Here is a 183831-nt window from a genome sequence, read left to right as displayed (position 1 = left end):
CGGGTAGAGGGGGTGTTTTTTCGCGAGTGTTTCGACGCGGTTGCGGAGTTGGGTGGTGGTGTCGGGGGTGAGGGTGGGTTGGAGTGCTTGGGCGATGATGTCGGCGACTTCGGTGAATTCTTGGGGGCCGAAGCCGCGGGTGGCGAGTGCGGGGGTGCCGATGCGCAGGCCGGAGGTGACCATGGGGGGTCGGGGGTCGTTGGGTACGGCGTTGCGGTTGACGGTGATGCCGATCTGGTGGAGGCGGTCTTCGGCTTGTTTGCCGTCGAGTTCGGAGTTGCGCAGGTCGACGAGGACGAGGTGGACGTCGGTGCCGCCGGAGACGAGGGAGACCCCGGCGTTGCGGGTGTCGTCGGCGAGGAGGCGTTCGGCGAGGATGCGGGCGCCTTCGATGGTGCGGCGCTGGCGGTCGGCGAACTCGGGGGTCTGGGCGATTTTGAACAGGACGGCTTTGCCGGCGATGACGTGTTCGAGGGGGCCGCCTTGCTGGCCGGGGAACACCGCGGAGTTGAACTTCTTGGCGAATTCGTCGCTGCTGGAGAGGATGACGCCGCCGCGGGGGCCGCCGAGGGTTTTGTGGGTGGTGGTGGTGACCACGTGGGCGTGGGGCAGGGGAGAGGGGTGCAGTCCGGCGGCGACGAGGCCGGCGAAGTGGGCCATGTCGACCATGAGGTAGGCGCCGACTTCGTCGGCGATCTCGCGGAAGCGGGCGAAGTCGAGTTGGCGGGGGTAGGCCGACCAGCCCGCGACGATCAGCTGGGGGCGGTTCTCGCGGGCGAGGCGGGCGACTTCGTCCATGTCGACGCGGTGGTCGTGGTCGCGGACGTGGTAGGGCACCACGTTGTAGAGCTTGCCGGAGAAGTTGATGCGCATGCCGTGGGTCAGGTGCCCGCCGTGGGCGAGGTCGAGACCCATGATGGTGTCGCCGGGCTTGAGCAGTGCGTGCATGGCCGCGGCGTTGGCCTGGGCACCGGAGTGCGGCTGGACGTTGGCGAACGAGGCCCCGAAGAGCTCTTTGACGCGGTCGATCGCGAGTTGTTCGACGACGTCGACGTGCTCGCAGCCACCGTAGTAGCGCTTGCCCGGGTAGCCCTCGGCGTACTTGTTCGTCAACACCGAACCCTGCGCCTGCAACACGGCCTGCGGCGCGAAGTTCTCCGACGCGATCATCTCCAGCGTGTTCTGCTGACGGCCGAGTTCAGCGCCCACAGCACTGGCCACCTCCGGATCCACCGCCGAGAGCTGGTCGTTGAACAGGTCCGGTGTCGACATGAGCAATTGCCTCCTGTGTTCGATCTGGGCTGCGCCGGAAGTTCCGGGCGGTCCTTCGAGGTTCGTGGTGCCCGAGGGCGGCCGGTCTCAGGCGGACCGGCGGTAGAACGGCAGCTCGACGACTTCCACGTCGATCGACTTGCCGCGGATGTCCACCTGCAAGGCGGTGCCGGGGGCGCTGTGCGCGCGGTCCACGTACGCCATCGCGATCGGGTGGCCCAGCGTCGGCGACGGTGCGCCGCTGGTCACCTCGCCGATCTCGGTGCCGTCGGTGTCGAGCACCCGGTACCCGTGCCGCGGCGCGCGGCGGGCATCGGTGCGCAGGCCGACCAGCGTGCGTTCGGTCGGGGCCTCCGCGACCTTCGCCAACGCTTCCTTGCCGACGAAGTCGCCCGGCTTGTCGAGCTTCACGACCCGGCCCAGGTTCGCGTGGAACGGGGTCAGGGACGCGGAGAGCTCGTTGCCGTACAGCGGCATGCCCGCTTCCAGCCGCAGCGTGTCCCGGCATGACAGCCCGGCGGGGATGAGGCCGTGCGCGGCGCCGGACTCGGCCAGCGCCCGCCACACGGCGGGGGCGTCGGCGGGCGAGGTGAACAGTTCGAAGCCGTCCTCGCCGGTGTAGCCGGTGCGCGCCAGCAGCACGTCGGCGTCGGCGACCGTGCTGGGGTAGCCGGCGTAGTACTTGACGCCGGAGAGGTCGGTGCCGGTCAGCGGCGCCAAAATCTCCACGGCCTTCGGACCTTGCACGGCGATCAGCGCGTAGTCGTCGGAGACGTCCTCGTGCGTCGCGTCGAACCCGTCGACCCGGTCGGCGAGCTCGGCGGAGACCACGGCCGCGTTCGCGGCGTTGGCGACCACCAGGTACTCCTGCTCGCCGAGCCGGTAGACGATCAGGTCGTCGAGCACACCGCCGTCGGCGTTGCACAGCATGGTGTAGCGGGCGCGACCCTCGGTGATCGTCGACGCCTTCGCGACGAGCGCGTAGTCCAGCGCCTCGGCGGCCTGCGGGCCGCTGATCTTGATCTCGCCCATGTGCGAGAGGTCGAACAGGCCCGCGGCGGTGCGCACGGCCTGGTGCTCGGCGGTGTCGCCGGTGTAGCGCACCGGCATTCGCCAACCGGCGAATTCGGTGAAATGAGCGCCCGAGGACGCATGGATCTCCCCGAGCGGTGTCTCTCTCAGGGAGGGGGAAGACGACGTCATGGTGCGGAACTCCTCCTCGTGGGCACCGATCACGTCCGAGGGGACCGGTTGCGGCCACTTCCAGCAGAAACCATATCCGGGGTCCCTCGACGGCGACGGGCGCGGGCGTGCGCTGGCCGGTCTCCCCGGAGTCATTGGCCTGAGAGTTTCACCGCGCGCCGGCGGCTTGCACCTTGGGCGAGGGACGCGTGTCCCTGCTTTTCTCCGTGATCGCCTGGTGTCGTGCGGTGCGGGGCCTGAGAGTTTGTTGGGGAGGATTGCTCCTTCGGCGCTGCACCCAGGAATCGCATCCTGCACGGACCAGGGGCTCCTGGCGGGGCGCAGACTCTCCCGCACGACGTCGTCGGCGTGTTCGTCTCGTCTTCTGTTGTGTTCAGAAACGCTACGGAGATCACACATCGCAGTCAACCGAACGTGAGCGTGATCCCGTCACCCTCCGGAGTCGTCCGCATGGGCCTTGACCTGCTCGTACTGCACTCGCAGGCCGTCGACCAGGGCTCGCAGCGCGAGTTCGAAGCTGTCGTCGTCGATCTCCGCGGCGTGTTCGCGCAGCAGGTGCGCGTTGCGCAGGTGCGGGAACCGGGCGTCGTAGATCTCGGCGTCGTCGACGAACCCGCCGGCGAACGACCCCATGGCGGCGCCGACGACCAGGTACTTGGTGGAGGCGCCGATCATCGTGGCGTACCGGGGCGGCCAGCCCGCCCTGGTCAGGCCGCCGTGCACCGCGTCCGCGCGGCTCAGCGAGGTCTCGCGGCGGGCCGGGCCGGAGGCCATGAACGGCACCAGGTTCGGGTGGGCGGCCAGCGCCGCCCGGTACGAGCGGGCCCAGCGCAGCAGGCCGGTGATCCAGCCGGTGTCGAAGCCGGTGGTGTCCACGGTGGCCATCACGTCGTTGGCGACGTCGTGCAGCAGGGCTTCCTTGGTCGCGACGTGGTTGTACAGCGAGGCGGCGCGGACTCCGAGCGCTTCGGCGAGCTTGCGCATGGACAGCGCTTCGAGCCCGGACGTGTCGATGATCACCAACGCGTGCTCGCGGATGCGTTCCGGTGTGAGCTGGGGGCTCTTCGGTCTGCCCATGCCGCGCTCCTGCCTGCCATCCGGTCCTGCGCCGCGGCGTTCCGATGCCGCACCGTGTTGGGCCGATCGCCCTGCGGCGACTCCGCACAGTGTCCGGTGCGGTGGTCTTGCCGTGGTCCGCGGGGTGGTCCTAGAGTCCAAAACTAACGACGTTAGTCGTCGGGTGTCCATCGGCGGGCGCGGTGCGGGCCCCCGATCGGCATCGGGCGACGTCCTCACGGAGGTGGACGATGGTCAACGACGACGAGTCCTCGGCGCCGATCAAGCCGCAGACCACGCTGTCGCTGGTGTCGGTGCTCGCCGAACCCGCCAGGATCACGCCACGGGCGACCGCGGTCGTCGAAGGCACCGAGCGGGTCGACTACGGCGAACTGTGGGAGCAGGTCCGCGCGCACGCAGCGGCGCTGCGAGCCCGCGGCGTCGGACCGGGCGACCGGGTGGCGATCGTCGCCCCCAACGTCATCGACTTCGTGCGCGCCTACTACGCGGTGCTCACCGCGGGCGCCGTCGTGGTTCCGGTGCCGTTGCTGCTGGTTCCCGACGAGGCGGCGTACCTGCTGCGCAACTCCGGCGCGAAGCTCGTCATCGGCCACACGAGCCAGCTCGCGCTGGCCGCCGAGTCCGCGCGCCGGGCGGGCATCCCGCTGGTGTCGGTCGGTCCCGGCGGTCCGAGCCAGGACGCGCCGCCGTCGCTGTCGGCGGAGGCGGCGGACGCCGAACCGGTGCGCGCGTTCGAGACGCGGTCCCCGGAGGACCCGGCGGTCATCTTCTACACCAGCGGCACCACCGGCCGCCCCAAGGGCGCGGTGCTGACCCACCTCAACCTGGTCATGAACGCGACGGTGAACGCGTTCGACGCCAACGACACCCGGTCCGACGACCTGGTGCTGGGCTGCCTGCCGCTGTTCCACGTGTTCGGCCAGACGGTGTCGCTGAACACCACGTTCCGCGCGGGCGCCACGCTGGTGCTGCAGCCGAAGTTCGACCCGGCGGAGGCGTTGCGGCTCATCCGCGACCACCGGATCACGCAGCTCAACGGCGTGCCCACGATGTACATCCGGATGCTGGAGGCCGCGGGCGACGACGCCGAGGTGCCGAGCCTGCGGATGTGCGTCTCCGGTGGCGCCGCGTTGCCGGTCGCGGTGCTGGAGCGGTTCCAGCGCCGCTTCGGCGCCCCGATCCACGAGGGCTACGGCCTGTCGGAGACCTCGCCGACGGCGACGGTGAACCAGCCGGCGTTCGGCCCGCGCGCGGGCACCGTCGGGCACGCGTTGTGGGGCATCGACGTCGAGGTCGCCGAACCGTCCGTGGAGGACCGCATCGAGCTGCTGCCCGCGGGCGAGGTCGGCGAGATCGTGGTGCGCGGCCACAACGTGTTCGCGGGCTACCTGGACGACCCGGACGCGACCGCGGCGGCCGTCGTCGACGGCTGGTTCCGCACCGGCGACATGGGCACCAAGGACGCCGAGGGCTACGTGTCGATCGTCGACCGCAAGAAGGATCTGATCATCCGCAACGGCTACAACATCTACCCGCGCGAGGTGGAGGAGTTGCTGATCAGGCACCCCGCGGTGGCCCAGTGCGCCGTGATCGGCCTGCCCGATCCGGGGCGCGGCGAAGAGGTCTGCGCCGTCGTCGTGCCGGAACGCGGGGAGGAACCCGACGAGGCGTTGGCCAAGGCGATCACCGCCTGGGCCGCGGAGCAGACCGCGCACCACAAGTACCCGCGGCGCGTGGTGTTCGTCGACGAGCTGCCGCTGGGGCCCAGCCACAAGGTCCTCAAGCGCGAGCTGCGCTCCCGCATCGCCTCGACCTGATCGTCCGGGTGGGCGGGCGGTCTGCCCGCCCACCCGATCAGCCGGACTCCCGCGACCTCGCCGAAAGGAAACGCCACCGATGGTCGACTTCTCCCTCACCGAGACCGAACGCGACATTCGGGATTGGGTGCGCACGTTCGTGCAGCGCGAGCTGGTGCCGCTGGAGCAGGAGGTGCTGCGCCGGGAGCGCAACCACGAGCGCGGCCTGACCCGCGAGGAGCTCAAGGACCTCCGGCAGAAGGCCCGCGACGCCGGGTTCTGGGGCGTGCAGACGCCGGAGGAGTACGGCGGGATGGACCTCTCCGCGGTGCTCACGGCGCTCATCGAGATCGAGCTGGGCCGCACGTTCGTGCCGTTCAGCTTCGGCGGCTACGCCGACAACATCCTCTACCACGCCAACGAGGACCAGAAGCAGCGCTACCTGGTGCCCACCATCGAGGGCGAGCGCAAGTCCTGCTTCGCGATCACCGAGCCCGGTGCGGGTTCGGACGCGAAGAACCTGCGCACCACGGCCCGCAAGGAGGGCTCGGAGTGGGTGATCGACGGGGAGAAGACGTTCATCACCGGCGGCATCGACGCCGACTTCACGATGGTCTTCGCCGTCACCGACAAGGAGAAGGGCGCCGACGGAGGCGTCACCTGCTTCCTCGCCGACCGCGACGCGGGCTGGCGCTCGGAGCCGATCGAGATCATGGGCGAGTGGGACCGCCAGCCCGCCTCCCTGGTCTTCGACGGCGTGCGGGTGCCGGAGGAGAACGTGCTCGGCGAGGTCGGCGGCGGCTTCAAGCTGGCCATGCAGTGGATCGGCCGCGGTCGCTACCTGCTGCCCGCCCGCGCCCTCGGCGGGTGCGAGCGCATGATGGAGATGTCGATGGACTACGCCCGCAACCGGCAGACGTTCGGTGCGCCCATCGCGGATCGCCAGGCCATCCAGTGGATGATCGCGGACTCCGCGGTGGAGATCGAGGCGCTGCGCTGGCTGGTGCTGCAGGCGGCGTGGCAGGCCGACCAGGGCGCCGACTCCCGGCACGCCCAGTCCATCGCGAAGCTCTACGGCGGCACCCGCGCCAACGAGATCGTCGACCGGATGCTGCAGATCCACGGCGGCATGGGCTACACCCGCGAGCTGCCCATCGAGCGCTGGTACCGGGACATCCGGCTGCTGCGGATCTTCGAGGGCACCGACGAGATCCAGCGCCGCACCATCGCCCGCAACCTGCTCAAGGGCCACGCTTCGGTCAGCGGCGTGCTCGGGTGAGCGTAGGCCCTCGATTTGGTGTCCGAATTGCCGGTAGCCTGGTTGGAGGCGTGACCGACCGGCCCGATTGGGAGCTGCTATGTCGTTGTTCAAGAAGGTGACCGACTTCGCCAAGAGCCCGCAGGGCAAGAAGGCGATCGACCAGGCGAAGCGATACGCGAGCGACCCGAAGAACAAGGCCAAGATCGATCAGGTGAAGAACCGCTTCATGGGCGGCGGCAAGAGCAAGTGACCCGCCCGCACGATGGCCCCCGGCGCGAAGCCGGGGGCCATCGTCATGAGTGCGAGTGGTTCCGCGCCGCCGAGGTGCGCCGCATTCTCGCGGAGGACGCCGAACTGCTCGGGCGGCTCGTCGATCGACCGGCCGGATCTCCGACACCCCGGTGATCAACGTGCTGTCTCCAGGCCTGATCGGCAGTAGGGTTCCGGCGGGCTGATTCCTAGTTGCGGGGATGGTGTGATGGGCCGGGCTTACGTCGTGGGCACGTTCGACACCAAGGCGGCTGAGCTGCGCTACGTCGCTGGGCTGGTCGCCGACGCGGGCGTGGAGGTGGCCACCGTCGACGTGAGCACCTCCGGCGCGGAGTCCGCCGACGCCCCCGACGTGCCCGCCGCCGAGGTCGCGGCGGCGCACCCGCGAGGTGCCGGGGCGGTGTTCACCGGTGATCGCGGGTCGGCGGTGACGGCGATGGCGCTGGCGTTCGAGCGCTGGCTGGCCGCGCGGCCCGGTGTCGGCGGGGTGCTGGGGCTCGGCGGTTCCGGCGGCACGGCGCTGATCACTCCCGCGCTGCGGGCGTTGCCGGTGGGCGTGCCGAAGCTGATGGTCTCCACCGTGGCCTCCGGCGACATCTCGTCCTACGTGGATGCCTCCGATGTCGCGATGTTCCCGGCGGTGACCGACGTCGCCGGGCTCAACCGGATCTCCCGCCAGGTGCTCGGCAACGCCGCGCACGCGCTCGCGGGGGCCGTGCGCAACACGGTCCCGGCGGTCGAGCAGCGGCCCGCGGTGGCGCTGACGATGTTCGGGGTGACCACGCCGTGCGTCACCAAGACCGCGGACCGGCTGGCCGCCGAGCACGACCCGCTGGTGTTCCACGCGACCGGCACCGGTGGCCGGGCGATGGAGAAGCTCGTCGCCGACGGCCTCATCGAGGCCGTCCTGGACATCACCACCACCGAGGTGTGCGACCTGATCGCCGGGGGAGTGATGAGCGCCGGTGACACGCGGCTCGACGCCATCGCGCGCTGCGGCGTGCCCTACGTGGGGTCCTGCGGTGCCCTCGACATGGTCAACTTCGGCTCGCCGGACACCGTGCCGGAGCGCTACCGGGGACGGCTGTTCTACGAGCACAACCCGCAGGTCACGCTGATGCGCACCACCCCGGACGAATGCCGGGAGATCGCCCGGTTCCTGGCCGCGAAGCTCAACGCCTGCACCGGCCCGGTGCGGTTCCTGCTGCCGGAGGGCGGCGTCTCGCTGCTCGACGCACCCGGGCAGCCCTTCCACGATCCGGCCGCCGACCAGGTCCTGTTCGAGACCCTCGAAGCCGAGGTGCACCAGACCGAGCAGCGGCAGGTGCGGCGGATCCCGCACGGCATCAACGACGACGGTTTCGTGGCGGCGCTGTTCGCGGCGTTGCGCGAAGTGCGCCCCGAGGTGGAAGGAGAACGGACATGACGCGGTTCGACCGGGAGACCCTGGTGCGCCGGTTCCGGGGCATGGCCGATCGGGGCGATCCGATCATCGGCGGCGGTGCGGGCACCGGCCTGTCGGCGAAGTGCGAGGAATCCGGCGGCATCGACCTGATCGTGCTGTACAACTCGGGCCGCTACCGGATGGCGGGCCGCGGTTCGCTGGCCGGGCTGCTGGCCTACGGCAACGCCAACGAGATCGTCGTGGAGATGGCGAGCGAGGTGCTGCCCGTGGTGCGCCGCACACCGGTGCTTGCGGGCGTCAACGGCACCGACCCGTTCCTGCTCACCGGGCCGTTCCTGGCGCGGCTGCGGGAACTGGGCTTCGCCGGGATCCAGAACTTCCCGACCGTCGGGCTCATCGACGGCGCCTTCCGGGCCAACCTGGAGGAGACCGGCATGAGCTACCGGCAGGAGGTCGAACTCATCGCCGCCGCGCGGGAAGCGGACCTGTTCACCACGCCCTACGTCTTCTCCGCCGCCGACGCCCGCGCCATGACCAGCGCCGGAGCCGACATCGTCGTGTGCCACCTCGGGCTCACCACCGGCGGCTCGATCGGCGCGGAGACCTCGAAGGACCTCGACGACTGCGTGGCCCTGATCGACGAGTGGTCCGCGGCGGCGGCCGAGGTGCGCGAGGACGTGCTGGTCCTCTGCCACGGCGGCCCCATCGCCACCCCGGAGGACGCGGCCTACGTGCTGGGCCGCACCAAGCGCTGCCACGGCTTCTACGGCGCCAGCAGCATGGAACGCCTCCCGGTGGAGCAGGCGCTGACCGAGCGGACCAGGGAGTTCAAGAACCTCAAGCGGTGAGCCGCACCGCCCGGTGCGGTGGAACACGACGGTGAGGAGCACGTGATGGCACGGTCCTATGCGAGCGCGGTGGTTCCGGCGACGGCCGACCAGGTGTGGGAGCTGGTGCGGGACTTCAACGGGCTGCCGCGGTGGCACCCGGCGATCAGGACCAGCGAAGTCGAGGGCGGCGCGTCCCCGGCGGAGGTCGGCGCGGTGCGGCGGCTGACCCTGGCCGACGGCGGTGTCGTGCGGGAGCGGCTGGTGGTGCTCGACGACGCCGCCCGCGCCTACACCTACGACATCACCGAGGGCCCGTTCCCGGTGCGCTCGTACCGCAGCACGATCCGCGTCCTGCCGATCACGGCGACCGGGCAGGCGTTCGTCGAGTGGTACAGCGACTACGACGCCGACGCGGGCGACGAACCGAACCTGGACGAGGTGTTCGCGACCGGGGTGTTCGGCACCGGTCTGAAGGCGCTGGGCGACCACTACGCCGGCTGAGCGCGTCCGCCGGGCGGGCGCGACGGCCGCCCGGCCTCGTGCCCTCCGCGGCCCGTGGCGCGGTGGGCGGCGGGTGGTGCGCAAGCTGCCATTCGGTGGACGACCGGTGTGGGTTAGGCGACAGCGCTAGGCGGCGGCCCGTTAGAGTTCAGCCGTGCCAAGCAGTGAGACTTCCCCCGAACGAGCGACGGCAACCGAGTCGTCCGAAACTCTGCGTAGCAGCGGCCTACCGGGTGGCGTGGTCGTCACCGGCGGCTCCGGGTTCGTCGGCCGCGCCGTCGTCCGAGCGCTGACCGAACGCGGCACCCCGGTCACCATCGTCGACGTGCAGGAGCCGCCGGAGTCGCTGCGCGGTGAGCTCGTCACCCACGTCGCCGGCGACCTCAGCGACCCGGCCGTGCGCGACGCCGCCGTCACCACCGGCACCGCGGCCGTCGTGCACCTGGCCGCCATCACCTCGGTGCTGCGGTCGGTGGACAAGCCCGCCGAGACCTACCGCGCCAACGTCGAGGTCACCCAGGAACTGCTGGAACTCGCGCGGCAGCGGGGCGTCGGCCGCTTCGTGCTCGCCTCCACCAACGCCGTCGTCGGCGACATCGGCCACGGCACCATCTCCGAAGACCTGCCGCTGCGCCCGCTCACGCCGTACGGCGCGACGAAGGCCGCCTGCGAGATGCTGCTGTCCGGCTACGCGGGTTCCTACGGCATCGCCACCACCGCGCTGCGGTTCACCAACATCTACGGGCCCGGCATGGGGCACAAGGACAGCTTCATCCCGCGGCTGATGCGCGCGGCGCTGGCCGGCGACGGCGTCGAGGTCTACGGCGACGGCGCGCAGAGCCGCGACTTCGTGCACGTCGACGACGTGGTCGCGGGCATCCTCGCGGCCTGCGACAAGCAGTGCACCGGCACCGCGATCATCGGCTCCGGGCGGTCCATCTCCGTGCTGGAGCTCATCGACGCGGTCCGGTCCGCCACCGGTGCGCCGCTGCCGGTGACGCACGTGCCCGCCAAGAACGGCGAGATGCCCGCGGTGATCGTCGACGTCGCCAAGGCCGGCCGCGAACTCGGCTACACGCCGTCGGTGGAGCTCACCGACGGCCTGCGGACCGTGTGGGAGGACTTCCGCGCGGTCACCGCCGGGGCGCCGTGATCGCCGCGCCGGCGCGGCACCTCCGCGCGCACTGGTTGCTCGCGCTGCTGTTGCTCGGCGGCGTCGTGCTGCGCGTGCTCGCGCAGCTCGCGTACCGGCCGGCGCTGCTCTACATCGACTCGTTCCGCTACCTCGACGACCTCGGGGTGTTCTTCCCCGGCGGCATCAACCCCATCGGCTACGAGATCCTGCTGCTGGGCCCGTTGCTGCTGGTGGGGAACCTGGCGTTCGTGGCGGCCGTGCAGCACCTGCTCGGGCTCGCGCTCGGCGTGGCCATCTACGTGCTGCTGCTGCGCTTCGGTGCGCGCCGCTGGATCGCGGCGCTGGCCGCCGCGCCGGTGCTGCTGGACGCCTACCAGGTGCAGATCGAGCACAACATCATGTCGGACCTGCTGTTCCAGGTCCTGCTGCTGGCCGCGATCTTCGTGCTGACCTGGCGCGGCACGCCCGGCCCGCGCACGGCGGCGTTCGCCGGGCTGCTGCTCGCGGTCTCGGTGCTGGTGCGCATCGTCGGCTTGACGCTGGTGGTGCCCGCGGTGGTGTTCGTGCTGCTGGCGGCCGGACTGCGCCCGCGCGACGGGTGGAAGCCCCGGCTGCGCGCCGCCGGAGCCCTCGCCGGGGCGTTCGCCGGGCTCCTGTTCTGCTACGCGATGTACCACCTGGTGTGGACCGGGACTCCCGCGCTGGGCGGCTCCACCGGCAGCGTCGTCTACGGCCGGACCGCCGTCGTCGCGGAATGCGACCGGCTCGGGCTCACGCCCGAGGAACAGCTGGTGTGCCCGAAGGAGCCGGTCGAGGCGCGGGAGAAGCAGGGCATCGACTTCTACATCCACTTCTGGCACGTCTCGGCCAACACCGACAAGCTGCCGGACGACTTCGACCTCAACGCCGCGCAGAGCGGCATGGCGGCCAAGGTCCTCGCCCAGCAGCCGCTCGACGTCGTGGGCGGGTTCGTCGCGGACTTCCTGAAGGGGTTCGCGCCCACCCGCACGCAGACGCCGGGCGACGTGCCGCTGGACCGCTGGCAGTTCAAGACCGAGTACCCGATGTACGCCGACCCCTGGTACGTCGCCGAATGGGCCGAGCTGCACGGCGACGGCACCCTGCGCGCCGACCCCGAGATCGGCGGGTTCCTGCGGGCCTACCAGCTCGGCGGCGGCTACACGCCGGGCACCGCGCTCGGCGGCATGCTCGTCCTGTCCGGCTTGGCCGTGCTCGGCTTGGGCCGGGCGCGGCGCAGCGGGCTGCGCGCCGTGACGCTGCTGCCCGCCGGGCTGGCCACCACGGTGCTGACCACCGCGGCGGCGATGGAATTCTCCTGGCGCTACCAGCTGCCCGCTCTCGTGCTGCTGCCGCTGGCCGGTGGGCTGGCCCTGACCGCGATCATCGGGCCGCGCCGGACCCGCTTACCCGACCGACCGAACACCCCGAAGGAGACCACCATGTCCACGACCTATCCCGACGAGGTCGACCGGGCGGCGCTCGACGGCTACTCCGAGCGCTACGGCGATCGCGGGTTCGCCTCGGTGGTCGTACTCATCGCGGCCTACAACGAGCAGGACGCCCTGGGCGCGGTGCTCGACGGCATTCCCGCGCAGAGCTGCGGGCTGGACGTGGACGCGCTCGTCGTCGTGGACGGCGCCACCGACGACACCGCGGAGGTCGCGCTGCGCCACGGCGCGCAGACCTGCGTCGCGCCGGTCAACCGCGGTCAGGGCGCGGCGCTGCGTCTCGGCTACCGGCTCGCCGCCGAGCGCGGCGCCCGCTACCTCGTCACCACCGACGCGGACGGCCAGTACGACATCGCCGAGCTGCCCCGGCTGCTGCAGCCGTTGATCGACGACGAGGCCGACTTCGTCACCGGTTCCCGGACCCTCGGCCGCACCGAGAGCACCGACCTGGTGCGCCGGGCCGGGACCCACGTGTTCGCGTGGCTGGTCAGCGCCCTGACCAGGCAGAAGATCACCGACACCTCGTTCGGCTTCCGCGCGATGAAGATCGAGGTGCCGAACTCGGTGCGGCTGGAGCAGAAGCAGTACCAGTCCTCCGAGCTGCTCGTCGGCCTGCTCGCCCGCGGCTACCGGGTCCTGGAGCAGCCGATGACGATGCTGGCGCGCACCGCGGGCCAGAGCAAGAAGGGCAACAACGTCCTCTACGGCTACCGCTACGCCAAGGTCGTCTTAGGCACCTGGCTGCGGGAACGGCGTTCCGCGCCGCAGCCGCAGCACCGGCCCGCGGCCGAACGGATCAACGAGCCCGCGGTGGCCGTTCCCGAGCGGTGAAGATGAACCGGTCGATGATGAAGAACTTCACCACGAACATCACCAGGTAGGTCGCCAGGAAGGCACCCCACACGATCGCCACCTGCGGGAGGCGGTCGTGTGGGAACGCGCCCAGTGCCAGCCGCTCGGCACCGCTGGTCGCCAGCGCCGCCAGCAGCGCGGTGCCCACCGACAGCGCCGCGTAGCGCACGATCTCCCCGCGCAGCGCCGACCTGCCGCCGCCACCCCAAGTCCGGCGGTTGAGCACGAAGTTGGGGACGGCTCCCGCCAGCCACGCCAGCACGGTCGAGACCACCGGCAGCGCCCCCAGGGCGTAGGAGCCGACGAACACGAGCTGGCTGATCCCGGTCGCGACCACGGAGGCGGCGGCGAACCTGCTGATGAGCCGCCAGTAGCCGCCGCGGCGGCCGGTCGGCAGCGCGGTCGCGGTCTCGGTGGCCTGCTGCACTGATCGGTCCTTTCGCGCTGCGCCGAGCCCGGAACGGGCCACGTCGCGGTAGCACGATACCGGGGAGCCGCCGCGTGCCTTTCCTCTCGGCCCCCGCTTGCTTTCGGCTCTTCGCTCCCGCGCCGAACAATGAGAGCATTCCGGATGTTGGCGGGAGCGAGGTGGCGCCGGGGGCCGTCGGCGTCCGCTCCACTTCGGCCTGGCAGCGCTTTTCCTACCGTGCCGACTGGCTCCGGAGCACCTCGGTGCCCGGAGGATCCGCCACCGCGGCGCCCTTCCTGGCCGCCGGTGGCACCGCAATGATCTAGAGGGAGAAGAAGGCGTGCGAATCCTCGTCCTCGGGGGCGACGGCTACCTTGGCTGGCCGACCGCTCTGCACCTGTCCGACCGTGGCCACGAGGTGGCGGTGGCCGACAACTTCGCCCGGCGCGGCTACGACCACGAGATGGGCGTGCAGAGCCTGGTGCCGATCGAGCCGATGCAGACCCGCGTCGACGCGTGGCACGAAGTGTCGGGCAAGAGCATCAAGTCCTACTACGGCGACCTCGTCGACGCGGACTTCACCTACGAGATGGTGCGGGACTTCCGCCCGGACACCATCGTGCACTTCGCCGAACAGCGCGCGGCGCCGTACTCGATGATCGACCGCAAGCACGCGGTGTACACCCAGCAGAACAACGTGGTCGGCAACCTCAACGTGCTGTTCGCGATCCAGGAGATCGACCCGTCGATCCACCTGGTGAAGCTGGGCACCATGGGCGAGTACGGCACGCCGAACATCGACATCGAGGAAGGCTGGCTGGAGGTCTCGCACAAGGGGCGGACCGACCGGATGCTGTTCCCGAAGAAGCCGGGCTCCTTCTACCACCTGAGCAAGGTGCACGACAGCCACAACATCGAGTTCGCCTGCCGCATCTGGGGCTTGCGCGCCACCGACCTCAACCAGGGCGTCGTGTACGGGCAGGAGACGGCGCAGACCGCTCTGGACCCGCGGCTGGCCACCCGCTTCGACTACGACGCGATCTTCGGCACGGTGCTGAACCGCTTCGTCATCCAGGCGGTGCTGGGTCACCCGCTGACGGTGTACGGCAGCGGCGGGCAGACTCGCGGGCTCATCGACATCCGGGACACCGTGGAGTGCATCCGGCTGGCGGCGGAGAACCCGGCGGATGCCGGCGAGTTCCGGGTGTTCAACCAGATGACCGAGAGCTTCTCCGTGGAGGAGATCGCGAAGGTCGTGGCCAACGGCTTCGACGGCACCGTCGACGTCGAGTACCTGGACAACCCGCGCGTCGAGCAGAGCGAGCACCACTACAACGTGGTGCACACCGGGCTGGTCGAGCTGGGCCTGGAACCGCACCTGCTGTCGAACACGCTCATCGATTCGCTGTTCGGCGTCGCGAAGGCGCACGTGGACCGGGTCGACCTGGGCGCGATGCGCCCGACGGTGCAGTGGCGTTCCGCGGCCAGCCCGATGCGCGCGGACGGCTGAGCGGGGCGACCGTCACGGTGACGGATGTGCGGGCGGGCGGCATCCGTCACCGCTGGGCACGGGAGGGCGGACCGGATCGATGTCCGGCCGTGCTCGAACTGTGCGCTCAGAGGCCTGGAATATTCCATGATTGACGTGCACACTGAGTGCCACGCGTCGCTGGACTCCGCACGGACGGTGCGGGTCGGCTGCCGATGGGGATCCGGTGGCGTTCGCCCGGTTTCCCGGGCGGAGAACGAAGTGGCCAGTCGGTGGCCGCAGGTACGGGGAGCGGCGTCCCGGGCGCGAGAACGAAGTTCGCACCCGGGGCGCCTACCGCGTGTCGGGGGGCTTCCACACGGCCTATCGAACCGTAGCCCTTTCGTATGACTAGCGCGATACGGCACGTGGGTAATGCCTGACGCTCCGTGTGTTAGCTGTAGTCACGCAACAACCGGTCGAGCTCGGCCGCACCGACCACAACGCCCGTCCGCGACAGCGTCGCGGACGGGCGTTCGTCGTCTCGGCGGCGGCGGATCAGCTGCGCACCGGCTCGCCCGCGTCCTCCGGGAGCTCCTCGCGGCGGTCGCGCACGATCTGCCGGACGGTGTAGGCCAGCGCGGCGACCCAGGCGAGCACGATGACGGTGTAGAACACGCCTGGAGCGGGCAGGTCGAACGCCTTGATCAGGGTCCGGGTGTTGGTGAGCACGATGAGCCCGCCCGCGCCGACGCCGATCAGCCGCATCGGCACGATCCGCACCAGGTACGCCGCCAGCGGCGCCGCGATCACGCCGCCGATCAGCAGCGCGGCCACCGTCGCCCAGGACAGCGGCTCGTCGGCCAACGAGATGATGAAGCCGAGGCTGGCCGCCACCGCGATCAGGAACTCGCTGGTGTCCACCGAGCCCACGACCTTGCGCGGCTCCACCTTGCCGGTGCTCAGCAGCGTCGGGGTCGCCACGGGACCCCAGCCGCCGCCACCGGTCGCGTCGACGAAGCCCGCGACGAGGCCCAGCGGGGCGAGCAGCTTCGAGCTGACCCCGGTCAGCTGCCTGCGGCGCAGCGGGCGCAGCGCGAAGCGCAGCAGCACGTACAGGCCCAGCGTCAGCAGGATCGCCGACATCCACGGTTCGGCGGCCTCGGTGGAGAGGTTGCTCAGCGCGGTCGCGCCGAGGAAGGCGCCGACGGCACCGGGCACACCCAGGATGAGCACCACGCGCCAGTCGACGTTGCCGAACTTCCAGTGCGAGACGCCGGAGGCGACGGAGGTGCCGATCTCGGCCAGGTGCACCGAAGCGGAGGCCACGGCGGGCGTGAGCCCCGCGGTGAGCAGGATGGTCGTGGAAGTCACCCCGTAGGCCATGCCGAGGGAACCATCGACGAGCTGGGCGATGAAACCGCCGAGCGCGAAGATCAGGAAGGTCTGCACGATCTCTCCGTGGGGTGGCGTTCGAGGGCGCCCCGGTCGTGCGCGGTGCGTGCCGGGGCGGTTCGGGTGATCGGTTCGGGCGGTGCGGCCCCGATCGGCGGACGTGCCGCGGCGCCTGCGCTAGGAGTGGCGGCGCGCGCTCGCCCGCGGGGGCGGCCACCGGCCGCAGCCGGGTCGCGTGGTGGGCGGGAGGGCCGGGGCGGGACGGTCAGCGGGAAGGTCGACACCCGGCGGAGCTGACGCGGAGCAGGTCGACGTGCAGGCGCTGCACGAGCAGGCCCCACTGGTCACCACGCGTCATGTCCGTCAGTGAATCAGATCAACTCTTCGGGTGGCACGCGCATCTCAGAGTGCGGGAGATCGGCCGCAGGCGGTTACTCACGAGTCACTTGAGGCCGTCCGGGGGGTGATGGAGCCGAGTGGTCGAGTTTGTGCTCAAGACCACTTTCAGGCCGATGAGGTCTTGGTCGCCGACCCACGCGATGCGCGCCCGGATCTGATCGATCGTGCAGGTCAGCGCCGATCGTGCGGTCGGGCGCGGCGGTGTAGCGGTCCGATCGGCGCCGTGTCCGGCCGGTCGCTGCGCGTGGTCGCGAGCTCCGTGCCCAGGGGGAATCACTGATCGCGCGGAGCCGATCGCATCGGGTCGCCGATCTTCCGGCCATCCGTCCGGAGTTCGTCGAAGATCGCCTCCGGCAGATCACGACCGTTACCGAAAGGTCATCTTATTTAGTGACTGAACGTGTGCACATGGCGGCTGAACGACAGGCAAAGCTGCACCTAAAGGGTGAGCTCTTGATGGTCCGGATGACCCTTAGCTACCTTTTTCGCTGAGAACGTCACGGTTCAGTCACGAACAGGACTCGCCCCCGAAGAGTTCGCCCGCATCCCCCGGCGGGAGTGACCGAGCCACCCCCGAAGACGGAAAGGCGACCATGGCCAAGCACCGCGAGGAGAGCGGCCACACCCCGAAGACCGCTCTCCGGGAGTCCTTGTTGAACTCCTTCCGCCCTCGTTCCGAGAGCAAGACCTCCCGGGTGTCCACCCGGAACAAGATCGCCGCGGCCGTCGTCGCGGCGGGCGCGTTCGCCGCCGTCGGCCAGCCGCTGGCCGCCAACGCGGACAAGAGCCCCCAGAGCCAGGCCGTCCGCCCGGTGGCCGACCAGCACGTGGCCGCGCAGCAGCAGCTCGCCGCCTCGGTCAACGGTGCCCACGGGGCGCCCGCCTCGGTGCAGCTGCTCGACGCCCGGCCGGCGCAGGGCGCGCACCAGGAAGCCCAGAAGGTGGCCAAGGGCGAAGAGATCGCCCAGCAGAAGGCCCAGGCCGCCGCGGACCAGAAGGCCGCGAAGGAAGCCGCGGACAAGGAAGCCGCCGAGAAGCAGGCGGCGGAGAAGAAGGCCGCCGAGGCCAAGCCGGCCGCGTCGGCCCAGCCCGCGAAGGCGAGCAACGGCTACGTCAAGCCCGCCGAAGGCACCTTCACCTCCGGGTTCGGTTCCCGCTGGGGCAGCACCCACAAGGGCATCGACATCGCCAACAGCATCGGCACCCCGATCGTCAGCGTCAGCGGTGGCGAGGTCATCAGCGCCGGACCGGCCAGCGGCTTCGGCCAGTGGGTCCGGGTGCAGCACAACGACGGCACGATCACCGTCTACGGCCACGTCAACACCATCGACGTGAGCGTGGGCGACAAGGTCAGCGCCGGCGAGAAGATCGCCACCATCGGCAACAAGGGCCAGTCCACCGGCCCGCACCTGCACTTCGAGGTCATCGAGGGCGGCAGCAAGATCAACCCGCTGCCCTGGCTGAAGGAGCACGGCATCTCCGTGAAGTGATGCCACGACACCCGGTGAGCCGGGCGACGGCGAACCGCCGCCCGCTCTGCCGGGTGTTCCGGCGTTTCGGCGCCCCAAGACCGGCCGCCCGAGGTTCGGAGTCACCCCCGACCGAGCCTCGGGCGGTCTTCCACGTCCAGGCCCCGCCGCGGCGGGTGCCGGTCAGTCCGTGGTGGCGGTCTCGGCGGGCGGTTCCGCGTTCTCCAGGCGTTCCCGCAGCCAGGACAGGGTCCGGGACAGCAGCCGGGAGACGTGCATCTGGGAGATGCCGATCTGCTCGGCGATCTGGGTTTGCGTCATGGACCGGAAGAACCGCATCACCAGGATCCGCCGTTCCCGCTCGTCGAGTTCGGCCAGCAGCGGGCGGATCGTCTCCCGGTTCTCCACTTCGAGCAGTTCGGCGTCGTCGGAACCGATCGCCGCGCCCAGCGGGATCTCGTCGGTGGCGGTGAGCAGTTCGTCCAACGAGGCGCTGCGGTAGGCGTTGCCCGCTTCCAGGCCGCGGAAGACGTCGTCCCGGCTGATGTCGAGGTGTTCGGCCAGCTCGCTGGGAGTGGGCGCGCGGCCGAGTTCTTGCGAGAGCCGGGCGATGGCCGAGGACACCGCCAAGTGCAGTTCCTGGAGCCTGCGGGGCATCCGCACCGCCCAGCCCGTGTCCCGGAAGTGCCTGCGCACCTCGCCCATGATCGTGGGCACGGCGTAGGACAGGAAGTCCACCCCGCGGTCCGGGTCGAACCGGTCCACCGCGTTGATCAGCCCGAGGGTGGCGACCTGGGTGAGATCCTCCTGCGCTTCGCCGCGGTGGCTGAACCGCCGCGCGATGTGCTCCGCCACCGGCAGGTGCGCGGTGACCAGCCGGTCCCGGAGCCGCGCATGGCGGGGATCTTGTTCATCCACACCCGCGAGTTCGGCGAACAGGGGCGCCAGTTCGTCGTAGCGTTGATGTCGCGAGTGCGCAGCGTGATCGGAATCCGCCTGCTTCACTCGTGTGCCCGTCCCTTGGTCAAGTCGATGCGGACCACATGGCCACTGCCGGTGTCCGCGTCCGATTCCACCGAGGTTGACACATCGTCGGTCAGCGCGCTCAGCACGCGCCAGCTGAACGTGTCCTGCCTGGCCTCCTGCGGATGGTCGCTGATGACCGAGGCGGAGACGCCCAGGCTCTGCTCGTCGCCCTGGAACCGACAGGTCAGGGTCTGGCCGCTCGCGGCGAGCCGGATCAGCGAGGAGCACGCCTCGTCCACCGCCAGTCGCAGGTCGGCGATCGAGTCCACGTCGAAATCGGCCCGCATCGCGAGATCTCCGGTCACGGCCCGCAGGACCGACAACTGGGACGCCTCCGCGGCGACCCGGACCTCCACGACGGACGCCCCCGAGGCGGAGTCCGCGCTCGGACGGGGAGCGGGAGCGGTCTGCTCACCGCGTGCGGGCTGGGGTGCTGACACTGGTACACCTCGCTTTGCGCTGGGGAACCTCGTACCGGGCCCGGAACCCGGCCGTCCTGGCCGGACTCCGGGTTCCGATCGCGCACCGGGTTCTGACCGCATCACGCGCCACCTCGATCGGGTCCGGTCCGCGGTGCCGCGTGCGGCGTCCGCGTCGCGAACGTCGTCGGCCGGGGAGCCGGGGGAATGCGAATACCATTACTCACAGTCACCTGGTACCCGGCGTGGTGGCCGGACAAACGGGTGTTCCAGCCCGGTGTGCGACTTCTCTAGATCAGACTTGTCCAGTAGCTCCAGAACGCCTGCAGCACGAGCACCACGATCACCAAGTACCACACCACCAGCCCGAGGCTGTGGAAGCGGCTCAGCGCGGTGCCCGCGGTGACGCCGCCGCCGAAGTGCCCGGAGCTCAGGGTGTGCAGGGTCGTGTACCAGAAGATCGGGATCGTCACGGCCCACACGACCATGCAGTACGGGCACAGCGCGCCGATCTCGTACAGGCTCTGCGCGATCAGCCAGTGCACGAACACCACGCCGAGCGTCGTGCCGAGCTGCAGGCCGAGCCAGAACCAGCGCGGGGCGGCGAACCCGGCCAGCAGCGCGGCGCCGACGGCCATCACCACGGGGAACGCGGCGACGCCGATCAGCGGGTTCGGGAAGCCGAACAGCGCGGCCTGCGTGCTGTCCATGACCGAACCGCACGACACGATCGGGTTAAAGCTGCACGACGGGACGTAGCCCGGGTCGCCCAGCTTGTTGATCTTCTCGATGAGCAGCGCGGCGGCGGCGACGAGGCCGATCGCGCCGCCGATCAGGTACAGCCAGCCCAGCCCGCGAGCCGGCGCGCCCGAGCTCGCGGGCGCGGGCTCGGCCGCGCGGGCCTGCTGGGTGGCGGTCACTTCGCCAGCTCCTGGTTCAGCTTCTCCCGCAGCTGCGCGGCCACGTCGCCGTAGTTCTTGGCGTTCTGGCTGGGCTCCCACTTCTGCCCGTTGATGAAGAACGTGGGCGTGCCCTCGACCCCGGCCTTCTGCGCATCCGCCTGGTCGGCCTTGATCCGCTCGGCTACCGCGGGCGAACCCATGTCCGCGTGGAACTTGTCCACATCCAGCCCGCTCTGCTGCGCGTACTGGGTGAACAGCTTGTCAGCGCGAGCCTTGTCGTCGCTGACGCTCTGCCCGTCAGGACTGATGGCCCAGGCGCGGTAGTTCTCGTAGAGGGCGTGGTACATCTCCTTGTACTTGCCCTGGGCGGCACCCGCTTCGGCGGCCTGAGCGGCGGTTTCGGCCAGCGGGTGCGCCTTGGCGATCGGGAAGTTGCGGTTCACGAAGGTGATCCGGCCCGCGAACTCCTTCTCGATCGTCTGAGTGACGCCGGTGTAGTAGTTCCAGCACGTGGGGCACTGGAAGTCGAGGAACTCCGCGACGGTGACCTTGCCGTCGGGCGCTTCGAGCAGCTTGTTGCTGTCCGGGTGCGCGACGATGCCGCTGACGTCGGCACCGGGGGCCGGGGCGGGACCGCCGCCACCGGCCTGGTCGTCGCCCTTCTGGGAGGCGGTGAACAGCAGGATCCCGCCGACGATCAAGATCGCGCCCACGACCACCACGATGCTCAAGATCATGTTGGTGGAGGGGCCGCTCTTCTTCAGCAGCGGGTTCGTAGTCTTCGGCATCGCTCGGTGCACCTTCAGCGGTCGGCTCGGGCGGGCGTACCCGCACCTGCGGCAGATCAACTCCAGTTTCCCGCACCATCACGAAAGTGTGAGAGAGCGGGTGGTCAGGGGGTCGCCCTGCCCACTACGGGTATACCGCATGCGTGACCGAAGCTGATCCGCTCGACCTGCTCGACTCCGATCTTCGCCCGCTGCTGCGCGGCTGGTCGGGGGAGTGGCTGGCGCCGGAACTGGCCACCCGCACCGACGCCCGCTTCTCCGACCCGGACTGGGTGTTCGAGCGCAAGCTCGACGGGGTGCGGGTGGTCGCGGGGCGCGACGGGGGAGCTCCGGTGCTGTGGTCGCGCAACCACAACCGGGTCGACTCCGCCTATCCCGAGGTCGTCGAGGCGCTGGCCGGGCAGGCGGACCGGTTCCTGCTGGACGGCGAGGTGGTGGCCTTCGACGGCGACCGCACCAGCTTCGCCAGGCTGCAACGCCGGATGCACCTGACCGATCCGCGCGCCGCCCGCCGCACCGGAGTGGCGGTGCACTACTGCGTGTTCGACCTGATGGCGTTCGGCGGCGTCGACCTGACCCGGTTGCCGCTGCGGGCCCGCAAGCGGCTGCTGGCGGAGTGCTTCGAGTTCACCGGCCCGCTGCGCCTGAGCGAGCACCGCAGCGGGGACGGCGCGGACTTCTTCCAGCAGGCTTGCGCTCGCGGCTGGGAGGGGCTGATCGCGAAGCGCGCGGACCGCCCCTACCGCAGCGGTCGCAGCCGGGACTGGCTGAAGTTCCCGTGCCTGTCCGGGCAGGAGTTCGTCATCGGCGGCAGGACCGAGCCGAAGGGGTCCCGGTCCGTTTTCGGGGCGTTGCTCGTCGGCTACTTCGACGGCGGCGCGCTGCGGTACGCGGGCAAGGTCGGCACGGGCTACGACGAGGCGACGTTGCGGGACCTCGGCGGCAGGCTCGACGAGTTGTCCCGGCGGGAGTCGCCGTTCGCGGACCGGATTCCGGAGCGGGAGGTGCGGTGGGCCGAGCCGGAGCTCGTCGCGGAGGTCGGCTTCACCGAGTGGACCCGGGACGGCAGGTTGCGGCACCCGAGATTCCTGGGCCTGCGCAACGACAAACCGGCCACCGACGTGGTGCGCGAGGATTGAGCGGCCCGCGCCCACCGCGCTCCGGCTAGCGCAGGACGCTGACCATGGCGCCGTTGGGCGCTCCGGTGGGTTGCTGCACTGGGGACTGCGGTGAGGACCATGCGGCGAGTACGACGGTCATCAGGACCATCATCACCGTTCCGACAACCGACACGACAGTGCGGCTGCTGATCTGCATGGTTCGTGCCCCGCATTCCTGGGAGAAGGTAAAGCTGCTGCTGGTGGTGGTGGCGTCGAGCTCGGGAGACGTGGTTTCCGGTGTGCCCGCGGGCCGCCGAACGCCCTTCGGAGACCCGTGAATCGGCCGGGGCCGATCCGAGGATCGAAGGGGGTGACGTCGCCGCGAACTCGAGTGCCACCGAGCATGTCGCCGCAGGTAGAGAATACGTTACGTACCCGAAATATTCCCTGGTGGCGTCCGTCTCGCCCACGTGAGGGAATGGTCGCCGACTCCGGCTGCGAAGCGCTATCGAACAGGCCGGAGTTCACTGGAACGTGCGATCACTGCTCCCAGAACCCCTGCTGGTCCAGCTGCCTGATCAGGACCTGCCCGTTGTGCGTGAGGTGCTCGTGCATCGCGCGCCGAGCCGCCTCCGGGTCGCGGTTGTGCAGGGCGCGCAGGATCGCGCGGTGCTCCGGACCGGTCGACTCGGTGAAGTCCGCCGCGGCGGCCAGCTGCCGCCGCGGCACGTACCGCGAGGCGAGCTGCACGAACCACGCCAGCTTCGCCGAATCGGCGATGTCGTAGATGACGTGGTGGAAGCGGAGGTCGAGCTCCGCGGCGTCGCCGATGCCGAACCGGCCGGCGTGCTCCAGCTCCGCCTGCACCTCCTCCAGCCCGGCCAGCTGCGCGACGCTGATCAGCTCGGCGGTGCGCGCGGCCAGCTCGCCGGCCAGCATCGCCTGCACTTGGCTGGTGTCCTCCATGTCCTGGCGGTTCAGCGGCAGGACGGTGAAACCGCGACGGGGCTCCAGTTCGACGAACCCCTCGCCGCGCAGCGCCAGCAGGGCTTCGCGGACCGGGGTGACGCTGACGCCGATCTCCTCGGACAGGCGCTCCAGGTGCAGGTGTTCGCCTTTGCGCAGCCGTCCGGTCACTATCCGGTCGCGGATGCGGGCGGCCACCTCGTCGGAGAGCTGGGCGCGGGGTCGTCGTTGGGGCAGTCCTGCTCCGGGCATCGCTCTCTCGATCATCGCCTGATTTCGATCGTCCCTGGTCGATCGTGGTGGGGTGCGCCGCCGGTCACGGCGAAGGGTGATGCTGCGAACTTGATACCAGGCGTGCGGCGCGACACGATCGCTGATCGTTCCTCCACGGGTATCGTCGCAGGACGTGGCCGCCGATCCTGCTCGTCCGGTGCCCGATCCCGGGCACGCGATCACGCATTCGCTGGCGGCGGCTCGGCTGGGTGATGCCGAGGCGCTGGCCGGGCGGTTGATGGCGGCGATCTTCACCGACAACCCGGAGTGGACCGATTACCGCCCGGTGCCCCGCGAGGACCTCTACGAGGGCTGCCGCCGCTACCTGCAGCGGGTGCTGGAGATCCTCAGCGGTGCCGCGGGCGACCCGGACGGCGATGACGTGGCCGCGGCGATCGGCCGCCGCCGCGCGGAGCAGGGCGTGCCGCTGGAGGTCATGCTGCGCACCTTCCGCCTCGGCGGGCGCATCGTGTGGGAGGCCATCGTCGAGCAGGCGCACGCGGATCGCGCCGACCCGGACGTGGTGCTGGGGGCGGCGACGTCGATGTGGACGGTGATCGACGGGCTGTCCTCGACGCTGTCCACCTCGTACCGCAACACCGAGCTGGAGCGGTTGCGCCGCGACGATCAGCGCAGGCACGCGCTGGTCGAAGACCTGCTCAGCGGCCGGGCGCGGGACACCGCCTTCGCGCAGCGGACGGCGAAGGAGCTGGACCTGCCCGCCGCCGGTCGCTACCTGGTCGTGGTGGCGGAGATGCGGTCCGACGGCAGCTTCGCGCTCAGCGGCCAGCACGACGCGTTGGGCGGGGTGCACATCCGATCGGTGTGGCAAGTGCGCGCCGACACACTCGTGGGCCTGGTCGCGCTGGAGCAGCGCAAGGCGGCGGGTGCGCTGGAGGTGCTGCGCCCGTTGGCCCGCGGCCGGGTGGCGGCGTCGCCGGTGGTGCGCGGCCTGGCCGAGGTCGGATTGGCGCACCAGCTCGCGGTGACGGCGATGGGCACCGCCTCCTACGGTTCCGCGCAGCTGGTGTCGCTGGACCAGCGCTATCCGGAGGCGCTGCTGGTGCAGTCCCCTGACCTGGCGCAACGCCTGCTGGATTCGCAGCTGGGGCCGTTGCTGGACTTGCCGGTCAAGGAGCGGGACATGCTGCTGGACACGCTCACCGCGTGGCTGGAGGAGAACTGCTCCACGGCGAACGCCGCGGTGCGGCTGCACTGCCACCGCAACACCGTGCTGAACCGGCTGCACCGGATCGGCACGTTGATCGGGCAGCCGCTGCACGGGCGGGCGGCGTACGTGTCGCTGTCGCTGGCGCTGTCGGCCCTACACCTGCGCGACGGACTGCGCGACTGAGTCCGGCGGCGAAAATTTCCCGTTTTTCTCCTCTCCGCGAGGTGGTCGTGTTTTCCCCAGTCCGCCGGCGGTAAGGTCTCACGGAAAGTGAGATGTGATCACTGAGGGTGCCGATCGAGGCTGGGATTGTGCGCTGTGCACAGCGACCGTCCGCGAAGTCTGGGCGGTCGCGCATAGCGCGGAAGTGGCCGCGCTCACGACACTCTGAGTGAGAATCACCCGATATTCACCCGGCTGCGAACCCGCCCGTTGGCGCGGTCTCGTGAGGGCTGGTGCGGCTCGAAGGAGCACATCGAAGTGCAGGAATACGACCTCCTCGTAGTGGGCGGCGGCCCCGGCGGATACGTCGCGGCGATCCGGGCCGCGCAGCGCGGTTTGAACGTGGCCGTGGTCGAGAAGGAACGACCCGGCGGCGTGTGCCTGAACTGGGGCTGCATCCCGACGAAGGCGATGCTGCGCTCGGCCGAGGTCTACGAGACGGTGCTGCACGCCGCCGACTTCGGAGTGCGCGCCGAGAACGTCGGCCTGGACTACGACGCGATCACCCGTCGCAAGGACAGCGTGGTCAAGGGCCTCACCGACGGGGTGGCGGGCCTGCTCAAGGCCAACGGCGTCACCGTCGTCAACGGCCACGCCCGCTTCACCGGCCCGACCACGGTCGACGTGTTCGCCGTCGGCGAGTCCGCGCTCGGCGCGAACGGCCCGCGCTACGCCGCCGACCCGGCCGGTGCGGAGCCCGTCGACCGGATCAGCGCCCGCGACGTGATCATCGCGACTGGCTCGGTCCCCGTGCAGCTGCCGCTGCCCGGCGCGGAACTGCCCGGCGTGATCACCTCCGATGGCGCCTTCGGCCTCACCGAGGTCCCCGGAAAGCTCGCCGTCATCGGCGGCAGCGCTGTCGGCGCGGAGTGGGCCAGCTTGTTCTCCTCGCTGGGCAGCGAGGTCACCATCATCGAGATGCAGCCGACGCTGGTGCCCGCCGAGGACGCCGAGATCGGCAAGGCGCTCGGCCGCTCCTTCGGCAAGCGGGGCGTGCAGGTGCTCACCGGCGCCACCGTCTCGAAGATCGAGAGCTCCGGTCGCGGCAAGAACGCCGCGCTGAAGGTCGCGGTCGACGGCGCGAAGGTCTCCGAGGTCGACGCGGACGTGGTGCTGGTCGGCGTGGGCCGCAAGCCCAACACCGCCGCGCTGGACCTCTCCGCCGCCGGAGTCGAGGTCGATGGCCGCGGCTTCGTGCAGGTCGACGACCAGCTGCGCACCAACGTCGAGCACGTCTACGCGATCGGCGACGTCACCGGCAAGGCGCTGCTCGCGCACGTCGCCTCGCACCAGGGCGTCGTGGCCGCCGAGACCATCGCGGGCCACCACGCGGCGATCGACTACGACGTCATCCCGGCGGCGACGTTCACCCACCCGGAGATCGCCAGCGTCGGGCTCACCGAGAAGCAGGCCACCGACGCCGGCCACGAGGTCGTCGCCGCGAAGTTCCCGTTCGCCGCGCTGGGCCGCGCCCAGACCTTCGGCGACACCGAGGGCTTCATGAAGATCGTGGCGGGCAAGCAGTACGGCGAGGTGCTCGGCGTGCACGTGTTCGGCCCGTCCGCCAGCGACCTGATCACCGAGGGCGCGTTGGCGATCACCTTGGAGGCGACGCTCGACGAGCTCGCCGAGACGATCCACGCGCACCCGACGCTCGGTGAGATCGGCATGGAGGCGGCGATGTCCGCGCTCGGCCTGCCGGTGCACACCGCGCCGCCGAAGAAGCGTTGATCCACCCGTTCCGCTCGACGCATCGAAAGGGTTCCGTGATGGCTGAGACCGCGACCCGCACCAAACCCGCCACCCGCGCGAAGTCCCGCCGCGGCACGGCGAGCGCCGCTAAGAGCGGCCCGTTCGCCGGGGAGTCCGCCGAGCTGCTGCGCGGCTACTTCCAGCAGATGACGCTGATCCGCCGCTTCGAGGAGCGCGCGGCGCAGGGCTACACCCAGGCCAAGATCGGCGGCTACTGCCACCTGAACCTGGGCGAGGAGGCCACCGTCGTCGGCTTGATGTCGGCGCTGCGCAAGACGGACCTGCTGTTCACGAACTACCGCGAGCACGGCTACGCGCTGGCCAAGGGCATCGAGCCCGGCCGCGTGATGGCGGAGCTCTACGGCCGCACCACCGGCACTTCCAAGGGCTGGGGCGGTTCGATGCACATGTTCGACGTGGAGGCCGGGCTGCTCGGCGGCTACGGCATCGTCGGCGGTCAGATCCCGCTGGCGACGGGTGCCGCGCTGGCCATCGACTACCGCGACGGCGACCAGGTCGTGATGTGCCAGATGGGTGACGGCACCACGAACATCGGCGCGTTCCACGAGGCCCTGAACATCGCCGCGCTGTGGAACCTGCCGGTGGTGTTCGTGGTGGTGAACAACTTCCTGGGCATGGGCACCACGGTGGAGAAGTCCTCCGCGGAGTCGGAGCTCTACAAGCGCGCCTCGGCGTACCGGATGCACGGCGAGCGGGTCGACGGCAACGACGTGCTGGCCGTCCGCGACGCCGCGACGCGGCTGGTGGAGCGCGCCCGCGAGTCGGGCGGCCCGGCGCTGCTGGAGGCGGTCAGCCACCGCCTCAAGGGGCACTCCGTCGTGGACCCCGCGAAGTACCGCAGCGAGGAGTCGGTGCAGGAGGCCCGCGACCACGACCCGGTGGTGAACTTCCGGTCGCGGCTGGTCGAGGCCGGCGTGCTCGACGAGGACGGCGCGAAGGAGATCGAGCGGCTGGCGCAGGCCGACGCGGACGCGGCGGTGGCCTTCGCCGACGACAGCCCGCACCCCGAGGTCTCGACGCTGTTCGACTACACCTACGCCACTCCGGTCGCCAACGACTCGCGCCGGCTGCCCGCAGACCCGGTGTTCTGACCGCACTCTCATCTCTCGTCGTCGCGCGGTGCCCGGTGTGCTTCGCCGGGTGCCGCGCGCGGCATGTCTTCAGGAGAACGACTCTTGGCCGTCATCACTTACCGCCAGGCGCTGCACGACACCCTGCGCGACGAGATGCACCGCGACGACGACGTGTTCCTCATCGGTGAGGAGATCGGCGTCTTCGAGGGCTCGTACAAGATCACCGCTGGGCTGCTGGACGAGTTCGGCGAGAAGCGGGTGCGCGACACCCCGATCGCCGAGGAGGGCTTCGTCGGTGCGGCGGTCGGCGCCGCGATGCTGGGGCTGCGCCCCGTCGTCGAGCTCATGACGATCAACTTCTCGCTGGTGGCGCTGGACCAGATCGTCAACCACGCGGCCAAGATCTACGGCATGTTCGGTGGCCAGACCAACGTGCCGATGGTGCTGCGCACGCCCGGTGGCGGCGGTCAGCAGCTGGGCGCGACGCACTCGCAGAACATCGAGCTGTACTACGCGTTCGTGCCGGGCCTGAAGGTCGTCGCGCCGAGCACGCCCGCGGACGCGAAGGCGCTGCTGCTGGCGGCGATCCGGGACGACGACCCGGTGCTGTTCTTGGAGAACCTGGCGCTCTACAACACCAAGGGCGAGGTTCCGGACCACGTGGAGCCGGCCGAGATCGGCAAGGCCGCGGTGACCCGCGAGGGCTCCGACATCACGATCATCGGCTACTCCCGGATGGCCGGGGTGGCCACTCAGGTCGCGGAGAAGCTGTACGAGCAGGACGGCATCAACGCCGAGGTCGTGGACCTGCGCAGCCTGCGCCCGCTGGACCGCGAGACGTTCGTGAACTCGGTCCGCAAGACCGGGTGCGCGGTCGTGGCCGAGGACGACTGGTTGACCTACGGCATCGGAGCGGAGATCGCCGCGTCCATTTCGGACGGTGCGTTCGACTACTTGGACGCCCCGGTGCGCAGGGTCGCGTCCGCCGAGGTCCCGCTGCCGTACGCGAAGCCGCTGGAGAAGGCCGCGCTGCCCTCCGCCGAGTCACTCACGACCGCGGTGCGTGAGACTCTCGACGCCGTCGGCCGTCGCCGCTGAGCCTGACCCGAGTCGTGCGTTCGGGTCGGATCCCGGGAGCCACGACGAACCGGTTCACCACGAGACTTGAGAGTTCCCGAGGAATGTGCAGATGACTGAGATCCAGATGCCCCGCCTGTCCGACACCATGGAGGAAGGCGTCATCGCCGCCTGGCGCAAGAAGGTGGGCGATTCGATCGAGCGCGGCGAGGTCGTCGCGGACATCGAGACCGACAAGGCCATCATGGAGCTGGAGGCCTTCGACGACGGCGTGCTGGAGCAGCTGCTCGTCGAGGAGGGCCAGACGGTGCCGATCGGCACGCCGATCGCCCTGATCGGCGACGGTTCGGGCTCCGCCGCGCCGTCGGCTCCGGCCGCCGCGCCGGAGGCGAAGCCGGAACCGGCTCCGGCCGCCGAGCCCGCCGCTCCGGCCGTCGAGCCCGCTCCCACCAACGGCAACGCGGTCGCGGAGGGCGCGAAGCCGAAGGCGTCGCCGCTGGCGAAGGCCGTGGCCAAGGACCTCGGGGTGGATCTCGGTTCGGTCGAGGGCACCGGCCCCGGTGGCAGGATCATCCGCGCCGACATCGAGGCCGCCGCGTCGTCCGCCCCCGCTCCTGCCGCTCCCGCCGCGCAGGCTCCGGCCGCCCCGGCACCGGCACCGCAGGTGGCGACTCCGGCGGACGCGGAGGAGGTGCCGCTGAGCAACATCCGCAAGGTCACCGCGAAGCGGCTCACCGAGAGCAAGCAGCAGGCCCCGCACTTCTACTTGACCAGCGCCATCGACGTCACGGAGCTCGTCGAGTTCCGCGCGAAGCTCAACGAGCGGCTGCAGGCGGCCGGTGGCCCGAAGGTCAGCATCAACGACCTGGTCGTGAAGGCGGTCGCCACGGCGCTGCGCGCGAACCCGTCGGTGAACGTCTCCTTCGGCGGCGACAAGCTGATCAAGCACAAGCGGATCAACCTGGGCGTCGCGGTCGCCATCGAGGACGGCCTGATCGTTCCGGTCATCCCCGACGCGGACCGCAAGAGCGTCTCGGAGATCGCCGCCGAGGGCCGAGAGAAGGCGGGCCGTGCCCGCGAGGGCAAGCTGAAGCTGGACGAGATGTCCGGCGGCACCTTCACCATCTCGAACCTGGGCATGTTCGGCATCGAGCAGTTCTCCGCCGTGATCAACCCACCGGAGGCCGGAATCCTGGCCGTCGGCGCAGCCAAGGACGAGCTCCAGCTGCGCGACGGCGAGGTGGTGGCCCGCAAGATCCTTCGGGTGACCCTCTCGGCCGACCACCGCGCCATCGACGGGGCCGTGGGTGCCGCGTTCCTCCAGCAGTTCACCGCCTTGTTGGAAGACCCGCTGCGCATCATCGCCTGACGCATCGGCACCCGAACGGCCCGTTCACCCCGCGGCGAATCCGCCCCGGGGTGGGCGGGCCGTTTCGCCGTGTGCTGGTCCTGTTCCGGATCAGTCGATGTCTTCCGGCGGGTATTTTCGGAGGGCGTCCTCGGTGATGTCGAAGAAGCAGACTTGGCCGGGGCCGAGGAGCTTGGTGTGGCGAAGCTGCTCGGTGGCGTCGTCGTGGAGTTTGCGCGCGGCTTCTTCCGCGGACAGGTCCCAGGGGTGGAATCCGGAGTGGCGGGGATGTTGCCGAGGTTGCCGAGGACGTCGCCGAGGTCGCTTCCCCAGTCGCCGGGTCCGGAGGCGGAGTCGGTGGCGATTTCGCCTGCTTGCCCCCAGAAGCCGGGTCGCGCGGGTGCCGCCGCGGTGAGGTCGAGAACCGCCGTGCGGGTGCGGTCGCCGGTTTCGGCTAGCTGGGTACGGGCGCGATGCAGCAGGTCTTGGGCTGCGGCGCGCTTGTCGGCACCGGGGTCGGTGAAGGGGATGGGTGCGGCCGGTGTGGCGGTGTCGGTGGATCGTTGCTGTTCGCGGGCAACGCGCCGTGTTCGGCTCGTGCTCGTTCGGTGGCGGCTTCGGCTTCCTGCCGCAGGGCGAGCGCTTGGGTGGCTTGGTCCCGCGCCCATTCGAGGACTTCGACATGTCCGGTGAGGAGTCGGCGGCGTCGCGGAACGCGTCGGAAGCTTTGAGCCAGTCGACGGGGTGCCCGTCGAACGCGTCGGCGGCCTCACCTCGCCAGTCGGCGGTGTCGAGGGTCCGAAGCGCCTCTCCGGCACGGCCGAGTCCGGCTGCGTAGCGGTTGCACAGGCGATCTCGCCGCGCACCGTTTCCGGATTGCCGGGAATGAGGGCGCGCGGGTCGGTGGCGCCTCCGAGTTCGGCCGTGCTCACCGCCCCTGCACGAACCGGTCGATGTTGACGTTCTCCGTCTCGGCGTAGGTCTCGGCGGAGTCGTGCAGGGATTCGCTCAGCCCGGTGGCGTCCCGCATCAGGTCGCCCAGGCCGTATCCCCAGGCGTCGGCGAATTCGCTCACGGCTGTCGCTAGCTGTTCGTGGCCGTGGTCGCCGTCGGCGCCGAGGTCCGAGATGTCTTCGGCGCCGACGGTGCTCACGTCCTCGATGACCTGGTCGAGGCCCGTCGAGGCGTTGATCAGTGCGGTCAGGGTGACTTCGACTTCGCCGTGGCCGCTCATGCTGATCTGTTCACTCCGAGTGCGGCGGCGGCCTGGTCGAGCAGGTGCGAAGGCAGGGGCAGGGCGTGGGCGTCACCGGGGTCGAGCACGAGTCCGATCCCGGTCGGGGTGAATGCGAGGTAGTCCACACCGGGCATGGTGATCGCGTGGCATTCGCCGAGCGCGGCGGCAAGGCGTTCGCGGGTGCTGAACACCGAAACCCACCTCCCCCGCTGGCCGAGATCCGCGACGTGCAGCTGCGGTGATGGGTGTAGAGGTGGGAACGGCCCAGTGCTGCGCACACCGCACCGGTTCCTGCTTCGGACCTGTGCGCGCGTTCGGCCACGACGACGAGCTCCGGTTCCGCCGACACCAAGACGCTTCCTCTTGATCGCCCGGCCGGGACGGTACCGACGGAAGGTGCCGGTTCGCGGCTGATTCGGTGAGACCCACCTGCTCGGGCTTCGGCTCGAGCAGGTGGGTCTCAACGGCTTCCTCGTGGGGCGACCGGTTCTCCTGTGGCCGCTTGCGACGTCGAACCTGTCGCTGGGAAGTCGTTGAGCACCGGGAAACGTGAGTCCGGGAGGACTCGTTACCTCGTCTCGGTGACCAGGTGGTGGGTGATCAGGGGTGTCACTTCGATGTCGGCCCAGGGCCAGATCGGCAGGTCGGAGAGCACCGCGTGCAGTTCCTCGGCGTCGGCCGCGACCCAGACGCCGACGTTGGCCCGCTTGCCGACCAGGGTCCAGAAGTGCTTGATCACGCCGCGATCGAGCAGGTCGCGTCCGCGTTCCTGCTCGCGCCGGATCACGTCGTCGCGTTCGGCGGCGGGTAGTTCGAAGACGCGGGACACGTTGACGTGGACGAGGAATTCCAAGGTGTGCTCCTTCTGCTCGGGTCGCCCGCTTCCGGCGGCCGGGAGCACGACCATATATCGAAGTTCGTCGAACTTCGAATGGGTGTTAAGGTGTGGACATGGCGCGCACTCCGGATCACCCCGAGCTGAAGGACGTCCGGCTTGCGAGGATCTTCGCGGCCTTGGGCGATCCGGCCCGGTTGAGCATCCTGGCGGTGCTCGCGGACCGCGCCGAGCATCAGCGGGACGACTTCGCGGTGGAGGTGGGGCCGTCGACGCTCAGCCACCACATGAAGGTCTTGCGGGAAGCGGGATTGGTGCACTGCCGGTTCGAAGGCACCCGCTGCTTCGTGTCGCTGCGCGCCGACACGTTGGACCGCTTTTCCTCGGTCCTGGACGGAGTTCTGCTGGCCGTCGCCGATGGCTGATCACGGGGTCTTCGTGCTCGAACGAACGGTGCCGCGCGAGTACGCTCGGTGTGGATCGTCGCCGGTCGCGGATGGCGTTTCCGCGATCGGCCGCTCCGCGGGGTGAGGCGGATGCACCGTCGCCGGAAGAGAGGGGCCGTCGAATGAGTGCGATTTCCGTCGCTGGGCGCTATGTCAACAAGCTCGCCGCGCCGCTGGTGAAGAGGTTTTCCCGGTGGCCGTCGGAGGTCGGCCGCACGGGCATGGCGGCCGTCTCCTACCGAGGACGGCGTTCGGGGAGTGAGTTCTCACTGGTCGTCGCCGTCCGGCGCACCGAATCCGGCGCCACCATCGACGTGATGGCGCCGGATCAGAAGCGCTGGTGGCGCAACTTCCTGGCAGAGCGCGCCCCGATCGCCCTCGAAATGGGCGGCGAGCGGCGCACCGGACATGCCCTCGCGGTCCGGGACGAGGCCGGGAAAGTGCGGGTCCGCGTCGAATTCGACTGACCGGACGCCGTCGCTGATATCAGCCGCGGCAAGCAGGTCCGCGTCGAATTCGACTGACCGGACGCCGTCGCTGATATCAGCCGCGGCAAGCAGGTCCGCGAACGCGATGGTGCCGTTCGCATCGTGACGTGTCCGGCCCGGCATGGCATGAGGTCACCACGGGTAGGCGCCGTCGTCGTGGAAGAACCCGCCGGTGGGGCCGTCATCGGCGAGGGTGGCGAGCCGGACGGCGATCGCGGCGCCCTCGTCGGGGGACCGGTGGCCGCTGAAGCCGTTGATCGCGGTGTTGACGAATCCCGGACAGCAGACGTTGACGAGGATGCCGGTGCCCTCGAGTTCCTTGGCGTACTGCACCGTGACCGCGTTGAGCATCGACTTGGACGGCGCGTAGGCGGCGCTGACCGGGCCCGTCGGAGCGTCGGGGTCCTGTTGCAGGGTAATCGAGCCGACGCCGCTGGACATGTTGACGATCCGCGGGTGCGCCGATTCCCGCAGCAGCGGCAGCAGCGCGTTGGTGACCCGGATGACGCCGAAGACGTTCGTCTCGACCGCGGCCCTGATCGTCTCGATGGGCAGCCGGGTCGCCAGTTGCGTCGGCCCGCCGCTGATCCCCGCGTTGTTGACCAGGACGTCGAGGCTGCCGCGCTCGCGCAGCAGCCGGGCCGAGTCGGCCACGCTCGTGTCGTCCGTGACGTCGAGAGGAACGCCGAACGCGTCGATGCCGTCGGTCCGCAGCCTCCGCACCGCGTCCGCACGGCGGGCGTCGTCGCGGGCGCCCACGCCGACGCTCCAGCCGAGCGTTCCCAAGCCCTTGGCGATCCCGAAACCGATGCCCTTGTTCGCGCCGGTGACCAGCGCGGTTTTTCCGCTCATGGAAAAGATCCTGCGTCCTCGCCGGTCGCCGTTTCCAATGCCGGCCGGGCGCTGATCGATGCCGTCGGGTTATCGGTGCGGGTAGCGTCGTTCAGCGTGGAGACAAGGGAACTGCGGTGTTTCGTCACCGTCGCCGAAGAGTTGCATTTCGGGCGCGCGGCGGAGCGGCTCGACATCGCGCAGCCGGCGTTGTCGCGGACCGTCCAGAAGATCGAACGCCGTCTCGGTACGCCGCTGTTCGTTCGGTCCAGCCGCGTCGTGAGCCTCACCGGTGCCGGGGCGGTGCTGCTGGAGGAAGGCCGCAACGCCCTCGACGCGGTGGACGCCGCCGAACGCCGCACCCGCCGCGCCGGACGGTCGGAGTCGGGACGACCCGGCCTCGTGCTGGTGACCATGGCGGGCGTGTTCGGCGAACTGGTGGCCAAGTTGCTCGACGCCTACTCGGCCGAGGCGGACGCGGTGCCCGTTGAAGTAGCACTCGTGCACTGCGGTGTCGGCGAGCCGGAACGAATGTTGCGCGACGGTCGCGCGGATGTCGCGCTGCTGCACGTGCCGTTCAACTCGTTCACCGGCCTCGACCACGAAGAGCTCGCCGCGGAAGGCCAAGTGGTGGTGCTCCCGGCCGGGCACCCGCTCGCCGCGCGGGAGGCGCTGCGGATGGCCGACGTCGCCGACATTCCCGGCCTGCCGATGCCGCGCTGGCCGCACCCCGACGGCACCTACCCGGACGGACCCGGCCCGGCCTTCCGCGACGGAACACAGCTGCTCCAGCTCATCGGGCTGGGCAAGGCCTGCGCTGTGCTGCCAGAGTCGACCCGCACGCAGCTGACCGGCAACGTCGTCGCCGTCCCGCTGGCCGACGCGCCCGCCGCCACGGCGCACCTGGCCTGGCCGTCGCACAGCCGCTCCCTCGCGGTCGCCGCGCTGGTACGCGTGGCCTGCGGGCTCTAGCGGCTAACTGCCCGCGTCACGATGAAACGGCTGGTGGTGGGAGCCGTTGCGATCTACCAGCTCGGCCAGCTTTCGGCTGCTCATTCCGATGGCTTGCCGTGCGTTCCGAAGCTCGACTCCAAGCGCGAGCCCTTGGAGTGCCTGCGCTGCTCGCCATGTCGAACATCGCAAGTCGTGACTTCCTGTCCAGATAGCTGCATGCATCAGTAATGCCTCTGAGGGCCCTCCACCTCGTTGTAAAGCTGATCAAGGGGGCACGGCTCGTGGATCAAGAACAACGGCGGTCTCGTCGCCGCCTTCCCCGTGCGGGTGCGGTATCGGGCCGGGGTGGTGGGGGCGGTCAAGCGGGTCGTGCATGTGGCGATTCCGTTGGCGGACGGCGATTTCCTCGCGCTGTGCGAGACGCGGCTCGCCGACGCCGAGGAGATCGCCGATCTGCTGGGAATGCCGTTGCATGGCGTGCACGCGAATCATGGAGCTGCGGTCCCGAGTGACGGCGTGCGAGGGTGCCCGCGTCCGCTCCCTTCGGCGGGCGCCGGTGCGCCGGGTGGCGCCGCGCCCCGCGCCACCCGGTGGGTCTCCCCGCGCGGTCCCCCCACCGGACCGCACGGGGAAGCCGCTACCGGAAGAGCCCTTCGGCCCCCGTTTGACCTGCGGTTTCGGGACGTGCGGCGGCTGCGTTCACCGGGGGCGGCGCTCAACATGGGTGGGACGCGACCGGGGGAGGGCGTGATGACAGGACGGGTTCAGGAGGCCGTGGGGTGGCCACGGCTGCGGGTCGACGAGTGGGCCGACACGCGCGAGACGTTGCAGCTGTGGACGCAGATCGTCGGCAAGGTGCGGCTGGCGCTGGCGCCGATGATGAACCACTGGTGGCAAGTGGCCCTGTACGTGTCGCCTCGGGGCCTGACGACGTCGGCGGTGCCGCACGGCAGCGGGAACTTCGACGCCGAGTTCGACTTCTGCGACCACGTGCTGCGCATCCGCTCCGCCGACGGCGGGCAGCGGGAGGTGGTGCTGGAGCCGAAACCGGTGGCGCTGTTCTACCGCGAGACGATGGCCGCGCTGGACGAACTGGACCTCACGACCTCGATCCACGCCGCGCCGAACGAGGTGGCGCAGGCGATCCCGTTCGACGAGGACACCGCGCACGCCTCCTACGACGCGGCGAGCGCGCACCTGTGGTGGCGGCAGCTGGTGGCCGCGAACCGCGTTTTCGGGGAGTTCCGCGCCGAATTCCTCGGCAAGGTCAGTCCGGTGCACTACTTCTGGGGCGCGATGGACCTCGCGGTCACCCGGTTCTCCGGCAGACCGGCGCCGCCGCATCCCGGCGGTGCGCCGAACTGCCCGGACGAGGTGATGGTGGAGGGCTACTCGCACGAGCTCAGCAGCTGCGGGTTCTGGCCGGGAGGCGACGGCGAAGGGCTGTTCTACTCCTACGCCTACCCGGAACCCGCCGGGTTCGCCGAGCACCCGGTACGGCCCGCCGACGCCGCGTACTTCCCGGACCTCGGCGAGTTCGTGCTGCCCTACGAGGCGGTGCGCACCGCGGACGATCCGGACGCGATGCTGCTGGAATTCCTGCGCTCCACCTACGCGGCGGCGGCTCAGAACGGCGACTGGGACCGGACCTTGCTCGAGGTGGATCCGTCCCGGCTCCCGTCGCCGCGATGATCGAACGCGGACGACCCGGCCGCGGTGGGCCGAGTCGTCCGCGGCGCGACCTCAGAGCTTCTGCAGCGCCCCGGTGAGCTGGGGCGTCAACTTGTCCAGCGCGAACGGGATGCTGGACACCGTTGCCGAGCCCAGCGCCATCGTCAGGTCGTAGTCGTCGAGCAGCAGCAGCGAGCCGCGCTTCGCCGCGGGCAGGTTGTTCAGTAGCGGATCCGCCTTCACCGCCGCCACATCCGTGGGCTTGGCGGTGGTGACGATGACGACGTCGGCGTCGAGCAGCGACACCTGCTCCTTGCTGACCTTCACGTTGAACTTGCCGCCGCTGTCCATGCCGTCGATCGACGGCGCCAGCTTCAGCCCCAGCTGCTCCAGCAGCGCGGTGCGGGCGTCCTGCTTGGTGTAGGCGGCGTACGTGCCCGCGGAGTCGGTGCGCACCGTGACGTGCGTGCGGCCCTCGAACAGCGGGTTGGCCTGCCGGGTCTGGTCGATGAGGGCCTGGGTGGCGGCGATCAGCTCGTCCACCTCGGCCTTCTTGCCCAGCGCCTGCCCGATGGTCTCGGCCTGCACCCGCCAGTTCACGCCGTAGTCGATGGCCTTCGGCGGCTGCGCCACGACCGGCTTGAACGCGCTGAGCCGGTTGTACTGGTCCTGCGTCAACGCGCTCTGCACGCCGAGGATCAGGTCGGGCATCAGCGTGATCACGGCCTCGACGTCGACGTCGGTGCCGAGCTGCTTCGGCTTCGCCTGGCCCAGCATCGGCTCGACCCACGGGCCGACTCCCGATTCCCACGGTCCCCACGGGGTGAGTCCGGCGGGCACGATGCCGAGCGGCAGCAGCACGTCGTGGTCGGTGATGCCCAGCGACACGATCTTGCCGGGGGCGGCGGGGATTTCGGCGGTGCCGAACTTGTTCGGGATCCGCACGGGGAAACCGGGGCCCGCGGGCTGGCCGGAGGGAGTGGGCGACCCTCCCGCGCAGCCTGCCAGCCCGGCGGCGAGCAGACCGGTCGCGCCGGCCAGGAAGCCGCGCCTGCCCAGGCGGGTTCCGCCTCGGGAGGCTTCGTCCTGCGGGTGCGTTCGGTCAGCAGTGGTCATCGCGCATCCTTCATTCGGTGCAATCAAGCGAAGGCTAACCTAACAAACACGCACGTCCTCGTGGTGTGAGTTGCGCGGCTTCCAGGTCACTCCTCGACGAGCTCCCGGCGGGCGACGGCGGTGCGCCGCGACGGCTGCACGCCGTCGAGCTCCGCGTTGATCGTCGCGCCGAGCAGCACCGCGAACGCGGTGACGTAGAGCCACAGCAGCACGCCCATCGGCGCCGCCAGGGCGCCGTAGACGGGGGAATGCTCGATCGTCACGTCCAGGTAGACGCGCAGCGCCAAACTGCCGCCCACCCACACCAGCAGCGCCAGCGCGGCGCCCGGCAGGTGCTCCAGCCACGGCGCGCGCAGCGGCAGCGACAACGAGTACAGCGTGCACAGCGACGCGATCGAACCGATCACGATCACCGGCCAGTACAGCGAGTACACGATCACCGCGACCTGCGGGAACCAGTCGGCGATCACGGAGGGGCCGACCGCGAGCATCGGCAGCAGGACGATCCCGCCGAACAGGGCCGCGGTGTAGAGGCCCACCGACATCAGCCGCTGCCGCACCACGTTGCGCTGCCCGCCCATGCCGTAGACGACGGAGATCGTGTCGATGAAGACGTTCAGCGCCGCCGAACCCGACCACAGCGCCAGCACGAAACCGATCGAGATCACCCCGGCCCGCCCGGAGCTCAGCACCTCGTCCAGCACCGGTTGCAGCAGCTCGTCGATCGCCTGCTGGGACAGCACCGCGGAGGCTCCGGTCACCAGCGCTTCGCGGACGGCCGCGATGGTGCCGTCGCCGAGCACGTCGGCCAGGTAGCCGAGCGTGCCGACCAGGCCCAGCAGCACCGGGGGCATCGAGATGAGGGTGAAGAACGCGGCCTCGCCGGCCAGGCCGGTCAGCCGGTGCCGGGAGCTGGCGACGATCGTCTTCTTCGTGAGCCGCCACAGTCCGCGCAGCTGCCGATTCCGCGGCTGCGCACGCCACAGCCGCTCGGCGAACGTCCTCTGCGGTGTCAACACGGTTTTCCCCTTCCGGCCCTGCGTCGTCACCGACGCCGGTCGCGGCCACTCTGAGTTCCCCACCGCACCCGGTGTTACGCCGAAGTGCGGTATGTCACGAAAATCGGCGTGCTAGCGGAGTGATCCGGTCACGAGCGGTGAAACCGGGCCGTATACCTTGCTGGGGAAGATCCGCCGTTCTTGGAGCACCATGAAGAACTTCGTCGCCGGTGTCCGCACGCTGGGAACCGGGCTCGGCCTGATCCTGCGGTCCCCGCGCCTGCTGCTGATCGGCGCGATTCCCGCGCTGATCAGCATGTTCCTGCTGCTGGGCGCGCTGGGAACGTTGCTGTACTCCAGCGGTGACCTGGTGTCGTGGCTGACGCCGTTCGCCGACGGCTGGGCGGAGTGGCTGCGCCAGGCGTTCCGGGTGGTGCTCGGCGTGGCGCTGGTCGGTGCGGCGGCGCTGCTGGCCTCGGTGTCGTTCATCGCCGTGACGCTGCTGATCGGCGGACCGTTCTACGAGCACATCGCCGAGCAGGCCGAGCAGCGGCTCGGGCTCGACACCCACGACGACGGCGCCGGGATGGCCAGGCAGCTCGGCCGGGGCGTCCGCGATGCGCTCAAGCTGGTGCTGGTGGCGCTGATCGGGGCGGTGCTGCTGTTCTTCCTCGGCTTCATCCCGGTCGTCGGGCAGACGGTGATCCCGGTGCTCGCCGCCGTGTTCGGCGCCTGGGTGGTGGCGCTGGAGATGGTGGGGCTCGTGTTCCAGCGGCGCGGCCTGACCATGCGCGACCGGCAGCGCTCGTTGTCGGCGAACAAGGCCCGCACCCTCGGCTTCAGCCTGCCCGCCTACCTGCTGTGCCTGATCCCGGTGGCGCAGCTCGTGGTGATCCCGGCGGCGGTCGTCGGCGGCACCCTGCTCGCGCACCGCTACCTCGACGACACCGAGGCCGACGCCCGCGCCTGATCGGCCGGTGGGATCACGTGGTCATCGGTGCGGCATACAGTGCGGGAATGACTGTTCCCACCACGCCTGACGACTCGTACTTGAAGTCGGTCGCGGCGGCGACCGAACGTGCCGTGGCCACCGCCGAACCGATCCGCTCCGAGTTCGACGGCGCACCCGAAGGGGTGCGCGCCCGGGTGGAATCCCGGCTCGACGAGCAGGCGGACGCGCTGCTCGGGCTCAGCCACGACCTGCACGCGCACCCGGAGGAGGGTTTCGCCGAGCACCGCTCGGTGGCGGCGGTCGCGGATCTGCTGCGCGGCCAGGGGATCGAGGCGCAGGTCGGGGTCGGTGAGCTGCCCACCGCGTTGCTGGCGAGCACCGGCTCGGGCGGCCCGCACGTGGCGGTGCTCGCCGAGTACGACGCGCTGCCCGGCGTGGGGCACGCCTGCGGGCACAACATCATCTGTTCGGCGGGCACCGGTGGTTTCCTCGGCGCCGCCTCCGCGCTGGACGAGGTCGGCGGCAGGCTGAGCCTCATCGGCACGCCGGCCGAAGAGGGCGGTGGGGGCAAGGAGATCCTGGCGCGCGCGGGCATCTTCGACGACGTGGACGCCGTGGTGATGCTGCACCCGTTCTCGCACGACGTGGCCACCCACCCGTTCCTCGGGCGCCGCCAGGTCGACGTGATCTTCCACGGCATCGCGGCGCACGCGTCCGCGCAGCCGTTCATGGGGCGCAACGCGCTGGACGCGGTGGTGGCGACCTACCAGGGCGTGTCCGCGCTGCGCCAGCACATGCCCTCCGGTGACCGGGTGCACGGCATCATCACCGACGGCGGGCAGCGTCCGAACGTGGTGCCGGAGCGCGCCGCCGCCCAGTTCTACGTACGCTCGGCCGACCCGGATTCGTTGCGGGACCTGGCCGACCGCATCGACCGGATCGCCCGCGGCGCCGCCGAGATGACCGGCTGCGGTGTGGAACTGGTCTGGGACCGGCAGTGCCCGTACCTGCCGATCCGGCACAACGACGCGCTCGCCGCGCGCTGGGCCGAGCACCAGTCCCGCCGGGGTCGCACGTCGCTGCCGCGCGGGGTCGTGCCGGAGTACCTCACCGGTTCCACCGACCTCGGCAACCTCAGCTTCCGGATGCCCGCGATGCACCCGATGATCGGCCTGGGGGATTCCGGGTTGTCCTTGCACACGGCCGGATTCGCCACCGCCGCGCGCTCGGAGGCTGGCGACCGCGCGGTGCTCGACGGGGCGGCGGGGCTCGCGCTGACGGCGATCGACTACCTGGCCGATGAGCGCCTCCGCGACGCCGTGCACGCGGAGTTCGAGGCGGCGGGCGGCCCGCTGGACGTTCCCCGCTTCTTCGACTGACGCCGAGCCCTCACCGGCACCTTCGCGTCGCCGGTGGGGGCCGCGGCGGCGGTCCTGCCCGTCCGGGAGCGGGGCGCTGCGTACGATCGGCACCCGTTCGATGGAAGAACCCCGAAACCCTGGTGTGTCTACTGTGGACGAATTAGTCAGGTCGTGGAGCGCGCAGCTGCTCGACTCCGGTTCCGCGCTCACGTTGCTGCTCGGTCTCGTCGCGCTCGGCCTGGTGGTCAACCGCGGCACGTGGCTGCTGCTGCGCAACGTGGTGACCATCGCGCACGAAGGCGGGCACGCCGTCGTCGCGCTGCTCAGCGGTCGCAAGCTCAACGGCATCCGGCTGCACTCGGACACCTCCGGGCTCACCCTCTCCACCGGCCGCCCCACCGGGCCGGGCATGGTGTTCACCCTGTTCGCCGGGTATCCGGCGGTGTCGCTGCTCGGGCTGGGCGGGGCGGCGCTGGTCTCGTTCGACCAGGCGCGGCCCGCGCTGTGGGCCGCCATCGCGCTGCTGGCGCTGATGCTGCTGGCCATCCGCAACGCCTACGGCGTGCTCTCGATCGTCGTCACCGGCGGCCTGCTGTTCGCCGTGTCCTGGTTCGCCAGCCCGCAGTGGCAGGCCGCGTGCTGCGTGCTGTTCAGCTGGTTCCTGCTGTTCGGCGGCCTGCGCCCGATCGCGGAGCTGCGCGGCAAGCGCACCAGGGGCCGCGCGCCGAGCTCCGACGCCGACCAGCTCGCCCGGCTCGTCCGCGTCCCGGCCGCGGCCTGGCTCGGCATCTGGTTCCTGATCGGGGGCGCCGCGCTGGTCGTGGGAGGGCGCTGGTTGCTGCTCATCCCGCAGCTCTGACCAGCGGGTCCGCTCGTCGTCGTGACCGGGTGAGCCGGCCCCGGCGCCAGTGGACCAGACCTGTGACGAGCATCGATGCCGCCCGGCCGTCCACAGTGGCCGCCTCCGGAAGCCTTGCCCTGAACCGGTCCCGTGACGCAGCATCACCGGGTGACGACGACCAACGTTCTCGACCTCCCCGGTGTCCGCCCGGTGCACCGCATCGGATTCGGGGCCATGCAGCTCGCCGGTCCCGGAGTCCTCGGCCCGCCCACGGACCCGGCGCGCGCCGAAGCGGTGCTGCGCCGCGCGGTGGAGCTGGGCATCGACCACATCGACACCTCCGACTTCTACGGCCCGTGGGTGGTCAACGAGCTCATCGCGAAGACCCTGCGCCCCTATCCCGAAGGCCTGGTGCTGGCCACCAAGGTCGGTGCTTACCGCGATCACCACGGCGGCTTCGCGCCGCTGGGGCACCCGGACGCCTTGAAGTCCCAGGTGCACGACAACCTGCGCCGCCTGCGCCTGGAGACCCTCGACGTGGTGTACCTGCGCCACACCGTCGACCGGCCGGGGATCACCTTGGAGGACCAGCTCGGCGCGCTCGTCGAGCTGCGCGAGGAAGGCCTGCTGCGCGGCATCGGCCTGTCGAACGTGACGCCCGAGCAGTTCGAGCAGGCGCAGGCGGTGACGCCGATCGTCTCGGTGCAGAACGCCTACAACGTCTTCGACCGCGGCGCGGCGGCGCTGCTGGACCGGACCGCGGAGCTGGGCGTGCCGTTCGTGCCGTTCTTCCCGCTCGGTTCCGCGTTCGTCGCCGACAGCAGGGTGCGCGGTGACCAGGTCGTCCGATCCGTCGCGCAGCGTCGTGACGTCACTCCCGCTCAGGTGTCACTGGCCTGGCTGCTGCGCCGGTCGCCGAACCTGCTGCTGATCCCAGGAACCTCGTCGATCGAGCACCTGGAGGCGAACTCTTCGGCCGATCGGGTGGAGTTGACCGACACGGACGTGGCCGCGCTCGACGACCTCGTCCCGGAAGGCGCGGCGCTGGAGCGAGCCCAGTGATCGGAACGCCACCGTCCGAGGGATGATGATCACGAACGTGGCGCGGATGGTGGTCGGATGAGGCATGTGGACGGTGCTCCGCGTACTGGACATCACCCAGTAGTCTTGCGGACACGGGGAGACGTTCGGGGACCAACGTGGTGCGACGAACCCGGAGGCCGGGCAGCCTCCGGGCGAGACGTCCGCCTCCTGGTGACCGGTCATCTCGCCTGGGCCGGCGCTAGGTCCGCCGGTGTGGTCGACGGACAGGTGAACTGAGCATGGGTGACCCCCTCGACGCGGGGAACGGGGCCGGGCCGCTGCCGGAACGAACCGGATGGCGCGCGACGCTGGTCCTGCGGTGGGCGCAGCGGCTCACCGAGTGTTCCCCGGACATCCGCTTGGCGGGCGCGGAGCTCGAGCACGAGCTCGCGAAGCTCGTCGACGAGCTCGCCGAAGCGTTGCAGGACCCCGCGCGAGCGGAGGAATCCGGCCGCATCGTCGGAGAGCGGTTGATCGGGCTGCGCGCCACCGGTGATCGCAGCCTGCCGTGCACGCTGGAACTCATCCGGGACTGCGTCGTCGGCGAGTCCGGAGTGGGCGCGGTGGGGCACCTGCTGCAACTGCTCACCTCGATCGCCGCGGCCTACTCGGCCGCCGACCGGGAACGCGCCGAAGTCCAGCAGCGCACCACCACGCAGGCGCTGCTGCGCGCCGGTCGGGAGCTCAAGGCCAGCGACGCCCGGTTCCGCGAGGTGTTCACCAGCACGCCCATCGGCGTCGCGATCTGCGACCTCGACGGCCGGTTCAGGGAGGTCAACCCCGCGTTGGCCGAGATCCTCCGGCACCGCGAGGACGACCTGCTGGCGATGGCGATCCACGACCTGTTCCACCCGGAGGAGGCCGCGTACCTCAACGCCGCCTACGCCGAACTGGCCCAAGGCGGCCCGGCGCAGCGGCTCCGGGAGCGGCGCAGGCTGCTGCGCGCCGACGGCGAGCAGGCCTGGACGTACCTGGCGGTGTCGCTGCTGCGCGGCGCCGACGGGGAACCGAAGCACATCGTCACGATGGTCGAGGACATCAGCGACCTCTACCTGCTGCAGGAACGCATCCAGTACCAGGCGCTGCACGACGCGATGACGGGCCTGGCGAACCGGCAGTACTTCCGGACCCGGTTGGAGGCAGCGCAGGGCAACTTCCCGCCGGACGGCATGCTCACGCTCTACCACCTGGGGCTGGACGGCTTCGAGCTGATCAACGACGGGCTCGGCTACGAGACCGGCGACAAGGTGATCCGCGCCGTGGCCCACCGGCTGGAACAGCTGGTGGAGAACGAGGAGGCGCTGGTCGCCCGCTTCGGCGGCACCGAGTTCGCCATCCTGATCAGCGAATCCCCGCACACGCCCGCCATCCCGGAGTTCGCCGCGCTCATCAACGAGGAGCTGTCCGAGCCGATCTACGTCGGCAGGCACGGCATCGCGACCTCGGCGAGCATCGGCGTGGTGCGGCGCCCGGTCTCCGAGGGCGACCCGACGAACATGATGTGGGCCGCCGACGTGGCGCTGCGCCGAGCGGAGATCGCCGGGGCGCGGCAGTGGGAACTGTTCGACCCGGACCTGGCACCGGACGAGCGGACCGAGGCGCAGCTGGCGGCGATCATGCCGGGCGCGTTGGAACTCGGCGAGTTCGAGGTCTGCTACCGGCCCACGGTGAGCCTGAACACCGGAGACCTCATCTGCGTCGAAGCCCAGCTGCGGTGGAGCCCGCCGGGCCACGGGGTGCTCGGGCACGGCGAATGCCTGGAGCTCGCCGAACGTTCCGGCGTGACGTTGTCGTTGCGGGACTGGATGTTGCGCGCAGCCTGGGAGCAGGTCGGCACGTGGCATCGAGCCGGTTTCAGGACGTGCTTCCTGGCGGAGCTCAGCGAGAACCAGGTCCGCGACCCCGACTTGGTGGCGCTGGTGCGGTCGGTCCTCGACGACGGCGACCTCGACGCGAGCTGGATGCACCTGGCGGTGCCGACGAGCGTGATCATGGACGCCTCCGAGGAACTGCTGGAGAACATCCGCGTGCTGCGGACGCTGGGCGTGCGCACGCTGCTGCACAGCTTCTCCGGTTCCGCGCCGGAACTCCGCTCGCTGCGCCGCATTCCCGTGGAAGGCGTGCGACTGGACGACGAGCTGGTCGAGATGGTGCACGGCTGCGACGACCAGAACGATCCGGCGGTGCGCGCGGTGCGGCAGTTGCTGCCGTTGATGCACGACAGCGGCGTGAAGATCTGCACCGGGGACGTGGCCGACGAGAAGCAGCAGCGGCATTGGGCTGAGGCGGGCTGCGACTTCGCCGTGGGGCCGCTGTACGGGGATCCGGTCACGGCGTGGGACGTGCAGGCGTTGCTGCGCGAGTTCGGTGCCGCGCGCCCGCCGCATTCGCACGACTGAGTTCGCCCGAGTCCTCGCCCTTCCCGCGTCGGTGTCCCCGACGGAACCTCAGCGGCCTTCGCGCGGCGGGATCCGCCCCCGTCGTCGGGTGACGGTCAGGGGCCGAGGAACTCGAGGACTTCGCGGACGAACCGGTCGTGGTGCTGGAAGATGCCGCCGTGCCCGGCGTCGGGGTAGATGCTCACCGTGGCGTTGGGCAGTCGTCGGGCCAGTGCGGTGGTGTTGCTGGTGGGGACCATGCGGTCGTGCTCGCCGTTCGCCACGAACACCGGGTGCTGGATGGTCGACAGGTCCCAGGGCTCCTGCTTGCCCCACCGGCGGATGGCAGCGAGTTGGTTGCGGAACGCGGTGATCGAGACGGGAGCGTCCCGGTCCTCGGTGCGCTCGTGGAGTCGCTGGAGGAAGGAGCGCGCCGCTGCCTGGCCGTTCGCGGTGCTGGTGAAGAAGAGGTAGTGCTTCGGGTCTCGGCGGGTCAGTCCACCTCTGATCATGTCGAGGACGGTGATGGGGGTGACCTCGTCGATCCCGACACCGCCGGCCGGTCCGGTGCCGGCGAGGACGACCTTCCGGATGAGATCGGGTGCGCGCCGGGCGAGCACCTGGGAGACGAAACCGCCGAGGGAGAACCCGAGCAGGTCGACCTGGCTCAGTCCCAGAGCGCGGATGAACGCGACGGCGTCGGTGGCCATCTCCTCCACTGATCGCGGGGTTCGTCCCTCGGAGGAGCCGACACCGCGGTTGTTGAACACGATCACGTCGCGGGTCGCGGCGATGCCGTCCACGACCCGCGGATCCCAGTTGTCCAGGACCGCGCTCAGATGGTTGAGGAAGATCACCGGTGGTGTTGCGCTCGGACCGAGCCGCCGGTAGCTGAACCGAGTCCCGCCGACGTCGATCCACCGGGTCGGTGCGTCGCGATAGCTTCGTGTGGCCACGATGTCTCCTGAGGTGCGGGCTCGAATGACGGCGACTCGGCGGAGGGGCGAGGAGGTCGGCATCAGGTCATCGTGACGACGACCTTGCCCTTGACCCGGCCCGAGCGCGTGTAGTCGAGGGCGGCAGCCGTGTCGGCGAAATCGAAGACGCGGTCGACGATCGGCCGGATCGTCCCGGAATCGACCAGCCCGGTGATCCGCTGCAGTTGCTCGCCGTCGGCGTGCATGAACAGGAAGGAGTAGTGCACCCCGAGCTTGCGGGCCGCGGCGCGCACCTTGTGGCTGAGCACGGCGAGCACCGGGCGCAGCAGCGGCTTGCCGAGCCGGGTCGCGAAGTCCGGGTCCGGCGGACCGGCGAGGCCGATGGCCGAACCGCCGGGGCGCAGGACGCGCAGCGACTTCGCGAGGGTCTCCCCGCCGAGGGAGTCCAGGACGACGTCGAACCCGTCGAGTTCGCGTTCGAAGTCCGCCGTGCGGTAGTCGATGACCTCATCGGCGCCCAGGTCGCGCACCCAGCCGACGTTGGCCGTGCTGGTAGTCGTGGCGACGTGGGCGCCGAGGTGTTTCGCGAGCTGGATCGCGATCGTCCCCACTCCACCGGAACCGGCATGGATCAGCACCTTGTGGCCGGGCTGCACGTTCGCCTTCTCGATGAGCGCCTGCCACGCGGTGAGCGCGACCAGCGGCAGAGACGCGGCCTCGGCCATCGTCAACCTGGCCGGCTTCGGAGCGAGATCGCCCTCGTCCACCGCGATCAGCTCGGCGTAGGTGCCGATGCGCTCCGCGGCCGGGCGGGCGTAGACCGCATCGCCTGGCGCGAACTTCCGCACGCCACACCCGACGCGCTCCACGATCCCTGCCAAGTCGTTGCCCAGCACGAACGGTGGTGTGTAGGGCAGGATCCGTTTGAACTCCCCAGTCATGATCTTGCTGTCGAGGGGGTTCACGCCGGATGCCTGAATCCGCACCAGCACGTCCCGGTCGCCGACCTCCGGTTCGGGGCGCTCGGCGGCCCGCAAGGTGCTGTTCTTGCCGTACTCGTCGACGATGAACGCCTTCATGGACCTCTCGTTCCTTCTGGAGAATGACCGCTGCTGGCGCGCTACCGAGCACTGGCGGTCGGCGTCGGACGCAGGAGAGACGCTTCGTCGGTGTTCGGCGCGAGGAAATCCAGGAGCCTTCGGGGCCGTGTGGCGGTGTCAAGCCCGATCAAATTGAATTATGCTCGTAATATTACGACCGTACGATAAGCTGTGGTGAGGGTCAAGGCGGTGGTGAGCGATCGGAGGGGCCTGTGGCGAGGTACGGCGCCGAGCACAAGCAGGAGACGAGGCAGCGGATCATCGAAGCGGCCGGACGCCGGTTCAAGCAGGACGGCATCGATGGTTCCGGGGTCGCGACGTTGATGAGCGACGCCGGCCTGACCAACGGTGCGTTCTACGCCCACTTCGCGTCCAAGGACGACCTCGTCGCCGCCGTGGTCGCCGCGCAGCTGGCCGAACAGGACGCGAAGTTCGAAGCTCGCGCTGCCGAGCCCGACGGCCTCCAGCGGATCGTTTGCGAGTACCTGACCCCCGAGCACCGGGACGACCGCCAGAACGGCTGCCCCTCGGCCGCCCTGCTGGACGAGATCGACCGGTGCTCAGCGGCGACCAAGCAGGCCTACACGGGCGGCCTGCTCTCCTTGGTCGACAACATCGCCGCACGCGTGGCACCGCAGGACCCGGATTCCGCTCGCCTATCGGTGCTCGGCGTCGTCGGGCTGATGATCGGGACGTTGCAGCTCTCCCGCGCGGTCGCCGACCAGGAACTCGCCACCGAGATGCTCGAACACGGCGCACGCACCGCACTGGCCATGCTGCAGCGGGAGTCCTGAGCGCGGGCCGCGCCGCCGCGGGCGAGCCGGGCAGCGGATCGGGAATCCGACCGGCTGCGACCTTCGCGGACCGCGTCACCCTTCGGCGCCGTTGCTCGTTCATCGCGGCGCAGACGCCGTGCAGCAGCCGCGAGCTCGTCGCCGTCCTTCGCGGCTGGGCAGTTGCTCGCTGCGCCCGGCGCATTCCGGGGTTCGGACGTGAATCGGCCCCGCTCGTGCGTGACGAGCGGGGCCGATCGGCTGCTCGGTTCAGCCCGCGTAGACCGGTTGGGTCTGCGGGTTGAACTCCTCGTAGCGGACGTCCTTGGCCGGGTCGGTGCGCGGGTCGTTCAACGCGAGCACGTCGAGGCCTTCCTGGATGCCGCTGGAGTAGATGTGGCCGTTGTAGTAGTACGCCGACCACGAACCGGCGAGCTGCAACTCACCCGGGTCGAACGGCGGGCGGTCGAAGTGCGCGATCTCCTGCGGGTTCGCCGAATCGGTGAAGTCCCACACCGACACGCCGCCCTGGTACCAGGCCTGCACCATGATGTCGCGGCCCGGAACCGGGATCAGGGATCCGTTGTGCGCCACGCAGTTCTCGGTGTCGGCCTGCTCCCGGGGCAGCTTGAAGTAGCTGCGGAATTCGAGCTTCGCGTCCGCGCCCGAGCCGGTGAGGTCGTAGACGCCGTTCGCTCCCCGGTGCGGGCCCACCTGCGAGTTGCAGGTGGCGGCGGCGCCACCGCCGAGCTCGTCGGTGAACACGACCTTCGTGCCGTCGTTGTTGAACGTGGCGGAGTGCCAGAACGCGAAGTTCTCGTCGTCGCGGACCTGCTCGGTCACCTTCGGCTTCGCCGGGTCGGAGATGTCGAACAGCACGCCGTCACCCATGCACGCCCCGGCGGCCAGGTCGCGCTCCGGGAACACGGTGATGTCGTGGCAGCCGGAGGTTTCCCGGATGCCGTCGGGCACGCCCGGGTTGCCGCCGTCCGGGAACAGAACCGGGGCGTCGATGAGCTCGGGCGCTGCCGGGTTGTCCAACGGCACTTTGACGATCGAGATCTTGTCGTGCGGCGGCTGGCAGTTCGGGAACTCCGCCGACGGCCCGTAGGACGAGACGTAGAGGTACACGGCCTCGCCGGCCTTGTCCGGCACCAGCGTGTGCGTGTGCGAGCCGCAGTCGGTGGGGATCGCGGAGACGTAGCGCGGCTTCGCCGGGTCGCTCACGTCGAAGACCTTCATGCCCTCCCAGGCCTGCGGGTCCGCGGAGTCGGCTTCCTGGCTGTTGCAGCTGTCGTCGGTGCGCGGGTAGTCCGTGGAGACGAACAGCAGGTTCCCGGAGATCGACACGTCGCCCTGCCCGCCTGGGCAGACGATCTGGGTGAGGACCTTCGGCTTCTCCGGCTTCGCGATGTCGTAGACGACGACGCCGTCGTAGTTGCCGACGTAGGCGTGGTCGCCCTTGAAGGCGATGTCGGTGCCGTAGCTGTCGATGCCGTCGAACGGAGCCAGCTTCGGCAGGTTCGCCAGGTGCTCGATGTTCGGGCTGTGATCGGTGTCCGCCGGTCGTGCCTGCACGGTGGCACCGGAGGTTTCCTCGGGATGCTCGTTCGGCGGCGTCGCCGACGAGGGGGCGGCGAACACCACCCCGAGCACTAACGGCACCGTCGCGGCGAACACTCCCGCGACGCGCCTCCTGCTGCGCTGACCGATACCCACGCCATCACCCCATAACCTGCCGGCCGATTACCGACCGTCGTCGAACAGCGGTTACCCCGACCGCGTCTGATCAGTATCTTGGCCACGGATGGTTGACCCAATAGTCCGAGTGGTTGTTTCAGCATGTGAAATCCCTGCTCGTCGCCGGGTCGGGAAGAGTTCGGGGGGAGAAATGCCGGTGTTCGGACGTGTCGCGGCCGGCCGTGCCCGGGGGAGCGCGGCGGGCTGCTGCCTCGCCGCGCTGCTGGCGGCGGCGGGTTGCACGAGCGAACCGGGTGCCGCGCCGGAGGAACCGGCCGGTGCTCCCGTGGTCCTGCCCGGTGCGCCCGGTGACGAGCCGTCCGTCGTGCCGTCGCTGGACCGCGACCGCCTCGCGAGCGCTGAACCGGTGCAGGCCGAAGCGGACTACGTGCGGATGATGATCGTGCACCACGAGCAGGCCGTGCGGATGACGGACCTGGCCGAGACCAGGGCCGAGAACCCGAGCGTGCGCTCGTTGGCGGCGCGCATCGGCGCCGCGCAACCGGCGGAGATCGGCGCCATGCGCGGCTGGCTCGCCACCCACGACCTGCCGGAGCAGGCGCAGGGGTCAGGGCATGAGGGGCACTCCGGGCACGGGCACTCCGGTCACGGCGCCGAACCCGGTCCGATGCCGGGCATGGCGACACCCGAGCAGCTCGCGGCGCTGGAGGCGTCCGGGGGAGCGGAGTTCGACCGCCTCTTCCTCCGGCTGATGACCGCGCACCACGAGGGCGCGGTCGCGATGGCCACCGACGTGCTCGCCACCGGCCGCGACGAGCAGTTGCACGAGATGGCCCAGGACGTCCTGGTGACCCAGACCGACGAGATCGCCACCATGCGCGGACTCGCCGCCGGAGGCTGAGCTCGCGGGCGGACTCAGGGATCCCGGGCGGGCTCAGGTGAGGTCGTCGAACTCCCCGGCCTTGACGCCCTGCACCCACGCGAGCATTTCCGCGCGGGTGAACAGGACGGCGCCGTCCTCGGGGCGCTTGCTGTTGCGCACCGCCACCCGCCCGTCGGGCAAGGCGGCAGCCTCCACGCACTGCCCGCCGCCACCGTTGCCGCCACCGGAGAAGCTGCTCTTGCGCCACTCGGCGTTCGTTAACGGATCCACCCGCATGGTCGGCTCCTTTCTGCGATCACTCGTCATTGCTGAGCGCTTTCATGATCGCATCGTTCGAGTCGCCTTGGGAGAGCGCGATTTCAGTGAGGGCCCCGAACCGCAAGGTGCACATCCGAACCTGCTCGCGCTCCTCCAGGTAGAGGCTGCCCGCAGGGCTGTTCGCCGTCGTCCAGGAGTACGGGCTCCGGGCGGACGGGCGCGTGGCCGCGTGGGGAATGGCGCTGCCCGACCGGGTCGAGGTGGTCTCGGTCGAACGCGGGGGGCGCCGCAGTGCGGCCACCGCCGAGAAGTCCATTGTGGATTTCCGCATCGGTGCGCACATCCGGCCTCGGCTGGTCTGGGTGGATCCGGCGAAGGCCACTCCGGAAGGCGGTGCAACCGGGACCGAGATGAGCGGGCCGGGGACCGATGGCACATGATCGGGTGGTGGCACCGAACGAGATTCCGAACGACGAAGCCGACGAGATGTTCGCCGCGTGGATGCGGCAGAACCTGGACCGGGCCGCCGAGCACTTCGCGGTGCGCGTGGTCGGCGAGCCGGTGCTCGGCTGGCGGCAGCGCTCCATCGGCGCGGCCGTGCTCAGCCCCGACGGCCCGCGCTGGCTGCGCGTGGTGTCGGAGGAGATCCAGTGGGCCGAAGGGGACTGGTGGACCGGCAACGCCGACTCCAACGCGATCACCGGCGTGCGCAAACCACGAGTCCTCGGCCTGGTGGAGTGGGAGCTCGCGGAGACGCGGCGGCAGCGCGCCGAGCTGATGACCTTCGTGCCGGGGCAGCGCTGCTCGGATACCGACGTGCTGCGCGAGGAACCGGACCTCTCCGACGGCTGGTGGGCCGAGCTGCGCGCCGCGCTGGACACGATTCGGGTGGTGCCGACGCTGCGGCTGCGCAACGACGAACCGGACATCCAGCAGGCCGTGCGCGACAAGCTCGGCCACGACCTGGACATCGAGCACTGGGACACGGTGCACGGCGACCTGCACTGGGCGAACCTGGTGCGCCCGCGCTTCGGCCTGCTCGACTGGGAGCTGTGGGGGCGCGGCCCGGCGGGCACGGACGCGGCCTCGCTGTACTGCTACAGCCTGCTCGTCCCGCCGGTCGCGGCGAAGGTGCACGACACGTTCGCCGACGTGCTCGACACCGACGACGGCCGCACCGCGCTGCGCTACGTCGCGTCCCGCGCCCTGCACCGCGTCGACATGGGAGACCACCCCGACCTCGCCGACCCGCTGCGCGAACTCGTCGCCCGGCTCTGAGGGCGCCGTTCGAACGCGGCGGGTTCTCGGCGGCCTCGCGAGGAAACCGCTGAGAACCCGCGCGGATCCCCCGCAGGAGGTATCGGTGAGCGGGGTGGTCACCGGCGAGGGCGGCTCAGTGGATGAGCTTGAGGCCGATGACGCCGCCGACGATCGCCGCGAGGAACAGGACCTTGAGCACCGACACCGACTCATCTCCGGCGGCCATCGCGTAGGCGACGGTGAGCACCGCGCCGATGCCCACCCACACCGCGTAGGACGTGCCGACGGGGAGGTCGCGCATCGCGTAGGCGAGGCCCGCCATGCTCGCGGCCAACGCGGCGAAGAAGACCACCGACGGGCCGAGCCTGCTGAGGCCTTCGGACTTGCCCAGCGCCGTCGCCCAGACGGCTTCGAGCACACCGGAAAGAACGAGAACGATCCACGACATCACGGACTCCTCCGGGCCGTCTTGTCGCACACCGGGTACGGCACCCCTCGTCCGGGAGCCACGTCGTCGGGCTCACGACCAACGTCTCACGCCCGTGCGTCGGGTGGCAACGAGTGCCGCCTCACCACGCGGGCGCCCACCGGATCACCTCGGCGGGCGGCGGCATCGGCCGCGAGCAGCGGAAGCGGCCGGGGCACCGTCAGCTCTGCGGCAGCCCCAGCGCGGCGCGGACGAGCCCCAGCGCTTCCTGCGGCGGGATGCCGAGGTCGCGGGTGGCGCGGGCGTACTCCGCGGCGGCGTCGGCGGCGCGCTGGGCGCTGCGGTCCCCGGCGGCGCTGACGAACGTGCCCGCGCGCCCGCGGGTCTCGATGAGCCCGGCCTGCTCCAGCTCGCGGTACGCCTTCGCGGCGGTGTTCGCGGCGATGCCCACCTCCGCCGCCAGCCCCCGCACGGTCGGCAGCTTCGCGCCGACGGGCAGCGCACCGGAGTTGATCCGCTCCGCTATCCCGGACCGCACCTGTTCGAACGGGCTCACCCCGGAATCGGGGTCCACGCTGAGATCCATTCCCGCATTGTCCGCCACCGCACCGGCCTCGCGGACCGGGCGGGCGTTCACGGAGTCCGTTCGAGGTCGGTGAACGCCGCGACCAGGTCGTGGGGTGCGCCTGCGCCGAACATGAGCTCGTGGAGTTCGTCGCGTTCGACGGCGGCTTCGGCGCTGCGGGCGAACATGGCCTGCTCGTGCTCGGTGAGGGCGGCTTCGGCGTCGTCCGGGTGCGCGGCGATGGCCTTGCCGAGTTCGGCGCCGTCGCGCGGGGCCAGGTTGGCGCCTTCGCCGTTGCCCCCGGCGGGCTCCGGCTGGGAGGTCATCGCTCGCGGGCGTCAACCGGCGAGTTCGTGCGGGACGCCGAGTTCGTCGTAGAGCCGCGCCGCGGTCCGGCGCTGCTCGCGGGCCTGTTCGGGGCGTCCGGTGCGCTCGTAGAGGTCGGCGAGCCGCTCGCGGTCCAGGGCCTCGCCGTAGCCGTACTCGGTCTCCTGGTGCAGCACCAGCGCCTGTTCGAGGTGGTCGGCGGCCTCGTCGGTGCTGCCCATCGCACCCAGCACCAGGCCGATCTCGCTCAAGCAGCTGGCCTCGTTGCGGCGGTCGCCGTGCGAGCGGCGGATCTCGATGGCTCGCTGCAGGTGCGGGATCGCCTCGTCGAACTGCCCGAGGCGGCACTCCGCTTTGGCCAGCGCGCTCAACGCGGTGGCCTCACCCCACTCGTCGCCCAGCGCGACGTGCATGGCGAAGGCGCGCTCCAACGTCTCGTCGGCCTCCGCGTCGCGGCCCAGCCCGTAGTACGCGCTGCCGAGGTCGCGCAGTGCCCACGCGTGCGCCCACTCCGGGCCGACCCGCTCCCACAGCGAGACCGCGCGCTCCAGCTCCGCCAGCGCCTTCTGGTGTTCGTGCACCGTTCCCCACGCGATGGCGTCGCTGGTCAGCAGCCACGCCTCGGCGAGCTCGTCGCCGAGCGCGCGGGCGGACGCGAGCCCGACGCGGTGCGTCTCCAGCCAGTCGGCCACCGGCCGCCGCGACAGCATGAAGGCGAACATCGCCACCGGCAGCTGCCAGCCGAAGACGTGCTCCCCGCGTGCCGACGCCTGCCGGACCGCGGCCTTCAGGTTCTCGCGCTCCTCGTCGTAGAAGTGCAGCGCGGCCGGGCGATCGGCGAATTCCGGAATCGAGCCGGGGGAGTCGGGCGCGTCCATCGGGATCCGGGTGAAGCTCGGCGCGGCCTGCCAGGACGCGGCGATCGTCGCGTGCAGGTACCAGGACAGCAGCCTGCGCACGGCAGCGTCGCGCTCCGCCTCGCTCTCGTCGTGCCGCGCGCATTCGGCGGCGTAGAGGCCGAGCAGGTCGTGGAAGCGGTAGCGCTGCGCCCGGTGCTCGTCGAGCAGGTGCGCGCCGACGAGGGAGTCCAGCGACCGACGGGTCTTGGTGCGCGGCAGTCCGCTCAGCGCCGTCGCGGCGTCCAAGCCGATGTCGGGGCTCTCCGCGAGCCCGAGCAGCCGGAACAGGCGCGCCGCGTCCGCTGGCAGCGAGCGGTAGGACCAGGAGAAGACCGCCCGCACCGTGGTGAACTCGTCCTCCTCGACGGTCAGCGCGTCCAGCCGTTCGCGTTCGTCGGCCAGCTCCTCGACGAGCTCGGCGACCCGCAGGTGCGACCCGGCGACGAGCCGTTCGGCGGCGATGCGCAGCGCTAGTGGCAGGAATCCGCAGTACCGGGCGAGTGCGACCACGGCGTCGGGTTCCGCGTCGACCCGGTCGGCGCCTGCGGCCTTGCGGAGCAGTTCGATCGCGCGGTCCGGTGGCAGCACGTCCAGCGACATCCGGGTGGCTCCTTCCCTGGCCGTCAGGCTCGTCAACCGGTTACGGCTGGTGACCAGCACCCGGCAGGGCGCGGAACCGGGCAGCAGCGGGCGGACCTGCTCGGCGGTGGCGGCGTTGTCGAGCACGATCAGCATATGGCGGCCGGTGAGCAGCGTCCGGTACATCGAAGATTTCGCGGCGGCGTCCACGGGCAGCCGATCGCTCGGGACGCCCAGCGCGCGCAACATCTCGTCGAGCGCCTCGCTCGCGTCCCGCCTGCGGTCGACGTGGTGGCCGCGCAGGTCCACGTACAGGTCGCCGTCGGGGAACCGGTCCCGCACCCGGTGCGCCCAGCAGGCGGCCAGCGAAGTCTTCCCGACACCTCCGGAACCGACGATCAGCCAGGTCGGCGCGGCGGACTCGGCGGGCTCGGCCAGCCAGGAATCCAGCGCGCCCAGGCTGGTCTCGCGATCGGTGAAGTGCGTGACGCCCGCCGGCAACTGCCGTGGCACCGGGATCTCCGGCGCCGCCCGCTGGTGGAAGTGCACGTCCCCGTGGACCTTCCCCACCTGCACCACGTTGCGCGCGGTTCCGGTGAAGACGTTGCGGATCTCCTCGGTCATCCCGACCTCCGAAGCGAGTGCCCGAGAACGGTGTACCGCCTCCGGACACCCCGGCACGGTCGAAACCTCCCGAAAAGGCCGGAAAACCGGCCATCCGGAGCAGCCGAGCTCCCCGAATGCCCCGGCCGCGGACCGGTGTTCGGCGAGGGCGTTCGGGGCCGCTCAGCGGAGGGTCTTCGCGTACCAGTGCTCCGCATCGCCGTGGCTGTTGCGGGGCGCCGTTTCCCGGTAGCCGTGGGCGCCGTAGAGGGTCCGCGCCTCGACGAGCTCCGTCCTGGTGTCGAGGACGATCCGCGTCGCGCCCAGGTCCGCGGCGGACCGCTCGGCGGCCACCAGCAGCGCACGGCCCAGGCCGACACCGCGGTGCGCGGGGCGTACGTACATGCGCTTGAGCTCCGCGGTCGCGGGGAGGTCGTCCAGCAACCGCGCGCCGACGCATCCGATGAGATCGCCGTCGTCGTCCCGCGCGACGAGGAACGCTCCCCGCGGTGGGGCCAGGTCGCCGTGCGGATCGCGATCGAGCACCGCCCGCAGCTCCGCGTCGGTCGCCGGACGCCCCAGGAGACGCCGACCGACCTCGGCGACGTACTCCCAGATCGCCGCGTCGATTCCCGCGCCGCCGACCGGCTCGGCCTCGATGATCCATGCGGACATGCGGTTCACGATCCTCGAACGCCCCGGGCGGTTCCAGCGAACCGGGCTGCGGGCGCCGGTCAGCGGGCGCGGAACGCGCGCAGCAGCCGCTCCGCCGCCAGGGAGGCGGTGAGTTCGCCCGCGCGGACGTGGGATTCGACCTCGTCGACGATCCCGCGCACCTCGGGGTGGGTGACGAGCTCCGCCATCAGCTGGTCGCGGACCAGCGCCCAGGTCCACTCGACCTGCTGGCGGCTGCGCTTGTCGGCGAGTTCGCCGGTGTCGGTGAGCGTGGCGCGGTGCTGCTCGATCTGCTCCCACAGCGAGTCCAGCCCGGTGCCGGTGAGCCCGCTGCACGTCACCACGGGCGGCGTCCACGAGGCGCTGACCGGCGTGAGCAGCCGCAGCGCGCCGCGCAGTTCGCGGGCCGCCTTGCGCGCGTCCATCTCGTGCGGACCGTCGGCCTTGTTGACCGCTACCAGGTCGGCGAGCTCCAGGACGCCCTTCTTGATGCCCTGCAACTGATCCCCGGTCCGCGCCAGCGTCAGCAGCAGGAAGCAGTCGACCATCCCTGCCACCGTCACCTCGGACTGGCCGACGCCGACGGTCTCCACCAGCACCACGTCGAACCCGGCGGCCTCCATCAGCACGATCGTCTCGCGGGTGGCCCGCGCGACGCCGCCGAGCGTGCCCGCCGACGGTGACGGCCGCACGAACGCTGCCGGATCAGCCGACAGCGTGGCCATCCGCGTCTTGTCGCCGAGGATGCTGCCGCCGGTGCGGGTCGAGGACGGGTCCACCGCCAGCACCGCCACCCGGTGCCCGGCGGCGGTCAGCGAGGTGCCCAGCGACTCGATGAACGTGGACTTGCCGACGCCGGGCACACCGGTGATGCCCACCCGGTGCGCCCCGCCGCTGCGCGGGAGCAGCTCGACCAGCAGCTCCTGCGCTTTCGCCCGGTGCGCCGGTTTGGTCGACTCGACCAGCGTGATCGCCTGCGCCAACTTCGTGCGGGAACCCTCCAGCACGCCCTTGGCGTAGTCCTCGACGTCGATCTCGCGCGGCATCAAAAGTCCTTGCGGGGTGGGCTGCGTAGCGGGTCGTTCAGCGGAACCTCAGCTGCTTCCTCGCTGCGGGATCGATTTCTCATGTAGGTCCCTGCACCACGAAATCGCTGTTCTCGCGAGGAAGCAGCTGAGACCCCGCCGGTGGTCCGGCTGCGTGCGTGGTCACTGCTCATCGGCTTCGCCGCTGACAAGACAGAAACCATGCGGTGACTCCTCAGTCGAGTTCGAGCCGGGACCGGAGTTCCTCGAGCAGGCCGAGCGCCGCGTCGGCGATCACCGTGCCTGGAGGGAAGATCGCGCTCGCGCCCGCTTCGCGCAGCGCGTCGAAGTCCGCTGGCGGGATGACGCCGCCGACGACCACCATGATGTCCTCGCGGCCCACCGCGGCGAGCTCGTCGCGCAGCGCGGGCACCAGCGTGAGGTGCCCGGCGGCCAGCGACGACACCCCGACGATGTGCACGTCGGACTCGGCGGCTTGACGCGCCACCTCGGCGGGCGTCTGGAACAGCGGGCCCACGTCCACGTCGAAACCGAGGTCGGCGAACGCGGTGGCGATCACCTTCTGGCCCCGGTCGTGGCCGTCCTGGCCCATCTTCGCGACCAGGATCCGGGGGCGGCGGCCTTCGTCCTCGGCGAAGCGCTCCACGACTTCGCGGGCGCGCTCCAAGGACTCCGACGGCCCCGATTCCTCCCGGTACACGCCGGAGATCGTACGGATCTGCCCGGCGTGGCGGCCGAAGACCTTCTCCATCGCGTCGGAGATCTCCCCGACGGTGGCCTTCGCGCGGGCCGCGTCCACCGCGAGGGTGAGCAGGTTGTGGTCGAGGTCGTTGGGGCGCTCCTCGGACATCGAGGCCTCGGCGGCACCGGTGAGGCGGCGCAACGCGTCCTGGCAGGCGGCCTCGTCGCGCTCCTCCCGCAGCCGCCGCAGCTTGTCCAGCTGCTCGGCGCGGACCTCGGCGTTGTCGACCTTGAGGACCTCGATCTGCTCGTCGCCGTCGAAGCGGTACTTGTTGATGCCGATCAGCGGCTGGCGCCCGGAGTCGATGCGCGCCTGGGTGCGCGCGGCGGCCTCCTCCACTCGCAGCTTCGGGATGCCGGCGTCGATGGCCTGGGCCATGCCGCCCGCGTCCTCGACCTCGGTGATGTGCGCCCACGCGCGTTCGGCGAGGTCCTGGGTGAGCCGCTCGATGTAGTGGCTGCCGCCCCACGGGTCGATGACGCGCGTCGTGCCGGATTCCTGCTGCAGCACCAGCTGCGTGTTGCGGGCGATGCGCGCGGAGAAGTCCGTGGGCAGCGCCAGCGCCTCGTCGAGCGCGTTGGTGTGCAGCGACTGGGTGTGGCCCTGGGTCGCGGCCATCGCCTCCACGCAGGTGCGGGCCACGTTGTTGTAGACGTCCTGCGCGGTCAGCGACCAGCCGGACGTCTGCGAATGGGTGCGCAGCGACAGGGATTTCGCGTTCTGCGGCCCGAAGGTCTTCACCAGCTTCGCCCACAGCAACCGGGCGGCGCGCAGCTTCGCGACCTCCATCGCGAAGTTCATCCCGATGCCCCAGAAGAACGACAACCGGGGTGCGAACGCGTCGATGTCCAGTCCGGCCTGCTTGCCCGCGCGCAGGTACTCCACGCCGTCGGCGAGGGTGTAGGCCAGCTCCAGATCGGCCGTCGCCCCGGCCTCCTGGATGTGGTAGCCGGAGATGGAGATCGAGTTGAACTTCGGCATCTTCTGCGAGGTGTAGGCGAAGATGTCCGAGATGATCCGCATCGACGGCTGCGGCGGGTAGATGTAGGTGTTGCGGACCATGAACTCCTTGAGGATGTCGTTCTGGATGGTCCCCGCGAGCTTCTCCGGCGCCACGCCCTGCTCTTCGGCGGCGACGATGTAGAGCGCCATCACCGGCAGCACGGCGCCGTTCATGGTCATCGACACGCTCATCTTGTCCAGCGGGATGCCGTCGAACAGCTGGCGCATGTCGTAGATCGAGTCGATCGCCACCCCGGCCATGCCCACGTCACCGGACACCCGGGGGTGGTCGGAGTCGTAGCCGCGGTGGGTGGCCAGGTCGAACGCCACCGACAGGCCTTTCTGCCCGGCGGCGAGGTTGCGGCGGTAGAACGCGTTCGATGCGGCGGCCGTGGAGAAACCCGCGTACTGGCGCACCGTCCACGGCTGGTTGACGTACATCGTCGGGTACGGGCCGCGCAGGAACGGCGCGATGCCCGGCTTGGTGCCCAGGAAGTCCAGGTCCTCGGTGTCGGCCGCGGTGTAGAGCGGCTTCACCCCGATGCCCTCGGGCGCTTCCCACACCAGGGCGTCGGCTTCCTTGCCGGTGGCCGACAGGACCGCCGAGTCCCAGTTCGCGTCGCCCTCGGCCGCGTCCCGGTCCAGCGGGACGTCGGCGAAGTTCGGGATGCTGTGGTTCATCACTCGACTCCCAACGTGCGGTGCGCCGCGCGCAGAACCTGGATCGCGTCGCAACCGTCGAACACGTGACCGTCCACATCGTCCGGTCCTCGGCCGGGTTTTCCGGCCAGCAGCACGCTTTTCGCGCCCGCCTCCTTGAGCGCCTGCACCGTCTCGGCGGCGCGCTCGGCGTAGACCTTGTCCGCCGAGCACATGCACACCACCGGAGCGGGGTGCTCGGCGTAGGCGGCGAGGACGTCCGAAGTGGACTCCGTCGGCCCCGCCTCGGTCGCCGCCAGCCCACCGGCGGCGAACAGGTTCCGGGCGAACGAGGCCCGCGCGGTGTAGGTGGCCAGCGGACCCAGCGTGGCGAGGAAGACCTCCGGTCGCTGCGGCTGGGCGTCGGCGGCGTCGCGCAGCGCCTCGAACTCCTCCGCGTAGCGCACCCTGGGCAGCCCGCCCGAAGGCGGTTCCGGCGCGGGTTCGCGCTGCAGGGGACGTTCGTCGAGGTTCGGGAACTCGCTCACCCCGGTGATCGGGTCGGAGCGGTCGGCCACCGCGGTCTTGCGCCGCTGCCAGGTCGCGGCGAGCCGGTCGGCGACCAACCCGGAGCGCAACGCCTCCGGCAGCCCGCCCGCGCGCTCGATCTCCTGGAACCACGCCCACGCGGCGTTCGCCAGCTCATCGGTCAGCGTCTCCACGTACCAGGAACCCCCGGCAGGGTCGATGACCTGCGCCAGGTGCGACTCGTCGAGCAGCAGCGCCTGCGTGTTGCGGGCGACGCGGCGGGAGAACTCGTCCGGCGAGCCGATCGCCGCGTCGAACGGCTGCACCGTCACCGCCTGCGCCCCGCCCGCACCGGCGGCGAACGTCGCGATCGTCGCGCGCAGCATGTTCACCCACGGGTCGCGCCGCGTCAGCATCGCCGAGGAGGTCACCGCGTGCTGGTGCTGCGCCCGCGCCGGTTCCGCGGCACCGCAGCGGCGCGCGACCTGCTCCCACACGCGGCGCGCGGCGCGCAGCTTCGCGATGGTGAGGAACTGGTCGGCGGTCGCCGCGTAGCGGAACTCCAGCAGGCCGCACGCGGTGTCCACGTCCAACCCGGCCTCGGTCAGCCAGCGCAGGTAGGTGACGCCCGCGGCCAGCGAGGCGCCGAGCTCTTCACCGTCCGAGCCGCCCGCGTCGTGGTACGGCAACGCGTCCACGGTGATCGCCCGCAGTCCGGGGTGGTCGGCGGCGCAGCGCTTCGCCAGCTCCACGGCCTGCTCCGGGCCGGTCTCGCGCCCCGTGCGCGCCTGCACGCCCAGCGGGTCGGCGCCGAGGTTGCCGCGCAGCGCGCTCGGCGCCACGCCCTGCTCGGCGGCGATCTCCAGGAAGGCAGAGGCGGCGCTCGTGGCCTGCTCGCCCGCGTCCAGCACCACGCCGATCATGTCCAGGTGCACGCCGTTGAGCACGTCCGGCAGCGAATCCACGGCGATCCCGCCCTCGCCGAGCCGCAGCACCAGCGAGGTGACGCCGCCGTACAGGTCGGCCAGGACCTCCCGGTTCGTCGCGGTCGCGTCCGGGTTCCCGTGCGACTGGCGCACGTCCCAGCCCTCCGCGGCCGAGCCCTGCGGCCTGCTGCCCCGCACGAACGGGGCGAAGCCCGGCAGCCCCGAGCCGGGCGCGTCCTCGCCGGCGGAGTACAGCGGGCGGACCGCGACCCCGTCGTAGGTCCGCGTCGCGAGCAGCTCGGACGGATCGTCGGGGGCCGGATCACCTTCCGCGATGCGGCCGGTCCTGCGCAGGACCTTCTCCACCTGATCGAGCCACTGCCGGTGCGTGGGCTCGGGGAATTCGCCGCCCAGGCTGAGGCTGGGCCGGGGGCTGCTCGTCGTCGAGAGCCGGTCAGAGGGCGCCATGGGAACCGATGGTAGGACTCGGAACCCCCCTGAAACGGCCGGTCTCTTGTGACTCACGTCCCAACTGATTCCACGGCTCGTTTTGCTCTGGGGGCAGGTGGCGGAGCCTCAGCGGCTTCCTCGCTGCGGGATCTTTTTCCCGAGTGGCTCCGCCCCGAGGGAAAAGCTGTCCTCGCGAGGAAGCCGCTGCGAACCCGCGGGTGAGCGGCTTTTCGACGTGGGCTATGCGCTGGCGCGCATACAAGCACGGCTGCGCCGCAAGGCAGGCGTGGCTTCGCCGCTCACTGCACGGCCTTCGGCCGCAAGACAGGCGGGCTTCGGCGCTCTGATCAGTGGCCGTTGAAGTGGTATTCCCAGCCCGAGTCCGGCGCGTAGTGGAGGCGGTAGCAGGTTTCGATCTTGGGGCCGTCGTGCAGGTGGACGTGGCGGAGCAGTCGGCCGTGCACCGCCTCGGAATCGCGCAATCCCTGTTCGCGCCCGTCCAGCGGTCCGCCGACGAATCGCACCTGTCGCTCCGGCATGCGCACAGTGTCGATGATCCCCACCGGACCGATCCAGCCCCGGCCCGCCGCCTTTCACTCGATGGAGTGAGTTCCGGTGGCTCGGATGGCCCATGTCGTCCTCCCTCGAACCCGCACCGGACCCCGGCTGAGGTGCGCACGAGCGCGCCAGGGACGATTCGAGGGCCATGAAGCTCACGGACCACCTCCCCAGCGCACCTGACCCCGACGTCCTGCTCGACGCCTTCACCACCTGGACGACGGGGCAGGGCATCGAGCTCTACCCGGCGCAGGAGGAGGCGCTGATGGAGGTGGTGACCGGGGCCAACGTCATCCTCAGCACCCCCACCGGCTCGGGCAAGAGCCTGGTCGCCACCGGTGCGCACTTCACCGCGCTGGCCGGGGGGAAGCGCAGCTACTACACGGCGCCGATCAAGGCGCTGGTCTCGGAGAAGTTCTTCGCGCTGGTCGACGTCTTCGGCGCCGAGAACGTGGGCATGATGACCGGCGACAGCAGCGTGAACGCGGACGCGCCGATCATCTGCTGCACCGCCGAGATCCTGGCGAACTTGGCGCTGCGCGACGGCGAGCAGGCCGACGTGGGCCAGGTCGTGATGGACGAGTTCCACTTCTACGCCGAGCCGGAGCGCGGCTGGGCCTGGCAGGTGCCGCTGCTGGAACTGCCGCAGGCGCAGTTCGTGCTGATGTCGGCGACGCTGGGCGACGTCGCCCGGTTCGAGAAGGACCTGGTGGCGCGCACCGGCCGGTCGACGGCCGTGGTGAGCTCCGCGGAGCGGCCGATTCCGCTGACGTACCGCTACGCGCTCACCCCGCTGCACGAGACGATCGAGGAGCTCCTGGGCGGCAACCAGGCTCCCGTCTACGTCGTGTACTTCAACCAGGCGTCCGCGATGGAGCAGGCGCAGGGCCTGATGAGCGTGAACGTCGCCTCCCGCGAGCAGCGGAACAAGATCGCCGAGGCGATCGGGGACTTCCGGTTCACCGCCGGGTTCGGCAAGACCTTGTCGCGGTTGGTGCGCCACGGCATCGGAGTGCACCACGCGGGGATGCTGCCGAAGTACCGGCGGCTCGTGGAACAGCTCGCCCAGGCAGGCCTGCTGAAGATCATCTGCGGTACGGACACGCTCGGCGTCGGCATCAACGTGCCGATCCGCACCGTGCTGCTGACCGGGCTGACCAAGTACGACGGGGTCCGCACCCGGCACTTGAAGGCGCGCGAGTTCCACCAGATCGCCGGTCGCGCCGGCCGCGCGGGCTACGACACCGCGGGCTACGTGGTGGTGCAGGCCCCGGAGCACGTGATCGAGAACGAGAAGGCGCTGGCCAAGGCGGGGGAGGACCCGAAGAAGCGGCGCAAGGTGGTGCGCAAGCAGGCGCCCGAGGGCTTCGTGTCGTGGAGCGAGAAGACCTTCGACAAGCTCGTCGAGGCCGAACCGGAACCGCTGGTCTCCAGCTTCCAGGTCAGCCACTCCATGCTGCTCAACGTGATCAACCGGCCCGGCGACGCGTTCGCGGCGATGAAGCACCTGCTCACCGAGAACCACGAGGACCGCCCGGCGCAGCGCAGGCACATCCTGCGCGCCATCGCGATCTACCGCGCGCTGCTGGCCGCGGACGTGGTGGAGCAGCTCGACGAGCCCGACGCGCAGGGCCGTCAGGTGCGGCTGACCGTGGACCTGCAGTTCGACTTCGCCCTCAACCAGCCGCTGTCGCCGTTCGCGCTGGCCGCGATCGAACTGCTCGACGTGGACTCGCCGAGCTATCCGCTGGACGTGCTCTCCATCATCGAGTCCACGTTGGACAACCCGAGGCAGGTGCTGTCCGCGCAGCAGTTCAAGGCGCGCGGCGAGGCCGTGGCGCAGATGAAGGCCGACGGCATCGAGTACGACGAGCGGATGGAACTGCTCGAGGACGTCACCTACCCGAAGCCGCTGCAGGACATCCTCGAAGCGGCCTACGAGATGTACCGCAAGGGGCACCCGTGGGTCGCCGAGCACGAGCTGTCGCCGAAGTCGGTGGCCCGCGACATGTTCGAACGGGCCATGAACTTCGTCGAGTTCGTCAACCACTACGGCCTGGCCCGCTCCGAAGGCCTCGTGCTGCGCTACCTCGCCGACGTCTACAAGGCGCTGCGCCACACGGTGCCCGCCGACGCGAAGACCGAAGAGCTCACCGACCTCATCGAATGGCTCGGCGAACTGGTGCGCCAGGTCGACTCCAGCCTGCTCGACGAGTGGGAGCGGCTGCGCAACCCCGGCGCCGAGCCCACCGCCGAGGCCACCCCGGTCGACGAGGGCCCGGCCCGCGTCACGCAGAACAAGCGCGCGTTCCGGGTGCAGGTGCGCAACGCGCTGTTCCGCCGCGTCGAGCTCGCCGCCCGCCGCTGGACCACGCCGCTGGGCGAACTCGACCCCGAGTTCGGCGCCGAGGCGTGGGCGGAGGCGCTGGACGGCTACTTCGCCGAGTACGACGAGATCGGCACTGACGCCGACGCGCGCGGACCCGCGATGTTGATGATCACCGAGGAGTCGGAGCGCTGGCTGGTGCGGCAGATCTTCGCCGACCCGGCCGGGGACCACGACTGGGGCATCAGCGCCGAGGTCGACCTCGCCGCCTCCGACGAAGAGGGCGCCGCCGTGATCCGAGTGCAGGCCGTGGACCAGCAATAAGGAGTCCTAGGACGGTGGCACGGCCCGCCCCGGTGCCATACGATCAAGGTTTCCGGCCGCGATCGAGAGGAACGCGATCATGCCGCAGACCGTGGTAGCAGGTATCGACGGGTCCGAGGAGTCCAAGCGGGCGCTGCGCTGGGCCGCCGAGTACGTCATGAAGGTGGGCGGACTGGTCCACGCCATCACGGTGTGGCACCAGCCGGTCCAGTTCGGCTACCGGCTGCCCACCCCGGACACCGAGCTCGAACAGCGCGCCCGCACACTGCTCGACGAGACGACAGAAGCAGTGAAGGCGGAGTTCCCGAAGGTGGACATCCGGCCCCGCCTCGTCCGCGGGCACGTCATCGACGAACTGGTGGGGCTCTCCCCGCAGGCGGACATGATGGTGGTCGGCAACAAGGGCCACGGCGCCTTCACCGGCATGATGGTCGGCTCCGTCGCCCTCAAGCTCGTCCACCACGCCCGCTGCCCGGTCCTCGTCGTGCGCTGATCGGGTCGGATTCAGAGCTGGGGTGGGGCCTCGGGTTTGAGGGGCTTCCCCGGTTCGGTCGTGTGGTTGGCGTGGTGCCTGGCTGCGGGATCCTCTTCCTGAGTGGTTCGGCCACGAGTGGAGAACCCGCCAGTGAGCGGCTTTTCGGCGTGGGCCACGCGCTTCGCGCATCCGGGCACGGCCTTCGGCCGCGAGGATTCGGTCTCGCCGTTGCGGTGCCAACGCACGTCGCCCGTCGGTCCGAAGTGGACTCGGCGGGCGACGTCGTGGTGCGAGGCTTCAGGATTCCAGGCGTGCGGTGAGCATCTGGCTCACTTCGTGGAACTTCTCGTGGAAGCCGATGAACTTCCTGCCGTAACCCGCGGCGATCTCCAAGCCGGGGTCGCGGCGCACGGTCCAGCCCTTGCCGGTGAGCACGTCGCCGGGGTCGGGGCGGTCCTCGATGCTGAACAGCGAGGGCAGGTCGATGCCCCATTGCTCGGAGACCTGCTGGATCTCGTCGCCCACCATGTGGCTGCGGTCGCCCGCGATGTGCTCGATGGACAGGCGGCTGCCCGGTGCGGAGAACGCGTGGATGGTCTCCAGCAGCTGGGCCTCGGCTTCCGCGGGGAGGTAGGGCAGCAGGCCTTCGGCGAGCCAGGCCGTGGGCACCGAGGTGTCGAATCCGGCTTCCTGGAGCGCGCCCGCCCAGTCGTCGCGCAGGTCGGCGGAGATGGCGTGCCGCTCGGCGGTGGGCTTCGCGCCGATCGAGTCGAGGGTCTGGTCCTTGAACTCCAGCACCTTCGCCTGGTCGACCTCGAAGATCCGCAGCCCGCTCGGCCAGTCCAGCCGGAACGCGCGGGTGTCCAGGCCGGACGCGAGGATCACGGCCTGGCCGCACCCGCCCGCGGCGGCGCGCAGGAAGAACTCGTCGAAGAACCGGGTCCGCACGCCCATGTAGTCCGACACCAGGCCGCGCATCAGCTCTTGGGCTTCGCTGCTGGCGAGCTGGGGCGCGTCGGCGGCGTCCACCAGGGCTCGGGCGTACGGGTCGTTGATCAGCCGGTCCTCGCGGGCCGATTCGGCGGCGCGGCCTTCCGCCACGGCGAGGGCGGTGATCCCGACTCCGGAAACGATGTCCCACTGCTCGTGCGTGCTGGTCACCTGAGCACCTTTCAGTCCGCTTCGAGTTCCTTTGCGAGGCTAACTGGAAGGTTGTGTGACACAACTATGTGTGACTCATTCGCTCGTCGCCCATTTCGGGCGAACAGCCTAGTGCGCTCGACCGGCGGGCGGCGGTGGTCGAGCGGACGTGCAGGTGGTGGCGGTTTCAGTGCCGGTCGGGAGGCGCGCGGCGGCCCGGTCGGCTGTCATCCGATCAGCAAAAACTCGGTGGGCCTTCCGGTGCCGTCCGATGTGCGATCGATGTTCTGCGAACGTGGAAAGCGCACTCGTCACCCGATTTTCGCCCAGGAGAATGGCGGTCATCGCATTTCCGGGTGGCCGCTCACTCGGCCTCGCTTTCGCGGCGGCGCTGTTCCTCGCGATAGCCGTAGGCGGCCTGCCGAACCGCCGCGTCCGATTCGAGGCTGGATCCCAGCGCGCCCGCGACGATGCCCATCGTCGTGAACCCCCAGGCCAGCGTCAGGTAGCGGCTGAAGTCCGCGGCATGCCCCAGCGTGCTCGCCAGCAGGTTCGGCGGGACGAGGAACAGCGCGACCAGCAGGTTGATCACGAACAGCCCGGCGTACATGAAGCCCACGCCGATCGTCAGCGTGAGCACCGTTGAGGTGTTGTACAGCAGCGCCTGTTCCGGGTCCCGCATGCTGTTGTCCCAGCGCTTCTCCCACAGGCCGTGCGCCGCGATCAGCCAGCCCACCAGGATGATCACCGAGCCCAGCGCCGCGATGATCTGGCGCTCGGCGCCGAGCTGATCTCCGATCTGCCAGATGGTGCTGGAGGACAAGCCGAACGCGCTGGTGGCCACCGCCGCGGCCAGCGCGTTGCGCAGCCCGAACACCAGCCGCCACGGCTGGTTGGTGCGCACCATCCCGCTGAGCAGGCGCAGCCGGCCACGGGTCCGGGTGGCCGTGTAGCGGATGTCGACCTCGTTGTCGTCGTCGTGCTGCGCGCGCTCGCGGCGGATCGGGGCGACCAGCTCGGTGAGCTTGCTGTCCAGCCCGTACCGGTGGTCGGCCCCGCCTTCCCGGCCGGTGAGCTCGTCGGCCAGTTGCAGCACGACCTGCCGGGAACGCCGGTACGGCTGCGTGCCGCCGAGCGCGGGTATCGACACCACCGCGACGTGCTCGCCGATGTTCGCGTCGGCCACCACCGGTCGATGGTTGGCCCGCACCGGGAGGTCGGTCAGCGTGATCGCGTAGTCCCAGTGGCGGTGATCCATCCGGTCGCGCGTGGCGCGGAGGATGTCGCGGGTGCCGTGCCTGCCCGCGGTCATCGGGTCCACGTCCACTTCGACCGTCCACTCCCGCAGCTCGTCGTCGAGGTGCCTGGGGAGTTCGTCGGCGAGGTGCCGGGCCACCCGCTCGGGCATGTCCGGGTCGGTGATCAGGCCCAGCGTGACCCGTTCGGCCGGGGAGCCGGATCCCTGCTCCTCGGTTCGGTCGTTGCGGCCGTCGTCCTCGGCGCTCACGGTCCTCCTCCGGTTCGGTGTGGTCGTGCACCGGCCTCGGGGTTTCCATCCGGGGCGGCGGCAAACATCATCATCGCCGATGCGGACGTGATCTGCGGGAGCAACGCTCCGGCGCGGTCGCGCTCTTCCTTGTCCCACAACCGAATCCGGCTCGACGGCCGCCGGAAGTGATCAGCGCCACGCGCGGGAGCGCAGCAGGCGCAGCCCGTTGAGGCCGACCAGCACGGTGGACCCCTCGTGCCCGGCGACGCCCAGCGGCAGCGGCAGATCGCCGACCAGGTCCCACGCCACGAGGACCGCGATGAACGAGGCCGCGATGACCAGGTTCTGCCGGACCAGGCGCCGCGCCCGCCGGGACAGGTCGACGAGCTTGGCGACGGCCGCCAGCTCGTCGCGCACGATCACCACGTCGGCGGTCTCCAAGGTGAGGTCGGCGCCCGCCCCGCCCATCGCCGCACCGGTGTGCGCGGCGGCCAGCGCGGGAGCGTCGTTGATCCCGTCGCCCAGCATCAGCGTGCGCGCGCCGAGTTCCCGCACGGCGGCGACCTTCTGCTCCGGAAGCAGCCCCGCCCGCACCTCCCGGATCCCCACCTCGGCCGCGATGCGCCGGGCGGCGAGTTCGTTGTCGCCGGTGAGCAGCACGGGTTCGGCCCCGGTCAGATCCCGCAGCGACCGCACGGCCGCCGCGGCGTCCGGCCGGATCCGGTCGGTGAGGCCGAGCACGCCCGCGACGACTCCGTCGGCGAGCACCACCACGGCGGTGCGCCCGGCGGACTCCACGGCGGCCACGCGCTCGGACCGCTGTTCGGGGCCGCGCACCTCGATCCGCCGTCCCGCGACGAGCGCGGTCACGCCCCGCCCCGGTTCGGCGCGGAAGTTCGCGGCGTCCGGGATCGGCAGGCCGCGTTCGCGGGCGGCGGTGACCACGGCCCGTCCCAGCGGGTGCTCGCTGCGGTGCTCCGCGCCCGCCGCCAGCGCCAGCACCTCGTCCGCGCCGTGCCCGGATTCGGGGTGGATCTCGGCGACCACCGGCACCCCCTCGGTGAGCGTGCCCGTCTTGTCCAGCGCCACCCGCTCGACGTCGGCGAGGCGTTCCAGCACCACCGCCGATTTCACCAGCACCCCGCGCCTGCCCGCGTTCGCGATCGCCGACAGCAGCGGCGGCATCGTCGCCAGCACCACCGCGCACGGCGAAGCGACGATCATGAACGTCATGGCGCGCAGCAGCGCGTCCGACACGGCCTCCCCGAACAGCAGCGGGACGCCGAACACGGCGAGCGTCGCGAGCACGATGCCCATCGAGTAGCGCTGCTCGACCTTCTCGATGAACAGCTGGGTCGGGGCCTTCGCCTCGCTCGCCTCCGCCACCAGCGCCACGATGCGCGCGATCACCGATTCCGAGGCGTCCCGCGCGACGCGCACCCGCAGCGCGCCGGAGCCGTTGAGGGTGCCGGCGAACACCTCGTCGCCGGGGGTCTTCGCGGCGGGCATCGGCTCGCCGGTGATCGTGGCCTCGTCGATCTCGGTACGGCCGTCGAGCACCTCGCCGTCGGCGCCGACGCGTTCACCGGGGCGCACCAGGATCTCGTCGCCGACGATCAGGTCGGCGGCGGGCACGGTCCGCTCCACGCCGTCGCGGACCCGCACCGCGGTTTCCGGCGCCAGGTCCAGCAGGCCGCGCACGGAGTCCTCGGTGCGTGCGGTGGCGTAGGCCTCCAGGGCCCCGGAGGTCGCGAAGATGACGATGAGCAATCCGCCGTCGCGCACCTGGCCGATGCTCGCGGCGCCGATCGCCGCGACGATCATCAGCAGGTCCACGTCCAGCGTGCGCTCGCGCAGCGCCCGCAGTCCCGCCCAGGCCGGTTCCCAGCCGCCGGTGGCGTAGCAGAGCAGGTAGAGCGCCCAGGAGGCCCAGTCCGGTCCGCCGCCGAGGTCCACCGCGAGTCCGAGCAGGAAGGCCAGCAGTGCGGCTCCCGCCCAGCGGCTCTCGGGCAGGGCGAGCAGACCCCGGCGGCGCGGTGCGGCCCGTTCGGCGGGTGCGGGGCGGTCGGTGAGCGTGGTCATCGCGGTTCCTCGGGAGCGGGGGTGCGGCGCCCACAAGGTACATGAATGACTGTTCAGATGTGCAGGTGTTCAGGTGGAGACGTGGCTACACTGCGCGCATGGGTCATGGAGTCGAGGGCGTCGCGCCCGCCGCCAAGCTGGACGCGGTCTCGGCGTCTTCGGTGGCCGAGACCCTGCAGGCGCTGGCCGCGCCGTCCCGGCTGCTGATCCTCAGCGAACTGCGCCAAGGCGCGCGGCCCGTCGGCGAACTCGCCGAGGCCGTCGGCATGGAGGCCTCGGCCGTGTCCCACCAGCTGCGACTGCTGCGTTCGCTGGGCCTGGTCAGCGGCAGCCGCACCGGGCGCAGCGTCGTCTACAGCCTCTACGACGACCACGTCGCCCAGCTGCTCGACGAAGCCGTCTACCACATCGAGCACCTGCGGCTGGGCTTGTCGGGCTGAGGGGCCGTTTTCGTCGAAGCGGCCGGGTGCTGCCGATAGCCTCGGGGTCATGGCTGACTACGTGCAGGTCGTGACGACCACGGATTCCGAAGCGGCGGCGGCGGAACTCGCCCGGGGCATCGTCGAGGCGCGGGCCGGGGCCTGCGTGCAGGTGGTGCCGATCCGCAGCTTCTACCGCTGGGACGGAGCGGTGCAGGACGACCCCGAGTGGCAGTTGCAGGTCAAGACCTCCGCGGCCCGGATCGACGCGCTGATCGCGCACCTCCAGGCGCACCACACCTACGACGTTCCCGAGATCATCGCCACCCCGATCGTTGGCGGGAATCCCGCCTACCTGTCCTGGCTCGACGAAGAAACCCGGGGCTAGTTCGGCGCTGCGCCGCTGAGCGCCGTCGGACGATCCCGGCGGTGCCGCTGATTGCAGTGGTCCACCGAGGACTGATTTCGGTCCTCGGTGGACTCCTCTCAGTCCTCCCGCAGTGCGATGGCCGCCGCCGGGCACAGGGCCGCGGCTTGGCGGGCGGCCTCGTGCCGCTCCGGGGCGGGGGAGTCGTCGAGCAGCACCACGACGCCGTCCTCGTCGCGCTGGTCGAACACGTCCTCGGCGGCCAGCACGCACTGGCCCGCTCCGATGCACCTGTCCTCGTCGATCTCGATCTGCACGGCTCCTCCTCCGGCGCTGGTCCACCCCGTGTCCGCCGCTGCGCTGCGCGGGCGGCCGACTTGAAGTCACGCTAGCATTTAAGTCAGATGTATTTCTTAATGAGCGATCGATGGCGGACGAGGACCGCGGCACCGGCGGCCCGGTGGTCGCTCACGAGAACCGGGCCGAGAGCGCACCGAGCAGGCCCGTCGCGAGTGGGCTCGGCGGAGCGCCGGTGCGGTGGTGAGACGATGACCGTCGTGGACGCGGAAACGGTGCCCAGCAGGCACGGTCGAGGAACCGGCGCCCGGCGCGAGCAGGCCGACGCCACGCGGGCGCTGCTGCTGCGCACCGCCGAGCGCCTGTTCGCCGAGCGCGGGCTCTCCGAGGTGTCCAACCGGCAGATCGTCGAAGCCGCAGGGCAGGCCAACAACTCCGCGCTGGCCTACCACGTCGGCACCCGCGAGGACCTGCTGCGCGCCCTCAGCGACGCCCACAGCGAGCCGATCACCCGGCGCACCCGGGAACTGCTCGACGCGGCGAGCGGCTCCGACGACCCGCGCGACCACGTGGCCTGCCTGGTGCTGCCCTACGTCGAGCACCTGGCGAGCCTGGGCAACCCGAGCTGGTGCGCGCGGTTCACCGCGCAACTGGCCACCGATCCGGTCCTGCGCGACAACCCGATGCGGGCGCCCGAGATGGAACCGCTGCTGCGCGCGGCCGACGAGGCGCTGGCCGGGCACAAGCCCGAGCTGCCGCCGAAGATCGCCGCGATCCGCCGCGAAACGGCTCGGCTCGCGGTCCTGCACACCTGCGCCGAGCAGGAGCGCGCAGCCGCCGAGACCGGCGCTCCGGCCGACTGGGACCTGGTCGGCGTCGCCTTGACCGACGGCCTCACCGGCCTGCTGCTCGCACCCACCCGCTGACTCCTCCCGGAGCGAGCCCCGCGCCCGACCGGCTCGACGTCACCCGGTCGAGCGGCCCGCACCTGGCCTTCGTCCAAGCGACCACTGGTGCCACCTCCGGTAGCCGGCGCGCGTCGAGGTGCGCCCGGCTCGAGCCCGAGGTGCCTCGCCCGACATGATCGTCCACGGCGCCCACGGCTCCCGATCACCTCGCGGTGATCAGGGGGAGTGGCGGGCGGCTTCCGCGGCGTGGGCGTCGGCCTCGTCGGCCGCGCCCTGGTCCGCGTTCGCGGCGGTGAGGTTGATCCGCGCCAGGATCGCCGCGCCGCGGGCGCAGGCCGCGGCCAGCGCGGCGGCGGTGTGCGCGTCGCCCCGCAGTGCGGGCGTCGCCTCGGCCGCGACCTCGGCGGCGAGCGCGGCGACCTGTTCCGCGAGCGCGGCCAGCGCGCTGGGCGGCCCCGCCGCTTCGATCAGCGCCTCCGCCAGCGCTGCGGCCCGGCCCGGATCGTCCTGGCCGCGGCGCTGGGCGGCCAGAACGCCTCGGTAGGCATCGGAATCCGCGACCGCCAGCTCCGTCGCCCGCTGCCGCAGCGCCTCCGCCCGAGCCGCCCGCGCCGCGTCGCGGCGCAACCGGGCCGTCATCGCGAGCAGCCCGGCCGCGGCGGCGACGGTGACCGCGCCGACGACGCCGCCGGTGGCGGACGGCGTCGGCGCGGCCACCTCGTCGAGGAAGTCCCGCACGCTCACGTCGAGATCGGTCAACTCAGCCCCACGACCTGACCGTGCTCGTCGATGTCGATGCGCTCCGCCGCCGGATGCGACCCCAAGCCGGGCATGGTGCGCATGTCACCGCAGATCGGGTACACGAACCCGGCTCCGACCGAAGCCCGCACCTCCCGCACCGGCAAGGTCCAGCCGGTCGGAGCGCCCAGCAGCGTCGGATCCGAGCTCAGCGACAGGTGCGTCTTCGCGATGCACACCGGCAACGTGCCGAACCCGTTCGCCTCGTAGTCCCGCAGCGAGCGGGCCGCGGCCGGGGTGTAGGACACGCCGTCGGCGCCGTACACCCGCCGAGCCACCACGTCGATCTTCGTGCGCAGGTCCGCCGAATCCGGGTACAGCAGCTGGAACCGGCTCGGTTCCGACGCGGCCTCCACCACGGCCTCAGCCAGTTCCTTCGCGCCCTTGCCGCCGTCGAGGAAGTGGCTGCTCACCGCGACCCGAGCGCCCGCGGCCTCGGCGACCTCGCGGATCGCCGCGTGCTCGGACGGGTGGTCGGTGGGGAACGCGTTGACCGCCACCACCGGCGAAACCCCGTGCAGCCGGATGTTCTCGATCTGCTTGCGCAGGTTGTCGGCGCCGGCCCGCACGTCGTCGGGGTTCTCCGCCAGCAGCTCCGGCGGCAGCGGGCGGCCCGCCACGATCCGGTGGTTGCCGGAGTGCGCCTTCAACGCGCGCACCGTCGCCACCAGCACCGCCGCGTCCGGGCGCAGTCCCGAGGTGCGGCACTTGATGTTGAAGAACCGCTCCGCGCCCATGTCCGCGCCGAACCCGGCCTCGGTCACCACGTAGTCCGAGCAGCGCCCGGCGATGCGGTCGGCCACCACCGAGGAGTTGCCGTGCGCGATGTTGCCGAACGGTCCGGCGTGCACGAACACCGGAGTGTTCTCCGTGGTCTGCATCAGGTTCGGCTTGATCGCCTCCCGCAGCAGCACCGTCATCGCGCCCGCCGCGCGCAGCTGCTCCGCGGTGACCGGGGAGCCGTCGCGGGCGTAGCCGACGACGATGCGCCCCAGCCTGCGGCGCATGTCGTGCAGCGAGTTCGACAGCGCCAGCACCGCCATCACCTCGCTGGCGGCGGTGATGTCGAACCCGGTCTGGCGCGGCGCGCCGTCGGCGGGCCCGCCCAGGCCGGTCACGATGGAGCGCAGGTCCCGATCGTTGACGTCGAGCACCCGGCGCCACGTGATCCGCTGCGGGTCGATGTCGAGCGCGTTGCCCTTGTGCAGGTGGTTGTCCAGCATCGCCGAGAGCAGGTTGTGCGCCGCGGTCACCGCGTGCATGTCGCCGGTCAGGTGCAGGTTGAGCGCCTCCATCGGCACCACCTGGCTGTAGCCGCCGCCGGCGGCACCGCCCTTGATGCCGAACGTCGGCCCCATCGACGGCTGCCGGATCGCCACCGCCGAGCGGTGCCCCAGCAGTCGCAGCGCCTGCCCGAGCCCGACGGTCGTGGTCGTCTTCCCCTCGCCCAGCGGGGTGGGCGTCACGGCGGAGACGAGGACGTACTTGGCCGCCGGGCGGTCGGTGAGCTCCTCGATCGCGTCGAGGGACACCTTCGCCACCTGCCTGCCGTACGGTTCCAGCAGGTGCGGGCCGATGTCGAGCTGCGCGGCGATCTCGTCGATCGGACGGAGCGCCGCGGCTCGGGAGATGTCCAGGTCGGACGGGATGGTCATGCGGGAACCTCCTGGATCCGGGCGAGGGCGTCGTCGCGCCACTGGACGGTCCGGTCGAGTTCGTTGAACGTGAACAGGTGCCACCCGGCGATGCCCGGAGCGGGCTCGTCCAGGTGCGGCCAGAGCCCGTCGACCAGGGCGTCCGGCGTGTACGGCGCGAGCAGCCTGGTGACCAGGCCGTGCTGCTTGCGCAGGAACCGCAACGACTCGCCGAGGCCGATCTTCATCGACATCCGCAGCAGCTTCGTCACGTCCACCGCACCGGGCAGGCCGATGTGCACGGGCAGCAGCACGCCGCGCGCGCGGACCTCGCCGAGCCAGTCGGCGATGCGCCGCGGGTCGTAGCAGATCTGCGAGACCACGTAGTCCGCGTAGCGCGCCTTGTCCGCCATGGCCCGGATCGTGGCGGCGTCGGACAGGAACGCGTGCCGTTCCGGGTAGCCGGTGATGCCGACCTTGCCCGGCCTGCGGCCCAGCTCCTCCATCGTCCGCAGCAGCGCGAGCGCGTCCGGGAATTCCCCGGCGGGAACCGGGGAATCGCCCGCGACGACGAAGACCTCGTCGCTGCCCAGCGCCGCCGCGCGGTCCAGCAGTTCGGCCAGCCGCGCCCGGTCCGGGATGGAGCGCGCCGCCAGGTGCGGCACCACGTGCAGTCCGGATTCCGCCAGCCGGGCAGCGACGTCCATCGTCGCGTCGGGGCCCTTCGCGGCGGAAGCGGTGACGGTGACGGCGCTGCCGGCGGGCAGCACCGCCGCCCGCTCCGCCGCGCCGCGCACCGGCAGCACCTCGAACCTGCTGCGGCACAACATCTCCTGCAGCCGCTGAGTGCTGGTGTCCATCAGCTCGACCCCCGCCCGCTCACGCCGAGGCCGTGCGTTCGAGGTGCTTCGGGATGTCCTTGTTCGGGTCGTGGAACGGCTTCTCCACGACGATCGCGTCCTGCGGGCCGTGCTGGGTGTGCACCACCAGCTCGGTGCCCGGTTCCTGGTAGGCCACCGGGACCATGGCGAAGCCGATGTTGCTGTCCAGCCTGGGGGAGTGGCAGGCGGAGGTGACCTCGCCGATGCGCAGGCCGTGCGGGTCGTGCACGTCGAACGGTTCGATCATGCTGCCGTCGTTGAACGAGCCGATGCCCGGCCCGCCCATGCGCACCCCGACGAGCTTGCGCGCCACGCCTTCGGTCTTGATCCGGGTCAGCGCCTCCTTGCCGATGAAGTCGGCGTCCTGCTCCAGATCCACCATCCACGTCTTCTCGAAGCCGTAGCCCGCCTCGAACGGGTTCGTCTCGTAGGTGATGTCGCAGCCCCACGACAGGATTCCCGCTTCGATGCGGCGGATGTGGCACGGCCCGATGACTTGCATGCCGTGCGGGCGGCCCGCCTCCCAGATCGTCTCCCACAGCTTCACGCCGTCGCGGGTCGCGTTGTGCAGGTAGATCTCGTAGCCCAGCTCGGCGGTGTACCCGGTGCGGGAGACGACCACCTGCATCCCGTTGAGCTCGCGGTCCACCGCGTAGTAGTAGGGAACGTCCAAGATGGACTCGCCGAACAGGTCGACCATCACGTCCCGCGACTTCGGCCCCTGCACCTGCACCGGCCCCACGTCGGGTTCGTGAATGCGCACGTCCATGCCCAGGCCGTGGGCCAGTCCCTTCGCCCACAGCAGCACGTCGCTGTCGGCGAGCGAGAGCCAGAAGTGGTTCTCCCCCAAGCGCAGCAGCACGGGGTCGTTGATGATGCCGCCGTCCTCGGCGGTGACGAACACGTACTTGCACTGCCCGACCTTGCACTTGGTGAGGTCGCGCGGCACCAGCATGTTGGTGAACTCGAACGCGTCCGGTCCGGTGATCTCCACCTGCCGCTCCACGCCGACATCCCAGAGCGTCACCCCCTCCAGCAGCGCCCAGTACTCCGCCACCGGGTCGCCGTAGTGCCGTGGGTGGTAGGTGTGGTTGTAGACGCTGTAGAGGCTCACGCCGTGCTGCCGGGAGGCGTGGAAGAACGGCGACTTGCGCAGCCGGGAGTACTGCAGAATTCCGGGGTTCGGATTCACTGCCATCAGGGGGCTCCTTTGCGGTGGGTGGTCTGTCCGGCCCGGTCGGGGTGCGCGGCGGCGCACCTCGGCGGTGAGCCGGGTGGGCGTGTGCACTTCGGGTATCGCGATGCGGGTGAACGGGGGCGCTCAGCGGCGCATGCGAGCCATGTCGGGGTCGAACACCGGGTCGGCGACGACCGTGGTGGGATGTCGGCGGTCGAAGTAGGACACCCGCAGCGAGGTGCCCGGTTCGGCCAGGTCGGCGGGCAGCCAGGCGTACGCGAGGCTCATGCCCGCGCTGTGGCCGTATCCCGCGCTGGTGGTGAAACCGACCGCGTCGCGCCCGGTCTCGGGGAACACCGGCTCGGCGCCCATCAGCACCGTGCCGTCGGTGACGTGCAGGCAGCACAACCGCCGCCGCACCGGTCGTTCGCGGCGCCGCAGCAGGGCGTCGCGGCCGACGAAATCTCCCTTGTCGGGTTTGACGGCGAACGCGAGCCCCGCCTCGTCGGGGTCGTGCTCGCTCCACATGTCCGCGCCCCACGCGCGGTAGCCCTTCTCCAACCGCATCCCGTTGAACGCGGCGCGGCCGGCGGGGAAGATCCCGTGCGCGGCGCCTTGGGCGGTCAGCAGGTCCCAGAGCCGCCCGCCGAACTCGGCCGAGGTGTAGAGCTCCCAGCCCAGTTCGCCCACGTAGGACAGCCGCAGCGCGACGACCGGCACTTCGCCGACGAACAGGCGCTTCGCGTGGAAGAACCGGAACGCCTCGTGCGACACGTCGACGTCGGCCAGCGGGGCGAGCACCGCGCGGGCGTTCGGCCCCCACAGGCCGATGCAGCAGGTGCCGCCGGTGATGTCGCGGACCGAGGTGGTGTCGTCGGCGTGCGCGCGCAGCCAGGCGACGTCGCGCGGGCCGTTGCACCCGACCTGGAATTCGGTCTCCGACAACCGGGCCACGGTGATGTCGCCCCGGATTCCGCCGGTGTGCTCCAACATCAGCGTGTAGGTGACGTAGCCGGGTGCCCGGTCCAGCTTGCCGGTGGTGAGCCGGTCCAGGAGGTCCAGCGCGCCGCGTCCGCTCACCTCGGCGCGGGCCAGCGAGGTCATGTCGAACATCGCCACGCCCTCGCGGGCGGCCTGGTGCTCGGCGGCGGCGATCGGAGAGGAGTAGCGACCGGCCCACTCGCCGGGGACGACGATTTCCCGCCCGTCGACCAAGGATTCGTTGGACCGGTACCAGTGTGGCCGTTCCCAGCCGTTGGCCTCCAGGAACAGCGCGCCGAGCCGTTCCTCCCGCTCGTGGAACGGCGAGGTGCGCAGCGGTCGCGGGTGCAGCGGGGGCTGCTGCGGGTGCACGACGTCGTAGACCTCGCGGAAGCTCTGCGCGCTGCGCTCGGCCACGTAGGCGGGGCTGTGCGCGAAGTCCTCGAAGCGGCGCAGGTCGGCGGCGCGCAGGTCGATGCCGGGGGAGCCGTCGGCCATCCACTCGGCCATCGCCCGGCCCACCCCGGCCGCGTGGGTGATCCACACGGCCTCCGCGACCCAGAACCCGGCGACCTCCCGCGACGGGCCCAGCACCGGCATCCCGTCGGAGGTGAACAGGAACAGCCCGTTCATGCCCTCGGCGACCTCGGCCCGCTCCAGCGCGGGCAGCAGCTCGCACGCGTCGTCCCACGGCTGCTTGAAGTCCTGCGGGGTGAACGGGTGCACCGAGGCCATGCCCGCCCAGGCGCCGCCGCCCGACGGCGCCTCCGACCCGTCGCCAACGGCGGTCGGTGCCAGTTCCTCGGCGCGCACCGGGATCGCCCGGTGCTGGTAGGAGCCGATGCCGTAGCGGTCGTGGATCTGCCGGAAGTACATCGAGGCGTCCTGGTGCCGCAGCAGCGGCTGCGCCACCTCCTCGCCGCCGTGCTCCTTCGCGGCGCCGAGCCCGGCGATGGGGCTGGTCACCGCGTACTGGTGCGCCAGCGGCTGGACCGGGACGGACACCCCGGCGAGCGCGCCGATCTTCGGGCCCCAGATGCCCGCGCAGCACAGCACCGCCTCCACTTCCACGGTGCCGCCGCTGGTGCGGACCGCGCGGACCCTGCCCTCGGACACGTCGAAGCCGGTCACCTCGGTGCGCCCCTCGAACCGCACGCCGAGCCGGGTCGCCTCCCGCGCCATCGCCTCCGCCGCCCGGACGGGTTTGGCGATGCCGTCGCTCGCGACGTGCAAGCCGCCGAAGATTCGGGAGTGCTCGACCTGCGGGATGCGGTCGGCGACCTCGCGCGGGCCGATCAGCTCGGCGGGCACGCCCCACGCGGCGGCCAGGCCGCGCTTGCGCTTGAGGTCGTCCCAGCGCCGAGCGGTGGTGGCGACCTCGATGCCGCCGACCTGGTGGAAGCACGGGGCGCCGTCGAGGGAGTCGGAGGTGAACCGCTCGACCGTGTAGGACGCCAACCGGGTCAGCAGCTCGGAATTGTTGGTCTGGAAGACCAATCCCGGTGCGTGCGAGGAGGATCCGCCGGTCGCGAACAGCGGGCCCTGGTCCACGACGAGCACGTCGGTGATCCCGGCTCGCGCGAGGTGGTACGCCGTGGAGCAGCCGACGATGCCCGCTCCCACGATCAGGATTCGTGCCCTGCCGCCCATGTGCCGCCCCCTGGCTCACGACGCTGATGCCGGGGCCGCTGCCCCGGAGAATTCGGTTCGATCAACGCATCTCGTCCGAGCGCGCCCGGCCGGAGTCCCCGCGGCGGCCCCCGCAGGGTTGTTGCGCTGCTCACAACTGGCTGCGTTGGACGCAACAGTGCGCTTGCGCGCGGGGACGCGTCAAGCACACGAGAGGGCGAATTTCGTTGGAATGATCGGCTTTTCTCGATCTGCCGGGTGCGTGCGGCGGATCCCGGTTGTTGGTGTGACCGTGCGTGGTTAGCCTCGGCTGCATCAGGACTTCAGGCGTTCCTCGCCGAGTGGGTGATCAGATGCGATCCCGCCCTTCCCGCGCTTCCCGCGGCATCGCGCCGCGAGCCGAGCGGCTGCCGGATCCGCCTGCCCGGCTGTGGCGCTCGGCGGAACCGGAGCGCTCCTACGACGTGGTGATCGTCGGCGCCGGCGGGCACGGGCTGGCGACCGCGTACTACCTGGCCGCCGAGCACGGGATCCGGGACGTGGCGGTGCTGGAACGCGGCTGGCTGGCGGGCGGGAACATGGCCCGCAACACCACGATCATCCGCTCCAACTACCTGCTCGACGAGAGCGCCGCGCTCTACGGGCACGCCCTGGACCTGTGGGAGCGGTGGCCCGCCGAACTGGACTACGACTTCCTGCTCAGCCAGCGCGGAGTGCTCAACCTCGTGCACACCGAGCAGGAGGTGCGCGACGCGCGGCGCCGCGCGTTCGCCAACGGGCTCAACGGGATCGACGCGGAGTTCGTCGGCCCGGACGAGGTCGCCGCGCTGTGCCCGATCCTCGACGTGTCCCCGGACCGGCGTTACCGGGTGCTGGGCGCGACCTGGCAGGCGCGGGCGGGCATCGCGAAGCACGACCACGTGGCGTGGGCGCTCGCGACGCGGGCGAGCGAGCTCGGCGTGGACTTGATCGAGCGGTGCGAAGTCACCGGATTCGTCACCGACGGCGAGCGGGTCACCGGGGTGCGGACCTCGCGCGGGGACATCGCCGCGGGCCGGGTCGGGCTGGCCGCCGCGGGCCGCACCAGCGAGCTCACCGACACCCTCGGGTGGCGGATCCCCTTGCAGAGCCACCCGTTGCAGGCGTTGGTCTCCGAACTGCTGGAGCCGGTGCACCCGTGCGTGGTGATGTCCAACCACGTGCACGTCTACTGCAGCCAGGCGCACAAGGGGGAGCTGGTGCTCGGCGCGGGCATCGACTCCTACAACGGCTACGGGCAGCGCGGGTCGGTGCAGGTGATCGAGCGGCAGCTGGCGGCGGCGCTGGAACTGTTCCCGATCTTCGCGCGGGCGCACGTGATCCGGACCTGGGCGGGCGTCGTGGACGTCACCCCGGACGCCTCGCCGATCATCGGGCCGACGCCGTTCGAGGGGCTGTACGTCAACTGCGGCTGGGGCACCGGTGGGTTCAAGGCCACGCCCGCCGCCGGCCGGGTGTTCGCGCACACCGTGGCGACCGGCTCGCCGCACCCGCTCAACGAGCCCTACGGGTGGGAGCGGTTCCGCACCGGCGCGCTCATCGACGAGCACGGCGCCGCCGCCGTCGCGCACTGATCGGAGGGTGTGATGTTGCTGATCCCCTGTCCCTGGTGCGGGAATCGGGACGAGGTCGAGTTCCGCTACGGCGGGCAGGCCCAGGTCCCGTACCCGGCGGACCCGGCCGCGCTGGACGACGCGGCGTGGGCGGATTACCTGTTCGTGCGGGCCAACCAGCGCGGCGGCTACGCGGAGCGCTGGGTCCACGCGGACGGCTGCCGCCGCTGGTTCGACGTCGTCCGGGACACCGTCACGAACGAGTTCGCGCCATGACCCGGCTGCCCTCCGGCGGGCGCGTCGACCGCGGCCGGACCGTCGAGTGCGTAGTGGACGGCGTGCCGTTGCGCGGACATCCCGGCGACACGCTGGCTTCCGCCCTGCTGGCCGCCGGACGCCTGGAGGTGGCGCCGTCGGTGTACCTGGGCCGCCCGCGCGGTGTCCTCACGGCGGATCCTGGCGAGCCGAACGCGTTGGTGCAGGTGCTCGACGACCCGGAACCGATGGTCCCCGCGACCGAGGTCGAACTGCGCGACGGGCTGGCCGCGCTGAGCCTCTCCGGCGTGGGCCGGGCCGATCCGGGCGGTGCGGCGCGCTGCGAGAAGCGGTACCGGCACGCGGACGTGGTGGTGATCGGGGCGGGGCCTGCGGGCATCGCGGCGGCGCTGGCCGCCGGACGGGGCGGTGCCCGGGTGTTCCTGGTGGAACGCCACCGCGAACTCGGCGGCGCGCTGCTGGACGGCGACGAGCGGATCGACGGGCTGCCGGGCGCGGACTGGGTCGCGCGCGCGGCCCGCGAGCTCGCCGCGCGGCCGGAGACCCGCGTGCTGACCCGCGCGACGGTCGCCGGGCACTACGACCACGGGTACCTGCTGGTCGCCGAGCACTCCGCACCGGAACAGCGGCCTCCGTGGCAACGGCTGTGGCACCTGCGCGCGCAGCGGGTGGTGGTGGCCACCGGCGCCCGCGAGCGGCCCATCGCCTTCCCCGGCAACGACCGCCCCGGGGTCCTGCTCGCCGGGGCGCTGCGCCGCTACCTGCGGCGGTTCGCGGTGCTGCCCGGTGAGCGCGCCGTGGTGGGCACGAACGGCGACAGCGCCTACGCGACGGCGCTGGACCTGGTGGCGGCGGGCGCGTCGGTCCCGCTGCTGGTGGACGCGCGCCCCGAGCCGCCCGCTGCGCTGCTGGCTCGGGCCCGGGCCGCGGGAGTGCCGGTGCGGACGGGTGCGGCGGTGATCGGCACTTCCGGCGAGCGGCGGGTCTCCGCGGCACGGGTGGCCGCCATCGACGATCAGGGGCGGCCGGTGGGGCCGGTGGACGTGGTGGAGTGCGATCTGGTCGCGGTCGGCGGCGGGTGGAATCCGGCGGTGGAGCTGACTCGCGGCCCGCTCGTCTGGGACGACACGATCTCCGCGTTCGTGCCGGAGGGGGATGCGGCGGTGGGCGCTGCGCGCGGCTCGTTCGGAGTGCGGGACTGCCTGGCGCAGGGATTCGAGGCCGGTGCCGCCGCGTCCACCGCGACCGGGTTCCCCGTCGCGGCACCGCCGATCCCGCCGGTCGACGCCGACCCGGAACCGTCCCGCGTTCGTCCGCTGTGGATCGTGCAGGGCGATGAGGGGTCGAGTTTCGTCGACCTGCAACGGGATGTCACCGTCGCCGACGTCCGCCGCGCCGTCGATGCGGGACTGCGCTCGCCGGAGCACGTCAAGCGCTACACGACCCTCGGCACCGGCAGCGATCAGGGCGCCACTTCGAACGTGCTCGGACTGGGCGTGCTCGCCACCCTGCTCGGCATCGGCTCGCCGGGGGCGCTGGGCACCACGGCGGCGCGCCCTCCGGCGCGGCCGATGCGCTTCGAACTGCTGGCCGGGCGGGATCGCGGCGCGCTGCACGACCCGGTGCGCACCACCCCGATGCACGACTGGCACGTGCGGGCGGGCGCGGTGTTCGAGGACGTCGGGCAGTGGAAGCGCGCGCGCCACTACCTGAGGCCGGGCGAGGACATGGCGGCGGCGGTGCTGCGGGAGTGCGCCGCCGCCCGCACCGGGGTGGCCATGATGGACGCGACCACCCTCGGCAAGATCGACGTGATCGGGCCGGACGCGGGGGAGTTCCTCAACCGCGTCTACACCAACGGATTCGCGAAGCTCGCCGTCGGCAAGGCCCGCTACGGCATGATGTGCACCGCCGACGGCATGGTGTTCGACGACGGCGTCACCATGCGGCTGGCGCCCGAGCACTACTTGATGAGCACCACCACCGGCAACGCGGCGGCCGTGCTGGACTGGCTGGAGGAGTGGCTGCAGACCGAGTGGCCGCAGCTGTCGGTGCACTGCACCTCGGTGACCGAGCAGTGGGCCACGATCGCCGTGGCCGGGCCGGATTCCCGCGCGGTGCTGGCGCGGGTGGCGCCGGGGCTGGACGTCTCGGCTGCCGGGTTCGGCTTCATGGAGTTCCGGAACGCGGTGCTGCGCAACGGGATTCCCGCGCGGATCAGCCGCATCTCGTTCTCCGGTGAGCTCGCGTTCGAGATCAACGTGGCGTCCTGGTACGGGCAGGCGGCGTGGGACGCGGTGTTCGCCGATGGCGCCGACCTCGGCATCACGCCCTACGGCACCGAGGCGATGCACGTGCTGCGCGCGGAGAAGGGCTTCGTGATCGTCGGGCAGGACACCGACGGCACGGTCACCCCGCTGGACCTGGGCATGGACTGGGTGGTCTCGAAGCGCAAGAGCTTCATCGGCGACCGCTCCTTCACCCGCCCCGACACCGCCCGCTCGGATCGCAAGCAGCTGGTCGGGCTGCTGCCGGTGGACCGGGACGCGCTGCTGCCGGAGGGCGCGCAGCTCGTCGAGTCCGACGCTCCCCGGACGCCGCCGGTGCCGATGCTGGGGCACGTGACCTCCAGCTACCGCAGCGCGGCGCTGGGCCGCACGTTCGCGCTGGCGCTGGTCCGCGACGGCAGGCGCCGCGTCGGCGAGGTGCTGCACGCGCCGATCGGCGACGCCGACCTCGCCGTCGAGGTCACCGATCCCGTCTTCTACGACCCGGAAGGAGCTCGCCGTGACGGTCACCAGCCCCGCTGAACCGGGAACCACCGGGGCGGCCACCGCGGACCTGCGCCGCAGCCCGCTGGCGGCCCGCGCCGCCGAACTCGCCGAGCACACCGCCCGCAGCGGGGTGCTGCTCGCAGAGGAGCCGTTCCTGGCCCAGGTGAACCTGCGCGCCGCGCCGGACGTGCTCGACCGGCTCGAAGCGGCCGTAGGAATCCCCGTGCCGCGCGGTGTGAACGAGGTGCGCGGTACCCCGGAACGGGCCGTGCTGGGACTCGGGCCGGACGAGTGGCTGATCATCGCCCCGGACGGTGCGGCCGACGGCATCGTCGGTGGACTCGTGGCCGCCGGAGCCGGTTCGGCGGTGGACGTGTCGGCGAACCGCACCACCGTGCGGCTCGCCGGGCCCCGCGCGCGGGACGTGCTGGAGCAGGTCTGCTCGCTGGACCTGCACCCGCGCGCGTTCGCCGCAGGCAGCTGCGCGCAGACGCTCGTCGGCCGCACCCAGGCCGTGCTCTGGCAGCTCACCCCGGAACCCGGCTACCGCCTGCTGGTGCGCGGATCCTTCGCCGGATACCTGGCGGACCTCCTGATCGACGCACTCCCGCGCTGATGTCCCGCCTGCCGGATTCGCCCCTGCCGCGGCGGCGCGGGCGAACCGGTACCGCGCTCGTGCTCGGAGTACCGCTCACGTCGATCGAAATCGAATGCGACTTCGCGAGAATTCGCGGCGATGCCGATTTCCGGCGCCGGGAATCGGGTTGAAATCCCAGCGCACCGGGATGTTCGCGGGGGTGATCACTCGCGGTGCGGCGGTCGGTCGCGCGGGATTTTCGCAGGTGGAAGGCGTAGACCGAAACCCGTCCGATTGTTGCGCAATCAGCAACTCGGTGTAGGGTTCGAGAGGAAAATTCCCCGCAACGGATACGGTTGAACCCGTGGTCAACGCAGGACGATCTCCCAACGGTGAACGGTCCGGCGCACTAGTGCAGTCGGTGGACCGGGCGGTGAGCGTGCTGGAACTCCTGGCACGCCACGGCGAAGCAGGGATCACCGAAATCGCCGTCGAGCTCGGCGTGCACAAGTCCACCGCCTCCCGCTTGGTCAGCGTGCTCGTCTCGCGCGGGCTCGTCGAACAGCTCGGGGAGCGCGGCAAGTACGTCATCGGCTTCGGCGTGGTCCGGCTCGCCGGTGCCGCCACCGACCGGATGGACCTGTCCAGGCTGGGCCGCCCGTTCTGCGAGTCGCTCGCGGGCGACCTCGGCGAGACGGTGAACATCGCGGTCCGCGACGACGACGTGGCGATCAACATCAGCCAGGCCCGCGGCACCGCTTCCGTGACGGCGCACAACTGGGTCGGTCAGCGCACCCCGCTGCACGCGACCTCCAGCGGCAAGGTGCTGCTGGCGCACGCGCCCGTCGACGACCAGGACGTGCTGCTGGACGGCGACCTCGCGCAGTACACCCCGCGCACCGTCACCGACCCGGCCGAACTGCGCGGCGGATTCCAGCTCATCGTGCGCGACGGCTACGCCACCAGCTACGAAGAGCTCGAACTGGGCTTGAACGCGGCGGCGGTCGCCGTGCACCGCCACGACGGCGAAGTGGTCGCCGCCCTCAGCGCCTCCGGCCCCTCGTACCGCTTCTCCCGCAAACGCATGCGAGAGGTAGTCGGAGCCATGAAGGTCGCAGCCAAGGAACTCTCCGGCCAACTCGGCTTCCTGGAGGAGTGAGGGGCTGGGCTCGTTCTGCTTTGGTGGTGAGGCGGCGGAACCTCAGCTGTCTTCTCGCGAGGACAGCTTTTTCCCTCGTGGCGGAGCCACTCGGGAAAAAGATCCCGCAGCGAGAAGACAGCTGAGAACCCGCGGGTGGTCGGCTTTTCGACGTGGGCTATGCGCTTCGCGCATCCAGGCACGCCCTTCGGCCGCGAGGAACGGTATTCGGGCGCTTTGCTGTTGTCACTCCCTCTGCAACATCACATCTTCGAGGTCGAGTTCGTGCAGGACTCGGCGTAGAACCTCATCGTCGATGCGGCCTTCGTCGCGGAAGCGCACGAACACCTCGCGTTCCGCGGCGAGCATTTCCGCGCGCAGCCTGCGGTAGGCGGCGCTGGGGCTTTCGCCCACTTCCGCGTCGGAGCGGCCGAGCCGTTCCCAGGCCCGGTTGCTGCGGCGTTCCGCGGCCCGGCGCAGGTGTTCGGTCACCTCTTCCGGCGGCGCTTCGTCTTCGGACAGCTCTTCCAGCCGCCGTCGCGCCGCGAGCGCCGCGTTGTGCGCGGCTTCCGCTTCGGCGAGCGCGTCGGTGTAGTTCTCCTGGCCGCGCACGCCGAGCGCCCGGATCACCCACGGGAGCGTGGCCCCGTGCAGCAGCAGCGTCGCCAGCGTCACGAAGAACGCCAGGAACAGCACTTGAGGCCTCTGCGGGAACATCGCGCCGGAGGAGGTGAACTGCGGGATCGCCGCCGCCGCGGCCAGCGACACCACGCCGCGCATCCCGGCCCAGGACACCACGGCTCCGTAGCGCCACGGCGGGGCGGTGCCGCGGCGCAGCAGCAGTTCCGGCAGCTGCATCGTGGTGAACACCCACAGCGCCCGGACCAGCACGACCGTCGCGGTCAGCGCGAGCCCGACCAGCACCAGCGGCCCCAGCTGCCCCGCCACGCCTTCGGTGACGCCGCGCAGCTGGAGCCCGATGAGCGCGAACACCAGCGCTTCCAGCAGCGTGTCCGCGGACAGCCACACCGCCCGGTCCTGCAACCGCACCGAGGCGCTGCCCGTCGGTGACCGCTGGCCCAGGTAGAGACCGGCGACGACCACGGCGAGCACTCCGGACGCGCCGATCTCCTCGGCCAGCAGGTACGCCGCGAACGGCACCAGCAAGCCCGCCGCGCTCTCCAGCACCCCGTCCGACAGCGCCTGCCGCACCCGGTGCACCACCCAGCCCACCGCGAAGCCCACGACGAGCCCGCCGACGGCGGCCAGCAGGAACACGCCCACTCCCGCCGCCAGCGAGTACCCCGTTCCGATCACGGTGGCCACGGCGACCCGGTAGGCGGTGAGCGCCGTCGCGTCGTTGACGAGGCTTTCGCCGCTGAGCACCGTCATCACCTTGCGCGGCAACCCGAGCCTGCGGCCGATGGACGTCGCCGCGACCGCGTCCGGCGGCGCCACCACCGCCCCCAGCACGAGCGCGGCGCCCAGCGGCATCGCGGGCACCAGCCACCACGCCACCAGTCCGGTGACGACCGTCGTGACGAGCACGGCGCCCAGGGCCAGCGAGCCGATGGGGCGGGCGTTGGCGCGGAATCCGAGCGTGGAGCTGGTCAGCGCCGCCGAGTACAGCAGCGGCGGCAGCACCAGGACGAGGATCAGCTCCGGGTTGATCGAGTAGTCCGGCACGCCGGGCACGAACGACAGCGCGAGACCGGCCAGCACCAGCACCAGCGGTTCGGACAGGCCCCACCGGCGGGCGAGGGCGGTGATCGCCAGCGCCACCGCCAGCAGCACCATCAGATCCGGGAACAGGTGCATGCGTCTCCGTCCTCCCGGCGGCTGGGCTCCGACGGAAGTCTAGGGACGCCGGAGCACTGCTGCGCCTCACCGACCCCGCTGAGCCACGAACGCCTCCGGAGGACTTGCGCAGCGGGTCGGCGGCGGGACCTCGCGCCCGCGCTCGTCAGAGGTGCTCGGCGAAGTGCCGTTCGATCGCGCGGTACAGGCGGAACTGGTTCTCGGGGTTGGCGAAGCCGTGGCCCTCGTCCTCGGCGACGAGGTATTCGACGGGGACGCCGCGGGCCCGCAGCGACTCGACGATGTTGTCGGACTCCTCCTGGACCACGCGGACGTCGTTGGCGCCTTGGGCGACCAGCAGCGGTGTGCGGATCTGGTCGACCATCGCGATGGGGGAGCGGGCCAGCATGTCCGCTTCCTGCGCGGGGTCCGCGGGGTCGCCGACGTAGCGGTACCAGTTGTTGGCCATGTGCGGCCGGACGAACGGCGGCAGGGTGCGCATGAAGTTCGCCAGGTTCGAGATGCCCACGTAGTCCACCGCGGCGGCGAAGCGGTCGGGGGTGACGGTGATGCCGACGAGCGCCGCGTAGCCGCCGTAGGAACCGCCGAAGACGCCGATGCGGTCGCGGTGGGCGCAGCCCTGCTCCACCGCCCAGTCGGCGGCGTCGATCAGGTCGTCGTGCATCTTCCCCGCGAGCTCGCCGATCGCGCTGGTGAGGTGGCGCTTCCCGTAGCCGGTGGAGCCGCGGAAGTTGACCTGCAGCACCGCGTAGCCGCGGTTGGCCAGGAACTGCACCGACGGGTCGTAGCTCCACGTGTCGTGGGCCCACGGCCCGCCGTGCACGAGCAGCACCAGCGGAAGCCGCTCGGGTTCGACGCCGACCGGCAGCGTCAGGAACCCGTGCAGCGGCAGCCCGTCGCGGGCCGGGAAGTGGACCGGCGTCATCGGGGCCAGCTCGGCCGGATCGAGCTCCGGGTACGGGCGGAACAGCAGCCTGCTCTCCCCGGTGCCGTGGTCGTAGAACCAGGTCGCTCCCGGTTCGCGGTCGTGGATGAAGGAGACGACCCAGCGCTGCTCCGACTCGTCCGAGGACACCGAGCCCAGCACGCCGTCGGAGAGCTCGGACAGCGCGGCGTGCACCTCGGCGAAGTGCGGGTCCAGCACCTCGATGATCGGCCGGTCGCCGACGAAGCGGGCCGCGATGACCTCCCCGGTCCGCTTGCTGGTGAACACGGTGGGCGGCAGCCCGGGACCGACCGGACCCAGGGTGCACAGGCTGTGGCCGTCCACGGCCGCTACCACGGTCTCCTCGCCGGTCGTGCGGTCGATGCGGACGAGCCGCAGGTCGTCGGAGTCCTGGTAGGCGCCGACCAGCAGGCCCTGCCCGTCGGGCGTCACCAGCTGCGGGTGCACGCCCACCGGGTGCTCCGGGCCGCCCTGGCGGCGCAGGAAGCGCAGGTCGCCGGTGTCGGGGTCGACGGCGTGGAACTCGTGGGTTCCGTCGTCGGCCAGCGCCGAGTAGAAGGCGGGCCGCGCTTCGCGGTCGACGAGGTAGCCGCCCTTCGGGTCGGGTTGTTCCAGCAGCGTCGTCGTCTCGCCGGTGGCGACGTCGATCCGGAACAGGTCGAAGAACATCGGCCGCCGGTTCATCGAGACCAGCACGCTGCCGGGGACCGACTTCATCGGTTCCGCGCCGAGCATCCGCGATCCCGGCGGCAACGGGGTCAGGTCGACCGCCGGTTCGTCGGGCGCGTCGAGGTCGACGCGGTAGAGGTGCCAGTCCTCGTTGCCGTCGGTGTCCTGCTCGTAGAGCAGCCAGCGAGGGTCGTCGGTCCAGTGGTAGGTGTGGATGCCGCGCCGGGCGTCGTGTGTGACGCACACCGCGTCCTCGTGCCGCTGGTCGATGCCCCGGATCCACACGTTGGTCCGCCCGTGCATCGGCGCCAGGTAGGCGAGCCGCGTTCCGTCCGGCGAGATCGACGCCCCGGCGAACACGGGGTCCGCGAAGAACTCCTCGGCGTCGATCCGCCTCGGCGGGTCGGCCAGCTGCGTGGTCATGCGGTGCTCCGATCGGTCTGCCTCGGCCGGGATCGCGGCGGGGCGGGTGGTCTGCCGCTATCGACGAAACACCTGGCCGTCGCGGCATGCTCAAGCCTCCGCGGGCGTGTTCCCGGTCATATCGGGGCGCCGGGCTTGCGGGGTCGCCACCGAGCGCGCCGGGACGGGACAATTCCCGCAGGAGTTCCGGCGACGAGCGCGGGAGGTGGCCGGTGGCCGCATGCGAGCACTTGCAACAGGCGACGGGACGCGATCCCGAACCGGGTTCCCGGACGGCGTGCGAGGACTGCGCGCGACTGGGGCTGGACGTGTGGGCGCATCTGCGGCTGTGCACCGAATGCGGGCACGTCGGCTGCTGCGACTCCAGCCCGAGGCAGCACGCGACGGCCCACTTCCACGACTCCGGCCACCCGGTGATCCGCTCGTTCGAACCGGGCGAGTCGTGGTCCTGGTGCTACCGGGACGAACGCCTCGGCTGAGGGGTTCTCAGGGCGAGATCGTGGCGTCGTCGGGGTGGCCGAACCTGCCGTAGCGGCGTCGGATGGCGTCGGCGAAGTCCTGCTGGCCCGCGCCGTCGAACAGGGCCGCCAAGCGGGTGGCGAGCTGGGTGCGGTCGGTGTCCTCGGATTCCGGGCTGAGCTTGTCGATCAGCCCGTGCACGTGGTCGATGGCGCTGTGCTCGGCATCCTCGGGCAGGCCCGCGGCGGAACCGGCGGAGAGCTGCCCGTAGGAGAAGAACTGTCCGGAGTCCAAGGTGCCGCTGAACGACAACGAGTCGCGCTGGAACGGCAGCCCGTCGCGGAACGGGGCCTGCCGGGACGAGGGCACCAGGTGCCGGAACTGCTCGGCGATCTCGGTGCCGTTGGCCGCCGCCGACAACTGGGCGAGGGTGCCGATGAGCTCGGCGGCCCGTTCCACGTCGTTCTCGTTGCGCGCCAGCCACCACACGATGGCGCTGCCGGTGTCACGCAGCACTTCGTCACCGAGGTAGGCGCGCTTGCTGCGCTCGTGGTCGCGTTCCCGGTGCCACAGCTGCTCGTCCTTGCGGACCTCGGCGAGCCGGCGCAGCCGGTCGGTGTCGTCCTCGGGCAGCGTCAGCGTCACCTCCGCGGCCCAGGTCTCCACGTGCCCGTGCTGGTCGCGCTGCACCGCGCCGAGCGCGCCCGCCAGCTTGTGCGCCACCACGTCGGCCCCGCCGGGATGTTCGACGGAGGTGATCTCGCGGGCGCGGGTCAGCAGGGTGTCGACTGCCAGTCCGGCCGGGTTCTCGTGCGCCACGCCGACCGCGTCGGCCGGGCGCCGCCACCACACCGTCGCGCCGAACACGAACCGGTAGTCGTCCTCGGAGCTGGGCAGCGCGACGTCCCGCACGAGGCGCTGCCGGGGCGGTTCCGGCTCGGGTTCCGCGGGCGCGGCGGGCCGTTGCTGCTGCACGACCAGCGCCTCCCGAAGCTCCTGCTGCCGGTGCAGCTGGACCAGCCGCCGCGCGTAGGTGCCGACGCAGGCGAGCAGCCCGGCGGCGATCAGCAGCCAGGCCCACAGCGGCCAGCGCAGCGCCAGGACGAGCACGGCGGGCACCAGCGCGGAACCGGCGGCGAGCGCGGCCAGCAAGATCTTGTTGTCGCGGCTCATCGTCCGGCCACTCCGCATCGGTCGCTTTCACGGCGCCGACCACTGTATGGCGGGTGATCATCGCTGCGGTACCCGGCGTCCGGGCGATGCGCGGAGCCCGGTGTAACCGGTTCGGACACCGGGTAGCCGCAGAGCGTAATCACGGGTTCCGGGGGTGGGTGATGAGACGCGGGAGAACGGTTCAACCGCATCCGGTGCACACGGTTCACCGGGTCGGCGCGGTGCTGCTGGGACTGGGGTTGTGGGTGTTCGGCATCCTCGGGCTGGCTCGCGGGCTGGAGTTCTTCTCCACCAGGGGGCACGTGGTGCTGGGGTTGTCCAGCAACGGGCTGCTGTCGGTGATCTCCCTGGTGGCCGGCGCGGTGCTGATCGGGTGCGCGGCGTGGGGCGGCAGGCAGGCGTCCACGGTGACGACGTTCGTGGGGGCGTTGTTCCTGCTCTCCGGGCTGGTGCACCTGGCGATCCTGAACTCGCCGCTGAACCTGCTGGCGTTCCGGATGCCGAACGTGCTGTTCAGCCTCGTGGTCGGGCTGATCTTGCTGTGCACCGGCCTGTACGGGCGGTTGTCGGGCGGGTTGCCGCCGGACAACCCGTACCGGCGGGAGCATCCGATGCGCACCCGCCGCCCCGACCCGGAGGAGCAGCTCGACGACGAGCGGAAACCGGTGGAGACCGAGGAGCAGCAGTACCGGGATGCGGAGATCGCGATGGGCGAGGGCCACCCCACTCCGGAGCAGACCCAGCTCGTGATGCGCGACCAGGCGCGGCGCCGTGCGGTGGAGCGGGCCCGCGCCCGCCGCCGCACCGAGGGAGGGCACGTGTGATCCTCCCGTGGCTGTGGCGCTGGCCGCCGGGACTGCTGCTGGCCGTGCTGCGCGAGCTCACCAGCGACGTCCCGGTGCACCTCGTGGAGTGCGCCGAGGAGGTCCACCCGCCGGAGCCGCCGAGCCCGGCGGCGGACCTGCAACTGCCGGAGGACGGCTTCGGCCCGTTGTTCCACCGCCGCTACTCCGCCGACATCGACCTGCACCTGCGCGGCGCGGAGGAGGTGATGGCGCTGTTCGTCGCCGCACCGGACCAGATGGTCCCGGGCGAGGTGGCGGTCTTCGACCCCGAAGCCGATCACGTGGATCTGCGTCCGGGCGACGACCTGGTGGTGCGGATGCCCGGCCCGTGGAACGGCCCGGTCCGGGTGCTGGACGTGACGCCGACGTCGTTCCGGCTGGCGACCCGGCGGGGCCACCTGGAGGCCGGGCAGATCGAGTTCCGCGCCGCCGATCGCGGGATGCGGCTGCTTTTCGAGATCGAGTCCTGGGCGCGCAGCAGCGGCTGGGCAGCGGACCTGCTCTACGACCGCCTGCGCTTGTCGCGGCAGATCCAGGCGTACATGTGGGTGCGGTGCTGCGCCCGGGTTTGCGCCGCGTCCGGTGGCCGGCTGCGCAACGGAGTGGAGATCTACACCGGCCGGGGCGAACCGGCCGGGGAGCGGAGGTGAGCGTGACCGGTCTGCGGTGCGACGACGACCCGCGCTTGAGCGGGGAACTCGAACGGCTGCGGACGTTGCCGGTCAACTTCGACGTGCACGCCGTCGATCCGGAACGCCCCGGTCCGGAGTGGACGGTGGACGACTTCCGGCAGCCGCTGCCGGGGGAGCCGCCGGGGCCGCCGCTGTCCGGCGGGACGTGGGAACGGGCGTGCGCCCTGGTGCGCGACTACAAGTTCGCCGATCCGACCGTGGTGCGCCGCGCCTGCCGCTCCTCGGACGACCTGGTGGGCGCGGAACTGCTGCTGGAGACGAACTTCCACGGGCTCCTCTTCACCCTGCCGTGCCGGGTCGGGTCGGTCACCGACGCCACGCGCGAGGAGGAACGGGTGTGGGGGTGGAACTACCGCACGCTGCGGGGACATCTGGAGCAGGGGCAGATGGACTTCCTCGTGCGCAAGGATCTCGCCAGCGGCGACGTCGAGTTCCGCGTGCACGCGTTCTCCCGATCCGCCTCGATCCCGAATCCGGTGGTGCGCTTGGGTTTCGCGCTGTTCGGCCGGAGCACGCAGCTGAGGTTCATCCAGAGCGCGTGCCGCCGGATGACCGAGTTGACCGAGCCAGTAGCTCGGCGAGGCGGTCGCATTCGGCCACGGTGACCGTCACCGCCGGATGCCGCAGCAGCCCCAGCGGTTCGATGCCGGGCATCGGGTCGGCGAACCGCACGCACAGGCCGCGCTCTCCGTTGGTGGCGCAGGTGAGCCCGCCGTCTGCCGCCGACACGCGCGCGGGCCCCGCCGTGGACAGCAGCCAGTACGGGCCGGTGATGCCGGTGCCGATGATGTTCGACCGCCCGGTGCGCAGGCACCACGGACCGAAGCGCACGGTGAACTCGCTGCCGCTGACCCGGACCCACGTGGTCGGCGGCGTGATGCCGAACGGCAACCCCAGCAGCCGGTGCGCCCGCCCGAACCGGAACGGGAACACCTCCACGACATCCGACACCATGCCCTCGGGCTACCCGGGAGCGACGGCGGTCGCACCTGGATCATGCCGAGGTTCGGAAACCGGCCGAAACCGCAGAACGGTCTCCGCTCGTCGTCTTGTCAGCGGCGAAGCCGCTGAGCAGCGACCAGCTTGAACGTGGCGACCACCGCCGGGTTCGCAGCGGTGTCCTCGCGAGGACGCCTTTTTCCCTCGTGGCGGAGACGCTCGGGAAAAAGATCCCGCAGCGGGGACACCGCTGAGGTTCCACCACCCGACCACCGAGCGAGCCATCGGCGAGTACTTCCCTCAAGGCTTGCGGCCGACGGCGGCTGCTACGCAGCGTCCCGCCGCGGGAAGCGGTGCGAGCCGAGGCCCGTCCGGCCACCAGGCGTCGGTGACGACCAGGCCGGGATCGAGCAGGTCGAGGCTCGCCAGCATCGCTTCGAGTTCGGCGCGGGTGCGGAAGAATCCGGAACCGAGCCCCGAGCCGAGCAGTTCCTGCACGCGGCGGGCGTGCACGCTGTGCTCGTCCTCCGGGTCGAAGAAGTGGCTGAACGCCACGAACGATCCGGACGGCAGCGCCTCGACGTACTCCCGCACGACGTCGGCGGCGGGCCTGCTCCGCGACGCCTCGTCGTAGTGGTGCAGCGTGCCGACCTGCAGCAGCGCCAGCGGGCGGGTGAAGTCGAGCTTCTCGCGGACCAGCGGGTCGTCCAGCACGCGGCTCGGCTCGAAGATGTCGGCGTCGAGGAAGTGGCTGCGGTCGTTGTCGGCCAGCAGCGCCCGGCTGTGCGCGGCGACCGTCGGGTCGTTGTCCACGTACACCACTTGGGCTTCCGGGTTCACGCGCCGGGCGATCTGGTGGGTGTTCTCGGCGGTCGGCAGCCCGGATCCGCAGTCCAGGTACTGGTCGATGCCGGCCTCGCGGGCGAGGAACCGCACGGCGCGGACCAGGAATGCGCGGCTGGTCAGGGCGATCGTCCGCGCTTCCGGGACCGCCTCGTTGATCCGCCTGCGCAGTTCGCGGTCGACCTCGAAGTTGTCCTTGCCGCCGAGCGCGCAGTCGTAGACCCGAGCCAAGCTCGGCCTGCTCGTGTCGATGGCATCCGACGGATCGGACGGAATCGGAATGGCAACCTCGCAACGGCATCGGGCTCGAAGATCGCCATCACCCTAACCGTCCCGAGATCCGCGGCGATTCCTCCTCTCCGAACCACGTGCGCAGGGGTTTCGCCGCGATTTCCCTTGATCGTCGTGCGTCTTGATCGCCGTGCGATGGTCGCGCCGCTCTCGTCCCGCCGGCCGTGCAACGACCGCTGCGCCGCCCGATTCCCGTCAGAGGCAGCGGACGGTGCGCAGGAAGCGGGACCACTGCTGGGAAGTGGTGCTCAGGTGCCCGGCGGCGCGGTTCTTGGAGTCGCGCACCGCGGCGCCGCCGCCGGGCAGGCCGCCGACCTCGACGCAGTTGGTCTCCTGGCTGCTGTGCGAGGACTTGCGCCACCCCCGCGGCGCGACGCTCATGCCGGGACCTGTTCGCGGGCGGCGATCTCGGCGACGAGCTTGCGGGAGTCCTCCCTGCTCAGCGCGATCCGTTCCAGTTCGTCGCGGGCGGAGCGGAACGCGTCGACCGCGTCCTCGTCCTGCAAGAACGCCGAGGAGCGGTGGTGTTCGAGGTGCACCACCGGATCCGCTTTCGCGAACTCCAGCAGGACGAAGGGGCCCGCGTGCGCGGGCGTCCATCCGGCGGAGGCGGGGATGATCCGGAGTTCGACGTTGTCCCGCTCGGCGACCTCGTCGAGGAATCGCAGCTGGTCGTGCCGCGCGCCGGGCACGCCGATGGGCTGGTGCAGCACGGATTCCAGGATGAGCGCGGTGTACTTCGCCGGTGCCCGCTTGCGGGTGATGATGTCGCGGCGTCCCTGCCGCATCGCGACCCGCTTGTTCGCCTCCCGCTCGGGGATGCCCGCTTCCATGATCGCCCGCGTGTACTCGGCGGCCTGCAGCAGGCCGGGGATGAGCAGCGGCGCGACGTCGGTGATCTTGGTGGCGGTGCGTTCGAATTCCAGCAGGGTCGCGAGCTGGTCGACGCCGCCGGTGGTGCCCACGGTCAGAGCCGGGGCCGGTTCGGCGGCGGCCTCGCGCGCGAGCTTGTGCATGCGGGCCTGCGCGGTGCTGCTGACGCCGAGCACCACGCACACGGCGGACACGGACTCGGCGGACGGCACCCGATCGCCGTGCTCCCAGCGCACCAGCACGGAGTGCGACACGTCCAGGATCGAGGCGAGGCCGCGCAACGTGAGCCCTTTCTTGCGGCGCGCGTCGCGTAGTTCGGCGCCGAGCACATAGGCCCGCGGTCGTGGTGGAGTGGCGGTCATGTCGCTGAATGCTAATCCATTGTCCGCAAGATCGGCGATCATCCGAAGGAGTCATTGCTGCCAGGTCTCGGATTCTGGCATTCTGATTTCCTTCTGATCCCGATGGTCGCGCGGCGTTCGAATTGCGAACTCGATCCGATCCGGGGTGGTCCGGCGTGCCGCGGTGCGCTTCGTGATCTTCGTGGAACCGTTGTGCGCTGGGAAATCGGCATGGCGCGGGTGGATCGTGCGGTCGGATCGAGCCGTGTCCCGGCGATCCGGATCGAGGGCGAAAGGTGTCCGGAAGTCCGAAGCAGGTGGTGTCGGGCGCCGCATCCGAGTCGCGGTGGGCTGCGGCCGTGGGCATGTCCCCGGCGAGGGCTTCGCGCTGAATCGGTCCCGCAACAATGCGATCCACCGTAGTGCAAGTGTATCCACTGAATTCCGCACTGATGCGGAATTCAGTGGATACGTTGCATTGGCGTGCTCGGGTCTTTCCGCGTCTCGAAACCGCGAGTCAGCGGCGCTGGCGCGGAATGCGCGGCGGCAGGCGCTCGCCGAGGTCGGCGAAGACCTCCTCGCCGAGGTGGTACGCGAGCCGCACCTCGGCGATGATGCGCCGCTGTTCGAGCTCGTCCCAGCCCGCGGTGTCCAGCAGCAGCCGGTAGGCGTTGCGCACGCCCGCGCTGCTGGGGACGTCGTCGAAGGTGAGGAAGGCGAACCCCCGGTCGTCGGGCAGGTCCAGGCTGCGCCGCATCGCGGAGCGGATCAGCCGGCCGCCGGAGAGGTCGGCCAGGCAGCGCGCGTAGTGGTGCGCGACGAACCCGCCGGGCCAGGTGAAGCACACCTCCCGCAGCCGCTCGCGGTAGCGCTCGGTGGCCGCGCTGGGCTTGATCACCTCGCGCCAGTCGGGGCCGAGGTAGTAGTGCAGGTCGGTCACCAGGTGCGCCGACCTGAGCAGCCGGTCGCTGATGAACGGGCCGGCGACGACGTCGCCGCGCATCGCCTCCGCGGCCTGTTCGAGCATCTCGTAGACGAAGTAGTGCTGGCCGAGCATCACGGCGTAGGCATCGGCTTCGAGCTCACCGGCGAGCAGGGTTCGCAGGAACGGCAGGGACTGGGCGTGGGCGTGATCGGCGCGGGTGCCGGACCTGAGGCGGGCGGCGAAGTCGCTGCGTACCGGTTTCTGCGCGGGCGAGGACACTCGAACCTCCGACAGTTAGGTAAGCCTTACTTAACATCGGAGATCGTGACATGTGGCGGGGGCGGCTGCCAAGAGTCGTCCGCGCCGTCGACATGTCCTTCGTGGATGATCAGCTGCGGCCTTCGCGCCAGTAGCCCATGAAGGCCACCGAGGCGCGCGGCACGCTGTGCTCCTGTACCAGGAGCCGTCGCAGCCGCTTGATCACCGCCGCCTCGCCGGCCAGCCAGCCGTAGAGCTCGCCGCCGGTGGAGCCGTCCTCCGGTACCTCCCACAGGGTGGCCGCGTCGACGTCCACGTCGTCCAGCCCGGCCGGCTCGGCTCGGCGCGGTCCGAGCTCGCCGAGCGCCCCGGTGACCGACTCCTCCAGCAGCGCTCCGTGCGGCAGCGCGCCGTTCGGCCGTTGCCGCACCAGCCAGCGGATCTCCACGCCGCGCGGCGCGCGCCAGTCCTGCACGTCGTCGGCCGTCGGCACTTCGGCGCACACCACGCCGCGCGAGTCGGCGGGCAGCGATTCCACGATCGCCGCCATCGCCGGGACCGCCGTCTCGTCCCCGGCCAGCACGAGGCGTCGCGCGGTGCGCGGCGGCGACCACTCGCAGCCCCACATCCGGCCGGTGCCCGGCCGATCCGGTCCGAGCAGCGCCACCTCGTCACCCGGTTCGGCCGCGGCGGCCCAGGTGGAGGCGGGTCCGCCGTGCCCGGAGTCCACGCCGTGCAGCACGAAGTCGATGTCCAGCTCGGCGGGCCGCTCGCGGTACGCGCGGACCGTGTAGGTGCGCAGCGTGGGGCGGGTCTCGTCGGGCATGGCCTGCCAGCGGGCGTACCAGCCGTCACCGCCGGGCATGTCCACGAGGGACCCGCCGGGGAGCGGCAGGATCAGCTTGACGCGCTGGTCGCCGCCGCCGATGCCGAAGCGGTGCAGCTCGTCGCCGGTGAACGTGATCCGCGCGAAGCTGGGGCCGAGTCGTTCGGTGCGCGCCACCCGTGCCTGGAACATCACGTATTCGGGACGCAGCACCTCGGGCCGCTCGACCATCGTCACACCTCTTCGCCGCATCGAATCCGCCGATTCGTAGGCTAGCCTAACCTCACCACGAGGAGGGTGGATGATGGTGAGGACAACACGCGTCGCCGGATTGGCGTTGGCGGTGGCCGCGCTGGCGGGCTGTTCCGCGCCCGCGCCGCAGGACTCCGCAGGCGGCTGGACCTACGTCGACGACCGCGGCGTCGAGGTGCGCAGCGACGAGGTGCCGCGCCGGATCGTCGCGCAGGTCTCGGCGGCGGGCGCGCTCAAGGACTTCGGCGTCCCGGTCACCGCCACGTTCGGCCCGCTGGTGCGCGACGACGGCACCACCGAGCCGGAGGCGGGCGGCATCGACCCGGCGGAGGTCACCGACGTCACCGGCCCCGGCTACGGCGAGCTGAACCTGGAGCGCGCGGCGGCCTTGCGTCCGGACCTGCTGGTCAGCGGCAAGTACGCCGAGTTCGACGGGCTCTGGCACCTCACCGCCGAGCAGGAGGCGCGGGTGCGGGAGTTCGTGCCGACGGCCGGTGTGGAGCAGTCCGGCCGCTCGCTGCCGGAGACCATCACGGCCTACAAGGAGCTCGCCCGCTCGCTCGGGTCCGATGTGGACTCGGAACGGATCCGCGCGGACCAGGCCCGGTTCGACGCGGCGGCCGAGCGGTTGCGCGGCATCGGCGACCGGATGCGCGCGCAGGGGCGCAGCATCCTCGCGGTCGGCGGCACCAAGCAGGAGTTCTTCGTCGTCGTCCCCGCCCGCAACCCGGACCTGGACTACTACGTGCGGGAACTGGGGCTGCCGATCCAGACCCCGGCGAACCCCGACACGGCGGGCGGCGGCTACTTCGAGCGGCTCGCCTGGGAGAACGCGGGCGCCTACACCGGTGACGTCCTGATGTGGGACACCCGCGAGGCCTCGCTGCCGCCGGAGCGGATGAAGCAGAACCCCGTCTTCGCCGCGCAGGAGTCGGTGGCGCGCGACCGCTTCGCCGAGTGGGACGCCGTCGCCCCGTTCAGCTACGCGAGCTACGCCGACATCATGACCAAGCTCGCCGACCAGCTGGAGGAGCGCTCCCCGGCCGGATGACGCCGAACGGATGTGGCGGCTGGTTCCTCCGCACCACCGGCGGCTCTGCTCTCGCCCCGCGGGACGTGCGGTTTCGCCGGATGAGCGGCAGACCGCGCCGGAGGTGTTGGGGTACAACGTGATCGTGCTGGAGACGCCGATCGGGTTGCTGGACGGGGAACGGAGGTCGGCGTTGTCCGGCCCGGACGCGGGGGTGCGGTGGTGAGCGGGCAGGTGCTGCACCTGGTCGGCACGGCGGCTCCGCCGGTCCGGCAGCTGCCGGAGCTGGTGGGCCTGCTGAGCTCCGCCGGGTGGACGGTGTGCCCGGTGCTGTCGGAGTCGGCCGCGGCCTGGATCGACGTGCCCGCGCTGGAACGCGCGGCGCGCATCCCCGCCCGGATCACCGCACGCCACCTCGGCGAACCCGACCCGTTTCCCGCCGCGGACGCGGTCCTGGTGGCGCCGCTGACGTTCAACACCCTCAACCAGTGGGCGATGGGCGTGAACGACACGGCGGCGCTCGGCGTCCTCAACGAACTGCTCTGCCTCGGAGTGCCGATCGTCGCCGCACCGTGCGTGAAGTCGATCCTGCGCCGCCACCCCGCCTACGCCACGAACCGGGCCTTGCTGGAGCAGGCGGGCGTCCGCTTCCTCCCGCAGTCCGACACCCTCGTGCGCGCCCCGGACGGCACCGCCACCTTCGACCTTGAGAAACTCCGCGCAGCGGTGCCGGTCCCGGCATGAGGGACGTCGCGTGCACGCGGTCGGCCCGCCGCGGGGAATCGTCGTTGCCGGGGGTACGTCCGTGCCGACCGAGTCCCCGCGGGCCCTGAACGCGGGCTGCGGTGACCTGCCCGATCTGGTTTCCGGAGGTGGCCGGTGCCGCCTCGCCGCCTCCTCAGTCGTCCTCCGTCTCGGCGGGAGTGGCTTGTTCCGGGTCGTACCAGACGATGCGCGGCCGGATGTGCGTGCCGAACCGGTATTCGCGCAGGCAGTCCTCGGCGGTGGGGGCGGTGCTGTGCGCGCGGCCGAGCACGGAGACGACCTGAACGTGGTCGTCGAGCGCGAGCCCCCAGGCGGCGATGCGGCCGTCCACCCGTTCCCCGTACTCCTGCACGACGGCGAACACCCGCGGCACCGAATCGGCCACGATCCCCGCCATGATCTCCGAGAACATCCGCTCGTCGCACAACGGCCGCATCCCGGTCGGATCGTTCACGAGCACGTCCAGCGGGTGCGGTCGCGGTCCGTCGTGCTGCGCCGTCTCATTGGTGATCGACATCAAAATCCTCACTCTTGGTGTTTCGGTGGTAGCGCTGGGTATTCTTCGGTCGACACGAGTGCCGGTGCCGCAGCGAACTGCGCGCGGCGCGCGGTGCGGGGCGGACCCGTACGGAAGTGCGGGTCGTGCGACGAGTGGACGGCGGGTGATCGCATGACTGGTGACGGTTCGGTCGGAGACCGGATCCGGGCGCACCGGCTGCGGCGCGGGCTCGGCCAGCGCGAGCTCGCTCAGCTCGCAGGCCGTTCGGAATCATGGCTTTCCCAAGTGGAGCGCGGTGTCCGGGAGGTCGACAGGCTCTCCGTGCTGGTGGAGATAGCCCGTGTCCTCAAGATCGACATCGAGGTCCTCGCCGGATGCCGAATCGGTTCCGCAGCAAGCGATCAGCTGGCGGAGGGAGGAGCGGCTGAGCTGCGGCGTGCGCTCAGCGGATATCCGGGGTTCGGATCCGAGCCGCCGGCGGTGCGCGAACCCGCTGAGCTGGGCAGGCTCGCCGCGACGGCCCACCAGCGGTATCAAGCTGCGGAGTACCGCGCTGTGGCGCGCGAGCTGGCGGGCCTGATCTCCGCCGCGGATGCGCTGTCCAGCGAACCGCGGGGTGACCCGCGCGCCGTTTCGGCCGCGCAGTGCCAGGTCTACGTGGTGGCCGCGAAGCTCGGGACCAAACTCGGTGACGGCGCGGCGGCGTGGATCGCGGCGGACCGGGCGGCGCAGGCGGCGTTCCGCGCGGATTCGGCGGTGTTGCGTGGGATGGCCGCATATCAGGTGGTCACCGCCTTCATGCGGTCCGGCCGGATCGATGACGCCGAACAGATCGCGTTGACGGCAGCGGAAGCCATCACCGACGACGGCCCCGCCGGGGTGTCCGTGCAGGGCTCGTTGTTCTTGATCTCGTCGGTGATCGCGGGGCGCAGATCCGATGGCGCCGAGGCCACGGCTCGGTTGCGCAGAGCCAGGTACCTCGCCGGAGCGCTGGGGCACGATGGGAATCACGCGTGGACCGCGTTCGGACCGACGAACGTCGCGATCCACGAGGTGTCGGCGACGACGGAGCTGGGCCAGGCGAAGCTGGCCGTCCGGCTCGCCGAGAACGTGGATGCGGCGAGCCTGCCGGTGGGCCTGCGCAGCAGGCGGGCTCAGTTGCACATCGACGCCGCGTGGGCGCACGCGCAGCTGCGCGACGACTCGGCAGCCGTGGTGAACCTCTTGGAGACCGAACGAACCGCGCCGGAAGCGTTGCGCTACAACGTGGTCGTGCGGGAAGTCCTGGGTGAGCTGATGAAGCGGGAGCGGCGCTGCGCGACGCCGGGCCTGCGCGCGGTGGCGGCGCGAGCGGGAGTGCTGCGGTGAGCGGGCGGGTGCTCTACCTGGTCGGCACGGCGGCTCCGCCTGTCCGGCAGCTGCCCGAACTGGCGGGCGTCGCGCGCTCCGCCGGGTGGGCGGTGTGCCCGGTGCTGTCCGAGGCCTCGGCGGAACGGCTCGACCCGGCGGAACTGGAGAGCGCAGCGGGGCGGCCACCGCGGATCTTCCCGCGCAAGCCGGGAGAACCCGATCCGTTCCCCGCCGCCGACGCGGTCCTGGTCGCACCGCTGAGCTTCAACACGCTGAACTTGTGGGCGATCGGCGTCAACAACACGGCAGTGCTCGGCGTGCTCAACGAACTGCTCTGCGCCGAGGTGCCGATCGTCGCGGCGACGTGCGCGAAACCGGCGCTGCGACGGCATTCCGCCTACGCCGCCCACCACGCCCAGCTGGCGGCAGCCGGTGTGCGCTTCCTCCCGCAGGACGACATCGCCCACCGCGACCCGGACGGCACCACGACGTTCGACCTGAACGCACTTGTCGCGGCACTGCCGACCTGAGCACGGCGAACGTCGGGCGATCGGTGCTCCGGAGAGCACGACGGAACGGAAGGTACGCAAGTGCGCATCGGGATCACCGGGCACACGAACCTGACCAGGGCGACGGCTCGTCTGGTGAGCAAGGCGCTCGAAGCCGAGCTCGCCGGGCACGCCGACGTGGTCGGCATGAGCTGCCTCGCGCGGGGCGCCGATCAGATCTTCGCCCGCGTCGTGCTCGACGGCGGCGGATCGCTGGAAGTCGTGCTGCCCGCCGCCGACTACCGCGAACGAAAGGTGAAGCCGGACAATACCTCCACCTTCGACGAGCTCATCGCCGAGGCGACCACCGTGCACACCATGCCGTTCACCGAGTCGAACCCCGACGCCTACATGGCCGCCAGCGAGCACCTCCTCGATTCCGCCGGTGCGATCGTCGCCGTGTGGGACGGGCGACCGGCCGCCGGACGCGGTGGCACCGGCGACGTCGTGGACGCGGCGCGGGAGCGCGGACTGCCGGTCACCGTCGTGTGGCCGGAAGGCCTCGAACGCGACTGACCTGCACCGTCGCGATGTTCGACCCGGTGTCAGTGCGGGCCGCGTCGTCGATCTGAAAGCGGACGGGCCGCCCACGGGGAAAGATCCGAGGGGGCGGCCCGTGCTGTGCGCGTGTGCTCAGTCCCAGGTGAGGGAGGAGCCCGACTGGTACTCCGTCACTCGAGTTTCGAAGAAGTTCTTCTCCTTCTTCAGGTCCATGGCCTCCGACATCCACGGGAACGGGTTGTCGACCTCGCCGAACACCGGGGTGAGGCCGAGCTGGGCGCAGCGGCGGTTGGTGATGAAGTGCATGTACTGCTCGCACAGCTCGGCGTTGATGCCGAGGATGCCGCGCGGCATGGTGTCGCGGCCGTAGGCGACCTCCAGGCGGCACGCGTCGGCGAGCATTCCGCGCACCTCCGCCTGGAACTCATCGCTCCACAGGTGGGGGTTCTCCAGCTTGATCTGGTTGATGCAGTCGATGCCGAAGTTCAGGTGGATCGACTCGTCGCGCAGGATGTACTGGTACTGCTCGGCGATGCCGACCATCTTGTTCCGCCTGCCCAGCGACAGGATCTGGGCGAAACCGGTGTAGAACCACATGCCCTCGAAGATGACGTAGAAGGCGATGAGGTCGCGCAGGAACGCCTGGTCGCGTTCGGGGCCGCCGGTGGCGAACTCGGGGTTCTCCAGGTTCTGGGTGTGGCGCAGCGCCCACTCGTCCTTCTCCGAGATGGACGGGATCTCGCGGTAGGCGTTGAACAGCTCACCCTCGTCGAGGCCCAGGCTCTCGCAGATGTACTGGAACGTGTGGGTGTGCACCGCCTCCTCGAAGGCCTGGCGCAGCAGGTACTGGCGGCACTCGGGGTTGGTGATGTGCCGGTACACGGCGAGCACGATGTTGTTGGCCACCAAGGACTCCGCCGTCGCGAAGAAGCCCAGGTTGCGCTTGAGCATCAGCCGCTCGTCGTCGGTGAGGCCGTCGCGGGAGCGCCACAGGGCGATGTCGGCGTGCATGGAGACCTCGGTGGGCATCCAGTGGTTGTTGCAGCCCGCGAGGTACTTCTCCCACGCCCAGCCGTACTTCAGCGGCAGCAGCTGGTTCACGTCGGCCTGCGCGTTGATCATCGCCTTGTCGTCGACGTTGATCCGGCCGGCGCCGCGGTCGATCTCGCCGAGACCGGTGGCGTCGGGGGTGTGCAGGGAGGTCATCGGCACTCCAATGTCGTGGTCGTCGGGCCGGTCACTGGCAGGCTTCGCACTCGGGGTCGTCGATCGCGCAGGCCTGCGGCTGGGCCGCTGGGGCGGGCGCGACGGGGGAGACGGCGTTGAGCTTGCCGTCGGTGCCGCGCAACGTGGACTTCTCCACGTGCGTCGCGCTGCTCGACCGCAGGTAGTAGGTGGTCTTGAGGCCCTTGCGCCACGCCAGCCGGTACAGCTCGTCGAGCTTGCGGCCACTGGGCGCGGCCATGTACAGGTTCAGCGACTGCGCCTGGTCGATCCACTTCTGGCGCCGCGACGCGGCCTCCACCAGCCACTGCGGTTCGATCTCGAACGCGGTGGCGTACAGGGCCTTGAGCTCGGCGGGCACCCGGTCGATCGGGCCGAGGTCGCCGTCGAAGTACTTCAGGTCCTGCACCATCGCTTCGTCCCACACCCCGGCGGTCTTCAAGTCCCGCACCAGGTCGGCGTTGAGCACGGTGAAGTCGCCGGACATGTTCGACTTCACGTACAGGTTGCGGTACAGCGGCTCGATGGACTGGCCGACGCCGCAGATGTTGGAGATCGTCGCCGTCGGCGCGATGGCCAGCACGTTCGAGTTGCGCATCCCGTTGGCGCGCACCCGCTCGCGCAGCCCGTCCCAGTCCAACGTGGACGAGTGGTCCAGGTCGACGCCGGTCTCGCGGGCCTGCTCCAGCAGCCGCAGCGAGTCGAGGGGCAGCACGCCCCGGCTCCACAGCGAACCTTCGAACGACTCGTACCGGCCGCGCTCGGCCGCCAGGTCCGAGGACGCGCCGATGGCGTGGAAGCTGATGTGCTCCATGCTCAGGTCCGCGAACTCCACCGCGGCCTGCGAGGACATCGGGATGCGCTGCGCGAACAACGCGTCCGAGAAGCCCATCAGGCCCAGGCCGACGGGGCGGTGGCGCATGTTCGAGGTCCGCGCCTCCGGGATCGTGTAGAAGTTCACGTCGATCACGTTGTCCAGCATCCGCACCGCCGTGCGGGTGGTGCGGCGCAGGCGCTCCACGTCGAGGCCGTCGGCCGTCACGTGGTGCGCGAGGTTGATGGAGCCGAGGTTGCAGACCGCGACCTCGTCCTTGCTCGTGTTCAGCGTGATCTCGGTGCACAGGTTCGAGGAGTGCACCACGCCGGTGTGCTGCTGCGGCGAACGCAGGTTGCACGGGTCCTTGAAGGTGATCCACGGATGCCCGGTCTCGAACAGCATCGTGAGCATCCGCCGCCACAGGTCCATCGCGCGGACCTGGCGGAACACCGTCAGCTCACCGCGCTCGGCGGCGGCCTCGTACTCGCGGTAGCGCTCGGCGAACGCGGTGCCGTAGAGGTCGTGCAGGTCGGGGACCTCGTCCGGGGAGAACAACGTCCACGGCTCGTCGGCCTCCACGCGGCGCAGGAACTCGTCCGGCACCCAGTTCGCCGTGTTCATGTCGTGGGTGCGCCGCCGGTCGTCACCGGTGTTCTTGCGCAGGTCGAGGAACTCCTCGATGTCCACGTGCCAGGTCTCCAGGTACGCGCACACCGCGCCCTTGCGCTTGCCGCCCTGGTTCACCGCGACCGCCGTGTCGTTGGCGATCTTCAGGAACGGCACCACGCCCTGCGAGGAACCGTTGGTGCCCTTGATGTGCGCGCCGGTGCCCCGGACCGGGGTCCAGTCGTTGCCGAGGCCGCCCGCGTACTTCGACAGCAGCGCGTTGTTGCTGATGCCGTGGAAGATCCCGTGCAGGTCGTCGTCCACCGTGGTCAGGAAGCAGGAGGACAGCTGCGGGCGCGTGGTGCCCGCGTTGAACAAGGTCGGCGTCGAGCACATGAAGTCGAACGACGACAGCAGGTCGTAGAACTCGACGGCGCGCGCCTCGCGGTCGTCCTCGCGCAGCGACAGGCCCATCGCGACCCGCATCAGGAACGCCTGCGGCAGCTCGAACCGCACGCCCCGCTCGTGCAGCAGGTAGCGGTCGTAGAGCGTTCGCAGGCCGAGGAAGCCGAACGCGATGTCCCGGTCCGCGTCCAGCGCGGCGCCCAGCCGGTCCAGGTCGAACCGCGCCAGCTCCGGGTCCAGCTGCTCCAGCTCGATGCCCCGGCGCACGTAGTCGGCGAAGTACCCGGCGTAGCGGTCCCGCATCTGCACCTGGTCGGCCTCGGCGGGCTCGCCCGCGACGAAGCTCAACGCCTCCCGGCGCAGTTCGTCCAGCAGCAGCCGGGCCGTGACCAGCGAGTAGTTCGGCTCGCCCTCGACGAAGGTGCGCGCGGCCATCGTCAGCGACTCGGCGAGCTCGGCGGCGCCGATGCCGTCGTAGACGTTGCGCCGGACCTCCCGCAACACCCGATCCGAGTCCACATCGGACAATCCGGAGCAGGCCTGCTCGACGACGGTCGACACGCGGGCCCAGTCCAGCGGTACCCGGGTGCCGTCCGGGCCGGTCATCTCCAGCTCCGGAGCGGTGTCCGCGGCCTGCTCGGGGGTCTCGCGGGCCTGCGCGTGCTGCTCCCGGTAGAGCACGTAGGCGCGGGCGGCGCCGTGGTGGCCGCCGCGCATCAGCGCGAGCTCCACCGCGTCCTGGATCTGCTCGATGTGCACCAGGCCCTCGGAACCGGCGTGGCGCAGCACTCCCCGCGCGGCCTGCTCCGACAACTCCGCGACGACCTGGTGCAGCCTCGACGACGAGGCGGCCGAATCTCCCTCGGCCGCCAGGAACGCCTTGGTCAGCGCCACGGAGATCTTCGTTTCGTCCCAACCGGAAACGGTCCCGTCGCGCCGCAGCACCCGCACCCCCGCGGGTACCGCGGTGGCTGCTGACGGCCGGGTCGTGGACTCGGTCACTGGCTCTCTCCCTCGCAAGCTCGGACATCAGCCCGGAACTGCGCGGAACGCGCCAGGACCGCGGTGCGCGCGGCACCGCTCGTCCCGCGACCCTCCCGCGAGGTCCCGGACGGCGCGCACCCCTCGTGCGCGCACCGATGGCAGGTCTTCGGACTCACGGGCACCCGGCGTCGTCGACGCCGGACCTACTGGCCGTCGCTTCCCGAGCATCGCGCTCAGTGCTGCACCACCACGGAAGGTGGTGACGGCGGTCGTTCCCGTTCACCGCTGCGGGGCAGTCCCGGATTCGCACCGGGTTCCCTGTTGTCACACCGGGCGATCCCGGTGAACCATCAGCGGGCGCCACACTACATCTAGGGTTCGGCGCTGATCCGAACCCCATCATCGTCGGCGTGGCGAGGCCGTCAGCCTGCGAAGGGCGGGCGGAGCCGCGCCTGCCTCGCGGCCGAAGGACGTGCCCGTCGAGCGCGCTTGGGACCGCGTGCGCAGGCCGATCCTCCGCCGGTTCGCAGCGCCCCTCGCGCGATGGCGGCGACTTCCCTCGTGGCCGAGCCGCTCGGGAAGCCGGTCCCGCAGCGAGGAGGAGGGTGCACCACCCGGGCACCCGAGCGGAACGATCCCGGGAACTCGCTGGTGATCGGGGCGCGGGTTCGGCAGACTGCTGTGCGAGATCACCGGTCCGGAAGGAACTCCGATCATGCGCGCCTCCCGCGTGCGACGCGGACTCGCCGTCGTCGCCACCGCCCTGGCCACCGCCGCGATGGCCCCCGGCGCCGCCGCCGGGCAGGCGCCGCCGCAACCGGGCACCACCGACGTGCGGCTGATCACCTTCAACGACCTGCACGGCAACCTCGAACCGCCCACCGGATCCTCCGGTGAGGTCGAGCTGCCCGACGGCTCCGCGGTCGAAGCCGGGGGAGCGGCCTACCTCGCCGCGCACCTCGACCGGCTGCGCGCGCAGGTGCCGAACTCGCTGGTGCTCTCGGCGGGCGACAGCGTCGGCGCCTCCCCGGTGAACTCCGCGCTGTTCCACGACGAACCCACCGTCGAGTTCCTCAACTCCCAGGACGTGCGCGCCCACGTCGTCGGCAACCACGAGTTCGACGAGGGCTACGCGGAGCTGCAGCGGTTGCAGGGCGGCGGCTGCCACCCGGAGGACGGCTGCCGGTTCCGGGACTCCTTCGACGGCGCGAACTTCCCGTACCTCGGCGCGAACGTGTCCTTCGAGGACGGTTCCCCGGCGCTGCTGCCGTTCACCGTGCAGCTCTCCGGTGGCGTGCCGATCGGCATCATCGGAGCCACCTTGGAGGACCTGCCGAGCGTGGTGAGCCCGGAGGCCGTCGCGGGACTGCGGTTCGGCGAGGAGGTCGCCGCCATCGACCGCACCGCCGACGCGCTCGACCGCTTCGGCATCAAGGCCCAAGTCGTGCTGCTGCACCAGGGCGACGAGGCCACCGGCGGCGGGCCGGACTCCTGCGAGCTCGAACCGGGCGGTCCGGCCGCGCGCATCGCCGCCGCGGCCTCGCCGAAGGTCGACGCCGTGTTCAGCGCGCACAGCCACCAGCAGTACAACTGCACCGCCACCGACCCGGCCGGGGCACCGCGCCCCGTCGTGCAAGGGGCCTCCTTCGGCCGGTTGCTGTCGGTGCTCGACCTGAGCATCGACCGCGCCACCCGCGACGTGGTGCGAGAGCGGAGCTCGGCGCGCAACGAGATCGTCACCCGCGACATCGCGCCCGACCCGGAGACCGTCGCGCTGGTGCAGGAAGCGCGGGAGAAGGCCGCGCCGATCGCGAACCGCGCCGTCGGGACGATCACCGGTGACCTGCTCAAGGCCGCCGCGCCGTCCGGGGAATCCGCGCTCGGCAGCGTGATCGCGGACGCCCAGCTGGAGTCGACCGCGGCCGGTGGCGCGCAGCTGGCCCTCACCAATTCCGGCGGCGTCCGCGCCGACCTGCCGCACGGCTCCTCCCCGGCGGGGGAGGGCGACGGCGTGGTCACCTACGGCGAGGCGTTCGCGGTGCAGCCGTTCGGCAACATCATGCAGACGATCACGCTCACCGGCGCGCAGCTCAAGAACGTGCTGGAACAGCAGTGGACGCCGGAGGGCGCCACGATCCTTCAGGTCTCGGCCGGAGTGCACTACGAGTACTCCGAGTCCGCCCCGATCGGCTCGAAGGTCTCCGGCCTCACCCTCGACGGCGAACCGGTCGCCCCCGACGCCCCGTACCGGGTCGCGGTGAACAACTTCCTGGCGGCGGGCGGCGACGGCTTCACCGGTTTCACCGAAGGCACCGACCTCACCGGTGGTCCGGTGGACCTCGACGCGCTGCTCGCCTACTTCGCCGCCCACCCCGGAGTGGTTCCACCGGCACCGGACCGGATCACCGTGACGGACTGACGGGCCGGCTCCCTCCGGGAGGGAGTGGGCGTCACCGGCGTACGGGGCGGGGGGCGATGACCGAATCTATGCCCAGTGCGAGTTCTTCCGCGCAGTCGTGCCAGGGGTGCGGGGAGTCCGCGATCTCCGCGCACCGAGCCCGCAGTCCGGCGAGGCGACCGTGCAGCCGCGCGCTGCGCACGCCGCCCGCGAGCAGCACCGAGCGGCGGCCGTGGCGGACCGCGGCGCCGTGATCGCCCAAGGCGAACTTCGCCTCGGCGAGGCTCGCCAGCTCGAAGACCGCGGAGCGCACCTCACCCGGTGCGCGCGCGGCCACGGCGCGGGACAGGTGCAGCGCGGCGGATTCGTACTCGCCCATCGCGAGCTGTATCGACCCGGTCATGCCCAGCAGGTCCGCCTCGCCGAACCAGCGGAACAGCGGGTAGTCCGCGTCGATCTTCGCCGCCGCGTGCAGCCCACGGCCGTGGTCGAGCAGGCGGTGCACCGAATCGCCGCGTTCCCCCTGCGCGGCGGCCCACGCGGAGTTGAGCTGCAGCACCGAACTCACCAGCGGTGACGATTCGGCGCGGATCGACCCGAGCTGGAACAGCTTCAACGCCGAGTTCGCGTCCCCGAAGTGCAGCTCGGCGCGGCCCGCGGCGTAGAGCGTCCGGGCGATCGCCAGCGGGTCGGCGCCGTCGCGGCCGAAGTCCAGCGCCCGCCCGAAGTGCTCGTGGCCGCTGGCCAGCAGCCCGTTCTCCACGGCGGTCCAGCCCGCGGTGGCGTGCAGCTTGCACAAGGTGGCCAGCAGCTCGGAGCGGACGTCCTCGGTCATCGAGGACTCCAGCATCAGCTCGGCGTGCCGGGTCGCGGCGGCGATGGTGCCGTACTGCCCGACTCCGCCGTAGCGCTGGTCGATCCTGCGCAGCGAGCCGATCAGCTCGTCCAGCGCCACCACGTCCGACGCGCCGACCCGGCCGGGCGGGGTGCGCGGGACGTCGAGGTACCGCATCTCGGCGGGCAGCCGCAGCGCGGATTCGGCCGATTCCGCGCGGGAGCCGAGCACGAGGGAACCGGCGTAGGACAGGAACTTGCGGCGCTTGGTCTTCTCGTCCTCCTCCGGCGGGGCGTCGGAGGTGCTCTGCTCGGTGGGCGCGGGCCGGTCTTCGCCGGCGAGCCCCATCCAGCCGCGCGGGATGCCGAGCCCGGTGGCGATCCGGGACAGCAGGTCGTAGCTGCGCACCGCGCGCCCGTTGAGCACATCGCTGACCTCGCTCTGCGCCTGCCCCGTGAGTTGGGCGATGCGGCTCTGCGAGACGCCGTGCGCGCGCAACGCGCGGTAGACGGTGCCGATGTCGCGCACGGCGAGGGCGTCGCGGACCTCCGCGCACCGCCAGACCGTCGGCGGGATGTCCTCAGTTGGCACCGGGCCACCATATACTGAAAGTGATCACTCGACTGCGGAGAGTAAAAAGATCACCGGATCGGATCTCCCTCGCTTCGCAACCCCGGAGCGGGCCGGGGAATGCCAAGCAAAGCAACACGAAGCCACATCCGAGCATTGTGCCCGCGTGCTCGGCGCCGGTAATCTCCGCGGGCCGGGGGATCTCACAGCGGGAGCGAAGCGGGCATGTACGCCGAAGAACGGCATTGGGCGATTCTGGAGTTGGCCCGCGAGGAAGGCCGTGTCGACGTCGCCGCGCTCGCGTCCCGCTTCGACATGACCACCGAGACCGTGCGCCGCGACCTCACCGTGCTGGAGCGCCGCGGCGTGCTGCGCCGGGTGCACGGCGGAGCGATCCCGGTGGAGCGGTTGGGTTTCGAGCCGAACGTGCCCGCCAGGGACTCGGTGATGACGGCGGAGAAGAACCGCATCGCCAAGGCGGCGCTGGAGTTCGTCCCGGATGAAGGCGCCATCCTGCTCGACGCGGGCACCACGGTGGCCCGGATGGCGAACATCCTGCCGACGGACCGGGAGCTGACCGTGGTCACGCACTCGCCGACGACGGCGCTGACGTTGTCCGGCCGCGGCAACATCACGTTGATGCTCGTCGGCGGCAGGCTGCGCGGGCGCACGCTCGCGGCGGTGGACGGCTGGGCGCTGCACGCGCTCGGCGACATCTACGTGGACGTCGCGTTCATGGCCACCAACGGGCTGTCCCTGGAACGCGGGCTCACCACACCGGATTCGGCGGAGTCGATGGTCAAGCGGGCGGCGATCTCGGCGGCCCGGCGCACCATCGTGCTGGCGGATCACACCAAGGTCGGCAACGATCATTTCGCGCGGTTCGGCGAGCTGGCCGACGTCGACACGCTCATCACCGACGACGGCCTCGACGAGCAGGTCGCCGACGAGCTCCGCCGGGCCGGGCCGCGTGTCGAGACGGTCTGAGCCGCGCGGCGCCGAGACGGCCCGGTACGAAGTCCACGAGTTCGAAGCAGTCCGTCCGCCTGGGGGCAGATCGGAAGGAGCCCCGCATGGTGGCTGATCAGCTCGTGCAGGCAGGTCCACTGGGCGAGCTCGTCGGCAGGGACGACGAGCTCGCCCGGATCGCCGAGGCCGCGCGGCTCGCGGCCACCGGGCAGGGGCGGGCCGTGCTGCTGCGCGGCCCGGCCGGCATCGGCAAGACCGGCGTGCTGCTGAGCGCTCTGGAACGGCTCGGCGGCGCCACCCGGACGTTGACCGCGCACTGCCCGGAGACGGGTTCCGGCGCCTACGGCACCGTCCGCGCCCTGTTCGCGTCGTTGCAGGGCACCGAGTTCGAGGGCGGCACCCGGCTCGCGCTGCCCGCGCTGGCCTCGGAGCAGGCCGCGGGCGACACCGCCTCCGGCACCTACGCGGTGCTGCACGGCCTGCACTGGCTGACGGCCGACCTCGCCGCCGAAGGGCTGCTGGTGCTGGCCGTCGACGACGTGCAGTGGTGCGACGAGAGTTCCCTGCGCTTCCTGGCCTTCCTGCTGCGCCGCGCGGAGAACCTGCCGCTGCTGGTGCTGCTGACGCAGCGCGTCGACGGGGTCGCGCAGGCCGACGCGCTCGGCGAGATCGCCGCGATGCCGTTGTGCGACACCGTGGAGCTGCCCGCGCTGGAACCGGACGCGGTCGCGGAACTGCTCACCGGCGCGCTGCCCGAGCCGCCCGGCGCGGACTTCGCCGCGCGCTGCGCGCAGGTGACCGGCGGCAACCCGTTCCTGATCAGCAGGGTGCTGCGGCGGTTGCAGGAGGATCCGGCCGGCGCGCGCACCGACGTGGAACGGCTCGACGAGCTGGGCCGCACCGTGGTGCTGCGTTCGCTGCTGGACCGGTTGTCCGAACGCGGCATGGCGGTGGCCCGCGCGGTCGCGATCCTGCCGGGCGAGCAGCTGGAACTGATCGCGGCGCTGGCGGGCATCCACCAGCGGATGACCGTGACGGCGCTGCGCGAGATGCACGAGCACGACTTGGCCGCGTCGGCGGGTGGTGCCGGGTTCGTGCACGACGTCGTTCGCCATGAGGTGCTGGAACGCACCCCGCCCGCCGAGCTGGACCGGCTGCGGGAACGGGCCGCGATGCTGCTCAACGACGTCGGGCGCCCGGCGGAGGAGGTGGCGGTGCTGCTGCTGGCGCTGCCCGGAGCTCCGAGCCCCTGGATGGCGGAGGTGCTGCGCGACGCCGCGACGCGAGCCGAGCAGCGCGGTGCTCCCGGCATGGCGGCGCGCTGCCTGGAGCGGGTGCTCGTGGTGCAGGGGGCGGACGTCGCCGTGCTGACCCAGGCCGCGCGGGTGTCGGATCCGGCGACCGGGCTGCGCCACCTGGAGCGGGCGCTGGAGCTGATCGACGATCCGCGGGCGCGGGTGCCGATCGCGGTGCAGTACGCGGTGTCCTCGTTGACGGCGCAGAACTCGGTCCGCGCGTTCGAGGTCGTCTCGGCGGTGCTGGACGAGCTCAACGCGGTGCTCGGCGCCGACCCGGGCGACGCGGACCGGACGTTGCGCACGCTGGCCGAGTCGGTGCTGCTGATCTCCGGGATGGACGAGAAGTCCACGCTGGCCCGGATCGACGCCCGGTTCCGCAACGTGGTCCCGCCGCCGGGCGACACATCGGCGGAGCGCCAGCTGCTGAGCATGCTGGCCGCGCGGGGCGCCTTGTTCAACCGGCCGGCGTCGGAGGTCGCCGAGCAGGCGCGGCAGGTGCTCCGGATCGACGACATGGACGGCGGCGGCTGGGCGTTCATGGGCGCGGCGCTGCCGCTGTACCTGGCCGACGACAACGAGTCCGCGCTGGCGGCGCTCGGCAAGCTGATCGAGCACGCCCAGCGCTCCGGGCAAGCGTGGACGTACTGCCTGGCCACCAGCACCCGCGCGATGGTGCACCACTGGACGGGCGACCTCGCCGAGGCGCTGGCCGACGCGCAGACCTGCCACGAGGTGCTGGTGCAGGAGTCCTGGGCCGAGGCGATGACGATGCCGCAGATCGCGTTGGCCGGGGTGTTGACGGTGCAGGGCGAGCCCGCCCGCGCGGAGGAGCTGCTCAACGGGATCACGCGCAGCCGCTTCGAGGACTTCTCGATGGAGTACCACCAGTTCCTGATGGCGAGCGCTCGCGCGCGGGAAGCCGCGGGCGACGCGGAGGGTGCGCTGGAGCGGTTGTTCCGGTGCGCGCAGAGCCTGCGGGAGGCGGGCATCGCGAACCCGGTGTTCGCGCCGTGGTGGTTCGACGCGGCGCGCATCCTCGGTGATCTGGGCAGGCTGGACGAGGGCATGCGGGCCGCGGAGCACGGCACCGTGCTGGCCCAGCAGTGGGGAACCCGCCGCGCGCAGGGAATGGCGCTGGCGGCGCGCGGCGCGGTGACCGAGGGCCGGGCGGCGGTGCCGTTGCTGGCGGAGGCGGTGCGGGTGCTCGCCGATTCACCGGGGAAGCTGGAGCACGCGAAGGCCGAGCACCTGCTCGGTCGCGCGCTGTTGCGGGTGGGCGAGCCGGAAGGCGCGCGCGAGCACCTGCGTTCGGCGCTGGACTTGTCGGTGCTGCGCCGTGATCACGCGCAGGTCGCGTCGTCGTCGGCGGCGCTGCTGGAGGCGGGCGGACGGTTGCGGCGGGGCACGGACTCGCCGGTGCACGCGCTCAGCGGCAGCGAGCGGCGGGTCGCGGCGCGGGCCGCGGAGGGGGCGACGAACCGGGAGATCGCGGAGTCGTTGTTCCTCACCGTGCGGACCGTGGAACTGCACTTGACCAGTGCTTATCGCAAGCTCGGCGTGCGGGGCCGTGCGGAGCTGGCGGGCGCGCTGGAGGACGATCCGGCGGTCCCGGTTCCTTGATCGATCGGCTCTCGGCGGGTGTCGCCGGGGGAGGCTTCGGGGCGTGCCTTTCCCTGAATCGGTCGCGAACGGCAAGGTCATCGCGGCGATGTCCTCTCGTGTGGGAATGATTTTGGTTCGTGTGCGAGAAAGCCCGGTTGCCACTCCAACGGGTGATACGCTGAGTGTCGATTCGACCCCGCTGCATCTTTTCGAGTTACGGGAGGTTTGGCATGGTCGATCTCCCGCCGTTCGCCGCGAATCGGGTTGAGCGTTGTATCGGTTCACAAATCCCTGGTGGCAGCCTTCCTGATGGTGCTGTCGCACAGCGTGAGGTAACCCTTTCCCGCTTTCGCTTGGGGTTGTTTCCGAATGTCTTTCACGTTCGCCCGCTCGTTGTCCGAAACGGTCCCGGACGGCGATCCGGGACCCACGCCGAGTCGGTCGGAGCGTGCTGATGGTCGCCGTCCACGACGCCCCTGAATCCCGGTCGGCGTTGTCCGGCGGACACCACTTGGTGGGGCGTACCGCCGAGCTCGACGTGGCGGGGGAGCTCGTCGACGATCTGCGCCGCGGCCGGTCCGGGTTGCTCACCATCAGCGGTGGCCCCGGAACCGGACGCAGCGCGCTGCTGGAGGCGATGCTCGCCGAGGCCCGCGCGGCCGGGCTCAACACCGCCGCCGCGCAGAGCTCGCCGCTGGAGACCGACGTGCCCTACAGCACGGTGGCCCAGCTGATCGCGCTGCTCTGCCCGCCCGACCAGCTCACCCGGATCAGCTCCGCGTGGGCCGAGGGCGCCGCCAACAACGCGCCGATTCCCTATCTGCGCAAGCACTTCCTCGGCCTGGCGCGGGACCGCCCGCTGCTGTTCGCCGTCGACGACCACCAGTGGATCGACCCGTGGTCGCTGGCCTGGTGCCACGCGATGGCCCGACACCTGGACCAGGCGCCCATCCTGATGGTCCGGACCGTGCGTGACACCGCACCCGAGATGCCGGGTGGCGCGCGCTGGGACGACACCGTGCCGCTGATCCCGAGCCGGGTCCGGCTCTCCGCGCTGTCCACTTCGGACGTTGCGGAGCTGTTGTCCCGGCGCGGCCCCGTCGACGAGGAGTTCAGCACCGCCGCGACGGCGGCCACCGCGGGGAATCCGGCGGTGCTGCGGACCGTGCTCGCGGAGTTCGAGCAAGCGGGGCTGGGATTCGAGGCCCGGCACGTGCCGCGGCTGCGGGTGCACGCCGCCGACGCCGTCGCCGGACTGGTGGCGCGGACCCTGCGCGGGCTGCCCGCCGACCACGTCGCGCTGCTGCGCGCTATCACCTTCTGCGGCGGCGAATTCGACTTCGAACTCGCCTGCGCGCTCGCCGGGTTGCACGGGCACGCGGCGCAGGAGGCCCGCACCGCGCTGTGGCACCTGGGCCTGCTGCGCGAAGAAGGGACCGACGGCCCGCGGGTGTCCACCCCGGCGGTGGCCGCGGGGGTGTTCGGCGAGATGGACCCCGCCGAGCGCGAGGAACTGCACGCGCGGGCCGCGGAGATCGGGCACCGGGCCGCCATCGAACCCGCGGCGTTGGCCGAACTCCTGCTCAGCGCCCCGCAGATGCGCAAGCGGTGGGTGGTGGAAACGCTCGTCGAGGCGAGCGAGCAGCACCGCAGGGCGGGGCGCTACGAACGGGCCACCGAGTTGCTGCGACGCGCCTCGCGCGAACCCGTGCCGACCGCGTGCAGGCAGCGGTTGCTGGCGCAGCTCGCCGCGATCGAGGTCGCGCACGCGCCCGTCGCCAGCGACGGCAGGCTGCGCCAAGTGCTGACCGACGCCGCGGGAACCGGCGACGCCCGACTGCTGGTGCGCGCGGCGGACCTGCTGGTCAGCCGCGGTGACGCGGAGACCGCGCGGCGTGAACTCGCCGCGGTCTGCGCCCGCACCCGGCATCCGGCGCTGGACGCGCTGAGCTGGCTGGCCGACGAGGAGTGCGGGCCGGAACCGGAACTGCTCGCCACCCCGCTGCCGCCGCTGCCCGACGAACCCGCCGACGCCGCGCAGGCCGGTGTGCTGGCTTGGCGCTACGCCCGGCTCGGCCGTCGCCCGGACCTGGTGCGCACGCTGGCACGGGCGGCGTTGTCCAGCAGGGGCGCCGATTCCCCGCTGGGGCCGCGGATCGCGGCGTGCCGGGCGCTGGCCTGCCGGGACGACCGGGAGGAGGCCGCCGCCGGGCTGACCGCGGTCATCTTCGACGCGGGCCGTCGCGGTGCGCGCGCGGCGGCGGCGCACGCGCTGGTGCAGCGCGCGATGCTCGGCGTCGAGGACGGCCGTTGTCCCGCGGCGGCGGCCGACCTGGACGCGGCGGAACGGGAACTCCCGCTGCACTGCCGGCATCCGGCGATGCTGCCGCAGCACCTGGCCACCAAGATCACCGCGCTGCTGCGGCGGGATCAGATCGCCGAAGCCGAGCGGGTCGCCGGGACCGAGCTGCCGCTGGGCGCCGAACGCGGCATGGCGTTCGCCTACCTGCTGCACGCCCGAGGTGAGCTGAAGCTGGCCACCGGCGATCCGGCGACCGCGCTGGGCTATTTCCAGGAGTGCGGCCGGATCCTGCGCGCCAAGGAATGGCTGAACCCGGCAGTGCTGTCCTGGCGGATGCCCGCCGCGATCGCGCAAGGCCGCCTCGGTGAGGCGCGGGCCGCGACGCGGCTGGTCGGCGAGGAGCTCGAACTCGCCGAGCGCTGGGGCATGCCGGGCCTGCTGGAACCGGTGCACCGCACCGCGTTGTCCGCGCTGGCCGTCGCCGGGTCGGGTCCGTCCGGTCCGGGGGCGGCCGGTGTTCCCGCGATGGGAGCCGCGCTGCCCGCGGCCCTGTCGGTGCCGGAGCGCCGCGCCGCGAGCCTCGCCGCCCGCGGACTGTCCAACAAGGACATCGCGGAGGAGCTGGGCGTGACGGTGCGGACAGTGGAGCTGCGGTTGACGAAGTCCTACCGCAAGCTCGGCATCGACGGCCGGTCGCAGCTGCCCGCCGACTTGGGCGAGTGAGGTCGCCGCGGATGCTCGTCGAACGCGAGGCGGAACTCGCGGTCCTGGACTCCGCCGTGCGCACCGTCCGGCGCGGCGCCGGCTCGCTCGTGCTCATCAGCGGCGACGCGGGCAGCGGCCGTTCGGCGCTGCTGCACCGGCTGCGGGAATTGGCCGAGGCCGAAGGCGTGCACGTGCTCGGCGCCAGCGGTGCCGCCAGCGAGCGCTCGTTCCGGTTCGGACTCGCGCGGCGGTTGCTGCACGGCCTGTCCGAGCTTGCCCGGGAGCCCGACTCGGACGAGCACCCGGCGGACTTCGCTCCGGCACCGGACGCGGCGCTGCCGCCCGCGGACGAAGAGCCCGGCGCCGACCCGGCCACCGTTCCCGTCTCGGTGCTGCACGCCCTGCACGCGCTGCTGGTCAGCACCAGCTCGCGCCGACCGGTGGTCCTGGCGGTCGACGACCTGCACTGGGCCGACGACGCGTCGCTGCGCTGCCTGGCGTACCTCGTCGCGCGGCTGCGCGGGATGCGGGTGCTGATCGCGGTGGTGCTCGACCCCGGCACCGGGCGCGATCGGGCCGCGCTGACCCGCGAGATCATCGCGGCGGCCGATCACCGGGTGCGGCCGGGCCCGCTGTCGGGGGCGGCGACCGGCGCGCTAGTCCGGGAGAGGCTGGCCGCCGAACCCGCCGCGGACGCCGACGGGTTCGCCGCCGTGTGCCACGAACTCACCGGCGGCCACCCGCGCGACCTGGTGAGCTTGCTCGACCAGGCCGCCGCGCGAGGCCTGCGGGCCGGGCCGGGATCGTTGCCGATGCTGCGCGAGCTCGCCGAAGGCGACCGCAGGCGCCGGCTGGTGCGGGCGTTGTCCACGACGGAGCTCGCCGCTGACGTGGCCCGCGCCGTCGTGGTGCTCGGCGAACACGCCGACCCCACCTTGGTGCAGCGCCTGTCCGGGCTGACGCCCGGCAACTACGAGCAGGCCCTGCGCGTGCTGGAACCGTGGTTCCGGGTGCGCCCGGACCGGATCGAGGTCGCGGTGCCCGCAGAACGCGGGGGCCTCGCGGCGGAGATGCTGGTCGACGACGTGATCGCCGCGGTCGACGAGTCGATGGCCGAGAACGACAACACGCGGTTGCACCTGCGCGCGGCGGCGCTGCTGCACGGGCACGGCTATCCGCCGGAACCGGTGGGGGACCAGCTGCTGCTGGTGAACTCCACGCTGTCGAGCTGGGGGGTGCAGCGGTTGCGGGAAGCCGCCTACACCGTGCTGCCCCGATCGCCGGAGGACGCCGCCCGTTACCTGCGGCGGGCGCTGCTGGACCTCGACTCCGGCGGGATGGGCAGGGCGAGGCTGCTCGCGGAGCTCGGCTCGGTCGAGCTGGGATTCGACCTGCCCGCCGCGATCCGGCACATCACGCAGTCGGTGCCGCAGCTGCGGGAGACGCGCGATCGGGCCGGGGTGCTGGGGCGGCTCCCGCTGACCGTGGCGGGCGTGGTGCCGCAGGTGGCGGAGATGATCCGGACCGTCGCGGCCGAGCACGGCCCGGCGGAGGAATTGGAAGGGCCGGACCGGGAACTGGCGTTGCGGCTGGAGGCGCGGACCCGCTACACGATGCTCGACGACCCCGCATCGCACGCCGGGGTGGCCGCGCGGATGGCCGAACTGGACGCCCGGCAGCGCGCGCCCGGCGCCGCGGAGCGGGAGCTGCGGGTGGTGCTGCTGTCGTCGATGGCGCTGACCGGCTCGCCGCGGGCGGCCGAGGTGGCGGCGATGGCGCGGGAGCTGCTGGCGCAGGAACCGGCGAACTCCAGCGCGGAGAAGCATTCGGTGCTGCGCTACCTGCCCGCGGTCCTGCTGTCGGCGGGTGCGCCGGAGGGGCTGGAATCGTGGTTGGCGCTGGCCGCCGACCACGCCCGCCGCCAGCGGGCCACCGGCATGGAGGCGCTGGTGGCGGCGCAGCGCAGCCTGGTGCTGCTGGACGCGGGGCAGGTCGCGCAGGCCCGGCGCAGCGCGGTGACGGCGCTGGACCTCGCCGAACCGGACCTGCCCGAGTCGATGGCGGCACCGGTGTTCGTGATGGGCGGGGTGGCGCGCAGGTTGCGGGACCGCGAGCTCTCCGAGCGCGTGCTGCGGCTGCCGCATTCACCGGACGACCTGCGGGCGATGGCGACCCGGCGGCTGGTGCAGAGCGGCTTGGCGCTGGAGGACGGAGATCCGCATTCGGCGTTGACGTACCTGCTGGACTGCGGCAGGCGCTTGGAGCATGCCGGTTGGTACGGCCCGGCGCCGTACTCGTGGCGGCCGACGGCGGCGCTGCTGCGCCACCGGCTCGGCGACGTCCGAGCCGCGGCGGAGCTCGCGGAGGAGGAGCACGCCCGCGCTCGGGACTGGGGCGCGGCGGCCCCGCTGGGCAGGGCGTTGCGGGCGCGGGCGGTGGTGACCGGTGGCGCGCGCGGTGTGGAGATGCTGCGGGAGGCGGTGCAGGTGCTGCGCCCCGCCGCGGACCGGCTGGAGCTCGCGAGCGCGCTGGTCGCCCTCGGCGAGGCGCTGCGCGAGCGGGATCCGGTGGAGTCCGAGCTGCTGCTGACCGAGGGCGGTCAGCTCGCGGCGCGCTGCGGGGTGCAGTGGCAGCCGGGGGGTCTGGCCGCTGAGCTCTCCGATCGCGCGACCGGTCCCGGGGAGCTCTCGGGCGTGCTGACCCGGGGTGAGGAGGCGGTGGCGAAATCGGCAGCGCTGGGCCGCACGAACCAAGAGATCGCGGACGAACTCAGGGTGGGCAGGCGCGCGGTGGAAAAACATCTCACCGCCGCGTACCGGAAATTGGGAATCGATGGTCGCGCGGATTTGGCGAGTGCGTTGAGCGCGGCGCACCAGGACGGTTGAACGCGGTTCCGGACCGGCGCGGCGGCAAAGCCGTGTGTGCTGGGTGATCATGGTGATCACAGGTGGTCGTGAGAAGTGAATGATCCGGTCCGGAAATGTGGCGGCGCCGTCGCGTGATGTTGGTTCGTGTCCGGCCCTGTGGCGGCCCACATGGCCTCGCGCCGTACCCGAACCACCCCGCGAGGTGCGGTACGGTTCGGTACCGAAGCCGCGAAATTGCTGGTAGTGGGGCACCGAACCGAAGGGTTCCGCACCCAACCGAACCAAGGCCGGACTTGACCGCAGGCTTAAGGACGGCGGAGGCGCGCTGTTGACTTGCTTGGTTTTAGATCCATATTCTGACGAGGTCGTTGAATGCTGGCAGTGAATTCGAATAATGATGGAGCTGCGTTTCTCGCCAGCCAGAGAGGAATGGTCGATTTCCTATGACATCGAGTGGCACCATGCGAGCGCGAGTCACGCCTGCCGGGGTGGCGGAAGATTCCAGTGACGATTACCGGGGCATCTTCCGGTCGTTGTTCGAGCAATCCGGTATGTGCATGGCGAACCTCGATTCGGGCATGCGCGTGCTGGAGGCGAACCGGTACTTCTTCAAGCAGTTCGGCCGCGGCGCCGCCGACGTGCGCGGGCGCAGCTTCTACGACTTCCTGCACCCCAGCGTGCGCGGCAAGTTCCAGTACCAGTTCGGACGGCTCACCGAGGGCCGCAACCCGCGGTTCGTCGAGCACGCGGTCGCCATCGGGGCGAAGGACGCGCTGTTCGGCGGTGAGCTGACCGGGATCGCGGTGCCCGGCAAGTCCGGTCGCGTCGAGGGCGTCATGGTCCTGCTCCATCCCGACGAGGCACAGCGCTCCGCCATGGTCGGTGGAAAGGAGAAGCTGCTCAGCGAGGTCGACGCGCGCATCCTCGAAGGGGTCGCGGCGGGTGAGTCCACGGTGCAGCTGGCCGCGAAGCTCTACCTGAGTCGGGGCGGCGTCGAGTACCACGTGACGACGCTGCTGCGGAAGCTCAAGGTCACCAACCGTCCCGCCCTGGTCTCGAAGGGCTACTCGATGGGCATCCTCGGAGTCGGCCAGTGGCCGCCGCGCGTGCTCCCGGAATACGTGAAGTGATCGGTGGCGCCCCCGCCGGGGCGGTAGCCCGCGCCGAGTCCGGCGCGACCGGACGGACGCGGTCCGGCCGGAGATCTTTCGGGAAAACCTGAGATCCGCTGTGCATCGATTGCCCGCCGGGTGATCGAGCTGCAAGGTCAATTCGCCGATGTCGGCCGCTCGCGCCCCGCGCTGAGCAGCCGCACCGGGTGCTCGTCAACTCGGGGAGGGCTGTGCGCGTGATCGTCACCGTCACGGCGAACCCCAGCCTCGACCGCACCGTGCAGGTGCGCAAACTCGTCCGAGGCGGCCTGAACCGGGCCTCGTCCATCCGGGTCGATCCCGGCGGCAAGGGCATCAACGTCGCTCGCGCGCTGGCCCTGCACGGCGTCGACGCGCGGGCCGTCGTCGCCGCGGGCGGCATCGAGGGCGAACAGCTCGTCGCGCTGCTCGCGGGAATCAGCATCGACGTCGTGCGGGTGCCCGCCGTCGGACCGGTCCGCATCAACATGAGCGTCGTCGAACCGGACGCTACCGTCACCAAGTTCAACGAACCCGGCGCGCTGCTCGACGACGGCGACGCCCGCGCCTTGGCCGAGGCGGTGCTGCGCGGGGCCGAAGGCGCGCACTGGGTCGTCATCGCCGGCAGCCTGCCGCCCGGCGTGGACAGCGCCTACTACGCCGGGCTGATCCGGACGGTCGGTTCGCTCGGGGTGCCGGTGGTCGTCGACACCAGCGGGCCCGCCCTGCTCGAAGCGGTGCAGGCCGGCCCGGCTCTGGTGAAGCCCAATCTCCGGGAATTGGAGGAGACCGTAGGTCACCCCCTTACAACGATCGGTGACGTGGCCGACGCCGCCGACGAGTTGTTGGAACTCGGTGCGGGCACCGTCCTGGCCAGCCTGGGAGCCGATGGGGCCCTGCTGCGCGGCCACGACGGGAATTGCTACGCCGAAGCCCCCGTAACCGCGCAGAACGCTGTCGGTGCCGGGGACGCTTTACTCGCCGGATATCTTTCCGAAGGCTGCGGTGGCTTGCCCGCGCTGGTCACCGCGGTGGCCTGGGGCGCGGCAGCGGCCTCGCTGCCGGGTAGCGCCATGCCGCAACCGCACGACCTGCGCACGGATCTGGTGCGCGTCGCCTCCCGGGTGCCCTGGGACCGGCGACTGCAACGGGATCCCTGAGCGGGGAGGCGGTCGGCGAGGCAGAGGACAACGGCGTCGGCGAGGTACGGGAAGTGACAACCATGTCAGGGACGGTCACCGAAGATTCGAGATCGAAGGCGCAGGCGCAGCGGGCTCGCGTCGTAGTGCAACGTTTCGGCGGGCAGCTGGCCGGCATGGTCATGCCCAACATCGGTGCGTTCATCGCCTGGGGGCTGATCAGCGCGCTGTTCATCCCGTCCGGCTGGTGGCCCAACGCCCAGCTGGCGCAGCTCAAAGAGCCGATGATCACGCTGCTGCTGCCGGTGCTGATCGGCTACACCGGCGGTCGCCAGGTGCACGGGCAGCGCGGCGCGGTGGTCGGCGCGGTCGCCACGATCGGCATCGCGATCGGCGCGGAGATCCCGATGTTCCTCGGCGCGATGATCGTCGGGCCGCTGGCGGGCTGGGTGCTGCGCCGGTTCGACGGCACCGTGGGCAAGCGGGTCGCCCCGGCGTTCAAGATGCTGGTGGACAACTTCGCCGCCGGGATCATCGGCGGCATCTTCGCGGTGCTGGGGCTGCTGGCCATCGGGCCGCTGATCGAGAGCGTCACAGTGGCGCTCGGCCACGGCGTGCAGATGTTGTTGCACATGCACCTGCTGCCGCTGGTGGCGATCATCGTGGAACCGGCGAAGGTGCTGTTCCTCAACAACGCCGTCAACCACGGCGTGCTCGGCCCGCTGGGCGTCTCGGAGTCGCTGGCGCACGGCAAGGCCATCGAGTTCCTCGTCGAACCCAACCCGGGGCCGGGCTTCGGCGTGCTGCTGGCGATCACCGTGTTCGGGCCGGCCGCGATGCGCGCGACCGCGCCGGGGGCGCTGGTCATCCAATTCCTGGGCGGCATCCACGAGATCTACTTCCCGTACGTGCTGGCCGCGCCGAAGTTGTTGCTGGCGACCATTTCCGGCAGTGCGGCCGGGCTCTTCGTGTTCAGCGTGACCGGAGCCGGGCTGGTGGCCACGCCCTCGCCGGGCAGCGTGGTGGCGCTGCTGGCGGTGACACCGAAGGGCGGCTACCTGGGCGTGATCGCCGGAGTGGCGGCCTCGGCGGTCGTCTCGTTCCTGGTGGCCTCGGTCGTGCTGAAGCTCGGCAAGCGCGCGGACGGCGTCGCTACCGGTGGAGCGGTCCGATGAGCGCCGGGTCGGCGGCGTCGCGCTTGTTGCGCGCGATCGGCTTCGCCCAGCGCCGGGTTCGCGGATCGCACGACGAGCTGCGGGAGGAGCCCGTGCCGCCGAGCGAGGTCGAAAACGCGCGGCGGGAAGGAGAGGAGCGCTCGATGGGCACGATCGAAGGTTCTGCGGTGCACAAGGTGGTCATCGCCTGCGACGCGGGAATGGGCAGCAGCGCGATGGTCGCCGCCCAGCTCGCGGGCAGGCTCAAGCCCTACGACGTGAAGGTCTCGCACGCCTCCGTCGGCGACATCCCGGCCGACGCGGACCTGATCCTCTGCCAGGAGACGCTGCTGGAGCGGGCGCGGCGGGAGGACACCGGTTCCGCGGTCATCCTCGGTTTCCGCAGCTTCCTCGGCGACCCGGTCTTCGACGAGGTCGAGCAGGCCGTGCGCGAAGGCGGACCCCTCGGGGAGGGCGGCAACCGTGGTCGTTGAGGCCCGTCCGCCCCGCCCGCTGGCGATCCGGCTGGGCCGGACCGCCGCGGGCTGCGCCGACGCCATCGACCAGTGCGGCAGGCTGCTGGTCGAGACGGGCGCGGTGGACGGGCCCTACGTCGCGGCGATGCACGAGCGGGAGCGCTCCGTGACCACTCACCTCGGCGAAGGGGTGGCGATCCCGCACGGCACCACCGAGTCCCGCCGCTTCGTGCGGCGCACCGCGCTGGTCGTGGTCCAGTTCCCCGGCGGTGTGCGCTGGAGCGACGGGGCGACGGTCCGGCTGTGCGTGGCGATCGCGGCGGGCTCGTCGCAGGCCGACGGGTCCCCTGATCCGGCGGGCGCACAGCACTTGGGCGTGCTGGCGGCGCTGGCGACGGTCCTGATGGATCCGGTGCGGGCGCGCGAGCTGCGCGAGGCGCCGGACGAGGCGACGGTCGATCGGCTGTTGCGGTCCACTGAGGAGGACAGGTGAAGGTCGCACGTTTCTACGCCCCCGGCGACATCCGCATCGAACAGGCACCGGAACCGGAGGCCGGTCCGGGTGAGCTGAAGCTGCGGGTGCGCAACTGCTCCACCTGCGGCACCGATCTGAAGATCATGCGCCACGGGCACCACCACATCGATCCGCCGCGGGTGATCGGCCACGAGATCGCCGGTGAGGTGGTCGCGGTGGGTGAGGGCGCGCAGGGCTTCGCGCCGGGCGATCGGGTGCAGGTGATCGCGGCGATCCCGTGCGGTGAGTGCGGGTACTGCAAGCGGGGCAGGCAGACGGTGTGCCCGAACCAGCGCTCGATGGGCTACCACTACGACGGCGGTTTCGCCGAGTACCTCACGGTTCCGGAGCGGGTGCTGCGGGTGGACGGGGTGAACGTGCTGCCGGAGGGGCTCGACTTCGCCGACGCCTCGGTGGCCGAGCCCCTCGCGTGTGTCCTCAATGGACAGGAGCTCGCCGGGGTGGGGCGGGGGGACGTGGTGGTGATCGTCGGCTCCGGGCCGATCGGTTGCCTGCACACCCGGCTGGCGCGGGCCCGCGGCGCGGCGGCGGTGTACCTCGTCGAGCTCAACGGGCAGCGCCTGGAGCAGGCGGCCGGACTGGTCCGCCCGGATGCGGTGATTAACGCGGCCGAGACCGACCCGGTCGCCGAGGTGCTGCGGCTGACCGACGGCATCGGCGCCGACGTGGTGATCACCGCGGCGGCCTCCGGCGAGGCCCAGGAGCAGGCGCTGCGGATGGCGGCGCGACGCGGCCGGATCAGTTTTTTCGGTGGTTTGCCCCAGGATTCCCCGATCATCGACTGCGATTCCAACGCCGTGCACTATCGTGAGCTCACGATCGTCGGAGCCAACGGTTCCACCCCGGAGCACAACCGGCGGGCGCTGCGGTTGATCGCTTCCGGAGAGGTCCCGGTGCACGACCTCATCACCCACCGGCTGCCGCTGGACGGGGTGCTGGACGCGATCCACACCGTCAGCACCGGCGCGGCGATCAAGGTGACCATCGAGCAGTGATCGCGTGCCCGGGGCCCGCGGTTCCGGTGATCCGGACCGCGGGTCCTCGGCGTTGACGGGAGGAGACCGGCGTCGTGCTGCGGGAACGGGAGAACGAGACCACGCTGCTGCGCGCGTCCCTGGAACGGGCGCGCCACGGCGGCGGTGGTCTGCTGGCGTTCTCCGGCCCGTTCGGCATCGGTCGCTCGGCGCTGCTGGCCGACGCCGCGTCGGCCGCGCGGGAGCAGGGCGTGCGGGTGCTGCGGGCCGTCGCGACCACCCCGGAGCGCGGCATCCCGTTCGGCGTGCTGACGCAGTTCTCCTGCTGCACCACCGAATCCGAGGCGGGGTCGGACTTCGCCACGATGCGCAACGGGTTGCTCACCTCCGGCGAACCGGTGCTGCTGCTCGTGGACGACCTGCAGTGCGCGGACGTGGAATCGGTGCGCTGGCTCGACCGGTTGTGCGGGGCGGTGGCGGACTCGCGGGTGCTGGTGGTCGTCGCGCACCGCGACGGGCAGGCGGCCACCGACCCGGCGCTGTTCGCCCGGGTGCTCGACCGCGCCGCGCACCGCCGCGCGCTGGCCCCGCTGAGCGCAGAAGGGGTCGGCGCCGTCGTGCGGGACGTGTTCGGCGTGCCCGGCGATGACCGGTTCATCGCCGCCTGCCACCGGATGTCGCACGGCAGGCCGCTGCTGCTGCAGGCCATCGCGTGCGGTCTGCGGGACAGCGGCAAGCGTTCCGACGAGTCCGATGTGGACGCGGTGTGGTCGTTGCGGCCGTCGGTGGTGGCGGAGCGGGCCAGGGCGGCGCTGAGCGCGCAGCCCGAACCGGTGCTGGCCACCGCGCGGGCGGTGGCGCTGCTCGACGCCGCGGAACCGCAACGCCTCGCGGAACTGGCCGAGCTCGACCCGGCGGAGTGCGCGGGCACCATCGACGCGCTCATCGCGCTGGGCGTGCTCACGGACCCGGAGCGCCCCCGCTTCGCGCACGCGGTGATCAGCGACGTGGTGGAGGGCGGGCTGACACCCGAGCAGCTCAGCGTATGGCACCGCAGGGCGGCCCGGCTGCTGCAGACCGACCAGCGGCCGGTGGAGGTCGTGGCCGAGCACCTGCTGGCCTCGGATGCCTCGCAGGGCGAGTGGACCACCGGCGTGCTGCACGCCGCCGGGCGGCGCGCGCTGGACCGGGGTGACGTGCCCGCGGCGATCCGCTGCCTGCGGCGCGCGCTGCTGGCCTGCCCGACGGCGGGCGCCGATCGTTCCGTGCTGCTGGCGGACCTGGCCGAGGCGGAGCGGTCCAGCGCGCCGGTCGCCGCCATGCGCCACCTCTCCCAGGCACTGCCCAGGTTCGCCTCCACCGGGCAGCGCGCCGCGGCGCTGGCCGAAGTGCCGCCGATGCTGCTGGCGGTGGCGCCGCTGTCGATGCACGCGGCCTTCGAGGAGTACCGCACGCACGAGGAGCTGGAACCCGCGGTGGCGCTGGCCATCGACACCCGGATGCGCGCGGCCCGGTTCGGCGACCCCAGCTGGTGCGCCGACACCCGCGAGCGGTTCGACGCGCTGGCCCCCGACGACCAGGTGGAGCCGGAGCGGGCCGCGGTGCTGCTCTACGCGGCCACCCTCAGCGGTTCCGACGTGGAGGCGGTCCTGCCGTGGGCGCGCCGGGCGCTGGCGAGCGGAACCGAACCACGGCAGGCGTTCGGCACCGTGACGCTGGCGGCGCGGGCGCTGGCGCTCGCCGACGAGGTGGACGACGCGGAGAAGTGGATGACGGAGGTGACCGCCGCGCTGGGCGACCGCGGCGAGCGCGCCGCGGAACGCCTCATCATGGGCGCCGAGCGGGCCGCCGTGCTGGTGCGGGCGTGCCGGTACGGGGAAGCGGTGGCCCTGGCGGAGAGCACGCTGCGCCGCTGCGACCCGGCGCTGGTCTCGGTGGTGTCGCGGTGCTTCGAGACATTGGCGACGGTCGTCCTCGACGCGGTGGACACCGGTGCGGCGGCGCGGGTCCTGACCCGGCACCGGGACTGGGACCAGGCCGTGCAGGTGTGGGTGCGGGAACTGCGCGACGCCGCGCTGGCGGTGAGCCGGCAAGACCGGAGCTCGGCGCTGGAGCACCTGCTGGAATGCGGGCGCGAGTGGGAACGGCTCGGCTGGTCCAACCCGTGCCTGCTGCCGTGGCGGAGCTGGGCAGCGCTGCTCTACCACCGCTTGCAGCGCACCGAGCCCGCCGTCGAGCTGATCTCCGAGGAGTACCGGCGGGCGGTGGCGTGGGGTGCCCCCAGCGGCGTCGGCCGCGCGTTGCGGGTGTGGGGCGCGGTCACCAAGGGGGACGCGGGCGCGGAGCTGCTGCGGCGGGCCGTCGAGGCGCTGCGCGGCGGCGGGCCGGCGTGCACGTTGGAACTGGCCAAGGCGCACCTGATGCTGGGGCGCAGGCTGCTCGGCTCGGACCGGCTCGAAGCCGCCGCGCGGCTCAACGAGGGCGACGAGCTGGCCGCGTCCTGCGGGGTGCCCAGGTTGCGCTCGGTGGACGAGATCGCGGGCGACGGCCCCGGCACGCAGGCCGAGCTGACCCGCGCGGAACTGCGCATCGCGAAGCTGGTGGTCGGTGGCTTGGGCAACCAGCAGATCGCCAACGAACTCGGCGTGAGCTCCCGGGCGGTCGAGAAGCACCTCACCAGGGTCTACCGCAAGCTCGGCGTCGCCGGCCGAGCCGGACTCGCCGAGCTCGCTGATTCTCTTGACGCCGGCTGATTCGCTTCGGTGGTCGGGTGGCGCAACCTCGGAGCCTGTCCTTGATCTTGTCGTTTCAGGTGAGCAGCGTTCTTGGTCTGTGCCTTGTCAGCGGCGGAGCCGCTGAGCAGTGACCCATCAAGCAACCTGCTACCGTCCCGGGTTCCTCAGCGGTCTTTTCGCGAGGACAGCGAAATCACTCTTACCTCCACGGCGAATGCGGGGCGCCCCGGCAGGGACGCCCCGCACCAGGAACCGCGCGCGAGCCGGGTCAGCCCTCCTGCACGGTGATCGCCTGGGAGGGGCAGATCAGGGCCGCCTGGCGGACGTCGTCGGCGTGCTCCGCTCCGGGGGTCTCGTCGAGCAGCGTCACGACGCCGTCGTCATCCTGGTCGAACACGTCGGGAGCGGACAGCACGCACTGTCCGGCACCGACGCAGCGCTCGGTGTCCGCGATGATCTTGAGCATGTGATGGGTCTCCTTCGGGAACGGTGCGTGGTCACCAGCGAACCGGCAGCGCGTGCGGCCCGAACAGCACCGTTCGTACTTGAACGGCAGCTCGTCCACCGGCTTCGCCGACTCCAGCTTAGGGATCCGGTCGAACAGCACCTGGTAGGCGAGCTCCATCTCGCCGGACACCAGGTTCTGCCCGAGCGACTGGTGCACGCCGTAGCCGAAGGCCACGTGATGCCGGGCGCCGTCGTCTCGTGCCCCGCGAACAGCAGCAGCATGGACACCCAGGCAGCTCCGCGGCGAGCAGTCTCCGCACGACGGTGATGCCGGCGCTCCGCTGGCGCAGCCCGCCGGGGTCGCAACCCCATTCCTATCGGGGAAAAAGTAGGCGAAACCCCAATCCCGCCCGGCGCGACCGCCGCGGTCACGCCCCCTTCGGCGTGACCTCGCCCATCTTGGACCAGCCGTCGCCGGGGACGTCGACGTTGATGATGTCCGGTGTCGTGGCGACGGCTTCGGACATCAGCTCGGTGGCGGTCTTGAAGTGCTCGGACTGGACGTGCTCGACCCCGGCTTCCTGGGAGGCGAAGCCTTCGGTGAGCACGAAGACGTTCGGGTCCTCCACGCTGCGGGACCAGTCGAAGAACAGGTTGCCCGGTTCGGCGCGGGTCGCCCGGGTGAAGTCGTCGACCAGCGAGAGCCACTGCTCGGCGCGGTCCGGACGAACGGTGAACTTGACGACGATGAAGATCACGGTGCACTCCTAGCGATCGCTGGCCCTGTCGGGCCTCCTGGCAACGACTGCATGATGACCGCCCTGCGATCACCGGAGAACCGGCGTTGTCACATGCTGATAATCCCTCAGCTCCCCCGCAGCGGCGAAGCCACGAAGGCGGGCGGCGCGGGCCCGCCTCGCGGCCGAAGCCCGCGCTCGAACGCGCAGCGCACAGCCCGCGCGCGCAGATCGACCACCGGCGGATCCCGGCGTTCCTCTCGCGAGGACAGCGATTTCCTCCGTGGCGGAGCCACTGGGAAATCGATCCCGCGGCGAGAGGAACGCCGAGGTACCCGAACACCTACGCGGCAGCGGCCAAGGATTTCACGATCTGATCCGCCAGTGGCGCGGAAGAGGCCGGGTTCTGGCCGGTGAGCAGGTTGCGGTCCACGATCACGTGCGGCTCCCACGGCGCGCCCTCCTGGAAGTCCGCGCCGAGCGCGACGAGGCGGTCCTGCACCAGCCACTTCGCCTTCTCCGCCAGGCCGGCCTGCTGCTCCTCGGCGTTGGTGAACGCCGTGAGCCGGTAACCCGCGAACGGCGAGCTCCCGCCCTGCTCGGTGGCCAGCAGCGCGGCCGGTGCGTGGCAGACGACGCCGAGCGGCTTGCCGGAGTCGAGGACCTCGGTCAGCAACCGGCCGGAGGTGGCGTCGACCGCCAGGTCCTCCATCGGGCCGTGCCCGCCGGGGTAGAACACGGCGGCGTAGTCGGCGAGGTCGACGTCGTCCAGCTCGATCGGGTGGTCGAGTTCGGTGAACGCGGCCAGCCCGTTGGCCACGGCGTCGGCCTGCTCCTGCCCGCCGTTGGCGTCCGCTCCCAGGCTGCCCTGGTCGACGGTGGGCCGGACTCCGCCGGGCGTGGCCACCTCGACCTCGTGCCCGGCCGCGGTGAACGCGCGGTAGGGGGCGACGGCCTCCTCCGCCCAGAAGCCGGTGGGATGCGCGCTGCCGTCGGCCAGCGTCCAGTGGTCGGCGGCGGTCATCACGAACAGGATCTTCGCCATGCGGCGGCCCTCCTGAGGCGTCGGTCGTCATGGCGCACCCGTGCGGGTGCGCCCGGCACACCCGGAACAACCGGGCTCGCCCGCTCACTATTCCGTCTAAAGTGGATCGATCCTTTCCCGTTGCGGTGAAAGCAAAAGGGGGCTCCCGCTTCTCGTTCCGGTGATCCGCTTCCCGGCTGCGCCCGTCCCTGCGCACGGCCTCGGTGCGGCCGGTCGCGGCGTCGTCGGTCTTCCGTTCGACGGGCGGTCCATGGTTATGGTGTGGGCCACACCGGCCGGCCGCGCGCCGCCGCGTGACGCGGGGAGGTGGCTGTGGACGAGGACGTCCGCGAGTTCCAGTCCAGGACCGATGTGCGCGGGCGGGCGCGGGTCCTGGCGCAGGTCCACGACGCCCTGTTCTCCGGCGGCCGGGCACCGGTCCAGCCGCGCGGCCTGGTGGCCCGGTCGTGGCGGCGTGCCCGGGCTCAAGGCGTCGACCCCGACCTGCGGATTCCGCCGGACCCGGCGGGGGCCGCGGAGGTGGAGCGGCGCCGGGAGCGGTCCGGGATCCGGCCGGTGCTGGCGGACCTGCGCGCCGCGCTGACCTCCGTCGCCGAGGATTCGCGGCACGTGATGGTCGTGACCGACTCCGACGGGGTCGTGCTCTGGCGCGAAGGGGCCAGCCGGGTGCGCCGCCTCGCCGACGGCATCGGTTTCGCCGAGGGCGCCCGGTGGTCCGAAGGGGTCGTCGGCGGCAACGCGATCGGCACCGCGCTCGCCGAGGGCGCGCCGGTGCAGATGTTCGCCGCCGAGCACTTCCTGCGGGCGCACCACGTGTGGACCTGCACGGCCGCGCCGCTGCACGATCCGCGCACGGGGGAGCTGCTGGGGATCGTGGACGTCAGCGGACCGGCGGAGACGATCCACCCGATGACGGTGGCCTTGGTGGGCACGGCGGTGAAGCTCGCCGAGGCGAGCCTGCGGCGCGGACACGAACGCCGCCTCGACTCGCTGCGGCAGGTCGCGGGGCCGCTGCTGGCGGGCTCGACCGGGCCGGGGCTGGTCGTCGACGAGCACGGCTGGGTCGCGGCGGTCGCCGGCTTCGCCGGTCCGGACCGGGTGGCCGTGCCGCGGGAGGGGAGACCGCTCGCGGTGCACGGCGTGGGCGACTGCGTCCCGGAGCCGGTGCCGGGCGGCTGGTTGCTGCGCCCGGCGCCGGTCCCCCGGATGCGGCTCACGCTCGACCTGGGTTCCGCTCCGCCGCGGGCGGTGGTCGAAGGGTCGAGCCGCTGGGTACACCCGTTGTCGTTGCGGCACGCGGAGTTGCTGCTCCTGCTCGCCGGCGCGGGGTCGGCGGGCATGTCGGCGGCGCAGCTCTCGGAAGCGGTCTTCGGCGACGGCACGCACCTGGTGACGGTGCGCGCCGAGGTGTCCCGCCTGCGCAGGACGCTCGGCGGCATGGTGCTGGCCCGGCCGTACCGGATCGCTCCGGGCGTGGAGTTCCCGTTGCCCGACCTCACCGCCTGCCCGGTGGTCGCCCGCTCCACCGCCCCCGGCGTCCACCGCCTCGCGAACACCCCCTGATCACCCGCCCGAGCTCCCCGAGAGCACGCGGACGCGCGCCCTGTGGGCGACTCCCGCGATCTCCCGAGGAATCGTTCAGCCGCCACTCCGGGAGGACACCGAACGACCAGCGGCGACGTTCCTCCTCGGGGTGGTCCGTCGCGCCCCGCCTCCCGGTTCGCGGGAGTGCGGAGCGCGAACCGGGGCGTGGACGCTCACGCGGTGTGGTGCACCTCGGGGACGCCGTAGACGGGGGTGGGGATGCCTTCCGCTCGGGCCTTGAGCTGCAGGGCCAGGTAGAGGGAGTAGTGCCGGGACTGGTGCAGGTTGCCGCCGTGGAACCACAGGCCTTCCTGCCTGGTCGGTTTCCACATGTTGCGCTGCTCGCCCTCCCAGGGGCCCGGATCCTTCGTGGTGTCGGAGCCGAGGCCCCACACCTTGCCGACCTTGTCCGCCACGTCCTGTCCGATCAGGTCCGCGGCCCACCCGTTCATCGAGCCGTAGCCCGTCGCGTAGACCACGAGGTCCGCGGGCAGTTCGGTGCCGTCGGCCAGCAGCACCGAGTCCTCGGTGAGCTCGGCGACCTGCCCGTGCGCCAGCTTCACCCGCCCGTCGGTGATCAGCTCGGCGGCCCCGACGTCGATGTAGTAGCCCGAGCCCCGCCGCAGGTACTTCATGAACAGGCCGGAGTCGTCGTCACCGAAGTCGTGCAGGAAACCGGTTTCCGCCAGCCGCGCGTAGAAGTCCGCGTCGCGCTCCTTCATGGCTTCCACGGCCGGTTTCTGGAATCGCGGCATGATCCGGTACGGCATCGACGCGAACGTCATGTCGGCCTTCTGCGTCGTCATGCCCGCCGCGACCGCTTCCTCCGAGTACAGCGGTCCCAGCGACAGCTCCCGCAGCGAGTCCGACTTCGAGATGTGCGTGGAGGACCGCTGCACCATGGTCACGTCCGCCCCGGCCTCCCACAGCGCCGCGCAGATGTCGAACGCGGAGTTGTTCGAGCCGACCACCACGGCCCGCTCGCCCCGGTAGGCGTCGGGGCCGGGGTGCCGCGAGCTGTGGTGCTGTTCCCCGCGGAACCGGTCCTGGCCGGGGAACGCGGGCACGTTCGGCTTGCCGGACACGCCGGTGGCGAGCACGAGTTGCTTCGGCCGCAACGTGATCGGCGTGCCGTCCCGGTCGAGTTCGACCGTCCACTCCTGCGCCCGGTCGTCGTAGGAGGCGGAGGCGCACCGGGTCGATCCCCAATAGTTGATCTCCATGACCTTCGTGTACATCTCCAGCCAGTCCGCGATCTTGTCCTTCGGCGCGAAGACCGGCCAGTTCCGGGGGAAGTCCAGGTACGGCAGGTGGTCGTACCAGACGGGGTCGTGCAGGCACAGCGACTTGTACCGGCCCCGCCACTGATCACCCGGCCGCTCGTGCTGGTCCACGACGAGGTGCGGGACGCCGAGCTGGCGCAGCCGCGCACCCAGCGCGATGCCGCCCTGGCCGCCGCCGACCACCAGCACGTACGGCTGCCGGGAGCCGCCCAGCTCGGCGAGTTCGGCGTCCCGCGCCTCCCGCCACGTCCGCCGGTCCGGGTCGACGCCGTGCTCGGCGCCCATGGGGCGGCGGTGTCCGCTCGGCTCCTCGAACCCGGTCAGCTCGTGCAGCGTCGTCAGCAGCGTCCACGCGCCCTCGTCGGTGAGCCGCAGGTGCCCTTCGCCGCGGCCCGCCGCGGTGTCGAAGCCGAACCACGCTTCCACGATCCCGTCGGACTCCGCCGGTTCCTCGGTGACCCGGAACTCGCGGGCGTCCGCGGCGTCCATCGTGGCGCGCAGCAGGTCGGCCACGCCGTCGCGGTTCTCGACCGTCTTGAGGTTCCAGGTGAACGCGACCAGGTCGCGCCAGAACGAGGTGGTCGCGAACAGGTTGGCCGCCCGCTCCGCGTCGCGCGCGGTCAGCGCCGCCTCGAACTCCGCCAGCCACGCCTGCGCGCGATCCCGAGCGGAGGTGGCGGTCGTCGTCTGGAGGGTCTGGGACATGGAGGTCCTCCCGCCGAACCGAGGTCATCCCCGATGATGACGTCTTTCCAGCAGGGAACAGCAGGCCCGGCATCGTGCGGAAGGGTTGCCGGACCGTTGCGAACCGATGTCCCCCGTTCGGTGGGACGCGGGCGGGGTCAGAGGTCGAGCGCCTTCGCCCGCCGCGGCGGTGGCCCCACCACGACGAGATCGAGGTCGGCGGCGGCGAGCTCCGCGGGATCGACGGCCAGTCCGGCGGGACCTTCGGGGTGCACGTGCAGCTCGGTGGGGCGGCCGGTGAGGTCGAAGAACGGTTCGAACACGTCCGGGGTGAGGATGCCGAGCATCCGGGTGTTGTGCGCGTCGAACGAGAACGTGTGCACGGTGCCCGCCGGGGCGTGCACGAAGTCGCCTTCGGTGAGCAGCACCTCGTGCCCGTTGACGTGGAGCCACACCCGCCCGGACACGCACACGAAGTTCTCGGTGTGCAGCCGGTGGAAGTGCCGGATGAAGTACGGGGCCCGCGCCCCGATGGTGTCCACGGCGAAGTACCGCCCCGCGGTGTTCGCGCCACGGGTGAGGTAGGTGTTCAGGCCGTCCCCGGTCTCCCGGCGATCACCTTCGCCGAGCCGCAGGAAGTACGGCTGCACGCCCTGCGGCAGCGCCGAGTCCCACACGTCCTGCGGATCCGGCAGCGGCAGGTCCAGGAAGCCGATCCCCAGCGGCTCGCCTGCCTCGGCCAGTCGCCGAGGCAGGACCGGCGAGACCGAGCGGTCCGAGTGGACGTGGCGGTCCACCGGAGTTCCCACCGACTCGGCGAAGTCGAGCGATCCGCCGGGAGCGGCCCAGGTGAGCAGCCGGGTCAGGTGCGCCAGCATCCGGTAGGCCACCGGTGTCCCGGCGGGGACGTGCAGCGAGTCGCCCCGGCTCAGGATCCGGCTCTGCGCTCCCAGCCACACCTGCACGCTGCCGTCGAACACGTAGAACGAGCGGTGCTGGCGGGCGTGCGAGTGGAACGGGACCTCCGCGCCCCGGCCACCGCTGACGTAGGCGGCGTCGAACAGCCCGCCGGTGTCGCAGCCGCGCGCGATGATCGTCCAGAGCAGCCCGCCGAGCTCGTAGCGCCGCCCTTCACCGCTGGCGAGGTAGTAGGGCACGGGTTCACCGGGAAGCCGGTTGACGACCGGCGCGAGGTCGTGGATCGCTTCGAGGTCCTGGGGCATGGTCGTCCTTGTCGTCGTGCGGCGCGATGGGGCGCCGGTCGGCACCGGCCCGCCGTCCAGGGGCGAACCGCGCGGTGAGCCGCCGCCGGGCGTTCCGATTCCGAGTGTTCCGCCGCGCGGGGCGCCCGCCAAACCGCAGCGGAACAGCCGGCCGGTGCGATGTTCCGCGCGGCGTCGTCGTGGCCTGTGCTCCGGTTCCGTTGCTGCCGAGGGGAAATCCGCGCGGTCGTCCGGTCGGCCCGAGCGCGGCCCCCGGTGGGAACATGGGTCGGTGGCGAAGTCCGTCGTGCGACCTGGCCGCGGCCCTCAACGGGTCGAGGAGCCGCTGCGGCGCGCTCTGGTCGACCTCGGGTCCGAGGCGGGCCTCAGCGGCGTCACGGTGTCGGCCCTGGCCCGGCGGTCCGGGATCGGCCGGACCACGTTCTACCGGTACCACGGCGGCGTCGGCGCCTACGTCGAGTCCGTGCGCGAGCAGGTGCTCGGCGAGCTGGGCGAGGCGTTCCGGGCCGCGCAGTTGGAGGCGGGCCGGGATGTGGGGCTGTACCCGATCCTCACGGCGCGGATCACCGCGGTCCTGTCGGTCGTCGAGCAGCGCGCGGACCTGCTGCGGTTGTTGTGGCGGGACGCGGACGCCGTGGGCTTCCGGCACCGCGTCCACCTGCTGTTGAGCGGGCTGCTCGCGGACGACTTCGAGGTGTTGGGCGCGAGGGTCGACGCCGCGTACTGCCCGCCGGAGTACCTCTTGGCGTTCCTGTCGCACGCCTTCGTCGGAGCCGTCACCACCTGGCTGGCGAAGTCCCCGCGCGAGCCGATCGAGGACATGACGTTCTACTTGGCCGCGTTGATGAGCGGCAGCACGGCGGAGTTCCTGCAGGAGGGCAGGGCGGCGGTCGGCTCCCGGCTGAGCGGTCCGCCGCGGCTCGGCCGAGGCGGGCTCAGCGGGAGCCGTTGATGATGGTCAGCGCCGCTTCCGCGGACTTGGCCGCGACGACGTCGAGGTCGTAGCCCTGCATGGACAGCACTCCGTCCAGGTAGAACGTGGCGTAACCGTGGGCTTGGGTCAGCAGCTGTTCCAGCAGCAGCAACGCCCGCTCGGCCGAGGGGGACACGGCGAAGCACAGCGACAGGTACTCGTCGGTGAGTTCGCGGCCCGCGGTGCGCAGCTCGGGGAAGCGGTCGCCGCGCAGCGGTCCGGCGAACACGGTGGGCAGTCCCGTGCCGTGGCGGATCAGGTACCGGGTGTAGGCCGCCGCCGCGCCGGCCAGCCGCCGCGCCGGATCGGTGTGGCGCGCGGTGGCGGCGGTGACCTCGTCGTGCAGTTCGTGCGCCACCGACAGCGCCACGGCCGCCAGCAGCGCGTTGCGGTCGGTGAAGTGCCGGTACGGCGCCGCCGAGCTGACTCCGCAGCGGCGGGCGACCTCCGCGACCGAGAACTCGGCCGCGCCGCGCTCGGCGATCAGTTCGCGGGCCGCCCGCACCAGCGCCGCGCGCAGCTCGCCGTGGTGGTAGCCGCGTGACATGTGCGACGTCACAGCCCTTCGATTTGCACTCGATGTAAGAGGGTTCTTACTTTAGAAGAGGTATGCGCACCTGGCAATACCGGTCACGTCAGAGCAAGGAGGACGCCATGACCACGACAGCAGCATTGGCCGCGCCGAAGGCCGGAGCTCCGCTGGAACGCACCACGATCGAACGCCGGTCGTTGCGCCCGGACGACGTGCTGATCGACATCGCCTACGCGGGCATCTGCCACAGCGACCTGCACCAGGCCGCGGAGGAGTGGGGCACGGCGATCTTCCCGATGGTGCCGGGTCACGAGATCGCGGGCACCGTCGCCGCGGTCGGCTCCGAGGTCACCCGCTACCAGGTCGGCGACCGCGTGGGCGTCGGCTGCATGGTCGACTCCTGCGGCGAGTGCGGGCCGTGCCGGGCGGGCACCGAGCAGTTCTGCGAGCGCGGCAACGTGCAGACCTACAACGGCGTCGGCTTCGACGGCGAGAACACCTACGGCGGCTACAGCCAGCAGGTCGTCGTCAAGGACGCCTTCGTCTGCCGCATCCCGGACGGGATCGGCCTCGACGTCGCCGCTCCGCTGCTGTGCGCGGGCATCACGACGTTCTCGCCGCTGAACCAGTGGCACGCGGGCCCCGGCAAGAAAGTCGCCGTGGTCGGCCTCGGCGGTCTCGGGCACATGGCGGTGAAGATCGCCGTCGCGATGGGCGCGGAGGTGACCGTGCTCAGCCAGAGCCTCAAGAAGCAGGAGGACGGGCTGCGCCTGGGAGCCACCGACTACTACGCGACCTCCGACGAGTCGACGTTCGAGACGCTCAAGGGCCGCTTCGACCTGATCATCAACACCGTGTCGGCGCAGCTGCCGGTGGACGCCTACCTCGGCACCCTCGCCGCGGGCGGCGCCATGGTCAACGTGGGAGCCCCGTCGGAACCGTTGTCCTACAACGCGTTCTCGCTGATCGCGGGCAACAAGTCGCTGGCCGGTTCGATGATCGGCGGCATCCCGGAGACCCAGCGGATGCTGGACTTCTGCGCCGAGCACGGCATCGGCGCCGAGGTCGAGGTGATCTCCGCGTCCCAGGTCAACGAGGCCTACGAGCGGGTGCGGGCCAGCGACGTCCGCTACCGCTTCGTGATCGACACCGCGACGCTGTGATGCTGCAGCGGCTCCGCCGCTGACAGGACGACGATCTGAAGGACCCGCGTTCTCCGGGCGCGGCCGGGCGGACACGCTCGGCCGCGCCCGCGTCACATCGCGTCATCCCCGCTCATCGCGAACCGGCCGGCGGCCGATAAGTTGATCTCCGTGTCGGGGGAGGAGTCGCGGAGCGGGAGCAGTGCCATGAGCGTGCGGGAGCGCGTCCGGAACGTCGTCGAAGCGCCCGCGTTCCAGTCGTTCATCGTCGGCGTGATCGTGCTCAACGCGATCACCCTCGGCTGCGAGACGGTGCCCGCGCTGATGGCCCGGCACGGGACGCTGCTGCACGCCGTGGACCGGTTGGCTCTGCTGGTCTTCGTGACCGAGCTGGCCGCCCGGCTCTACGTGCACCGGGAGCGGTTCTTCCGCGACCCGTGGAACGTCTTCGACACCGTGATCATCGGAGTCGCGCTGGCGCCCGCCTCCGGGGAGTTCGGGGTGCTGCGGGCGCTGCGCATCCTGCGGGCGCTGCGGTTGATCTCGGTGGTGCCGAGCATGCGCCGGGTCGTGTCGGCGCTGCTGTCGGCGCTGCCGGGCATGGCCTCGATCGCCGCGCTGCTGGCCCTGATCCTCTACGTCGCCGCCGTGCTGGCGACCACTCTGTTCAGCGCCACGTCCCCGGAGTACTTCGGGGACCTCGGCGACTCGCTGTTCACGCTGTTCCAGGTGATGACCGGCGAGGCCTGGTCGGAAGTGGCCCGCGAGGTGATGGCCGAGCAGCCCCTCGCGTGGATCTTCTTCGTCGCCTACATCGCGGTGACGACCTTCACGGTGCTCAACCTGTTCATCGCGGTCGCGGTGAGCGCGATGGAGTCCCAGGTCGGTCGCGAACGCCTGCGCGAGCAGGACCCGGACACCGTCGGCGAGCTGCTAGCAGAGGTCCGCGAACTCCGCGCCGAACTGCACGAACTCCGCGCCGCTCGAACCACGACCCCAGGCTGAACCGACGCCAGAGCGCACCGCGCCCCGCCCCCGAACTCAGCCTTGTCCTGTCAGCGGCGAAGCCGCTGAGCAGTGACCACCAAAGCAAAAAGACCACCGGCGGGTTCTCAGCTGCTTCCTCGCGAGGACAGCTTTTTCCCTCGTGGCGGAGCCACTCGGGAAAAAGATCCCGCAGCGAGGAAGCAGCTGAGGTTCCGCTACCCGCCCTCTACGCAGGCCAACGGCCACCGGTCACAAAGTCTTCGCCAGCCGGTTCGCCAGCAGCGAGGTGAACTGCGCCGGGTCGCGCAGTTCGCCGCCCTCGGCCAGCAGTGCCATGCCGTAGACGAGCTGCGCGGTCTCGGTGAGGTCCTCGCCTTCCCCGTTCTCGTCGAAGGAACTGCGCAGACCGCTCACCAAGGGGTGCGTGGGGTTGATCTCCAGGATCCGCTTCACGCGCGGCACCTGCTGGCCCATCGCCCGGTACATCTTCTCCAGCGTCGGAGTCATGTCGTGGTTGTCGCCGACGATGCAGGCGGGGGAGCTGCTCAGCCGCGACGACAGCCGCACTTCCTTCACGTCGTCGGACAGCGCGGTGCTCATCCAGGTCAGGACCCCGGCGAAGTCCTCCTTCTGCTGGGCGTCCTGCTCGGAGTCCTCGTCGAGGTCGACCTCGCCCTTGGTGATGGACTGGAACTTCTTGCCCTCGAACTCCGGCACCGACTCGACCCACATCTCGTCGATCGGGTCGCTCAGCAGCAGGACCTCCAGGCCCTTGTCCCGGAACGCCTCGATGTGCGGGGAGTTCTCGATCTTGCTGCGGGAGTTGCCGGTGATGTAGTAGATCGCGTCCTGGCCCTCCTGCATGCGCTCGATGTACTGGCGCAGCGTGGTCTTCTCGCTCTCGTCGCGCGTCGACTCGAACGAGGAGATGTCCAGGATGAGCTCGCTGTTGTCGGGGTCGCCGACGATGCCTTCCTTGACGGCCTGCCCGAAGTTCTCCCAGAACGTCGCGTAGCGCTCGGCGTCGTTGGACTGCACCTCCTGCACCGTGGTGAGGATCTTCTTCACGAGGCGGCGGCGCACCATCTGGATGCGGCGGTCCTGCTGCAGGATCTCGCGGGAGACGTTGAGCGACAGGTCCTGCGCGTCCACGACGCCCTTGATGAACCGCAGGTACTCCGGCATCAGCTCTTCGCAGTCGTCCATGATGAACACGCGCTTGACGTAGAGCTGGGCGCCGCGCTTCTGGTCCCGCGAGAACAGGTCGAACGGCGCGGTGGCGGGGATGAACAGCAGCGCCTGGTACTCGAAGGTGCCTTCGGCCCGCAGGTGGATGGTCTCCAGCGGGTCGTTCCAGTCGTGCGCGACGTGCTTGTAGAACTCGTTGTACTCGGCCTGTTCGACCTCGCCCTTCGGGCGGGCCCACAGCGCCTTCATCGAGTTGATCGTGTCGAGTTCGCGGGTGGATTCGCCGTCGTCGCCGGGCTTGTCCACCTCCATCCGGATCGGCCACGCGATGAAGTCGGAGTGCTTCTTGACGATCTGTGTGAGGGTCCGGGTGTCGGCGTAGTCGAGCAGCCGGTCCTCCTGGTCCTCCGCCTTGAGGTGCAGCGTGACCGCGGTGCCCTGCGGGGCGTCCTCGACCGCTTCGATCGTGTAGGTGCCCTCGCCGCTGGACTCCCAGCGGGTCGCGGTGTCCTCGCCGGCCTTGCGGGTCAGCAAGGTGACCTTGTCGGCGACCATGAAGCTGGAGTAGAAGCCGAGCCCGAACTGGCCGATCAACTCCTGCGCGGCGGCGCCGTCGGAGGTGTCCTTGAGCTCCTGGAGCAGCTCCGCGGTGCCCGACTTGGCGATGGTGCCGATCAGGTCGCGGACCTCGTCCTTGGACATGCCGATGCCGTTGTCCCGGATCGTCAGCGTCCGCTGCTCCTGATCGGGTTCGATCAGGATGTGCAGGTCGTCGGTGTCGACCTGCAGGTCCTTGTCCTGGTAGGAGGCCAGCCGCAACTTGTCGATGGCGTCCGAGGCGTTGGAGATGAGCTCCCGCAGGAACGTGTCCTTGTTCGAGTAGATGGCGTGCACCATCAACTGGAGCAGTTTCTGCGCCTCAGCCTGGAATTCGGCTGTTTCCACCTGCGTGCTCATTGAGTTCCTTCCTGGCCGCACACCACGTCCGGCCGTCGAAAACCGGGGTGTTGTTCGTCCGGCCGGATCGGCCGGGTCACTGGCCGTGAGGTTACTTGGTCGCTCACCGCTTCGTGCACGTGTTCGCCCTAGTCCGGGTGGTCCCGGAGCGGTTCCGGCGGCGCGGCGCCTCGCCCCGGTCGGCCCGATCGTCGCGCGGGTCCGGCATGCTGGGGCGATGTCCGATTCGGAGAACCGGTCGAAGCGTGCGCTGCGGTCCGACGCCCAGCGCAACCACTTGCGCATCCTGGCCGCCGCGCGGGCGGAGCTCGCCGAGCACGGTCCGGTGATCCGGCTGGAGGACGTCGCGCGCCGCGCGGAGGTGGGCTCGGCCACCCTGTACCGCAGGTTCGCGGGCAGGCAGGAGCTCGTGCACGCGGTGTTCGACCAGTACTTCACCGAGGAGATCGAGCCGCTGCTGCACGAGGCCGCGGCCGATCCGGACGCCTGGCGGGGGTTGACCCGCGGCTTGTCCGGGAGCTTGGCGACGGTGGTGGAGAACGAGTCGCTGCTGCTGGCCGTGCGGGAATCGGGCGTGGACATGGCGGATGTGGTGCCGCGCTTCCTCGGCCCGATGGGCGAGGTGCTGCGCCGCGCGCAGCGCGACGGGGCGGTGCGGGCGGACTTGGTCGAACGCGATCTCACGGCGTTCGTGGTGATGGTGCTGGCGGCGGCGGGCAGCGGCGCCGCGAAGCGCGCCACCGGAGAGCCGGAGGGGTGGCGGCGCTACCTCGCGCTGCTGCTCGACGGCAGCCGCGCGGGCGCGGGCGAGGGCTTGCCGTGCGCCCCGGTGGAAGGCGGTTGCTGAAGCAGCTGAGAGAACTCTAAGTGAGAGTCGACTCTCGATTATGTAGTGTCGAACGGGTTCCCCCGCCGACTTCAGGGAGTGCCCATGTCCTCAGCGACGGACAGCTCGGCCGACGCGCCCACCGCACCGGAACTCCCGTTGCACATGCGCCGCAACGGTTTCGACCCGGTGCCCGACCTCGCCGCGGTGCGGGAGGGCAGCGGGCTCGCGCGGGTCCGGACCCCGTTCGGCGCGGACGCGTGGCTGGTGACCCGGCACGCCGACGTCCGCGCCCTGCTCGGTGACGCGCAGAGCTTCAGCAACGTCTGGAAGCGGCCCGACCAGGGCCTCTCCGAGCAGGAGGCGGCGGAACGCAACCGCGGCAACCTGCTCGCCTACGACCCGCCGGAGCACACCCGGTTGCGCCGGATGCTCACTCCGGAGTTCACGGTGCGGCGGATGCGGCGGTTGCAGCCGCGGATCGAGGAGATCGTCGAGGACCACTTGGACGCGATGGAGCGTGCGGGTTCGCCGCGCGATCTGGTCGCGGACTTCGCGCTTCCGGTGCCGTCGCTGGTGATCTGCGAACTGCTCGGGGTTCCCTACGAGGACCGGGCGGAGTTCCAGGAGCGCACCGGCAAAGCCCTCGACATCTCGCTGTCCGAGGAGGAGCGGCTGCGCGTCAACGTCGAGCAGCGCGCTTACATGCGCGAGCTCGTGGAGCGGGCGCAGGCGGATCCGGGCGAGGACATGCTGGGCATGTTGGTGCGCGAGCACGGCCACGACCTGGAAACGCCCGACCTCACGGGCATCGCGAGCCTGCTGCTGGTCGCCGGGCACGAGACGACCTCCAACATGCTCGGCCTGGGCACGCTCGCGCTGCTGCGCCACCCGGATCAGCTGGCGCTGGTGCGGGATGAGCCGGAGCGCGTCGCTCCGGCGGTGGAGGAGCTGATGCGCTGGCTGAGCATCGTGCACTCCGGAGCCCCGAGGGTGACCACCACCGACGTGGAGATCGCGGGGCAGGTCGTGCCGGCGAACTCCGTCGTGGTGTTCGCGCTGCCCGCCGCCAACCGGGATCCCGAGCTGGTGAACGATCCGGAGACCCTCGACATCACCCGAAAGCCGGGCAACCACATCGGTTTCGGGCACGGCGTGCACCACTGCGTCGGTGCTCCGCTGGCGAGGATGGAGATGTGCACGGCGTTCCCCGCGCTGCTGCGCCGCTTCCCGAATCTGCGCGCGGTCACGCCCGACGAGGAGATCGAGTTCCGCTCCTACCACTTCGTCTACGGCCTCAAGCGGCTCGACGTGGCCTGGTAGCCGACCGAGGCGACTGGCCCGTTCGCCCCGTGCGGGCGGGCGAACGGGTCATTCCCCTCCCGCTTCCGGGTAAGACCACCCGCCGGTCGATCACGGACGGTGGTAATCCGGTGACCGAGCGTGGATCACGGCTGTAGGGTCGAACGGGTTCCCCTCGACAGACCAGGAGAGTCCATGTCCTCAGCGACGGACAGCGCAACCGCCGACGCGTCTCCCGCCCCGGAACTCCCGTTGCACATGCGCCGCAACGGTTTCGACCCGGTGCCCGACCTCGCCGCGGTGCGCGCGAGCACCGGCATCACGCGGTTCACGACCCCGTTCGGCGCGGACGCGTGGTTGGTGACCCGGCACGCCGACGTGCGGTCGCTGCTGGGCGACGCGCAGCGCTTCAGCACCGCCGCCTACCGCCCGGACTTCGGTCTCCCGCCGGAGAAGGCCGCGGAGCTCAACCGCGGCAACCTGCTCAACTGCGACCCGCCGGAGCACACCCGGTTGCGCCGGATGCTCACTCCGGAGTTCACGGTGCGGCGGATGCGGCGGTTGCAGCCGCGGATCGAGGAGATCGTCGGGGACCACTTGGACGCGATGGAGCGTGCGGGTTCGCCGCGCGATCTGGTCGCCGATTTCGCGCTTCCGATCCCGTCGCTGGTGATCTGCGAGCTACTCGGCGTGCCCTATGAGGATCGGGCGGAGTTCCAGGTGCGCACCGGCAAGGCGCTCGACACGTCGCTTCCCGGCGAGGAGCGGGCGCGGAACAACGTCGAGCAGCGGACGTACATGCGCGAGCTCGTGGAACGCGCGCAGGCGGATCCGGGTGAGGATCTGCTGGGCATGCTGGTGCGCGAGCACGGTGATGCCGTGGAGGCAGCGGACCTCACGGGGATCGCGAGCCTGCTGCTGGTCGCCGGGCACGAGACGACCGCGAGCATGCTCGGGCTCGGCACGCTCGCGTTGCTGCGGCACCCGGATCAGCTGGCGCTGGTGCGGGATGAGCCGGAGCGCATCGGCCCGGCGGTGGAGGAGCTGATGCGCTGGCTGAGCATCGTGCACTCCGGGACCCCGCGGATGACCACGGCCGAGGTCGAGATCGCGGGACAGGTCGTGCCCGCGGGTTCGACCGTGGTGTTCGCGCTGCCGGGGGCCAACCGCGACGACGAGCTGGTGGACGACCCGGACGCGCTCGACGTCACCCGAAAGCCGGGCAACCACGTCGGTTTCGGGCACGGCGTGCACCACTGCGTCGGTGCTCCGCTGGCGAGGATGGAGATGTGCACGGCGTTCCCCGCGCTGCTGCGCCGCTTCCCGAATCTGCGCGCGGTCACGCCCGACGACGAGATCGAGTTCCGCGCCTTCCACTTCGTTTACAGCCTCAAGAAGCTCGAAGTCGCCTGGTAGCCGGGCGTTTCGGGGTGTCCGGCCGGTGCTCGCCGCGAGTCGGGGCGATGAGCGGGCACCGGCCGGACGTGCGGCCCGCCGCCGCTCGGGGGAGGGGCGGGACGGCAGGCCGCGATCAGGGGCGGATCAAGCGGCTCGCGCGGTCGAGGAGTGCTCGACGCGCAGTGCGATCCACAGCGGATGGAGTTCGGCGCGGACTCCGGGTGCGTCCGGGTCGGTGTCCGGCCACGTGATCGGCGGATCGGGATCCGGCGGCGCCGTGGCGCGGTACGACCGGCGTTCGGCCATCACCACGAGCGCGTCCTCCAACGCCGGGAACCGGACGTAGCTCGGTCGCGTGCTGGTGGCGGCCACGCACGCCTGGCATACCTCGCGGGTGTCGAGCGGCGGCGGCCGGTCGAAGACCCGCGACATCCGCCCGCTCACCGGATGCCCGCACGTCGCGACGATCACCGCCCCACACGCGGCCTTGCCGCTGAGGTGCCAGGTCGAGCACCACTCCGAAGTGATCCAGGCGGGTTCGTCGCTCCGTGCGGTCATGAGCCGACCGCTTCCACTTCGCGGCGGACCCCGTCGATCGCCGCGCCGAGCTGCCGGTGCAGTTCCTCGGCCTGCGCGAGGTCGAGGATCGCATGAGCTTCTTCGGGAACCCGGAGGCTGATCCCGCGCCGGATCCGCCCGAGGTGCACGGCGCGGTCCCGGAACGCGATGTCCCGGCACGGGACGGTGATCGTGCGGTGAGCGGGCATCGAGCCCCCTTCAAGTCGGGCCTTCGGACGGAAGGCGGAACGGGGTGAGCGGGTGGCGGGCCGCGTAGATCCGGGTGCAGCCCTCGCAGTAGGAGTCCCGTGGCGGCCGGGCGCGGCGAGCTCCTCGTGGGACGGTGATCACGGCGCCGCACAGGGCTTCTGCGACGCGTGCGTCGCCCCATTCCTCGGGCGCGTCGGTGGTGGCGTGGATCGTGTGCGATCCGTCGGGGAGCACGAACCGCACGCGGGTCACGGCCACCACTCCCGCCGCGCATCCGCGCGAGCACCGGGCAGCCACCACAGCAGGAACACCGGCCCGAACACGAGCGCCCACGCCAACAGGCCGAGCAGGATTCCGATGGTCATCCACACCACGTTCCAATCGTCGATGCGCCAAGTGCACCAAGTGCGCCATGATCTTGAATTGCCCGGTTTGGGGCCTGCTCGCGTCGAACGTCTGGAGACGCTCGACCGAGTGGAAAAACCTTTATGGAAGCCAGTTTCGCTAGTCGGAGAAATCGATAAGCGAATCAACTTGGTGCGGCAACGTTAGCGCCAGCTGCGCCAAGGTGGCGATGACTCCTTCGGGTGATGTCTCACCAGTGGAGCTGCGACGATCTAGGCTTGGTGCATGAGCCGCAACAGGACCGGATCACCGCGCAACCGCGCACTGGGCGCCGAGCTGCGCGAAATACGCGAGCGCGCCGGGGTGACGGTGCGGGAACTGGCGCACCGAATCGGCGGCCACCACTCGAAATTCACGCGCAACGAACAGGCGACTCGGTCACCATCACCCGAAGAGGTGGCGTCGATCATGACCGCGCTCGGCACCTCGGAGGCCGAGCGCGATCGCCTCGTCGAGATGGCGCGGGAACACGACGGCGGTGGCAACTGGCTGAAGTCAGGTTCGGCGGGCTCGCTTGGCATTAACCACGAGCTGACCGACCTGATGGAGTTCGAACGCACCGCGACATCGATCACTGACGTCTCGCCGATCCTGATCCCAGGACTTCTCCAGACCTCCGACTACGCCCGCGCAGTCATGAGCGGGATGCCCTCGCACGAAGTGGACGCACGCGTAGCGATGCGTGTCGGTCGCCGCGACATACTGATGAGGCGGAACGGGTCACCTGAGTTCCACGCGTTCATCGAGGAGTCGGCGCTGTGGAAGAAGCTCGGCGGCGATGAGGTCATGGCCGATCAGCTCCGCCACGTGGCGGCGATGTCCGAGCAGCCCAATGTGACGGTTCAGGTAGTCCCCGCGGACCTGACGTCGTGGAACGCGGCGCTCGGCGGCTCGTTCATCTACTTCGAGTTCCCGAAGGCCGGGCCGATCGTTCACCTCGAACACGTCAGTTCGTCCGCTTTCCTCGCGGAGCCTGAAGACATAGCCGCGTACCAACTGGCTGTCGATAGCGTCTCGCGGGTGGCGATGACCGTCGACCAGTCATCGAAGGTCATCGCCCGGCAAATCACCGAATTGGAAGGGGCATGATGAGCACCGAGCCTCGCGGCTGGCGCAAGTCCAGCAGGTCGGCCCAGCAGACCAGTTGCGTCGAGGTCGGACGGGTCGCCGATGGCGCCGCTGTCCGTGACACCAAGGATCGCGCGGCGGGCTATTTCACGGCGACGACCGGGCAGTGGTCGGCGTTCGTCGGTGCGGTGAAGTCCGGCCGGTTCGACGGCTGACTCACTCCGCGGACGAGCCCCGGCGGTGCGAGTCCGCCGGGGCTTCGCCGCTCCGGCTCGTCAGAACGAGCTGAGCGTCGGGTCGTGGTCCGCCTCGCCGACGGGGTACATGCTGGTCATCCAGTGGTAGAAGTTGTCCCCCCGGTCGCGCAGCAGCGCGTAGAGGCGGCGCAGCATCGCGTTGCGGACCTCGCGGACCTCCGGGTGCTCGTAGCGGTTGTGCAGCTCGTCGGGGTCCAGCTCCAGGTCGTAGAGCTCGTTGTGCGACTCGGGGTTGATCACCAGCTTGTAGCGGGCGTCGCGCAGCATTCGCTGCGGGTACGGGAAGTGGTGGCCGTGGTACTCGGCGACCAGGTCCGGCGCCCACTCGGGGTGCTCGCCGCGCACCAGCGGCAGCAGGCTCCGGCTGTCCACGGCGGGCGCGGGGTCCTCGCCGGCGAGCTCCAGGATGGTGGCGGTGAAATCGGTGAGGCTGACGAACTCCTCGCGCACCTGCGGGGCCTCGCCGGGCACCGACACGATGCCGGGGATGCGGTAGATGTCGTCGTACATCGCCGGGCCCTTGTCGTGCAGCCGGTGCGCGCCGGTGAACTCGCCGTGGTCGGCGGTGAACATGATCGAGGTGCTGTCGCTGAGCCCGAGCTCGTCGAGCGCGCGGCGCAACCGGCCGACCTGCTCGTCGATGAGGGTGACGTAACCCCGGTAGACGGCGATGAGCTTGCGGCTGTCCTCCGGCGACATGGTGTCGAACGCCCAGTGCGCGCTGTAGTTGCGCTGCACCGGCGGCTTGCCCTCGAAGGTCTCCTGGACCGAGCGGGGCAGTTCGATCTCCGCCGGGTCGTACATGTCGTAGTGGGAATCCGGCAGCAGGTACGGCAGGTGCGGCCCGAAGTAGTGCGTAGCCAAGAAGAACGGTGCGTCCGAAGTGGACTCGTCGGCGGCGAAGCGGCGCAGCATCTCGATGGTGCGGGTGGTCAGGTAGTGCTCGAACGTCGCCTCCACCGGCTGGTCGAGCCGCGCGGCGAGCAGGTTGCCCGGGTTCCCGTTCGGCGCGGTGCCGCGCACCTCGTCCCGGATCGAGTACGGCGGAAGACCGCGTTCTTCCAGATATGCCCGGTAATCCGGGTGGTCGACGGGGTTGTGCCAGCCCGGCAGGTCCGGCCCCTGGAAGCCGTAGTCGGCCGCGTTGCGCCGCACCCCGCCGTGCCACTTGCCGAGCAGGCCCAGGTTGTAGCCGCGCTCGGCGAGCCGCTCCGCGAAGGTGAACTGGTCGGGCGCCAAGTCCTCCAGGTAGCCCACGTTGCGCTCGTAGTTCGCCAGCAGTTTGTGCCGGAACGGTGCGTAGCCGGTGAGCAGGCTCGCGCGGGCGGGCGTGCAGATCGCGGTGGGGGTGAAGCAGTTGTCGAACCGGGTGCCGCCCGCGGCGAGCGCGTCCAGGTTCGGGGTGCGCACGGCGGTCGGGTCGCCGTAGCAGCCGATCGTGTCGATCCGGTGCTGGTCGGTCATCAGGAAGAGCATGTTGCGCGGCACGGGGAACTCCTCGGCGGGAAGCGTCGGGCGGGGTCGGATCGGGTCAGCCGCCGGATTCGGCGTCCGGCGCGGCGGCCTGCTCGGAGTGCTGCTCGGAGTGCTGCGGCAGCGGATAGCGGGCCAGCAGGGGAGATTCGTGCAGCGCGAGCGCCAGCCCGCCCAGCGCGCCGCCCCACGGCGCGGTGCCCGCGGTGCCGAACTCGACGCCGCCGCGCAGCGACCGCATCGCGCGCCGGGCGAACGATTCGCGCAGCGGGCGCAGGAACGGTTCGCCCAGCTCGGCGAGTTCGCCGCCGAGCACCACCCGGCCCGCGTTCACCGCCGTGCACATCGCCGCCAGCGCCGTCCCGGCGTGCTCCCCGGCCGCGCGGACCGCCTCGGATTCGGCGCCGCCGTGCTCCACGGCGTCCCGCAGGACCGTCCAGCGCCGATGCCCGGTCGCGCGCAGCACCGCGGGCACCGAGGCGTAGCGCTCCAGGCAGCCGCGCCCGCCGCACCAGCACTCCGGGCCGGTGTCGTCGACGCACAAGTGCCCGAGCTCGGCGGCGACTCCGCCGGTGCCGCGGATCAGCTGCCCGCCGATGATCAGGCCGCCGCCGGTGCCGTGCGAGAAGTGCGCGTAGAGCAGGTCGGAGGCCCCGGCGGCGGCGCCCCAGGTCGCCTCGGCGAGCGCGGTGAGCCGGGTGTTGTTGTCCACGCCCACCGGAACCCCGAACGCGCGGGCCAGCCGGTCGGCGATCAGCTCCCGCCCGCGCAGCCCGTCCGGCGCGTCCAGCCCGGCGGCGGGCGCGAGCACCAGCTCACCGGGCCCAGTGGAGCCGACGCCGATCCCGGCGAGCGTTCCCAGCGTGATCCCGTTGCGGTCGGCGGCCTCCCGCACGGCGCGCTCCGCCAGCGCCAGCCGGTCCGCGGCGGCGCGCGCCGAGCCGTAGGACAGGTCGTCGCGGACCTGCACGCGGTGCGCGGCGTCGGCCAGCACCAGCCGGATCCGGTTGCGCCCCAGCTCAAGACCGAGGTAGTGGCCCGCGGCGGGATTGAGCGCCAGGCCACCGGTGGGGCGGCCCCGGCGGTTCGACGGCGGGAGTTCGGTCTCCACGACCACTCCGCGGCGGATCAGGTCGCCGAGGATCGCCGAGAGCGTCGTGCGGGACAGCCCGCTGCGCTCGGCGATCGCGGCGCGGCTCAACTCGCCGTGCCTGCGCAGGCAGCCGAGCACGCGCTCGGCGTTGCTCTGGCGCAACCGGTGCAACGCGGTCGGGGCGGGGTCGGTCATGGCCGCAGCGTAACCCGCCGATCGTCCGTTTACGAACGGGCTTCGTCAAAAATCGGTCCACATTCTGACCGAGTGTTGACGTAAAACAGGGCCGGTGCCACTCTCCATCGCACTGATCACGGTCGCTCCGCGCGGAACGCCGTGCTGCCACCACCGGAAGTGGAGAGCTCCACATGTCCGAGTCCCGATCGACGAGTTCGTCCGCCACGGCGCGGTCCGTGTTCTTCTTCGGTTCCTTCGGCGGCATCCTCGCCGGGTACGACCAGGGCATCGCGGCGGGTTCGCTGCTGTTCATCGGCCCGGCGCTGCAGCTGACGCCGTGGACGAAGGGCCTGGTGGTGAGCTCGCTGATGTTCGGCGCCATCATCGGCAGCCTGGTGGCGGGCGCGCTGGCGGAGCGGTGGGGGCGGCGGCCGATCCTGCAGCTGGCCGCGGCGGTGTTCGGGCTCTCGGCGATCGGGATGGCGGTCGCGCCGGGAGTCGCGACGTTGGTCGCCGCGCGGGTGCTCGGCGGTCTCGCCGTCGGCATCGCCTCGGTGGTGGTGCCGACCTACCTCTCGGAGCTGGCGCCCACCCGCAACCGCGGCGGCATCGCCACGCTGAACCAGCTCATGATCGCGGTCGGCATCTTCGCCGCCTACCTGACGAGCCTGCTGCTGTCGCCGTGGGGCGCGTGGCGCTGGATGCTCGGCATCGCGCTGATCCCGTCGTTGCTCCTGCTCCTCGGCGTGTCCCGCTCGCCGGAGACACCGCGCTGGCTCGTCGCCCACGGCAGGCCCGACGAGGCGCGGCGCGTGCTCGGCACGCAGGTCGGCGAGCAGGAAGCCGACGGGGTGCTCGCCGACATCCAGCGCACGAAGGAAGCCGAGCCGGCCGGTGACCGCGCGCGGTGGAGCGAACTGCTCACGCCCGCGCTGCGCCGCCCGCTGCTGATCGCGGTGGGGCTAGCCGTGCTCCAGCAGTTCATCGGCATCAACACGATCGTCTACTACGCGCCGACCATCCTGCGGGCGGCTGGTTTCGGCGACAGCGCCGCGCTGCTCAACAGCGTGGGCCTCGGCGCGCTGTCCATCGTCACCACCCTCGTCACGGCGCGGGTCGTGGACGGGGTCGGGCGGCGGCGCCTGCTGCTGATCGGCGGCACCGCGATGCTGCTGAGCATGTCGGTGCTCGCGGTGCTGTTCGGCGGCGACCTGCTCGGCGGCCTCGGCGGCGCGACCGGCGCGGTGATCTGCCTGGCGGTGTTCAAGGTCGCGTTCTCGCTGAGCTGGGGCCCGCTGATGTGGGTGCTGCTGCCTGAGCAGTTCCCGCTGCGGGTGCGGACGATGGGCGTCGGCGTCGGCTCGTTCGTGAACTGGACGGCGAACCTGCTGGTGTCCCAGTTCTTCCCGGTGCTGCTGGTGTTCGGGGCTGGTGCGGTGTTCGGCATCTTCGCCGGTTTCGCCGCGCTGGCACTGGTGTTCACCGCGCTGTGCGTGCGGGAGACCTCCCGCCGCAGCCTCGAAGACCTCGAACTGGCGGGGTAGCACCCTCGCCGGGAATCAGCGGCGGTGCGCGTCGAACCGGTGCGGAGGAACGGGTTCCCTCGCGGACGATCTCCCCGGAACGGGTTCGGCGACGCCGAGCCGAGTCCTCTTCCGGGGACGCCGCCCCGGCTCGGGGCGCTCCGGCAGCTGGCCGGAAACCCAGACGCAACGGCATACCTGAACGCTCTACCTGGCCTGATGGTCCAAGAGCTCCGGCCTAACAGCCGACCCCGGGCGGCCTGTCGGATGAGGCGCGCTCTCCTCGTGCGCTGCGAACGTTGCTCCCGATCGACTTCCGCACCAGCGGTTGCGCCGAACGGCGCGCATCGGGACCGAGGAGAACAACACATGCAGCAGGGGCACATGCCGGGGAGCCGGACGGTGCTGGCGGGCCACGGCCTGGCGAAGCAGTACGGCGAGCACTGGGCGTTGGGCGGCGCCGACATCGAGGTACAGGCCGGTGAGGTGCTGGCGATCGTGGGCCCGTCCGGCTCCGGCAAGACCACCATGCTGCACGTGCTCGCCGGGATCCTGCGCCCGGACCGCGGGGAGGTCGTCTTCGGCGGGCGCCGCGTCGACCAGCTCTCCGAGACCAAGCGCAGCGAGCTGCGGCGGCACGAATTCGGTTTCGTGTTCCAACAGGGCATGCTCGTCGGCGAGCTGACCGCCGAGGAGAACGTGGCCCTGCCGCTGCTGCTCGGCGGCACCGACCGGCGCACGGCCACCGGCACCGCCCGCGAGTGGCTGGCGGGGCTGGGGCTCAGCGGCATGGAGCAACGACTGCCCGGCCAGCTCTCCGGCGGCCAGGCGCAGCGAGTGGCGATCGCGCGGGCGATGGCGCACGAGCCGAAGGTGATCTTCGCGGACGAACCGACCGGCGCACTGGACACCCGCACCGGTGAAGCGACGATGAGCGCGCTGGCGGGCAGCGCGAGCCGTTCCGGTGCCGCGGTCGTCGTGGTCACCCACGACCGCGAGCTGGCCGCCCGGTGCAGCCGGGTGGTGGAGATCCGCGACGGCCTCATCGCGAACGACGCACCCGCGCGCGGCGGGGCGGTGGCCGGATGAACCCCCTGCAGCTGGCCGTGCGGGTGCTGCGGCACGACTCCCGCACCCGCACCTCGGCGATCCTGACCGCCGCGGGCGTGATGGTGGCGACCGCGCTGGTCCTGATCCTCACCGCGTTGCCGAACGCCGCGCAGGCGCGCACCGAACGCTCCTCCTGGCAGCACGGGCACCAGGGCGTCTCCGACGCGGGTGGGGTGGAGCTGGCCTCCCAGGACTACGTGCAGGGTGAACTGATCACCCGGCTGGACGTCTCCGGCACCCCGGGCGGCGGGAAAGCCCCGAAGTACCCGGCGCCCGGCGAGGTGCTGCTGTCCCCGGCACTCGCGCAGAAGGTGGCCGACCTTCCGGACGACGCACTGGCCGACCGCTTCCCCGAGCGCATCGCGGGCACGATCGACCCGCAGCAGCTGCGCTACCCGGAACAGCTCGTCGCCGTCGTCGGGCACCCGGAAGGCGTCCTGGACCAGGCCGCCGAGATCGCGAGCCCCTACTCGCTGGTGACGATCAAGGCGGACTCCGAGGACCTGCTGCTGCAACCGATGGCGTGGTTCGGCTTGTTCATCCTCGCGGCTCCCAGCCTCGTCCTGGTCGCATCGGCCTCGCGACTGACCGCGGCACGCCGGGAACACAGGATGGCGTCGTTGCGGATGGCGGGTGCGACTCCGTCCCAAGTGGTCTCGACGGTGGCCGCGGAGACCGGGCTCGCCGCGGCGGCCGGAACCGTGGCGGGGCTGCTGCTGACCTGGCCGCTGCGGTATCTCGTCGCCCTGGTCCCCTGGGGCAGCGGCACCTGGCTCGTCAGCGACATCACCCCGTCGATCTGGGCGGTCCTGGGCGTGGCGATCGGCGTTCCCGCCCTGGTGGTGGCCTCGTCCGTGCTGGGCGCCGGCCGGGTCGTGCGCGCGCCGCTGAGCGCGGCCACCCAACAGCAGCGCGGCAGGCCCAAGGCGTGGCGGCTGCTGATCATCGCGGTGGTCGCCGGGTTCTTCTTGCTCGGCATGATCAAGTACGACGAGGGGGCGGGTTTCCTGGTGCTCGTCGTCCCGATCGTCGGAGTGGTGTGGTCGTTCTCGCTGGTCGGGCCCTGGATCACCGCCACCATCGGCCGCCTGTTCACCCGGGTGTGGCGCCGCCCCTCGGTGCTGCTGGCGGGCAGGCGGCTGGTCAGCGACCCGAAGAGCGCCTACCGGTCGTCCTCCGGCATGGTGCTCGCGGTGTTCATCGGGGCGCTGGCGCTGACGGCGTTGCCCGCCATGACCGCCGGGCCCGATTCGATGGGCAGCTCGAACAAGCAGGGCGTGATCCTCGCCGACGTCTCCAGCAGTCAAGCACCGGAGCTGCGCCAACGTCTCGCCGACGAACTGGCGCGGCTGGGCGTGCGGGCCACCGCCGCCAGCTACGAGAAGGTCAGCGTTGAGGGCCCCGGCGGCGAGTTCGCCACCGGGCTGCTCATCGACTGCCGCGCGGCTCGCGAGGTGACCCCGTACCAGCCCTCGTGCGAGGGTCCGCCCCGCATCCACGTGCCGAGCGACATGCCGACGTCGGAACTCGCCGTCACCCCGGCCGTAGCCGTCAAGAACCCGCTCGCCACGCCGGTGCCGCCCGGAACCCCGGTCGCCGCCGAGCCGAACCTGGACGCGGCGATCATCGACCCGGGTGCCGTGCCCGCGCTGGCGGGCTCGCAGCAGGCAACGTTGACCGTGCTGCCGCCCACCGAAGCCGACCGGGCCACGGTGCGCACCGCCATGGCGCGAGTGGTTCCCGGCGCGGACATCGAGTCGATCGAGTCGCGCAGCGTCGCCAGCGAGGTCATGACCGGTGACCTGCACCGGATCACGGTGATCGGATTGTCGATCGCGTCGGTGCTCGCGGCGGGCAGCGCGGCGATCACGGCCGCGGGGGCGGTCATCGATCGGCGCCGCACGCTGGGGGCGCTGATCGCGGCCGGAACGCAGAGCCGGGTGCTGGTCCGCGCCCTGCACGTCGAGGCGGCGCTACCGGCGCTGGTCGCGGCGGGCATGGCGACCGCGGCAGGTGCCGGTGTCGGCCTCGGGTTGCTCAACGCTCTGCAGCAGAGCACCACGCTGACACCGTCGATCCTGGCGCCGATCGTGCTCGGCCTGCTGGTGGCGGCGCTGGCGGCGACGGCGAGCGGGCTGATGCTGCGCAAGATCACCGCGGAGCCGCTCGCCGACGAGTAGCGGGGCACGGCGGCGGGCGCACAGTGCGCCCGCCGCCGCGTTGCTGCTAGTCCTCCGGCAGGACGCGGAAAACGGGGGTGACTGCTCGGCGATCCCCTTGACGCTGAACGAACTTCCCGACCGGTAGGCGCTCTGGTCGATCAGCGTCATCCCCGCGTCGGCACCGGCTCCGCAGGAGGCGCCCCGAACCGGCGGCGATAGGCCGACGGGGTGAGGCCGGTGTGCTCGCGGAAGCGGGCGCGGAGGTTGGCCGAGGTGCCGAACCCGCTGCACGCGGCCACGCGGTCCAAGCCGAGCTCGCCGCGTTCGATGAGGCGGCGGGCCAGCGCGATCCGTTCGGTGGTGAGCCAGGCCAGCGGTGTCGTGCCGAGCTCCGCGCGGAACCGCCGGTGCAGCGTCGCCTGGCTGGTCGCGAGCCGCGCCGCCAGGTCCGCCACGGTCAGCGGCCGGTCCAGGCACGACCGGGCCCAGTCCAGCGCGGGCGCCAGCGACGTGTCCGGGACGTCCGGCACCGGCCGTTCCACGAACTGGCGCTGGCCGCCGTCGCGGTGGCCGGTGAACACGAGCCGCCTGCTCACGGCGTTGGCGATCTCGGCGCCGTGGTCGCGGTTGATCAGGTGCAGTCCGAGGTCCAGCGCCGCCGCGCTGCCCGCCGCGGTGAGCACCTCGCCGTCGTCGACGTAGAGCACGTCCGGTTCCAGGCGCACCGAGGGGAATCGCCGCGCGAACTCCTCGGCCCAGCGCCAGTGCGTCGTGGCGCGCCGCCCGTCCAGCACGCCCGCTTCGGCGAGGGTGAAGGCTCCGGTGCAGAAGCTCACCAGGCGAGCTCCGCGCTTCGCCGCGCGCTCGACGGCGGCCAGCGCTTCGGGCGAGGCGGGCACTTCCGGATCGGGCCGGTTGGGCACGATCAGCGTGTCCGCCGCGTCCGCGACCTCCGGCCCGGCGACGTCGGAGAGCGTGAACATGCCCAGGTGCATCCGCACCCGGGGTCGCGCCGCGCAGATCGCGAAGTCGTACCAGGGGCGGTCCAGTTCGGGGCGGCGCAGGCCGAACAGCTCGGTGGCCACGCCCATCTCGAACGGGTTCGAGCCTTCGTCGACCAGCACCACGACCCGGTGCGAGGATTCTTGCGGCATGTGCAATTCCTAGCACTCGTGGTGGCTCGCGGCCCGGCCGAGGATGGCGGCCATGACCACGACCCCGATCGACCTCAAGGCCGCGCTGGACGGATTCGACGCCGTGTGGAGCCCGCGGATCATCGCCTACCTCAACGACTACGACATCCGGCTGGCCCGGTTCCACGGCGAGCACGTGTGGCACGTGCACCTGGAGACCGACGAGTTCTTCCTGGTGCTGGACGGAGAAATCGACATCGCGCTGCGCGAGCAGGAGGGGGAGCGAACGGTGACGCTGCCGCGCGGTTCGGTGTTCGTGGTGCCGCGCGGCACGTTCCACAAGCCCTCGTCGACCGGCGGCGCGGGGGTGCTGCTGGTGGAGCCGACGGGAACGCTGTCGGTCGGCGACGACCACGACGAGGTCCCCGAGCACGTGGACGTCACCACCGGGCACCCGGTGCGCGCGGAGTGAGAAACCCTTTCGAACGTGTAGGTGTCCGGGTGGCGGAACCTCAGCGGCTACCTCGCTGCGGGGTCGATTTCTCATGCGGCCGTGCGCAGCGAAATCGCTGTCCTCGCGAGGAAACCGCTGAGAACCCGCCGGTGGCCGGTCGCTCGGGGTGGTCACTGCTCAGCGGCTCCGCCCCTGGCAGGGCAACGATTGAGGGGAGGACTCGCAAACCGTCCCGCGCGGCGGGCGCCGTCCCCCGTTCGCCGCTGTGCGAGGGAAAGCCCTTCGCCGCCGTGCGTCGTTGCGGGTGAATTCGCCCGCTGCCGTCCCGCCCCGTCTCAAGATCATGTTCAATGTCCGTTGGGCCGCAACGGAAAACCGGCGGCCCTGGTTTCCGGCGCTACGCCGTTCGGCCGAGCGTCGCGTTCGTCCGCACGGCCGCAGCGCTGTGGCGGAAGGAGCGGACAGGACCATGGAAGCGGGCGGCCACGCGTGCACCGGAGCGTTGGCGGGAGCGGTGTCGAGCAGCACGGTCGGTGCGCTCACCGGCGCGGACCTCGGGGTGGCGGGAACGGCGGTGGGGGCGCTGCTGGGCGCGGGCGCCGCGCTGCTGCCCGACCTCGACGCCGACGGCGCGACGGCCTACCGCAGCGGCGGCCGGGTCACCGCGCTCGTCGGGGAGTGCTTCCAGTTCCTGGCCCGCACCACCTACGGCAGGACCCGGTTGCCGCACGACCCGAGGGGCGACGGCGAACACCGCGGCCTGGTGCACACGCCGATCTTCGCGGCGTCGTTGGGACTGCTCGTCGGGCTCGGCGCGCTGCTGACGCCGTGGGTGACGGGCATCGCGATGGTCATGGTGCTGGCGCCTGGGATCAGCGCCCTGTCCCGCTCCGGCCCGCGCTGGGTCCGCCGCAGGCTGTGCACCGATCAGGACCCGGTGGCGCTGCTGGCCGCGGGCGCGATCACGTGGTCGCTCGCGGTGGCGGGGGCGATGGCCGAGCTGGGCTGGTTCGCCGGGCTGTCGATCACCATGGGCATGGTGGTGCACTCGGTGGGGGACTCGGCCACGCGCAGCGGCATCTGCTGGACCTTCCCGATCCGCCGCCGCTGCGCCAAGTGCAGCCGCAAGGCCGGCGCCCGCTGCTCCGGCGCCCGCTGGCGACGCGGCCACGTGCTGCCGAAGTCGATGCGCTGGAGCGTCGGTTCCCGAGGCGGCAAGCGCATCGAGCGCGCCATCGAACTCGTCTGCCTGGTGCTGGTCGCGGCACTGCTGGTGCCGGACCTCGCCGAGTTCGCCCGGACGTTGACCTGGTCCGGGCACGGCGACAGTCCCGGCTCGCGCCCGTGAGCACGACGCCGGGGCCCTCGCCGACGGCGGACCCCCCGAGATCCGCCGTCGGACGTCGCACAGCCAAGAACCGCACGGCAGCCGCAGCCGTGCGGCCGTCGCGCTTCGGCTGGCGGATTCAGCGCCGATCGGATTCAGCGCGCTGGCGGCCGTCCCCAGGCCCGGTCGCGCAGCACCAGCACCGCGGCGGCGATGCGCCGGCACCGACGAGGACCAGGGGCAGCGTGGCGAAGCCTTGCTCGGCTCGCCAGGTCGCGAGGATCGCCGCGGACCAGGTGAGCGGACCCATCCGGGTGCGCCTGCGGTGATTCGGACGCACGCTCCGGGGGCCGAGCGGTCAGCGGTTCGATGCGTGGAAGCCGTTGCCATGGTGGAAGAACCTCCTTGCGGTAGCGCGGAGGCGGCTGTTGTTCACCACCTTGCTAGGCCGCACGGGGAAGGATTTTTACGTCGGAATCCACATTCGGGGCATTGTTCGCCAGTGCGGTCGATCCGCCGCCATCTCGTTGACGTCGCCTCCGCCTCCTTGCGGGATCGGTGGCCGGTTCGGGTGATCTGAATTCGATCGTGGTCGTGGGCGGTTTGCTCCGATCGGGAGTTCCCGGTCGTGTCCGCGATTGCCGAGGTGTCCCGGAGGTGCACCGCCCGAACCGAGCGGGGGAGCGTCCGGTCGTCGAACTCGGTGCCGGGTCGCGAGCGCCGGCTCGCGCGGTGAGCGGAATCGGCGCGTCGATTCCTGATCCCGCGGCGAGCTGGCCGCCTCGACCGTTCGTCATCGGGATCTATCGCAGGCGGATGCGGAAATGTCGCGGACCGCTGATCGAGTCGTGCTATTCGAGAGTTGTTGAATCCGGTTCCGCGAAGGCGGTGCCGGTGCGCGGTGAACTCCGTTCCGCGGTTCTCGCGTCCGCGTGCCTCGCCGCTGTGCGGCGGGCGGCGCGCTCTTGATCATGAGTCCATCGGCGCACCGAAGGGCTCTTTGTGATTGTCGGCACTCTTCCAGGGTTGGCGATCGTGTGATCTCCTGGAAGCGTGCTCGACGAGTTCGAGCACGGGCCTTCTGGACGGTCGACGCCGCCCTTCCATGGGCACTCAAGATCCGCTATCCGGTCAGCGTTCCCGATTCCCGATCGGGATCAACCGCTGTTCCCGCGATTGCCCGTTGTGTCGTGCCCGGGGCGTTCCGGTGAGAATGTTCCGGTGGAATTGACCGAATTCGGAGAAGCCTGTGCATTGGAATTGGAACGACTCTCCGGGGTTCGACGAGGAAGCATTCTTGGTGGCGGCGATGAGCTGGCACTTCTCGCCGGAGACCGGTTCGAGGTTCTGGCTGGACCGGGCGTCCTCGCTCGGCTTCGACCCGCTCCGCGACGTGCGGACCCACGGCGACCTCGCCCGTTTTCCCAACTTGGTCAACGAACTCCGCGACGCGCCGATCCGCGACCTGGTGCCCCGCGGCTACGGCGACCGCCCGGACGTGCTCGGCGCGTTCGACAGCGGCGGTACCACCGGGGCGCCGAAACGCGTCGTGCTGATGCAGGACTGGCTGGAACGGTCGTTGGCGTGGAAGTCCGCGCGCATGGACGACCTCGGCTTTCCCCGTGACGCGAACTGGCTGACCGTGGCGCCGAGCGGCCCGCACATCTTCGGCAGGCTCATGGCGGAGCTGCCGCGCATGCGCGGCGGTGTGGCGTTCACCGTCGACCTCGATCCGCGTTGGGTGCGCAAGTGCATCGCCGAAGGCCGTGGCGCTGAGGCGGACCGGTACGCCGAGCACGTCGTGGACCAGGTCGAGTCCGTCCTGGACGGCCAGGAGGTCGGCGTTCTGGTGGTGACTCCGCCGTTGCTGGAGCGCATGTCCGAGCGCGGTCGGCTCGCGAAGCTCATCAACGAGAAGGTCCACACGATCATGTGGGGCGGCGCGCACATGGACGCGGACACGCGCTACCTGATGCGGCAGGAGGTGTTCCCCGACGTGGCACTGCGCGGCCAGTACGGCAGCACCATGATCCTCGGCGGCAGCATGGAACGCGTCTCCAGCACTGACGACCGCTCCTGCGTGTTCGACTCCTTCTCGCCGTACACCACGTTCGCCGTGGTCGACCCGGACACCCACGAGGAGGTCCGGGAGGGGGAACGCGGTCAGGTCGTGATGCACCACGTGAGCAGGTCGATGCTGCTGCCGAACAACCTCGAACGGGATGTGGCGACCCGCGTGGCGGCCCCGCCCGGCGCGCTCGGCGTCTCCGTCGCGGACGTCGCCCCCGTCGCGACCTTCGAGAACACCTCCGTCATCGAAGGGGTGTACTGATGAGCGATCCGCGGATCCTGGACGCACTCGGCACTTCCGGTTCGTTCACCGCTTCCCGCAGGCACGCGGTCACCGGTGTCGACGGTGCGGTGCTGGCCGAACTCAGCCAGGTGCCGCGGCTCTACATCAGGCGCACCATCGCCGAGCTGCGGCGGACCGAGCCGATGTCCGCCGGCCAGCGCCACCGCGCGCTGGCCGAGGCCGCGCGGATCTTCTCGGGCACCGTGGACGGAATTCCGCTGCACGAGCACGAACGGGAGGTGTGCCGCGCTTCCGGAGTGGCGATGCCGGTCGTGCGCGCGGCCTCCCGAACCTTGGCGCACAGCGCGGAAGTGGCGGCTGAGTCGGTGGCGGCGGCCCGGCCGGCCGGTTCCGCCGCGAGCTGGCGGGACAACGCAGGGCCGGGCGCGGTGTGGGCACGCCGCGGCGAGGTGCTGGCCGTGCACGCGCCCGGAAACCACCCCGCGACGCACGCCGAGTGGATCGAGGCCCTCGCGCTGGGCTACCGGGTCGCGGTCCGCCCGTCCAACCGGGAGCCGTTCACCCCGCACCGCCTGGTCACGGCCCTGCGGCAGGCCGGATTCGGTCCCGGGCACCTCGCGCTGCTGCCCACCGGGCACGACCTCGCCGACGAACTCGTCCGCGCCGCCGACCTGTCCCTCGTCTACGGCGGCGACCAGATCGTGGAACGCTACGGCGCCCGCGCCGACGTGCTGGTGCAAGGTCCCGGCCGATCAAAGGTGCTGCTCGCCGACGGTGATCCGCAGGGACACCTGGCGACGGTGGTGGATTCGGTCGTCGGCCACGGAGGCACGGCGTGCGTGAACGCGACCGCCGTGTTCGTCGACGGAGACGTCGCGACCGCGGCGCGGGATATCGCCGACGCCTTGGCTTCGATCCCGGTGCACGAGCCGGAGCACGATCAGGCCGTTCTCCCGGCGCACGAAACCGGCCGGGCGAACGACCTCGAGGCCGGTCTGCGGGCCGCGCTCGGCGGTGCCGAGCTGCTCACCCCCGGCAGCTTGGTGCACGAACTCCCCGGTGGCGGCGCCGTGCTGCGGCCCGCCGTGGTGCTGCTCGACGATCCGAACGCCGCCCAGGCCGGAGTGGAACTGCCCTTCCCGTGCGTGTGGGTGGCCCCCTGGTCCAGCCGGGACGGCATCGGGCCGCTGCGGAACTCGCTGGTGCTGACCGCCGTCACCGAGGACGAGCAACTGCTGGCGCGGCTCGTCGACGAACCTTCGATCAGCAACGTGCACATCGGCGACAACCCCACGCACCTGATGGCGCCGGGGCTGCCGCACGACGGGCACCTCGCTGAATTCCTCATGCGCAGCAAGACGGTCCTGCGAACGAGCGCGGCCGTCACCGACCCGCACACGAGGCTGCTCTCCATCCTGTCCGGGCACTGGTCGGCCAGGGCCGTGCACGCCGCCGCGGAACTCGGTGTCGCCGACCAGCTCCGCGACCGGGCGCTGACGGGCGTGGAGCTGGCCGCGCGGCTGGGTTCGGATCCGGAGGCGACCGCACGGCTGCTGCACCACCTGGAGCGGCTCGGTCTGGTCAGCTCCAGCGGTCCGGGTGGCTACACCACCACCGCCACCGGCGACCTGCTCCGCGGAGACGATCCGTTCAGCGACCTGGCGCGCCTCTACGGCGGCGAGTTCTACCAGGCGTGGAGCGAATTCTCCTCGTCCGTGCGCACCGGCGGGACCGCCTTCGGCCACCGCTTCGGCGTGGAGCACTTCGACTACTTCGCCGCCCACCCGGACACCGCCCGCACCTTCGACCGGGCCATGCAGGCGGTCACCGAGCTGGTCGGCGAAGCGCTGCCCGGCGCGGTCGACTTCCCGGCCGGGAGCACCGTGGTCGACGTCGGCGGCGGTAACGGCACCCTGCTGCGCAGCGTCCTCCGCGAGAATTCGCAGGTGTCGGGAATCGTGTTCGACCGCGACCACGTCTCGGCCGACCTCGGGGACGACCTCGGCGGCCGGTTGAGCGGTGCCGCGGGGGACTTCTTTCAGGACGTCCCGCCTCGCGGTGATTTCTACCTGCTGTCCAGGGTGCTGCACGACTGGAACGACGAGCAATGCCTGCGGATCCTGCGCGGCTGCCGCGAAGCCTGCCGAGCCGGGACCCGGTTGCTCGTGCTCGAACGGCTCCTGCCGGACAAGGCAGGCGCGGAATCGCTCGCGCCGGCATGGGACATGCAGATGCTGGCGATCACCGGCGGTCGCGAACGGCACCGCGACGAGTACGAAAAGCTGCTGGCCACCGCCGGTTTCGAGGTCGAATCGGCGGAGCGGCTGCCGGTCGATCTGTGGCTGCTCGGAGCCCGCGCGGTCTGACGCGATCCCGCGCCGTCGGAGCATTCCCGCCCCGTCGGGGCGTGGCCGGAAGCAGAGCGCCCTGCCGGGCTCGACGCGGCAGGGCGCCTTCGTATTTTCGCCGCCAGGTTCCGGCTCAGCCGGCGTCACCGGGGTCTCGCCGCAGGCCGTCCAGGACGAGGTCGATCAGGTGGGTGGTGCGGGTTTCCCGGTCGTGGCCGTCGATTCGCCACCGGAAACCGACGAGCAGCAGCACCTCCTCGGCGTCGACGTCGGGGCGGAGCTCACCGGTTGCTCTGCCCGCGTCCAGCAGTAGTGCGACCGCGTCGCTCCTCCGCTCGTAGTACTCGCCGGTGAGGTCCGCGCTGGTGGCGGCTTCGATCGCCTGCGCCGCGCCATGCTTGTTCCGGCGGTAGGCGGCGAGCCGGTCGAGCCAGCGGCGCAGGGCCTCCAGCGGTGGGTGCGCCGCGAGAAGTTCCGGCGCCGCCTCGTTCACCGCTTCGGCGTCGTGGCGGTACACCGCGAGCAGCAGTGCTTCGCGATTGGGGAAGTGCCGGTGCATGGTGCCTTGGCCGACCCCGGCGCGTTTCGCGATGAGTTGAGCGCCGTCGTGCTCGACTCGGCCAGCGCGGTGGCCGCGATGCCGAAGATCCGGTTCCTGTTCTGCTCGGCGTTCAGAACACGTGGACCTCTCACGTGCCTCGGTCACTTGATCCCGTGTCGACCGGTGGTGCCGTCCTCGGTTCGGTGCGTGGGAGTCGTCGCCATCATGGAGAACTCCTTGCGGTAGCCCGAATCCGCCGTTGTGCGCCTCAGCGAAGACCGCCCGGACCGCTGTTCCGCATCAGAAGTCACTTCCACCCGATCTTTCGCCGACACGGGGCGCGCGACACCTGACGACGGAGGACGGCCGAAGTGGGACTGGTCGGCGGCGGAGCCCCGATTTTTGGTCAGTCGCTTGACTTAATAATGGGTTGGCGGTTGACTGGGGATGAGCGGGAGAGCGTTCTGCTGCTCCGGGTGCGCGGTTCGAGGAGGGGCGTGGGCATGGCGGACCGCACGGTGCGCGGTGAGCGGGTCGGGGAGACCAGGGAGTCGATCCTGGTCGCGGCGGAGCGGATGTTCGCCGAGCACGGCGTGATCACGGTGTCGAACCGCCAGGTCAGCGAGGCCGCGGGGCAGGGCAACAACGCGGCCGTCGGCTACCACTTCGGCACCAAGGCGGACCTGGTGCGGGCGATCGTGCGCAAGCGCTCGGCACCCATCGAGGCGATCCGGGTCGGCATGGTGGCCGAGCTCGGCGCCGACGCGGGGGTGCGGGACTGGGTGGCGTGCTTGGTGCGGCCGAGCCTGGAACACCTCGCGGAACTGGGGAATCCGACCTGGTTCGCGCGGTTCGGCGCGCAGGTGATGACCGATCCGGCGTTGCGCCCGATCATGGTGGAGGAGGCGCTGAGCGCTCCGTCGCTGCGCCAGATCATCGACGCGCTGCACCGGTGCCTGCCCGCGATGACCGACGAGGTGCGCGCGGAACGGGGCGACATGGCGCGGCAGCTCATGGTGCACATGTCGGCGGAGCGGGAACGCGCGCTGGCCGAGGGCGCGGGGACGCCGCGGGCCAGCTGGAGCGGCGCCGCGGCCGGGCTGATCGACGCTCTCTGCGGTCTGTGGCTGGCACCGATCACGACGCACTCGTGACCGCGCCCCGCGCGACGGTCGTCCATCGTGGACGTTCGACGTCCTCAACCCAGATGAATCTTCCCGCGCGGAGCGGTTTTCGGCCGCACGCGCGTGGACGACGTGGCACTGCGGAAAGAGGAGCACGATGACGAGCACGGTGAATCGGTCCGACGTCCCGGAATACCCGATGGAGCGGGCCGCCGGATGCCCGTTCGACCCGCCGCCGGCGCTGCGGCCGATGCAAGAAGAGGCGCCGCTGGCGAAGGTGCGGCTGTGGGACGGCAGCACGCCGTGGCTGGTGACGCGGTACGCGGAACAGCGGGCGCTGCTGGGGGATTCGCGGGTCAGCGCCGACATCACCCGCCCCGGCTACCCGAGCTCCGCTCCGGTTCGCCCCGGTGGGCCGCGCATCGGCTTCATCCTGATGGACGACCCGGAGCACGCGCGGCTGCGGCGGATGGTGGCGAGCCCGTTCACCATCAAGCGGACCGAGGCGCTGCGGCCCGCCGTGCAGCGGATCGTCGACGAACGCATCGACGCGGTGCTGGCCGGTCCGAAACCGGCGGACCTCGTGCGGGACTTCGCGCTGCCGGTGCCGTCGCTGGTGATCTGCGAGCTGCTGGGCGTGCCGTACTCGGACCACGACTTCTTCCAGGACAACAGCAAGATGCTCATCAGCTTGGCCGTGCCGCCGGAGGAGCGGACGGCCGCGCACGGGCGGCTGGAGGCCTACCTGGACGACCTGGTGGGCGCGAAGCTCGCCGAGCCCGGTGACGACCTGCTCTCGCGGCTCGCCGAGCGGGTCGAGGCGGACGAGATCACCCGCGGCGAAGCCGCGCAGATGGGCGTGCTCCTGCTGCTGGCGGGGCACGAGACCACCGCGAACATGATCGCGCTCGGCACGCTGGCGCTGCTGCGGCACCCCGATCAGCTCGCCGTGCTGCGCGACACCGAGGACCCGAAGCAGATCGCCTCGGCCGTCGACGAACTGCTGCGCTACCTGAACATCACGCACAACGGCCGCCGCCGGGTCGCGCTGGAGGACATCGAGATCGGCGGTCAGGTCATCCGCGCCGGTGACGGGCTGGTCGTGCCCAACGACATCGGCAACCGCGATCCCGCCGTGTTCGACGACCCGGACCGCCTCGACATCGACCGCGACGCGCGCAGCCACGTGGCCTTCGGCTTCGGCGTGCACCAATGCCTGGGCCAGGGCCTCGCCCGCATGGAGCTGCAGGTCGTCTACGGCACCCTCTACCGCCGCATCCCCGGCCTGCGGCTCGCGACGGACATCGAGCAGGTTCCGTTCAAGCACGACGGCGCCGTTTACGGCGTGCACGAACTCCCGGTGACCTGGTAGCGGAGGCCCGCGTCAGCCCTCGTGCAGCAGCCGTTCGGTGATGGTGACCGTCCGGCCGTCCGGCACGAGGAGCTCGGCGGCGGCTTCGGTCCAGGCCGCGAAGTGCGGCGAAGCGCGGTGCGCTTCGAGCGCTGCCTGGTCGCGGTAGACCTCGTAGAGGAAGAAGTGGTGGTCGTCGTCGGTGTCGACGACGACGTCGAAGCTCACGCAACCCGGTTCGTCGGCGACGGAGGCCTCCGCGTCGGCCCTGATCGCGGTCAGGAAACCGTCCCGGTGACCGGGCTTGACCTGGAGAGATGCGACGAGGACGAGCACTCGGTTCTCCTGCTTCCGTTGTGGCTTCCCCGGAACGGGGCGGCCTCCTGATCGGCCGGCACCGTCGAACCTACCGGTGCCTGCGGTCGGGGCGGCGATCCGGTGATCCGGAACTCCGCACGGGCCGGAGCGCCCCGTGATCTGTCCATACTGGGGCCGTTCCGACGGACCAGTGGCAGAGGAGACGATGGTGATCCGGGTTGATGGCCGCACGTTGCGGTGCGCCGACGTGGCCGATGCGGCGCGGGCGACGGGGCCGTTGCAGATCGACCTGTCCACGGCGGCCTTGCGGGTGGCGGAGCACTCGTGGCGGCTCGCCGAGGAGCTCAGCACCGAGCGCGTCGTGTACGGCAGGACGACGGGCGTGGGCGCCAACAAGGACGACCTGGTGGGGGACGGGGAGTCCGCGGAGCACGCGCTGCGGCTGCTGCGCAGCCACGCGGGCGGCAGCGGTGAGCCCATGTCGGCGGCGCAGACCAGGGGGATGCTGCTGATCCGCCTCAACCAGCTCGTCGCGGGCCGCGCCGGGATCAGCCCCTCGCTGATCACGGCGCTGGCCGAGGCGGTGCGGGTCGGGGCGACCCCGCTGGTGCACCGGCTCGGCGCCATCGGCACCGGCGACCTGGCCCCGCTGGCGGAGACGGCGCTCGCACTGGTCGGCGAACGGCCCTGGCTGACGGGGCGGGTCGCTCCGGTGCAGATCCTCAAGGGCGACGCGCTGGCGTTCATGAGCAGCAACGCGGCCACCTTGTCCGAGGCGACCCTGGCGACGCTCGACCTCGAACGGCTCACCCGCGCCAGCCACGTGGTGGCGGCGCTGACCTACGTCGCGCTGGACGGCAACCCGGAGGCATACGCGACGCCGGTGCACGAGGCCCGGCCGCACGCCGGCCAGGTCGGATGCGCGGCGGAGATGCGGCGGCTGCTGGGCCTGGACAGCACGCCGAAACCGGGCAGGCGGATCCAGGACCCGTTCGGGCTGCGCGCGTACCCGCAGGTGCAGGGCGCGGCGGTGGACGCGGTGCACTACCTGCGGGACGTGCTCGCCATCGAGATCAACGCGGGCACCGAGAACCCGATGATCTCGGTGGTGCACCGCGACGCCTACCACCACGCGCACTTCCACACCGCGTACGTGGCCTCCGCGCTGGACTGGGTCCGGGCCACCGTGCACCAGGTCGCCGAGTTGTCGGCCGCGCGGCTCGGGGACCTCGTCGAGCCGGAGTTCACCGGGTTGCGCCCGTTCCTCGCGGCGGGCCCGGCGGGCAGTTCGGGGGTGATGATCCTCGAATACGTCGCGCACGACGCGCTCGCGGAACTGCGCCACGCGGCGTTGCCCGCGACGCTCGGCACGGCCGTGGTCTCCCGGGGGCTGGAGGACCACGCGAGCTTCTCCACGCAGGCCGCGCGGGCGACGACGGCGGCGGCGGTCGCGTACCGGCGGCTGCTCGCCTGCGAACTGGTGGCGGCGGTCCGCGCGTTGCGGATGCGGGAGGCGGACCTGGTGGACCTGCCGGTGCGCGCCGCTTACGAGCTCGCCGCGGAGACGCTGGACCCGAGCGTGGAGGACCGCCCGCTCACCGAGGACATCGGTCGCGCCGGGACCGTGCTGGACGATCTCGTGCGGTTCTGAGCCGTGTTCACCGGTGCGGGCGCAGCGTGCGCCCGTGGAGCCGGGTGAGGGCCGCGCCGTCGAGGGGGCCGCGGCGCTTCACGGCGACGAGGGTCGCCGCGAGCCCGGCGCCGAACAGGAACACGGCCCCGCCGAGCACCGAGCGCACGAGGTTCCAGCCGCGCCCGGCGTGCTGGATCTCGCGCTGTTCCGCGTAGCCGACGAACCGGCCGCCGCCGTCCCTGGAGACGATGTGGCAGGACTGGTCGGGGCGCATGATCTGGGCGCCGCAGCGGACCGCCAGCGGGTCGCCGCCGACCGGCGCGGACTGGACGAGCGCGAAGCCGCCGAGCAGGAGCAGCGCGATGGCCACGAACCACGCTTGGACGAGCGAACCCATTGGTCCTCCGGTGCGGTCGACGATGACCTTGCGGCGTCGCTTGCTCGGCGCTGGAGTCCAGTGTGGCGGGCGGCGACGCTCCACCGGGTGGTCTGTACATGTTGGAGGGTGGAAAACGGCTGGTGGCGGGCCCGGTGTGGATTTTCCGGTCCGGATCGGTCCGCCGGTCACCGACGCCGGAGCCCGGCGAACGGCGGGAGGGTGCGCCGCGCGGGAGCGCGCGGCGCACCCGGCGTGCTACTCGGAACCGGTCGATCCGGAGCCGCCGCTGAGGGCGTCGGCGAATCCGTTGGCGACGCCGGCCCCGGTCTGGAGCCCGCCCGCGATCAGGTCGAGCGGTGTGGTGGTGGTGTTCTGCTCCGGCTCGGCCTGGGCGAGGCCCAGCGCCGAGCACATCAGCACTGCCGTGGTTCCGGCGACGACCGCCGCTCGGTTCGCTGCGAGACGCATCCGTCCGCTCCTTGCTTCCGGGATCAATTCCGCCGGGCAAGGTTCCACGGAGCCGGACCCGCTGCCAGCGCGACCACCCGCTCGACGGTCCCCTGAACGACGGCCCTACATGCCGTCGTCGAACGGACTCCCGGTCCGGGCGAGCCCGCCCGGACCGGCGGGCGCCGGATGGTCCAGGGTGGGGGCGAACAGGGGCGAGGGAGGCCGACGCGTGGGACGACGTTTCGAAGAGCTCGACTGGCAGGACACACCGATCGGGGAGGTCAGCCTGCGCCGCAGGCTGGACCCGGCGCTCGGCGTGGACGTCTACGAGGTCAAGCTCGGCGACGAGTTCCTGATGTCGAGCGTGTTCACCGTGGCCGAAGAGGAACTGGCTCGGCTGGGGTTGGCCGCCGTCACCGGATCGGACCTCGACGTGCTGGTGGGCGGGCTCGGGCTCGGCTGCACCGCGCAGGCCGCGCTCGCCGACGAGCGGGTGCGCTCGCTGGAGGTGGTGGAGGCGCTGGGCGCGGTGATCGACTGGCACCGGCGGGAGCTGCTGCCGTTGGGGCACGAGCTCAACTCCGACGCGCGGGTCCGCTTCGAGCACCGCGACTTCTTCGCCTGGGCCGCCGAGCCGCCGCAGCGGCGCTACCACGCGATCCTGCTCGACATCGACCACTCGCCGACCAACGTGCTCGACACCGGGCACGCCGGCTTCTACCGGCCGTCCGGCCTGCGCCTGCTGGCCGAACACCTGGAGCGGGACGGGGTTTTCGCGCTGTGGTCGGACGATCCGCCGTCGGAGGAGTTCACCGCGGCCCTGGCCGAGGTCTTCGCGACCGTCCGGGCGCACGTGGTCGACTTCGACAACCCCTACGGCGGGCCGCGGGGTTCCAACACGGTCTACGTCGCCCGGAACTGATCCCGCCTCACCTATCCGGGCGCGCAGTGCGACATCCCGTCGATCCTGCACTCGTTCTCCTTCGCGCCGAACCCGGAGTGGAGCAGGCTCTACCCGCTGCAACCCGAGATCAAGGAAAGCCCGCTGCTCGGCCCGGTCCTGCGCGACACCCAGGTCACCGTGCGACCGCGCTGACCCGCTCCGGCGGGGCGAGGTGGCTGAGCAGGCGCTCGTGCCGGAACTGGTAGTGCGCCCCGTGCGTGCGCAGCACCTGGCGGTCCCTGGCGTCCTCCAGGAACGCCGCGGTCCGCCACGGCAACCGGCCCACCAGCGGCAGCCAGATCCGGCCGAACGCGATCCACTGGCCCCAGGCGGTGAAGCCGAGCGCGATCGAGATCCCGCCGCCGAACGAGCTCAGCAACCCCAGCCGAACCGCCTCCCACACGCTCCATTCCAGCCGGAACCCCCACAGCGACCCGCCGGACAGCGCGTGCACCGCGAACCCGGTGAGGGCGACGACGATCCCGAACACGACGGCGAACACGGCGACGGTGCCCAGCGTGGTGCGCCGGTTCGACCGCAGCAGCTCGATCGGCTCGGCGGTCGTGCGCACGTCGACGGGAGCCTCCAGCAGCGAGACGACGCCGACGGCGATCAGGGTGCCCGCGCCGAACATGGCCGCGAACAGCGCGCCCTCCACCCAGCCGCCCAGGAGCGCGTCCGGCTCGTGCCGCAAGGCTCGGAGCGCTCCTTCGGCGAACCTGGCCGCGAAGCCGAACACCGCTCCCGCGACGACCGCCAGCAGTGCCCGAGCGGCCAGCCAGCGCCCGTTGCGCGGGAGCCGCTGCTCGCCGGGGGAGGCCCGGAACAGCAGCCGCACCCGGGAAGGTTCCGGGATGCCCCTGCCCGCGAGGTGGGCGATCCAGTGGGCGCCTCCCACGGCGAACCCGGCCAGGGGTCCGTTGAACCCGGCGTCGCGCAGCCCCTCGGTCAGCGCCCGCAGCGGAGCGAAACCGCCGGGGAAGAGGTAGATCGCGCTGTGCACCACCGTCACGAGCGCGGCGACCACGAGCCCGCTGAACAGCGCGATCACCAGCGACCGGGTTCCGGCGCCCAGCATCTCGCCGACCCGCCACCACGCCAGTTCCTGCCCGCGCGAGTCCCGCACGTGCCGGGCGAGGTGCGCGAGCCAGCGCCGCGGGCGTGCCTCGGGCCACGGCCGGTGCTGCCCCTTCGGCCAGAGCTCCGGTTCGTCGCGGTACGCGGTGGGCACGAACTCCTCCAGCAGGTGCGCTTGCAGCGCCGCGCCGGTGGGGAAGCGCGCGGTGTCCAGCAGCTCGTCCGGCTCGCGTCGCCTGCGGTAGACGGTGCGCGCCAGCGACATCATCAGCGGATTGCGCAGCACGGAGGCGAGTTCGGCGCAGGCGGGCTCATCCGGATCCTCGCGCAACCGCCGCAGCACCGGCTCCCACGGGTCCGCGCCGGGGAAGGCGGTCGTGGCCGGGAGCGTCGCCGCGAGATCGTCGCGGTCGAGTTCGCTGAGCACCACGACCTCCGCGTCGGGCAACGCCCCTTCCTCCCGGAGCGCCTCCCGGTAGGCGCAGGTGCGGCTGGTCAGCACGAACCGCCTGCGGTACCCGCCGAGGTGCCGCAGCGCGGCGGCGTGCAGCTCGTCGGGGATCTCGTCGAAGCCGTCCAGGACGGGCAGCACCTGCTCGTCCAGCACCAGCTTCCGCGCGTCCGCCACGCCGCCGGGCAGCGGGTAGTCCTTCGACAGCCGCTCGATCAGCCAGTCCTGCAGGGAAACGGCGCTCGGGTTCCACGAACCCAGCGAGTACAGCACCGGCACCGGGCCGTTCGGCGCGCGCCGCTCCAGCGCGGTGAGCACGAAACGCATGCACAGCACGGATTTCCCGACGCCCGCGTCACCGAGCACCACCAGCCTGCGGGGGGAGATGTCCCGGTAGAACTGCGCGATCTCGCGCACCTCGCGGGGATCGTCGCGGCCGGATCCGTCCTCGGTCGCCCGCGCCGGGATCGGGTGCCACCGCACCGGCAGCTCCGGCAGCACGAGCCGCCTGCGCTCCTCGCGCTCCCACCGCTCGCGCACCTCGCGGGCCAGCTCCCGCAGCAGCGGGGCGTCCGGTGGTTGCGGGGCGAAGGTGGCCGACCCGTGGATCTCGCCGATGTTGTGCACGTCGCCGCCGACGTGCCCGCTGATCTCGTTGCGGATCGCGTCCCGCTCGTCCCGCTGCGGCATGGGCGCCCCCTCGACAAGCGTCTACCCGCACTCCGGAGATCACAAGATCCCACAAACCCGGGCCGTGCAACATCGATTCGGGGCGAGTTCTCCCCGAAACCAGGGACTGGCGGCACGCTCACCCGGGTGGCAGCTGTTCACGGGAGCGCGGTGCTGGTCTGCTGTCGCTGATCCCGTCAGGGGAGGCGGGACATCATCGGATGGGGGATCCCGGATGAGAACGCCCATGCGCGCCGCCGCGCGCCGCTGCGCCGCCGCGCTGTTCTGCCTCACCGCTGCGTCCGCGCTCGCCGCACCCGCCGCGACCGCCGCCGCCGCGCCGCCGCGCTTCGACGACGGTTTCGGCATCACCGTGCTCGAACAGCCGGAGTGGGTCGACGAGAACCACCGCACGTTCACCATGACCGTCGCCACCGACCAGGTCCCGGAGTACCCGACGATCGGCGACCAGGTCTCCGGGGAGCACGCGGTGCTGGTGGTGCTGCCCGAGGACTACGACCCGGGCGTCCGCTACCCGGTGAACTACCTGCTGCACGGCGCGCCGGAGCGGCCGGACTCGGCGCGCTACCAGACGCTGACCGAACGAGCGACCGAAGACGTCCCGCTGATCACCGTGACGCCCAACGGGGGCGGGCGCGGCTGGTACTCGAACTGGGTGGCCCCCGGCGCCTCGGGCGTGCAGAACTGGGAGTCCTTCCACCTGGACCAGCTGATCCCGCTGATCGACGCCAACCTCAGCACCATCGCTTCGCGGGACGGCCGGTCGATCTCGGGGCATTCGATGGGCGGGTTCGGCGCGTTCCACTACGCCGAGCACCGGCCAGAGCTGTTCGGCCACGTCGGCAGCTTCTCCGGAGACCTCGACCTGCTCGACCCGCGGATGCGGGGAGCCATCGTCGGGTCCACGCAGTTGACCGAAATGGGCGCTCCGCTGGACCCGCCGGACGCCATCTTCGGCTCGCCGGTGTGGCCGCTGGACGGGGTGTGGAACGCGCAGAGCCCGGCGCACCACGTCGAAGCGCTGCGCGGGATGGGTGTGGCGTTCTACGCGGGCAACGGGGCGAACCTGGCGGAGAACCCGATCCTGGCGGTGGGCGAGGCCTGGGTCCGGGACACCGCCGTGGTCATGTCCGGGCAGTTGACCGCCGCCGGGATCCCGCACCGCTTCGTCGACTACGGCGACGGCACCGGTTGGGGCGAGGGCTGCAACGGCAAGCACGGCCAGGACCCCTGCATCCAGGCCGATTTGAACGACTACGTCGGTTTGATCATGGAGCGCCTCCAGCGCCCCTGATCCGGTTTCCCGGCGATCCTGCTGAACAGGTCACCGTCGCATTCGCCCTCTTGTGCGGGCGGATGCGGCGGTGGCCTGCTGCCGCCTCCGCGACGCCATAATAAGACAGTCGTCTGACTTATCTGCTAGCGTGGCCGAGTCCCGAACGTTCGACCACAGGAGTCGTGGATGACCACCGCGGAGCCGAAGTCCTTCCCGTTCAGCGAACCGGAACGGCTGGACCCGGAGCCCCTGTTCGAGGAGCTGCGCAGGCAGCCGCTGATCCGGGTGCGGCTCCCGTACGGGGAACCCGGCTGGCTGGCCAGCCGCTACGAGGACGTCAAGCTCGTGCTCGGCGACAAGCGGTTCAGCCGCGCCGCCGGAGCCGGGCGCGACGAAGCGCGGATGCGCCCGATCCAGGGCAACAGCGGCAACATCATGAGCCTGGACCCGCCGGAGCACAGCCGGTTGCGCCGGCTGGTCATGAAGGCGTTCACCCAGCGCCGGGTGGAAGGCCTGCGCACGCGTGCGCAGGAGATCGCCGACGGCCTCGTCGACGGGATGGTCGAGCGCGGCGCGCCCGCGGACCTGGTCGAGGACTTCGCGCTGCCGCTGCCGATCACCGTGATCTGCGAGCTGCTCGGCGTGCCCTACGAGGACCGCAAGGACTTCCGGGTGTGGTCGGACGCCTTCCTGTCCACGACGAAGTTCACCTTGGACGAGGTCATCGAAAGCGTCGGCCTGCTGCGGGAGTACATGGCCCGGCTGATCGCCGAGCGCCGCGAGAGCCGCCACGAGGACGGGCGCGACGACCTGCTCAGCGCGCTGGTCGCGGCCCGCGATGACGACGACCGCCTCACCGAGGACGAGATGCTCTCGCTGGCCGAGGCGATCCTGGTGGCCGGGCACGAGACGACCGCCTCGCAGATCCCGAACTTCGTCTACGTGCTGCTCCAGCACCCCGGCCAGCTGGAGCGGCTGCGCGCCGATCCCGCGCTGATCCCGCGCGCGGTGGAGGAACTGCTGCGCTACGTCCCGCTCGGCAACGGCGCGGGCATCCCGCGCTACGCGCTGGAGGACGTCGAGCTGGGCGGGGTGACGGTCAAGGCCGGGGAGGCGGTGCTGCCGAGCACGGCCTCGGCGAACCGCGACGCGGCCGTGTACTCCGAGCCGGACGTGCTGGACCTGCTGCGCGAGGAGGCGTCGCACGTGGGTTTCGGGCACGGCGCGCACCACTGCCTAGGCGCGCCGCTGGCCCGGATGGAGCTGCAGGTCGCGCTGGACACCCTGCTGCGCCGCCTGCCGGAACTGCGCCTGGCCTCGGGGGAGGACGGCGTCGAGTGGAAGGACGGCCTGTCCACCCGCGGCCCCTCGAAGATGCCGATCAGCTGGGGACCGGCGGGCTCGTGAGCGACGTCCGGGCGCGGCGCGGTCCGCGCCCGGACGTGGCGCTCCGCCGCACCCGGATCACGGTGCGGCCCGAGGTCTGCGGCCGTTCTCCTTGCTGCGCCGCGCATGTTCGGTCGCCGCCAGGTGGTCTCGGAGGCGCCCGTGCCGGAACTGGTAGACCGAACCGTGCGTGCGCAGCACACCGAGCTCGTGGGCGTCCTGCAGGAAAGCAACCGTCCGCCAAGGCAATCGTCCCGTCAGCGGCAGCCAGAGCCGGCCGAACACGAGCCATTCGCCCCAGGCGGTGAAGCCGAGCGCGGCGGAAAGACCGCCGCCGACCGTGCCCACCGCCGCGTACTGGATCGTCGCGGCGACGTCCCAGTAGAGCGGGATGCCCCAGAAGTTCCCGTCGAACAGCGTGACCAGCGCACTCCCGCTGAGCCCGACGGCGGCGCCGAACGCCGGCCCGAAGATGAGCAGCATGTGCAGAGTCGTGGCGCGGTTGCTCCGCAGCAGGCTGATGGGGTCGGCGGTCGACTCGGTCTTGATGGGCGCCTCGAGCACGGCGGCCGTCCCGAAGACCACTGCGGCACCGGTCCCGTACATGATCGCGTACAGCACGCCGTCCACCCAGAGGGACGCCAGGTGCAGCGGGTTCTCCAGCCATGCCAGCAACAATCGCGTGCCGGATCCGCTCATGAAGCCGAACCCGAGTCCGAGCAGCGAGGCCACGGCGGTCCGGGTCGCGATCCTCCTGCCGGACCTCGGCTGCGCCCCCCTCCTGCCGCGAAGCGGCAGCCGCATCCGAGAAGGTTCCGTCCGCGCGCGGTTGATGACGAGCGCCGTTCCGTAGGCGATGCCGAATGCGGTACCGGCCACGACTCCGCTGATGAGCCCGGAGGTCATGCTCGTCCGCAGCGCATCGCCGATGTCGGCCCCGGCCCACAGGAAGATCGTTCCGTTCATGAGGGACATGGCCAGGAAGATGATCAGCCCGGTCACGAGCGCGATCACGAGGGCTCGGGAGCGGCGGTGCATGGTCCCGGAGATCTCCCACCACGCGAGGTCCTGCGTGTCGCCGAGTCGCTGCAGGTGCCGCGCGAGCCGCCCCAGCCAGTGCTCGACGTTCTCCGGGTTCCACTCGCGGGAGGCCGCTTCGGAGTGCCCGCCGGGACGCGGGTCGAACACCGTGGGGACGAGGCTGCTCAGGAGGTGGTCCTCCACCGCTTCCCGGGTGCCGAACCGAGTCGTGTCCAGCAGTTCCTGCGGGTCGTTGCCGTACTGGTAGATGGTTCTGGCGAGCCAGACCATCAGCGGCGAGCTCAGCGCCGCGCCGAGTTCTCGACAGCCTGGGGCGTCCGGGTGTTCGCGCAGCCGCTCCAGCACCGGACCCCACTTGGTCCAGGTGCTGCCGTCGTGGTTCATCTCCTTCTTCGCGGTGCGCCACAGGTGCTCGGTCGCCTCGTCCGGGGTGAGCTCGCACAGCTGCACGACGGTCGTTCTTTCCAACGCCTTGGTGGCGCTCACCGCCGCCGCGTACTCGGCCGGGCGGCTCGTCAGGAACAGCGGGCGCGGGTACTCGTTGATCACTTCCAGCGCGACACCTCGCAGGCCTTCCGCGATCTCGTCGAAGCCGTCGAGAACGGGCAGCACGTGACCGTCTCGGAACAGCGCGGCCGTGTCCGATTGCGGGAAGTCGAGCGCCAGCCGTTCGAGCATCCACGTCGTGAGCGAGAGGCCGGTGGGGTCCCAGGAACCGAGGTTGAAGATGATCGGAACGGCTTGGTCGTCGTGGCGGCCCTTCAGCACGTCCAGCACGTTCAGCACGAATCGCGCGGCGAGGAACGTCTTGCCCGACCCGACCTCGCCCAGGACCACCAACCGCCCGTCCGGAGTGCCCCGGAACACCTCCGTGATCCGGCTCAGCTCTCCGGCCGGGTCCGGCGGTTCGCCGCCCGCGTGATCGAGCATGTTCGCGTGGTGGTCCGTCAGCGCTTCCGGTGCTTCCCGCCATCGCACCTGAATCGGAATCCGCGTCGGCCGCTCGCTCTCCCACCGATCGCGGACCGCGGCCGTGAGCGCGCGGAGCGGTTCGGCGTGCGGCCCCTGGGCGGGACGGATGTGCTCGTGGATGATCGTGACGTCCCTGGCCAGTCCGATCTGCACGACGTCGCCCGCCGTGTCGGCGCTGTTGGTGACGGTGACTTCCGGTCGCCGCGGCGAAACTCGTGCACCGGGCTCGTGGCGGGGCGCTGGATCCGGCATCCACGCCTCCTCGGACAGCGACGTGCACGGCCGTTGAACGAACAAGATCCCACAACGGGGCGCGGCTGAACATCTTCCGCAGGCACGTGTTCGACGAGAACCGTTCCATGCCAACGGATTTCACCGAAACGGCATAGTGCACAAGCGGGTGCACGGCCGGTCCAGGCGAACGCGTCCTCCGTCCGACCGGAACGGGCGAAGGACGCGTGCACCTCGCGAACTCACACCAGGAAGTGGAACAGCGGGCTGTCCGGGGGGACCTGCTGGATGCGGTGCGGGATCGCATCCATCCGCTTGAGCATGGGATCGAGGTTCTCTGGGGCGCCGAGTTCGATGCCGACCAGCGCGGGGCCGGTCTCGCGGTTGTTGCGCTTGACGTACTCGAACAGCGCGATGTCGTCGTCCGGGCCCAGCACGTCGTCCAGGAAGCGCCGCAGCGCGCCCGGTTCCTGCGGGAACTCGACGAGGAAGTAGTGCTTGCGGCCCTCGAACACGAGCGCCCGCTCCACGATCTCGGCGTAGCGGCTGACGTCGTTGTTGCCGCCGGAGAGCAGGCACACCACCGTCGAACCCGGTGCCAGCCCGAGGTCCTGGGCGAGCGCCGACGGCGACAGCGCGCCCGCGGGTTCGCTGATGATGCCGTCGTTCTGGTACAGGTCGAGGATCTCGACGCAGATCTGCCCCTCCGGCACGGAGACCAGGTCCGGCGGGTCCGTCGCCGCGATCGCGTGCGGGTTGCGGCCGACGACGCGCACCGCCGCGCCGTCCACGAACGGATCGAGGTCGTCCACGGGCGACGGTTCACCGCGGTCGAGGGCGAGCGCCATGCTCGCCGCGCCCTGCGGCTCGGCCCCGATGACGCGCACCTCCGGGTGCGTCTCGCGCAGCCACGAGAGGGTGCCCGCGAGCAGACCGCCGCCGCCGACGGGCACGATCACCGCGTCCGGCGCCCCGCCGAGCTGCTCGACGACCTCGCGGATCACGGTGCCCTGCCCGGCGATGGTGCGCGGGTCGTCGAACGCCGGGATCAGCGTCCTGCCGGTCTCCGCCGCGTGGGCGCGGGCCGTGGCGTCGGCGTCGTCGTAGGTGTCGCCGTGCACGATGACCTCGACGTGGCGCCCGCCGAACCGGGCCACCCGCTGCCGCTTCTGCCGCGGCGTGGTGCGCGGCAGGTACACGCGGGCGGTGACGCCCAGCGCCTCGCAGGCGAACGCGACGCCCTGGGCGTGGTTGCCGGCGCTGGCGCACACGACGCCGCGTTCGCGCTGCTCGGGGGACAGCTGGGAGATGAAGTTGTACGCCCCGCGGACCTTGTAGGACCGGACCGGGGTGAGGTCCTCGCGCTTGATCCACACGTCGAGCCCGTGGCGAGCGGACAGCCGCTCGTTGCGGTGCAGCGGGGTCGTGGGGATCGCTGCGGCGAACCGCTCTGCTGCGGCGTCCACGTCGGCGGCGCCCACGGGGCTTGACGACACGGCGTTGACCTCCTGGCGTTGGTTCTGGGAAATGGGAACGCGAGACGAGCATGCGCCACCGTCCGACCGCCCCGGCGGCGGGGGTCACGTTCCGGCAACGCGGAACGAGCCCCTACCCACCAGGGCAGGGGCTCGTCCACGACGAGAGGTCCAGTTCAGCGTCCTCAACGGCCGAGCCGGCGAAGGCGAGAAGCCGGTTCTTCGCGGCCGAGGGCCGTGCAGTGGGCGGCGAAGCCACGCCTGCCTCGCGGCCGAAGGCCGTGCCTGGATGCGCGCCAGCGCATAGCCCACGTCGAAAGGTGACCACCCGCGGGTTCTCAGCCGGTCTCTCGCGAGGACGGCTATTTCCCTCGTGGCGGAGCCACTCGGGAAAAAGGTCCCGCAGCGAGAGACCGGCTGAGGTTCCGCCACCCGACTACCAGAGCAAAACGAGCCCAGAATCAGGCAACGTCGAACCGGTCCAGGTTCATGACCTTGTTCCAGGCCTTGACGAAGTCGCGCACGAACTTCTCCCCGGCGTCGTCGGCGGCGTACACCTCGGCGACGGCCCGCAGCTCCGAGTTCGAGCCGAAGACCAGGTCGACGCGGCTGCCGGTCCGGGCCTGCCCGGAGCCGTCGGTGCCTTCGAAGGTCGTCGAGGCCGCGTCGGCGGGCTTCCACGTCGTGCCCAGGTCGAGCAGGTTGACGAAGAAGTCGTTCGTGAGCGTGCCGGGACGGTCGGTGAGCACGCCCAGCTGCGACCGCCCGTGGTTCACGTCGAGCACCCGCAGGCCACCGATGAGGACGGTGAGCTCCGGCGTGCTCAGGGTGAGCAGGTTCGCCTGGTCGATGAGCTGGTACTCGGCGGGCAGCACCGAGCCCTTGCCCAGGTAGTTGCGGAACCCGTCGGCGGCGGGCTCCAGGTGCGAGAACGACTCGACGTCGGTCTGCTCGGCGGTGGCGTCGCCGCGGCCCGGCGTGAACGGGACCTCGACGTCGAACCCGGCGGCCTTCGCGGCCTGCTCGACGCCGACGGCACCGGCCAGCACCACCAGGTCGGCGAACGAGACCTTCTTGGCGCCGGACCCGGCGTTGAAGGACTCCTGGACGCCCTCCAGCGCGGTGATGGCGGTCGCGAGCGCCTCCGGCTCGTTGACCTCCCAGCTGCGCTGCGGTTCGAGGCGGATGCGGCCACCGTTGGCGCCACCGCGCTTGTCGCTGCCGCGGAACGTGGACGCCGAGGCCCACGCCGTGGAGACCAGCTGGCGCACCGTGAGCCCGGAGGCGGCGATGTCGGCCTTCAGCGCCGCGATGTCGGCGTCGCCGATGAGCTCGTGGTCCGGCTTGGGGATCGGGTCCTGCCAGATCAGCTCTTCGGAGGGGACCTCGGGGCCGACGTAGCGGTCGACGGGGCCCATGTCGCGGTGGGTCAGCTTGAACCAGGCGCGGGCGAAGGCGTCCGCGAACTCCGCCGGGTTCTCCCAGAACCGCCGCGAGATCGGCTCGTAGATCGGGTCGAGCTTGAGCGACAGGTCGGTGGTGAGCATGTTCGGCGCGATCTTCTTCGCCGAGTCGTGTGCGTCGGGCACCGTGCCGTCACCGGCACCGTCCTTCGGCTTCCACTGCCAGCCGCCGCCGGGGCCCTGGTAGAGCTCCCACTCGTAGCCGAAGAGGTTCTCGAAGAAGCCGTTGCCCCACCGGGTCGGGGTGGAGGTCCAGGTGACCTCCAGGCCGCTGGTGATGGCGTCGGCGCCCTTGCCGGTGCCGTGGGCGTTGGACCAGCCGAGGCCCTGCGCCTCCAGCGGGGCGGCCTCCGGGTTCGGGCCGAGGTTCGAGTCCGGGGCGGCACCGTGGGTCTTGCCGAAGGTGTGCCCACCGGCGATGAGGGCGACGGTCTCCTCGTCGTTCATCGCCATCCGGCCGAACGTCTCGCGGATGTCGCGCGCGGCGGCCACCGGGTCCGGCTTGCCCTCCGGGCCTTCCGGGTTCACGTAGATGAGGCCCATGTGGGTCGCGCCCAGCGGCTGCTCCAGGTTCCGCTGCTCACCGCCGGAGATGCGCTGGTCGCTGCCGAGCCAGGTCGTCTCGGCACCCCAGTACACGTCGTCCTCGGGCTCCCAGCCGTCGACGCGGCCACCGGCGAAGCCGAAGGTCTCGAAGCCCATCGACTCCAGCGCCACGTTGCCCGCGAGCACCAGCAGGTCCGCCCAGGACAGCTTGCGGCCGTACTTCTGCTTGACCGGCCACAGCAGGCGGCGGGCCTTGTCCAGGCTGACGTTGTCCGGCCAGCTGTTGAGCGGCGCGAACCGCTGCTGCCCGGAACCGGCGCCGCCGCGGCCGTCGCTGACCCGGTAGGTGCCCGCGCTGTGCCAGGCCATCCGGATCATCAGCGGGCCGTAGTGCCCGAAGTCGGCGGGCCACCAGTCCTGCGAGGTGGTGAGGACGTCGAGGACGTCCCGCTTCACGGCGGGCAGGTCCAGGGTCCCGAACTCGGCGGCGTAGTCGAAGTCCTCGCCCAGCGGGTCGGCGACCGCGGGGTTCTTCGCCAGGAGCTTCAGGTTGAGCCGGTTCGGCCACCAGACGTCGTTGCCGTTCCCCTGCGTGGGGTGGGGGATGCGACCACCGTGCGCGACGGGGCAACCGCCGGTCTCGGTGTCAGGGCTGTCGGTCACCGGGAGTCCTTTCGGGATCAGTGCGTTGTTCGGGATCAGAGGTGGAGCAGGCGGGGCACGTTCCCCAGTAGATGACCTCGGCCTCGTCGATCGCGAAGCCGTGACCATCGGAGGCGTTCAAGCAGGGAGCCGCACCCACCGCGCAGTCGACGTCGGCGATGACTCCGCACGACCGGCACACCACGTGGTGGTGGTTGTCCCCGACCCGCGCCTCGTAGAGGGCCACCGAACCCATCGGCTGGATCCGGCGCAGCAGCCCGGCTCCCGTCAACGCGCGCAGCACGTCGTAGACGGCCTGGTGCGAGACCTTCGGGAGCCGTTCGCGCACCGCTTCGAGGATCGAGTCCGTGCCGGCGTGGGGGTGTGCGTGCACCGCGGACAGCACGGCCGTGCGCGGGCGGGTCACGCGCAGATCCGCCTCGCGCAGCATCCGCTCGAAGTCCGCGGTCGTTCGTTGCACGTACAGCATTCTGATCAACGGTCTGGAATCAATCAAGTTTACCGATGAGATTTCGGTGGGGCGCTCACGATGTGAGAGCGCGCCGCTGAAGTACCGACGAGCCGAGGATCGCGGCCTGCGAGTGCGCGTCACGTTGATCATCAGCATCGTCGCCCCCCGTCATCGCGCCCCTCGCGGGCGGCGGGATCATCACGAGCTTCGGCTGGCGCTCGGTGTTCTCCGCCCTGCGAGGCTCCGGCCACCATCTGAGGTTCCGCCGCCCGACTCCTGATCGACTCACTCCGTGGCGGTTCCCGATTCGCGAGTCGTTCCGCCGGGACCTGCACGAGACGTCCGAAGCCGGAACGGCGGGAACTCGCGGCCTGAGCGCTGGAGCCCGCGATCACCGCGGGAACGGGTGGGCTGATCTGCTCGTGCGCGCACGCGGTCGCGTTGCGCTCAGGTGGCGTCCGCGGGCGCGTCGAGCGCGGTGGCGAGCAATCGTGTGAACTGCCCCAGTTCCTCTGGTGTCAGGCGGGCGAGCGGGGTCACCTGCAACGCGGCGTCGATCACCTCGGACCGCACGCGCCGTCCCTCCGGCGTCAGGTTGACGACGCGGGAGCGGCGATCGTTCGGATCGACCGAACGCTCGATGAGGCCGCGCTCGGCGAGCTGATTCATCACGAAGCTGAGGTTGGGGGCATTGCAGAACAGGCGGCTCGCCACGGTCTTCATCGAAGGCGCCGGTTCCTCCGGGGCGATGGCCCACAATGCCTGCGCCGTCGCGTAGGTCAGATGGTGCGCGGAAAGTGCCTCCGCCAGCAGCGATTCCGACTGCGTGACGAGCGATTGACCGGCCACCACCGCCACTTCCAACGCGCTTCGTGCCATGGCTCCAGGCTAACAGCGATGCTTCAAGTCTCGAACCAGTGGTAACTTCGAGTATCGAAGTAATTGCCCGCCGGGCAACGTCGCGATCAACGATCGCGCTGCGAGCCGAACGACCTCGAAGGAGCGCTCCTCATGCCCGACTACGCGGGCTCGACAGTCCTGGTCACCGGCGCGTCGAAAGGGCTCGGGGAGGCGTACGCGCGTGAACTCGCCTCGCGCGGAGCGGACCTGGTCCTCGTCGCGCGATCCGCGGACGCCCTCGAACGAGTCGCACGGCGCATCCGCGCCGAGCACGGCGTCCGCGTCGACGTGATCGCCGCCGACCTCGCGGACCGCGAAGGTCTCGGCGCGCTGCTGCAAGAGCTCGACCGAGCCGACGGACCGATCGACCTGCTGATCAACAACGCCGGAATCGGCGCGGTGGGCCCGTTTCTGGACGGCCCGCTGGAGCCCGACCTGCGATCGATCGACCTCAACGTCACGGCGCTGATCACCCTCGTGCACGCGATCGGAGGCCGCATGCGGGCACGAGGACGCGGCGGCATCATCAACGTCTCCTCCCTGGCCGCATTCCAGCCCATGCCGTTCCAAACCACCTACGCCGCGAGCAAGGCGTTCCTGCTCTCCTTCACCGAAGCGCTCTCAGAGGAACTCCGCGGCACCGGCGTACGGGTCATGGCAGCTCACCCGGGCCCCGTGCAGACCGGTTTCTTCGACGCGACGACGGCGGAGGTCCCCCCGGACGCGGATTCGCCGGAGAGCGTCGCTGCCAAGACGCTCGACGACTTCGCGCGCGGCAGGACGAACTCCTACCCCGGCCGGGCGTCTCGCCGGCTCGGCACCTTGCCTGCCCGCTTCCTGCCGCGTCGCGCGGTCGTGCGCCTCGCCGGCGGCTTCACCCGCAGAGCGGGATTCGCCGAGGCGAGAAATTCGGAGGCGCCCGAGGGCAGGTGATTCCGGGCCGAGGAGGCGCGCCACGATGCCTCAGCCCTGCGGAGCGAGTTCGGTGATGTCGTGGTCGCGGACCGTCACATCGCGTTAGGCTGAGCCCGGTGATCTTCGGACGGCAAGGGGGATCGACGGTGACCGGCAACTACTTTGACGGATCGGCCCACGCGGTCGCGCAGGCCGGGCACGTCGAGGGCGGCATCCACTTCTACGCCCCGTCCCGGCCCGCCGAGCACCCGCCCAGGCAGGTGCCGCAGCCGACCCGGTCTTACACCAACAACGAGCGCCAGCTCCGCGCGATCACCGAAGCCGTCCGCTTCGCGGAATCCGGCGACGAGGCACCTCGGGTCGTCGTGGTCCGGGGCCCGGTCGGCGGTGGCAAGAGCGAGACGGCGTTCCGCTGGGTCGCCGAGCACGGTGGTGAGTTCGCGGGCCGGTTCTACGCGCGGCTGTCCGGAACCGACGGCGAGTCCGGCGCGGAGAGCGAAGCGCTGCGCGAATTCCTCATCGCCGTCGGTTACACCGCGGCGGAGATCCCCGCGACAGTGCAGGGCCGGTCCAACTTCTTCCGCTCCTGGAGCAGTGGCAAGAACGTGGTGGTGGTCGTCGACGACGCCGTGACCGCCGCGCAGGTCCGCTGGTTCCTGCCGGGGGAGGGCCGCTCGGTCGTCCTGGTCACCGAGGCCGGTCCGCTGGGTGCGTTGCGGCAGCGGGAGAAGGCCGCGTTCGTCGAGCTCGATCCGCTGAGCCCGGAATCCTCACGGCTGCTGCTGCGCCGGATCCTGCCCGCCGACGACCCGCGTCCCGAGTCGGAACCGGAGAACGTCGACGCGCTGGTGGACCGGTGCGAGGGGTCCACGCTGGCGCTGTGCGTGGCGGGAGCGCTGCTGGCCGACCGGCCGCAGCGCCCCGTCGACTGGCTCGTGCGG

Annotated in this window: 159 protein-coding genes, 2 pseudogenes and 4 riboswitches (1 of these 165 cut by a window edge); of the genes and pseudogenes, 82 read left to right on the top strand and 79 right to left on the bottom strand. The window is 71.2% G+C overall.

The genetic code is table 11. From position 1 onward, the window contains the following. From glyA to OOZ19_RS06840, 3 genes are all read right to left on the bottom strand, one after another. Positions 1-1272: serine hydroxymethyltransferase (gene glyA, locus OOZ19_RS06850; protein ID WP_266089140.1), on the bottom strand; the 1272-nt coding region annotated here is incomplete at its 3' end. An 87-nt stretch (positions 1273-1359) separates the two neighbouring features. Further along, positions 1360-2475 (bottom strand): glycine cleavage system aminomethyltransferase GcvT, encoded by a 1116-nt coding sequence (gcvT, locus tag OOZ19_RS06845; protein ID WP_266089139.1) that lies wholly within the window; start codon positions 2473-2475, stop codon positions 1360-1362. 118 nt (positions 2476-2593) lie between these two features. Beyond that, a riboswitch (glycine riboswitch) is annotated at positions 2594-2690 on the bottom strand. Next, positions 2691-2818: riboswitch (glycine riboswitch) on the bottom strand. It abuts the riboswitch before it with no gap. Positions 2819-2904: 86 nt separating this feature from the next. Next, the gene (locus tag OOZ19_RS06840; protein ID WP_266089138.1) at positions 2905-3552 is read right to left on the bottom strand and encodes a TetR/AcrR family transcriptional regulator; all 648 of its coding nucleotides are present in this window, start codon (positions 3550-3552) and stop codon (positions 2905-2907) included. A gap of 230 nt (positions 3553-3782) precedes the next feature. Between OOZ19_RS06840 and OOZ19_RS06835 the strand changes: the two genes are divergently transcribed. From OOZ19_RS06835 to OOZ19_RS06800, 8 genes are all read left to right on the top strand, one after another. Continuing rightward, entirely contained in the window at positions 3783-5369 is a 1587-nt protein-coding gene (locus tag OOZ19_RS06835) for a long-chain-fatty-acid--CoA ligase (protein WP_266089137.1), read from the top strand. 79 nt (positions 5370-5448) lie between these two features. Then, positions 5449-6627, top strand: coding sequence for an acyl-CoA dehydrogenase family protein (locus OOZ19_RS06830; RefSeq protein ID WP_266089136.1), 1179 nt, complete (start codon positions 5449-5451; stop codon positions 6625-6627). Positions 6628-6706: 79 nt separating this feature from the next. Next, a complete protein-coding gene (locus tag OOZ19_RS06825; protein ID WP_266089135.1) occupies positions 6707-6859 on the top strand; it encodes a hypothetical protein in 153 nt (50 codons plus the stop codon). A 228-nt stretch (positions 6860-7087) separates the two neighbouring features. Further along, positions 7088-8305 carry a Tm-1-like ATP-binding domain-containing protein gene (locus tag OOZ19_RS06820; protein ID WP_266089134.1) on the top strand — a complete coding sequence of 406 codons (1218 nt, stop codon included), beginning with the start codon at positions 7088-7090 and terminating at the stop codon, positions 8303-8305. Continuing rightward, entirely contained in the window at positions 8302-9132 is an 831-nt protein-coding gene (locus tag OOZ19_RS06815) for a phosphoenolpyruvate hydrolase family protein (RefSeq protein WP_266089133.1), read from the top strand. The genes OOZ19_RS06820 and OOZ19_RS06815 overlap by 4 nt, the downstream gene beginning before the upstream one ends. A 45-nt stretch (positions 9133-9177) precedes the next feature. Then, on the top strand, positions 9178-9615 hold the full coding sequence (locus OOZ19_RS06810) for an SRPBCC family protein (RefSeq protein ID WP_266089132.1): 438 nt from the start codon (positions 9178-9180) through the stop codon (positions 9613-9615). A 238-nt stretch (positions 9616-9853) separates the two neighbouring features. Continuing rightward, positions 9854-10768, top strand: a complete 915-nt coding sequence (locus tag OOZ19_RS06805) for an NAD-dependent epimerase/dehydratase family protein (protein ID WP_266089131.1) — start codon at positions 9854-9856, stop codon at positions 10766-10768. Then, complete coding sequence (locus OOZ19_RS06800) at positions 10765-13050, top strand: glycosyltransferase family 2 protein (protein ID WP_266089130.1); 2286 nt, start codon at positions 10765-10767, stop codon at positions 13048-13050. Before OOZ19_RS06805 ends, OOZ19_RS06800 begins: the two co-directional genes overlap by 4 nt. Here OOZ19_RS06800 and OOZ19_RS06795 read toward each other — a convergent pair. Continuing rightward, positions 13016-13498 carry a GtrA family protein gene (locus OOZ19_RS06795; RefSeq protein WP_266089129.1) on the bottom strand — a complete coding sequence of 161 codons (483 nt, stop codon included), beginning with the start codon at positions 13496-13498 and terminating at the stop codon, positions 13016-13018. The two genes, OOZ19_RS06800 and OOZ19_RS06795, sit on opposite strands and share 35 nt — an antisense overlap. A 322-nt stretch (positions 13499-13820) precedes the next feature. Between OOZ19_RS06795 and OOZ19_RS06790 the strand changes: the two genes are divergently transcribed. Next, a complete protein-coding gene (locus OOZ19_RS06790; protein WP_266089128.1) occupies positions 13821-14990 on the top strand; it encodes an NAD-dependent epimerase/dehydratase family protein in 1170 nt (389 codons plus the stop codon). A 516-nt stretch (positions 14991-15506) separates the two neighbouring features. Here OOZ19_RS06790 and OOZ19_RS06785 read toward each other — a convergent pair. Continuing rightward, positions 15507-16400, bottom strand: coding sequence for a sulfite exporter TauE/SafE family protein (locus OOZ19_RS06785; protein ID WP_266089127.1), 894 nt, complete (start codon positions 16398-16400; stop codon positions 15507-15509). A 208-nt stretch (positions 16401-16608) separates the two neighbouring features. Beyond that, positions 16609-16701, bottom strand: coding sequence for a putative leader peptide (locus OOZ19_RS30005; protein ID WP_323055105.1), 93 nt, complete (start codon positions 16699-16701; stop codon positions 16609-16611). 634 nt (positions 16702-17335) lie between these two features. On the opposite strand from OOZ19_RS30005, the gene OOZ19_RS06780 reads away from it, so the two are divergent. After that, positions 17336-18232 carry a M23 family metallopeptidase gene (locus tag OOZ19_RS06780; RefSeq protein ID WP_266089126.1) on the top strand — a complete coding sequence of 299 codons (897 nt, stop codon included), beginning with the start codon at positions 17336-17338 and terminating at the stop codon, positions 18230-18232. Between the two features lie 162 nt (positions 18233-18394). Here OOZ19_RS06780 and OOZ19_RS06775 read toward each other — a convergent pair whose 3' ends face one another. The 4 genes from OOZ19_RS06775 to OOZ19_RS06760 all read right to left on the bottom strand — a co-directional run bounded on the left by OOZ19_RS06775 (position 18395) and on the right by OOZ19_RS06760 (position 21346). Further along, entirely contained in the window at positions 18395-19216 is an 822-nt protein-coding gene (locus tag OOZ19_RS06775) for an RNA polymerase sigma factor SigF (protein WP_266089125.1), read from the bottom strand. Next, on the bottom strand, positions 19213-19677 hold the full coding sequence (locus tag OOZ19_RS06770; RefSeq protein WP_266089124.1) for an ATP-binding protein: 465 nt from the start codon (positions 19675-19677) through the stop codon (positions 19213-19215). The genes OOZ19_RS06775 and OOZ19_RS06770 overlap by 4 nt, the downstream gene beginning before the upstream one ends. Before the next feature lie 269 nt (positions 19678-19946). Beyond that, positions 19947-20576, bottom strand: coding sequence for a vitamin K epoxide reductase family protein (locus OOZ19_RS06765; RefSeq protein WP_416309400.1), 630 nt, complete (start codon positions 20574-20576; stop codon positions 19947-19949). Beyond that, positions 20573-21346: a DsbA family protein gene (locus OOZ19_RS06760; protein WP_266089123.1), complete on the bottom strand. Its 774-nt coding sequence runs from the start codon at positions 21344-21346 to the stop codon at positions 20573-20575. Before OOZ19_RS06760 ends, OOZ19_RS06765 begins: the two co-directional genes overlap by 4 nt. A 143-nt stretch (positions 21347-21489) precedes the next feature. On the opposite strand from OOZ19_RS06760, the gene ligD reads away from it, so the two are divergent. Further along, positions 21490-22485 carry a non-homologous end-joining DNA ligase gene (gene ligD, locus OOZ19_RS06755; RefSeq protein WP_507028803.1) on the top strand — a complete coding sequence of 332 codons (996 nt, stop codon included), beginning with the start codon at positions 21490-21492 and terminating at the stop codon, positions 22483-22485. 501 nt (positions 22486-22986) lie between these two features. Here the strand turns inward: ligD and OOZ19_RS06750 are convergent. Continuing rightward, complete coding sequence (locus OOZ19_RS06750; protein WP_266089122.1) at positions 22987-23679, bottom strand: GntR family transcriptional regulator; 693 nt, start codon at positions 23677-23679, stop codon at positions 22987-22989. Between the two features lie 139 nt (positions 23680-23818). On the opposite strand from OOZ19_RS06750, the gene OOZ19_RS06745 reads away from it, so the two are divergent. The 5 genes from OOZ19_RS06745 to OOZ19_RS06725 all read left to right on the top strand — a co-directional run bounded on the left by OOZ19_RS06745 (position 23819) and on the right by OOZ19_RS06725 (position 30370). After that, entirely contained in the window at positions 23819-25039 is a 1221-nt protein-coding gene (locus OOZ19_RS06745; protein ID WP_266089121.1) for a PucR family transcriptional regulator, read from the top strand. 297 nt (positions 25040-25336) lie between these two features. Continuing rightward, positions 25337-26809 carry a dihydrolipoyl dehydrogenase gene (lpdA, locus tag OOZ19_RS06740; protein ID WP_266089120.1) on the top strand — a complete coding sequence of 491 codons (1473 nt, stop codon included), beginning with the start codon at positions 25337-25339 and terminating at the stop codon, positions 26807-26809. Between the two features lie 38 nt (positions 26810-26847). Further along, positions 26848-27942 carry a pyruvate dehydrogenase (acetyl-transferring) E1 component subunit alpha gene (gene pdhA / locus OOZ19_RS06735; RefSeq protein WP_266089119.1) on the top strand — a complete coding sequence of 365 codons (1095 nt, stop codon included), beginning with the start codon at positions 26848-26850 and terminating at the stop codon, positions 27940-27942. A gap of 84 nt (positions 27943-28026) precedes the next feature. Beyond that, the gene (locus OOZ19_RS06730; RefSeq protein WP_266089118.1) at positions 28027-29022 is read left to right on the top strand and encodes an alpha-ketoacid dehydrogenase subunit beta; all 996 of its coding nucleotides are present in this window, start codon (positions 28027-28029) and stop codon (positions 29020-29022) included. A gap of 91 nt (positions 29023-29113) precedes the next feature. After that, positions 29114-30370: a dihydrolipoamide acetyltransferase family protein gene (locus tag OOZ19_RS06725; protein WP_266089117.1), complete on the top strand. Its 1257-nt coding sequence runs from the start codon at positions 29114-29116 to the stop codon at positions 30368-30370. A gap of 380 nt (positions 30371-30750) precedes the next feature. Here the strand turns inward: OOZ19_RS06725 and OOZ19_RS30130 are convergent. The 5 genes and pseudogenes from OOZ19_RS30130 to OOZ19_RS06710 all read right to left on the bottom strand — a co-directional run. Then, positions 30751-31017 (bottom strand): annotated as a pseudogene (locus OOZ19_RS30130) (putative T7SS-secreted protein); the annotation flags it as partial. Positions 31018-31057: 40 nt separating this feature from the next. Beyond that, positions 31058-31198: pseudogene (locus OOZ19_RS30125) on the bottom strand (putative T7SS-secreted protein); the annotation flags it as partial. A 79-nt stretch (positions 31199-31277) separates the two neighbouring features. Continuing rightward, a complete protein-coding gene (locus OOZ19_RS06720; RefSeq protein ID WP_266089116.1) occupies positions 31278-31583 on the bottom strand; it encodes a type VII secretion target in 306 nt (101 codons plus the stop codon). Next, entirely contained in the window at positions 31580-31864 is a 285-nt protein-coding gene (locus OOZ19_RS06715) for an SseB family protein (protein ID WP_266089115.1), read from the bottom strand. The genes OOZ19_RS06720 and OOZ19_RS06715 overlap by 4 nt, the downstream gene beginning before the upstream one ends. A gap of 290 nt (positions 31865-32154) precedes the next feature. Beyond that, positions 32155-32493, bottom strand: coding sequence for a muconolactone Delta-isomerase family protein (locus tag OOZ19_RS06710; protein WP_266089114.1), 339 nt, complete (start codon positions 32491-32493; stop codon positions 32155-32157). Positions 32494-32537: 44 nt separating this feature from the next. Between OOZ19_RS06710 and OOZ19_RS06705 the strand changes: the two genes are divergently transcribed. After that, positions 32538-32846 carry an ArsR/SmtB family transcription factor gene (locus OOZ19_RS06705; protein WP_266089113.1) on the top strand — a complete coding sequence of 103 codons (309 nt, stop codon included), beginning with the start codon at positions 32538-32540 and terminating at the stop codon, positions 32844-32846. Positions 32847-33133: 287 nt separating this feature from the next. On the opposite strand, the gene OOZ19_RS06700 is transcribed toward OOZ19_RS06705, so the two are convergent. Further along, positions 33134-33478: a hypothetical protein gene (locus OOZ19_RS06700; protein WP_266089112.1), complete on the bottom strand. Its 345-nt coding sequence runs from the start codon at positions 33476-33478 to the stop codon at positions 33134-33136. A gap of 9 nt (positions 33479-33487) precedes the next feature. After that, positions 33488-34207: an SDR family NAD(P)-dependent oxidoreductase gene (locus tag OOZ19_RS06695; RefSeq protein ID WP_266089111.1), complete on the bottom strand. Its 720-nt coding sequence runs from the start codon at positions 34205-34207 to the stop codon at positions 33488-33490. Between the two features lie 96 nt (positions 34208-34303). On the opposite strand from OOZ19_RS06695, the gene OOZ19_RS06690 reads away from it, so the two are divergent. Together OOZ19_RS06690 and OOZ19_RS06685 are read left to right on the top strand one after the other, a co-directional pair. Next, positions 34304-35158, top strand: a complete 855-nt coding sequence (locus tag OOZ19_RS06690) for a LysR family transcriptional regulator (RefSeq protein WP_266089110.1) — start codon at positions 34304-34306, stop codon at positions 35156-35158. Between the two features lie 732 nt (positions 35159-35890). After that, the gene (locus OOZ19_RS06685; protein ID WP_266089109.1) at positions 35891-36832 is read left to right on the top strand and encodes a DUF5996 family protein; all 942 of its coding nucleotides are present in this window, start codon (positions 35891-35893) and stop codon (positions 36830-36832) included. Positions 36833-36883: 51 nt separating this feature from the next. On the opposite strand, the gene OOZ19_RS06680 is transcribed toward OOZ19_RS06685, so the two are convergent. Together OOZ19_RS06680 and OOZ19_RS06675 are read right to left on the bottom strand one after the other, a co-directional pair. Further along, the gene (locus tag OOZ19_RS06680; RefSeq protein WP_266089108.1) at positions 36884-37927 is read right to left on the bottom strand and encodes an iron-siderophore ABC transporter substrate-binding protein; all 1044 of its coding nucleotides are present in this window, start codon (positions 37925-37927) and stop codon (positions 36884-36886) included. 86 nt (positions 37928-38013) lie between these two features. Then, on the bottom strand, positions 38014-38946 hold the full coding sequence (locus tag OOZ19_RS06675; RefSeq protein WP_266089107.1) for a YihY/virulence factor BrkB family protein: 933 nt from the start codon (positions 38944-38946) through the stop codon (positions 38014-38016). 190 nt (positions 38947-39136) lie between these two features. Between OOZ19_RS06675 and OOZ19_RS06670 the strand changes: the two genes are divergently transcribed. The 5 genes from OOZ19_RS06670 (at position 39137) to OOZ19_RS06650 (ending at position 45561) form a co-directional block, all read left to right on the top strand. Next, entirely contained in the window at positions 39137-39895 is a 759-nt protein-coding gene (locus OOZ19_RS06670) for an EI24 domain-containing protein (RefSeq protein WP_266089106.1), read from the top strand. A gap of 47 nt (positions 39896-39942) precedes the next feature. After that, positions 39943-41256 (top strand): M20 family metallopeptidase, encoded by a 1314-nt coding sequence (locus OOZ19_RS06665; protein WP_266089105.1) that lies wholly within the window; start codon positions 39943-39945, stop codon positions 41254-41256. A 133-nt stretch (positions 41257-41389) separates the two neighbouring features. Then, positions 41390-42097, top strand: coding sequence for a M50 family metallopeptidase (locus tag OOZ19_RS06660; protein WP_266089104.1), 708 nt, complete (start codon positions 41390-41392; stop codon positions 42095-42097). 150 nt (positions 42098-42247) lie between these two features. Continuing rightward, entirely contained in the window at positions 42248-43141 is an 894-nt protein-coding gene (locus tag OOZ19_RS06655) for an oxidoreductase (protein ID WP_266089103.1), read from the top strand. Between the two features lie 260 nt (positions 43142-43401). Continuing rightward, positions 43402-45561: a putative bifunctional diguanylate cyclase/phosphodiesterase gene (locus OOZ19_RS06650; protein ID WP_266089102.1), complete on the top strand. Its 2160-nt coding sequence runs from the start codon at positions 43402-43404 to the stop codon at positions 45559-45561. Positions 45562-45656: 95 nt separating this feature from the next. Here OOZ19_RS06650 and OOZ19_RS06645 read toward each other — a convergent pair whose 3' ends face one another. Further along, the gene (locus OOZ19_RS06645) at positions 45657-46496 is read right to left on the bottom strand and encodes an alpha/beta fold hydrolase (protein ID WP_266089101.1); all 840 of its coding nucleotides are present in this window, start codon (positions 46494-46496) and stop codon (positions 45657-45659) included. A gap of 62 nt (positions 46497-46558) precedes the next feature. After that, positions 46559-47557 (bottom strand): NADP-dependent oxidoreductase, encoded by a 999-nt coding sequence (locus tag OOZ19_RS06640; RefSeq protein ID WP_266089100.1) that lies wholly within the window; start codon positions 47555-47557, stop codon positions 46559-46561. Between the two features lie 233 nt (positions 47558-47790). Here OOZ19_RS06640 and OOZ19_RS06635 point away from each other — a divergent pair, with 233 nt between their 5' ends. Further along, positions 47791-48372 (top strand): TetR/AcrR family transcriptional regulator, encoded by a 582-nt coding sequence (locus OOZ19_RS06635; protein ID WP_266089099.1) that lies wholly within the window; start codon positions 47791-47793, stop codon positions 48370-48372. Positions 48373-48621: 249 nt separating this feature from the next. Here OOZ19_RS06635 and OOZ19_RS06630 read toward each other — a convergent pair whose 3' ends face one another. After that, positions 48622-50070: an LVIVD repeat-containing protein gene (locus OOZ19_RS06630; protein ID WP_266089098.1), complete on the bottom strand. Its 1449-nt coding sequence runs from the start codon at positions 50068-50070 to the stop codon at positions 48622-48624. 178 nt (positions 50071-50248) lie between these two features. Here OOZ19_RS06630 and OOZ19_RS06625 point away from each other — a divergent pair, with 178 nt between their 5' ends. Further along, complete coding sequence (locus OOZ19_RS06625; protein WP_266089097.1) at positions 50249-50953, top strand: DUF305 domain-containing protein; 705 nt, start codon at positions 50249-50251, stop codon at positions 50951-50953. Positions 50954-50986: 33 nt separating this feature from the next. Here OOZ19_RS06625 and OOZ19_RS06620 read toward each other — a convergent pair whose 3' ends face one another. Further along, positions 50987-51211 carry a DUF397 domain-containing protein gene (locus tag OOZ19_RS06620; RefSeq protein WP_266089096.1) on the bottom strand — a complete coding sequence of 75 codons (225 nt, stop codon included), beginning with the start codon at positions 51209-51211 and terminating at the stop codon, positions 50987-50989. Positions 51212-51230: 19 nt separating this feature from the next. After that, positions 51231-51509 carry a hypothetical protein gene (locus OOZ19_RS06615; RefSeq protein ID WP_266089095.1) on the bottom strand — a complete coding sequence of 93 codons (279 nt, stop codon included), beginning with the start codon at positions 51507-51509 and terminating at the stop codon, positions 51231-51233. 131 nt (positions 51510-51640) lie between these two features. On the opposite strand from OOZ19_RS06615, the gene OOZ19_RS06610 reads away from it, so the two are divergent. After that, positions 51641-52471 carry a protein kinase family protein gene (locus tag OOZ19_RS06610; RefSeq protein WP_266089094.1) on the top strand — a complete coding sequence of 277 codons (831 nt, stop codon included), beginning with the start codon at positions 51641-51643 and terminating at the stop codon, positions 52469-52471. A 115-nt stretch (positions 52472-52586) separates the two neighbouring features. Here OOZ19_RS06610 and OOZ19_RS06605 read toward each other — a convergent pair whose 3' ends face one another. From OOZ19_RS06605 to OOZ19_RS06565, 9 genes are all read right to left on the bottom strand, one after another. Continuing rightward, positions 52587-52901, bottom strand: coding sequence for a DMT family transporter (locus OOZ19_RS06605; protein WP_266089093.1), 315 nt, complete (start codon positions 52899-52901; stop codon positions 52587-52589). Between the two features lie 10 nt (positions 52902-52911). Next, positions 52912-52978: riboswitch (guanidine-III (ykkC-III) riboswitch) on the bottom strand. A 122-nt stretch (positions 52979-53100) separates the two neighbouring features. After that, entirely contained in the window at positions 53101-53466 is a 366-nt protein-coding gene (locus OOZ19_RS06600; protein ID WP_266089092.1) for a GntR family transcriptional regulator, read from the bottom strand. Between the two features lie 47 nt (positions 53467-53513). Continuing rightward, positions 53514-53771: a hypothetical protein gene (locus tag OOZ19_RS06595; RefSeq protein WP_323055104.1), complete on the bottom strand. Its 258-nt coding sequence runs from the start codon at positions 53769-53771 to the stop codon at positions 53514-53516. A gap of 12 nt (positions 53772-53783) precedes the next feature. Continuing rightward, positions 53784-55874, bottom strand: coding sequence for an ATP-binding protein (locus tag OOZ19_RS06590; RefSeq protein ID WP_266089091.1), 2091 nt, complete (start codon positions 55872-55874; stop codon positions 53784-53786). 162 nt (positions 55875-56036) lie between these two features. Next, positions 56037-56528 carry a GNAT family N-acetyltransferase gene (locus OOZ19_RS06585; RefSeq protein WP_266089090.1) on the bottom strand — a complete coding sequence of 164 codons (492 nt, stop codon included), beginning with the start codon at positions 56526-56528 and terminating at the stop codon, positions 56037-56039. Positions 56529-56587: 59 nt separating this feature from the next. Next, a complete protein-coding gene (gene meaB / locus OOZ19_RS06580; RefSeq protein WP_266089089.1) occupies positions 56588-57574 on the bottom strand; it encodes a methylmalonyl Co-A mutase-associated GTPase MeaB in 987 nt (328 codons plus the stop codon). A gap of 214 nt (positions 57575-57788) precedes the next feature. Next, positions 57789-59999 carry a methylmalonyl-CoA mutase gene (gene scpA / locus OOZ19_RS06575; protein WP_266089088.1) on the bottom strand — a complete coding sequence of 737 codons (2211 nt, stop codon included), beginning with the start codon at positions 59997-59999 and terminating at the stop codon, positions 57789-57791. Beyond that, on the bottom strand, positions 59999-61879 hold the full coding sequence (locus tag OOZ19_RS06570; protein WP_266089087.1) for a methylmalonyl-CoA mutase family protein: 1881 nt from the start codon (positions 61877-61879) through the stop codon (positions 59999-60001). Before OOZ19_RS06570 ends, scpA begins: the two co-directional genes overlap by 1 nt. A 329-nt stretch (positions 61880-62208) precedes the next feature. Continuing rightward, entirely contained in the window at positions 62209-62400 is a 192-nt protein-coding gene (locus tag OOZ19_RS06565; RefSeq protein ID WP_184481063.1) for a DUF8847 domain-containing protein, read from the bottom strand. A 167-nt stretch (positions 62401-62567) separates the two neighbouring features. On the opposite strand from OOZ19_RS06565, the gene OOZ19_RS06560 reads away from it, so the two are divergent. Beyond that, complete coding sequence (locus OOZ19_RS06560; RefSeq protein WP_266089086.1) at positions 62568-65069, top strand: DEAD/DEAH box helicase; 2502 nt, start codon at positions 62568-62570, stop codon at positions 65067-65069. 79 nt (positions 65070-65148) lie between these two features. After that, positions 65149-65562: a universal stress protein gene (locus OOZ19_RS06555; RefSeq protein WP_266089085.1), complete on the top strand. Its 414-nt coding sequence runs from the start codon at positions 65149-65151 to the stop codon at positions 65560-65562. Between the two features lie 279 nt (positions 65563-65841). Here OOZ19_RS06555 and OOZ19_RS06550 read toward each other — a convergent pair whose 3' ends face one another. From OOZ19_RS06550 to OOZ19_RS06540, 3 genes are all read right to left on the bottom strand, one after another. Beyond that, complete coding sequence (locus OOZ19_RS06550) at positions 65842-66705, bottom strand: class I SAM-dependent methyltransferase (RefSeq protein WP_266089084.1); 864 nt, start codon at positions 66703-66705, stop codon at positions 65842-65844. Between the two features lie 343 nt (positions 66706-67048). After that, positions 67049-68191, bottom strand: coding sequence for a hypothetical protein (locus OOZ19_RS06545; protein ID WP_266089083.1), 1143 nt, complete (start codon positions 68189-68191; stop codon positions 67049-67051). A gap of 171 nt (positions 68192-68362) precedes the next feature. Then, positions 68363-70255, bottom strand: a complete 1893-nt coding sequence (locus OOZ19_RS06540) for a heavy metal translocating P-type ATPase (protein ID WP_266089082.1) — start codon at positions 70253-70255, stop codon at positions 68363-68365. A 98-nt stretch (positions 70256-70353) separates the two neighbouring features. Here OOZ19_RS06540 and OOZ19_RS06535 point away from each other — a divergent pair, with 98 nt between their 5' ends. Together OOZ19_RS06535 and cutA are read left to right on the top strand one after the other, a co-directional pair. Continuing rightward, positions 70354-70695 (top strand): ArsR/SmtB family transcription factor, encoded by a 342-nt coding sequence (locus tag OOZ19_RS06535; RefSeq protein WP_266089081.1) that lies wholly within the window; start codon positions 70354-70356, stop codon positions 70693-70695. A gap of 49 nt (positions 70696-70744) precedes the next feature. Further along, entirely contained in the window at positions 70745-71062 is a 318-nt protein-coding gene (cutA, locus tag OOZ19_RS06530; RefSeq protein WP_266089080.1) for a divalent-cation tolerance protein CutA, read from the top strand. Between the two features lie 98 nt (positions 71063-71160). On the opposite strand, the gene OOZ19_RS06525 is transcribed toward cutA, so the two are convergent. Next, positions 71161-71358, bottom strand: a complete 198-nt coding sequence (locus OOZ19_RS06525) for a ferredoxin (RefSeq protein ID WP_266089079.1) — start codon at positions 71356-71358, stop codon at positions 71161-71163. Between the two features lie 231 nt (positions 71359-71589). Here OOZ19_RS06525 and OOZ19_RS06520 point away from each other — a divergent pair, with 231 nt between their 5' ends. Beyond that, complete coding sequence (locus OOZ19_RS06520) at positions 71590-72264, top strand: TetR/AcrR family transcriptional regulator (RefSeq protein WP_266089078.1); 675 nt, start codon at positions 71590-71592, stop codon at positions 72262-72264. 198 nt (positions 72265-72462) lie between these two features. Here OOZ19_RS06520 and OOZ19_RS06515 read toward each other — a convergent pair whose 3' ends face one another. The 5 genes from OOZ19_RS06515 to OOZ19_RS06495 all read right to left on the bottom strand — a co-directional run bounded on the left by OOZ19_RS06515 (position 72463) and on the right by OOZ19_RS06495 (position 79367). Next, positions 72463-73005 (bottom strand): cyclodeaminase/cyclohydrolase family protein, encoded by a 543-nt coding sequence (locus OOZ19_RS06515; RefSeq protein WP_266089077.1) that lies wholly within the window; start codon positions 73003-73005, stop codon positions 72463-72465. Further along, the gene (locus OOZ19_RS06510) at positions 73002-74699 is read right to left on the bottom strand and encodes a formate--tetrahydrofolate ligase (RefSeq protein ID WP_266089076.1); all 1698 of its coding nucleotides are present in this window, start codon (positions 74697-74699) and stop codon (positions 73002-73004) included. The genes OOZ19_RS06515 and OOZ19_RS06510 overlap by 4 nt, the downstream gene beginning before the upstream one ends. Beyond that, entirely contained in the window at positions 74696-75538 is an 843-nt protein-coding gene (locus OOZ19_RS06505) for a methylenetetrahydrofolate reductase (RefSeq protein WP_266089075.1), read from the bottom strand. Before OOZ19_RS06505 ends, OOZ19_RS06510 begins: the two co-directional genes overlap by 4 nt. A 19-nt stretch (positions 75539-75557) precedes the next feature. Next, positions 75558-76757 (bottom strand): glycine cleavage T C-terminal barrel domain-containing protein, encoded by a 1200-nt coding sequence (locus OOZ19_RS06500; protein ID WP_266089074.1) that lies wholly within the window; start codon positions 76755-76757, stop codon positions 75558-75560. Positions 76758-76880: 123 nt separating this feature from the next. Beyond that, complete coding sequence (locus OOZ19_RS06495; protein ID WP_266089073.1) at positions 76881-79367, bottom strand: GcvT family protein; 2487 nt, start codon at positions 79365-79367, stop codon at positions 76881-76883. Between the two features lie 332 nt (positions 79368-79699). Here OOZ19_RS06495 and OOZ19_RS06490 point away from each other — a divergent pair, with 332 nt between their 5' ends. The 5 genes from OOZ19_RS06490 (at position 79700) to OOZ19_RS06470 (ending at position 85724) form a co-directional block, all read left to right on the top strand. Continuing rightward, complete coding sequence (locus OOZ19_RS06490) at positions 79700-80959, top strand: sarcosine oxidase subunit beta family protein (RefSeq protein WP_266089072.1); 1260 nt, start codon at positions 79700-79702, stop codon at positions 80957-80959. Between the two features lie 12 nt (positions 80960-80971). Further along, positions 80972-81214, top strand: coding sequence for a sarcosine oxidase subunit delta (locus OOZ19_RS06485; RefSeq protein WP_266089071.1), 243 nt, complete (start codon positions 80972-80974; stop codon positions 81212-81214). Beyond that, a complete protein-coding gene (locus tag OOZ19_RS06480) occupies positions 81211-84024 on the top strand; it encodes an FAD-dependent oxidoreductase (RefSeq protein ID WP_266089070.1) in 2814 nt (937 codons plus the stop codon). The genes OOZ19_RS06485 and OOZ19_RS06480 overlap by 4 nt, the downstream gene beginning before the upstream one ends. Continuing rightward, positions 84002-84604, top strand: a complete 603-nt coding sequence (locus tag OOZ19_RS06475; protein ID WP_266089069.1) for a sarcosine oxidase subunit gamma — start codon at positions 84002-84004, stop codon at positions 84602-84604. Before OOZ19_RS06480 ends, OOZ19_RS06475 begins: the two co-directional genes overlap by 23 nt. 373 nt (positions 84605-84977) lie before the next feature. Continuing rightward, on the top strand, positions 84978-85724 hold the full coding sequence (locus tag OOZ19_RS06470) for an IclR family transcriptional regulator (RefSeq protein WP_266089160.1): 747 nt from the start codon (positions 84978-84980) through the stop codon (positions 85722-85724). Positions 85725-85949: 225 nt separating this feature from the next. Here the strand turns inward: OOZ19_RS06470 and OOZ19_RS06465 are convergent, their stop codons facing one another. Beyond that, positions 85950-87521 (bottom strand): Na+/H+ antiporter, encoded by a 1572-nt coding sequence (locus OOZ19_RS06465; RefSeq protein WP_266089068.1) that lies wholly within the window; start codon positions 87519-87521, stop codon positions 85950-85952. Between the two features lie 145 nt (positions 87522-87666). Next, positions 87667-89559: a S9 family peptidase gene (locus OOZ19_RS06460; protein WP_266089067.1), complete on the bottom strand. Its 1893-nt coding sequence runs from the start codon at positions 89557-89559 to the stop codon at positions 87667-87669. A 212-nt stretch (positions 89560-89771) separates the two neighbouring features. Between OOZ19_RS06460 and OOZ19_RS06455 the strand changes: the two genes are divergently transcribed. Further along, positions 89772-90038 carry a UBP-type zinc finger domain-containing protein gene (locus tag OOZ19_RS06455; RefSeq protein WP_266089066.1) on the top strand — a complete coding sequence of 89 codons (267 nt, stop codon included), beginning with the start codon at positions 89772-89774 and terminating at the stop codon, positions 90036-90038. A gap of 7 nt (positions 90039-90045) precedes the next feature. On the opposite strand, the gene OOZ19_RS06450 is transcribed toward OOZ19_RS06455, so the two are convergent. After that, on the bottom strand, positions 90046-91191 hold the full coding sequence (locus OOZ19_RS06450; RefSeq protein ID WP_266089065.1) for a hypothetical protein: 1146 nt from the start codon (positions 91189-91191) through the stop codon (positions 90046-90048). A 194-nt stretch (positions 91192-91385) separates the two neighbouring features. Between OOZ19_RS06450 and OOZ19_RS06445 the strand changes: the two genes are divergently transcribed. From OOZ19_RS06445 to OOZ19_RS06435, 3 genes are read left to right on the top strand one after another with little or no spacing between them, the layout of a single operon-like run. Continuing rightward, on the top strand, positions 91386-92015 hold the full coding sequence (locus tag OOZ19_RS06445) for a DUF4383 domain-containing protein (RefSeq protein WP_266089064.1): 630 nt from the start codon (positions 91386-91388) through the stop codon (positions 92013-92015). After that, a complete protein-coding gene (locus tag OOZ19_RS06440) occupies positions 92012-92686 on the top strand; it encodes a DUF1990 family protein (protein WP_266089063.1) in 675 nt (224 codons plus the stop codon). The genes OOZ19_RS06445 and OOZ19_RS06440 overlap by 4 nt, the downstream gene beginning before the upstream one ends. Continuing rightward, a complete protein-coding gene (locus tag OOZ19_RS06435; RefSeq protein WP_266089062.1) occupies positions 92683-93333 on the top strand; it encodes a DUF1990 family protein in 651 nt (216 codons plus the stop codon). The genes OOZ19_RS06440 and OOZ19_RS06435 overlap by 4 nt, the downstream gene beginning before the upstream one ends. Here OOZ19_RS06435 and OOZ19_RS06430 read toward each other — a convergent pair. The 6 genes from OOZ19_RS06430 to OOZ19_RS06405 form a co-directional block, all read right to left on the bottom strand. After that, positions 93254-93682 (bottom strand): hypothetical protein, encoded by a 429-nt coding sequence (locus OOZ19_RS06430; protein ID WP_266089061.1) that lies wholly within the window; start codon positions 93680-93682, stop codon positions 93254-93256. The genes OOZ19_RS06435 and OOZ19_RS06430 overlap by 80 nt on opposite strands. A 285-nt stretch (positions 93683-93967) precedes the next feature. After that, entirely contained in the window at positions 93968-94792 is an 825-nt protein-coding gene (locus OOZ19_RS06425) for an SAM-dependent methyltransferase (RefSeq protein ID WP_266089159.1), read from the bottom strand. Positions 94793-94996: 204 nt separating this feature from the next. Further along, the gene (locus OOZ19_RS06420; RefSeq protein WP_266089060.1) at positions 94997-95182 is read right to left on the bottom strand and encodes a DUF397 domain-containing protein; all 186 of its coding nucleotides are present in this window, start codon (positions 95180-95182) and stop codon (positions 94997-94999) included. Further along, on the bottom strand, positions 95179-96036 hold the full coding sequence (locus OOZ19_RS06415; RefSeq protein ID WP_266089059.1) for a helix-turn-helix domain-containing protein: 858 nt from the start codon (positions 96034-96036) through the stop codon (positions 95179-95181). Before OOZ19_RS06415 ends, OOZ19_RS06420 begins: the two co-directional genes overlap by 4 nt. Before the next feature lie 496 nt (positions 96037-96532). After that, entirely contained in the window at positions 96533-97219 is a 687-nt protein-coding gene (locus OOZ19_RS06410) for a biliverdin-producing heme oxygenase (protein ID WP_266089058.1), read from the bottom strand. Positions 97220-97328: 109 nt separating this feature from the next. Next, positions 97329-98255, bottom strand: coding sequence for a siderophore-interacting protein (locus OOZ19_RS06405; RefSeq protein ID WP_266089057.1), 927 nt, complete (start codon positions 98253-98255; stop codon positions 97329-97331). Between the two features lie 70 nt (positions 98256-98325). On the opposite strand from OOZ19_RS06405, the gene OOZ19_RS06400 reads away from it, so the two are divergent. After that, positions 98326-99327 (top strand): ABC transporter substrate-binding protein, encoded by a 1002-nt coding sequence (locus OOZ19_RS06400; RefSeq protein WP_266089056.1) that lies wholly within the window; start codon positions 98326-98328, stop codon positions 99325-99327. Between the two features lie 201 nt (positions 99328-99528). Further along, entirely contained in the window at positions 99529-100050 is a 522-nt protein-coding gene (locus OOZ19_RS06395) for a flavoprotein (protein WP_266089055.1), read from the top strand. Between the two features lie 154 nt (positions 100051-100204). Here OOZ19_RS06395 and OOZ19_RS06390 read toward each other — a convergent pair whose 3' ends face one another. Beyond that, positions 100205-100588, bottom strand: coding sequence for a hypothetical protein (locus OOZ19_RS06390; protein WP_266089054.1), 384 nt, complete (start codon positions 100586-100588; stop codon positions 100205-100207). A gap of 153 nt (positions 100589-100741) precedes the next feature. Between OOZ19_RS06390 and OOZ19_RS06385 the strand changes: the two genes are divergently transcribed. Genes OOZ19_RS06385 through OOZ19_RS06375 form a run of 3 tightly spaced genes read left to right on the top strand, consistent with a single transcriptional unit; the run spans position 100742 to position 102984 of the window. Further along, on the top strand, positions 100742-101938 hold the full coding sequence (locus OOZ19_RS06385; RefSeq protein ID WP_266089053.1) for a helix-turn-helix domain-containing protein: 1197 nt from the start codon (positions 100742-100744) through the stop codon (positions 101936-101938). Next, positions 101935-102450 (top strand): flavoprotein, encoded by a 516-nt coding sequence (locus tag OOZ19_RS06380; RefSeq protein WP_266089052.1) that lies wholly within the window; start codon positions 101935-101937, stop codon positions 102448-102450. The genes OOZ19_RS06385 and OOZ19_RS06380 overlap by 4 nt, the downstream gene beginning before the upstream one ends. A gap of 60 nt (positions 102451-102510) precedes the next feature. Then, complete coding sequence (locus OOZ19_RS06375) at positions 102511-102984, top strand: hypothetical protein (RefSeq protein WP_266089051.1); 474 nt, start codon at positions 102511-102513, stop codon at positions 102982-102984. Positions 102985-103101: 117 nt separating this feature from the next. Here OOZ19_RS06375 and OOZ19_RS06370 read toward each other — a convergent pair whose 3' ends face one another. After that, positions 103102-104175 (bottom strand): ribonucleotide-diphosphate reductase subunit beta, encoded by a 1074-nt coding sequence (locus OOZ19_RS06370; protein WP_266089050.1) that lies wholly within the window; start codon positions 104173-104175, stop codon positions 103102-103104. 31 nt (positions 104176-104206) lie between these two features. Next, complete coding sequence (locus tag OOZ19_RS06365) at positions 104207-107023, bottom strand: ribonucleoside-diphosphate reductase subunit alpha (protein WP_266089049.1); 2817 nt, start codon at positions 107021-107023, stop codon at positions 104207-104209. Between the two features lie 122 nt (positions 107024-107145). After that, positions 107146-107372, bottom strand: a riboswitch (cobalamin riboswitch). A gap of 348 nt (positions 107373-107720) precedes the next feature. Here OOZ19_RS06365 and OOZ19_RS06360 point away from each other — a divergent pair. Further along, positions 107721-109424, top strand: a complete 1704-nt coding sequence (locus tag OOZ19_RS06360) for a bifunctional metallophosphatase/5'-nucleotidase (RefSeq protein WP_266089048.1) — start codon at positions 107721-107723, stop codon at positions 109422-109424. A gap of 31 nt (positions 109425-109455) precedes the next feature. Here OOZ19_RS06360 and OOZ19_RS06355 read toward each other — a convergent pair whose 3' ends face one another. Beyond that, entirely contained in the window at positions 109456-110829 is a 1374-nt protein-coding gene (locus tag OOZ19_RS06355; RefSeq protein ID WP_266089047.1) for a helix-turn-helix domain-containing protein, read from the bottom strand. A 204-nt stretch (positions 110830-111033) separates the two neighbouring features. Between OOZ19_RS06355 and OOZ19_RS06350 the strand changes: the two genes are divergently transcribed. From OOZ19_RS06350 to OOZ19_RS06300, 11 genes are all read left to right on the top strand, one after another. Beyond that, positions 111034-111795 (top strand): DeoR/GlpR family DNA-binding transcription regulator, encoded by a 762-nt coding sequence (locus OOZ19_RS06350; protein ID WP_266089046.1) that lies wholly within the window; start codon positions 111034-111036, stop codon positions 111793-111795. 86 nt (positions 111796-111881) lie between these two features. Then, positions 111882-114695, top strand: a complete 2814-nt coding sequence (locus OOZ19_RS06345; protein WP_266089045.1) for an AAA family ATPase — start codon at positions 111882-111884, stop codon at positions 114693-114695. Between the two features lie 436 nt (positions 114696-115131). Beyond that, entirely contained in the window at positions 115132-117702 is a 2571-nt protein-coding gene (locus OOZ19_RS06340; RefSeq protein WP_266089044.1) for an AAA family ATPase, read from the top strand. An 11-nt stretch (positions 117703-117713) separates the two neighbouring features. Then, the gene (locus tag OOZ19_RS06335) at positions 117714-120569 is read left to right on the top strand and encodes an AAA family ATPase (RefSeq protein ID WP_266089043.1); all 2856 of its coding nucleotides are present in this window, start codon (positions 117714-117716) and stop codon (positions 120567-120569) included. Positions 120570-121012: 443 nt separating this feature from the next. After that, on the top strand, positions 121013-121681 hold the full coding sequence (locus OOZ19_RS06330) for a LuxR C-terminal-related transcriptional regulator (RefSeq protein WP_416309399.1): 669 nt from the start codon (positions 121013-121015) through the stop codon (positions 121679-121681). A gap of 218 nt (positions 121682-121899) precedes the next feature. Continuing rightward, the gene (locus OOZ19_RS06325) at positions 121900-122841 is read left to right on the top strand and encodes a 1-phosphofructokinase family hexose kinase (protein WP_266089042.1); all 942 of its coding nucleotides are present in this window, start codon (positions 121900-121902) and stop codon (positions 122839-122841) included. 62 nt (positions 122842-122903) lie between these two features. Then, positions 122904-123995 carry a PTS transporter subunit EIIC gene (locus tag OOZ19_RS06320; protein WP_266089157.1) on the top strand — a complete coding sequence of 364 codons (1092 nt, stop codon included), beginning with the start codon at positions 122904-122906 and terminating at the stop codon, positions 123993-123995. Continuing rightward, the gene (locus OOZ19_RS06315; protein WP_266089041.1) at positions 123992-124468 is read left to right on the top strand and encodes a PTS sugar transporter subunit IIBC family protein; all 477 of its coding nucleotides are present in this window, start codon (positions 123992-123994) and stop codon (positions 124466-124468) included. Before OOZ19_RS06320 ends, OOZ19_RS06315 begins: the two co-directional genes overlap by 4 nt. Beyond that, entirely contained in the window at positions 124458-124943 is a 486-nt protein-coding gene (locus OOZ19_RS06310) for a PTS mannitol transporter subunit IIA (protein ID WP_266089040.1), read from the top strand. Before OOZ19_RS06315 ends, OOZ19_RS06310 begins: the two co-directional genes overlap by 11 nt. Beyond that, on the top strand, positions 124940-125980 hold the full coding sequence (locus tag OOZ19_RS06305; protein ID WP_266089039.1) for a zinc-dependent dehydrogenase: 1041 nt from the start codon (positions 124940-124942) through the stop codon (positions 125978-125980). Before OOZ19_RS06310 ends, OOZ19_RS06305 begins: the two co-directional genes overlap by 4 nt. 74 nt (positions 125981-126054) lie before the next feature. Next, positions 126055-128712, top strand: a complete 2658-nt coding sequence (locus tag OOZ19_RS06300; RefSeq protein ID WP_266089038.1) for a LuxR C-terminal-related transcriptional regulator — start codon at positions 126055-126057, stop codon at positions 128710-128712. A 250-nt stretch (positions 128713-128962) separates the two neighbouring features. Here the strand turns inward: OOZ19_RS06300 and OOZ19_RS06295 are convergent, their stop codons facing one another. The 3 genes from OOZ19_RS06295 to OOZ19_RS06285 all read right to left on the bottom strand — a co-directional run bounded on the left by OOZ19_RS06295 (position 128963) and on the right by OOZ19_RS06285 (position 130923). Next, the gene (locus OOZ19_RS06295) at positions 128963-129160 is read right to left on the bottom strand and encodes a ferredoxin (RefSeq protein WP_266089156.1); all 198 of its coding nucleotides are present in this window, start codon (positions 129158-129160) and stop codon (positions 128963-128965) included. A 409-nt stretch (positions 129161-129569) separates the two neighbouring features. After that, complete coding sequence (locus OOZ19_RS06290; RefSeq protein WP_266089037.1) at positions 129570-129899, bottom strand: putative quinol monooxygenase; 330 nt, start codon at positions 129897-129899, stop codon at positions 129570-129572. 322 nt (positions 129900-130221) lie between these two features. Beyond that, positions 130222-130923 (bottom strand): type 1 glutamine amidotransferase domain-containing protein, encoded by a 702-nt coding sequence (locus tag OOZ19_RS06285; protein ID WP_266089036.1) that lies wholly within the window; start codon positions 130921-130923, stop codon positions 130222-130224. 312 nt (positions 130924-131235) lie between these two features. Here OOZ19_RS06285 and OOZ19_RS06280 point away from each other — a divergent pair, with 312 nt between their 5' ends. Then, complete coding sequence (locus OOZ19_RS06280; RefSeq protein ID WP_266089035.1) at positions 131236-132486, top strand: GAF domain-containing protein; 1251 nt, start codon at positions 131236-131238, stop codon at positions 132484-132486. Between the two features lie 194 nt (positions 132487-132680). Here the strand turns inward: OOZ19_RS06280 and OOZ19_RS06275 are convergent, their stop codons facing one another. Then, positions 132681-134495, bottom strand: coding sequence for a flavin-containing monooxygenase (locus OOZ19_RS06275; RefSeq protein ID WP_266089034.1), 1815 nt, complete (start codon positions 134493-134495; stop codon positions 132681-132683). A gap of 137 nt (positions 134496-134632) precedes the next feature. Continuing rightward, positions 134633-135697, bottom strand: a complete 1065-nt coding sequence (locus OOZ19_RS06270; RefSeq protein WP_266089033.1) for a quercetin 2,3-dioxygenase — start codon at positions 135695-135697, stop codon at positions 134633-134635. Positions 135698-135968: 271 nt separating this feature from the next. On the opposite strand from OOZ19_RS06270, the gene OOZ19_RS06265 reads away from it, so the two are divergent. After that, a complete protein-coding gene (locus tag OOZ19_RS06265; RefSeq protein ID WP_266089032.1) occupies positions 135969-136649 on the top strand; it encodes a TetR/AcrR family transcriptional regulator in 681 nt (226 codons plus the stop codon). Here the strand turns inward: OOZ19_RS06265 and OOZ19_RS06260 are convergent. Continuing rightward, complete coding sequence (locus OOZ19_RS06260; protein ID WP_323055103.1) at positions 136633-137229, bottom strand: TetR/AcrR family transcriptional regulator; 597 nt, start codon at positions 137227-137229, stop codon at positions 136633-136635. The two genes, OOZ19_RS06265 and OOZ19_RS06260, sit on opposite strands and share 17 nt — an antisense overlap. A gap of 95 nt (positions 137230-137324) precedes the next feature. Between OOZ19_RS06260 and OOZ19_RS06255 the strand changes: the two genes are divergently transcribed. Together OOZ19_RS06255 and OOZ19_RS06250 are read left to right on the top strand one after the other, a co-directional pair. Beyond that, positions 137325-138365, top strand: coding sequence for an NAD(P)-dependent alcohol dehydrogenase (locus OOZ19_RS06255; protein ID WP_266089031.1), 1041 nt, complete (start codon positions 137325-137327; stop codon positions 138363-138365). A gap of 186 nt (positions 138366-138551) precedes the next feature. Further along, entirely contained in the window at positions 138552-139349 is a 798-nt protein-coding gene (locus tag OOZ19_RS06250) for an ion transporter (protein WP_266089030.1), read from the top strand. A 231-nt stretch (positions 139350-139580) separates the two neighbouring features. Here OOZ19_RS06250 and htpG read toward each other — a convergent pair whose 3' ends face one another. Continuing rightward, positions 139581-141476, bottom strand: a complete 1896-nt coding sequence (gene htpG / locus OOZ19_RS06245; protein WP_266089029.1) for a molecular chaperone HtpG — start codon at positions 141474-141476, stop codon at positions 139581-139583. Positions 141477-141693: 217 nt separating this feature from the next. On the opposite strand from htpG, the gene OOZ19_RS06240 reads away from it, so the two are divergent. From OOZ19_RS06240 to OOZ19_RS06230, 3 genes are all read left to right on the top strand, one after another. Then, entirely contained in the window at positions 141694-142323 is a 630-nt protein-coding gene (locus OOZ19_RS06240; protein ID WP_266089028.1) for a TetR/AcrR family transcriptional regulator, read from the top strand. 84 nt (positions 142324-142407) lie between these two features. Next, positions 142408-143625 carry a cytochrome P450 gene (locus OOZ19_RS06235; RefSeq protein ID WP_266089027.1) on the top strand — a complete coding sequence of 406 codons (1218 nt, stop codon included), beginning with the start codon at positions 142408-142410 and terminating at the stop codon, positions 143623-143625. Positions 143626-143799: 174 nt separating this feature from the next. Continuing rightward, positions 143800-145020 (top strand): cytochrome P450, encoded by a 1221-nt coding sequence (locus tag OOZ19_RS06230; protein WP_266089026.1) that lies wholly within the window; start codon positions 143800-143802, stop codon positions 145018-145020. Between the two features lie 126 nt (positions 145021-145146). On the opposite strand, the gene OOZ19_RS06225 is transcribed toward OOZ19_RS06230, so the two are convergent. The 3 genes from OOZ19_RS06225 to OOZ19_RS06215 are packed head-to-tail and all read right to left on the bottom strand — an operon-like array spanning position 145147 to position 146022. Further along, positions 145147-145560 (bottom strand): hypothetical protein, encoded by a 414-nt coding sequence (locus OOZ19_RS06225; protein ID WP_266089025.1) that lies wholly within the window; start codon positions 145558-145560, stop codon positions 145147-145149. Next, entirely contained in the window at positions 145557-145769 is a 213-nt protein-coding gene (locus tag OOZ19_RS06220; RefSeq protein WP_266089024.1) for a hypothetical protein, read from the bottom strand. The genes OOZ19_RS06225 and OOZ19_RS06220 overlap by 4 nt, the downstream gene beginning before the upstream one ends. Before the next feature lie 10 nt (positions 145770-145779). Further along, positions 145780-146022, bottom strand: coding sequence for a hypothetical protein (locus OOZ19_RS06215; RefSeq protein ID WP_266089023.1), 243 nt, complete (start codon positions 146020-146022; stop codon positions 145780-145782). Positions 146023-146400: 378 nt separating this feature from the next. On the opposite strand from OOZ19_RS06215, the gene OOZ19_RS06210 reads away from it, so the two are divergent. Then, complete coding sequence (locus OOZ19_RS06210) at positions 146401-147264, top strand: helix-turn-helix domain-containing protein (RefSeq protein ID WP_266089022.1); 864 nt, start codon at positions 146401-146403, stop codon at positions 147262-147264. Then, positions 147264-147458, top strand: a complete 195-nt coding sequence (locus tag OOZ19_RS06205) for a DUF397 domain-containing protein (RefSeq protein ID WP_266089154.1) — start codon at positions 147264-147266, stop codon at positions 147456-147458. Before OOZ19_RS06210 ends, OOZ19_RS06205 begins: the two co-directional genes overlap by 1 nt. Positions 147459-147518: 60 nt before the next feature. Here OOZ19_RS06205 and OOZ19_RS06200 read toward each other — a convergent pair whose 3' ends face one another. Next, positions 147519-148988, bottom strand: a complete 1470-nt coding sequence (locus OOZ19_RS06200; RefSeq protein WP_266089021.1) for a sulfatase family protein — start codon at positions 148986-148988, stop codon at positions 147519-147521. Between the two features lie 43 nt (positions 148989-149031). Beyond that, positions 149032-150261 (bottom strand): ROK family transcriptional regulator, encoded by a 1230-nt coding sequence (locus OOZ19_RS06195; protein WP_266089020.1) that lies wholly within the window; start codon positions 150259-150261, stop codon positions 149032-149034. A 173-nt stretch (positions 150262-150434) separates the two neighbouring features. Here OOZ19_RS06195 and OOZ19_RS06190 point away from each other — a divergent pair, with 173 nt between their 5' ends. From OOZ19_RS06190 to OOZ19_RS06180, 3 genes are all read left to right on the top strand, one after another. Continuing rightward, complete coding sequence (locus OOZ19_RS06190) at positions 150435-151787, top strand: sugar porter family MFS transporter (protein ID WP_266089019.1); 1353 nt, start codon at positions 150435-150437, stop codon at positions 151785-151787. 348 nt (positions 151788-152135) lie between these two features. Beyond that, positions 152136-152855, top strand: a complete 720-nt coding sequence (locus OOZ19_RS06185; protein ID WP_266089018.1) for an ABC transporter ATP-binding protein — start codon at positions 152136-152138, stop codon at positions 152853-152855. Beyond that, positions 152852-155056 carry an FtsX-like permease family protein gene (locus tag OOZ19_RS06180; protein ID WP_266089017.1) on the top strand — a complete coding sequence of 735 codons (2205 nt, stop codon included), beginning with the start codon at positions 152852-152854 and terminating at the stop codon, positions 155054-155056. The genes OOZ19_RS06185 and OOZ19_RS06180 overlap by 4 nt, the downstream gene beginning before the upstream one ends. Before the next feature lie 146 nt (positions 155057-155202). Here the strand turns inward: OOZ19_RS06180 and OOZ19_RS06175 are convergent, their stop codons facing one another. Continuing rightward, complete coding sequence (locus OOZ19_RS06175) at positions 155203-156192, bottom strand: helix-turn-helix domain-containing protein (RefSeq protein WP_266089016.1); 990 nt, start codon at positions 156190-156192, stop codon at positions 155203-155205. A 52-nt stretch (positions 156193-156244) separates the two neighbouring features. Between OOZ19_RS06175 and OOZ19_RS06170 the strand changes: the two genes are divergently transcribed. The 4 genes from OOZ19_RS06170 to OOZ19_RS06155 all read left to right on the top strand — a co-directional run bounded on the left by OOZ19_RS06170 (position 156245) and on the right by OOZ19_RS06155 (position 162632). Next, positions 156245-156643, top strand: coding sequence for a cupin domain-containing protein (locus OOZ19_RS06170; RefSeq protein ID WP_266089015.1), 399 nt, complete (start codon positions 156245-156247; stop codon positions 156641-156643). 451 nt (positions 156644-157094) lie between these two features. Further along, positions 157095-157973 carry a metal-dependent hydrolase gene (locus tag OOZ19_RS06165; protein ID WP_266089014.1) on the top strand — a complete coding sequence of 293 codons (879 nt, stop codon included), beginning with the start codon at positions 157095-157097 and terminating at the stop codon, positions 157971-157973. 1279 nt (positions 157974-159252) lie between these two features. Further along, positions 159253-160284 carry an acyl-CoA synthetase family protein gene (locus OOZ19_RS06160; RefSeq protein ID WP_266089153.1) on the top strand — a complete coding sequence of 344 codons (1032 nt, stop codon included), beginning with the start codon at positions 159253-159255 and terminating at the stop codon, positions 160282-160284. Next, a complete protein-coding gene (locus OOZ19_RS06155) occupies positions 160284-162632 on the top strand; it encodes an aldehyde dehydrogenase family protein (RefSeq protein ID WP_266089013.1) in 2349 nt (782 codons plus the stop codon). The genes OOZ19_RS06160 and OOZ19_RS06155 overlap by 1 nt, the downstream gene beginning before the upstream one ends. Positions 162633-162747: 115 nt before the next feature. On the opposite strand, the gene OOZ19_RS06150 is transcribed toward OOZ19_RS06155, so the two are convergent. Continuing rightward, the gene (locus tag OOZ19_RS06150; RefSeq protein WP_266089012.1) at positions 162748-163173 is read right to left on the bottom strand and encodes a TetR/AcrR family transcriptional regulator; all 426 of its coding nucleotides are present in this window, start codon (positions 163171-163173) and stop codon (positions 162748-162750) included. A gap of 485 nt (positions 163174-163658) precedes the next feature. Between OOZ19_RS06150 and OOZ19_RS06145 the strand changes: the two genes are divergently transcribed. Then, positions 163659-164309, top strand: coding sequence for a TetR/AcrR family transcriptional regulator (locus OOZ19_RS06145; RefSeq protein ID WP_266089011.1), 651 nt, complete (start codon positions 163659-163661; stop codon positions 164307-164309). Positions 164310-164436: 127 nt separating this feature from the next. After that, complete coding sequence (locus OOZ19_RS06140; RefSeq protein WP_266089010.1) at positions 164437-165651, top strand: cytochrome P450; 1215 nt, start codon at positions 164437-164439, stop codon at positions 165649-165651. Between the two features lie 12 nt (positions 165652-165663). Here OOZ19_RS06140 and OOZ19_RS06135 read toward each other — a convergent pair whose 3' ends face one another. Beyond that, positions 165664-165966, bottom strand: a complete 303-nt coding sequence (locus OOZ19_RS06135) for a putative quinol monooxygenase (RefSeq protein ID WP_266089009.1) — start codon at positions 165964-165966, stop codon at positions 165664-165666. A 190-nt stretch (positions 165967-166156) separates the two neighbouring features. Here OOZ19_RS06135 and OOZ19_RS06130 point away from each other — a divergent pair, with 190 nt between their 5' ends. After that, positions 166157-167599, top strand: a complete 1443-nt coding sequence (locus OOZ19_RS06130) for an aromatic amino acid ammonia-lyase (RefSeq protein WP_266089152.1) — start codon at positions 166157-166159, stop codon at positions 167597-167599. Between the two features lie 7 nt (positions 167600-167606). Here OOZ19_RS06130 and OOZ19_RS06125 read toward each other — a convergent pair whose 3' ends face one another. Both OOZ19_RS06125 and OOZ19_RS06120 read right to left on the bottom strand, forming a co-directional pair. Continuing rightward, the gene (locus OOZ19_RS06125) at positions 167607-167978 is read right to left on the bottom strand and encodes a hypothetical protein (RefSeq protein ID WP_266089008.1); all 372 of its coding nucleotides are present in this window, start codon (positions 167976-167978) and stop codon (positions 167607-167609) included. Positions 167979-168215: 237 nt separating this feature from the next. After that, complete coding sequence (locus OOZ19_RS06120; RefSeq protein WP_266089007.1) at positions 168216-168428, bottom strand: hypothetical protein; 213 nt, start codon at positions 168426-168428, stop codon at positions 168216-168218. A gap of 211 nt (positions 168429-168639) precedes the next feature. Between OOZ19_RS06120 and OOZ19_RS06115 the strand changes: the two genes are divergently transcribed. Continuing rightward, on the top strand, positions 168640-169332 hold the full coding sequence (locus tag OOZ19_RS06115; RefSeq protein WP_266089006.1) for a polyamine aminopropyltransferase: 693 nt from the start codon (positions 168640-168642) through the stop codon (positions 169330-169332). Positions 169333-169486: 154 nt separating this feature from the next. Here OOZ19_RS06115 and OOZ19_RS06110 read toward each other — a convergent pair whose 3' ends face one another. Beyond that, a complete protein-coding gene (locus OOZ19_RS06110; protein WP_266089005.1) occupies positions 169487-171571 on the bottom strand; it encodes an NACHT domain-containing protein in 2085 nt (694 codons plus the stop codon). A gap of 214 nt (positions 171572-171785) precedes the next feature. On the opposite strand from OOZ19_RS06110, the gene OOZ19_RS06105 reads away from it, so the two are divergent. Together OOZ19_RS06105 and OOZ19_RS06100 are read left to right on the top strand one after the other, a co-directional pair. After that, entirely contained in the window at positions 171786-172865 is a 1080-nt protein-coding gene (locus OOZ19_RS06105) for an alpha/beta hydrolase (protein ID WP_266089004.1), read from the top strand. 168 nt (positions 172866-173033) lie between these two features. Beyond that, a complete protein-coding gene (locus OOZ19_RS06100; protein WP_266089003.1) occupies positions 173034-174254 on the top strand; it encodes a cytochrome P450 in 1221 nt (406 codons plus the stop codon). 57 nt (positions 174255-174311) lie between these two features. On the opposite strand, the gene OOZ19_RS06095 is transcribed toward OOZ19_RS06100, so the two are convergent. The 5 genes from OOZ19_RS06095 to OOZ19_RS06075 all read right to left on the bottom strand — a co-directional run bounded on the left by OOZ19_RS06095 (position 174312) and on the right by OOZ19_RS06075 (position 181954). Then, positions 174312-176498, bottom strand: a complete 2187-nt coding sequence (locus tag OOZ19_RS06095) for an NACHT domain-containing protein (protein ID WP_266089002.1) — start codon at positions 176496-176498, stop codon at positions 174312-174314. Between the two features lie 221 nt (positions 176499-176719). Beyond that, the gene (ilvA, locus tag OOZ19_RS06090) at positions 176720-177958 is read right to left on the bottom strand and encodes a threonine ammonia-lyase IlvA (protein WP_266089151.1); all 1239 of its coding nucleotides are present in this window, start codon (positions 177956-177958) and stop codon (positions 176720-176722) included. Positions 177959-178413: 455 nt separating this feature from the next. Then, entirely contained in the window at positions 178414-180624 is a 2211-nt protein-coding gene (gene katG / locus OOZ19_RS06085; RefSeq protein WP_266089001.1) for a catalase/peroxidase HPI, read from the bottom strand. Further along, a complete protein-coding gene (locus OOZ19_RS06080) occupies positions 180608-181054 on the bottom strand; it encodes a Fur family transcriptional regulator (RefSeq protein WP_266089150.1) in 447 nt (148 codons plus the stop codon). Before OOZ19_RS06080 ends, katG begins: the two co-directional genes overlap by 17 nt. A gap of 468 nt (positions 181055-181522) precedes the next feature. After that, positions 181523-181954, bottom strand: coding sequence for a MarR family winged helix-turn-helix transcriptional regulator (locus tag OOZ19_RS06075; RefSeq protein ID WP_266089000.1), 432 nt, complete (start codon positions 181952-181954; stop codon positions 181523-181525). Between the two features lie 132 nt (positions 181955-182086). Between OOZ19_RS06075 and OOZ19_RS06070 the strand changes: the two genes are divergently transcribed. Next, complete coding sequence (locus tag OOZ19_RS06070) at positions 182087-182908, top strand: SDR family NAD(P)-dependent oxidoreductase (RefSeq protein WP_266088999.1); 822 nt, start codon at positions 182087-182089, stop codon at positions 182906-182908. A gap of 98 nt (positions 182909-183006) precedes the next feature. Beyond that, positions 183007-183831, top strand: the beginning of a protein-coding gene (locus tag OOZ19_RS06065; protein ID WP_266088998.1) for a tetratricopeptide repeat protein. Its footprint extends 1278 nt past the window's final position; only the first 825 of its 2103 coding nucleotides appear in the window; its start codon is at positions 183007-183009; its stop codon lies off the right edge, out of view.

Origin of the sequence: Saccharopolyspora sp. NFXS83 (assembly GCF_026241095.1) — a bacterium.
In the GTDB taxonomy this organism is placed as follows: Bacteria; Actinomycetota; Actinomycetes; order Mycobacteriales; family Pseudonocardiaceae; genus Saccharopolyspora_C.
The sequence above is the reverse complement of the archived record's forward strand: the minus strand, read 5'-3'. Positions and strand labels throughout refer to the sequence as shown.

Coding starts and splice junctions, on each gene's coding strand:
- gcvT (WP_266089139.1), bottom strand. CDS start 2,475: ATGACGTCGTCTTCCCCCTCCCTGAGAGAGACACCGCTCGGGGAGATC.
- OOZ19_RS06840 (WP_266089138.1), bottom strand. CDS start 3,552: ATGGGCAGACCGAAGAGCCCCCAGCTCACACCGGAACGCATCCGCGAG.
- OOZ19_RS06835 (WP_266089137.1), top strand. CDS start 3,783: ATGGTCAACGACGACGAGTCCTCGGCGCCGATCAAGCCGCAGACCACG.
- OOZ19_RS06830 (WP_266089136.1), top strand. CDS start 5,449: ATGGTCGACTTCTCCCTCACCGAGACCGAACGCGACATTCGGGATTGG.
- OOZ19_RS06825 (WP_266089135.1), top strand. CDS start 6,707: ATGTCGTTGTTCAAGAAGGTGACCGACTTCGCCAAGAGCCCGCAGGGC.
- OOZ19_RS06820 (WP_266089134.1), top strand. CDS start 7,088: ATGGGCCGGGCTTACGTCGTGGGCACGTTCGACACCAAGGCGGCTGAG.
- OOZ19_RS06815 (WP_266089133.1), top strand. CDS start 8,302: ATGACGCGGTTCGACCGGGAGACCCTGGTGCGCCGGTTCCGGGGCATG.
- OOZ19_RS06810 (WP_266089132.1), top strand. CDS start 9,178: ATGGCACGGTCCTATGCGAGCGCGGTGGTTCCGGCGACGGCCGACCAG.
- OOZ19_RS30005 (WP_323055105.1), bottom strand. CDS start 16,701: ATGACGCGTGGTGACCAGTGGGGCCTGCTCGTGCAGCGCCTGCACGTC.
- OOZ19_RS06780 (WP_266089126.1), top strand. CDS start 17,336: ATGGCCAAGCACCGCGAGGAGAGCGGCCACACCCCGAAGACCGCTCTC.
- OOZ19_RS06760 (WP_266089123.1), bottom strand. CDS start 21,346: ATGCCGAAGACTACGAACCCGCTGCTGAAGAAGAGCGGCCCCTCCACC.
- OOZ19_RS06750 (WP_266089122.1), bottom strand. CDS start 23,679: ATGATCGAGAGAGCGATGCCCGGAGCAGGACTGCCCCAACGACGACCC.
- pdhA (WP_266089119.1), top strand. CDS start 26,848: ATGGCTGAGACCGCGACCCGCACCAAACCCGCCACCCGCGCGAAGTCC.
- OOZ19_RS06725 (WP_266089117.1), top strand. CDS start 29,114: ATGACTGAGATCCAGATGCCCCGCCTGTCCGACACCATGGAGGAAGGC.
- OOZ19_RS06720 (WP_266089116.1), bottom strand. CDS start 31,583: ATGAGCGGCCACGGCGAAGTCGAAGTCACCCTGACCGCACTGATCAAC.
- OOZ19_RS06710 (WP_266089114.1), bottom strand. CDS start 32,493: ATGGTCGTGCTCCCGGCCGCCGGAAGCGGGCGACCCGAGCAGAAGGAG.
- OOZ19_RS06705 (WP_266089113.1), top strand. CDS start 32,538: ATGGCGCGCACTCCGGATCACCCCGAGCTGAAGGACGTCCGGCTTGCG.
- OOZ19_RS06700 (WP_266089112.1), bottom strand. CDS start 33,478: ATGCCGGGCCGGACACGTCACGATGCGAACGGCACCATCGCGTTCGCG.
- OOZ19_RS06695 (WP_266089111.1), bottom strand. CDS start 34,207: ATGAGCGGAAAAACCGCGCTGGTCACCGGCGCGAACAAGGGCATCGGT.
- OOZ19_RS06685 (WP_266089109.1), top strand. CDS start 35,891: ATGACAGGACGGGTTCAGGAGGCCGTGGGGTGGCCACGGCTGCGGGTC.
- OOZ19_RS06680 (WP_266089108.1), bottom strand. CDS start 37,927: ATGACCACTGCTGACCGAACGCACCCGCAGGACGAAGCCTCCCGAGGC.
- OOZ19_RS06670 (WP_266089106.1), top strand. CDS start 39,137: ATGAAGAACTTCGTCGCCGGTGTCCGCACGCTGGGAACCGGGCTCGGC.
- OOZ19_RS06665 (WP_266089105.1), top strand. CDS start 39,943: ATGACTGTTCCCACCACGCCTGACGACTCGTACTTGAAGTCGGTCGCG.
- OOZ19_RS06650 (WP_266089102.1), top strand. CDS start 43,402: ATGGGTGACCCCCTCGACGCGGGGAACGGGGCCGGGCCGCTGCCGGAA.
- OOZ19_RS06640 (WP_266089100.1), bottom strand. CDS start 47,557: ATGAAGGCGTTCATCGTCGACGAGTACGGCAAGAACAGCACCTTGCGG.
- OOZ19_RS06620 (WP_266089096.1), bottom strand. CDS start 51,211: ATGCGGGTGGATCCGTTAACGAACGCCGAGTGGCGCAAGAGCAGCTTC.
- OOZ19_RS06615 (WP_266089095.1), bottom strand. CDS start 51,509: ATGGACTTCTCGGCGGTGGCCGCACTGCGGCGCCCCCCGCGTTCGACC.
- OOZ19_RS06605 (WP_266089093.1), bottom strand. CDS start 52,901: ATGTCGTGGATCGTTCTCGTTCTTTCCGGTGTGCTCGAAGCCGTCTGG.
- OOZ19_RS06600 (WP_266089092.1), bottom strand. CDS start 53,466: ATGGATCTCAGCGTGGACCCCGATTCCGGGGTGAGCCCGTTCGAACAG.
- OOZ19_RS06595 (WP_323055104.1), bottom strand. CDS start 53,771: ATGACCTCCCAGCCGGAGCCCGCCGGGGGCAACGGCGAAGGCGCCAAC.
- OOZ19_RS06590 (WP_266089091.1), bottom strand. CDS start 55,874: ATGACCGAGGAGATCCGCAACGTCTTCACCGGAACCGCGCGCAACGTG.
- OOZ19_RS06585 (WP_266089090.1), bottom strand. CDS start 56,528: ATGTCCGCATGGATCATCGAGGCCGAGCCGGTCGGCGGCGCGGGAATC.
- meaB (WP_266089089.1), bottom strand. CDS start 57,574: ATGCCGCGCGAGATCGACGTCGAGGACTACGCCAAGGGCGTGCTGGAG.
- scpA (WP_266089088.1), bottom strand. CDS start 59,999: ATGAACCACAGCATCCCGAACTTCGCCGACGTCCCGCTGGACCGGGAC.
- OOZ19_RS06570 (WP_266089087.1), bottom strand. CDS start 61,879: ATGGCGCCCTCTGACCGGCTCTCGACGACGAGCAGCCCCCGGCCCAGC.
- OOZ19_RS06565 (WP_184481063.1), bottom strand. CDS start 62,400: ATGCCGGAGCGACAGGTGCGATTCGTCGGCGGACCGCTGGACGGGCGC.
- OOZ19_RS06560 (WP_266089086.1), top strand. CDS start 62,568: ATGAAGCTCACGGACCACCTCCCCAGCGCACCTGACCCCGACGTCCTG.
- OOZ19_RS06555 (WP_266089085.1), top strand. CDS start 65,149: ATGCCGCAGACCGTGGTAGCAGGTATCGACGGGTCCGAGGAGTCCAAG.
- OOZ19_RS06540 (WP_266089082.1), bottom strand. CDS start 70,255: ATGACCACGCTCACCGACCGCCCCGCACCCGCCGAACGGGCCGCACCG.
- OOZ19_RS06535 (WP_266089081.1), top strand. CDS start 70,354: ATGGGTCATGGAGTCGAGGGCGTCGCGCCCGCCGCCAAGCTGGACGCG.
- cutA (WP_266089080.1), top strand. CDS start 70,745: ATGGCTGACTACGTGCAGGTCGTGACGACCACGGATTCCGAAGCGGCG.
- OOZ19_RS06520 (WP_266089078.1), top strand. CDS start 71,590: ATGACCGTCGTGGACGCGGAAACGGTGCCCAGCAGGCACGGTCGAGGA.
- OOZ19_RS06510 (WP_266089076.1), bottom strand. CDS start 74,699: ATGACCATCCCGTCCGACCTGGACATCTCCCGAGCCGCGGCGCTCCGT.
- OOZ19_RS06505 (WP_266089075.1), bottom strand. CDS start 75,538: ATGGACACCAGCACTCAGCGGCTGCAGGAGATGTTGTGCCGCAGCAGG.
- OOZ19_RS06500 (WP_266089074.1), bottom strand. CDS start 76,757: ATGGCAGTGAATCCGAACCCCGGAATTCTGCAGTACTCCCGGCTGCGC.
- OOZ19_RS06495 (WP_266089073.1), bottom strand. CDS start 79,367: ATGGGCGGCAGGGCACGAATCCTGATCGTGGGAGCGGGCATCGTCGGC.
- OOZ19_RS06490 (WP_266089072.1), top strand. CDS start 79,700: ATGCGATCCCGCCCTTCCCGCGCTTCCCGCGGCATCGCGCCGCGAGCC.
- OOZ19_RS06485 (WP_266089071.1), top strand. CDS start 80,972: ATGTTGCTGATCCCCTGTCCCTGGTGCGGGAATCGGGACGAGGTCGAG.
- OOZ19_RS06480 (WP_266089070.1), top strand. CDS start 81,211: ATGACCCGGCTGCCCTCCGGCGGGCGCGTCGACCGCGGCCGGACCGTC.
- OOZ19_RS06465 (WP_266089068.1), bottom strand. CDS start 87,521: ATGCACCTGTTCCCGGATCTGATGGTGCTGCTGGCGGTGGCGCTGGCG.
- OOZ19_RS06460 (WP_266089067.1), bottom strand. CDS start 89,559: ATGACCACGCAGCTGGCCGACCCGCCGAGGCGGATCGACGCCGAGGAG.
- OOZ19_RS06450 (WP_266089065.1), bottom strand. CDS start 91,191: ATGAGCCGCGACAACAAGATCTTGCTGGCCGCGCTCGCCGCCGGTTCC.
- OOZ19_RS06430 (WP_266089061.1), bottom strand. CDS start 93,682: ATGGTGTCGGATGTCGTGGAGGTGTTCCCGTTCCGGTTCGGGCGGGCG.
- OOZ19_RS06420 (WP_266089060.1), bottom strand. CDS start 95,182: ATGAGCGTCGCGCCGCGGGGGTGGCGCAAGTCCTCGCACAGCAGCCAG.
- OOZ19_RS06415 (WP_266089059.1), bottom strand. CDS start 96,036: ATGACCGCCACTCCACCACGACCGCGGGCCTATGTGCTCGGCGCCGAA.
- OOZ19_RS06405 (WP_266089057.1), bottom strand. CDS start 98,255: ATGGTCGAGCGGCCCGAGGTGCTGCGTCCCGAATACGTGATGTTCCAG.
- OOZ19_RS06400 (WP_266089056.1), top strand. CDS start 98,326: ATGATGGTGAGGACAACACGCGTCGCCGGATTGGCGTTGGCGGTGGCC.
- OOZ19_RS06390 (WP_266089054.1), bottom strand. CDS start 100,588: ATGTCGATCACCAATGAGACGGCGCAGCACGACGGACCGCGACCGCAC.
- OOZ19_RS06385 (WP_266089053.1), top strand. CDS start 100,742: ATGACTGGTGACGGTTCGGTCGGAGACCGGATCCGGGCGCACCGGCTG.
- OOZ19_RS06370 (WP_266089050.1), bottom strand. CDS start 104,175: ATGACCTCCCTGCACACCCCCGACGCCACCGGTCTCGGCGAGATCGAC.
- OOZ19_RS06360 (WP_266089048.1), top strand. CDS start 107,721: ATGCGCGCCTCCCGCGTGCGACGCGGACTCGCCGTCGTCGCCACCGCC.
- OOZ19_RS06350 (WP_266089046.1), top strand. CDS start 111,034: ATGTACGCCGAAGAACGGCATTGGGCGATTCTGGAGTTGGCCCGCGAG.
- OOZ19_RS06345 (WP_266089045.1), top strand. CDS start 111,882: ATGGTGGCTGATCAGCTCGTGCAGGCAGGTCCACTGGGCGAGCTCGTC.
- OOZ19_RS06340 (WP_266089044.1), top strand. CDS start 115,132: ATGGTCGCCGTCCACGACGCCCCTGAATCCCGGTCGGCGTTGTCCGGC.
- OOZ19_RS06335 (WP_266089043.1), top strand. CDS start 117,714: ATGCTCGTCGAACGCGAGGCGGAACTCGCGGTCCTGGACTCCGCCGTG.
- OOZ19_RS06330 (WP_416309399.1), top strand. CDS start 121,013: ATGCGAGCGCGAGTCACGCCTGCCGGGGTGGCGGAAGATTCCAGTGAC.
- OOZ19_RS06320 (WP_266089157.1), top strand. CDS start 122,904: ATGTCAGGGACGGTCACCGAAGATTCGAGATCGAAGGCGCAGGCGCAG.
- OOZ19_RS06315 (WP_266089041.1), top strand. CDS start 123,992: ATGAGCGCCGGGTCGGCGGCGTCGCGCTTGTTGCGCGCGATCGGCTTC.
- OOZ19_RS06295 (WP_266089156.1), bottom strand. CDS start 129,160: ATGCTCAAGATCATCGCGGACACCGAGCGCTGCGTCGGTGCCGGACAG.
- OOZ19_RS06285 (WP_266089036.1), bottom strand. CDS start 130,923: ATGGCGAAGATCCTGTTCGTGATGACCGCCGCCGACCACTGGACGCTG.
- OOZ19_RS06275 (WP_266089034.1), bottom strand. CDS start 134,495: ATGTCCCAGACCCTCCAGACGACGACCGCCACCTCCGCTCGGGATCGC.
- OOZ19_RS06270 (WP_266089033.1), bottom strand. CDS start 135,697: ATGCCCCAGGACCTCGAAGCGATCCACGACCTCGCGCCGGTCGTCAAC.
- OOZ19_RS06255 (WP_266089031.1), top strand. CDS start 137,325: ATGACCACGACAGCAGCATTGGCCGCGCCGAAGGCCGGAGCTCCGCTG.
- OOZ19_RS06250 (WP_266089030.1), top strand. CDS start 138,552: ATGAGCGTGCGGGAGCGCGTCCGGAACGTCGTCGAAGCGCCCGCGTTC.
- htpG (WP_266089029.1), bottom strand. CDS start 141,476: ATGAGCACGCAGGTGGAAACAGCCGAATTCCAGGCTGAGGCGCAGAAA.
- OOZ19_RS06240 (WP_266089028.1), top strand. CDS start 141,694: ATGTCCGATTCGGAGAACCGGTCGAAGCGTGCGCTGCGGTCCGACGCC.
- OOZ19_RS06235 (WP_266089027.1), top strand. CDS start 142,408: ATGTCCTCAGCGACGGACAGCTCGGCCGACGCGCCCACCGCACCGGAA.
- OOZ19_RS06230 (WP_266089026.1), top strand. CDS start 143,800: ATGTCCTCAGCGACGGACAGCGCAACCGCCGACGCGTCTCCCGCCCCG.
- OOZ19_RS06225 (WP_266089025.1), bottom strand. CDS start 145,560: ATGACCGCACGGAGCGACGAACCCGCCTGGATCACTTCGGAGTGGTGC.
- OOZ19_RS06220 (WP_266089024.1), bottom strand. CDS start 145,769: ATGCCCGCTCACCGCACGATCACCGTCCCGTGCCGGGACATCGCGTTC.
- OOZ19_RS06210 (WP_266089022.1), top strand. CDS start 146,401: ATGAGCCGCAACAGGACCGGATCACCGCGCAACCGCGCACTGGGCGCC.
- OOZ19_RS06205 (WP_266089154.1), top strand. CDS start 147,264: ATGAGCACCGAGCCTCGCGGCTGGCGCAAGTCCAGCAGGTCGGCCCAG.
- OOZ19_RS06195 (WP_266089020.1), bottom strand. CDS start 150,261: ATGACCGACCCCGCCCCGACCGCGTTGCACCGGTTGCGCCAGAGCAAC.
- OOZ19_RS06190 (WP_266089019.1), top strand. CDS start 150,435: ATGTCCGAGTCCCGATCGACGAGTTCGTCCGCCACGGCGCGGTCCGTG.
- OOZ19_RS06185 (WP_266089018.1), top strand. CDS start 152,136: ATGCAGCAGGGGCACATGCCGGGGAGCCGGACGGTGCTGGCGGGCCAC.
- OOZ19_RS06180 (WP_266089017.1), top strand. CDS start 152,852: ATGAACCCCCTGCAGCTGGCCGTGCGGGTGCTGCGGCACGACTCCCGC.
- OOZ19_RS06175 (WP_266089016.1), bottom strand. CDS start 156,192: ATGCCGCAAGAATCCTCGCACCGGGTCGTGGTGCTGGTCGACGAAGGC.
- OOZ19_RS06170 (WP_266089015.1), top strand. CDS start 156,245: ATGACCACGACCCCGATCGACCTCAAGGCCGCGCTGGACGGATTCGAC.
- OOZ19_RS06165 (WP_266089014.1), top strand. CDS start 157,095: ATGGAAGCGGGCGGCCACGCGTGCACCGGAGCGTTGGCGGGAGCGGTG.
- OOZ19_RS06155 (WP_266089013.1), top strand. CDS start 160,284: ATGAGCGATCCGCGGATCCTGGACGCACTCGGCACTTCCGGTTCGTTC.
- OOZ19_RS06150 (WP_266089012.1), bottom strand. CDS start 163,173: ATGCACCGGCACTTCCCCAATCGCGAAGCACTGCTGCTCGCGGTGTAC.
- OOZ19_RS06145 (WP_266089011.1), top strand. CDS start 163,659: ATGGCGGACCGCACGGTGCGCGGTGAGCGGGTCGGGGAGACCAGGGAG.
- OOZ19_RS06140 (WP_266089010.1), top strand. CDS start 164,437: ATGACGAGCACGGTGAATCGGTCCGACGTCCCGGAATACCCGATGGAG.
- OOZ19_RS06125 (WP_266089008.1), bottom strand. CDS start 167,978: ATGGGTTCGCTCGTCCAAGCGTGGTTCGTGGCCATCGCGCTGCTCCTG.
- OOZ19_RS06120 (WP_266089007.1), bottom strand. CDS start 168,428: ATGCGTCTCGCAGCGAACCGAGCGGCGGTCGTCGCCGGAACCACGGCA.
- OOZ19_RS06110 (WP_266089005.1), bottom strand. CDS start 171,571: ATGCCGCAGCGGGACGAGCGGGACGCGATCCGCAACGAGATCAGCGGG.
- OOZ19_RS06105 (WP_266089004.1), top strand. CDS start 171,786: ATGAGAACGCCCATGCGCGCCGCCGCGCGCCGCTGCGCCGCCGCGCTG.
- OOZ19_RS06100 (WP_266089003.1), top strand. CDS start 173,034: ATGACCACCGCGGAGCCGAAGTCCTTCCCGTTCAGCGAACCGGAACGG.
- OOZ19_RS06095 (WP_266089002.1), bottom strand. CDS start 176,498: ATGCCGGATCCAGCGCCCCGCCACGAGCCCGGTGCACGAGTTTCGCCG.
- OOZ19_RS06080 (WP_266089150.1), bottom strand. CDS start 181,054: ATGCTGCGCGAGGCGGATCTGCGCGTGACCCGCCCGCGCACGGCCGTG.
- OOZ19_RS06075 (WP_266089000.1), bottom strand. CDS start 181,954: ATGGCACGAAGCGCGTTGGAAGTGGCGGTGGTGGCCGGTCAATCGCTC.
- OOZ19_RS06070 (WP_266088999.1), top strand. CDS start 182,087: ATGCCCGACTACGCGGGCTCGACAGTCCTGGTCACCGGCGCGTCGAAA.